This is a genomic window from Streptomyces sp. NPDC048566 (assembly GCF_043199735.1).
Lineage (GTDB): Bacteria > Actinomycetota > Actinomycetes > Streptomycetales > Streptomycetaceae > Streptomyces.
In genome coordinates this window covers 263,539-471,876 of sequence record NZ_JBICWL010000003.1, presented here as the reverse complement: position 1 = coordinate 471,876, position 208,338 = coordinate 263,539, and the positions used below count along the sequence as shown (strand labels likewise).

167 protein-coding genes, 2 tRNA genes and 2 pseudogenes (1 of these 171 only partly in view) are annotated in these 208,338 nt (G+C 73.0%); 75 read left to right on the top strand and 96 right to left on the bottom strand.

Annotated elements, in window-relative coordinates:
- From ACGFS9_RS08860 to ACGFS9_RS08845, 4 genes are all read right to left on the bottom strand, one after another.
- Nucleotides 1-1,256 (bottom strand): amino acid adenylation domain-containing protein (locus ACGFS9_RS08860; RefSeq protein ID WP_393251638.1); only part of this gene is annotated, 1,256 nt, incomplete at its 3' end.
- A 47-nt stretch (nt 1,257-1,303) separates the two neighbouring features.
- Nucleotides 1,304-2,551 carry a condensation domain-containing protein gene (locus tag ACGFS9_RS08855; protein ID WP_393251637.1) on the bottom strand — a complete coding sequence of 416 codons (1,248 nt, stop codon included), beginning with the start codon at nt 2,549-2,551 and terminating at the stop codon, nt 1,304-1,306.
- Nucleotides 2,552-2,567: 16 nt separating this feature from the next.
- Nucleotides 2,568-5,249, bottom strand: coding sequence for an amino acid adenylation domain-containing protein (locus ACGFS9_RS08850; RefSeq protein ID WP_393251636.1), 2,682 nt, complete (start codon nt 5,247-5,249; stop codon nt 2,568-2,570).
- 5 nt (nt 5,250-5,254) lie between these two features.
- Nucleotides 5,255-6,343: a methyltransferase domain-containing protein gene (locus ACGFS9_RS08845; protein WP_360656611.1), complete on the bottom strand. Its 1,089-nt coding sequence runs from the start codon at nt 6,341-6,343 to the stop codon at nt 5,255-5,257.
- Nucleotides 6,344-6,751: 408 nt separating this feature from the next.
- Between ACGFS9_RS08845 and ACGFS9_RS08840 the strand changes: the two genes are divergently transcribed.
- From ACGFS9_RS08840 to ACGFS9_RS08820, 5 genes are read left to right on the top strand one after another with little or no spacing between them, the layout of a single operon-like run.
- Nucleotides 6,752-7,207, top strand: coding sequence for a cobalamin-dependent protein (locus ACGFS9_RS08840; protein WP_360656608.1), 456 nt, complete (start codon nt 6,752-6,754; stop codon nt 7,205-7,207).
- Nucleotides 7,204-8,487 (top strand): methylaspartate mutase, encoded by a 1,284-nt coding sequence (locus ACGFS9_RS08835; RefSeq protein ID WP_360656605.1) that lies wholly within the window; start codon nt 7,204-7,206, stop codon nt 8,485-8,487. Before ACGFS9_RS08840 ends, ACGFS9_RS08835 begins: the two co-directional genes overlap by 4 nt.
- A gap of 2 nt (nt 8,488-8,489) precedes the next feature.
- Nucleotides 8,490-9,467: an asparagine synthetase A gene (locus tag ACGFS9_RS08830; RefSeq protein ID WP_393251635.1), complete on the top strand. Its 978-nt coding sequence runs from the start codon at nt 8,490-8,492 to the stop codon at nt 9,465-9,467.
- On the top strand, nt 9,464-10,783 hold the full coding sequence (locus ACGFS9_RS08825; protein ID WP_393251634.1) for a glutamate synthase-related protein: 1,320 nt from the start codon (nt 9,464-9,466) through the stop codon (nt 10,781-10,783). The genes ACGFS9_RS08830 and ACGFS9_RS08825 overlap by 4 nt, the downstream gene beginning before the upstream one ends.
- Entirely contained in the window at nt 10,780-10,992 is a 213-nt protein-coding gene (locus ACGFS9_RS08820) for an MbtH family NRPS accessory protein (RefSeq protein ID WP_075971382.1), read from the top strand. The genes ACGFS9_RS08825 and ACGFS9_RS08820 overlap by 4 nt, the downstream gene beginning before the upstream one ends.
- A gap of 28 nt (nt 10,993-11,020) precedes the next feature.
- On the opposite strand, the pseudogene ACGFS9_RS08815 reads toward ACGFS9_RS08820, so the two are convergent.
- Nucleotides 11,021-11,671: pseudogene (locus ACGFS9_RS08815) on the bottom strand (IS630 family transposase); the annotation flags it as partial.
- A gap of 575 nt (nt 11,672-12,246) precedes the next feature.
- Here ACGFS9_RS08815 and ACGFS9_RS08810 point away from each other — a divergent pair.
- The gene (locus ACGFS9_RS08810) at nt 12,247-12,744 is read left to right on the top strand and encodes a hypothetical protein (RefSeq protein ID WP_393251633.1); all 498 of its coding nucleotides are present in this window, start codon (nt 12,247-12,249) and stop codon (nt 12,742-12,744) included.
- Nucleotides 12,745-13,063: 319 nt separating this feature from the next.
- A complete protein-coding gene (locus ACGFS9_RS08805; RefSeq protein WP_393251632.1) occupies nt 13,064-14,092 on the top strand; it encodes a hypothetical protein in 1,029 nt (342 codons plus the stop codon).
- A gap of 472 nt (nt 14,093-14,564) precedes the next feature.
- On the opposite strand, the gene ACGFS9_RS08800 is transcribed toward ACGFS9_RS08805, so the two are convergent.
- Nucleotides 14,565-14,999 carry a VOC family protein gene (locus ACGFS9_RS08800; RefSeq protein ID WP_393251631.1) on the bottom strand — a complete coding sequence of 145 codons (435 nt, stop codon included), beginning with the start codon at nt 14,997-14,999 and terminating at the stop codon, nt 14,565-14,567.
- Nucleotides 15,000-15,236: 237 nt separating this feature from the next.
- Here ACGFS9_RS08800 and ACGFS9_RS08795 point away from each other — a divergent pair, with 237 nt between their 5' ends.
- Nucleotides 15,237-15,956: a hypothetical protein gene (locus tag ACGFS9_RS08795; RefSeq protein WP_393251630.1), complete on the top strand. Its 720-nt coding sequence runs from the start codon at nt 15,237-15,239 to the stop codon at nt 15,954-15,956.
- A gap of 461 nt (nt 15,957-16,417) precedes the next feature.
- Here the strand turns inward: ACGFS9_RS08795 and ACGFS9_RS08790 are convergent, their stop codons facing one another.
- The 7 genes from ACGFS9_RS08790 to ACGFS9_RS08760 all read right to left on the bottom strand — a co-directional run bounded on the left by ACGFS9_RS08790 (nt 16,418) and on the right by ACGFS9_RS08760 (nt 29,461).
- Nucleotides 16,418-18,385, bottom strand: coding sequence for a protein kinase (locus ACGFS9_RS08790; protein ID WP_393251629.1), 1,968 nt, complete (start codon nt 18,383-18,385; stop codon nt 16,418-16,420).
- Between the two features lie 93 nt (nt 18,386-18,478).
- The gene (locus ACGFS9_RS08785) at nt 18,479-20,074 is read right to left on the bottom strand and encodes a VWA domain-containing protein (protein ID WP_393251628.1); all 1,596 of its coding nucleotides are present in this window, start codon (nt 20,072-20,074) and stop codon (nt 18,479-18,481) included.
- 194 nt (nt 20,075-20,268) lie between these two features.
- Nucleotides 20,269-22,869, bottom strand: coding sequence for a hypothetical protein (locus ACGFS9_RS08780; protein ID WP_393251627.1), 2,601 nt, complete (start codon nt 22,867-22,869; stop codon nt 20,269-20,271).
- 45 nt (nt 22,870-22,914) lie between these two features.
- Nucleotides 22,915-24,348: a hypothetical protein gene (locus tag ACGFS9_RS08775; protein ID WP_393251626.1), complete on the bottom strand. Its 1,434-nt coding sequence runs from the start codon at nt 24,346-24,348 to the stop codon at nt 22,915-22,917.
- A 101-nt stretch (nt 24,349-24,449) separates the two neighbouring features.
- Nucleotides 24,450-26,324: a hypothetical protein gene (locus ACGFS9_RS08770; RefSeq protein WP_393251625.1), complete on the bottom strand. Its 1,875-nt coding sequence runs from the start codon at nt 26,322-26,324 to the stop codon at nt 24,450-24,452.
- A gap of 468 nt (nt 26,325-26,792) precedes the next feature.
- Nucleotides 26,793-28,382, bottom strand: a complete 1,590-nt coding sequence (locus ACGFS9_RS08765; protein WP_393251659.1) for an FAD-dependent monooxygenase — start codon at nt 28,380-28,382, stop codon at nt 26,793-26,795.
- A gap of 143 nt (nt 28,383-28,525) precedes the next feature.
- On the bottom strand, nt 28,526-29,461 hold the full coding sequence (locus ACGFS9_RS08760) for a LysR family transcriptional regulator (RefSeq protein ID WP_393251624.1): 936 nt from the start codon (nt 29,459-29,461) through the stop codon (nt 28,526-28,528).
- Between the two features lie 233 nt (nt 29,462-29,694).
- Here ACGFS9_RS08760 and ACGFS9_RS08755 point away from each other — a divergent pair, with 233 nt between their 5' ends.
- A complete protein-coding gene (locus tag ACGFS9_RS08755; RefSeq protein WP_393251658.1) occupies nt 29,695-30,918 on the top strand; it encodes an MFS transporter in 1,224 nt (407 codons plus the stop codon).
- A gap of 104 nt (nt 30,919-31,022) precedes the next feature.
- Here the strand turns inward: ACGFS9_RS08755 and ACGFS9_RS08750 are convergent, their stop codons facing one another.
- Nucleotides 31,023-31,430 carry a PPOX class F420-dependent oxidoreductase gene (locus ACGFS9_RS08750; RefSeq protein WP_393251623.1) on the bottom strand — a complete coding sequence of 136 codons (408 nt, stop codon included), beginning with the start codon at nt 31,428-31,430 and terminating at the stop codon, nt 31,023-31,025.
- A gap of 351 nt (nt 31,431-31,781) precedes the next feature.
- On the opposite strand from ACGFS9_RS08750, the gene ACGFS9_RS08745 reads away from it, so the two are divergent.
- Nucleotides 31,782-33,164, top strand: a complete 1,383-nt coding sequence (locus tag ACGFS9_RS08745) for an FG-GAP-like repeat-containing protein (protein ID WP_393251622.1) — start codon at nt 31,782-31,784, stop codon at nt 33,162-33,164.
- Nucleotides 33,165-33,398: 234 nt separating this feature from the next.
- Here ACGFS9_RS08745 and ACGFS9_RS08740 read toward each other — a convergent pair whose 3' ends face one another.
- Nucleotides 33,399-33,875, bottom strand: a complete 477-nt coding sequence (locus ACGFS9_RS08740; protein WP_393251621.1) for a GNAT family N-acetyltransferase — start codon at nt 33,873-33,875, stop codon at nt 33,399-33,401.
- Between the two features lie 242 nt (nt 33,876-34,117).
- On the opposite strand from ACGFS9_RS08740, the gene ACGFS9_RS08735 reads away from it, so the two are divergent.
- From ACGFS9_RS08735 to rph, 3 genes are all read left to right on the top strand, one after another.
- Nucleotides 34,118-34,822 carry a Clp protease N-terminal domain-containing protein gene (locus ACGFS9_RS08735; protein ID WP_393251620.1) on the top strand — a complete coding sequence of 235 codons (705 nt, stop codon included), beginning with the start codon at nt 34,118-34,120 and terminating at the stop codon, nt 34,820-34,822.
- Nucleotides 34,823-34,872: 50 nt separating this feature from the next.
- Nucleotides 34,873-35,412 (top strand): family 16 glycosylhydrolase, encoded by a 540-nt coding sequence (locus tag ACGFS9_RS08730; RefSeq protein WP_393251657.1) that lies wholly within the window; start codon nt 34,873-34,875, stop codon nt 35,410-35,412.
- 451 nt (nt 35,413-35,863) lie between these two features.
- Nucleotides 35,864-38,455: a rifamycin-inactivating phosphotransferase gene (gene rph, locus ACGFS9_RS08725; protein ID WP_393251619.1), complete on the top strand. Its 2,592-nt coding sequence runs from the start codon at nt 35,864-35,866 to the stop codon at nt 38,453-38,455.
- A gap of 114 nt (nt 38,456-38,569) precedes the next feature.
- On the opposite strand, the gene ACGFS9_RS08720 is transcribed toward rph, so the two are convergent.
- Both ACGFS9_RS08720 and ACGFS9_RS08715 read right to left on the bottom strand, forming a co-directional pair.
- The gene (locus tag ACGFS9_RS08720; RefSeq protein WP_393251618.1) at nt 38,570-38,779 is read right to left on the bottom strand and encodes a cold-shock protein; all 210 of its coding nucleotides are present in this window, start codon (nt 38,777-38,779) and stop codon (nt 38,570-38,572) included.
- Nucleotides 38,780-39,136: 357 nt separating this feature from the next.
- Complete coding sequence (locus ACGFS9_RS08715) at nt 39,137-39,490, bottom strand: DUF805 domain-containing protein (RefSeq protein WP_393251617.1); 354 nt, start codon at nt 39,488-39,490, stop codon at nt 39,137-39,139.
- Between the two features lie 737 nt (nt 39,491-40,227).
- Between ACGFS9_RS08715 and ACGFS9_RS08710 the strand changes: the two genes are divergently transcribed.
- The 4 genes from ACGFS9_RS08710 to ACGFS9_RS08695 all read left to right on the top strand — a co-directional run bounded on the left by ACGFS9_RS08710 (nt 40,228) and on the right by ACGFS9_RS08695 (nt 43,127).
- A complete protein-coding gene (locus ACGFS9_RS08710) occupies nt 40,228-40,647 on the top strand; it encodes an STAS domain-containing protein (protein WP_393251616.1) in 420 nt (139 codons plus the stop codon).
- Between the two features lie 174 nt (nt 40,648-40,821).
- A complete protein-coding gene (locus ACGFS9_RS08705; protein ID WP_393251615.1) occupies nt 40,822-41,466 on the top strand; it encodes a GAP family protein in 645 nt (214 codons plus the stop codon).
- An 88-nt stretch (nt 41,467-41,554) separates the two neighbouring features.
- On the top strand, nt 41,555-42,103 hold the full coding sequence (locus ACGFS9_RS08700; RefSeq protein WP_393251614.1) for a GNAT family N-acetyltransferase: 549 nt from the start codon (nt 41,555-41,557) through the stop codon (nt 42,101-42,103).
- 217 nt (nt 42,104-42,320) lie between these two features.
- Nucleotides 42,321-43,127: a thioesterase family protein gene (locus tag ACGFS9_RS08695; RefSeq protein ID WP_393251613.1), complete on the top strand. Its 807-nt coding sequence runs from the start codon at nt 42,321-42,323 to the stop codon at nt 43,125-43,127.
- 146 nt (nt 43,128-43,273) lie between these two features.
- Here the strand turns inward: ACGFS9_RS08695 and ACGFS9_RS08690 are convergent, their stop codons facing one another.
- Both ACGFS9_RS08690 and ACGFS9_RS08685 read right to left on the bottom strand, forming a co-directional pair.
- The gene (locus tag ACGFS9_RS08690) at nt 43,274-43,834 is read right to left on the bottom strand and encodes a GNAT family N-acetyltransferase (protein WP_393251612.1); all 561 of its coding nucleotides are present in this window, start codon (nt 43,832-43,834) and stop codon (nt 43,274-43,276) included.
- 370 nt (nt 43,835-44,204) lie between these two features.
- Nucleotides 44,205-45,527 carry a GNAT family N-acetyltransferase gene (locus ACGFS9_RS08685; RefSeq protein WP_393251611.1) on the bottom strand — a complete coding sequence of 441 codons (1,323 nt, stop codon included), beginning with the start codon at nt 45,525-45,527 and terminating at the stop codon, nt 44,205-44,207.
- 618 nt (nt 45,528-46,145) lie between these two features.
- Between ACGFS9_RS08685 and ACGFS9_RS08680 the strand changes: the two genes are divergently transcribed.
- The 3 genes from ACGFS9_RS08680 to ACGFS9_RS08670 all read left to right on the top strand — a co-directional run bounded on the left by ACGFS9_RS08680 (nt 46,146) and on the right by ACGFS9_RS08670 (nt 51,036).
- On the top strand, nt 46,146-47,420 hold the full coding sequence (locus ACGFS9_RS08680; protein WP_393251610.1) for an MFS transporter: 1,275 nt from the start codon (nt 46,146-46,148) through the stop codon (nt 47,418-47,420).
- Between the two features lie 113 nt (nt 47,421-47,533).
- Nucleotides 47,534-48,529, top strand: a complete 996-nt coding sequence (locus ACGFS9_RS08675; protein ID WP_393251609.1) for a RimK family alpha-L-glutamate ligase — start codon at nt 47,534-47,536, stop codon at nt 48,527-48,529.
- A gap of 317 nt (nt 48,530-48,846) precedes the next feature.
- Nucleotides 48,847-51,036 carry an MMPL family transporter gene (locus ACGFS9_RS08670; RefSeq protein ID WP_393251608.1) on the top strand — a complete coding sequence of 730 codons (2,190 nt, stop codon included), beginning with the start codon at nt 48,847-48,849 and terminating at the stop codon, nt 51,034-51,036.
- A 274-nt stretch (nt 51,037-51,310) separates the two neighbouring features.
- Here the strand turns inward: ACGFS9_RS08670 and ACGFS9_RS08665 are convergent, their stop codons facing one another.
- The 3 genes from ACGFS9_RS08665 to ACGFS9_RS08655 form a co-directional block, all read right to left on the bottom strand.
- A complete protein-coding gene (locus ACGFS9_RS08665; RefSeq protein ID WP_393251607.1) occupies nt 51,311-52,189 on the bottom strand; it encodes an endonuclease/exonuclease/phosphatase family protein in 879 nt (292 codons plus the stop codon).
- A 148-nt stretch (nt 52,190-52,337) separates the two neighbouring features.
- Entirely contained in the window at nt 52,338-54,410 is a 2,073-nt protein-coding gene (locus ACGFS9_RS08660; RefSeq protein ID WP_393251606.1) for a tetratricopeptide repeat protein, read from the bottom strand.
- On the bottom strand, nt 54,407-55,627 hold the full coding sequence (locus ACGFS9_RS08655) for a hypothetical protein (RefSeq protein WP_393251605.1): 1,221 nt from the start codon (nt 55,625-55,627) through the stop codon (nt 54,407-54,409). The genes ACGFS9_RS08660 and ACGFS9_RS08655 overlap by 4 nt, the downstream gene beginning before the upstream one ends.
- A 1,253-nt stretch (nt 55,628-56,880) precedes the next feature.
- Here ACGFS9_RS08655 and ACGFS9_RS08650 point away from each other — a divergent pair.
- Together ACGFS9_RS08650 and ACGFS9_RS08645 are read left to right on the top strand one after the other, a co-directional pair.
- Nucleotides 56,881-57,459, top strand: a complete 579-nt coding sequence (locus ACGFS9_RS08650) for a dihydrofolate reductase family protein (RefSeq protein WP_393251604.1) — start codon at nt 56,881-56,883, stop codon at nt 57,457-57,459.
- 409 nt (nt 57,460-57,868) lie between these two features.
- Entirely contained in the window at nt 57,869-58,813 is a 945-nt protein-coding gene (locus tag ACGFS9_RS08645; protein WP_393251603.1) for a GNAT family N-acetyltransferase, read from the top strand.
- A gap of 69 nt (nt 58,814-58,882) precedes the next feature.
- Here ACGFS9_RS08645 and map read toward each other — a convergent pair whose 3' ends face one another.
- Complete coding sequence (gene map, locus ACGFS9_RS08640; RefSeq protein WP_393251602.1) at nt 58,883-59,653, bottom strand: type I methionyl aminopeptidase; 771 nt, start codon at nt 59,651-59,653, stop codon at nt 58,883-58,885.
- Between the two features lie 326 nt (nt 59,654-59,979).
- Nucleotides 59,980-61,107: a low-specificity L-threonine aldolase gene (gene ltaE / locus ACGFS9_RS08635; RefSeq protein WP_393251601.1), complete on the bottom strand. Its 1,128-nt coding sequence runs from the start codon at nt 61,105-61,107 to the stop codon at nt 59,980-59,982.
- A gap of 474 nt (nt 61,108-61,581) precedes the next feature.
- Between ltaE and ACGFS9_RS08630 the strand changes: the two genes are divergently transcribed.
- Nucleotides 61,582-62,085, top strand: a complete 504-nt coding sequence (locus tag ACGFS9_RS08630; protein WP_393251600.1) for a hypothetical protein — start codon at nt 61,582-61,584, stop codon at nt 62,083-62,085.
- A 287-nt stretch (nt 62,086-62,372) separates the two neighbouring features.
- Here the strand turns inward: ACGFS9_RS08630 and ACGFS9_RS08625 are convergent, their stop codons facing one another.
- Both ACGFS9_RS08625 and ACGFS9_RS08620 read right to left on the bottom strand, forming a co-directional pair.
- Entirely contained in the window at nt 62,373-63,404 is a 1,032-nt protein-coding gene (locus ACGFS9_RS08625) for a DUF6745 domain-containing protein (RefSeq protein WP_393251656.1), read from the bottom strand.
- Between the two features lie 152 nt (nt 63,405-63,556).
- The gene (locus ACGFS9_RS08620; protein ID WP_393251599.1) at nt 63,557-63,883 is read right to left on the bottom strand and encodes a hypothetical protein; all 327 of its coding nucleotides are present in this window, start codon (nt 63,881-63,883) and stop codon (nt 63,557-63,559) included.
- 398 nt (nt 63,884-64,281) lie between these two features.
- Between ACGFS9_RS08620 and ACGFS9_RS08615 the strand changes: the two genes are divergently transcribed.
- From ACGFS9_RS08615 to ACGFS9_RS08595, 5 genes are all read left to right on the top strand, one after another.
- Nucleotides 64,282-65,253 carry an STM4015 family protein gene (locus ACGFS9_RS08615; RefSeq protein ID WP_393251598.1) on the top strand — a complete coding sequence of 324 codons (972 nt, stop codon included), beginning with the start codon at nt 64,282-64,284 and terminating at the stop codon, nt 65,251-65,253.
- A 63-nt stretch (nt 65,254-65,316) separates the two neighbouring features.
- Complete coding sequence (locus ACGFS9_RS08610; protein WP_393251597.1) at nt 65,317-66,474, top strand: STM4014 family protein; 1,158 nt, start codon at nt 65,317-65,319, stop codon at nt 66,472-66,474.
- Between the two features lie 80 nt (nt 66,475-66,554).
- Nucleotides 66,555-67,361 (top strand): STM4013/SEN3800 family hydrolase, encoded by an 807-nt coding sequence (locus ACGFS9_RS08605; protein WP_393251655.1) that lies wholly within the window; start codon nt 66,555-66,557, stop codon nt 67,359-67,361.
- Nucleotides 67,358-68,698: an STM4012 family radical SAM protein gene (locus ACGFS9_RS08600; RefSeq protein WP_393251596.1), complete on the top strand. Its 1,341-nt coding sequence runs from the start codon at nt 67,358-67,360 to the stop codon at nt 68,696-68,698. Before ACGFS9_RS08605 ends, ACGFS9_RS08600 begins: the two co-directional genes overlap by 4 nt.
- Before the next feature lie 7 nt (nt 68,699-68,705).
- On the top strand, nt 68,706-69,599 hold the full coding sequence (locus ACGFS9_RS08595; protein ID WP_393251595.1) for an STM4011 family radical SAM protein: 894 nt from the start codon (nt 68,706-68,708) through the stop codon (nt 69,597-69,599).
- Between the two features lie 124 nt (nt 69,600-69,723).
- On the opposite strand, the gene ACGFS9_RS08590 is transcribed toward ACGFS9_RS08595, so the two are convergent.
- A complete protein-coding gene (locus ACGFS9_RS08590; protein WP_393251594.1) occupies nt 69,724-70,443 on the bottom strand; it encodes a TetR/AcrR family transcriptional regulator in 720 nt (239 codons plus the stop codon).
- Nucleotides 70,444-70,561: 118 nt separating this feature from the next.
- Here ACGFS9_RS08590 and ACGFS9_RS08585 point away from each other — a divergent pair, with 118 nt between their 5' ends.
- Nucleotides 70,562-71,779, top strand: a complete 1,218-nt coding sequence (locus tag ACGFS9_RS08585) for a saccharopine dehydrogenase family protein (protein WP_393251593.1) — start codon at nt 70,562-70,564, stop codon at nt 71,777-71,779.
- A 212-nt stretch (nt 71,780-71,991) separates the two neighbouring features.
- On the top strand, nt 71,992-72,738 hold the full coding sequence (locus ACGFS9_RS08580) for a DUF1838 family protein (RefSeq protein WP_393251592.1): 747 nt from the start codon (nt 71,992-71,994) through the stop codon (nt 72,736-72,738).
- Between the two features lie 145 nt (nt 72,739-72,883).
- Here ACGFS9_RS08580 and ACGFS9_RS08575 read toward each other — a convergent pair whose 3' ends face one another.
- Both ACGFS9_RS08575 and ACGFS9_RS08570 read right to left on the bottom strand, forming a co-directional pair.
- Complete coding sequence (locus ACGFS9_RS08575; protein WP_393251591.1) at nt 72,884-74,458, bottom strand: N-acetylmuramoyl-L-alanine amidase; 1,575 nt, start codon at nt 74,456-74,458, stop codon at nt 72,884-72,886.
- A gap of 259 nt (nt 74,459-74,717) precedes the next feature.
- The gene (locus tag ACGFS9_RS08570; protein ID WP_393251590.1) at nt 74,718-75,467 is read right to left on the bottom strand and encodes a D-Ala-D-Ala carboxypeptidase family metallohydrolase; all 750 of its coding nucleotides are present in this window, start codon (nt 75,465-75,467) and stop codon (nt 74,718-74,720) included.
- Nucleotides 75,468-75,734: 267 nt separating this feature from the next.
- Here ACGFS9_RS08570 and ACGFS9_RS08565 point away from each other — a divergent pair, with 267 nt between their 5' ends.
- Nucleotides 75,735-76,769 carry an ArsR family transcriptional regulator gene (locus ACGFS9_RS08565; protein ID WP_393251589.1) on the top strand — a complete coding sequence of 345 codons (1,035 nt, stop codon included), beginning with the start codon at nt 75,735-75,737 and terminating at the stop codon, nt 76,767-76,769.
- 97 nt (nt 76,770-76,866) lie between these two features.
- On the top strand, nt 76,867-78,204 hold the full coding sequence (locus ACGFS9_RS08560) for a DUF1254 domain-containing protein (RefSeq protein WP_393251588.1): 1,338 nt from the start codon (nt 76,867-76,869) through the stop codon (nt 78,202-78,204).
- Nucleotides 78,205-78,222: 18 nt separating this feature from the next.
- On the opposite strand, the gene ACGFS9_RS08555 is transcribed toward ACGFS9_RS08560, so the two are convergent.
- Entirely contained in the window at nt 78,223-78,840 is a 618-nt protein-coding gene (locus ACGFS9_RS08555; protein WP_393251587.1) for a GNAT family N-acetyltransferase, read from the bottom strand.
- On the bottom strand, nt 78,837-79,904 hold the full coding sequence (locus ACGFS9_RS08550; RefSeq protein WP_393251586.1) for a ThiF family adenylyltransferase: 1,068 nt from the start codon (nt 79,902-79,904) through the stop codon (nt 78,837-78,839). The genes ACGFS9_RS08555 and ACGFS9_RS08550 overlap by 4 nt, the downstream gene beginning before the upstream one ends.
- A 461-nt stretch (nt 79,905-80,365) precedes the next feature.
- On the opposite strand from ACGFS9_RS08550, the gene ACGFS9_RS08545 reads away from it, so the two are divergent.
- Nucleotides 80,366-82,087, top strand: coding sequence for an MOSC domain-containing protein (locus ACGFS9_RS08545; RefSeq protein WP_393251585.1), 1,722 nt, complete (start codon nt 80,366-80,368; stop codon nt 82,085-82,087).
- A 92-nt stretch (nt 82,088-82,179) separates the two neighbouring features.
- Here the strand turns inward: ACGFS9_RS08545 and ACGFS9_RS08540 are convergent, their stop codons facing one another.
- Together ACGFS9_RS08540 and ACGFS9_RS08535 are read right to left on the bottom strand one after the other, a co-directional pair.
- Complete coding sequence (locus ACGFS9_RS08540; RefSeq protein ID WP_393251584.1) at nt 82,180-82,431, bottom strand: DUF5133 domain-containing protein; 252 nt, start codon at nt 82,429-82,431, stop codon at nt 82,180-82,182.
- Between the two features lie 282 nt (nt 82,432-82,713).
- Entirely contained in the window at nt 82,714-83,004 is a 291-nt protein-coding gene (locus ACGFS9_RS08535; protein ID WP_393251583.1) for a DUF3303 family protein, read from the bottom strand.
- A 981-nt stretch (nt 83,005-83,985) separates the two neighbouring features.
- Between ACGFS9_RS08535 and ACGFS9_RS08530 the strand changes: the two genes are divergently transcribed.
- A complete protein-coding gene (locus ACGFS9_RS08530) occupies nt 83,986-85,581 on the top strand; it encodes a PP2C family protein-serine/threonine phosphatase (protein WP_393251582.1) in 1,596 nt (531 codons plus the stop codon).
- A gap of 54 nt (nt 85,582-85,635) precedes the next feature.
- Here the strand turns inward: ACGFS9_RS08530 and ACGFS9_RS08525 are convergent, their stop codons facing one another.
- Both ACGFS9_RS08525 and dps read right to left on the bottom strand, forming a co-directional pair.
- Entirely contained in the window at nt 85,636-86,202 is a 567-nt protein-coding gene (locus tag ACGFS9_RS08525) for a type 1 glutamine amidotransferase domain-containing protein (protein ID WP_393251581.1), read from the bottom strand.
- 144 nt (nt 86,203-86,346) lie between these two features.
- Nucleotides 86,347-86,907, bottom strand: coding sequence for a DNA starvation/stationary phase protection protein Dps (gene dps / locus ACGFS9_RS08520; protein WP_393251580.1), 561 nt, complete (start codon nt 86,905-86,907; stop codon nt 86,347-86,349).
- A 237-nt stretch (nt 86,908-87,144) separates the two neighbouring features.
- Between dps and ACGFS9_RS08515 the strand changes: the two genes are divergently transcribed.
- Complete coding sequence (locus tag ACGFS9_RS08515) at nt 87,145-87,438, top strand: ANTAR domain-containing protein (RefSeq protein ID WP_393251579.1); 294 nt, start codon at nt 87,145-87,147, stop codon at nt 87,436-87,438.
- A 33-nt stretch (nt 87,439-87,471) separates the two neighbouring features.
- Here ACGFS9_RS08515 and ACGFS9_RS08510 read toward each other — a convergent pair whose 3' ends face one another.
- On the bottom strand, nt 87,472-88,485 hold the full coding sequence (locus ACGFS9_RS08510) for a hypothetical protein (protein ID WP_393251654.1): 1,014 nt from the start codon (nt 88,483-88,485) through the stop codon (nt 87,472-87,474).
- A 376-nt stretch (nt 88,486-88,861) separates the two neighbouring features.
- On the opposite strand from ACGFS9_RS08510, the gene ACGFS9_RS08505 reads away from it, so the two are divergent.
- Both ACGFS9_RS08505 and ACGFS9_RS08500 read left to right on the top strand, forming a co-directional pair.
- The gene (locus ACGFS9_RS08505; RefSeq protein WP_393251578.1) at nt 88,862-89,200 is read left to right on the top strand and encodes a DUF6233 domain-containing protein; all 339 of its coding nucleotides are present in this window, start codon (nt 88,862-88,864) and stop codon (nt 89,198-89,200) included.
- A gap of 111 nt (nt 89,201-89,311) precedes the next feature.
- Entirely contained in the window at nt 89,312-90,259 is a 948-nt protein-coding gene (locus tag ACGFS9_RS08500; protein ID WP_393251577.1) for a Ku protein, read from the top strand.
- Between the two features lie 224 nt (nt 90,260-90,483).
- On the opposite strand, the gene ACGFS9_RS08495 is transcribed toward ACGFS9_RS08500, so the two are convergent.
- From ACGFS9_RS08495 to ACGFS9_RS08485, 3 genes are all read right to left on the bottom strand, one after another.
- Nucleotides 90,484-91,248 carry an SAM-dependent methyltransferase gene (locus ACGFS9_RS08495; protein ID WP_393251576.1) on the bottom strand — a complete coding sequence of 255 codons (765 nt, stop codon included), beginning with the start codon at nt 91,246-91,248 and terminating at the stop codon, nt 90,484-90,486.
- 431 nt (nt 91,249-91,679) lie between these two features.
- Entirely contained in the window at nt 91,680-92,879 is a 1,200-nt protein-coding gene (locus tag ACGFS9_RS08490; RefSeq protein ID WP_393251575.1) for an RICIN domain-containing protein, read from the bottom strand.
- Between the two features lie 228 nt (nt 92,880-93,107).
- Nucleotides 93,108-94,931 (bottom strand): cellulase family glycosylhydrolase, encoded by a 1,824-nt coding sequence (locus ACGFS9_RS08485; protein ID WP_393251574.1) that lies wholly within the window; start codon nt 94,929-94,931, stop codon nt 93,108-93,110.
- A gap of 738 nt (nt 94,932-95,669) precedes the next feature.
- Here ACGFS9_RS08485 and ACGFS9_RS08480 point away from each other — a divergent pair.
- Together ACGFS9_RS08480 and ACGFS9_RS08475 are read left to right on the top strand one after the other, a co-directional pair.
- The gene (locus ACGFS9_RS08480) at nt 95,670-97,802 is read left to right on the top strand and encodes a glycoside hydrolase family 6 protein (RefSeq protein WP_393251573.1); all 2,133 of its coding nucleotides are present in this window, start codon (nt 95,670-95,672) and stop codon (nt 97,800-97,802) included.
- Between the two features lie 512 nt (nt 97,803-98,314).
- Nucleotides 98,315-100,663 carry an FUSC family protein gene (locus ACGFS9_RS08475; RefSeq protein WP_393251572.1) on the top strand — a complete coding sequence of 783 codons (2,349 nt, stop codon included), beginning with the start codon at nt 98,315-98,317 and terminating at the stop codon, nt 100,661-100,663.
- 269 nt (nt 100,664-100,932) lie between these two features.
- Here the strand turns inward: ACGFS9_RS08475 and ACGFS9_RS08470 are convergent.
- The 4 genes and pseudogenes from ACGFS9_RS08470 to ACGFS9_RS08455 all read right to left on the bottom strand — a co-directional run.
- A pseudogene (locus ACGFS9_RS08470) lies at nt 100,933-102,219 on the bottom strand (glycosyl hydrolase family 28-related protein); the annotation flags it as partial.
- A 74-nt stretch (nt 102,220-102,293) separates the two neighbouring features.
- Entirely contained in the window at nt 102,294-102,419 is a 126-nt protein-coding gene (locus ACGFS9_RS08465) for a hypothetical protein (protein ID WP_393251571.1), read from the bottom strand.
- Nucleotides 102,416-102,844, bottom strand: a complete 429-nt coding sequence (locus ACGFS9_RS08460; RefSeq protein WP_393251570.1) for a hypothetical protein — start codon at nt 102,842-102,844, stop codon at nt 102,416-102,418. The genes ACGFS9_RS08465 and ACGFS9_RS08460 overlap by 4 nt, the downstream gene beginning before the upstream one ends.
- 415 nt (nt 102,845-103,259) lie before the next feature.
- On the bottom strand, nt 103,260-103,793 hold the full coding sequence (locus tag ACGFS9_RS08455; protein ID WP_393251569.1) for a TerD family protein: 534 nt from the start codon (nt 103,791-103,793) through the stop codon (nt 103,260-103,262).
- Between the two features lie 267 nt (nt 103,794-104,060).
- On the opposite strand from ACGFS9_RS08455, the gene ACGFS9_RS08450 reads away from it, so the two are divergent.
- On the top strand, nt 104,061-104,621 hold the full coding sequence (locus ACGFS9_RS08450) for a GNAT family N-acetyltransferase (RefSeq protein ID WP_393251568.1): 561 nt from the start codon (nt 104,061-104,063) through the stop codon (nt 104,619-104,621).
- A gap of 233 nt (nt 104,622-104,854) precedes the next feature.
- Here ACGFS9_RS08450 and ACGFS9_RS08445 read toward each other — a convergent pair whose 3' ends face one another.
- Nucleotides 104,855-105,460 (bottom strand): dihydrofolate reductase family protein, encoded by a 606-nt coding sequence (locus ACGFS9_RS08445; RefSeq protein ID WP_393251567.1) that lies wholly within the window; start codon nt 105,458-105,460, stop codon nt 104,855-104,857.
- 335 nt (nt 105,461-105,795) lie between these two features.
- Between ACGFS9_RS08445 and ACGFS9_RS08440 the strand changes: the two genes are divergently transcribed.
- Complete coding sequence (locus ACGFS9_RS08440; RefSeq protein WP_393251566.1) at nt 105,796-106,149, top strand: VOC family protein; 354 nt, start codon at nt 105,796-105,798, stop codon at nt 106,147-106,149.
- Nucleotides 106,150-106,499: 350 nt separating this feature from the next.
- On the opposite strand, the gene ACGFS9_RS08435 is transcribed toward ACGFS9_RS08440, so the two are convergent.
- The 5 genes from ACGFS9_RS08435 to ACGFS9_RS08415 all read right to left on the bottom strand — a co-directional run bounded on the left by ACGFS9_RS08435 (nt 106,500) and on the right by ACGFS9_RS08415 (nt 114,365).
- Nucleotides 106,500-107,921, bottom strand: a complete 1,422-nt coding sequence (locus ACGFS9_RS08435; protein WP_393251565.1) for a nitrate/nitrite transporter — start codon at nt 107,919-107,921, stop codon at nt 106,500-106,502.
- 96 nt (nt 107,922-108,017) lie between these two features.
- A complete protein-coding gene (gene nirD / locus ACGFS9_RS08430; protein WP_393251564.1) occupies nt 108,018-108,410 on the bottom strand; it encodes a nitrite reductase small subunit NirD in 393 nt (130 codons plus the stop codon).
- Nucleotides 108,407-111,013: a nitrite reductase large subunit NirB gene (gene nirB / locus ACGFS9_RS08425; protein WP_393251563.1), complete on the bottom strand. Its 2,607-nt coding sequence runs from the start codon at nt 111,011-111,013 to the stop codon at nt 108,407-108,409. The genes nirD and nirB overlap by 4 nt, the downstream gene beginning before the upstream one ends.
- Entirely contained in the window at nt 111,010-112,251 is a 1,242-nt protein-coding gene (locus ACGFS9_RS08420; protein WP_393251562.1) for an NAD(P)/FAD-dependent oxidoreductase, read from the bottom strand. The genes nirB and ACGFS9_RS08420 overlap by 4 nt, the downstream gene beginning before the upstream one ends.
- Nucleotides 112,248-114,365 carry a molybdopterin oxidoreductase family protein gene (locus tag ACGFS9_RS08415; RefSeq protein ID WP_393251561.1) on the bottom strand — a complete coding sequence of 706 codons (2,118 nt, stop codon included), beginning with the start codon at nt 114,363-114,365 and terminating at the stop codon, nt 112,248-112,250. Before ACGFS9_RS08415 ends, ACGFS9_RS08420 begins: the two co-directional genes overlap by 4 nt.
- 191 nt (nt 114,366-114,556) lie before the next feature.
- Here ACGFS9_RS08415 and ACGFS9_RS08410 point away from each other — a divergent pair, with 191 nt between their 5' ends.
- The 3 genes from ACGFS9_RS08410 to ACGFS9_RS08400 all read left to right on the top strand — a co-directional run bounded on the left by ACGFS9_RS08410 (nt 114,557) and on the right by ACGFS9_RS08400 (nt 118,647).
- Nucleotides 114,557-115,696 carry a uroporphyrinogen-III synthase gene (locus ACGFS9_RS08410; RefSeq protein WP_393251560.1) on the top strand — a complete coding sequence of 380 codons (1,140 nt, stop codon included), beginning with the start codon at nt 114,557-114,559 and terminating at the stop codon, nt 115,694-115,696.
- A 2-nt stretch (nt 115,697-115,698) separates the two neighbouring features.
- On the top strand, nt 115,699-116,490 hold the full coding sequence (locus ACGFS9_RS08405; RefSeq protein ID WP_393251559.1) for a sirohydrochlorin chelatase: 792 nt from the start codon (nt 115,699-115,701) through the stop codon (nt 116,488-116,490).
- Between the two features lie 267 nt (nt 116,491-116,757).
- The gene (locus ACGFS9_RS08400; protein WP_393251558.1) at nt 116,758-118,647 is read left to right on the top strand and encodes an alkyl/aryl-sulfatase; all 1,890 of its coding nucleotides are present in this window, start codon (nt 116,758-116,760) and stop codon (nt 118,645-118,647) included.
- 104 nt (nt 118,648-118,751) lie between these two features.
- Here the strand turns inward: ACGFS9_RS08400 and ACGFS9_RS08395 are convergent, their stop codons facing one another.
- On the bottom strand, nt 118,752-119,063 hold the full coding sequence (locus ACGFS9_RS08395; RefSeq protein ID WP_393251557.1) for a hypothetical protein: 312 nt from the start codon (nt 119,061-119,063) through the stop codon (nt 118,752-118,754).
- 435 nt (nt 119,064-119,498) lie between these two features.
- A complete protein-coding gene (locus ACGFS9_RS08390; RefSeq protein ID WP_393251556.1) occupies nt 119,499-120,077 on the bottom strand; it encodes a fasciclin domain-containing protein in 579 nt (192 codons plus the stop codon).
- 406 nt (nt 120,078-120,483) lie between these two features.
- On the opposite strand from ACGFS9_RS08390, the gene ACGFS9_RS08385 reads away from it, so the two are divergent.
- The 4 genes from ACGFS9_RS08385 to ACGFS9_RS08370 all read left to right on the top strand — a co-directional run bounded on the left by ACGFS9_RS08385 (nt 120,484) and on the right by ACGFS9_RS08370 (nt 123,392).
- A complete protein-coding gene (locus ACGFS9_RS08385; RefSeq protein ID WP_393251555.1) occupies nt 120,484-120,864 on the top strand; it encodes a PASTA domain-containing protein in 381 nt (126 codons plus the stop codon).
- A 605-nt stretch (nt 120,865-121,469) separates the two neighbouring features.
- Entirely contained in the window at nt 121,470-122,216 is a 747-nt protein-coding gene (locus ACGFS9_RS08380; RefSeq protein ID WP_393251554.1) for a phosphotransferase family protein, read from the top strand.
- A 167-nt stretch (nt 122,217-122,383) separates the two neighbouring features.
- On the top strand, nt 122,384-122,737 hold the full coding sequence (locus ACGFS9_RS08375; protein ID WP_393251553.1) for a VOC family protein: 354 nt from the start codon (nt 122,384-122,386) through the stop codon (nt 122,735-122,737).
- Between the two features lie 205 nt (nt 122,738-122,942).
- Nucleotides 122,943-123,392 (top strand): STAS domain-containing protein, encoded by a 450-nt coding sequence (locus ACGFS9_RS08370; RefSeq protein WP_393251552.1) that lies wholly within the window; start codon nt 122,943-122,945, stop codon nt 123,390-123,392.
- A gap of 125 nt (nt 123,393-123,517) precedes the next feature.
- Here ACGFS9_RS08370 and ACGFS9_RS08365 read toward each other — a convergent pair whose 3' ends face one another.
- The gene (locus ACGFS9_RS08365; protein ID WP_393251551.1) at nt 123,518-125,122 is read right to left on the bottom strand and encodes an ATP-binding protein; all 1,605 of its coding nucleotides are present in this window, start codon (nt 125,120-125,122) and stop codon (nt 123,518-123,520) included.
- A gap of 113 nt (nt 125,123-125,235) precedes the next feature.
- Here ACGFS9_RS08365 and ACGFS9_RS08360 point away from each other — a divergent pair, with 113 nt between their 5' ends.
- The 7 genes from ACGFS9_RS08360 to ACGFS9_RS08330 all read left to right on the top strand — a co-directional run bounded on the left by ACGFS9_RS08360 (nt 125,236) and on the right by ACGFS9_RS08330 (nt 130,600).
- Nucleotides 125,236-126,018, top strand: coding sequence for a response regulator (locus ACGFS9_RS08360; protein ID WP_393251550.1), 783 nt, complete (start codon nt 125,236-125,238; stop codon nt 126,016-126,018).
- Between the two features lie 222 nt (nt 126,019-126,240).
- Nucleotides 126,241-127,080: an RNA polymerase sigma factor SigF gene (locus ACGFS9_RS08355; RefSeq protein WP_393251549.1), complete on the top strand. Its 840-nt coding sequence runs from the start codon at nt 126,241-126,243 to the stop codon at nt 127,078-127,080.
- Nucleotides 127,081-127,312: 232 nt separating this feature from the next.
- The gene (locus tag ACGFS9_RS08350) at nt 127,313-127,780 is read left to right on the top strand and encodes an ATP-binding protein (protein WP_393251548.1); all 468 of its coding nucleotides are present in this window, start codon (nt 127,313-127,315) and stop codon (nt 127,778-127,780) included.
- A 68-nt stretch (nt 127,781-127,848) separates the two neighbouring features.
- On the top strand, nt 127,849-128,676 hold the full coding sequence (locus ACGFS9_RS08345) for an alpha/beta fold hydrolase (RefSeq protein WP_393251547.1): 828 nt from the start codon (nt 127,849-127,851) through the stop codon (nt 128,674-128,676).
- Nucleotides 128,660-129,916, top strand: coding sequence for a PP2C family protein-serine/threonine phosphatase (locus ACGFS9_RS08340; protein WP_393251546.1), 1,257 nt, complete (start codon nt 128,660-128,662; stop codon nt 129,914-129,916). The genes ACGFS9_RS08345 and ACGFS9_RS08340 overlap by 17 nt, the downstream gene beginning before the upstream one ends.
- The gene (locus ACGFS9_RS08335) at nt 129,913-130,266 is read left to right on the top strand and encodes an STAS domain-containing protein (RefSeq protein ID WP_393251545.1); all 354 of its coding nucleotides are present in this window, start codon (nt 129,913-129,915) and stop codon (nt 130,264-130,266) included. Before ACGFS9_RS08340 ends, ACGFS9_RS08335 begins: the two co-directional genes overlap by 4 nt.
- Nucleotides 130,267-130,444: 178 nt before the next feature.
- A complete protein-coding gene (locus ACGFS9_RS08330; protein WP_393251544.1) occupies nt 130,445-130,600 on the top strand; it encodes a DUF6131 family protein in 156 nt (51 codons plus the stop codon).
- On the opposite strand, the gene ACGFS9_RS08325 is transcribed toward ACGFS9_RS08330, so the two are convergent.
- The 6 genes from ACGFS9_RS08325 to ACGFS9_RS08300 all read right to left on the bottom strand — a co-directional run bounded on the left by ACGFS9_RS08325 (nt 130,591) and on the right by ACGFS9_RS08300 (nt 136,026).
- Nucleotides 130,591-131,814 (bottom strand): RNA polymerase sigma factor, encoded by a 1,224-nt coding sequence (locus ACGFS9_RS08325; protein WP_393251543.1) that lies wholly within the window; start codon nt 131,812-131,814, stop codon nt 130,591-130,593. The two genes, ACGFS9_RS08330 and ACGFS9_RS08325, sit on opposite strands and share 10 nt — an antisense overlap.
- A gap of 8 nt (nt 131,815-131,822) precedes the next feature.
- A complete protein-coding gene (locus ACGFS9_RS08320; protein ID WP_393251653.1) occupies nt 131,823-132,230 on the bottom strand; it encodes a YciI family protein in 408 nt (135 codons plus the stop codon).
- Between the two features lie 165 nt (nt 132,231-132,395).
- Nucleotides 132,396-132,581, bottom strand: a complete 186-nt coding sequence (locus ACGFS9_RS08315; RefSeq protein WP_393251542.1) for a CsbD family protein — start codon at nt 132,579-132,581, stop codon at nt 132,396-132,398.
- 467 nt (nt 132,582-133,048) lie between these two features.
- Entirely contained in the window at nt 133,049-133,480 is a 432-nt protein-coding gene (locus tag ACGFS9_RS08310) for an ATP-binding protein (protein WP_393251541.1), read from the bottom strand.
- A 346-nt stretch (nt 133,481-133,826) separates the two neighbouring features.
- Nucleotides 133,827-134,444, bottom strand: coding sequence for a TOPRIM nucleotidyl transferase/hydrolase domain-containing protein (locus tag ACGFS9_RS08305; protein ID WP_393251540.1), 618 nt, complete (start codon nt 134,442-134,444; stop codon nt 133,827-133,829).
- A gap of 70 nt (nt 134,445-134,514) precedes the next feature.
- Entirely contained in the window at nt 134,515-136,026 is a 1,512-nt protein-coding gene (locus ACGFS9_RS08300; RefSeq protein WP_393251652.1) for an MFS transporter, read from the bottom strand.
- A 317-nt stretch (nt 136,027-136,343) separates the two neighbouring features.
- On the opposite strand from ACGFS9_RS08300, the gene ACGFS9_RS08295 reads away from it, so the two are divergent.
- Entirely contained in the window at nt 136,344-137,084 is a 741-nt protein-coding gene (locus tag ACGFS9_RS08295; protein WP_393251651.1) for an alpha/beta fold hydrolase, read from the top strand.
- 216 nt (nt 137,085-137,300) lie between these two features.
- On the opposite strand, the gene ACGFS9_RS08290 is transcribed toward ACGFS9_RS08295, so the two are convergent.
- Both ACGFS9_RS08290 and ACGFS9_RS08285 read right to left on the bottom strand, forming a co-directional pair.
- Nucleotides 137,301-138,218 (bottom strand): SGNH/GDSL hydrolase family protein, encoded by a 918-nt coding sequence (locus ACGFS9_RS08290; protein ID WP_393251539.1) that lies wholly within the window; start codon nt 138,216-138,218, stop codon nt 137,301-137,303.
- A gap of 261 nt (nt 138,219-138,479) precedes the next feature.
- Complete coding sequence (locus tag ACGFS9_RS08285; protein ID WP_393251538.1) at nt 138,480-138,695, bottom strand: hypothetical protein; 216 nt, start codon at nt 138,693-138,695, stop codon at nt 138,480-138,482.
- A 271-nt stretch (nt 138,696-138,966) separates the two neighbouring features.
- On the opposite strand from ACGFS9_RS08285, the gene ACGFS9_RS08280 reads away from it, so the two are divergent.
- Entirely contained in the window at nt 138,967-139,524 is a 558-nt protein-coding gene (locus tag ACGFS9_RS08280; RefSeq protein ID WP_393251537.1) for a pyridoxamine 5'-phosphate oxidase family protein, read from the top strand.
- Between the two features lie 196 nt (nt 139,525-139,720).
- Here ACGFS9_RS08280 and ACGFS9_RS08275 read toward each other — a convergent pair whose 3' ends face one another.
- The 6 genes from ACGFS9_RS08275 to mgrA form a co-directional block, all read right to left on the bottom strand.
- Complete coding sequence (locus ACGFS9_RS08275; protein ID WP_393251536.1) at nt 139,721-139,936, bottom strand: hypothetical protein; 216 nt, start codon at nt 139,934-139,936, stop codon at nt 139,721-139,723.
- Nucleotides 139,937-140,166: 230 nt separating this feature from the next.
- Entirely contained in the window at nt 140,167-140,775 is a 609-nt protein-coding gene (locus ACGFS9_RS08270) for a sigma-70 family RNA polymerase sigma factor (protein WP_393251535.1), read from the bottom strand.
- A 196-nt stretch (nt 140,776-140,971) separates the two neighbouring features.
- The gene (locus tag ACGFS9_RS08265; protein ID WP_393251534.1) at nt 140,972-141,727 is read right to left on the bottom strand and encodes a hypothetical protein; all 756 of its coding nucleotides are present in this window, start codon (nt 141,725-141,727) and stop codon (nt 140,972-140,974) included.
- Between the two features lie 284 nt (nt 141,728-142,011).
- On the bottom strand, nt 142,012-144,339 hold the full coding sequence (locus ACGFS9_RS08260; RefSeq protein WP_393251650.1) for a heavy metal translocating P-type ATPase: 2,328 nt from the start codon (nt 144,337-144,339) through the stop codon (nt 142,012-142,014).
- An 823-nt stretch (nt 144,340-145,162) separates the two neighbouring features.
- The gene (locus tag ACGFS9_RS08255; RefSeq protein WP_393251533.1) at nt 145,163-146,629 is read right to left on the bottom strand and encodes a PepSY-associated TM helix domain-containing protein; all 1,467 of its coding nucleotides are present in this window, start codon (nt 146,627-146,629) and stop codon (nt 145,163-145,165) included.
- Between the two features lie 256 nt (nt 146,630-146,885).
- Nucleotides 146,886-147,935 (bottom strand): L-glyceraldehyde 3-phosphate reductase, encoded by a 1,050-nt coding sequence (gene mgrA, locus ACGFS9_RS08250; protein WP_393251532.1) that lies wholly within the window; start codon nt 147,933-147,935, stop codon nt 146,886-146,888.
- Between the two features lie 238 nt (nt 147,936-148,173).
- Here mgrA and ACGFS9_RS08245 point away from each other — a divergent pair, with 238 nt between their 5' ends.
- The 4 genes from ACGFS9_RS08245 (at nt 148,174) to ACGFS9_RS08230 (ending at nt 150,568) form a co-directional block, all read left to right on the top strand.
- Nucleotides 148,174-148,893 (top strand): DinB family protein, encoded by a 720-nt coding sequence (locus tag ACGFS9_RS08245; RefSeq protein WP_393251531.1) that lies wholly within the window; start codon nt 148,174-148,176, stop codon nt 148,891-148,893.
- Between the two features lie 90 nt (nt 148,894-148,983).
- Nucleotides 148,984-149,601 (top strand): hypothetical protein, encoded by a 618-nt coding sequence (locus tag ACGFS9_RS08240; protein WP_393251530.1) that lies wholly within the window; start codon nt 148,984-148,986, stop codon nt 149,599-149,601.
- A 152-nt stretch (nt 149,602-149,753) separates the two neighbouring features.
- A complete protein-coding gene (locus ACGFS9_RS08235; RefSeq protein ID WP_393251529.1) occupies nt 149,754-150,215 on the top strand; it encodes a CBS domain-containing protein in 462 nt (153 codons plus the stop codon).
- 146 nt (nt 150,216-150,361) lie between these two features.
- Nucleotides 150,362-150,568 carry a hypothetical protein gene (locus ACGFS9_RS08230; RefSeq protein WP_393251528.1) on the top strand — a complete coding sequence of 69 codons (207 nt, stop codon included), beginning with the start codon at nt 150,362-150,364 and terminating at the stop codon, nt 150,566-150,568.
- 56 nt (nt 150,569-150,624) lie between these two features.
- Here ACGFS9_RS08230 and ACGFS9_RS08225 read toward each other — a convergent pair whose 3' ends face one another.
- The gene (locus ACGFS9_RS08225; protein WP_393251527.1) at nt 150,625-151,917 is read right to left on the bottom strand and encodes an MFS transporter; all 1,293 of its coding nucleotides are present in this window, start codon (nt 151,915-151,917) and stop codon (nt 150,625-150,627) included.
- A gap of 78 nt (nt 151,918-151,995) precedes the next feature.
- On the opposite strand from ACGFS9_RS08225, the gene ACGFS9_RS08220 reads away from it, so the two are divergent.
- Nucleotides 151,996-152,556, top strand: coding sequence for a TetR/AcrR family transcriptional regulator (locus ACGFS9_RS08220; RefSeq protein ID WP_393251526.1), 561 nt, complete (start codon nt 151,996-151,998; stop codon nt 152,554-152,556).
- Between the two features lie 292 nt (nt 152,557-152,848).
- Nucleotides 152,849-153,220 carry a BlaI/MecI/CopY family transcriptional regulator gene (locus ACGFS9_RS08215; protein ID WP_393251525.1) on the top strand — a complete coding sequence of 124 codons (372 nt, stop codon included), beginning with the start codon at nt 152,849-152,851 and terminating at the stop codon, nt 153,218-153,220.
- A gap of 518 nt (nt 153,221-153,738) precedes the next feature.
- Here ACGFS9_RS08215 and ACGFS9_RS08210 read toward each other — a convergent pair.
- The 3 genes from ACGFS9_RS08210 to ACGFS9_RS08200 all read right to left on the bottom strand — a co-directional run bounded on the left by ACGFS9_RS08210 (nt 153,739) and on the right by ACGFS9_RS08200 (nt 159,992).
- Nucleotides 153,739-157,668, bottom strand: a complete 3,930-nt coding sequence (locus tag ACGFS9_RS08210) for a ribonuclease E/G (RefSeq protein ID WP_393251524.1) — start codon at nt 157,666-157,668, stop codon at nt 153,739-153,741.
- Between the two features lie 260 nt (nt 157,669-157,928).
- A complete protein-coding gene (locus tag ACGFS9_RS08205) occupies nt 157,929-158,717 on the bottom strand; it encodes a TIGR03936 family radical SAM-associated protein (RefSeq protein ID WP_393251523.1) in 789 nt (262 codons plus the stop codon).
- 48 nt (nt 158,718-158,765) lie between these two features.
- Complete coding sequence (locus ACGFS9_RS08200) at nt 158,766-159,992, bottom strand: hypothetical protein (RefSeq protein WP_393251522.1); 1,227 nt, start codon at nt 159,990-159,992, stop codon at nt 158,766-158,768.
- A gap of 191 nt (nt 159,993-160,183) precedes the next feature.
- Between ACGFS9_RS08200 and ACGFS9_RS08195 the strand changes: the two genes are divergently transcribed.
- Nucleotides 160,184-160,873 carry a DUF899 domain-containing protein gene (locus ACGFS9_RS08195; RefSeq protein ID WP_393251521.1) on the top strand — a complete coding sequence of 230 codons (690 nt, stop codon included), beginning with the start codon at nt 160,184-160,186 and terminating at the stop codon, nt 160,871-160,873.
- Nucleotides 160,874-161,166: 293 nt separating this feature from the next.
- Here ACGFS9_RS08195 and ACGFS9_RS08190 read toward each other — a convergent pair whose 3' ends face one another.
- The gene (locus ACGFS9_RS08190; protein WP_393251520.1) at nt 161,167-162,246 is read right to left on the bottom strand and encodes a MerR family transcriptional regulator; all 1,080 of its coding nucleotides are present in this window, start codon (nt 162,244-162,246) and stop codon (nt 161,167-161,169) included.
- A gap of 496 nt (nt 162,247-162,742) precedes the next feature.
- Here ACGFS9_RS08190 and ACGFS9_RS08185 point away from each other — a divergent pair, with 496 nt between their 5' ends.
- Both ACGFS9_RS08185 and ACGFS9_RS08180 read left to right on the top strand, forming a co-directional pair.
- Complete coding sequence (locus ACGFS9_RS08185; RefSeq protein WP_393251519.1) at nt 162,743-164,362, top strand: recombinase family protein; 1,620 nt, start codon at nt 162,743-162,745, stop codon at nt 164,360-164,362.
- 800 nt (nt 164,363-165,162) lie between these two features.
- Nucleotides 165,163-165,630, top strand: a complete 468-nt coding sequence (locus tag ACGFS9_RS08180; RefSeq protein WP_393251518.1) for a hypothetical protein — start codon at nt 165,163-165,165, stop codon at nt 165,628-165,630.
- 428 nt (nt 165,631-166,058) lie between these two features.
- Here ACGFS9_RS08180 and ACGFS9_RS08175 read toward each other — a convergent pair whose 3' ends face one another.
- The 11 genes from ACGFS9_RS08175 to ACGFS9_RS08125 all read right to left on the bottom strand — a co-directional run bounded on the left by ACGFS9_RS08175 (nt 166,059) and on the right by ACGFS9_RS08125 (nt 182,378).
- Nucleotides 166,059-168,029: a TIGR03960 family B12-binding radical SAM protein gene (locus tag ACGFS9_RS08175; RefSeq protein ID WP_393251517.1), complete on the bottom strand. Its 1,971-nt coding sequence runs from the start codon at nt 168,027-168,029 to the stop codon at nt 166,059-166,061.
- 142 nt (nt 168,030-168,171) lie between these two features.
- The gene (locus ACGFS9_RS08170; protein WP_393251516.1) at nt 168,172-169,701 is read right to left on the bottom strand and encodes a CHAD domain-containing protein; all 1,530 of its coding nucleotides are present in this window, start codon (nt 169,699-169,701) and stop codon (nt 168,172-168,174) included.
- Nucleotides 169,702-170,027: 326 nt separating this feature from the next.
- The gene (gene rodA, locus ACGFS9_RS08165; protein WP_393251515.1) at nt 170,028-171,227 is read right to left on the bottom strand and encodes a rod shape-determining protein RodA; all 1,200 of its coding nucleotides are present in this window, start codon (nt 171,225-171,227) and stop codon (nt 170,028-170,030) included.
- A gap of 34 nt (nt 171,228-171,261) precedes the next feature.
- Nucleotides 171,262-173,526, bottom strand: a complete 2,265-nt coding sequence (mrdA, locus tag ACGFS9_RS08160) for a penicillin-binding protein 2 (protein ID WP_393251514.1) — start codon at nt 173,524-173,526, stop codon at nt 171,262-171,264.
- Nucleotides 173,527-173,666: 140 nt separating this feature from the next.
- A complete protein-coding gene (gene mreD / locus ACGFS9_RS08155; RefSeq protein WP_393251513.1) occupies nt 173,667-174,338 on the bottom strand; it encodes a rod shape-determining protein MreD in 672 nt (223 codons plus the stop codon).
- Nucleotides 174,339-174,356: 18 nt separating this feature from the next.
- A complete protein-coding gene (gene mreC / locus ACGFS9_RS08150) occupies nt 174,357-175,292 on the bottom strand; it encodes a rod shape-determining protein MreC (protein ID WP_393251512.1) in 936 nt (311 codons plus the stop codon).
- Between the two features lie 220 nt (nt 175,293-175,512).
- Nucleotides 175,513-176,532: a rod shape-determining protein gene (locus tag ACGFS9_RS08145; protein WP_081217257.1), complete on the bottom strand. Its 1,020-nt coding sequence runs from the start codon at nt 176,530-176,532 to the stop codon at nt 175,513-175,515.
- Between the two features lie 384 nt (nt 176,533-176,916).
- Complete coding sequence (gene ndk, locus ACGFS9_RS08140; protein WP_393251511.1) at nt 176,917-177,330, bottom strand: nucleoside-diphosphate kinase; 414 nt, start codon at nt 177,328-177,330, stop codon at nt 176,917-176,919.
- Nucleotides 177,331-177,655: 325 nt separating this feature from the next.
- Nucleotides 177,656-178,084: a DUF4233 domain-containing protein gene (locus ACGFS9_RS08135; protein WP_393251510.1), complete on the bottom strand. Its 429-nt coding sequence runs from the start codon at nt 178,082-178,084 to the stop codon at nt 177,656-177,658.
- A 5-nt stretch (nt 178,085-178,089) separates the two neighbouring features.
- Entirely contained in the window at nt 178,090-179,625 is a 1,536-nt protein-coding gene (locus ACGFS9_RS08130) for a bifunctional folylpolyglutamate synthase/dihydrofolate synthase (protein WP_393251509.1), read from the bottom strand.
- Nucleotides 179,626-179,747: 122 nt separating this feature from the next.
- Complete coding sequence (locus ACGFS9_RS08125) at nt 179,748-182,378, bottom strand: valine--tRNA ligase (protein WP_393251508.1); 2,631 nt, start codon at nt 182,376-182,378, stop codon at nt 179,748-179,750.
- Between the two features lie 136 nt (nt 182,379-182,514).
- Here ACGFS9_RS08125 and ACGFS9_RS08120 point away from each other — a divergent pair, with 136 nt between their 5' ends.
- The gene (locus ACGFS9_RS08120) at nt 182,515-183,513 is read left to right on the top strand and encodes a hypothetical protein (protein WP_393251507.1); all 999 of its coding nucleotides are present in this window, start codon (nt 182,515-182,517) and stop codon (nt 183,511-183,513) included.
- Nucleotides 183,514-183,721: 208 nt separating this feature from the next.
- Here ACGFS9_RS08120 and clpX read toward each other — a convergent pair whose 3' ends face one another.
- From clpX to ACGFS9_RS08095, 5 genes are all read right to left on the bottom strand, one after another.
- Nucleotides 183,722-185,008: an ATP-dependent Clp protease ATP-binding subunit ClpX gene (gene clpX / locus ACGFS9_RS08115; protein ID WP_366703279.1), complete on the bottom strand. Its 1,287-nt coding sequence runs from the start codon at nt 185,006-185,008 to the stop codon at nt 183,722-183,724.
- Nucleotides 185,009-185,168: 160 nt separating this feature from the next.
- A complete protein-coding gene (locus tag ACGFS9_RS08110; RefSeq protein WP_393251506.1) occupies nt 185,169-185,849 on the bottom strand; it encodes an ATP-dependent Clp protease proteolytic subunit in 681 nt (226 codons plus the stop codon).
- Nucleotides 185,850-185,966: 117 nt separating this feature from the next.
- The gene (locus tag ACGFS9_RS08105; protein ID WP_393251649.1) at nt 185,967-186,572 is read right to left on the bottom strand and encodes an ATP-dependent Clp protease proteolytic subunit; all 606 of its coding nucleotides are present in this window, start codon (nt 186,570-186,572) and stop codon (nt 185,967-185,969) included.
- A gap of 427 nt (nt 186,573-186,999) precedes the next feature.
- Entirely contained in the window at nt 187,000-188,385 is a 1,386-nt protein-coding gene (tig, locus tag ACGFS9_RS08100; RefSeq protein ID WP_393251505.1) for a trigger factor, read from the bottom strand.
- A gap of 200 nt (nt 188,386-188,585) precedes the next feature.
- Nucleotides 188,586-188,662, bottom strand: a tRNA-Pro gene (locus tag ACGFS9_RS08095).
- A 161-nt stretch (nt 188,663-188,823) separates the two neighbouring features.
- Between ACGFS9_RS08095 and ACGFS9_RS08090 the strand changes: the two genes are divergently transcribed.
- Nucleotides 188,824-188,897, top strand: a tRNA-Gly gene (locus ACGFS9_RS08090).
- Nucleotides 188,898-189,117: 220 nt separating this feature from the next.
- Here the strand turns inward: ACGFS9_RS08090 and ACGFS9_RS08085 are convergent.
- Both ACGFS9_RS08085 and ACGFS9_RS08080 read right to left on the bottom strand, forming a co-directional pair.
- Nucleotides 189,118-190,191: a zinc-binding dehydrogenase gene (locus ACGFS9_RS08085; protein ID WP_393251504.1), complete on the bottom strand. Its 1,074-nt coding sequence runs from the start codon at nt 190,189-190,191 to the stop codon at nt 189,118-189,120.
- A gap of 61 nt (nt 190,192-190,252) precedes the next feature.
- Entirely contained in the window at nt 190,253-190,447 is a 195-nt protein-coding gene (locus ACGFS9_RS08080; RefSeq protein WP_393251503.1) for a hypothetical protein, read from the bottom strand.
- A gap of 644 nt (nt 190,448-191,091) precedes the next feature.
- On the opposite strand from ACGFS9_RS08080, the gene ACGFS9_RS08075 reads away from it, so the two are divergent.
- Complete coding sequence (locus tag ACGFS9_RS08075; RefSeq protein WP_393251502.1) at nt 191,092-192,279, top strand: acyltransferase family protein; 1,188 nt, start codon at nt 191,092-191,094, stop codon at nt 192,277-192,279.
- Between the two features lie 168 nt (nt 192,280-192,447).
- On the opposite strand, the gene ACGFS9_RS08070 is transcribed toward ACGFS9_RS08075, so the two are convergent.
- Together ACGFS9_RS08070 and ACGFS9_RS08065 are read right to left on the bottom strand one after the other, a co-directional pair.
- The gene (locus ACGFS9_RS08070) at nt 192,448-192,903 is read right to left on the bottom strand and encodes an HD domain-containing protein (protein WP_393251501.1); all 456 of its coding nucleotides are present in this window, start codon (nt 192,901-192,903) and stop codon (nt 192,448-192,450) included.
- 92 nt (nt 192,904-192,995) lie between these two features.
- Nucleotides 192,996-194,168, bottom strand: a complete 1,173-nt coding sequence (locus ACGFS9_RS08065; RefSeq protein WP_393251500.1) for a PP2C family protein-serine/threonine phosphatase — start codon at nt 194,166-194,168, stop codon at nt 192,996-192,998.
- A 170-nt stretch (nt 194,169-194,338) separates the two neighbouring features.
- On the opposite strand from ACGFS9_RS08065, the gene ACGFS9_RS08060 reads away from it, so the two are divergent.
- Nucleotides 194,339-195,568: a GNAT family N-acetyltransferase gene (locus ACGFS9_RS08060; RefSeq protein ID WP_393251499.1), complete on the top strand. Its 1,230-nt coding sequence runs from the start codon at nt 194,339-194,341 to the stop codon at nt 195,566-195,568.
- Between the two features lie 223 nt (nt 195,569-195,791).
- Here the strand turns inward: ACGFS9_RS08060 and ACGFS9_RS08055 are convergent, their stop codons facing one another.
- Together ACGFS9_RS08055 and ACGFS9_RS08050 are read right to left on the bottom strand one after the other, a co-directional pair.
- Nucleotides 195,792-196,601: an Fpg/Nei family DNA glycosylase gene (locus ACGFS9_RS08055; protein ID WP_393251498.1), complete on the bottom strand. Its 810-nt coding sequence runs from the start codon at nt 196,599-196,601 to the stop codon at nt 195,792-195,794.
- A 64-nt stretch (nt 196,602-196,665) separates the two neighbouring features.
- A complete protein-coding gene (locus ACGFS9_RS08050; RefSeq protein ID WP_393251497.1) occupies nt 196,666-197,154 on the bottom strand; it encodes a ribose-5-phosphate isomerase in 489 nt (162 codons plus the stop codon).
- 271 nt (nt 197,155-197,425) lie between these two features.
- Between ACGFS9_RS08050 and ACGFS9_RS08045 the strand changes: the two genes are divergently transcribed.
- Nucleotides 197,426-198,910, top strand: coding sequence for an amino acid permease (locus ACGFS9_RS08045; RefSeq protein ID WP_393251496.1), 1,485 nt, complete (start codon nt 197,426-197,428; stop codon nt 198,908-198,910).
- Between the two features lie 202 nt (nt 198,911-199,112).
- Here ACGFS9_RS08045 and ACGFS9_RS08040 read toward each other — a convergent pair whose 3' ends face one another.
- The gene (locus ACGFS9_RS08040; RefSeq protein ID WP_393251495.1) at nt 199,113-202,463 is read right to left on the bottom strand and encodes a protein kinase; all 3,351 of its coding nucleotides are present in this window, start codon (nt 202,461-202,463) and stop codon (nt 199,113-199,115) included.
- Nucleotides 202,464-202,667: 204 nt separating this feature from the next.
- Between ACGFS9_RS08040 and ACGFS9_RS08035 the strand changes: the two genes are divergently transcribed.
- Complete coding sequence (locus tag ACGFS9_RS08035) at nt 202,668-203,387, top strand: LPXTG cell wall anchor domain-containing protein (protein WP_393251494.1); 720 nt, start codon at nt 202,668-202,670, stop codon at nt 203,385-203,387.
- Between the two features lie 130 nt (nt 203,388-203,517).
- On the opposite strand, the gene ACGFS9_RS08030 is transcribed toward ACGFS9_RS08035, so the two are convergent.
- Nucleotides 203,518-204,102, bottom strand: a complete 585-nt coding sequence (locus ACGFS9_RS08030) for a biotin transporter BioY (protein WP_393251493.1) — start codon at nt 204,100-204,102, stop codon at nt 203,518-203,520.
- A gap of 812 nt (nt 204,103-204,914) precedes the next feature.
- Between ACGFS9_RS08030 and ACGFS9_RS08025 the strand changes: the two genes are divergently transcribed.
- Together ACGFS9_RS08025 and ACGFS9_RS08020 are read left to right on the top strand one after the other, a co-directional pair.
- Nucleotides 204,915-206,306: an amino acid permease gene (locus tag ACGFS9_RS08025; protein ID WP_393251492.1), complete on the top strand. Its 1,392-nt coding sequence runs from the start codon at nt 204,915-204,917 to the stop codon at nt 206,304-206,306.
- A gap of 570 nt (nt 206,307-206,876) precedes the next feature.
- On the top strand, nt 206,877-207,083 hold the full coding sequence (locus tag ACGFS9_RS08020) for a hypothetical protein (RefSeq protein WP_393251491.1): 207 nt from the start codon (nt 206,877-206,879) through the stop codon (nt 207,081-207,083).
- Between the two features lie 86 nt (nt 207,084-207,169).
- Here the strand turns inward: ACGFS9_RS08020 and ACGFS9_RS08015 are convergent, their stop codons facing one another.
- Nucleotides 207,170-207,838 carry a DsbA family protein gene (locus ACGFS9_RS08015; protein WP_393251490.1) on the bottom strand — a complete coding sequence of 223 codons (669 nt, stop codon included), beginning with the start codon at nt 207,836-207,838 and terminating at the stop codon, nt 207,170-207,172.
- Nucleotides 207,839-208,062: 224 nt separating this feature from the next.
- On the opposite strand from ACGFS9_RS08015, the gene pepN reads away from it, so the two are divergent.
- Nucleotides 208,063-208,338 carry the beginning of an aminopeptidase N gene (pepN, locus tag ACGFS9_RS08010; RefSeq protein ID WP_393251489.1) on the top strand. Its footprint extends 2,331 nt past the window's final position, so only the first 276 of its 2,607 coding nucleotides appear in the window; the start codon lies at nt 208,063-208,065; its stop codon lies beyond the right edge, outside the window.

Below are 208,338 nucleotides of genomic sequence, written 5' to 3'. Positions count from 1 at the left end.
TCCAACTCACCACCGGAGTTCCACCGCACCAGATCACCCGTCCGGTACATCCGCTCACCCGCACCACCAAACGGATCAGCCACAAACCGCTCAGCCGTCAACCCCGCACGCCCCACATAACCACGCGCCAGACCCGACCCCGCGATATACAACTCACCCACCACACCCGCAGGCACCAACCCCAAACCCTCATCCAGCACATACACCCGCGTATTCGCCAACGGCACACCGATCGGCACCGACGAACCGATCGGCAGTCCGGGACGGATGTCGTACGTGGTGGAGAAGCCCAGGTTCTCGACAGGCCCGTAGCCGTTGAGCAGCTTCATCTGGGGGAACATCTTCCGGGCCCGCTCCACGTGAGCGACGGAGGCGGCCTCTCCAGCGGTCATGACCTCGCGGACGTTTTCGAAGGCTTCCGGGTACTCGTCGAGGACGAGGTTGAAGAGCCCTGCGGAGAGCTGGAGCGCAGTCACCCCGTACGTGCGTACCAGGCGGGCGAAATCGGCCGGCTCGGGCCGCTGCCCCGGCTGGATGACCGTCGTACCGCCGTGGATCAGCGGTCCGAACACTTCCAGCGCGAAGGCGTCCCAGGACACGGGCGAGCACTGGAGGAAGACCTGGTCGGCGTCGAAGGCCAGGTAGGCCTGCCCTGTGTAGGTGCTGACGAGGGCTCGGTGGGGTGACGCCACGCCCTTGGGCCGGCCGGTGGAGCCGGAGGTGAACATGACGCAGGCTATGGCATCGGGGCGGACATCGATGCCCATGTCATTGGCGGAGGCCGCCGACGGGCCGGCCGCGTCCAGGCGAACCTCGGTGAGGTACGGGGTGCTCAGCCGTCCGGCCGTCGCTTCGTGCGTGATCACGACAGGCGCGCCGGTGTCCTCAAGGACCGCCGTCAGGCGCTCGTGCGGAAAGTCCGGGTCGAGCAGCGTGTAGGCGCAGCCCGCCTTGAGCACAGCCATCAGCCCAACGATCAGGTCAGGGCTGCGCTCGACGTGGACGGCCAGGACCTGGCCGGGGCGGACGCCAAGCCCGATGAGGTGGTGCGCCAGCCGGTTGGCCCGCGCGTTGAGCTCGGCGTACGTCAGGCTCCCCTCGTCCGAGGCCACGGCCACCGCGTCCGGCACCCGCCGGACCTGCTCCTCAAAGAGCTCATGGACACACGCGTCCGCCGGATACTCCGCAGCCGTATCGTTGTACTCAACCAGCAGACGGTGCCGCTCCTGAGCAGACAACATGTGAGACGCAAACACGAGGAACCCCTTCTGACCCTGCCGTACGGAAGAAAAGGCGACGCCTCTCACTTGATGAGGCGCGCCAAGCTGGACCGGAACGCTCCGGCCATGTCGTTCGCCTGGTCGGCGGTGAAGGAGTCCCTGTCGGTGCGGAGCACTCCGCTCATGTTCCCGACCGTTCCCCAGCTGAATTCCCAGAGGGCCGGGAAGGTCGCCCAGCGGGCCGGTATGGGAAGCGCGGTGGCCCTGGCCCCAGACAGACGCAGTCGGGGAACCTCCGTGTCCACGTTCACCAGGTGCAGCAGGGGGGCCGAACCCGGGGTCCTGCGCATCCGGGCAGCCTTCAGGATGCGGGTGTAGGGGAGGTGCTTGTGCGCCAATGCGGACTCCATAGCGGCTGCGTGGGTCTGCACGATCTCCTGCGCCGGCCGGCCCGGTCGCCAGGTGGTCGAGACCGGCAGCGTGTTCAGCAGCGGCCCCACGGTCTCCTGGAGGTCCCGTGTGTCACGCAGCACTGCGGGTAGCCCGACAACCGACCGGCACGGCCGGTCAGATCCTGCTCCGGGCGCGGCCGCGACGGCCGTGCTCACGGCCGTGAAGAGCACCGCGGCGGGCGACACGCGCGCCTCCCGGGCGAGGCGCTTGACGCCTTGGGTGTGTGCCGCGTCGAGATAGAGACCGATCGGCAGGAAGCGGCCGCGATCGTCCTCGGCCGGAGGGTCCTCTCGCGGTACGGACTGGGGCTGGTGGTCCCGCAGCGAGTCCGCCCACCATGCCGTGTCCTCGGCGGCAGCCCATTCCTCGGCGGCGTAGGCGAAGAAGTCGGGCGCCGGGGTCTCCTCCGGACCGGCGGCGCCCCGCATGATGCGGGCGTAGGCATCGCCCAGTTCCCGGGTGAGCAGCGCCAGGGTCCAGCTGTCACCGGCCACGTGGTGGACGGACAACACCAGGAGGTGGTCCTCGGGCGAGGAGGACATCAGCAGCGCGCGTACCGGTACCTCGCGGCGCAGGTCGAAAGGCCGCTGCCAGAACTCGGTGACAACGGGCGCCTGTTCGTCACCCCCCTCCCAGGTTCCGAGGACCAGCCCAGGAAGGGGGGACCCGGGTGCCAGCGGGACAGCGCCCGTCACGTCGTACGTGGAGTGCAGTACCGGGTGGCGCCGGATCACGTGGCGCAGGGCCCCCTCCAGCGCGGGCACCTTCAAGCGCCCCGAGATCCGGAAGCCCAACGGCATGTTGTAGAGCGGACGGTTCGCCAGAGCCTCGTGCACCAGCATCGACTGCTGCATGTCGGACAGCGGATGGGGTTCCATGTGTGAAGTGCCTCTCCTACCGGCGGCGCTGTCGCGCTACGTCCGCACGCCACTCGGCGAAGGTCCGTGCCCGCAGGCAGCCGTGCGGGGTGACTTCCACCCCAGTCACCTCGCGTACCCGGGCACTCACGCGAAGTGCCAGCAGGGAGTGGCCGCCGAGGCGGATGAAGTCGTCGTCGTCGTGGACGGCGTCGACCTGCAGGGCCTGACGCCAGATCTCCCGGAGCAGCTCCTCCTGGCCGAGCTCCGAGGCGTGCGCCGGCCCGACGGCGTCCGGTGCCGGCCCCGGGGTGTCGGGGAGGTCGTGGCGCGAGACCTTGCCGTTGGGGAGCCTCGGGAGCTCCTCCAGGAACACGAACCGGTCGGGGCGCATGGCCGGGGGCAGCTGGTCCGTCATGTAGGCGCGCAGTGCGCGAACGGTGAGCAGGGTCTCGGCGTCCTGGTCGGAGCCGCCGGACGCAGCGCCGTGGGCCGTGGGCACGGAGTCCGGGGAAGGTGCCCGGGTCGCGTACACGTAGGTGACATCGGCGTCCGCGCCCACGCTCCAGTCGTTGACCTCGTGAACGGAGAAACCCGCACCGTCGAGGATCGCCTTGATCTCCGCGCCGACCACGCTGGCGCGCTCCACCTCAAGGCATACCTGCTGGACGGCACGCCAATGGCGGGCATCCAGGCCGCGCAGGATGCTGAGCTCCGCACCCTCAGCGTTGATCTTCAACAGGTCGACCCGCTCCAGGCCGAGCCGGTCGAACAAGCCGGAGAGGGTCACGGTCGGCACCGTGTGGGCCGTTGCCTGAAGTCGATTCTCTGCGGCGAGGAGGAGCGAGGCCTTCTCCTGCTCGGTCATGTTCTCGTCTGCCGCCCCGGTGCTCTCGTAGTGCGACTGGACCAGTTCAGCCGCTTCCTGATGCCGCTGCGACCCGAGGCCGGAGAGGTACGAGAGCTCCGGGAACGAGGTGAGTTCGGCCGTGCCGGCCCGGTCGGTCACGGCGACCGGCACCACTTCGGACCGCACCCCGTGCAGCTCCAGGTTGGCCCGGAGGTAGGGCAGCGTGTCCGGGTTCGGCTCGACGGAGAGCAGCCTGACGTTGTCGGCCTGCTGGTGGGCCCACAGGGAGAACAGGCCGATGTTCGCCCCGATGTCGACGACCACGGCGTCGTCGTCGAGACGCACGCCGTACCGCGCGTACTCGTCCTGCTCGAAGATCTGCCTGTAGAGGAAGAGGGCCTCGTCGGGGGACGGCGTTGCCACGCCGAGACCGTGCGGCAGTTGCACACGCCGCAGGCCATCGACGACCGGGGCGTGGCGGCGCTTGGCCGCGACGTACCCGATCAGGCTCGCACCGCTGTCCTTGTCGGGTACGGCGACCACGGCGGCGTCGTGCACCATCGGGTGGCGGCGCAGAACGGCGGCGACTTCCTCGGGTTCGACCCGGACGCCGCGCACCTTGACCTGGTCGTCGAGCCGACCGCGGAACTCCAGGTAGCCGGGTGTGGCGCGGCGCACCAGGTCGCCCGTGCGGTACATCCGCCCGCCGGCCGCGGAGAACGGGTCGGGCCGGAAGCGTTCCTCGGTCTGGCGCTCGTCTGCGAGGTAGCCGACGCCGACGCCCGCACCTCCGATCCACAGCTCCCCGATCTGGCCTTCCTCCACTGGCGTGAGGTCCTCGTCCAGCACGTGGCAGCGGACGCCAGCGATGGGCCGCCCGATGGGCGCGATGTGGCCGTCGTAGGGTTCGCTGCAGTCCCAGAAGGTCGCGTTCACCGATGTCTCAGTCGGTCCGTACTGGTTGAAGAGGGCGCAGTCGGGAAGCGCCGCCCGGAAGGTCCTGACGCGGTCCATGTCGAGGGCTTCGCCGCCGCAGAAGACACGCCGCAGGTCGGTGCAGTAGGCCAGCTCGGGCTCTTCGAGAACGTAGCGGAGCATGGAGGGGACGAAGTGGGCCGTGGTGACGCCCGCGTCCTGCATCAGCCGCACCAGGCCCAGACTGTCGAACTGCAGGCCGGGCGGAGCGATCACGAGCGTTCCACCCGCGATGAGGGGCGAGAAGATCTCGTGGACCGAGGCGTCGAAGGCGATCGACGCCTTGTGCAGGACGCGGTCGGAGTCCTCGAAGCCGTACTGGGCGTGGCCCCATTCCAGGCGGTTGTGCAGGCCCCCATGATGCAGGACGACGCCCTTGGGTGTACCGGTCGACCCGGAAGTGAAGAGAATCAGAGCCGGGCGTCCAGCCCCTCCCTCGCGGGGCCAGCCGGCCGGCTGCAGCGCCTCGTGCGAGGGGAGGCCACCCGCGAGCGGGTTACCCTGGGAAAGGTCGCTGACGTCGCGCCACCGGCTCGGAGTGACCTCCTGGTCGCGATGGGCGGCCGTCCCCGCGTGGAGAACGAGTCGCGGGTTGGCGGCGCGGATGATCGCGTCGGTCCGCTCGACCGGAAACTCGGGGTCGACGGGCACGGCCACCGCTCCCACCAGCCAGGTGGCCACGAGTGACGTCACGTACTCGGCCGAGCGCAGGAAGAACAGGCCCACGTGGTCGCCGGGTGCAACACCGGTACCGCGCAGCAAACCAGCAATGGCGTGAATTCGACCCCACATGTCGGCGTAGCTCAGCTCACCGTCCGCACTGACGATCGCCGGCACTTCGGTAGCTCCGCCCTCGGGGCGGGGGAGCAGGTCCGGCACAAAGAACGAACTCATGACACTCAGACCACTTTCTGGGCAACTGCGACGATCGCAGAGCGGGGAATCTCGGCCACGTAGGTGCCATTGGCTGGATACACCACCGGACGTGGCGTGTAATCAACCCTCTGGGGCAGAGTCGCGAGGTACTCCTCATGAGCGAAGCACTGCTCCAGCAGACGCCAGCAGGAATCGGTGCCGCCGAGCGAGTCGAAGTACGCCCTGACCCCATACATATCGGCCACGTAGTCGCACATGCGCTGCCGGGCGTCCCTCTCCGTCGCCGCCCGGACGATCAACGGGTCATACAGGTCGATGACATGTGCCGGCGTTCCCGCCTCGTCGAAGAGTTCGGTGAGCACGTCGCGGGAGAAATGGGGATAGTCGTGTCCCGCCTCAGTGTGGGGGTGGACCACGTCCGTGAAGAATTGCGCCATGGGGCTGGTCGTGTCGAAATCGTGAAGAACCACGCGCCCTCCGGGACGGACGACCCGCAGGGCCTCGGCGACCGCCCCGAGCCGGTCCTGCGGCGCGATGTGGTGCGTGCCGTAGGCGAGCAACACTGCGTCCATCACGCCGTCGCTCAGGAAGAGGTGGTCCGCCGCCTGCCGGACGGCGGGCAGACCCTGCGCCAGCGCCCGCTCGACCATCGCGCCAGACAGGTCCCCGGTCAGGATGACGACCCGGTCCGACAGGTCGGTCGCCTGTTCCCGGAGGGCGCGGACGAGGGTTCCGTCGCCACCGAGCACGTCCAGGACGGTGCACTGCCGCGAGGGCGGTCCGGGTTCGGCGGCCGACGCGGAGGCGAGCTCGAGCAGCTGGTGTATGCCGGTCCAGCGGACCGAGGAGTCGCGCTGTGCCTTGCGGTAGGAGTCCCCCCGCCCGGTGCCGTCCGAATCGAATTCCGTCGTGGTGGCCGTCAGCACGCGCAGCGCCTTGTCGGCGCCCGGGCGACTGAAGTCCAGCACAGACGCCAGGAGGGGGTGGATCGGCACCACTTCGCGCAGATAGTCGTTGAGGGTCATCGACGGAAGGTAGAAGTCCGGTTCCGCCAAGGCATCCGCCTGCATGTTCACCAATCCGGCCTCCCGATGGGTCTCATCGGCGACCATAAGCTCCACTGGCTTCGGGGAGTTCACCCCAACCGTTCGGAAATTGCGCCCGCGTCGCGGCTGTCGGCACGAGCCTGCACAACTGAAGGGCATCCAGCACATCGGATTTAAGCTAGTTTCAGTTTGCGGCAACGACATCGCACCATCTCAGGAGCCCAAACGACTCGTCAAGGCAGTTTCTGACGCTACTTCACCCGAGACCTGCAGGCCTGTGGACTGCGTCACATCCGGCAGCCTTGACAACCTTCAACGCCGACATGAAAGATCAACAGGGAACGGGATACCGGAGTCGGCCACGTGAAGTTTGATTCCGGCATTGACCTCGGAACACGCCTGTGATCCAGGCGAAGTTCGCCCTTGAGGACTGCGAACTCTCGGACGTTTGGATATGGAGTTCTGGACCGCCGCATGGAACTGAGTCTCATATCAAGGCCGGAACATCCAGTCCGCCGACGGATCATCGTCACAAGTACCGCCTCGGACTCACACATCTGGAACCTAATATTCCTTCAGCTCTTCCTCGAGGAGGCGGAGCACGAGGTCGTGAACCTGGGCCCCTGCGTCCCGGACAAGATGCTCATACGGGAAGCACTCGATCGGCGACCCGATCTCATCGTCGTCAGCAGCGTGAACGGACACGGTCACCACGACGGCCTCCGCATCGTCGGGCGCCTTCGTGCAACTCCTGGGCTGGCGTGCACACCGGTGGTCATCGGCGGCAAGCTCGGGATCGGCGGCCCTGACCCCCGACGCAACCACGCCCTACGCGCCGCTGGTTTCCAAGCGGTGTTCGAAGGAGGGCGGAACGATCCCGAAGACCTCCTGGCTCTGATCGGTACGCTTCCCAGCACGGTCCCTGCATGACGCTGGGATTCGGACACGTGGTGTCCACGGCACACGCCCGTGGCCAACTCGTCGTGCAACCACGCATGGGCATGCCGGTTCCGGCAGACATGCGGGCGGGGCTCCTCGCAACGAAACGGGCCTCGGCCGTCACCGTCGGCACGGTCACGCTGGACAGTTACACGCGGGTGGGCGACCACGCCGCCGCCTGCCGAGCGCTGGGCAACGACAGCTCGCTCAACGGATACCCCGTCGTGGCACACGGCGCCGACACCACGCGGTGGATGCTCTCCGGGGTGCGGGACGACACCTTCCCCGTACAGGTACGCCACGGGTCTGCCGACCCGCGCTCGATCTTCACCACACTGGCGGCCGTGCCGATCGACGCGACCGAGGGCGGCCCCGTCTCGTACTGCCTGCCCTACAGCCGGATGCCGCTGCGCGAGTCGATCCGCAACTGGACAGAAGCCAGCCGGAGCTTCGCGCAGCTGCAGACGACCGGACTTCAGCCGCACATGGAGACCTTCGGCGGTTGCATGCTGGGTCAGCTGTGCCCACCAAGCCTGCTCGTCGCCATCAGCGTGCTGGAGGCAATCTTCTTCCGTCAGCACGGGCTGCGGAGCATCTCCCTGAGTTACGCCCAGCAAACCAACACGGCACAGGACGAGGAGGCGATCACCGCCCTGCGGGACGTCGCCGCCGCCCATCTACCGGACGTGGACTGGCACATCGTGCTCTACGCATACATGGGCGTCTATCCGCGCACCCCCCGGGGCGCCCAGCTCCTTCTCGACGAGGCGGCCAGGCTCGCCGTGCGCGCCGGTGCGGCCCGCCTGATCGTGAAAACAGTCGCCGAGGCGCACCGCATCCCAACGGTCCAGGAGAACGTGGCCGCACTGGAGACCGCAGCACGGGCCGCCCGGCAGGAGCGCCGTCGCAGCCCCAGCCAGGGTGCGGGACAGCAAATCCACGCGGAGGCGACAGAGCTCGTCAACGCCGTGCTCGATCTGGACGAGGACGTGGGATGCGCGCTCGCCCTCGCCTTCGAGCGCGGGTACCTGGACGTTCCCTATTGCCTGCACCCGGACAACGCCGGCCGCACCAGGAGCTTCATCGACACCGACGGCCGCCTCCAGTGGTCGACGACGGGCTCGATGCCGGTCACCCGCGTGGTGCAGTCCGGGACCACGGCCCGCCTCACCTCGGCCGGATTGCTGAGCGCCCTGTCCTACGTGGCCGACAAGTTCGACTGGCTCCACCAGGCCGACACCGCCGACCATCCGACGAAGACGGAACACTGAACATGACACTCCCCCCAGATCCCCGTACCCACCTGGCCTCCGGCACGACGCGTGCGGTGCTCCGCATCCAGCACCGGATCCTCGACACCGTCCGCGCCCATCTCACCGGCCTCGGGTTCACCGAACTACTGCCGCCCATCATCGGACCGGTCACCGATCCCGGCGCGCGCGGCGCCAAGCAGGTCGATGTCGATTACTACGGGCACCGCTACAAACTCATGACCAGCGCGATCCTGTACAAGCAGGCCGCCCTGTTCGCCTTCGACAAGATCTTTTTCATCGCACCCAACATCCGGCTGGAACCGCTCGAGACCGCGCACACCGGCCGCCATCTGGCCGAGTTCCACCAGATCGACGTCGAGGTGGCCGGCGCGTCTCGCAGCGACATCCTCGAGCTCCTCGAAAGCCTGGTCAGCCGGGTCATCGAGCAGACCCTGCATGCGGAAGCCGCCGCGCTGGGCGAACTCGGCCGGGACTCTGCCGTGCTCGGCAAGGCGCTGCTCTCCCCGTTCGGGCGGCGCACCCACGGCGAAGCGGTCGATCGCCTGCGCCAGTTGGGCCACGACCAGAGCTCGGACGCCGAGATCGACTGGCAGGGCGAGGTGCTGCTCGCGGCCGAGGCGGAGCAGCCGTTCCTGATCACGGACTATCCAAAGGGCTCGCGCGGCTTCTACGACCGGGAGAGCGAACAGCTGCCCGGTTTCCTGCGCAACTTCGACCTGATCGCCCCCGAGGGCTACGGCGAACTGTGCAGCGGCAGCGAACGTGAGAACGACTACCGGAAGATCGTCACTCGCATCCGGGAGACGGGTGAGAACCCCGCCAAGTACGAGTGGTACCTCAAGGCCGCCAGGGAAGGGATTCCCGCGAGCGCCGGCTTCGGCATCGGCCTGGAGCGCCTCACCCGGTACATCGCCGGACTCGACAGCGTCTGGCAGGCCAGCGCCTACCCCAAGGTTCCGGGAGTACCGTCACCGTGACCGGAAAGCTGACGGCGGCGGGCTTCCCGGAGGACCTGGTGCGCGCACGCGCCCGGAGCGGCCCGGCAGCAGCCCTGCCGGCCCTGGAGGACTACGCCCTCGCCATGTTCGGAGGGTCCGACACCCCCGGCCGTGAGGCGGCACACGACATGATGGACACGCTGCGGCTGGTGCCGCCCATTCTCATGCCCCGGCGGCTGGAGAAGCTGATCGACCTCGGCCGGGAACCCCTGTACATAGACGTCGCCTTGGACACCGAGGTCGGCGGGTTCAACTCCCCACTGCCCCTCGTCATCTCCGCGCTGGGTTCCACGAACCTGACGGGCGGTCACATCGGCAACGCCGTCGCCCGGCAGGCGGGTCGGCGCGGCGTTCCCATGGTCATCGGGGAGAACGTCGTACCCTCCTCAGGCTACGGACGCCTCGGCGATGCCGATCATCGGTCGCTGCGGACCCGTATCAGCGCGTACTGCGCCGAACTGCCCGACGGACTGGGCGGCGTCGCGGTCCAGCAAAGCACCGAGGACGCAGATGCCGAGGTCTGGAACCTCGTCTACAGCGATCCCACCGCCCTGCCCCTGCTGGAATCGGGGCGGCTCGCCTTCGAACTCAAGCTCGGACAGGGCGCCAAGCCGGGGCTGGGCGGGATGTCGGTCGTGGACGCGCCCGACGGCACCGCTGCGGAAGGCCCGTTCACCGTGGACCCGGTCTTCGGTACCGGGACCTCGCGGGTGCTCCGCTCGGCAACACCTGGCACCTTCACCCAGGAGATCCTGCACCGACAGATCATCCTGATGCGCAACAACTTCCCCCGGGCGCGCATCTGGGTCAAGCTCCCGCCCGGCCGTGACATCGCCACGGCCGCGGGCATCGCCTGGGCGGCCGGGGCCGATGCAGTCACCGTCGACGGCGCCGAGGCCGGCACCGGCTGGGCACCACTGTCCTTCATGGACCACGTCGGCCTGCCCTTGGCAGAGTGTCTGATGCGCATCGCGCCGGGCGACGTGTGCTGCATCGCGTCCGGACGCATGTGGGAGGGAACCCGCGCCATCAAGGCGCTCGCCCTGGGCGCGCGGGCCGTGGGCCTCGGTCGTGCCGCCTTCCTCGCTGCCGACGAGGACCCCGAGCGGGGACTGCTCAATCTGCTCGACTGCTGTGCCTTCGAGATGCGGCTCCTGCTCAGCGCACTCGGCAAGTACACAGTGGCGGAGGTCGGCCGGGAAGACCTCTGGGGCCTACCCCCTGCTGCGGCGCCTGTCTCGACCCCCGCCAACCCTCAACCGATCCGCACCATTGACTCCAAGGAGACGCCATGACCAACCCCTTCGAAGACGACGCCACCGCCTACGTCGTGCTTACCAACACCGAGAACCAGCACTCGCTCTGGCCCGCCACAGCTGACGTGCCGAAGGGGTGGACCGTAAGGCACGAGGGGTCACGGCAGAGCTGCCTCGACTACGTCGAGACGCACTGGACAGACCTTCGCCCGGCCAGTCTCGCCTCCAGAATGGGCAAGCCTGCCTAGTGTCCTGAGTCTCGGAAGAGGTGCATATCTAGGGTTTGGGGTTCGGCAGGCGGTTCAGGTAGCCGGCGAGGCGTTCGAAGATCTCGTCGGCGGACTTGGTCCAGGTGAACGGCTTGGGGTCCTCGTTCCAGTGGGCGATCCAGTCGCGGATGTCCTTCTCGAGCGCCTGGACGTTCTTGTGGACCCCACGCCGTATCTGCTTGTCCGTCAGCAGGCCGAACCAGCGCTCGACCTGATTGAGCCAGGACGAGCTGGTCGGCGTGAAGTGCATATGGAAGCGCGGGTGCGCGAGCAGCCACTTCTGGATGGCAGGAGTCTTGTGGGTGGCGTAGTTGTCGCAGATCAGGTGGACGTCGAGCTCGGCGGGGACTTCCTTGTCCAGCTTCGCGAGGAACTTCTTGAACTCGGCGGCGCGGTGGCGGCGGTGCAGGGAGCCGATGACCTCGCCGGTGGCGGTGTTGAGCGCCGCGAACAAGGTGGTGACGCCTCCACGCAGGTAATCGTGGGTGCGGCGCTCGGGCATACCGGGCATCATCGGCAGCACCGGGGCCGATCGGTCCAGCGCCTGAATCTGCGACTTCTCATCGACGCAGAGCACAATGGCGCGCTCGGGCGGATCAAGGTAAAGCCCCACCACGTCGCGGACCTTCTCGACGAACTGCGGGTCCTTGCAGACCTGCCGGAACGGGCCGCTGTCCTGCTCGCCGAGATCGGCGTCTCCGGCGTCTCCTACGCCGCGGCCAAGCTCCAACTGGCCCTGTGCTTCCATCACGCCGTCCTCGACGCACACAACGATCTCGCGGCCGGCATCACCCGCCTGTGCGAGCTCACGCAGAGCGGCGACTACGCCTACTACGTCGACATCGCGCACTTCATGGCCAGCCTCCCGATCCCCGAACAGGCCCCGCGGGCGCGGTGGATCGACGGGGAAGAGCGCACCCGCGAGCGGTGGCGGAACATAGTGATCAGGCGCCGTCGGTTCCTGAACACTGCTCGCTGACAGAGAACGAACGCGCGCCGGGAGATGGCAGCCGAACGCCTGCCACACCAGGGGCGTCCGCCAGCGCATCGGACCGGGCCGAAAATGGCTCCTCGAATGAAGCCGGTGCGGAAACGTAGCCGGAAGGGAGCGGCGTGGAGAATCGGTTCGCGGGCGGGTGCGCGTCATGCTCGGTGTGGGTGTTGGCGGGCGGCGGGATTCTCGGCAAGGGCCCCGACGGAGGCTGGGAAGTGCGGTGCGCGACCTGCCAGTACATGGATGAACGTGCTGCGGCCGACGACTTCGCCCCGGAGGCCATCGAGCTGCCGACGGTGCCGCCGCCCGGCAGCCCAAGCACCGTGACCCTGCGCGTCCTCACACTGAGCCGGGCATGCTGGGCCTGCGGGAAGGACACGGTGTGTCTGATCGGCCTGTACCCGCAGCGTCCCGCTCGCGGCTACGTCGGGCTGTTCACCACGGACAACGCCAAGACGATGGCGCTGGTGCGACGGCTGCTCCAGCAGCACGGCCACGGTCCTCCGGCCGCGACCGTCAGGAGCCGCTACAGCAGGACCATGCGCGAGCGGCAGCTGTCCAACGGCTGTGGTCACTGCGACGCGCTGCAGGGCAACTTCCCCGTCCACGACGAGGCACTGGGCCGTGTCGCCGCCAGCGGCGTGGACGGGCTGGACACGATGCTGGTCGCCGCGTGCCCGGTAGTGGAGTGGCAGGCCATCGTCCACGACAACAGCGGCGGCGTGATGGCGATCTGAGCTCAAGCGCAGCGAGAAACCCCTGGTCAGCCCCACTCTCATTTCCCATGTCCCAGAATGACATGGATTAGATATTTATCAAATTAACAGTGGCCAGGTCAGAGGGCATGTCAAGTCTCATCTTCAGCGGCGGCTCTCAGTTGATCGCAAGGGTCCCGCCTCCCGGAGCACGGCCACGATGACGGAGCCAATATAGGCGGGCCCTCACGGTCGCGAGCCCCGGGGTGATCACCGGTGCGCCGCCCGCAGTGGCTTGGTGCCCCGGGGCGGCGTGCTGCCCCGGCCGCCGGTTGTCGGTGCCGGCTTCCATACTGACGCCATGGAGATCACCGAGGAGACCCTCAGGCGCGCCTGGCGAGAAGCGACCGCCCGCCACGAGCTGCTCGGCCGGGTCGCGTTGCCGCCGCTGGCCCTGTCACGGGACGAACTGGCGGAGTGCGCCGAGCACGCGAACGGCGACGGGCTGTGCCTGCTGCTGGGCGACGACGGCACGCTGCACGGCCACCACGGCGAGTACCGCGAGGTGTTCGCCACCCGCCGGCTCGACCAGGCGCAGTACCTGCTGGCGGAGGAGGCCGTGCGCCGTCTCGGTGGCGGCCCCGCGGCGATCGCCGCCGCGCTGGACCGGATCGATCCCGCCTGGGGCAGGCTGTACCGCGGCGGCGGCCTGGACGAGACCGGCCCGACGGAGCCCTGCGGACGCGATCCGCTGGAGGGGCTCGCGTGGGTCGCCCCGGCCTGGCGTGACCAGGACCCGTACACCACGCTCGCCTTCTTCAGGGCGGCCGGCGGCCGGACCGTGGACGCCGAGCGGCTGGCCGTGTTGCACGGAGCGGACCCGGCTCAGGTCGCGGCCGAGACCACGCTGAGAGACCTGGAGTCCGTGGAGGGGGGACGGGCGCACGCGGCACGCGCCTGGGAGAGCTGCAGCTACGGGCAGGCGGGAGACTGGACGTTCCTGCTCTACCACGACCGCCCGTCGGGGTCGTTCGCCGACAAGGACGCCTACGCGGCGCTCGGGATCAGCGAGAGCGTGCGGCTGACCGCCACCGCCGCGAAAGCCATCTACACCTTCGACTACACGCGGGACGGGCGCCGCGTCGACGACGGCTGGGGAGTACTGGAACTCATCTGGTACGAGCCCGGCCGCGCCCCGTATCTCCGCGGCGGAGAGCTGGACTTCCTCAACAGGGCAGTGCGCCGGGCCGAGTTGGACCACCCCGAGGTGTCGAACGGCTTCGCGCTGTACTTCCACGCGCTGGAGGAGTCCCTCGGCCTGCGGCTGCCGCGCCGGGACTTCGCGGCGCAGGAGGGGCGGACGGCCTACTGGGCCGACGGACGGCACTGAACGAGGGCGGCCCTGTGGGGCGAGTGGCGAGTGGCGGCGAACGCGCCACGGCGGACGGGGGGGCACGCGGGCGGCGCGGCCCCGACCGCGAGCGGCGGCCCCGGTGCGCCGCCCGCATCAGCGAGGCGAGCCCGGCGAGAGGGCGCCCCTCAGGACCCCGCGGTGGGCTGCCGCCTCACCCACTCGTCGGGGCGGCGGACAACGCGGCCGGCTCCGCGGCTCCGGACAGGTGGCACCGCGGGCGGCACGCATCGCCGGCAGGGCCACCAGTCCGGCCACCGGTTGCGGAGTACCAGGCTTCGGGCGGGCGTCCCGGGCCGGCGGCTCCGGTGACCGCGCCGCGCGCCCGGCGGCGGTCATGACAACGGCGCGTCACCGACCGTTGGGGCACCTGCCCCGACGGCCCCAGGGTCAGCCACCGCACCGCACACACCCGGCCTCGGCACGTGTGACGCCGCACGACGCGCCGCTGTCAGTCCAGGCAGAACTCGTTGCCCTCCACGTCCCTCATCACCAGGCACGACTCCTCGACGCCGTCGGCGAGGAGCAGACGTTCACGGGCCGCTCCCAGGGCGACCAGCCGCGTGCACTCGGCTTCGAGCACCGCAAGCCGCTCCTCACCGACAAGGCCGGTGGCGACCCGCACGTCGAGGTGCACCCGGTTCTTCACCACCTTGCCCTCGGGCACACGCTGGAAGAACAGGCGCGGGCCGACGCCCGAGGGGTCGGAGCAGACGAACGCCGCGCCCTGTCGCTCGGGGGGCAGGGAGCGGTCGAAGTCGGCCCAGGTGGCGAACCCCTCGGGAGGGGGCGGGACGACGTAGCCCAGCACCTCGCACCAGAACCGCGCGACACGCTCCGGTTCCGCGCAGTCGAAGGTGACTTGGAACTTCTTGATCGACGTCATTGATCCATCCTAGGGACGAGGCCACCGGCGCGGGCGGGAGATGTCCGCCGCTCGCTTCAACAGGACTGACAGCGCACCGTTCTGACCGTTCGTCTGATCATCGGCACGGCGGGTGCTGCTGGGTGAGTGAAGGGTGTGGTGCCGGTGGGTGATCGAGGCGGCGACCGCGTGGCCGGTGAGCCGACTCGGGCTAGGAACGGTGGGCCATCGTGTGTCGAGTGAGGGGTTGGCCCGTCCATGTTCAAGACCGCGCTGCGGATCGCTTCCGCCGCCTCCCTGGTTGTCGCTTCGCTGACGTTCACCGCCACCGCGGACGCCGCCACGGACCCCTTCCCGGGGACGCCTGAGCAGATCCGGGACACCGGGCCGTGCGGTCCGACTGGGGGCTACCGGTCGGCGGACTGGTCCCGTACGACCACGAACCGCGCTCTGCGGCCCCAGGTCGACGTGGCGGCGGTCCGCGAGGGCTGGTACTGGCGCCACGACGTGAACACGCTCTGGCGGGGCGACACCCGGCCGGACCCGCGCGCGATCTTCCGGAGCGGCTTCACGCCCCTGGGCACGGATCTGACACCGCTGGCCAAGTGGATCGTCGGCGGGGGCGGACAGAACTCCGCCCATGTGAGCACCTCGTGCGACCGGTGGGTGGCGCAGGGGTTCGCCACGGGCGGCGGGAAGGACGGCTGGGTGTACGCCATCCAGGCGCCCGGCGGGATCGACGTGAACGCGACGGCGCGGATGACCGGCATCCAGTCGCAGTACCTGTGGAACAAGGAGATCGACTTCCCCGGCGGGGTGCAGGGCCGGTTCATCGAGGGGGCGTGCCAGTACCACTGGGCCGGTCAGGACCCGGAGACGAACGCGAACATCTACAAGAACCTGGGCTGTGTCACCAACAAGGACTTCCGTCCGGTCGACGGCCGCCGCGCCGCCGCACCGGCCGGCGTATCCCGCTGAGAGCAGCGGACGGCGTTTCCCGTGGGGTCTCGACCGGAACCACCGTTCCGGCCGAGACCCCACGGGCTCGCGATCGGCGAAACCGCTGCCGGACGGGAGTACGGGTGGCGTGATCGGTGCCACCGCACGGCATCGGCAGAGAGCGTCGACTGCGCCCCTTTGGAGAAGTACGGATACAACAAGCCCCGCCTCCAGTGTTCTGGAGGCGGGGCCGTGAGAGCGCCGGGCAGGCCTTGCACCTGCATTTCCCCGCAGGAAGCGGGGCGTCTTTCCTTGGACCACCAACGCCTGACGTTCCGGGCCGAGTTCGTCCGGAGCGCGTGAGATCGACTGTAGCGCACGCAGAGTTCACATCCAAAACGCGCCCGGCCGCCCGGAGGCACGCGGGCGCGACACCGGGGCCACCGGGCGTGCGGTCCGTGGACGGCCGGGTCGCACCGACGAACTCCGCGGCCCCCGGATCACGGCGCACCGGCGCTCGCCGGCTCACCGGCAGCCGACGCCGGCAGGGCGTGCAGGGTGCCGTGGGAGGAGGCGGCGTAGACCGTACGGGCGCCCGGCGCGTAGGTGACCGCAAGGATCTGGCCGCCGAGGTCGAGGCTCTGCAACGAGCAGCCGTCGCTCGCGTCGAGGAGCCGCAGACGCCCGTTCCAGCCCCCCGCGTACAGGGTCGACCCATCGGTGCACAGCGCGAAGAACTCCTCCCCTTCCGCGTGCTCGACGCGCCACACCACCTCGCCGGTCGACGCGCCGAGGCAGTGCACGACGCCGGCGGTGTCGCCGACGATCACCCGGCCGTCGACGCGGAGCGGCGGGGCCACGACCGGTGCGCCGAGGTCCGCCTCCCAGAGGGTGGAGCCGTCGGCCGCGGCCAGCGAGCGCAGCCCGCCGTCGGCGTCGGCGGCGACGAGCGCGTCGTCCAGAGCCAGGGGCGCGGTGAGCAGCGCGGCGGGCAGCCGCACGGCCCGCTTCCAGCGCACCGACCCGTTCTCGTCGTCGACCGCCAGCAGTTCCCGGCCCTCCCCGGCCGACAGGTACACCTGGCGCGCGTCGGCCGCGACCGGTTCGGCCGGTCCGCCGCCCTCGTCGGTCAGCGGTTCGGTCCGCCACCACACACGCCGGGTGACGGCGTCAAAGTGGTGCAGGCAGCCGGTGCTGTCACCGAGGAACACGCTCTGACCGCGCAGGAGCACCCGGGCGTCGGCCAGGCTGCCCGCGGGTACCGACCACCACCGGGAACGGGAGCGGCTGTCCCACGACTCCACCCGGCCGGCCGCGTCGCAGACGAGCAACAGGGCTCCCTCCGAGCGCAGTCGCACCGGGGTCGTGTAGCCCGTGTGGTGGCCTTGCTGTTCTCCCGTCGCCCCGTCCAGCCAGCGGACGCCTCCGCTGTCCGCCACGACCACGCCGCCCTGCTCGGTGACGGCCGTCTGCTGCGGCCACTCCCCCACCTCCGCCCGCCAGCTGCGGCGGCCGGGACGGAAGGGCACGGTCAGATCGGCCGCGTTGCCGACGCCGACGAGGAACGCGCTCAGTTCGGACCGGTAGTCCGCCAGCGTCCGGCCGACCCGGTCGGGCAGGCGCAGGGTGCCGGGCTCGCCGAAGCAGGCGGCGACCTCGTCGAGGGTGGGGCGGTCCGCCGGGTCCTGCGCCAGGCACGAGCGGACCATCGCGCCGATGGCGTCGTCTCCCAGGCCCGTCAGGTCGGGGGCCGTGCCGGACACCCGGCGCATCAGCATCGCCCGTGCGTTGTTCTCGTTGGTGTAGGGCGGGTGCCCGGTGAGCGCGTGGAGCACGATCCCGCCGACACCGAAGACGTCGGTCGCCGCGGTCGTCCGTGAGAGGCCGAGGATCTGCTCGGGAGCGCAGAAGTGCGGGTGCCCGATCACGGTGTCGAGGGAGACCGTGACCCGCTGGCCCCGGATGCGTGTCAGGCCGAAGTCGATGATCCAGGGGCCGTCCGCGGTGAGCAGGACGTTGCCCGGATGCAGATCGCGGTGCAACAGCCCTTTGCCGTGGGCGGTGTTGAGCGTGTCGACGAGATCGGCGGCGATGGCGTGCGCGGTGTGGCGGGGAAGCGCTCCGCCGTGGGACTCGATGATCTGGTGCAGCGAGAGGCCGGGGATGAAACGCGTCGCGAGGGTGGGCCGGCGCCCGCTGCCGAAGTCGAATTCGAGGAGTTCGGGGATGCGGGCCCCCTTGCAGCGGTCGAGGGCCTTGCTCTCCTGGTGGAACCGCTGAAGATGCTGGGTGTCGTCGCTGAACTCGGGCTTGAGCAGTTTGACGGCACCCAGCGTGTCGAGACCGCGGTGCTCGCCGACGGGGCGGCCGAGGTAGACCGTGCCGAATCCGCCCGCGCCGAGCTTGCCCAGGAGACGGAATCCGCCGGCCTCCGGCGGGTCCACGGCCGGGTCCAACGGCTTCACCATAGGGGGGTCCTCTCCTGGTGGGGACGGCGGATGGTCCGGCCGCGGACGGCGGCGGCCGGTGCGGGCTTCCCGGAAGCGGGGGCGGCGCGCACGTCAGTGCACGGTCACCGACGATCGGCTGTGCGTCTCGTGGGAGAAGCCGATCCCGCACAGCACGGTCGACTTCCCCAGGTCGCAGGTGCCGCTGTCACGCAGTCGCTCCTCGCCGGGCCGGGGCGCTTCGCGGACGCAGTCGAGCGCGAGGACGACCCGGTCTCCTTCGAGGCGCCCGCGCACCGTGACGCGGGCGCGTACGTCCCCGGCGTCGGTGTCCCGGCTGACCTCCCGGCCGGCGAGCGGAATGGTCTGCCGCTCGCCGGAACGCAGATCGGTGACGACGAGGGCGCCGGACAGCTTCGGGTGACGGCGCCGGTACGAGCGCCACGCGGCGGCTGTGCCGAGCAGGGCCAGGAGCAGGACGAGGGGGTACAGCCAGCCGGGTGTCCGGGCGGGGACGGTCCCGAGCACGTCCACGTCGGTGACGGTGGGCCGGCCGGTGGAGAACTTCGCGTACCCGATCGAGCTGCGCACGGTCGGGGTCCAGGGCGAGGACACCTCCGCGCGCAGCGTCAGCCCGGCCCGGAAGTCGCGGGTGCCGGGGAGCAGGCCGAACGCCCCCTCCTGGGACCAGTCGAGCCGTACCGGGACGGTGCGGCTCCGGCCGGGCTCGACGGTCACCGGGGCGACCGGGGCGGCGAGGCGCACGGCCGTGTCCCCGCCCGCCGCCTCGGCCGTCAGCCGGACCCGCAGCGGGACGTGCGCGGCGTGGGAGGTGAGGGTGACCCGGACGGTCTCGGACCGGCTGCCGGTCCGGCCGCCGGCGGCGAGCGCGACCGTGCCGTCCCCGTGCCGGGTGACGCCGTCGCCCCGTACGGACACGGCGATGCGCGCCCCCTGGTCGGGGCGCAGGACGCTCTCGGCCTTCTCGGCGCGCACCCGGTCCTTGGCGTCGGCGAGTTGGGAGCCGAGGGCGGCGGGGTCGACGGGCAGGATGCGCGGCGCTCCGAAGGCGCTGCCGAGCACCTCCGACACCTGCGTCCCCTCGGCCAGGGGCACGCCGTAGCCGATGATGTCGCGGTCGCCGGCCAGGGCGTCGTAGCGCTGTCTGAGCTGCTGCCAGGCGGGGGTGCCGAGCCGGGCGTAGGGGCTGTGGGGAGCGTTTACCGACCCGTCGGTGAGCAGCAGGACGGCACCGACGGGTGCCGAACTGCGGTCCAGCTGGTCGGCGGCGACCTCCAGGGCCGCACCGTGGTCGCTGGCCGCCTCCTCTGCGGAGCGCGGCAGTTCCTCGCTGAACAGCTTGCGGGTCCGGTTCGCCGCGGACAGCGGGTGGACGACGCTGGTGGCGCGGCCGAAGGTGACGACGGCGACCTCGTCGGCCGGGGTGAGGGTCTTCAGGAAGGCGGCGAGGCGCTTCTTGACGGTGGAATAGAGCGGTTTCCCGTCGGGTCCCTTGTCCTGCATCGAGCTGGAGGTGTCGACGAGGACGACGTAGGCCGCGGGGACGTCGTCGACCTTCAGGGAGTGGTAGATGCCGTCGCGGGGCAGCGGCTTACCGGAGGCGGCGGCGGGTGGCGCGCCGGCGACGGCGAGGGCGCAGACCGTGGTCAGCAGCAGGGCGCGGCGGGCGGTGGCCCGGATGATGTGCATGATGGCGTCCCCCCAAGGACGTGGCGGTGCGGATGCGGGCGGCGACGTCCTGGTGGGACGGCCGGCGCGGGGTCCGGCTGCTCGGCCGGTGCGGTGCGGCGGTGGGCGGAAGGGTGTTCGGCCGAGGTGACCGTCGCGACGGTCCGGGCGACGTCGTCTCCTGGCCGCGGTGGCGGGGCAGGGTGCCGGGAGCGCTACGGGCGGCCGCGGGAGGTTCCGGCGTCGAGTCTTCGCAGCCGGGCGATCTCGGCCTCGGCCTGTTTCTGCCGGTGGACCAGTGCCTGGATCTGCTGGGCGTTGTCGGCCAGGCAGGCTTTCAGCCGTCCGACGGCATGGTCGACGTAGGCCAGCCACACCTCCGGGTCCGGGCCCTGGCCGAGGGCGCGTTCGAGCCGGCCCCGTTCGTCGTCCGCGACGTGCGGCCCGGCCTCGGCGGCCCAGATGTCGCGGTAGACGGACAGCAGGTCCAGGATGCGTTCGCCTGGGCGGCCCCGGGCGGCCCAGGCCCGCAGCGGCACGCAGAGCCGGTCGGGCGCGGCGCCCGCGCGGTGTGCGGCGATCATGTCTCCGGCCAGTGCGCGGCGGTCCTCCAGGCAGTCCCCGGCGCGGCGAGCGGTGCGGTAGACGGTCCGCAGGGTAAGGGAGGGGGCGAGGGCCGGCCGCCGCAGGATGATCAGGTCCAGCCATCGGGCGTCGTCGTCCGTGTCGTTCCAGGAGGGGTTCTCCGTCAGCCGTCCGACGGCCTCGGCCACCGCGTGGGTCTGGGCGCCGGGGCCCTCCAGCAGCCGCAGGGTGAGTTCGCGGCCGGTCTCGTCCGGGCCCTCCCCCGTCTCCGGGTCGACCGACAGGATCTCGCCGAGCAGCCCGTCCACGATCGCGGGTGCGTGGTCGCGGACGAGGGGCAGGCCGAGTTCGCCGTGCAGGGTGGAGGCGTAGACGGTGATCCTCGTGGAGACGCCCGCGGAGCCCGGCAGGTCCGGGGTCCGGGCGAGGGCGAAGAAGGCGTCGGGGAGCCGGCCGCTGAGTGCGCACAGCAGGTCCCACCGGGCCGCCGTCTCGGCCCGGGCCTGGTACGGCGGGCGCTCCAGCGCCCGGTGCAGCGGTGTGCCCGAGGACTTGTCGTCCGGGCCGGGCCGTTCCCCGCGGCACGCGCCGGCGACGAGTCCCTCGAAGAAGCCGCCGCCGAGGAGGTCGTCGGCGTGCCCGCAGGCCGTACCCGCGGCCAGCAGGCGGGCGGCCGGGCCGGGGTGTGCCTGCGCCCATTTCCTCGTCAGCCCCGCCGGCATCCGGCCGGACGCCAGCAGGTCGTGCAGGAAGGCGAGTTCGGGATGTCCCGCCACGTCGGGCGCCGCGTCGTCGCCGAGCCAGCGCAGCCACGCGAAGACGTGCGGGGCGGGGTCGTGCTGTGCGCACACCGCCTGGACCAGGCGGCCCGCGCGTCCGGGGATGGACAGCAGCTGGGACTGGGTGAAGTGCATCGTGCCCGGGGTGAACGCGGTGATGGTGGGCAGCAGCCGGTCGACGACGGGGTCCTCCGTGTCCGCGGGGGCGTCGCGGCGCACGTCGTCGATCACGCGGGCCAGCGCGCGGTCGAGCGGGTCGCGGCCCTCGCGGGTGTCCTCGGTCGCCTCGCGCAGCGACTCGAACCTGCTGCGGGCGCTGTCGAGTTCCCCGGCGAGCAGGTCGTCGACGATCTGGTTGCCGAGCGCCTGGGACACCTCGGCCTGGGGCAGGTGGCGGGCCATGGCGCTCAGATCGGTGGACGGTCCGGCCAGCTTGGCGGCGGAGAGGACGGCGACGGACCGGGTGTCGTAGACGTCGTGGCGCAGGGCGTCGTCGATCAGGTGGTCGTCGACGGGGCGGCCGCGGCGGACCTCCTGGGCCAGTGCGAGCCCGGGGTTGAGTGCCGCCAGCGCGCGCAGGGCGTCGTCGTGCACGGCGGCGGACGCGATGTCGAGGGGGTCGCGGAAGCGGGCGAGGTGGGCGACGACCTTCTCGCCTCCGTGGGCCTCCCACGCCTCGACGAGGAGGTCGAAGTAGGAGCGGGCGGCGGGGGACAGCCCTCCGAGGTCGGGCAGTTCGCCGCCCCAGGCGAGGCTGGTGACGCCTGGGGAGTCGTCGACGACGCCCCAGTACAGGCGCATGGGCACCTGTGATCCCGAGGAGCTGCCCGTCGCGGCGGACAGCGAGTCGCGCACGCCGAACGGCAGCATCGCGGCGACGCAGTCCAGGACCTGGAGGAGTTCCAGCGGCGCGTAGTTGCGGTCTCCGGTGACCACGACCGTGCCGTCGAGGAGGCACGCCGCCGCCGCCGCGAGCCAGTGGCTGACCTCGGTCACCCGGTCGGTGAACACGGTGCCCGCGTGGTCCGCCAGCAGACCTCCCTCACCGACCGACAGGAGGGCGGGCTCTGCTCCCGTCGACGCCAGGCGCGGGACGGCGTCGAGGGCGGCCCGGGCCAGCCCGCACCAGCCGAGGGAGAGGTCGCCGATCGGGGCGGCGGGGACGGAGAAGTGGTGGATGCGGTGGATGAGGCGGTTGGTGCGGTCCATCGCGTCGGTGGTGTCCAGGAGGAACACCCCCACGGTGCCGGTCCCGTCGGGATTGCGTCCGGGGCCGATGGTGATCCAGGGGAGCTGGTCGCCGCGCGACGGTGTGCCGGGCGACCAGTGCAGGATCGAGGCGTTGAACTCGGCGCTCCGGTCGGGCGGGCAGGCCGCCAGCACCTTGTAGCCGCTGTTGGTCTGGGGCTCCTTGCCCCACAGGGCCCAGTCGGCGGTGAGTCCCGGTGGCATGGCGTGATCTCCTCTGGTGCGGACGTACGGTCGTGCGGTGCCGGGTCAGGAAGCCTGCGGGCCGACGCCCCGCAGGAAGAGGAAGGGTTCGAGGATGTTCACGGGGCGGGGCGGGGCGACGAGCCGCACGTGGTCCTCGACCGGATTGACGAGCGAGGGGTTCTCGAAGTCGAATCCGCGCTCGGGATCGATCCAGAAGCCGACGGCGGAGCACACGAAGTACCCGACCTGCTCGGGGGCGAAGTAGAGCTCGATCTGCTGCTGGATCTCGCGGAGGCTGCCGTGCGGGAAGGCGTGGCAGAGTCCGTCGAACAGCCGTTTGGCGTCGGTCACCTCGGGCTGTCCGGTCCTCGGGTTGAGCCGGACGTTGCCCTGTTCGCAGGCGAACCGGAACACGCGGTCGTCGTCGAACTTGGCGAGGCAGACGGCGATGCTGTGCGGCAGCTTGTTGCCGTGGCGTTCGCCGCGCATGTTGACCTCGGTGGCCACGCCGCCGAGCACGTCGGAGAAGAAGTCCGCGCTCTGCCGGGCGTCGTCGCCGAGTGGGCCCTCGTCCCCGTTGACCTGCCACTCGCGGACCGGGTCCACCACGTACACCATGGCCCGGGAGGCCCCCAGGTCCTTGATGAGCTTGCCGCCCAGCGCCGCGCCGGTCTGCGAGCGGAGGTCGAAGGCCTCGCCCGGCACGTCCCTCAGGCTCACCTTGAACTCGGTCAGCTCACGCCGGCGGGAGGCGCGCCCCCAGCGTCTGCGTCCGCCGCGGGAGAACCGCGTCCCGGTGAGGTCCCCCGCCAGCGTGAAGCGGACCGGGCGCTGCTCGTTCAGCGTGGCGGGCGGGAACGTCCGGTCGCGGTAGAGGGTGTGCGCCAGGTCACTGAGGAACTTCTGGGAGGCGTGGTCCTCGGGCCACATGCTCCACTTGCCGTACATGGGGTCCTGTACGGCGTGCGACAGGGCGGCGAGCAGGGTCGATTTGCCGCTGCCCATGCCACCCCACAGGGTGATGGTCGACTCGCTCGCGGCTGCCGGCTGCTCCGCCTCCTGCCGGGCGGCCTGCTTCCGGGCCGCCTTCTCGGTGCGGTCCTTGGGCGTGGTGGCCTTCGCGCGCTGCTCGCCGGGCGTCGCGGGCTCGTCGATCTTCTCCACGAAGACGGGCTGGGCGCTGTCGGCCCTGCGTGCCGTGCCGCCGGCCGGTGGGGCGGGGATTCCGGCCCGGTCGTCGCGGGGCGCGGTGGGGGCGGGCACGGCGGGCGCGCTCCCGTTCGGCGGGGCGGATCCGGGGGCCCCGCGCGGGGACGCGACCGGGGGCTGGGTGGGCGCGGGCGGCAGGGCGGCCCGGCTGCCGACCAGTGTCGAGGGGTCCCAGACGGCGAAGGGGCCCTCGCCCGTCCGGTCCCGCTTGCCGCGTTCCGCCTTCTCGGCCTTCTCGGCCTTCTCGGCCTTCTCGCCGCCGGTGCGCGTGGATCGCTCGTCGTCCATGACCATGGTGGTCTCCCCCAACTGTCCGCAGCGGAACGGTCCCGCCGCACGGTTGCTGTGCCGCGCACCCCGGGTGCGCGTCCCTGTGATGGAACGGGCGGTCAGCCGGCCGCCGCGGGCAGCCAGTCGCCGCCGGCGCCGTCGCACGCGACGAGCCGGATCGGAGTGCCGTCCTCGGGCCGGCCGAGAGCGGGCGCGGTGACGGCGGAGGCGATGGACCGGGGGTCGTGTCCGGCCGCGAAGCGCCCTTCCGCGCCGAACAGGTCCCAGGCGCGGTCCGCCCAGCGGGCGAGGTGCGGTTCACCGGCCAGCCGGTCCATCCACGTCGGTTCGTCGATGACCGCGAGGCAGGTCACCCCGTCGTCGTGGCGTACGGACCGCAGTGCGGCCTCCCACTCCAGGCGGTCCGGGCAGATGCGCACCGCCGCGCCGCGGCGCAGGACCTGGGGTGGCCGGCTGCGCGGGTGCGGGGGCCGGGAGCCGACCGTCAGCAGGACCCGGTGGCTGTCGGGGCGCCACGCGTCACGCCAGGCGGACAGCTCCTGCGGTACGTGTTCGAGGCCGGTGGCGAAGTCGTGCCGCAGCACGCTGCGGTGCCAGCCGCCGAGCACCTGTTCGGCGGCGCGCGGGGGCGACAGGGCCACCCGGTGCACGAGGGGGTCGCTGTGGTGGGGCCGGTCGAGGGGCGCGTGGTCGCGGTAGCCGATCAGTCCCACCCTGAGCGAGTCCTCCTCGCCCACCGCGTCGCGTACGGCGGCGACGACGGCCGCCGCCTCCTGGAGCCGTTCCTCGACGGCAACGCCTCCGTCGGCCTGCGGCCCGGCGATCTCCACGGCGAGGACGAGGTCGACGGGACGGGGGCGCGAGAGCCTGCGCGGGGTCTGGAGGGCCAGGGACGCCCAGTCCGACGCGTCGGAGGTGTGCGGGCCGTCGTAGTGCAACTCGACCCGGCCCGGCCCCACGAGCCGGTAGCGCAGCGTGGCCCGGGCGCGCGGTGCCAGTTCGAGGCGGTCCGTCCGCAGCGTCCGCCAGTGCGACGCGGGTTCGTCCCGGCGCGCCGAGACGACGGCGGCCAGCGGCTGTCCGGCCGGGTTTCCGCCGGGCGGCGCGGTCACGGGTACGCGGACGTCGGCCCCGGGGGCGGTCCGCGTGCCGGTGGGACCGGCCGGGCGGCTGCCCGCCGGGAACAGCACCGTCCGCATCAGGGCGACGGTGCCGCAGCTCCCGTCCACGTGGGCTCCGGCCAGCCAGACGGGGTGGCGCAGCGGCAGCCCGGACAGGAGGTCGTCCGGGGCTGCGGGCCAGCGGGCGGGCAGCCGCAGGCGCACGACCGGCGCGTCGCCGCTGCGCAGCGTGTCGGCGGCCCGCTCGACGAGCGGCCAGCCGGCGGCCCGCACGACGAGAAGCAGCGGACCGGTGCGGGGCCCGGCCTGCCGCAGGAGGAGGTCGAGCCGCCGTCCGAGCGCGGCGGTGGGGTCCGTGGACGCGTCGGCGTTGCCGGGGCCGGCACCGTCCTGTGAACCGGGCCCTCCCGCGTCCGCGGGACGGAAGGGCGCGCCGCCCGTGGGGGCACCCGCCGCGAGCGCGGTCGTTCCCCCGGCGAGCAGGAAGAGACGGGCGAGTCGGCCGGCCGGCGAGGGAGACTCGGCCGGTCCGGTCCCGGCGAGGTGGCGGACCTGCGGTCCGGGGCCGTCCGCGCCGTACGCCACGTTGCTCAGCCGCACGTGTTCGGCGCCGACCTCGAGGATGTGCAGGGAGGGAATCCGCGCGGATGCCAGGGAGGTCAGGAGCCAGCCGAGTCCGGCTGTGGTGACGCGGGCCTTCCGCTCGGCGACGACATCGTGCCAGGCGCGTCGCCACAGCCGGGGTTCCGGCCGCCCGTCCGGCAGCAAGGCGGCGACCGCGTCCGACGCGGGCGGATGCGCAGCGGCCTCGGAATCCGCGTATTCCGTGATCTCCGTGCGCGACGATTCCACCAGGTCCGCTACGCGGAGCGCGGCGCGCAGATTCCCGGTCTCGCTGCCTCTCCCCGAATCCACTCGCACGCGTTCCCCCGTCCCGCTGCGATCGCCGACGGGTCGACGGCATTGCCGCCTCCCGCTGCCGACCGGCGCCAGACATGCCGGTGCCCTGGTGAGAGGCGCGCAGGTCTGATCGCTTTCGTCCCCCGGAGTCCCCACTCCGCTTACGCGTCACAGTAATCGTCACGCGCGGGGGATCGCAGCATTTTCGGCAGCATCTCGACGATATTCGGCCGGGTAATTCCGGCGAAGCGTTCCCATGGCGAACACCTGGCCGGAGAAAGGATTTCCGTGCCGCATTTCTCGTGCAGCAAGGAATCCGGAACGCTCAGGAGGTGACACATTCGGTCGGCTTTTCCGGATCGTCGACCGTGCCGGACCCGGCGGATGGCCCGGTGGTCGGACGCGGACACGGAACGCGGCTCACCCCGGCACGGACGCCGGGAGGGCCGCGGACATCTCCGCCGCCCTCCTCCTGGACTGAACCGGATCGCCTGATTCCGACGCGTGCTTCGAGTCGGCCGGAACCAGCCACTGCGCTATCGCCTCGTCGGCGCCGTCCAGGTCCGCGGGCCGCTCGGCGGCCCAGGCGACGTATCCGTCCGGCCGCAGCAGGAGCGCGGCGAGCGGAAGGCCGGGCACCGGCGCCGAGCGCACCACGCGCAGCGTGCCGGGCCGCGCGGGCGGCGGCGTCCACCGACCGTGCGCCGATCCGAAGAGGACCAGGGCCATGCGCCCGTCCCCGAGCAGCCGGATCACATCCAGCAGTCCTTCCTCCGTGCGGAGTTCACGGTTGGTCAGGAAGCGTCCCTCCCAGGACGAGGGTCGCCGCGACCGCGTCGGCAGCGTTGCGTCCTGGCCGCTGACCATCAGAGCCAGCCGCTCCACCTCGGCCCGCACGTCCGTCCCGCCGCCCGTCGCGGCGGCCAGTTCGGCCAGGGACCCGGGAGTGGCGCCCGGCCGCATCAGAGCGACCTGCCGCCGCACCTGCTCCAGCAGGCGGGCCGCCGCCGGACGGCGCTCCGCGTCGTAGGAGTCCAGCACCTCGTCGGCCGCCGTCCCGCGCACGGCCAGGGCGAGTTTCCACCCCAGGTTCAACGCGTCCAGCAGTCCGGTGCTCAACCCCTGCGCACCGATGGGGAAATGCAGATGCGCCGCGTCGCCGGCCAGCAGGACTCGCCCGGAACGGTAGGAGCGGGCCAGCCGGGAGAAGTCGCTGAACCGGCTCAGCGAGCGCGGTTCGTCCATGGCGAGGTCCCAGCCGAGCACCCGTGACGTCTCGCGGCGGAACTCCTCCAGTTCCAGGGGGAGTCGGTGATCCGCGTGCGGTCGCAGGCAGTCGACCACCCGCAGGTGCCACCGGCCGTCCGCGGTCTCCTTGGCGACCGCCCAGCCGCGCGGCGTACGGTGCCACCCGGCCTCCGGGGGGCGCTCCCCGGTGCAGCGCACGACTCCCACCATCGCCGCCACGGTCGGCGCGGACACGTGGGAGGGGATGCCGGCGAGCGTACGGACCGCGCTGCGGGCACCGTCCGCCCCCACCACGTAGTCGGCCTCGAACCGCACAGCTCCGTCCGGCTGTTCGGCCCGGACGAGCACCGAGCGTTCCCGTTGTTCGAGGCCCGTCACCCGATGCCGGCGCAGCACCCGCGCGCCCGCGCCCTGCGCACGGATCGCGAACTGCCGCTCCAGTTCGGCCTGGGTCCGCTTGAGCAACGGCTCGGGTTCACCGGCGGGCGCGGCCAGTTCGAGACCCCACACCCCGGCGAAGTGGAACGGCACCGCGGCCCCGTCGTCCTCCAGCGGCAGAGGGGGCGCGGGCAGATGGCCCCGGCGCGCGAGGACCTGCGCGGTGCGCGCGTGCAGGGTCGTCGCGCGCGGCCGTTCGGACACCCGGGTCCGCTGCTCCAGCACGACCACGCGCACTCCGTAGCCGGCGAGTTCGCCGGCGAGCAGCAGGCCGACCGGCCCTCCGCCCACGATCACGACATCCGTTCGGACACACTCCACCATCAACGTCGCCCCCCAGCGGTCACAGAACACCGACGCCTTCATCACCGGATGCGCAAAAATATACCGGCCGCCTGGTTGTTTTCTGAGGGCTCGGCAGGGACGGGTTCCGGCCAACTCGGCGCCGTCGTCCGGTGCGGCGCGGCTCAGTCCTTGACGACCCACTCCGGCACCCAGGTGCCGGCGGCGTCGTGGCCGCCGGCGGTGGACGCGAGGTGGGAGCGCAGCGCCGCCAGCGCCGGGTGGGGGTTGTCGCGGTGCCACAGCAGCGCGTGCGGGTAGACCGGGACCGGGTCGGTCACCGGGATGAGGCGCAGTCCGTAACCGGCGGGCCAGACGTGGCGGGTGTGCTCGCCCATGAAGGTGGCGAGGGCGGGGGTGTCGGCGATGGTGTCCAGCAGCGCGTCCGAGCCGAAGTTGGGGCCGGTCGCCTCGATGGTGAGGCCGAACTCCGCGACCAGGTCGTCGTAGTAGGCGGCCCACTCGGTGCCGGGGACGATGCCCGGCATCCAGATCCGGTGCCCCACGAGCCGGGCGACCGTGACCGACCGGGCGCCGGCCAGCGCATGGGCCGGGCCGGTCAGCAGCCGGAGCGGCTCGTCGAGGACGCGGGCGGCGGCGATGTCCGGGGGCAGCGGGCGCCCGGGCGCGGTGACGGCACGGAAGGAGGCGTCGATCGTGCCGGACCGGATGGCGGCGATCGCGGCGTCGATGTCGAACAGCATCAGCACGTCGAGTTCGATCGCCGGATGCGTGCGGTGGAACTCCCGCAGCAGTCCCGCCGCGGCGCCGCGCGAGGCGATCACGTCCACCCGCAGCGGCCGGCGGCCGGCGTGCACGGAGGCCCGGGCGCGCTCGGCGACCCGGAGCAGTTCCCGCGCGTGCGGAAGGAACGCCTGGCCGTCGATGGTCGGCTCGGCTCCTCGCGGGGTCCGGGTGAACAGGCGCACGCCGAGTTTCCTCTCCAGCACGGCGATGCGCTTGGACGCGGCCTGCTGGGTGATGCCCAGGTCGGCGGCGGCCTCCTGGAACCGTCCGGCGTCCGCGACGGCGACGAAGGTCCGTACCGTGTCGAGGTCCATGCCCTCACCCTAGCCACACAACCACTGGTTGTACCGGATCGGTCCGGTGGTTGTTTGATCTGCGCACACGCCGCCCGCTTTGATGCGTTCGATCGCACGACGGTTGTACGGGTGGATGGCGAGGAGCGTCGCGAGTGACACACAGGGAGGGATCGCGGCAGCCGCTCGCATCCCCGCACGGCTCCCGCCGCAGACGCGGTGGGCCCACGCACCGCACCGGGCGCGGACGGCGGCTGGGGCGGCGCTTCGGCTGGTTCTGGGCCGCGTACGGCACCAGCGCGCTCGGTACCTGGCTGGCGTTCGGGGCCTTCCCGCTGATCGCCGTCCGGGTGCTGCACGCCGGTCCGGCCCGGGTCGGGGCGCTCGCCGCCGTGGGGTCGGCGGTGGGCGCGGCGGTGGCGGTGCCGCTCGGACCGTGGGTGGAGTTCCGGAGGAAGCGGCCGGTGCTGGTCGCCATGGACCTGGTGCGGTTCGGGGCGCTGGCGACGATTCCCGTCGCGTTCGCGTGGGGAGTCCTGACCTTCGCGCAGCTCCTGCTGGTCTCGGTGGTCGTGGCGGCGGCCGACATCCTCTTCCGCGCCGCCTCGGGCGCCTATCTGAAGACCCTGCTGCCCGCGGAGGACCTGCTGGCCGCCAACGCCCGATTCGAGTCGACGGCCTGGACGACCACCGTGATCGGTCCGCCGCTGGGCGGCGCGGCCATCGGCGTTCTGGGCCCGGTGTCCACGGTCCTCGCCGACGCGCTCACCTACCTCCTGTCGGCGCTGGGCGTCCGGGCGGCGGGCGGTCGGGAGCCCGAGCCCGCGCCGCGGGAAGGACGGCTGCGGGGACGCGATCTGCTCGACGGATGGCGCTTCATCCTCGCCGACGCGGCGCTGCGTCCGCTGTTCTGCAACACCGCCCTGTTCAACGGCCTGGTGATGGCGACCGAGCCGCTGCTCGCGGTGCTGCTGCTGGGCCGGCTCGGCTACGAGCCGTGGCAGTACGGGCTGGCGTTCGCGGCGCCCGCGCTGGGCGGTCTGCTCGGCTCGCGACTGGCCCGGCCGCTCGCCGGCCGGTTCGGCGGGAACCGGGTCCTCCGGGTGGCCGGAACTCTTCGTGCGATCTGGCCCATCGGCCTCGCCTTCGTGGGGCCCGGGACCGCGGGACTGCTCCTGGTGACCGGCGTCGAGGCGGGACTGATCTTCTCCTGCGCGGTGTTCAACCCGCTGAGCGCCACCCTCCGGCTCCGGCGCACCGCGGCGGAGCGCGTCAGCCGCACCCTGACCGCGTGGACCGTGACCACCAAGGCGGCCACGGCGCTGCTGACCGCGCTCTGGGGCGCGCTGGCGGCCCTGATCGGTCTGCGAACCGCGATCGCGTCGGCCGGCCTGCTCCTGCTGACGACCCCGCTGCTCCTGCCCCGGCACTCGGACACACCGGCCGACCGCCCGGAGCCGGCTCCCGCTCGCCGCTGAGCACCGGCCTCGTCCGCACGCCGCCGGGCGGCCCCTCGGCCCGCGCGTCGTCGCCCGGACGGTCGTCCGTCCGGGCGACGACGCGCCGGCGGGGGCGCGGCGGCTCAGATCGAGCCGACCACCTTGCGCGGGGTGATGCGCACGACGACGCGCTCGGCGTCGTCCTTCGAGGCGGGGTTGAAGTCGGCGTAGTCCTTGCCCGTGTACTTGCGCGACAGGTCGTTGATCAGCCGCTGGCCGCCCTCGGTGGTGAGCGTGGCCGTCCCGCGGATCTCGGCATAGGTGTACGGAGCGTTCGGCGGGTTGATCATCACGGTGATCCGCGGGTCGGCACGAAGGTTCTTCTCCTTGCGGCGGTCCACGGTCGTCGACACCAGGAGGTCGTCACCGTCCCGGGCGAGCCACACGACGGTGAGCTGCGGGCTGCCGTCCGGCTGGATGGTGGCCACGGTGGCGAAGACCGGGTTGTCGTCGATGAGCTTCTTCAGGTCGTCGGAGAGTTCGGCGGACACGGATCGGGTTCCTTCCCTCGGCTGACTGCTGTCTCCCGACCAACTGCCCGTGGAGGAGATCGGTAACGCCGGCCCGCGACGCCCGGCGGCGCCGGGCACCTCCCGCGGGAACGGAGCGGCGAAGGCACCGACGGGGCCCGCGCCGCTCGCCCCGCCACCGCCGCGGCCTGCGGGCGCCCCGCGGTCCCGGCCGTGCGCTCGGGGAGATCACCCGACCGGCCCCGTCGCGAGCGGCGCCCGTCGGGCAGGCGACCGGAGGCAGGATGCGGCGTCAGGGCCGTACAACCTCGGCCGCCTCCCGGTTGTCATCAAGATGTCGGTCCCCTCGCTCTGCCCTACCGGAGGCTCCCCGTGCGCCGAAACCTTCTCCTCGCCGTAGCGGTCGCGGCACTCGTCACGGGCACGCTGTCCGTCGCCGGACCGGCCGGGGCGGCCCCGGCGGCGGCGTCCGCCCCCGTCGCGGACTTCAACGGCGACGGATACGCCGATCTCGCCGTCCCCGCGCCCGGGGGCACCGTGGCCGGCCGGGACGACGCGGGGTACATCACCGTCCTGTACGGCTCGCCGGGCGGGGTCGACACGGCGCGCCCGCAGTTCATCAGCCGGAACTCCGCCGGTGTGCCGGGGGACGCGGTGGACTACGACGCGTTCGGCCGGGCGAGCACCACGGGCGACTTCGACGGCGACGGCCGCACCGACCTCGCCGTCGCGTCGGACAACGGTCCGACGGTCGTCCTGTGGGGCTCCCCGACGGGCCTGAGGTCCTCCGTCGCCCTCGCGGCCGTGCCGCACGGCGGTCCGCTGGCCGCGGGCGACGTCGACGGCGACGGGCACACCGACCTGGTGGTCCCGACCGGACTGGTGGGCGTCGAGTTCGGGCCGATCTCCCGCAAGGGAAAGTCCTCGGCCCGCACCGTCGTCCCCTTCGACGACGCGGAGGACACCCGGTACGGCTTCGTCGTGGGCGATGTGACCGGCGACGGGGCGGACGACATCGTGACCACGCACGGGTTCGAGGACGAGGGGCACGCGACCCGCCTGTGGAAGGGCGGCCGGGACCGCACGGTCACCCGCGTCCGGCAGACCATGACCCCGTCACTGGACGGCGTGATCGCCGACTTCGACCGCGACGGATACGGCGACTTCGCCACGTTCAAGTACGGCACGAGCCACGAGGACATCACCAGGCGCCCGGGCACGCTGGAGATCCGCTACGGCTCGCCCGCGGGGCTCTCCACCCGGACGGCGACCATCACCCAGAGCACACCGGGCGTACCGGGCGTGGACGAGGCGGGCGACCAGTTCGGCCTGTCGCTCGCGGCGGGCGACGTCACCGGCGACGGCTACCCGGATCTGGCCGTCGGGGTGCCCGGCGAGGCCATCGGGACGACCGCCGGGGCGGGCGCGGTCGTCCTGCTCCGGGGCGGGCCGAAGGGCCCCACCGGCAGCGGTGCGCTCGCCTTCTCCCAGTCCACCGCCGGCGTACCGGGCGTCTCGGAGCGGGAGGACCGCTTCGGGGAAGAGGTCCGGCTCGCCGACGTCAACGCGAACCATCGCGCCGATCTGATCGTCACCGCGCCCTGGGAGGACGCCCCTGAGACCGACTCCGGGGCGGCGTGGGTCCTGCGCGGCTCGAAGAACGGTCCCGTCACGCGCAACATCGCGACCTTCAATCCCGCCACGCTCAAAACCCCGCAGGACGAGGCGCACTTCGGCGCCGACCTCCCCCGCTGAGGCGCCCACCCGGGACGGGCGCCCATCCGGGCGCCCTCCTGGATGACGGCGTGCCAGGGCGACGGCTGCGGTCATGAGCCAGAGGTGCGGTCGGCCCGCTGCCGTTCCAGGATTCCGCGACGTGGCCGGAGAGCGCGCTCAGGAGGCGCCGCACCGGCCGGCACTCCCCCGGTTCCGGAGGTGACAGGCGCCCGTCACGGCACGGTGACGCGTGCCGCGAGCGGGGAGTCCCGGTCAGCCGGGCAGGGTGAGGAGGACCTCGTCGATCTCGGCGCCGCGAGCGTTGGCGAAGCCCCGTGCACGGCCGGACACCACGAATCCGCACGCGGTCAGCACCCGGATCGAGGCGAGGTTGTCCGCCGCCGCCCGGGCGTGCACGGGCCGGCTCGCCTCGATGAGGAGCAGGGCGCGCAGGGCCGCGGTGGCCACTCCCCGCCCCCAGTACCGCTCTCCGATCCAGTAGGTGACCTCGCGTTCCTCCGGCGGCCCGAACACGGCGGCGTGCCCGAGCACGCGACCGCGGTCGTCGACCACGGTGCGCACGATGCCGGCCGGGTTCCGTCGGACGCGCTCCCAGTGGGCCCGGAACAGGTCCGGGTCCGACGGGTCCTCCGAGGTGAAGGCCGCCATCCGGAGCCCCTCGGGCTCTTTCATCTGCGCGAAGAAGACGGGCAGGTCGGCGTCCCGTACCTCTCTGAGCGATACCTCCACCAAGCCCTCCCCGTCGTCCTGCGGCCACGCGGCACACACGGCCGTCCGCCGTCCCGTCCACGCACGGTGGGCCGCGTTCCGCAACTCCCGCTGATCGTATATTCGTTCGACCTCCGGCGCCCCGGAAAGCCCGGCGCTTCCGTCCGGCCGCCACACTCGCCTCCACCGACGGGACGCCACCCCACCGACGCTATCGTCAACTACGGGTTGACGCACCACCATCGTCAACCTAGTGTTGACGTATGAGCCCACTCGACATCAGCCTCGCCGACCTGATCGCCCGGCTCGACGAGGAACTCCCCGAAGCAGGGGCACTCGCCCGGATCAGCGAGGCGCGGCTGCGCGCCCAGACCCTGTCCGACCTCGGCGACCAGCTCATCGACCACTACGTCAGCAAGGCCAAGCGGAACGGTGCGTCGTGGACTGAGATCGGGGACGCGATCGGGGTCTCCAAACAGGCCGCGCAGCAACGCCACGCACCCGGCCCCTTCGAGCGCTACACGCAACGGAACCGGCACAGCATCGTGCTGGCCCAGGAAGCGGCGCGCACGCACAAGCACGACGCGATCGGCACGGAGCACCTCCTGCTCGGCCTGCTCGGCGAACCGCAGGGCCTGGCACACGCCCTGCTGGTCGAGAAGGCGGGCCCGAAGGAGCGCGTCCGCGACCGGATCGAGGCGGCGATGCCCCCGGCCGGCGCGAAGGCACCGCGCGGACACATCGCGTTCCGACCGGAGAGCAAGGAGGCCATCGAGCAGGCCCGCGACGCCGCGACCGATCTCGGCCACGACCGCGTGGGAACCGAGCACGCCCTGCTCGGCCTGATCCGCGTGCCGGACAGCTCCGCCGCCCGAGTCCTGCGCGAACTCGGCTTCACAACAGACGAGTTGCACGAGACGGTGCGCGCCGTGCACGCCGCCGGCAGCACAGAACCCCGCGAGCCGTAGCCCGCCCGGGGCGCACCCCCCACGCCCCTCCGGCGCCCCCGCGCGCCACGATCACGTGGCGCCCGCACGGGCCTCGCCCGACCCGGCACCGCCTCCTCGGCGGCGCGCACACGTCCGGCCGCGTCGAATCGACGGCCCTCTACGGATACGGCACCTACAGCTTCACCGCCGACCTGCCGAACGGAAAGGGACTGCTGCCCGCCGTGTGGGCCGCCTACCTGAACCCGTGGCTGCCCGAGATCGACGCCGCCGAGATCGTCGGCTCCGACCCCGGCACCGTCTACCAGACGTTCCACGACACCGGCAACGCCCAGACGCAGTGGGCCGTGAACAACCCGGGCGGCTGGACCAACAGCTACCACACCTACACGTTCACGTGGTGGCCCGACCACATCGACTTCGTGGTCGACGGCGCGTTCCAGGGAACCAAGTGGTACACCACCCCGCCCGGCATCGGCATGCACGTCATCGTCAACACCGCCGTCGGGGGTGACTGGCCGGGCAATCCCGACTCCACGACCTGGGCCACGGCGGACGGCGCCCGGTACCTCAAGGTCTCGGCGATCACCTACACGCCCTACTACCCGTGAGACCGCACGGGCCACGCGCTGCCGATCCCGGCGGCGGACCTCGGGGCGGACACAACAAAGGCAGGGAGCCCTCTCCCTGCCTCTCCCAAGGTATAGCGCAACGGGGGGCTTGCGGCAAGGCCCCCGTCGTGCCGCAGAATCATCGGCCGAGGTCACCACCTGCGCAAACGCGAGGTGTCAGAGGCAGCGACGGCCGGCGACGCCGCACCGCCGCGAGGCGGTGGTCTCCGACCCCGGCCAAGACCACCGGCGCGGTGGCGGCGGCCCGGCCCGCGGGACGGCGGGAACGACGCACCGTCCCGCGGGCGAGGCCGCCGGCCGCCCGGTCCGAGGAAAGACGATCCGAGATGACGATGTGCCCGACAGGACGATCGACCGAGGGGGAGGCGCCGGTGCCGGACTCGGCCACCGCGGCGACGCGGAGCACGCAGGCGGCGGAGGTGGCACCCTGATGGGTCCGTTCGTGCGGGATCTTCGCGAGGCGGACGACAGCCAGGTCTTCGCCGTCGGCGGCAAGGCCGCGCACCTGGGCGAGCTGACGCGCCTCGACGGCGTCGCGGTGCCGGACGGCTTCTGCGTGACGACCGACGCCTACCTGCGGATCATGGCGGAGGCGCGGATCGAGGAGCTGCTCGACCGGCTCGACCGCACGGCACCGGGTGACCGGGAGGCCGTCCGCACCCTGAGCCGGCAGGTGCGCCGGGCGGTGGAGGGGGTCGTCGTCCCCGGCGAGATCGCGGAGGCCGTCACCGGCGCGCTCGCCGGGCTCGGCGAGCGGACTCCTTGCGCCGTCCGGTCCAGCGCGACGGCGGAGGACCTGCCGACGGCATCCTTCGCCGGCCAGCAGGACACGTACCTCAACGTGGTGGGCCCGGCGGAGATCCTTCGGCACGTCGGCCGCTGCTGGGCCTCGCTGTTCACCGAGCGGGCCGTGACCTACCGCCGACGCAACGGCATCGACCACCGCGCGGTCCGCATGGCGGTGGTCGTGCAGCGCATGGTGGTGCCGCAGGCGGCCGGCGTCCTGTTCACCGCGGACCCGGTGAGCGGCAACCGCAGGGTCGCGACCGTGGACGCCGGTTACGGCCTCGGCGAGGCCCTGGTCTCCGGCCTGGTGAACCCGGACGTCTTCCGGGTCCGCGACGGCGAGATCGTGGACCGGGCCGTCGCCGTCAAGGAGCGTGCCCTGCGGGCCCGGCCGTCCGGCGGCACACGGGAGGAGGAGGTCGCGGCGCACCGGCGGAACCGACCGGCGCTGACGGATGCACAGGTCCTTCGGCTCGTGGCGCTCGGGCGCCGCATCGAGGCGCACTTCGGGACCCCGCAGGACATCGAATGGTGCCTGTCCGGCGGCGACTTCCACATCGTGCAGAGCCGGCCCGTCACCACGCTCTTCCCCGTGCCCGCGGCGCCCGACGGGGAGAACCACGTGTACGTGTCCGTCGGCCATCAGCAGATGATGACCGACGCCATGCGGCCGCTCGGACTGTCGATGTGGCAGCTGACGGCCATGGCACCGATGGTGGAGGCCGGCGGGCGGCTCTTCGTCGACGTGACGCGGCGGCTGGGCCCGCCCGCGGGCCGCGCCGCTCTCCTGGACCTCATGGGGCGAGGCGATCCGCTGGTCCGGGACGCGCTGGAGACGGTGCTGGAGGACGACGGTTTCGTCCCGTCGCTGCCCGACCCGCAGCCCGGGACTCCGCCCGCCGGCCCCGCCGCCCCGGCGATCGCGACCGATCCGGCCGTCGTGGACGCGTTGGTCGAACGCAGCCGGGCATCGGTCGCCGCCCTGGAGCGGGACATCCGGGCGAAGACCGGACCGGCCTTGTTCGCGTTCCTGCTGGACGCCTTCGAGGAGCACAAACGCGTCCTCGGCGACCCGCTGAGCATGCAGGCGATCATGGCGGGGATGGAGGCGACATGGTGGCTCAACGACCATCTGGCGCAGTGGCTCGGCGAGAAGAACGCGGCCGACACGCTGACGCTGTCCGCGCCCGGCAACATCACCTCGGAGATGGGACTCGCGCTGCTCGACGTCGCCGACGTGGTCCGCGAGCGGCCTGACGTGGTGCGCTTTCTCCAGTCCGCCACGGACGCGTCCTTCCTCGACGGACTGGTGAAGGTGCCGGGCGGCGCGGAGGCACGGGACGCGATCGAGGGCTACCTCGACCGGTACGGCATGCGGTGCGTCGGCGAGATCGACATCACGAGACCGCGGTGGCGCGAGCGCCCCGACACGCTGGTTCCGGTGATCCTGGACCACGTGCGGAACTTCGAACCGGGGGCCGCCGAACAGCGCTTCGAGCGGGGGCGGCGGAAGGCCGAGGAGAAGGCACGGGAGGTGCTGTCGCGCCTGCGCGCGCTGCCGGACGGCGAACGCAAGGCCGAGGAGACCGCCCGGATGATCGAGCGTGTCCGCACCTTCATCGGCTATCGGGAGTATCCGAAGTACGGCATCATCAGCCGCTCCTTCGTCTACAAGCGGGCCCTGCTGGCGGAGGCCGACCGACTCGTGGGGGCGGGCGTGCTGGCCGAGCGGGACGACATCTTCTACCTCACCTTCGGAGAGCTCCACGAGGTGTCCCGTTCGCACCGGCTGGACCGGCGACTCGTCCGGCGGCGCCGGCAGGCCTTCCGTTCCCACCAGGACCTCCGGCCGCCCCGGGTGCTCACCTCCGACGGGGAGGCCGTCACCGGGACCTACCGGCGCGCCGACGTGCCGCCCGGCGCCCTGGTCGGTCTGCCCGTCTCGTCCGGCACCGTCGAGGGCAGGGCCCGCGTGGTCCTCGACCTGGCCGACGCGGATCTCGCGGCGGGCGACATCCTGGTCACGGCGTTCACGGACCCCAGCTGGTCCCCCCTGTTCGTGGGCATCGCGGGTCTGGTCACGGAGGTGGGCGGCCTGATGACCCACGGCGCCGTGATCGCCCGGGAGTACGGCCTCCCCGCGGTCGTGGGGGTGGACCGGGCGACCCGGCACATCAGGGACGGGCAGCGCATCCGCGTCCACGGCGCGGACGGGTACGTCGAGATCCTGCCCTGACCGGCCCGGGTCGCCGGCTTGGCTCGCGGGCCCGACCCGCGGGCCGGCGCGGGCGCCGGAAGCCGACGCCCCCGGCGCCGCACGCGCACGGGGGTCTCGGCCCGGCGGCGCCGGCTACGCCGGACGCACCTCGACCGCGCGTGCGCCGGCGTCCGCGTGCTCGACGGCGTAGATGACGGTCTGTCCCTGCGTCAGGTGGTCGACGAACCGCACGGACTGGGCCTGGAAGGGCACGTCCTCGTCGCCGCCGTAGGGCGCGATGAGCCCGGACCCCCTGGCCGCGTCGAAGGAAAGCACCTTGCCGGCCCTCAGATGGCTTCGCACACCGTCACCTCGTCGTCTGCGCCTCGTTGCCTCATCTTTCCCGCGCAGGACTGTAGAGCACACCTCCCCTTCAGGAACAGGACGTAAGGGGGGCGGGCGGGTCAGCGAGGGCAGGGGTACCCGGCAGAGCGCACCTGCGCGTGGTTCCCCGGCACCGTGGACGGCCGTCTCGCGGGCCGTCCCTCGAACGGGTGCCGATGGGGACCGGGCGCGGTTGGGGCGGGCACGCCGGGTCCGGGACGGGACGTCAAAGCCTGGTCGAGGCGGGGTCCGTGCGGAATGCCGGGCTCAGACAGCGAGAAGGCCCGCCGGGCGATTCCGGCGGGCCTTCTCGTGGCGTTCGGGCGATGCGTCGGCTCAGACGGCCGGCGCGAGCTTCGGGTTGGGGCCGTACTGGTTCGGCTCCCGCTTGCCCTCACTGGCGAGGAAGACGATGAGGATGATCGCGCCGACCAGGGGGATCAGGCCGATGAGGATCCACCACCCCGAGCGGTCCGTGTCGTGCAGCCGGCGCACGGCGACGCCGAGGCCCGGAAGCAGGACCGCGAGCGAGTAGAGGCCGCTCAGGATGCTCGTGCCCATGGCCCGGCCCAGGATCGCCAGCACGATGGCGATGATCAGGTTGAACAGGAAGAACATCCAGTATTCCTGCCGGCGGGCGCGACCGCTGAACACGGCGTACTTCTTCAGAACGTCTACGTACCAGTGCATTTCTCGTCCCCCAGGGATTCAAGTAGGTGTTGGGGTCCATCGAATCAGCCACTCTGACCGAATGCCATGATCTTGGCGTGTGCGGTTCAAGCCGTTACCTTGCTGCGGCCGTTCGGTGATCGATCACCTCTGCACGAGCTCCCGCCTCAGTGCGAAGCCGCCGGTCAGGCCCTCGAACGACCCCTCGCCGAACCGCGGTTCGGTACCGCCGGAAGGGCGGCCCGACGGGTACGCGTCTCCCGGCCCGCAGCCCGGGCTCCCGTTCGAGAAGGCGTCCCAGTCCATCCGATCAGGTGACCCTACGATCCGAGCGGCGGGGTATCGGGGAATTTGGCCCGAAACTGCGGGTGAGGACTGCACGCGTGGGCCGGGAGGTCGGACAGCCATGTGTACACCGAGGCGTCGGCCACCCCGTCACGGGCTCGCGACGGCCGCCGTGCCGATCGGGCCGAGGACGGTACGCCTCCCGAGCCGCCCGCCGTCCGCCCTCCGCGGGAAGCCCGGACCGCCGTACGGACCTCGCTCGCGGCACACCCAGCCGGCCGTCGGACACCGGACGCCGGCCCGCTGCATGCGGTGTCGCATCCGTGCTGAAGGAACGTCACGCGGACCACCCGCCTCCCCTCGTCCTCAGCCGACCCGCCGGACCGGCCGCCCTCGGACCTCCGAGGAAGTCGGCCTCACCCCAGAAGCACCCGAAGGGACCGGCCCGCGCACTGCCGTGCGGGCAGAGCACCATGACCCAGTCGCAGACCCCTACCGGAGCCGGACGAACTCCTGAAGCGGCCTACCACGTCACCGTCACCCGCGCCCTCGGCAGACGGGTCATCCGGCTTGCGGGCAGCGTGGACTGGCAGGACATGCCCACCCTGCGCGTCCGGCTGCTCGCCCTTCCGCACACGCGGGAACCGACCCTCGTGGACCTGAGCGCACTCGACTTCGCGGACTCCTCCCTGCTGCATCTGCTGCTCGACCTGCAACGCCTGCTGCGGGCCGACGGCGGCTCGCTGCACCTCGGCGGCGAACTGCGCCCGGTGCCACGGCGCCTCTTCGCCGTCACCGGCGTCGGCGGCTACTTCGACGTCGCGGGCGTCCCTCCGCCGGCAGCGCCGGCCGCGCCGACCGGATCGGCCCGGGTACCGGAAGCGGAGCGGTAGGCAAGCGAGCTGCCCGGTGGGGGCCAGGACACGGACGGGGGCCTGCTTGACCTGCGGGGGCACCCCCTGCAAAGTCGGCATACATCACCACACCGGCATCGTCCGGCTCCGCCGCAGGGCCCCTCCGCACGGACGCGCGGCGGACGGCCCCGACATCCGGGAGCGATCTGTCCGATGGTCCTCGACCTGCTCGTGATCGGTGCGGCCATCACGCTGGGGCCCCTGCACAACAGCGCCTTCATCCTCCTGCTGTCGGCGCGCCGCGGTGTGCGGCTGGGGCTGGTGTACCTGCTGTCGTGGTTGGCCAACCTGGTCGTGGTGATCGCCTGCGTGGTGCTGCTGACCGGCGGTCAGCCCCCGGACCGGCACAGCGCACCCTCCACCGCGGCGGTCGCCGCCAAACTCGCCATCGGCGTGGCGCTCGTGCTGTACGGAGCGCACCGGCACCGCCGGCCACCTCGCCCGCACGGACCGCCACGCTGGTCGGCGCGGATCGACAACGCGTCCCTCGTCACGGCGGCCGGTCTGGCGTGGATGCTCCAGCCCTGGGCCATGGTCGGCGCCGGGGCGGCGACCGCCGTCGACGCGGACCTCTCCACGCTGACCGACTGGCTGGCGCTGACCGGCTACTGCCTGCTGGCCACGAGCACGCTGATCGCCATGGAGATGTACACGGTCTGGGCGCCCACCGCCGCCGACGCCCGCCTGAGCGCCCTGCGGACGTGGATGGAGCAGCACCAGGAGCAGTTGGTCGTCACCCTGTCACTGCTCCTCGGCCTGTGGCTGATGGGACACAGCATCTACGACCTGGTCGCCTGAGGATCGCCGCGCCCCGCACGGCGGTTCATGCCCCCGCTCAGGGCCCGCACGCCTTGATCGCCCCCGGTGCGGGTGATTGGCTGGCCGCATGCCCGCCTTCGGACCCGTCGCCTGGCCACCCGCTCCGATCAGGACCGAGAGACTGCTGCTCCGGGAGCCGGAGGCACGGGACCGGGCGGCGATCGTCGAGTTGTTCACGTCCCCGGAGGTATGCGCCTACATCGGCGGCCCGCGTCCGCGTGACGCGATGGAACGGTCGGTGCCCGCGACACCCCGACGGCGCCCCGGTCTCTTCGTCGCCGACGTCGACGACGCGATGACCGGGATCGTCACCTTCGACCGACGCGATCCGGAGCACCCCGTTCACCTCCGTCCCGGGGCGTCCGAAGCGGAACTCGGCTACATGTTCCTGCCCCGGACGTGGGGGCGGGGATACGCCCGGGAGGCGTGCGCGGCGGCACTCGGCTGGTGCGCCGATGCCCTGCCCGGCGAACCGGTGGTGCTCACCACCCAGACGGCCAACGAGCGTTCGCTGCGCCTCGCGGCGAAGCTGGGCTTCGTCGAGGTCGAGCGGTACCAGGCATACGGCGCCGAGCAGTGGTTCGGCGTGCGGTCCCCGGCCACGCGGTCAGGGTGAGGCACCACGCGCGGCCGTCCGTGGCCCGCGTCGCGGGACGCTCCCGCGCTCGGCCGACGAGCAAGGCAGCGCGCGGACCCCAACCGTCGGCTCCGGGCGCGGCCTGTACGGTTTCTCTGTTCGACCGATCGTCCGGCCGCCGTGGGATTTCAGGGTGGCCGACGGGGGCCGCGGCCTCGTGGCGACGGCATGCTTCTCGTCCAGGGAGTTCCATCTCTTGTCCGTGCCGACCGACCCCCGGGACAGCTACTTCGAAGCCGTCGGAGACCACCGCTACCAGCCGACGAAGCACGCGAGCGGCGCCTGGGACACCGGGGAACAGCACTTCAGTCCGCTGGGCGGGCTGATCGCTCACGCCATCGACGAGCACCGGGCGGCCGGCCCCGACCGCGGGCTCGTTCTCGCCCGGCTCAGCTACGACATCCTGGGCCGGCTGGCTCTCGACGAGTGCAGGATCGACGTCGAGACCGTCCGGCCGGGACGGACCATCGAACTCCTCGAAGCGGTGGTGCGGATCGCCGGCCGGCCGGTCGTGCGCGCCCGCGCCTGGTGCCTCGCCGCCGCGGACACCTCCGCCGTGGCGGGAGACCCCGAAGCGTCCCTGGCTCCCCCGGAGTCGCTCTCCCCGTGGCCGATGTCCGACGTCTGGCCGGGGGGCTACATCGCCTCCCTGGACGTCCGACCGCTCGCCCCACCCCGCCCCGGCCGCACGACCGCCTGGGTGTCGACCCCGCTCGACCTGGTCGCCGGTGTCCGGGTAGGCCCCCTCGCCTCCTATCTCGCCCTCGTCGACACGGCCAACGGCATCGCCGTCCGGGAGTCGCCCTCGGCGTGGATGTTCCCCAACGTCGACCTGACCGTCCACCTGCACCGCCGGCCGCGTGGGCCCTGGACGGGCCTCGACACGACCGTCGCCTTCGGCCCGACGGGTCAGGGGATCACCAGCACGGTGCTGCACGACACAGCGGGCCCGGTGGGACGCGCCGAGCAGATCCTCACCGTCCGGCCCGCTCCGGGAACCTGACCGTCGCCCCGGTCGCGGGGAACGCGATGGCAGGCCCGGATTGCCCGGGCGTGGTGGCCGCGACGGCCGGTCCCGTCCGCTGCCGGGGCGTGCGAGCGGTCCACGCGGGACTGCCGCTCGGGGCGAGGCCGCCTTCGCGGCCGGGGTCATCGCCCGCCGCCGAGCCCGTCGTTGATCCGGGCGTACATGAGCATGTCCTTGCGTTCACCGCCGATCTGCTGCCAGCTCCTCAGCAGTCCCTCGCGGGCGAAGCCCGCGCCTTCGGCGGTGCGCACCGAAGCCGTGTTGCCGGGCTCCACCCACAGTTCGAGACGGGGGATCTCCAGCGTGCCCGACGCCCAGTCGGAGACCGCCTCGACGGCGGCGCGAGCGGTGCCCCGGCCGCGTGCCGACGCGACGACCCAGTAGCCCAGCGAGGCGCGGCCCTGCGCCACGTCCCGCAGCCAGAGGCCCACTTGCCCGACCGGCCGGCCGTCGGACTCCACGACGACGAAGGTGTAGCCGGCCCGCGTCGTCGCCCGGCTCCACTGGCGCTCGATGAACGCGAGACCGTCCGCCTCGGAACAGGGCGACGGCACGGTGGTGATGAGCGGGATGTAGTCGTCCTGGGAGGCTTCCTGGACCAGGGGAAGGTCCGAGAGCCGCCACGGGCGCAGGGCGCGCCCACCACGGACGGCGACTTCGGGCACGTCAAGAGGCTGTTCCATCGCTCCATCCTGCCAAACCCCGAGCCGGCGGGCACCGGCGTTTCGTGGCCCGTCGCGCCTTCCGGGAGGCGGCTTCCGAGGAACAAGTCCTCGCCTGATGCGCCGAGGTCGCCGGCGGCGTGCTCGGCGGGTGGTGGGGAAGCCCCCGAACCGCCGGAATCCGACGCCCCCGGCCGGTCCTGCCGACGCCTCTCCTCAGGCCGCTCGACCACGCTTCCCGAGCGCTCCGCATCCTCGCGTCATTCCATGCTCCGGCGTACTCGCGCCGGGCGCGGAGGAACCGTGGTGGACCGCGTCCGGCGACAGCCGTCCGAGCAGGCCGTCGCGGGGAGAGCCGGGTCGCGCACCGCGCGCCGGGCGGGCGCCCGGGTCAGGTCAGCAGATAGGTGTACTGGGCCGAACCCAGGCAGCCGCGCGAGGACTTGGCGCTACCGCTGCCGGTGCCGTAGTGGATGACGGCGGCGCCGGCCCGGGCGGCGGCCTCGACGAGGTGGTAGAAGAGCAGCTCGAAGTAGAGCGGCAGGCCCCGCTGGGCTGCGTAGTCGAAGCCGGCGCGGTGCGCGAACCAGCGATCCCGGTGGACCAGGATCAGCGCGAATCCGATGACGTCGCCGTCGAGCCGGGCGGTCGCCGCCAGCGCGTCCGGGCCACAGGCGGCGTGCGCCCTGCGCAGGATGGCGGCCGAGCGCTCGGGCGTCCAGGCGGTCATCCCGTACTTGCCGAGCAGGGTCGTCTCCAGCTCCGCGCAGCGCGGAATGTCCGCGGGGTCGAGCGGCGCCGTCGTGATCCGGACGCCCGCGTCGCGCACGGCACGGCGTTCGGCGCCGATCCGGCGGCGACGGTGGGCGCTGAACCCGGCGGCGTACTCCGGGAAGCCGCCGCGCGGCACGGGGAGCCAGTGGTAGTCCTCGGAGTGGAAGAAGCGGTAGCCGCGTCGGGTGAGCAGGCCGCGCAGCGAGGTGTCGTGCTCGTCCACGTGGAGGAACGCGACGCTGCGCAGCCCTTCCTGCTCCGCCAGCTCCTCGGCCGCGGACACCAGTCGCTCGCCGGTGCCGCCCCGGCCGTCGCGGTCCAGCAGGGTGGTGCGTCCGAGGTGGCGGCCCCCGCAGACGAGTCCGGGCAGCAGCGCGGTGGTGAGGTCGGTGGGCAGCGAGGCGGCCAGCTCTCGCGCGCCCGGCAGGCCCTCCTGGGCGGACCGCCGCAACACGGTGTCGGTGCGGCCCGCGAGCCAGGGCGCGTCCGCGTCGGCGACGGCGGTGGCGAGCCCGCCGGCCAGGCCCTCGTCGTCGGTGAGTGTCAGGTAGCGCATGACCGCCCCGGAGGTGTCCTCCGCGACGTCGAGCCAGCGCGTGGCGAGGTAGGCGCCGTCGGGGCCGGCGAGGCGGTCCCAGGCCGGGCGGGGCAGGTCCGCCGCCCTCGGGACCGTGTGAAGCCGCGGGGGAAGCGCGGGCAGGCCGGGAGGGGCGGTGGGCGCGCCGGCCGGACGCGGCGACTCCGCTGCGGGGTCGACGTGTCCGGCGGTCCGGACGTCCCTGTCCGGGACCGTGCTTCGACGCGGGTCCGGGCCGGTGCGCGGCGCCGCGTCCAGGTCCGTGTGTCCCCGCACTCCCCCGTCCGCCGCCTCTCGCACACCGGCGTTCGTGTGTCGCGGCGCGTCGGGGCGCACGTCCAAGCCCGTGTCCGGGATCTGCATGGCGGTCTCCTGGCACAGCACGGCGGCACGGGACGGGGAGTGAGGTGGACCGGAGGTGCGGCGGCGGGCGCCGGGCCGAACGCCGCACCGGCACACGGCGGGAGGGCCGGGATCAGGAGGGTGCGGGGCGGTGCGAACCGCTTGAAGGGTGGTCGTGCCGTCGCCCGCGGAGCGGCGGCGAGGACAACGTAGGTCAGCGTCCTCCGGGGCGCAAGCGTCCGGATGCCACGGCTGGGACGTCTCCGCCATCGTCATCGTTCGTCGGCCGAAATCGGCGAAAAACCGATGGGGACGTCCGGTCGGCCGCCGCGCCAGAGGGAGGCGTGGGGCCTCCCGGCAGCCGCGGGCGTGTCACGGGACGAGGGAGACGAGGGAGAGGACGCACCGACCGTCGGCCCCTCTCCGGTGGCTCGCGGGGCGTCTCTCCGTGCGCTCTTTGTCGTCTCTCGGCCGCTTGCGGCAGAACCGTGCCGCCTCTAGCGTCGTCGCGCTCCCGGCGGGACCCGGGGCGCGGCGACCGCTGCCCGGGAGCCCGTCGCCTCCGGGCCCCGCTCTCGGCGTGCGCAGCACCGCGAACCCGTGACGGCACGGGGCCGCGTCCTCCGGAGAGGCCTGGTGATGGTCGGATTACCCCGTTCCACGGCCGGCGCGGGCGAAGTGGGCGCCCTGCGCCTGCTGTTGACCGCCCAGGCGCTGAGCCAGCTCGGTTTCCGCCTCCTCGGGCTGGCGATGCCCCTCCTCGCCACCACCACGTTGCACGCCTCGGCCTTCGAGGTGAGCGCCGTCGCCGCCTGCCAGACGGCGGCGTTCCTCGTCGTCGGCCTGCCGGCGGGCGTCTGGGTGGACCGGATGCGCAAGCGGACGGTGATGGTCGTCTGCGATCTCGGCCGCGCCGTCGCTCTGGGCAGCATTCCGGTGGCCTGGAGCCTCGGCACCCTCGACGTGCTCCACCTGTGCGCGGTGGCCCTCGTCACCGGTGTCCTGACCGTCTTCTTCGACGTCGCCGAACAGAGCTACCTGCCGCACGTGGTCGGTGCCGACCGCCTCGTCACGGCCAACGCCCGGCTGACCGGAGTGGAGGAGGTGGCCGGCGTGGTCGGTCCCAGCGCGGGCGGCCTGCTCGTCCAGTGGGCGACCGCCCCGCTCGCGATCGTCGCGACGGCGTTCGGGTACGTGTGGTCCGCGCTGTGCGTCGCGCTGATCCGCCGTCCGGAACCGGCACCGTCGCGCACGGACCGCCCCCGCCTGCTGAAGGGGATCGCCGAGGGGGTGCGGCTGGTGACGCGGGACGCGCTGCTGCGGCCCATCGTGCTGTGCTCCACGACGCTGACCCTGTTCTGGAGCATGTCCTACGCGATGCTGCTCGTCCTGCTCGCCCGCGACCTGGCCGTACCCGCCACCACCGTCGGCCTGCTGCTCACGGCCGGCAGCCTGGGCGGCGTCCTCGCGACGCTGGTGGTCCGCCGGATCATCGACGCGGTGGGCGACGCGACGGCGGTGAAGTACAGCGTCGCCTGCGGCGCCCCGCTCACCCTGCTCGCCGCGCTCGTCCAGCCCGGGTGGCGGCTCGCGCTCGTCAGTGTCGCGCTGTTCGGGCTCGGGGCGGCGCTGGTCGTCTACAACGTGGCCCAGGTGAGCTTCCGTCAGCGGGCCGTACCGTCGGACCGGCTGGGCAGGGTCAACGCGACCGTCCGCTTCTTCGCCTGGGGGGCACGCCCCGTCGGAAGTCTCTGCGGGGGCGTGCTGGCCGAGGTGTTCGGGGCGCGGGGGGCCGTGCTGACCGGAGCGGCCGGTACCTCGCTCGCCTTCCTGTGGCTGTTCCTGTCCCCGCTGCGCCGGATGCGGAACCTGCCGGCCGGCCCCCCGGTCGGCGAACCCCTGACGGCCACCTGACCGGGCCGGCCGCCCCGCACCGTCCCATCGCATCACCCCACCCGAGCGCACCGACCGGGCCCGGCTGCACCGCCCGGCCCTCGCCCCGTCCGCCCGACGAACGGAAGCCCGCCGTGACCGACACCCGCCCCTCGACTCCCGCACGCTCCGCGAACGACGCCCCCGGCGCTCCGGCGATCGTGTGGATCACCAATCCGGACAACTACGATCCGCGGCGCCACCAGTTGTTGCAGAAGGAGGGCTCCGATCGCGTGAACCTCTTCGAGAGCAGCGGCCTGCCCGTCCGGGTCGTGCACTCCGGGGATCTCGTGCCCGCCTGGTCCGGGGGCGGACCGCGGCTGTACCTGGACGAGGAGGACCTGCTCGACGGCGGTCACGCCTTCCTGCTGTCGGACTGGACGTGGGACGCCGGGATCGGCCGCCATGTCCAGGCGGTCACCCGCACCATCCGGGCGGCCGGACGGGTGCTCCTCAACGACGGCATCCGGGACCCCGAGTCGCTGGGATCGGACAAGCTCGCCATGTGCCACGCGGCGGCCGCGCTCGGCGTCCCCGTACCGCCGACGGTCGCGGTGCCCTTCGGACGGTACGCGCGCCGGGTCCTGCCGGTGGTCCGGCGGGAACTGGGCGAGGGGCCGTACATCGTGAAGCCGCGCGCCATGGCCATGGGCTTCGGCGTGCTGAAGGCCGGTGACGGCGAGCAGCTGACCGCGGCGGTGGACCTGCTCACCCCGGCGGCGCTGGGCGCGGTGGTACAGCCGTTCCGGGAGAACGAGGGGGACGTACGCGTCTACGTGCACCGGGGACGGGCGATCGCCGTCATGCTGCGGCGGCCCAAGGAGGGCTCCTACCTCGCCAACGTGAGCGAGGGAGGCTCCGGCGCCTCCTTCGACGGGGACGACCGGGTCCGCGCGCTCAGCGAGCGACTCGCGGTGGGCGTGGACGCGGACTACCTGTGCGTGGACTGGCTGCTCACCACCGAGGGGCCGGTCTTCAACGAGTGGATGACGGTCTCCGCCGCCTACGAGGACCTGTCGGAACCGGACCGCACACGGGTGGCGGCGGCGCTCGTCACCTACGTCAGGGAGCGGATCGCCGCCGGCTCCTGACAAGTCCGGCGCGCACCGCCGACCGGACCGGGAGCCCCCGGCCCGCGAGAGGAACGCCACCGGTGCGGAGAGCCGACCGCGTCCGCCCGACGGCGGCGCCGGCCGGGCGTGCGATGGCCGGGCGCGGCCTCCTCCGCGGGACTCGCGCCGTTCTCGAGCCGGGCTTGAGCCGGTGCGGCACACCAGGGGTGCGGTCACTACGATCAGAGCCCAAGACAACGATGCGACCGGTCCCTTGGAAGGGCCGGTCAGGGTCGCCGATGCCGGGGTCCGCTCCCCGGGAGGCGGTGATCTTCCTGTCCAGGAGGACCCCCCGCATGTTCCGACGTATTGGTACCACCGTCGTCCGACATCCCGTCTGGACGATCGTGGCATGGCTCATCGCGGCGGTGGCGATCGTCGCCACGGCGCCGAGCCTGCCATCGAACAGCGACGAGAGCAGTTTCCTGCCCAAGAGTTACGAGTCCATCAAAGCGGCGGAACTCCAGGCGGAGGCGTTCCCGGGCGCCTTCACCCCGTCCGCGATCGCCCTCTACCAGCGCACGGACGGCGGCAAGCTCACCGCCGCCGACAAGAAGGACGTCGCCCGGATCACCGACGAGCTGGGCAAGAAGAAGATCGACGAAGTGCAGAAGGTCGTCCCCGGTCAGCCCTCCAAGGACGGCCGGTACGACCTGACCCTGGTCCAGATGGACAGCAAGAACGCGGGCCAGCCCAAGCAGGCGGACGCGGCCAAGGTCCTGCGCGACGACGTCAAGGAACTGGCCAAGGGCACGAACCTCGACGTCAAGCTCGGCGGGTCCGCCGCACAGGCGCTGGACCAACAGGACTCGTCCGAACGAGGCCAGGCGCTGATCGGGATCGGCACCTTCCTGATCATCCTCGTGACCATGCTGATCATCTTCCGGGCGCCCATCCTCGCCGTGCTCCCGCTGATCCTCATCGGGATCGTGTCGGCCATCGCCAACGGGCTGATCGCCTACGCCACGAAGCTGTTCGACCTCCAGGCCAACAGTTCGGTCTCCTCGATCCTGATCGTGGTCCTGTTCGGTGTGGGCACGGACTACTTCCTCTTCCTGATGTTCCGTTACCGCGAACGCCTGCGGGCCGGGGACGAGCCGAAGCAGGCGATGATCGACGCGGTGGGCCGGGTCGGTGAGGCCATCGCCTCGGCCGCCGGAGCCGTCATCATCGCGTTCCTTGCGCTGGTCCTCTCGACGCTGGGCTTCCTCAAGCAGATGGGCCCCGCGCTCGCCATCGCGGTCGGCGTCACCCTGGTGGCCGGACTGACCCTCGTTCCCGCCGTGGTCTCGCTCATCGGACCGAAGGTCTTCTGGCCGTCGAAGTCGTGGCAGCGCGAACCGGAGAACGCCCGGTTCGCCGCCCTCGGCCGCGGGGTGCGGAGCCGCCCCGCCCTGACCGCCGCGCTCTCCGGCCTCGTCCTGGTCGCGCTCTCGCTCGGCGTGTTCGGCTACAACGCCACGTTCGACCTGGCCTCGGGCGCCATGCCGAAGACCAAGGAGTCGATGGTCGTCCAGGACGAGATGCAGAAGGCGTACTCCGCCGGGGCCGCCGCGCCCACGGACGTCTACCTGTCGAGCACGGACGGCAAGCCCCTGGACAAGTCCGCCTTCCCGGCGTACGCGAAGCGCCTCGGCGCCGTGGACGGGGTGGCCAGCGCGGGCATGACCCAGGTCAACAAGGACGGCACGACGGCCGACTTCACGGTCACGCTCAAGTACGAGGCGTCGACCGACCGGGCCATCGAGACGGTGGGCCGGGTGCGGGACGTCGCGCACTCCGACGCGCCGGAGGGCACCGAAGCCGTCGTCGGCGGCATGTCGTCGATCTACAAGGACATCGACGCGGCCGTCAACCACGACTACCGGACGGTCTTCCCGGTGGCCGCCATCCTCATCATGGTCATCCTCGGTCTCCTGCTGCGCAGCGTGGTCGCGCCGCTCTACCTCATGGCCTCCGTGGGCCTCGGGTTCGGCGCCACGCTCGGAGCGACCGTCTGGATCTTCCAGAACGGGCAGGGCCACTCGGGCCTGATGTTCATGCTGCCGGTGATCATGTACCTGTTCGTGGTCGCCATCGGCACCGACTACAACATCCTCATGATCGCCCGGCTCCGCGAGGAGGCCCGCGAGGGCCGCGATCCCCGTGAGGCGGCGGGGATGGCACTGCGGCACGCCGGGCCGACCGTGGCCGCGGCCGGTTTCATCCTCGCGGCGACCTTCGCCACGATGATGCTGGCGGGCAACGCGCTGCTCACCGAGATGGGATTCGCGGTCTCGTTCGGCATCGCGGTCGCCGCCTTCGTGATGGCGATGTTCTTCACGCCCAGCCTCACCGCCCTGATCGGCCACGCGGCCTGGTGGCCGGGCCACGCCGACCGGGCCGTCGCTGCACCGGCCGGCACGGGCGCGGAGGCGGGCGAGTCCGGGCCGGTCCCGGACGAGGACCGCGACGCGCTCGCCCAGCGGTCCGGCGGGCGCGGCTAGTCCCGTACCGCCGGCGGGTCTGCCGGGCCGGCTCTCCGCCGGTCCGGCAGACCCGCCCACTCGGCAGGAACGCCGCCCGGCCCGCGCGGGCGGCTCCGGGGCCGGACCGCGCGGCGGAGAGCCGGGTCTGCCCCGGTGGAGCCCGCCGAGCGCGTTCCACCGGGGCAGGCCCGAACGCGTCCGCCCGCGCCCGTCGGCCCGCCTCGCTCCGGCCTCGCAGCCTCGCCGCGGAGGCCGGCTCACCAGGCCGAAAGCCCGTACGGGGCAGGACGGTTCACCGCTCGGCCGACGGCTCGGTGTCCAGGTCCGCGTACACCAGATGGTGGTCGGACCGGTCGGACGGACGCACACTCCGGCCGCTCGCGGCGACTCCGCGCAGGAAGACGTAGTCGAACGTGCTCCCCCAGTCCGTGGTCGGCCGGCAGGCTTCAGCGGGCGAGGGGCCGCACCCGGGATCGGCGTCCTCGGCCAGGGCCCACAGGGGTGCGAGTTCCGGAGCCCACGGCACGGCGTTGAAGTCACCGAGGACGACGAAGCGGTCGTACCGGGACAGCACCGCGGCGAGCACGTCGACCTGGTGGGCGCGCACCGCCTCCTGCCGCCGTTCGGCGAGGTGGGTGTTGACCACGCGCACGGACCGGCCGTCCACCGTGGTCGTGACCGCCAGGTACCCGCGGTCCTCCGATCCGCCGTCCGGATACTCCCGGGCGTCGACGTCCGTCATCGGCGCGGCCGACAGGATCGCCTCACCGTAGCCTCCGGGACTCCACGGCGGGCCGCCGCAACGGCCCCAACTGCGCAGCACGGTGCCGTACTCGACCTCGTAGGTCAGCCCGAAGAGGCGCTCCAGGTGGTCCCGGATGCCCTCGACGTCCCGCACGCACGCCTCCTGGACCCCGACGACCTGGGGTGCGTACGCGGCGATCTCCGCCGCCCGGCCCACGTCGCCGCGCCCGCAGGGATTGCAGAGGTTCCAGGTCATGACCCGGTTCGCCACGACGTGAGTGGTGCGGACGCCCGTCCCGAGCCCGGCGAACGGCGAGCCCTTCGGGGCGGCGGGGCCGCCGAACAGCAGGCAGGCCGCGATCAGCACACCCGCCGGCACCCGAGCGTGCCGCCGGAACGCCGACCCGCCTTCACCACGGACATCCATGCCGTCGAGTCTGCCCGACCGCCCCGGGGAACGGGCGGCCGGTCCGCGGACGGGCGGCCGTGCGCCGCGCCGGCCGCGGCGCCGGCGCCCGCTGCGCGCGCGGGCCCCAGCCGCCCGGAACGCGGAGTACCGGCGCCGGAGACCCGGCTCACCGGGCGTCGGCGGCGCCGCACCGGCGTCGCTGGGCCAGGAGTTCGGCGGTGTCGGCGTCCGGCAGCAGCAGGGCCCGGTCGAAGTCCTCCCCGGCCAGGTCCGGGCGTCCGGCGGCCAGGTGCGCGAGCCCCCGGTTGAGCAGGAGGTCGGGATCGTCGCCGACTGCTTCGAGCGCGCCGGTCAGGTCCTCGACGGCCCGGCCGGGGCGCGCCTGCTCGAAGTGGACGACGGCCCGGTTGACCAGGGCGGCGGGATAGCGCGCGTCCTCGCCGAGGACGCGGTCGAACACGGCCAGAGCTGCGTCCAGTCGTCCCCGCTGGAGCAGGATCGTGCCCTTCAGGCAGAGGAGTTGGAGTTCTCCCGGGTGCAGGCGCAGCCCGGTGTCCGCGTCGGCCTCGGCCGCGTCGGCGTCGCCTTCCTCCAGCAGCAGTTCGGCTCGCGCGACGCGGGCGGCGAGATCGTGCGGCTCCATCTCCAGGACGAGCGAGAAGTCGGACAGGGCTCCGGCGTGGTCGCCTGTCTGTGCGCGGGCGGTACCCCGGTTGTAGTGCAGTTCGGGGAACGGCGGGGCGAGCCGGACCGCTCGGTCGTAGTCGGCGAGGGCTTCGGTGTAGTCGCCGCGGTCCCGCGAGATCCGGGCCCGCTCCGACAGGTAGTCCGTGTAGTAGGGGTCCAGGTCGACGAGTTGGGAGTAGTCGGCGTGCGCCTCGTCGGGCCGGCCCAGCGCGACCAGCAGGCGGGCACGGTTGTAGAGCAGTTGGGAGCGGTGGAGCGCCCACTGCCCGTCGTCGAGCTTCTCGTCGAGTCGGGCGATGCACGACTCCACCAGGTCCAGGGCCCGGTGGAGGTTGCCCCGGTGCATCTCGACCAGGGCCAGGCCGTTGTCGTGGAAGACGCTGTACGTCAGCCGCTCGGCCGGGTCCGGGAGGATGCCCGCGATGGCGACGGCGTTGTGCTGCCACTGCACGGCGAGTTCGTGGTCGCGGGGGTTCAGGAAGCGGGTGTGCAGCATCGCCACGGCGTAGCTCGTCATCATGTGGATCTTGGGGTCGGTGAAGCGGCGCAGCAGGCCGAGGTACAGCTCCATGGACTGTTCGAGGCGTCCGACCGGGATGCAGGCCGCCGCCGCCTCGCGGGTGAACTCCCAGTAGTCGTGCTGGTGGACGGCGGGGTCGCTCAGCGCCCGGCCGCGCAGCCCGAGGTCGACCACGGCGGCGGAGAAGCCGGTGGCCACGGCATGGCGCTGGGCGGCCAGCAGGGCGGTCCGGCCGGCCCCGGCGGGGTCGCCGCCGTGTTCCCGGTGATGGGCGAGGGCGCCCATGCGGATGCCCCAGGTGGCCGTCTGCTCCAGGGAGTCGGCGCGCCGGTCGTGGAGGAGGGCTCGGGTGCGGGGGTCGGTCCGCGTGTACGCGTCCACGGTGCGGGGGTCCTCGTCGGTGCAGTCGCCCGCGACGTATTGGGCGGCCCGTTCGGCGTCGGTGCGTGTGTCCGCGGGCGGCTCGCCGTCGCTCGGGGCGGGCCGTACGTCGACGTCGGCGAGGGCGTCCCGGAGTTCGGCGGAGAGCGGGGCGGCGCCGGCGGAGACGACGACACGCAGCACCCGGGGGTCCGCCCGGCGCAGCAGCAGGGCGATCAGCTCCTGGGTGGTCTCCTCGGCCGCGTGCGCCTCCTCGAAGACGATCTCGAAGGGCGTGGACCGCCGGACGCGCCGGGTGTGCTCCAGCAGGAAGCCGACGATGCCCTGGCTCATGCAGCGGACCCAGCCCGCGCCGAAGAAGCGGGTGCGTTCCTCGTACGGGGCGTCGTCGGCGAGGGTGCGCGGCGGCGGTCCGATGATGTGGGCCAGTTCCGGCATGCCGTACAGGAGGGCCACGCGATGCTCCTCCACCAGGTCCGGCCAGCGCCGGTGGGCCTCGGGCAGCAGGGCGCGCAGTACCGTGTCCACGCCGGTGTACGGGCCGCGCAGCCGCCGGTGGCAGCGGACCACGAGGGCCTGGCCGGTGTGTGCCGCGACGGCGCGCAGGCGGTCGCCCCGCCCGGCTCCCGTGATCAGCAGATGGCCCGTCATGCGAGTTCGACCTCCGGTGCGGGGGACGGGGTGGGGTGCGCGGCGGCCTTCTCCCGGCGCTTCCTCCGGGACAGCACGAGCAGAGCGGCGATCTGTGCCGCGTTCATGCACAGGGACAGCACGGCGTCCCAGAACGCGGTGTCCACGTGGCCGGAGTCCAGGGCCCGCGCGGCGATGCGCACGTACGTGGCCGTGACGGGGACGCTGACGAGGACGGTGATGGCCGCGAACGCGCCGTAGCCCAGGACGATGAACGGCCCGTAGTACGCCCCGATCCGGCGGTCGCGTGCCGTCCACTGCTCCTCGTCGACCAGACGACCGGGGCGGCCCAGCAGACGCCACAGGCGGTTCTTCACCAGGGCCATGCCGGCGTCGTGGAGGTCGTGGCAGTTCCAGGCGGTGGCCGCCACGTAGTACAGATCGGTGCGCAGGTAGAGCTGGAACTGCCACAGCACGCGGACGGCGACGGTGAAGGCCAGCGCGAGGCAGAGGCGGCCCGCGAAGGAGAACGATCCGTCGGCGTTCCGGGTCAGGTCGGCGACGAGGCCGAGCGCGGCGAACACGACGCCGTCGCCCACCATGCCCGCGAGGAACGGGAGGTAGCGCCTGGCTCTGGGGACGCTGAGCAGACCGTTGATCCGGGTCTCGGCGACGATGTAGGTGAGGCGGTTGCTGACGGTCAGCCGGGTGGGCAGGCCGAGGCGCCGTCCGGCGAGAATGTGGCATCCCTCGTGCAGCAGCAGGAGCGGGACCTGGCCGAGGGTGACGACGAGTTGCACCACCAGCAGGGAGTGCGTGAAGAAGATCTGCCCGGGGCGTGGGGCCAGGTCCGGTCGCGCGGCGGCGGCCCAGGCCCAGGCGCCGACCAGCGTGGCGTAGAGTGCCCAGGCCGGTGCGGAGAACGCGGCTTTCCCCGCTCCGCGCCAGCGGACCTCCGGCGGCACGGGAGCCGGCTGCCGGTTCCGGTCGCCCTCGCTGACGAAACCCAGGTCGAGCAGGGTGGAGACGAAATCGTCGAGATCGACGTCTTCCCCGAATCGGCTTTCGTACCATTCCGGAGCGGCATCAAGGGGCATTCCTCCGACAAGTTGCTGCAACAACTCGGCGCCGTCGGGGGGAAACACCGCATAGGAACCGGTGTCGAGACGCCCGACCACCACGTCGTCGCCTTCGGGAACGAAACTCAGGTCGTGGAATACGAGGCCGTCACCGGCCACGGGACCTCCTCAACGGGCCTCGGAATACCGGACGGAGGGTCCGGGTGCGCCGACAGTCGGCGCACCCGGACCCGGTCATGCGAGGCGATCAGGCCTGCACGGAGTACGGGCACTGACACGCGGCCGACGTCAGGCGCACGTCACCGGTGCGGCGCACCGCGATCTTCTTGGAACCGGCCTTCTTACGCATGGCGACAGTCGACTTCATGAAGGTCCTTTCTCGAAGCTTTTCGCACCGACCGGCGGCCGGCGGCAATCAAAGGTCTTCCAGGCGCGCGGCAGCATCAAGGAGCGTTCGCGCCAATCGGACCGATCCGGGAAAAGCCGCGAGGGAAGTCTGCGCGGGCGAAAGCGTTTTCCGCGGTCGATCTCCGTCCCGACGGCGCGGCGGCTGCGGATTCCGCGGCCGACCCGGCACCGCCACCACCACCGGACGCCGCCCGGCGTGTGTCCTCGCACGCGAGAGCCGTGCAGGCGTCGATACGGAAACAGCAGGACGTGCCGCATCGCCCGGAAAACGGAGCACCCTCCGCCGGATTCCGCTTTTTGCGTTTCCTTCGATGGGGTATTCAGGGAGGGCAATGAATACGCCAAGCTCTTCACCGGTCGACCGACGGGGAATGCCGGCGTCGCGCTCGGCACCTGTGGCAGGACGGTCGCATCCGAATTCCGGACACATGGCGGGTACCGGGCGGCGGTCCGGCTTCCCTCCCTGCCGGCCCTCCGGTTCGCGGCGGCGCGACTGCGCGCGCATCCAGTCGCCCGGCCTTCACCGGACCTCCACACGCATCGGGCGGGCCGTCGGCATCCGCCGGACTTTCGTTCTCTTGCCGCCCCCGTGGCCCGGCCACGGCGTCGCACCCGCGTCGGACCCTGCGCGGCGCTCCAGCCTGCCGGGGGCACCTCGCTCCGCCCCCGCAGGACCCGCACGGACCACGGGAGCCCAGGACAGGGGCCCGGAGCGAGGCGACGGACTCGACCGGAGCCGGCGCCGCCGCACCCGGCCGGCACGGCCGCGGCCGGCGTCGTGGGCGCGGGCCCCACCTCGCGGGCCGTGGCCGATACCCGCGCCGGCCGTCCGCGTCCCTCGCGCCCGAGGAGTGCGCCCCGCCCGGGGTTCCACACCCTCGACACGGGCCGCGCTCCCGGTCGCCGGACCCCGGAGACGGGTCCGCGTGTCCGGAACCGATGAGTGCGGGCACCTTTGCCAGTCTGCCTTCACAGCACCACGACACCGCCCCGAGGAGTTCATCATGGCCGCGACCTACACCTTCGACGTGTTCACCAGCCTCGACGGCTTCGGCGCCGCGAGCGGTGACTGGACCGGGTACTGGGGGAAGCAGGGCCCCGAGCTGCTCGACCACCGCCTCGCCCTGTACGACGGGGAACAGCGGATGGTCTTCGGAGCCAACACCTACCGCGCGTTCGCGCGCATGCTGGCCGCCGGCACCGAGGCGTCGGACGTCCGGGACCCGTGGGTCACCCGGATGCGGAGTCTTCCGGCGACGGTGGTGTCCAACACCCTGGAGGGTCCGCTGGACTGGCCGGACGCGCGCGTGGCGAGCGGGGACGCCGTCGACGTGGTCGCACGACTCAAGGAGGAGTCCGACGTCCCGATGCGCTCGCACGGCAGCCTGTCCATGAACCGGGCGCTGATGGCGGCCGGACTGGTCGACCGCGTGCAGGTGACGCTCTTTCCCGTGATCACCGGCCGCACCGGACTGGAGCCGATCTTCGGCGGTGCCGCCGACTTCGACCTCGAACTGATCGACCGGCGGACCCTGGACGGCCACATCCAGGAACTGGTCTACCGGCCCACCCTGCACGCCTGAGGGGTGCCGAGCCGGCGAGCACGCCGGGCGACCCGCGTCGGATGCGGCACGGGGCGGAGGAGCGGCTCGCCCGGTCGCTCAACCCGCCCTGGGTGAGGGCCGATCGCCGCGACCACCGGTTGCGGCGTAGGGGCGAGGCCCCTGCGAGTCCGACCAGGGGCACGGGTGCGCGCGGGCCGCGGGGCCGGCTCGGCGACGAGGGGCCGTGCGCCGCGGCTCACGCCACCCCGCGCACCACCTCGCGCGGCGCAGAGCGGGCCCGGCGCCGCACCCTCGGGCCACGAGGCGGGGGGTGCTCGCGCCCACGGCCGCCTCGGAGGTGGGCGACCGCGTCCAACAGGATGTGAGGAAACGGCGAAAGCTGCGGCTCGCACCTCCCCGGAGCGGTCCCCGTCCCCGATCATGAAGCATGCTCCCGGACGACCCGTACCCGAACGCAGCAGACGACCAGCGACCGAGCGGCGAGGACGACTGGCACCTCACCATCGATGCGCACGACTTCCTGGCCTTCGCGGGCGACTTCCTGCGGTCGCGCCCGGCTCTGCACACCACGGCCCTCACGGACCTCGACAAGCTGCGGACGCGCACCCCGGGCGACGGTGAAGGCCCCGCCGTCTTCGGTCGGCTGACGTCGGCGGGCGAGGTCCGCGCCATCTTCTACCTCACGCCGCTCGGTCGCCTCGGCCTCAGCGCGCTCTCCGCCGCGCAGGCCGGCGGCCTCGCCGCCCTCCTGGCCGACCTCGGGCACGCCCCCGCCGGTGTCATCGCGGACCACGACACGTCCACGGCCTTCGCCGCCGCCTGGCGTCGGCACACGACGGCAGCCGCGACGCCGTACTGGCGCACGCACCTGTACCGCCTCGGCACTCTCACGCCACCGCGACCGGGGCCGGCGGGCCACAGCCATGCCGCCGGCGAGCGGGATCGCGAGCAAGTGGTGCGCTGGTGCCGCGAGTTCAGCGTCGCGGTCGAGGAGACCGTCTCCGTCGAGGCCATCGACGCCGGGCGCTGGAGCACTTCGCGTTTCGGCGACCGGCACTTCACGTTCTGGACGGACACCGAGGGCAAGCCCGTCTCGATGGCGGCCGCGACCCCGGTCATCGCAGGCATGGTCCGGATCGATCCCGCCTACACCCCGGCCGACCTCCGGGGCCGGGGATATGCGGGCGCGGTGACCGGAGCGGTGAGCAGCGCGGCTCTCGCCGGCGGCGCGACGGACGTCGTACTGTTCACCGACCCGCGCAACCCGACCAGCAACGCCCTCTACCAGCGCCTAGGCTTCGTGCGTCTCGCCGATTTCACCGGGTTCCGCTTCTCCTACGCCGCGCGGGCGGACGCTCCGAGCGGTCCCTGAGGCCGGTCCCGCCGCCGGTTGCGCAGGAGCGTGCGGAGCCGGGCACCGGCGCCCGCGCCGCCGGCGGTCTTACCGCACCGAGGTGAGGATCTCGGCCCCGTGGTCGGTGATCGCGATGGTGTGTTCACTGTGGGCGGTCCGGCATCCCGTGGCGCTCCGCAGCGTCCAGCCGTCGGGGTCGGTGACGAGTTCGGCCGTGTCCAGCATGACCCAGGGCTCCAGCGCGAGCAGCAGACCGGGGCGCAGGGTGTAACCGCGGCCGGGGCGCCCGGTGTTCGCGACGTGCGGGTCCTGGTGCATCGTCGAGCCGATGCCGTGGCCGCCGAAGTCGGCGTTGATCGGATATCCCGCCGCGGTCAGGACGGTGCCGATCGCGTGGGAGATGTCGCCGATGCGCGCACCGGGCCCGGCGGCCGCGATCCCCGCCGCCAGCGCCCGCTCCGTCGCTTCGATCATCGCCACGCTCTCCGGGGGTCGCGCCTCGCCCACGACGAAGCTGACGGCGGCGTCCGCGGCGACACCTCCCAGGGAGACGGCGAGGTCGAGCGTCAGCAGATCGCCGTCGGCGAGGCGCCGATCGCAGGGCCGTCCGTGGAGGACGGCGTCGTTGACGGCCGTGCAGATGTAGTGGCCGAACGGCCCGCGGCCGAAGGACGGTTCGTAGTCCACGTAGCAGGACTGCGCCCCCGCTTCGTCGATCATGGCCTTGGCCCACCGGTCGATGTCCAGCAGGCTCATGCCCACCGTGCTGCGGCCCTTCAGCGTCTGGAGGATGTCGGCCACCAGGGCGCCCGTGTCCTTCGCGCGGGCCAGCAGGGTGGGGTTCAGGATCTCGATCATGCGGCGTCCTTCACATGCGACCAATAACAATACCGGGCTTATGATACCGGTATGAGAATCACGGTCGCCCGTGGTGGCCGTGCCCCGGGGCGGCACCCGGTCGCGCCGGAGCCGGACGGGGCCGGTCCACCGGCGGCACCCCGTCGTCGTCCGGGGTGAGGCACGGGCAGGACGCAGGGACCGGACCGGGCAGCCGCGCCGGGGGCCGTAGGTTCCGGTGAGGCGGCTTCCCTCATGGCCGTCTCGTGCGGCGTGCCCGCCACGCCGCCCTCCGGAGGAACGCACGGCGGCGCGGCGCCGGCGGCGGAACGGCCGCCTCCGCTCGTTCAGCGGGCTGCCGTGCCGCCCAGCGTCTCGCGCACGATGCGCACCGCGCGTTCGGTGTCGGCACGGGTGACGTCGAGGTGGAACACGAAGCGGAGCAGGCCGGGATACCCGGCGCACAGCAGCCCTCGTGCGGCCAGCCGGTCCCGCACCTCGTCGACCGCGAGAGCGGTGGAGGTCTTCACGAAGACCATGTTGGTCCCGCCGGGCTCGACCGTCAGACCCTCCACCCCGTTCAGCCCGTCGGCGAACAGCGCGGCGTGCTCGTGGTCGTCCGCGAGCCGGGCCACATGGTGGTCCAGGGCGTGCCGGGCCGCGGCCGCCAGCACGCCGGCCTGCCTCATGCCGCCGCCCAGGACCTTGCGCCAGCGGCGTGCGCCGGCCACGAACGCGCGCGAGCCCAGCAGCGCCGAGCCGACCGGTGCGCCCAGGCCCTTGCTGAAGCACACCGAGACGCTGTCGAAGTGCCCGGCGATCAGCCGCGCCTGCGCGTAGGGGTCGTCGCCGGTGGCCACCGCCGCGTTGAACAGCCGTGCTCCGTCGAGGTGGGTGGCGAGTCCGTGGTCGCGGGCGACTGCGGTGGCCGTCCTTGTGTAGTCCACGGACACCGGGCGCCCACCGATCGTGTTCTCCAGGCAGAGCAACCGGGTGCGGGCGAAGTGCGGGTCGTCCGGTTTCACGGCCGCCGCGATGTCCAGCGGGTCCAGCGTTCCGTCCGGGCGGTGCGCGAGCGGCTGGGGCTGGATGCCGCCGAGCACGGCGGCACCGCCGCCCTCCCACCGGTACATGTGGGCCATCTGGCCGGCGATGTACTCGTCTCCGCGCCCGCAGTGCGTCAACAGGGCGCAGAGGTTGCTCTGCGTCCCCGAGGAGACGAACAACGCGGACTCGAATCCCAGCAGGTCGGCGATCCGCTCCTGGAGTGCGTTGACAGTGGGATCGTCGCCGAACACGTCGTCCCCCACCTCCGCCTCGGCCATCGCCCGGCGCATGGCCTCGGTCGGACGGGTCACCGTGTCACTGCGCAGATCCACCAGGTGGTCCGCACCGGCGTGAGCGGCGTCCGCCCCGCTCCCTGCACGGGAGGCGGCGGTGGTGTCGGCGATGCGGGCGGAATCGGTGGTCGGCACACGCACACTCTGCCACGCCCGGAGGAACGGCCGCCGCCGGGTGGGAAGGTCACCCGCGCGCCCACCGGGCACGGCACTCGTCGCAGGAGCCGGCCCGACGGCGGGCCCGGGTGCCGCCTCCGCTCGGCCGGTGCGGGTCTCCCGGTGAGCGCTCGCCCCGTCCCTACCCGGTCACCCGCCCGGGGTGGCGGCCCGCCCCAGGCGCGCCATCGGATGTCACCGCACCGGGCCCGACCAAACGCGGACACCACCCCTCCTTCTCTCCCTCCCCCACCCCTCCGCGAGGTCCCAGGCTCTCCTTTGCCGTTCTTTTTCCGTCGCGTCCACAACCATTCCCCCGGGGGTCTCCGCACCCCGGAACACCACGAACCCGTGCAACCCTCCCCCCGCCTCGACGCTCTAACCGGATGACCACAAGCCCGCCGGCCGCGGCGGGAGACGGAGAAATCCACCACGGGGAAGGTTCTCGATTCCATGCGCACTCGCTCCCGCATCACCCTCATCGCCGCCGCCGGCGCCGCAGCGGCCCTCTCGCTCGGCGCGATCACACCCGCCCTGGCCGACACCACGCCGAAGCAGCACCCGCACTCGGTGGCGGCGACGACAGCGGTCACGGGCGACCCCCGCGCGGCCGTCACCCGCGTGGCCGACTTCTACGGCGCCTACATCGACTCCATCTGGGACATCGAGGACCCGGCGGCGTCCGCGAACGCCACGGCACTGCGTGCGTTCTACCTGAGCCCCGCAGAGCAGCGCAGGGTTGCCGCCTTCGAAGCGAAGGAGCACGCGGACGGAGTCCTGTTCGCACAGAACGTGCCGGTGAAGTGGAACGTCCGCTACACCGGGTCCGGTGCCGGACACGCCACCGCGCTGGTGACGCTGACCTGGAGCGACGGCGCCGACCCGGAGGTCTCCACGATCAAGGTGCAGACGGACCTGCGGACACGCAAGATCACCGACCTGCGGCCGGCCGACTGACACGCGCCCCGGCAGACGGGAACACGGGAGCCCCGTCCCGGGAGACGGCCGCGCGTCCCGGCCGTGCGGTGCCCGCCGACGTCACGGGCCCGGCTCCCCCACCGTCCGCATGACGCCCTTGAACGGGCCGCCACGCCTCCGATCACACAAAGCCGGTCGTCGGAGGCGGGGCGCCCGCCTCGCCGGCTCGCGTAGGCGCCCGCACGGACACGGTCGTTCGCGGTCGCGGCCGGTGCGCGCGGCATCCGTGCGGGAGGCGTCCGGCCCCGGGCACCGGGGTGCGCGGCTCAGGTCTGCCGGGCCGGTGCGTACGCCTCCGCGGCCAGGCCGAACGTCCAGGCCACTCCCTCACGGGCCGTACGGGTGGCGGGCGGTACCCGCAGCCAGTACGTGCGGCTCGAACCGTCCGGTTCCGGGGTGGAGTTCACCACCTCCACCATGACCACGTCCTCGTCGCCGGCCAGCTCCACACGCCACAGCACACCGGTCTCGTCACGGTGCACGGGGACGGCGCCGGACTCCGACAGGTACCGGTCGTAGCCGTGGAACTCCAGCATCACCCGGCGCAGTTCGGCGTTCTCCTCGGCACGAATCCGCTCCGGCGTCAGCGCGGTGAGTTCGGCGAGGAACGATCTCGGGACGGGCATCCCCCGCCAGGCGTAGAGCTCGAAGCCGTCGCCGTAGCGGAGCGCGGGCCCGTCTCCTCGGTCCAGACGTCCTGCCTCGTCCCGGTGCAGGCTCAGCGGCCGTTCGCTGACGACCGCCACCTTCTCGTAGGGCCACCACCATCCCGCCTCGCCGGCCACCACGGCGATTCCGGCCAAGGGCCCGGCGTCATGGGGGCCGAAGGCGCTCAGCCACGCCGCGTCGTACTGGCCCGGCGTGGCGTCCAGAAGCAGCAGCCTGACCCGGCTCTCCTCGGCCCGGTCGGTGGCCAGGTCCTCCACGACCCCCGCGCGGACGCGGTCGGCCAGAAGGCGAGTCGACTCCCACAGAGCGGCGCCCGTGGCCCTCCAGTGGGCGCTCCACCCCTCCGGGCCGAGCCGTTCGTGCGCACGGGCACGGGCCGCCGCCCAGGGCCGCGTCACGACCGCGTCGCGCACCCCGGCTCCGGTGTCTCCCAACGGTCCCTCCGCACCGACGGGTGCCGTCCCCGTCAGCATGCGCACCGCCTCACGGGGCGAACGCGCCCAGACGATGCGCTCGGGCGCGTCGAGTCCGGCCTGCCGGTAGGCGAGCCGCACTCCCTCCTCGGCCGCCGCCCGGTCGCCCGCCCCCGTCCGCGTCGCCACGGCCCGCCAACCCTGCTGGTCCATCACATCGCTCCTGTCCACTGTCCTCATGCCCGGGCGGGACCATCCGCCCGTCGCCACCCGGTTCCCCCGTGGCCCCGTCCGCCCGCCGCGGCGTCCCGTTCTGCCGGACGCGTCGCCCGGGCGCCCGCCCGCGCCTCCACCCCGGCCTCGGCCCGTCAGTCGGCGACGATGCGGACCGAGCCCGGCACATACTCCCGTTGCCGGACCACCCGGTACCAGCCCCGGGGCAACGGGATCGCCCCGTGCTCCTCGTGCACCACGCGCCCGCCGTCCGGCACATGCAGCAGCAGGGGCCCGAACACCCCTGCCTCCCTGATCAGGCGTCCGGGCCCGACCACGGCGTGGGCGTGGCCGGTCACCTCGCCGAGGGCCAGGACGAGGCGCCCGCGTCCGTCCCTGGGTTCGGAGGGGGCGGCGAGAGCGTGCTCCGGCACCGCCTTCTCGTCCAACGGCACGATCAGTACGTCTCCTTGGCGGAGCATGGCTCTCCCTCCCGTCGCGGCACGGGGTGTGCCGCGGGAAGAACGCTAGGGGCGACCACTGACATCGGCACCGGAAGCCGGTCGCGGCAACGGTGGCCGGAGGGAGACCGCCGCCCACGAACCCGCCCTGCGCTGCCTCGCGCCTCACCCGGCCATCGTCGCGCCTCCCCCGTGGTACCACCCGGACCGGCCCTCCGAGCCGGCCGGACCCTGAGACCTGCCCCCGTCACCTCGGTCGCCGCGCCCGGGCTGCTCGTCCGCGCCCGATCCGGAGGAGCGACCCTGTTCGCCGCCCTGTCGGTGGGGCTTGGTACAACTCCTCTACCTGGGTGCGGTCCGCCGGACGGAACGCAGTCGATCGTCGAACCACCGGAAGCGGTACGAAGGAGCGGGGCCGTATGACCATCGGTAGCCATCTCGAAAAGTTCCACGGCCTGCCCGCCTTCACCTTCCCCGACGCCACCGACGGCTCGGCAGCGCCCGCGGACCCGCTCCCCGCACCCGAGTCGGTGGCCTGGCGTATCGCCGTGGAGGCGTACGACAGCGAGGAGGAGTGGCAGGACGCGTTCGCGCGGTTCCTGAAGGCCGTGGACACCCGGCGGGTCCGGGCCCTGGTGGTCGGCGCGTGGAGCGACGTCTACGACACGGCACCCGACGAGGTGATCACGGCGCTGGTGGCGGCCCGCGAGCAACTCCCGGCTCTGCGCGGCCTGTTCCTCGGGGACATCGTGATGGAGGAGTGCGAGATCTCCTGGATCGTGCAAGGCGACGTCTCCCCCCTCCTGAACGCCTTCCCCGCACTGGAGGAGTTCGGGGTGCGGGGCGGCAACGGCCTCGTCTTCCCCGCCGTCCGCCACGACCGGCTGCGGAGTCTGACGGTCGAGACCGGCGGCCTGCCGGCCGAGGCGGTGCGCGGCATCGCCGGCAGCGACCTGCCCGCCCTCGACACGCTCGACCTGTGGCTGGGAACGTCCGAGTACGGGGGCGACGCCGACGTCTCGGACCTGGAGCCCTTCTTCGGCGGCGAACGGCTGCCGCGGCTGACCCGACTGGGGCTGCGCAACAGCGAGATCCAGGACGACGTGTGCCGGGCACTGGCCTCGGCGCCCGTCGTGGCACGCCTGGAGACGCTCGACGTCTCGATGGGCGTCCTCACGGACGACGGCGTGACCGCACTCCTGTCCGGCCAGCCGCTGACCCACCTGAAGACACTCGACCTCCACCACAACTACCTCAGCCCCGCACTGCGCACCCGCCTGGTCGAGACGCTGGAGCCGGCCGGAGTGCGCGTCGACGCCGGCCAGGGCGACGCCGAGTCCGACGAGGAGGAGGACGGGACGGTCTGGCGTTTCGTCGCGGTGGGTGAGTAGCCCGGACCGTCGCGCGAGCCGACGGGAGCGGGGGGCGGGACCACGCGGAAGTGAGGGACGCCGGTGAAGTGGGTGGTCGTCGGCAACGGGGACAACCGCCGGACGCGGCTGTTCGCGGCGGCGGCCGAGGAGGCGGGATGCGGGACCCCGCGGGTCGTCGAGTGGCTGGACGTCCTGCGGGACGGCGGGCACGCCTTCACCGACGACGAGGTGGTCCGGCTGGACTCCCCCGGCGAGAACGCCGCGGTCGACCGGTTGCTGCGCGGGGACGTCGAACCGACGCGGGTGGAGGGCTCCGCCCAGTGGTACACGCGCTTCCTCGCCGCCGCGCGCTCGCTGCGTGGCGGAGTCCGCCTGGACGATCCCGCCGACCTCGCCGTGCTCTTCGACAAACGTCTGTGCCACGCCCGGCTCGACACCGCCGGCGTGCCCGTGCCGCCGTCCCCCACGTCCGGCGTGCCGGAGGCCGTGGAGGGCTGGCAGGGCGTGCGGAACCTGATGGCGCAGTCCGGTCTGCGGAGGGCGTTCGTCAAACTCGCCCACGGGTCCTCGGCCTCGGGTGTGCTCGCCGTCGAGACGACCGGCACCGGACGGGTCCGCGCCACCACCTCGGTGGAGCGGACCGCGGACGGCAGCCTCCACAACTCCCTGCGCATCCGCCGCTACACGGACGAGCCGGAGGTCGCGGCGATCGTGGACAGGCTCGCGCCGGACGGTCTGCACATCGAGCGGTGGCTCCCCAAGGCGTCGCTGGGCGACAGGTCGGCGGACCTGCGGGTCGTCGTGGTGGCCGGTCGGGCGACACACGCGGTGGTCCGCACGAGCCGTTCTCCCCTCACCAACCTGCACCTCGGCGGCGCGCGCGGGGACCTCGCCGCCGTCCGGGCGCTGGCCGGCGACCGGTGGGCGCAGGCTCTCGCGATCGCCGAGCGGGCGGCGGCCTGCTTCCCCGGCACGCTCTGCGTGGGCGTCGATCTGCTGCCCGCCGTCGGCTGGCGCCGGTTCACCGTCGGCGAGGTCAACGCCTTCGGCGACCTCCTCCCCCGCCTGACCGGCCTGCCCGGCAGCGGCGCCGAGGACATGGACACCTACACCGCCCAGATCACCGCCGTGCCCGGGTCCGTCTCCCCGGGGGCGTGCCCGGCGCCCTTCCGCCCGCCGGACCGCCGAAATTCCGTTGCCCGCACCACCGTTCGCCGTACCACCGAGGACAGCACATGACCCCGCCCGAACCCGGCCCGCCCCCTGCGCGCACGGCACGCCCCGCCCCCTGCGCACCCGACGCGGACGGCGCACCGGACATGAACGAGGTGGTGGGCCGCGACGACCTGCTCCTCCTCACCCTCGACACCCTGCGCTACGACGTCGCCGTCGAACTCGCCGCAGCGGGCCGGCTCCCCCATCTCGCCCGCCACCTGCCGGGCGGCAACTGGGAGCGGCGGCACGCGCCGGGCAACTTCACCTATGCCTCGCACCAAGCCATCTTCGCGGGGTTCCTGCCCACCCCGGCGTCGCCGGGACCGCATCCGCGGCTCTTCGCGGCACGGTTCGCGGGCAGCGAGACGACGGCCGGCCGCACCTTCGTCTTCGACACACCCGACCTGGTCTCCGGTCTCGCGGCGCGCGGCTACCGCACGGTGTGCATCGGGGGCGTGGGCTTCTTCAACAAGCAGGGCGCGCTGGGGGACGTGCTGCCGGGGCTGTTCCAGGAGAGCCACTGGGAGCCGGAGTTCTCGGTGGCGTCGCCGACCTCGTTCGAGGCCCAGGTCGCCCGCGCCGAGCGGACGGTCGCCGAACTACCGCCCGAGCGGAAGCTGTTCCTGTTCCTGAACGTGTCGGCCCTGCACCAGCCCAACTGGTTCCACCTGCCCGGCGCGACAGCGGAGACGGGCGACAGCAGGGCCACCCACGCGGCGGCCCTGGAGTACGTCGACCGGCACGTCGGACGGCTGTTCGCGGCGATGCGTTCGCGGCGGCGATGCTTCGCCATCGTCTGCTCCGACCACGGCACCGCCTACGGCGACGACGGCTACACGGGCCACCGCCTGGGCCACGACAGCGTGTGGACCGTGCCCTACCGCCACTTCTTCCTGGAGCCGACCGCATGACCGCCGTCCCCGCGGCCCCCGCCGCGCCCCCGCGTCCCTACCAGAGTTACACCTACGCGTATCCGCACAAGACGGCCTACCGCCCCCTCGTCCCGCGCCCCGGCCTGCGGGACCTGTGGGCGGCGGAGCCCAGGAGCTCGCTCTCGCTGTACGTGCACATACCGTTCTGCGAGGTCCGGTGCGGGTTCTGCAACCTGTTCACCCGGATCGGCGCGCCCGACGACCTCACCGGCCGCTACCTGGACGCGGTGCGGCGGCAGGCCGCCGCGGTCCGCGAGGCCCTCGGCGACGACACGGCTCCGCGGTTCGCCAACGCCGCGTTCGGCGGAGGGACCCCCACCTTCCTCGAAGCCCCCGAACTGGAACGGCTGTGCGACATCGCCGAGCGGGAGATGGGAGCCGACCTCCGCGCGATCCCGCTGTCCGTCGAGGCCTCCCCCTCCACGGCCACCGCGGACCGGCTGGCCGTCCTGGTCGACCGGGGCGCCACCCGCCTCAGTCTGGGGGTGCAGAGTTTCGTGGCGGAGGAGTCGCGCGCCGCCGTCCGCCCGCAGCGCCGCTCGGAGGTCGAGGCGGCGCTCGCCCGGATTCGGGAGGCGGCCGTCCCGGTCCTCAACATCGACCTGATCTACGGCATCGACGGCCAGACCGCCGCCAGTTGGCGGGTCTCGCTGGACGCCGCCCTGGCCTGGCGCCCCGAGGAGATCTACCTCTACCCGCTCTACGTCCGTCCGCTCACCGGCCTCGGCCGGCACACCGATCCGCACCGGGCCGACCGGGATTGGGACGAGCAGCGCCTGCGGCGGTACCGCGAGGGCCGCGACCACCTCCTCGGCCACGGCTACGAGCAGGTGTCGATGCGCATGTTCCGGCGCGCGGACGCACCGCCCCAGGGCCCGGACGACTACGCCTGCCAGACCGACGGCATGATCGGCCTGGGCTGCGGCGCCCGGTCCTACACCTCGACGCTGCACTACTCCTTCGACTACGCCGTGTCGATGCGGGAGATCCGCGGGATCATCGACGCCTACACGGCCACCGAGGACTTCTCGCACGCCCTGCACGGGCGTCGTGTCGACGAGGACGAGGCCCGGCGCAGGCACCTGCTCCAGACGGCCGGGCTCGCCGCGCCGGACTACCGGCTGCGCTTCGGCTCCGATCCCCGCGAGGACTTCCGCCGCGGACTGGACACCCTCGCCGCGCGCGGCTGGCTGGCCGACACCGGCGACGACGAGCTGCGTCTGACACCCGAGGGGCTGGCCCACTCGGACGCCATCGGACCCGAGTTCTTCTCCCCGGCCGTCCGAGACGCCATGGCCGCCTACGAGCTGAAGTGAGACCGCCGTGGACCTGACCATCCTGTACCGCGGCCCGCTCGCCTCCTGCGACTACGACTGCCCGTACTGCCCGTTCGCCAAGCGGCGCGACTCCACCGCACAACTGCGCGCCGACCGGGCGGCGTTGGAACGCTTCACCGGATGGGCGCGGGAGCAGCGCGAGGACCGGCTCTCGGTGCTCTTCACCCCGTGGGGCGAGGGGCTCGTGCGCTCCTGGTACCGCCGGGCCGTCGTGGAGCTGTCGCGGGAGCCGCACGTCGAGCGCGTCGCGATCCAGACCAACCTGAGCTGCCGCACGGAGTGGCTCGCCGAGGCGGACCGGGACACGGTCGCCCTGTGGTGCACCTACCACCCCGGGCAGACACCGCACGACCGGTTCCTCGACCGGACCCGCCGGCTCGCCGCCCTCGGGGTCCGCTTCAGCGTCGGGGTGGTGGGGCTGCCCGAGCATCTGGAACCGGCGCTGCGGCTGCGCGAGCGACTGCCCGAGCACGTGTACCTGTGGGTGAACGCCGCGGAAGGGCGGACGTACACCGACGAGGAGGCGGACCGGTGGACGGCGCTCGACCCTCTCTTCCCGTTCAGCCGGTCCCCGCACCGCTCGGCGGGCCTTCCCTGCCGCACCGGGCGGTCCGTCGTCTCGGTGGACGGGGACGGAGTGGTCCGCCGATGCCACTTCGTCCGGGGTGAACTGGGCAACCTGTACGACGGCTCCTACCGGTCGGCGCTCCGCCCGCGCCCCTGCCCCCTGGCCGCCTGCGACTGCCACATCGGGTACGTCCACCTGGAGTCGCTTCCGCTGTACGACGTCTTCGCGGGCGGCGTCCTGGAACGCGTCCCGCGGTCGATGCCGGCGCGGCCCCTCCTCCCCGTGCTCCCGACGGCCGCCGCCCCCGGCTGACCTCGCGCGGACCCGGACCGGCCGGACCCGCCCCCGGGGCCGCCGACCTCCCGCACCCGGCGGCACCTCCGGGGGGCCTGCGGGCCGCGGCACGTCGAGGTCCGCGTCCGCGTCGAACGGCGGCTCAGCCCGGCTCGGCCGCGGTCGGCCGCGCGCGGTGCGCCGCCGCGCTGTCGAGCAGCATGTCCAGGGCCGTCGGGTAGGCGCTGGTGACCATGCGGGTGGCCAGGAGCGGGGCCGCCTCGGCGATGCGGGGGTGGGTGGTGGCGGGGAGCCGGGCGTAGGTCGAGCGCCACATGGCCTCGTCCGCGTGCAGTGCGGCGCTGGGCAGGGCGAGCGAGGCCGCGTCGAGTGCGGCGAAGGCGAGTGTCTGGTCGATGAAGGCGTGGTAGATGCGCACCGTGTCGGGCAGGGGGAAGCCTGCCGTGCGCAGCACGTCCAGGACCGCCTCGTCGGCCGCCAGCTCGTTCGCCCGGCCGCTGACCCGGCTGGTGGTGAGCTGGGCGGCCTGGGGATGGGCGAGGTAGGCGGCGTGGATGCGCAGTCCGACGGCCCGCAGGTCGGCGCGCCACTCCCCGGTGGGCGCCCAGCCGTGCAGGGCCCGGCCGATCAGCGCGTCGGCGATGGCGAGGGTGAGGTCGTCCATGCCGCGGAAGTAGCGGTAGAGGGTGCTCGGATCGCAGTCGAGCGCCAGGCCGAGTCTGCGGGCGGTCAGGCCGGCGCTGCCGTGCTCCCCCAGCATCCGCAGCGCGGTGTCGACGATCAGCCGCTCGGAGAGCACCGTGCCGCTCCGGGTGGGACGCCGGCGGCGGCGCTTCTCCTCGGGGACCACGGGTTTCGCCACGGCGTTCTCCAGAGTGGTGCGCTTATGCCAACACCATTGACCTTACGCGACGCGGGGGCGTTGTATCGGCCGGGAGGGGCGCGCCTCGTTCTCACAGGACCGACAGGGAGTTCTTGCCATGCGTGTACTGCTCGTAGGAGCCGGTGGCGTGGGTTCGGCGATCACGCGGATCGCGGCCCGGCGCACCTTCTTCGAGGCGATGGTGGTCGCGGACTACGACCCCGCCCGTGCCGAGGCGGCGGTCGCCGCGGTGGACGGCGATCCGCGGTTCACCGCCGCCCGCGTCGACGCGGGGGACACCGCGGCGGTGGCCGAGCTGCTGGACCGGCACCGCTGCGACGTCCTGCTGAACGCCACCGACCCGCGCTTCGTCGTGCCGCTGTTCCGGGCGGCGCGCGCTAGCGGGGCGAACTACCTCGACATGGCGATGTCGCTGTCCCGGCCCCATCCGGAGCGCCCGTACGAGGAGTGCGGGGTCAAGCTCGGCGACGCCCAGTTCGCGGAGGCGGCCGAGTGGGAGAAGGACGGCGCGCTCGCCCTCGTCGGCATGGGGGTGGAGCCGGGTCTGTCCGACGTCTTCGCCCGGTACGCGGCCGACGAGCTCTTCGACGAGATCGACGAGGTCGGCGTCCGCGACGGCGCGAACCTGACGGTGGAGGGGTACGACTTCGCGCCGTCGTTCAGCATCTGGACGACGATCGAGGAGTGCCTGAACCCGCCCGTCGTATACGAGGCGGGCCGCGGCTGGTACACCACCGAGCCGTTCAGCGAGCCGGAGGTGTTCGACTTCCCCGAGGGGATCGGGGAGGTCGAGTGCGTGAACGTGGAGCACGAGGAGGTGCTGCTGGTGCCCCGCTGGGTCGACGCCCGGCGGGTGACCTTCAAGTACGGTCTCGGCAACGAGTTCATCGAGACGCTCAAGACGCTGCACCTGCTGGGGCTCGACCGCACGGAGCCGGTGACGGTGGCGGGCCCCGACGGGCCGGTCGCCGTCTCGCCCCGGGACGTCGTCGCGGCCTGCCTGCCCGACCCGGCGACGCTGGGTGAGCGCATGCGCGGCAAGACCTGCGCGGGCACTCTGGTGCGTGGCCGCAAGGACGGCGCACCGCGCGAGGTGTACCTGTACCACGTCGTCGACAACGAGTGGTCCATGGCCGAGTACGGCTCCCAGGCGGTGGTCTGGCAGACCGCGGTCAACCCGGTCGTGGCCCTCGAACTCGTCGCGACCGGCGCCTGGACGGGCTCGGGGGTCCTGGGCCCCGAGGCCTTCCCGGCCCGCCCCTTCCTGGATCTGCTGACGGCGTACGGCTCGCCGTGGGGCATCCGCGAGCAGTGAGGCACGGGCGGCGGACCGCTCTCGCCCGACCGCGGTCTGCCGCGCCGCCGCCGTATCGGACGGACCGGGCGGAGCCCGTCCGCTCGTCTGCCGACCCGCGGATCCGGCGGGCCCGTCCCCGCCGGGGTGCCGGGCGCCGGATGCGGCCGATCTCGCCCCGGTCGCGGCGAAAGCGGCCCCGTGTGCGGCGGTGATCGTGGAGAGTGGTCGTCATGACGACACCCGCCGAGTCGCTCCGCTCCCTCGCCCGCGTCCGGGCGTCACTCGACGGGGAGGAGGTCACCTTCGGGTGGACCGGCGACGTGTACTCCTGGTCGCCGGACCAGCCCTATAAGCGCGTCTTCGGCTTCGAGGGCGTCAACGTCGCCCGGCTGGTGCAGGACACCGCGGACGGTCCGGACGCGTACCGGCTGCTCACGCGGGAGGCCGCCTTCTTCCTGGACCCCGCCTCCCGGGCGATCCTGGAGACCTGGCGGGGGCTGCCGGTGGTGCACATCTGGAACGACCCGGCGAACCAGAAGTGGCGCCCCTTCCCGGTACCGACGACCGACCTCGGCGGACAGGTGTGCTTCAGCCTGGAGATCCCCCTCTCGTATCCCTCGCCCCTGCCGGCCGACGGCTATCCCGTGCACTCCTCCGGCGACACCTACCGGGCGCTGGAGCTGTTCCAGTTCTTCGCCGACCGACGGGATCTGGCCGGCACGGCGCCGAGCGTCCCGGCCACGCTGTCCTGGACCCGGATGTCGCCATGGCTCCCGTGGATGGCGCGCGGCCCGCGACCGGGCGGTCTCGCCTTCCACTGCCGGGGCCGCAAGCTCGGTTCCTACGCCGAGGTCCCCGAACGCACGCGCGCCCACATCGCCGACCAGCATCCGCAGTTCGCCCACGCCCCCGACGAGTGGAGCGAGCCGAACGAGACCAGCTGGACGTACTTCCGCAGGCTGCACCCGCCGGCCTAGCCGGGTCCGCTCCGCCGGGCCGCGGGGCCTGGGCCCCCCGCGGGCGGGAGCCGTTCGGGGCGCGGCCGGCCCGGTCGCCCGCGCCCCGGGGCGGCCGAGCCGCCCTCCCCCGCGCCAGGTCCTCGCGGCCTTCGCGGCCCTCGTGTCAGCGTCCCGCCTGGAGTGCCCCCCACGTGGCCGGACCGACCTGGCCGTCGACGGTCAGTGAGCGGCCGGCCTGGTAGTCCCGGACCGCCTGTTCGGTTCCCGAGCCGAAGTCGCCGTCGGCGGAGACGGTGCGGCCGAGGGCGGCCGTGAGGGAGCGTTGGAGGCGCTGGACGTCGGAGCCGCCGCTTCCCCTGCCGAGTGCCGGTCTGGTGCCCGCCGACAGCAGCGCGGTCCAGGTGTGCGAACCGACCACGCCGTCCGCGCCGAGTCCGCGCGCCTGCTGGAAGGAGGTGACGGCGGCCGTGGTCTTCGAGCCGAAGGTGCCGTCCACCGTGCCCGGGTCGAAGCCCTGCGCGGCGAGGAGGGACTGCGCCGCCGACACCTGGGCCCCGCTGGAGCCGGAGCGCAGGGTGTCGTAGGAGGGGAAGGACAGCTGGACGCCTCCTCCGCCGCCTCCGGTGCTGCCGCCCACCAACTGCATGTAGTACGTCCAGTTCCAGTACGGTCCGGGGTCCGTGTGGTCGTTCCCCGGCACCTCGGCGTGTCCGACGATGTGGGCGCGGTCCTTGGGGATGCCGTACCGGTTGCAGAGGTAGGCCGTCAGCGCCGCCGACGACCGGTACATGGTGTCGGTGAACCAGGTCGGGTCGTCGATGTATCCCTCGTGTTCGATGCCGATGCCGGTCGCGTTGCCCGAACGGGCGTGCCAGGCCGTGTCCTTGTCGCGGACGGTCTGGGTGATCTGGCCGTCCGAGGAACGGACGACGTAGTGCGCGCTGACCTGTGCCGACGGGTTCTGGAACCAGCTGATCGTGCCGGCGTAGGAGCCCTGGGTGACGTGGATGACGATCGTGCTGATCGCCGCCGTCCGGCCGACGGCGTAGTTGGCCGTACTGGCCGGCACCCACAGGGCCGAGGGGTAGTCCGGGCTCTGCGCGGCCGCCGCCACGGCGGTCTCGTAGGGACCCCGTTCGGGAGCGACGGGGCGGGCGGGGAGCGTCAGTTGCTCGCCGCCCGGTGTGCGGACCGCGAGGCCGTCGGACAGGAAGGTGTACACGGTGTCGGCGTAGAGGCGTGCGGACGCGGGGTCCGTGGCGCCCCCGTACCGGGCGACGACCGGGTACCAGGCGTCGGTGTCGTGCCGTCGGGTGCCGCCGAGCCCGGCGTCGTCGGCGTAGGCGCGCAGGACGGCCGCCGCCCCGCGGATGTTCGCCGCGGTGTCCCGGCGCAGATCGCCGAGGGTCTCGCCGGTGAGGCGGGAGGCGAGGTCCAGCGTGTGCCGATCGGGGTTGCCGACCAGGTGCATCACCCCGTACCCGCCGGCCTGGCTCGGCTGCCCGTGGTGGCCGTCGAGGTGGGTCTCCCCGTAGCCGAGTGCGACGAGGACGTCGCGCGGGACGTCGTACTCCGCGGCGGCGCGGGCGAAGTCGCGGGCCATCGGCCCCGCCTGCTGGTCGCCCTCCGGGCGGGGGCCGGCCGCGGCGGGCCGCGCGGTGGTGGCGAGGACGGTCAGTGTGCTGAGGACGGCGAGCGCCGCGCGCAGGGCGAGGGTGCGGGCCGGTCTGCGGTACATGCGGGGGGCCTCCGGTGGGGGTGGGGTACGAGCCGCGGGGCACGCGGGCGCGGGAGGGAGGTGGTCGGCGGGGGCGGCGCCGACGGGGCGGCCCGACGGTCCGTCGCCGCCGGTGTCCGGTCGCCGCACGCGCCGGCCCGGGCCGGGTCCCGTACGGGCGGGTCCCGGCCCGGGCTGTGCGGGGCGGAGCCGTCGGGGGGCGGGCGACCCGGGACGGAGAAGGGGGTGGCGCGTCGGGCGACGTCCCGCGAGGCCGGGGTCAGATGGTGCCGTTCTCCCACCACCAGGCGCGGCCGAGGTCGGCGCGGCTGTCGACGTGCTGGTGGTCGACGGTGTACGTCTCCAGTCCCGAGAACCCGCAGGTCTCGGCCTTCTGGTAGACGGTCCGGTTGCTGACGCCCGGGACGTCCAGGTCGGCGGCGGTGCCGTAGAGGTGCATGCTGTCGCTGGCTCCGCCGATCTCGGCGTTGTGCGCGATGCTCCGGAAGCCGGAGTTGACGGTGACGGGGGTGTTGCCGAGCTTCTTGCGCAGGGCCTCCAGCTTGTACATGGCGCGGCGGGCGTTCTCCTTGGCGGCGGCCGTGCTCACCTTGCCCCCGCTGAAGGTGCCGCTCGAACGGTCGGTGAACTCGCTCCAGTCGAAGTGCGCGGTCGAGCCGTCCGACTGCTCCAGGGCGTTGAGCTGCGCCTGCGTGGCGGGTCCGGCGCTGCCGTCGACGGACAGACCGTAGGCGGCCTGGAACCGGCGGACCGCGGCGGCCGTCCCCGGACCGAAGTCACCGTCGACGGCGACCCGCGAGTGGCTCGGGGAGTCGGCGGCCCAGCCGGCGACCCGGATCTGAAGTTCCGTCACGTCCGCGCCGGTGGCCCCCTGGTTCATGGTGCGGGTCCAGTTGTAGGCGTGCGCGGTGCCGGAGAGGAGGAGGGGGCCGGCGAAGACACCGAGGGTCGCGGCGACGGAGCCGCGCAGGACGGCGCGACGGTTCGGGATGCGCTGAGGGGCGGTCATGGTGATCCCTTCGGTACGGGAGCGGTCGGGTCGACGCGGCGGCCCCGGTGGGCGGGTCGGACCCGTCCGGTACGTCCGCGGGCGGCCCGGCCGGGAGGCGGGTGTCGGCCTTTCGGGGGCAGACGACGGGGTGCGGACGGGACGTGGGGAACCGCGAGTCGTTCGTGGGGCCGGTGCGACGAAGCGAGTTCATGCTCCGGCCTGCGCTCCGAACTGTCATGCTCATTCGAACGTGCTGAAATGTCGCAGGCGGAAAGGGTGTCGACCGTGCTTCGCTTCCATTTCTCTGCCGAGGACCTCGCCCGGACCCGGGTCGCCGCCGCTCCGCACCCGCTGTGGGAGATCGCCGCGAGCCTGCACCGGTTCCAGACCCCCACGGGCCGGTGGGCGTACGCCCACTGGTACCGGCTCGCGCGGGAGCGGCTGCGGGAGGGGGGCCTCGAAGAGGTGGTGCGGCGGGTTCTGCTCCCCCTGTTCCCCCGCGCCTCCTACTTTCCCGACTTCCTGACCCCGCTGGAGGGAACGGCGGGCCTGGAGGCGGGACTTGAGGCCATCCTCGGCACACCTGCCGACCAGGTCGCGACGGAACTCGCCGCGCTGGCCCGGATCACCCGCATGCCGCCCTCGCTGAACCGCGTCACGGAGGCGGAGGGACGGCGCGAACTGACGGAGATCCTGCGCGCCTACCACCGGACCGTGATCGAGCCCCATGAGGAGTGGATGTACGAGAGTCTGCACACCGAGCGGACACGGCTGGCCCGCCACCTCCTCGACGGCGGCACGGAGGGCCTGCTCGGCGGGCTCGGTCCGACGGTCAGGTGGAAGCATCCGCGGCTGGAGATCAGCGCCTACCCGACGGAAGCCGACATCCGGTTGCAGAGCCGGGGGCTGCTGCTCATCCCGTCGTACTTCTGCTGGAAGGGCCCGATCTCGCTGGCGGACCCGGAGTTACCTCCGGTGCTCAGCTACTCGACGCACCACGAAGCCCTCGCGACGCCGGGCAGGGCGACCGCGGAGGGCCCCGGTTCGCCGCCTCTGCAGGTCCTGCTGGGCCGGTCGCGCGCCGCCGTCCTGCAGGCCGCGGCCGCCGGGGCGACCACCACCGAGGCCGCGCACCGGGCCGGCGTCACACCCGCCACCGCGACCCATCACACCACGGCCCTGCGCGACGCGGGCCTCATCACCAGCCACCGGCACGGCAACACGGTGATCCACACCCTGACGGTGATGGGCGCGGCCATGCTCAGCAAGAACCGGGTGGACCCGTCCCCGACCTCCTCGGCGGCCCGGCGGCACCGGTGAGTGTGGCGTGGGGGTGGCTTTCCGGCCTCCGTGTGGCGAGCGCCCCCGGGCCGGGGAACGATGGCTCCCGGAACTGGTCACGAGAGGGCGGTACGCGGTGTCGGATCTTGCGGAGCTGGCGGCGGACGCCTATGTCTACGGCTTGCCGGTGGTCGCCAACCTGGACGCGGTCCACCTCTTCACCCGTCGGGGCGTGGGGCCGATGGGACCGGCCCCCTTCAACACGTTCCGTCACGCGCACTCCCTGCCCGGGCCGAAGGAGACGGACGTCGGCGGCGGCCACGACACCGTCCCCTCGATCGCGCACCTGGACCTGAGCGGCGGACCGCTGCTGCTGCGTGTTCCCGACACCGCCCGCCGCTACTACGTGCTCCGCTTCGTCGACGCCTGGACCGGCACCTTCGCCTACGTGGGCCGGCGTGCCACGGGCACCGCGGCGGGCGCCTTCCTGCTGACCCCGCCGGACTGGAGCGGCGAGGTGCCGGCGGGTGCGACACGGCTCTCGGCGCCGACGACGGTGGTCTCGATCGTGGGCAGCTGGGCGTGCGACGGCGCGCGGGACCTGCCGGCCGTCCGGGCCCTCCAGCGGGCGACCACGCTGGAACCGCTCGACGGCGCCCGGCCCTCCGCCGCGCCGCCGTCGCCCGAAAGCGACGTCGACGGGGCCGAGTTGCTGTTCTTCGAGAAGCTGCGCAGCCGGATGCGGGCCTTCCCCCCGGCGCCCGCCGAGCTGGAATACCAGCAGAGGTTCGCCCCGCTCGGTCTCCTGGACGAGCGCAGCCCCTACGCGGACCCCTCCGCGCGGTTGGCGGCGGCGCTGCGGGCCGGCCACCAGCGGGGGGCGCGTCGCGTGGAGCACGCCGCCGCGAACGGCGGGGGCCCGGAGACGAACGGCTGGAAGCCGACCTACGGCGCCTTCAACCACAACCTCGACTTCTTCGAGGTCGGCACCGTCAGGTCCCCGTCGTGGGTTCTCGCGGACCGCGACGAGGCACGCACCGTACGGGCCGCCGCCGCCCGTGCCGGCCTGTGGGGGAACCACGGCTACGAGTCCGCCTGCGCGATGGCCTGGAACGACGGTGACGGCCACCGCCTGGACGGCACCCGGTCCTACACCCTCCGCTTCGAGGCTCCGCCGCCGGTGGACGCCTTCTGGTCGCTCACCATGTACGACATGCCGCACTACCAGCTGGTCGACAACCCCGCCGGCCGGTACTCCATCGGTGACCGCACCCCCGACCTGCACTACGACCGCGACGACTCGCTCACCGTGCATCTCCAGCCGGAGCGACCCGCCGACCGGGCGGAGGCGGCCAACTGGCTCCCCACCCCGCCCGGCCCCTTCCGCCCCGTCCTGCGGATGTACCAGCCGCATCCCGCCGTCTTCGACGGCAGGTTCACCATCCCCGCGATCACACGGCGGGGCGGCTCGTAGAACGGGACGGCCCCGGCGTCACACGGTCACACCGTCGCGGAAGGCGGCGCCCTCACCGTCGAGGATGAGGCGCTCGGCGGCGCCGGCCTGCGGAATCCACTCCGGCGCCACGGCGGCGTAGGTCGCCACGTCGTGCCAGGCGCCCTGGGTGTGGAACAACTGGCGCAGCGTGGCCTCCGGCCGCAGGCCCGCCGCGAGCATCACCGCGCGCATGCGGCCGTGGTCGGCGCGGTGTCCCGCCCAGATCCGGTGCAGCCCGAGCCGGCCGAAGCCGTAGGCCATCAGGAGCCGGCCCGCTTCGTGGCCGTGGCCGCTGACGGGGGCGCCGGGGAGCAGGACCAGGCTGGTGAGCATGGCGTTGCGGCCGTACTCCTCGATGAGCAGCCCCATGGTGCCCACCATGTCGTCCCGGCCCGGCGCGCAGACGGCCAGGGTGTGCTTGCGGCGGGGCTGGAGGTAGGGCTGGGCGAGGCACTTGGCGAAGGCGTTCTGGGCCTGCCTGGCGTCCATCCGGTCCACCCCGAGGAACCGGGTGAGCAGCCGGTGGGTGTGGATGCGTTCGAAGGGCGCGAGGTCGGTGGCCCGCATCTCCCTCAGCCACAGGTGCTCGCCGTGGAGGTCGGGCAGGTGCGTCACGAGGCGGCTCCCGTGCCCACGGGGGACGGGGCGGCGCCGATCAGTTCTTCGAGGTCGACGTAGTACCGGCCGGAGGCGACCGGGTGCCCCAGCAGGACGCGCCGCGCGGTGTCGGTCACCAGGGCGCCGCCGAGCATCACCCCGCTCGCCAGCTGCGGCCAGCTCGACAGGGTGCGGCCGATCCTGCCGAGGGCATCGGTCATGGCGGGGCTCAGAGCGCTCGGGTCGCACACCTGGAGCAGGAACGCCAGGGCTCCCGCGGGGTCGAGGTCCCGCACCTCCCGGGCCGTGAGGCCGCCGCCGCGGCCGTGGAAGAGGGCGCGGTCCGGCTCGTCGTCGAAGCGCTCGACGTCCAGCAGTCCGCGGTCGTTGGCGTCCATGAGGACCGGCACGCGGCGCGCTCGGGCGTGTTCGCGGACGGCGACCTTGACCCAGGGCGTGTCGCATTCCTCGATCAGCAGGTCCAGCGGACGCTCGTCGCCGAAGAAGTCCGCGACGGATTCCTCCGTGATGCCGGCGCTCCACAGTTCGATGTCGAGATAGGGGTCGAGTTCGTACATCTGGCGGGCGCACAGAACGGTCTTGGAAAGGCCCAGGTCGTGGACTCCGGCGCGCAGCCGGTTCAGGTTGCTGAGCCCGACGGTGTCGAAGTCGGCCAGGCGGAACGATCCTCCTACGCCCTCCATGGCACAGGTGAGCGCCGCGCTGTTGCCCACGGACAGGCCGACGACCCCGATCCGGCGACCCAGCAGCCTCCGCTGCTCGGCGGCGGTGATCTTGTCGCGGTTGCGGTCGGTGCGCACGCGCCGGAACTCCGCCTCGGGGAGCACGTGCACCAGCCGTCCCGACCAGGGATAGAAGACCCAGGTGCCGTACCGGCGCCGATCGCCTCCCCCGGTCAGGGCCTCGATCGCCTGGTCCAGCCGCGGTCCGGACAAACGTTCCCCGGGGCGCACGCACCCGACGAGTTCGGCGAGCTGGTCGTCGATGAGATCGTGCGTCTCCCGCACTCGGCCCGAGGCGAGCAGCGTCTCCAGGCGGGCGCGGTCGCGGGCTTCGCTCAAGCGGTGGAGCTCGGGCCGGAAGGAGGCCCTCTCGCGTTCGCGAGGTGCGGAGTCGGGCTGGACGTCACGCGGTACAGGAACAGGGGAAGGGATCACGGGAAGGGAAGGTAGCAGCGGTTGATCATGGAAAATGGCCAATCCCGGCGGAACGCAAACTCGAATTCATGCACGAACTCTCACCTCCGCCGGGCCCTCGCCGACGCGCGGAAGCGATGGTTCGGGCGTCCCCGGGGCGCCGGTCCTGATGCGGTCGTGGTCCCGGGTGCCGAAGACGGCCCGGCTCTCGTGGCGCGGGGTGTGAGGGACTTCGGCGGGGGCGCGTGTCGGGGAGCCGTCGGCGTCCGGGAGGCCGGGTGGGGGGAGCCGGAAATAGAATCGGCGGGAGGGAACGGGGCGCCCCGCCGAGGGGATCGCCGGGCGGGCCCCTCGACCTCGGCCCTGCAACGCTCGCGGGAGGCCCCATGGCGACCCTGCTGTCCGTCAACGTCGGTATGCCGCAGGACGTCGCCTGGCAGGGGCGGACCGTGCATACCGGCGTGTGGAAGGCCCCCGTGAGCGGTCCCCGCATGGTCCGCCGGCTGAACGTCGAGGGCGACGGCCAGGGAGACCTCGGCGGGCACGGTGGCGAGATGCGGGCGGTCCTCGTCTACCAACTGGACTCCTACCGGTACTGGCAGCGGCAACTCGGCCGCGAGAAGCTTGAGTTCGGCAGCTTCGGCGAGAACTTCACCGTCGACGGCCTGCCCGACGACGAGGTCTGCATCGGCGACCGCTACCGCATCGGCGACGCCGAGTTCGAGGTCACCCAGCCACGCGTCACGTGCTACCGCGTCGGCATGCGGCTCGGCGAGCCCGCCATGGCGTCGTTGCTGGTCGCACACCACCGGCCCGGCTTCTACCTGCGCGTCGTCGCCGAGGGCCGGGTGCGGGCGGGCGACGACGTCACGCTGACGCGCAGGGGCCCGCAGCGGCTCAGCGTCGCCGACACCGACGCCCTGCTGTACCTCCCCGACCGCGATCCCGAACGGCTGCGCAGAGCCCTGGCCATCCCCGCCCTCAGCCCCGGCTGGCAGCGGTCGTTCCGGGAACTCGCCGAACCGTCCGCACCCCGGCGGGAACCGGGATGGCCGGGATTCCGGCCCTTGCGCGTCGCCCGGATCGTCCCGGAGACCCCCACGGTCTCGTCGGTCCACCTCACGGCCACCGACGGCGCTCCGCTGCCCGCGGCGCTGCCGGGTCAGTACCTGTCCGTCCGGGTCGCCCCCGACGGCGCCGCACCCGTGGTGCGCAGCTACTCCCTGTCGTCCGCGCCGGGCGCCGACGCCTACCGCATCAGCGTCAAGCACGAGCCCCGCGGACTGGTCAGCACCTACCTCAGCACCGCACTGCGCGACGGCGACCTCGTGGAGATCGCGAGCCCCCGGGGCACGTTCGTCCTCGAGGAGGGCACCGGGCCGGTCGTCCTCGCCTCCGCGGGGATCGGCGCCACCCCCGTGCTGGCCATGCTGCACCGGTTGGCGCAAGCGGGCGACCCGCGCCCCCTCTGGTGGGTCCACGTCGCGCACGACCGCGCCCATCACGCCTTCGCGGCCGAGGTGAAGGCCCTACTCGCCCGGCTCCCCGCCGTTCACGTGCACGTTTACTACACGGCTCCCGGCGAGCCCGGCGGCCCGCCGGACGAACCCGGCGTGCGGCGGGGCCGTCCCGGGGCGGACGCCCCGGCGGCCATGGGCATCCCCGTCGACGCCGACGCCTATCTGTGCGGTCCGGTGGCCTTCATGGACGCCTTCGAGACGTCCCTGCGCGAGCACGGGCTGCGTCCGGAGCGCATCCACACCGAGCGGTTCGGCGCCCTCCCGCCGGTCAACCCGGGGCTCGCCCCGGTCTCCGGGGCGGCACCGCACCAACCGCCGGGCCCGGCGGGCGAGGGACCACCGGTGGCGTTCGCCCGGAGCGGGATCACCGTCCCGTGGTCGGCGGCCCGCGCCTCACTTCTGGAACTGGCCGAGGCGTGCGATGTCGGCACTCGCTGGTCGTGCCGCACCGGCGTCTGCCACACCTGCGCCACCCCGCTCCTCGCGGGTGAGGTCACCTACACCACGGCACCCCTCGAACCGCCGGAGCCCGGCACGGCGCTCATCTGCTGCAGCGAACCGGCCGGCGAGGTGGTCCTCGACCTCTGACGCGTGCGGCCCGTGGCCCGGAGCCGACCCGAGAGAGCGCCCGGGGCCGCCGGCCGGGGCGGCGCGGCGGTGGGCCGTGCCGCCGACCCGGGTCAGGCGGCCAGCGTCTCGTCCGCCTGCGTCGTTCCGGCGCCCGTGCGGTCCTCCGCGTACCGCTCCAGCAGGGCGTCCGCCGCCCGGAGCGCCTGCTCGGCGGTCCGGGAGCCGGTCATCACGCACAGCGTGTACGTGGCGTCCTCGAGTGCGCGGCTGGTGCGGCCGGTGGGACGCACGTCGTGCTCGATGCGCACCTCGGCGAACCGTGCCAGTACCGTGCGCAGTTCCCTCTCCGCCGGCAGGATCATGGGTGTTCTCTCCCCCTCGGTGCGTACGCGCACGACGGACGACCGTCGCCGCGAGCGACAGGCTGCTCGAATGGCGCGCGACGCCGCTCCCGGTCCGAACCGGCGCCACGCAGGTCTTCGAGTGCCCCGCGCCGGCGAGTCCATGCCACCGCGCCTCGGCAGCCCCGCCCGCCCCACCCGCGGCGGCGGCGCGGCCCTCCCCCGCGGCGACCGCGTCCGGGCGGCGCCGACGACGTGGGGCGCCGCGGCGCCGCCGACCGTGCCGCGGAGAAGAGCGCCTGGTCAGCCGAGCTGAGACAGGCCCTTCCGGAGATCCTCGGCGTTCATGACGGGGGAGACTTCGAGCCGCGCGCCGAGGTCCATGAAGAACGGCTCGGCGATCTTCGGGAGTTCACTGGTGTCCTGCATGTCGAAGATCATGATGCAGCACCGGTAACCGTCGAGGGTGGTGAAGTAGGCCGCCTCCGGCTGGAGGTGCTTCATCGTCTCTTCCATCAACTCCGGCATTCTGCCGCTGCGGATCGCCGCGTTGCCCTTCTCGGTGTCCATGGTCGCCCTGAGCATGACGCGCATCGCACTCACCTTCTCGCCTGGTCGACGCACGCGGGAGCACGTCACCGTGCGCCTTCAGGCTATGCCGCCCGTCACCCGGATGCCCACCCGGCCGCCTCCCCGCAGGACGCCCGGCCGGAGGCGGAACAGCACCCCGGAGCGGGAGGCGCACCGCGCCGCCCGCACCGTCGGCATCACCGTCGCCGACGTGCGCCGACTCGCCCGGGAGGACTGCCCGTCGTCGCGGCCGCACGGCGGTGCCCCCGCACCGGTTCAGTGACCCGCTTCCCGGTCTCCCCGCCCGAACGCGCGCCGGACGGCAGCGCCGTCGTCGGCCACCAGCCCTGCGCGGTCGGGGAGTTCGAGCACGGCGGCGCAGCGCTGGCACAAAGGCGTCCGGGACGCGTCGGGGGCGACGGGGCGACTGCCGCACGCCGTGCACACCCCTCGTCCCCGCTCGATCCCATGCCCCTCGTTCGACGCCTGACGCGGACTCATCACTGCACTCCCTTCGCCGTGGACGCCGCGGACCCTCCGCCCGTCCGCCGAACGGGTTCCCATACGGCGCGCGGTCATCCGCGCGCCGTGGGATGGGGCCCCGCACACCGGCGCGCGCCACCGCTTCGCACGCTCCCCGACCAATCCTTCACCCTCTTCGCAGGTTCTTCACCTGCCCGACGCCGGGCCCGCCGGGACACCACCCTCCTGCATCCATCGAGCGGACCACACCGTCGTGACCTGCTCGTTTCCCGGAGCAGCACGCAGCGGGCCGGCCCGGGCCGTACGGGGTCGGAGGGGCCGCGCGGTGCGCCGGGGCGCGGATCGCCCACCCGGCCGGGCATGCGGACGACGGCGGGTTGCCACGGGAGCGGCACATGGAGGATGGTTGCCGAACGGCAACAATTTTCGACCGGAAGAGGTGAGGGGTTCGCACAGCGGGCCTTCGTCCTTGTGACTTCAACCCAGCAGGAACGCGGCACGAGCGCACACGCTCCGACGCTCGTGTCCTGGTCGTCCGTCCCCTACCCCGTCGTGATCGTGGACCGTTCCGGCACGGTGCGCGGCGCCAGCCCGCGGGCCGAGGAACTCTTCCCCGGGATCGCCGTCGGCGCACTCCTCGAAGCGAGTGCCCCGGACTGGCTCTCCGGCGCCCACACGCGGGCAACCGGCAGCGCCGGAGCGGCGCGCGCCGTCTCGGGTCCGGTGGCCGGCCGGATCTTCGAGGCCCACCCCTCGGTACAGAAGGACGGCAGCCTCGCCTGGTGGCTCGTCGACGACACCGACCACCGGCTGGCCCGCGAGGCGCTGGAGGCCGAGCGCGACCGGACCGCCTTCCTCACCGAGGCCTCGAACAGTCTGCTGTCCTCGCTGAACCTCCAGCGCTGCATGGACGTCACCGCCCAACTGGCGGCCGGGCACCTCGCGGACGCCGCACTGGTGGTGGCACCCCCCAACGGTCGCCGCCTCCCCGTGGTGACGTGCACGGGATACCAGCAGCCGGAACGTTCGCTGCGGGACGTGGCCGCCGAGGACGTCCCCGGCCTCGCCGAGGCGCTCCAGGGCTTCCCGCCGGTGCCCTCCCGCTGGATCGACCCCGCGTCCGCGCCGGCGTGGCTGGTGCCCGAGGGATTCGGACCGGTCGGGTCGATCGTCGTCACGCCCCTGCCCGGCCACGGCGTGCCCGCCGGTGCGCTGATTTTGTTGCGCCGCAGCGCCGAGAGCGCCTTCAGCCAGGCCGAGGAGGTCTTCGCACGCCTCTTCGCCGCGCGCGCGGGAGCGGCCATGTCCGCGGCACGCCTCTACGCGGAACAGGCGTCGCTCTCCCAGACGCTCATGCAGGATCTGCTGCCGCCGGCCCTGCGCCAGGTCCGCGGAGTGGACTTCGCCGGCGGCTACCGCCCCGCGAAGGACAACGAGAGGATCGGCGGCGACTTCTACGACGTCCATCCCTCCGTCACCGAGGACGAGGAGTCCTTCGCCGTCCTCGGCGACGTCTGCGGCAAGGGCCTCGAAGCCGCCGTCCTCACCGGCAAGATCCGCAACACCCTGCAGGCGTTGCTGCCGATGGCCCACGACCACCAGCGGATGATCGACCTCCTCAACGGCGCACTCCTCACGTCCGACAGCACCCGTTTCGCCACGCTCGTGATGGTCTCCGCGGTGCGGGACGAGAGTTCCGTGCGGCTGCGGCTCACCAGCGCGGGTCACCCGCCGGCGCTGATCGTCCGGTCCGACGGCAGCGTCGAGGAGGCCACCCGCCGCGGCACGCTCGTCGGGGCGCTCCCCTCGGCGCGCGCCACCACAACGCACCGGACGCTGGCGCCCGGCGAGTTCTGCGTGCTGTTCACGGACGGCATCACGGAGGCGCGGGGCGGGCCGCTGGGCGACGAGATGTTCGGCGAGGACCGGTTGCGCGCGGCGCTGGCCCGGTGTGCGGGCATGCCCGCCGAGGCCGTCGTGGAGCACGTGCAGATGCTCGCGGCGCAGTGGGTGGGCTCCGAGGTGCACGACGACATGGCCGTCATGGTCGTCGCCGCGCCCCGCTCGCGGCATCTGAGCGCCGTGGGCGGCCGCACCCGCGGCAGGTTCACCGCGTGATGCCGGCCGCCCCGCGCTCCGGCGCCCGGTGAGCCGACCGGGTCCGGCGGCGGTTCAGGCGCCGACCAGCGCCTCGCCGACCGCGCCGACGAACGCGTCCAGATCGTCCGGCGTCCGGGACGTGACCAGGGTGTAGCCGTTCGCGTCGTCGCTCACCACCGGCTCGTCGACCCAGTCCTTGGCACCCGCGTTGCGGATGTCGGTGCGGACGGACGGATACGACGTCAGGGTCTTGCCGTCGAGCACACCGGCTTCCACCAGGGCCCAGGGGCCATGGCAGATGGCGGCGATGGGCCGCCCCGACGCCGCGAAGGCCCTGACCGTCTCCAGCGCCTTGGGCTGGAGACGGAGCTGGTCGGCGTTGAGGGTGCCGCCGGGGATCAGCAGCAGCTGGTGCCCGTCTGGGTCCAGCGTCTCCAGCGTCGCGGTGGGCTCCACCGCCTCGCCCGGCTCCTTGTCGCCCACCAGCGTGCGGATGGGGTCGGGGGACACCGCCGCGATCGTGACGTCGGCGCCGTCCTCCTTCAGCCGGTTGACCGGCACCACCAACTCGTCCTGCTCGACACCGTAGTTGGTGACGAGTACCAGCACGCGGTGGCCGTTGAGGGGCTTGTCGGACATGATGACGGGTCTTCCTCTCGTTGTGCCGGTGGCGTGCCCCCGCGACGGGCGCGCGCGGGCATGCCGCGGCCGTTCGGCGACGGGGGCGGCCGGGTCCCCCTGATCGGTTCGGCGCCGGCTCGGGTGGTCGCCGAGCCGGGGATCTCAGGAGCCGGCGGACCGCTTCGCGGCGTCCGCCTCGGTGGTGGCGCCCTCCGTGCTGAGGGCGCCGCCTGCCGTCTCCAGGTGCGCCCGGATGAACCACTGGAACTGCTCCAGGTCGCGCAGTTGCTCGATGAGCAGGTCCTCGGTCGCCGGGTCGGTGTCGCCGGCCTTCCCGACCGCGTTCCGCAGGTCCTCCAGGACGCCGGTGTAGACGAGATCGAGCGCACCGAGGTGGGCGATGGCGTCGGCGCGGCCGACGCTGTAGTCCTCCCAGGCGCGGTCCGCGACCAGGGCGCCCGGGGTGCCCTGCGCGACTCCGCCCAGCGCGGCGATACGCTCGGCCACGTCGTCGGCCATGGCCCGGACCCGCTCGACCTGCGGGTCCAGCATCTCGTGCACGGCGATGAAGTGCGGGCCCACCACGTTCCAGTGGACGTGCTTGAGCGTGAGGTGAAGGTCGTTGAGGGCGTGCAGGCGCTGCTGGAGCACCCCGATCAGCGAGCCGGCGTCCTGCACCGTGAGACCGGGGACGGTGTAGCGGGGGGTGACCTCGTGAGCCATGGACGTATCTCCTGTTCTCGCACGGTTTGCCCACTCTGGGTACCCGGGAAGTCCCGACCCAATCCGTCTTTCGCGGCGCGCCGGAACGTCGGCACGTCCATCAGGTGATGTTCCGGCGCATTCGGGGCAAACATGCCGAGACGAGCAGACCGCCGGACGACCACACCCCCGCGCCGCGCCCCTCGTCTCTTCGGGACAAGCCACTCCGGGTTCTGGGAGGACCACGTGGAAGACCGCGTGACAGAGTTGGTCGGGAATCCGCGCGACGACGGCCTCGGCGGCCGGGACACGACAGCCTCCGGTGCCGTGCTGGACCACGCCGTCGGCGTCGTCATGAAGCTGGGCCGGCTGGCTCCGGAACAGGCGGAGCAGATTCTCCGGGACCTGTCGCGGCATACGGGCATCAAGGTGCGCCATGTCGCGCAGCTCCTCGTCGAGTGGACCCGCACCGGACGGCTGTGCGCCGATCTGCGGACGGAACTCGACCGGCAGCTCGCGACGCACCGGGCGTCGCCGCGGACGGGCCTCTGAGCCGCCGGGCCCCGACGGCGGGGCGGCGCCGGCTCAGGAGACCCGCAGGAAGGTGGCGGCCGGGCGGACGGCGTCGGGGCCGAACCTGGCCCGGATGCGGTCGACGGCCGCCTCGGCGACCAGCCGGCTCTCGCGCACCGCGTCGAGGCTGATCTGCTCCGCCACACGGCTCGCCTCGACGAGGTCGTCGGCCTTCAGCGTGATCGCGGTGATCCGGCCGCGCTGGAGGCCCGCCGCGTCCATCAGCCGGTAGGCCAGGGTACGCAGGTCGTCTTCATGGGCCGACGCCTCGGCGAGCCGCCGGGTGCGCTCCCATGCGGTGCCCCCGGCGAAGCGCAGCGTCAGGGTCAGTCCGCGGGCCGCCTGACCGGCGCGCCGCAGCCGCAGCGCCAGGGCGACGACCAGGTCGAGGAGCGCCGCGCGGACGCCCGCGCCGTCGAGCGCCTGGCGGGTGAAGTCGCGACGGACGCTCGCGGTGGCGGGCAGCGCGCGCGGGACCACCGGACGCGGGTCGACGCCCCGGGCCCGGTCGGCGGCCTGCCGGCCGGGCCGGCCGCCGAGGAGCCGCTGCGCGGTGGCGGGCGGGATCGCGGCGAGCAGGCCGACCGTGTGGACGCCGTAGTCGCGCAACGCCTGCGCCTGGCGGGGCCCGATGCCGTGGAGGGCCTCGACGGGCAGCGGGGCGAGCCACTCCGTCACCCGGCCCGCGGGCACCGCGAGGACGCCGCCCGGAGCCGGGACACGACCGGACGCCGTGGCCGCGACGCTGATGGACGGCCCGATACCGACGCGCACGTCGACACCCAGCCGGGAGACGGTGCGCACCCGCAGCACTTCACCGAGCCGGACCGCGTCGACCCCGTGGTAGCGCAGTGCGCCCCGGAGTTCCGCCAGCGCCGCCGACGGGGGCAGCGCCTGCACGACGGAGGACAGCTCCGCCATCTGTTCGAGGACCTGTCGGTAGACGTCCTCGGGCACCCTCTCCGGACAGCGCACATGCATCACGCTGGCCTCGCGCCCCATTTCGGTCTCCGGCGTCACGCCCATCACCTCCACCCTCACAGTATCGAACTTATATTCGAACACGCGAGGCGACGGGCGGACCTCGACGTCGACCGGGTTCGGGCGGCCGAGCATCAACACCCCTCGCCACAGGAGCGGCACCGACGCCGCCGGCCTCCCCCGGCGGCCGGATTCCGGCATCGATCACCCGTCGACACCCACCTCCTCCGACAGGCGGGGGGACGACCACTTCGCCGCCGCCACGGCGCGGCAGAGCACGGTGGGCCGCTGTCGCGCCTCCCCGCAAGCCGGCGCCACCGGGGCACGGGGCGGCGCTCCGGGACCGCCGCACGGCAGGCCGCCGACCGGCTTTCCCGCAGGCTGTCGCGCTCCGCCGCACCATGGAACTAGAATCGGACGCATGTTCGATGACTTGCCGCCTGACCAGGCGCGGCTGCACACCCTGCGGGTGTGGCACGCCATGTGGCTGCACCGCATCGACGCCAAACTCGCCGCTCTCCGGGAACGGGAGGCCGAGCGGGAACAGGGTCGCGCCGGCAGGCCCGAGAAGCCCGACTGGGTCGTCGAACTCGGGATCGGCAAGGGACGGCCGCCCGTCGAGGTCCACGTCGGCGACTGCTACGCGGTGGGCAGTCGCCGGCGCCCGGTCCCCCGGGAGGAGGCGCGGCGGCTGCTCTCGGCCGGCGTGCGCGCCTGCGCCCACTGCAAGCCCGACACTCATCTGCACATCCTCGACTGACCGCCCCGACCGAGCGGCGCGCATCGCCGCCTGCCGGCCCGACCGCTCGCCGCGCCCCGGCCGGCGCGTGCTCCTAGGCTGAGACCCTCGGGCCCGTCGCGGAGGTCATGAATGCCACGAACCGTCTGGTCAGGTGCCATCTCGTTCGGTCTGGTCACCGTGCCGATCCACGTGGTGAGCGCGACCGAGGACCACTCCATCCGCTTCCACCAGGTCCACCTGGAGGACATGTCCCGCGTGCGGGTGCGCAAGGTCTGCGAGATCGAGGACCGCGAGGTGGCCCAGTCCGAGATCGGCAAGGGGTACCAGTGGGGCAAGGACACGATCATCCCCGTCCTCGACGAGGAGCTGCGGGACATGCCGCTGCCCACGGCGAAGGCCATCGAGATCGAGGCGTTCGTTCCGCTCCGGTCCATCGACCCGATCCAGATCGGCGACGGCTACTACCTCGAACCGGCCGGGCAGGTCGCGGCCAAGCCCTACAAGCTGCTGCGCCAGGCGCTCGAACGGTCCTCGAAGGTCGCCGTCGCCAAGTACGCGTGGTCCGGGCGCGAGCGCCTGGGTCTGCTGAGGGTCCGCGACAACGTGATCGTCCTGCATTCCATGCGCTGGCCGGACGAGGTGCGCGACCCGTCCTCGCTGGCTCCCGGCACGGTGGAACTCACCGACGACGAGATCGCCGGGGCCGAACAGCTCATCGAACGCATGACGCGCGACGATCTGGAGGGGCCGGAGTTCGTCGACCGCTACAACGACGCGGTCGCCGAGGTGATCAAGGCCAAGCGTGCCGGCGCCGAGCCTCCCGGGGTGCCGGAGGAGGCGGAGCCGCCCGGCAGGGTCGTCGACCTGATGGCCGCGCTCAAGGAGTCCGTGGCCAAGGCCCGTGCGTCGCGCGGCGAGGACGCCACGGTCCACGACCTGCCCCCGGGCCGGGCGGGGACGCAGACCGCGAAGAGGACCGGGAAGAAGGCCGCCGCCCGGAAACAGCCGGCCGAGAAGCAGCCCGCGAAGAAGACGGCGGCCAAGAAGACGGCCGCGCGGAAGCCGCGGAGCGCCTGAGCGGCTCTCCCGGCCCCCCGGCGCGGCGCCTCGGTCCCGGGGGCCTCCCCGGTCGCGGCCCGGCGGCGGCGCACCGCCGGGCCATGGCCGGGCCATGGGGCGGGCCATGGGGCGGTCCACGCCACCGCCGCCCGGCCGAGAACCGCGGCGTCCCCGTACGGGGCGTGCCGTGACCCGGTGGCGAGGCCCGGCCGCCCCGCCGGGCCGGGCGCTCGGACCACCCCTCAGCCCACGGGAACCAAGGTGAGATAGGCCAGTCCGAGCACCCCCCGGTACCCCCGCAGCCAGCTCGACCGGTGGCGGTCGACGCGCTCGCGTGTCTCCGCCGCCGACGGATGCCCGGCGTGCGCGGCGAGCCACTCCTCCAGGTCGGCCTGGTAGCCGGACTCGAAGTCGTCCCACTCGTCGCTGTTCGCCGACTCGATCCACACGGGCCGGAACCCGGCGGCGACGGCGAGGTCGACGAGCCCGGCCAGCTCGTGGAACTCGTCGGCGCGGGCTCCCGGCCACATGGAGTCGAGCTCCGCCGGGGTGGGGGCGCGCTGCCAGTAGGCCTCACCGAGGAGGACGCGGCCGCCGGGCCGGACGAGTCCCCGCAGCGCGCGCAGTGCGGCGGCGGTGTGGCCGGGCGGCTCCACGCTGCTGAGGGCGTGGCTCGCTCCCAGGCACAGGACGAGGTCCGCCGGGCCGTGCCGGGTGGACTCGGCGGATTCCTCGACGAAGGTCACGCGATCGGCCAGTCCCCGGCCGGCAGCGCTCTCCCGGCCCCGCGCGAGGTCCTCCCCGTTGACGTCGACACCGACACCGGTGGCGCCGTCCACCGCCTCCAGGGTGCGGAGCATCAGCTCGCCCCAGCCGCACCCGAGGTCGAGGACGGTGGCGGGCGCCGCCCGGGAGAGTCTGCCGACGATGCGAGCGGCGCGGGCCTCGGACAAGGGGCCCAGAAACGTGAGGCGGGTGAGCCGCGAAGGCGCTTCCTGATCATCCATGGAGCGCAACGCTAGACCGGCGAACCGTGCGGCGACATCGGGTTTCCGGCGGCCTCCCGCCCGCCACGGTGCCACGCCGCGCCGAGCGCTCCGGAATCCCGGCGCACCAGCGTTCCGGCATCGTGCCCGGCGCCACCGCCGACGAACCGGGCCAGGCGCCCGGCCCCGCTCCTCCCTTCCGTGCCGGTCCGCCCCGCGCCCGGGGGGTCGTTCACCCGCTGCCCGCCGCAGCCGCGCGGCGTGCAGCCGTCGCCCGGCGCACCCTGCGGCGCACAGCAGAACGCAGCAGGACGCATGCAGCGGGCGCCGGCGGGCCGAGGACCCGGAGTACGCGTCGGCGGACGGGCTGCCGGTCCTCACCGCCCGGAGCGCCGCTCCGGGGCCCCGGGCCCGGCCTCGGGCCCGGGACTCCGCTCCCCCGAGCCCCGTCGTCAGCGCAAGCTCCACACCTGGTTCGGCTGCGTGCCGCCACCGCCGAAGCAGTCCCAGATCTGGATGCGGGTGCCCGCCGCGGTACCGCGCTCCACGGCGTCGAGGCACTTGCCGGAGCCGGTGTTCACCACGGTGCCGTCGGCGTCGGCCCGCCACTTCTGCGCACCCCGTCCGTTGCAGGACCACAGCTGGACGACCGAGCCGTTGGCGGTGCGGCCGCCGGAGACGTCGAGGCACTTGCCGGTCGCCGGATTCACCAGCGTGTCGCCCTGCCGGGACCACTTCTGGGCACCGGTGCCGTTGCAGTCCCACAACTGCACCGGAGTGCCGTCCGCGGACGCGCCGCCCCGCACGTCCAGGCAACGGCCACTGGCCTGCCCGACGACGGTGCCGCCGGCCGGCGGCGTGCCCCCTCCCCCGTCGGCGGTGAAGGAGAAGTCGTCGACCGCGAGCCCCTGGCCGCCGACCCACGGTTCGAAGCCGAACTGAACGCTCGTCAGGTACCACGCCGTGTCGACGTACCCGCGTGCGACCGCGTCCGCGGTGAAGTCGGCGATGTGCACGTCCAGGGCATCGACATTCTGCTGACGCACGTAGGACACCACGTTCCAGGAGATGCCTCCGTTGGAGAGCCGCCCCTCCCACACGTCGTACGCGGCGCCCGAGACGGTCGCGGTGCCGATGCGCGATCCGGCGGGCTGCGGCGGGCCGGAGTGCGCGCCCCAGATCATGATCTCCGCACCGTTGTTCTGCCCGGCGGGAGAGGGCGAGGAGTCGAGCCAGATGTCGTACGCCGCGTCCCAGGAGCCGCCCGCGGTGCGGTAGGAGACGCTGCTGCGCGGATCCTTGAACGCGCTGACCCGGACCGGGAGGCCGCTGCCGGTGGTGCAGTTGCCGTAGTGGCAGCCCGCGTAGACCGAGGGGTAGGCGGCGGGGGCTCCGTTGGTGGGGACGTTGTGACTCGCCGTACTGACGGTGAAGCCGGTGCCGGTGACGGTCAGGCACTGGGGGGTGTCGTCGCCCCATTCGTTGTTCTGCACCATGTAGGCGCCGCCCGCGATCGGCGTGCTGCCGTACTTGTCGCACAGCACCGTGTCGGCGTGTGCCGTTCCGCCGGCCGCCAGCGACAGGGCGGCGGCCGGCAGGAGGGCGACGAGCACGCCCAGTGCGGCCCGCGCGCCCGAGGGGAGGGAGGTCATCAGGTGCTCCTTGACGAGGTGTGGGGGGTGTCGAGGCCGTCCCGCCCCGGACGCCCGCCGCGCGGGAGTCGCCGGCAGGTGGGCGCACCGGATGCGCTCGGCTCCGGTGCGCCCACCTGCCGGAGCGCGGCGGACCACGGTGCGTGGTGAGGCACCCGGTCCAGTGCCTGAGCGCCATGTCCCGGATGCGCCCGCCGTCGACCCGGCGTCCGGGACGGAACGCGCGCGCTACACGGCGCGGCAGTCGAGCACCGGGGTGCCGGCCCCGCCCGGCGCCGCGCCGAAGCCGAACGCGGTCGAGGCGCCGGGCGCGATGGTGCCGTTGTGCGCGGCGTTGGTCGCGGTGACCGTCCGGCCGACCTGGCTGTAGGAGGCGTTCCACATGCCGGAGACGGTCTGCCCGCCGGGCCAGACCCAGCTCACCTGCCAGGAACCGGTCGCCGTGGAGCCCGTGTTGGTGACGGTGACGTCGGCGTTGAACCCGTCACCCCAGTCGCTGCTCACCGTGTACACGGCCTTGCAGCCGGTGGAGCCGCCTCCGGTGCCGGAGGTCGTGGCGGACACGGACGCGGAGGCGGGCGAGGTGTTGCCGGCCGCGTCGCGCGCTCGCACGGTGTACTCGTAGCGGGTGCCCGCGGTGAGGCCCGTGTCCGTGAAGGTGGTACCGGTGGCCTGGCCGACCTTGCCGGTCCCGCGGTAGACGTCGTAGCCCGCCACCGCGGTGTCGTCGGTGGACGCCTTCCACGCCAGTGACACGCTGGAGGAGGTGGTGGCGGTGACGGCGAGTCCGGCCGGCGTGGAGGGCGCGGTGGTGTCCGTGCCGCCCCCTCCCCCGCCGCCGGTGAAGCCCGGTGCCTTGATGGAGGCGAGATAGCCGTCCTTGACGGTGTCGACGCTGCTCCAGTCGTCCTTGAGGATGCCGCCGGTGTCACCGGAGTTCGGGTTCCAGGACCAGAAGGTCCACTGGAAGCTGTCGGCGCCGTGGGTGCCGGTGGCGCGCAGGTAGTCGACGAGGGCGGCCAGCCACTTCCGGTCCACCTCCGACTGGAGGGTCGTGCCGAACTCGCCCAGCCAGACGGGGGCGATGTTCTGCTTGAAGATGTAGCCCCAGTTCCGGTCCCAGACGGCCGGCATGTTCGCCGGGAAGGACGGGTCGCTGAACCACGGTTGCTGCGCGACGCTGGTGGCGTAGTCGTGGGCGGAGTAGACGAGGCGGTGCGCGACGCTCAGCAGGACCGGCGCGCCGGCGACTCCGGCGAGGTTGCCGCCCCACCAGTCGCTCTGGCCGTTCACGGTCTGGACGCCCTCGACGAAGATCAGCAGGCTGGGGTTGACGGACAGGACGGCGTTGCCGCCCCGTTCGGCGGCGAGCCGCCAGTCGACGCTCGTGTCGCCGCACCCCCAGCAGGCCGGGTCGTGCGGCTCGTTGTGCAGGTCGATGCCGACGACGGCGGGGTTGCCCTGGTAGCGGGCCGCCAGTGTCTTCAGGTCGGCGATCCAGGTCGTCTCGGGGACGGCGGATGTGTACCAGAGCGCGGACTGGGCGGAGGAGTCGGGCCGGTGGCGGTCGAGCACGATCTTGAGGCCGACCGAGCCCGCGTAGTCGACGATCCTGTCCATGACGTGGAGCGAGTCCAGACCCTGCAGGTCGGCGTTCATGCCGCTCGCGTAGCTGATGCCGTTGGGCTGGGCGCCCTTGAAGACGTCGTCGCTGTAGGGCAGGCGGATCGTGTTGTAGCCCAGGGTCCTCATCTGGTCGATCATCGACCGGTAGTCGCGTGACCAGAGGCCGTGCGCGACGTGGTTGGCGGTCTCGAAGCCGAACCAGTTGACGCCGGCCATGCGCACCGGCTGGTTCTGGGCGTCGAGTATCCGGCGGCCGTCGGTGTGCCAGTACCCGGCGCCCGCCACTGCCGCCGCGCCCGACGGGGACGGGGGTGCGATCGCCGCGTGCGCGGGACCCGCGACCGTGAGGGGGACGAGGGCGGCGAGGACGGCGGCCAGGAGGGCGACGAGGGCGCGCCGGGCACGAGATGCGGGTGGATGACGCATGGTGGGGGGTCCTTTCCGGGTGGGAGCGCTCCCATTGGCGGGCGCACGAATCCGGACGGGCAGGCGGATGGGCATCCGGCGGGACGGCTCCCGCGGACCGGCGGGAGTGTCCCGCTCCCGGCGGCCGACTCGTCGAAGCCGGACTGCGCACATGGAAGCCACTAAGCGTGTCCGCGTCAATACTTCACGCAGCGGCCGCCTCGCGAGCCCCGCACCGCGCATCGTGATCCACGAGGCTCCGGACCAGGCCACCACCCCTCGACCGCCGCCGGACACTCTCGGAAACTTCCGCGGGGCGACAGGCACCTCCCCCGCCCGGGGCGCGCCCCCACCCCGACCCCTCCCGCACCCCGGACACGCGATCCCGCACCGCGTCGCGAGCATTCCGACGGACCGTCAGCCACACATTCCTTGCAGGGGTGTTGACATCGGCAGCTTCCCCACCGCACCTTGGGAGCGCTCCCACATCCGGTGTCCCCGTCCCCGCCGTCGTCTCGGCGACCGGGCACCGTCAACGCGCGACGACGAACCACCGGACCCGCATCCGGACGCCGTCGCGGCGCGCACCCGTTCGGCGGCGACCGCGCGACACACCGGTCCGCACCGGTCGCCTCCGTCCCGCCCGCTCGCACCGTCCCGCCCGCGGTCCCCCGTCCGCCGCGCCCGCAAGGCGGCGCGGCGCGGTGCCCGCGACCCCGCACCCGTCCGTACCTGCCAGCTCTCCCCAGGAGATGACCGATGCCTTCCCGCAGAACCGACTCCCCCGAGCGCCGCGGCGGTCCCCGGCGGACCGCCGCGCTGGCGGCCGGCGCGCTGCTCGCCGCGCTGTCCGTCGCGGCCCTCCCGACCACCGCGACAGCCGCGGCCAAACTCGACAACCCCTACGTCGGGGCCACGGCGTACGTGAACCCCGACTGGTCGGCCAAGGCGGCGGCCGAGCCGGGTGGTTCGGCCGTGGCCGACGAGCCCACCTTCGTCTGGCTGGACCGGATGGCCGCGATCGCGGGCACCGCCGACGCCCGCGGCCTGAAAGCACACCTCGACGCGGCGAAGGCACAGGGCGCCAACCTCGTCCAGCTGGTCATCTACGACCTGCCGGGGCGGGACTGCGCGGCCCTCGCCTCCAACGGCGAGCTGGGCCCGGAGGACCTGGCCGCCTACCAGAGCGACTACATCGACCCGATCGCCGCGATCCTCGCCGACCCCGCCTACGCGGGCCTGCGCATCGTGAACCTGATCGAGCCCGACTCCCTGCCCAACCTCGTCACCAACGCCGGGGGCACCGCCGGGTCGACCCCTCAGTGCGCCACGATGAAGGCGAACGGCAACTACGAGAAGGGTGTCGGCTACGCCCTGCACAAGCTCGGCGCGCTGCCCAACACCTACAACTACATCGACGCGGGCCACCACGGCTGGCTCGGCTGGGACAGCAATCTCGTCCCCTCGGCCCAGGAGTTCAAGAAGGCCGCCACCACCAGCGGCGCCACCGTGAACGACGTGGCCGGATTCATCGTCAACACCGCCAACTACAGCGCCACCAAGGAGCCCTACGTCAAGGTGACGGACACCGTGAACGGGCAGACGGTGCGCCAGTCCCAGTGGATCGACTGGAACCAGTACGTCGACGAGGGCTCCTACGCCCAGGGGCTGCGCAGCGCCCTCGTCGCACAGGGCTTCGATTCGGGTATCGGCATGCTCGTCGACACCTCCCGCAACGGCTGGGGCGGCTCGGCACGGCCGGCCGGCCCGGGGCCGACGACGAGCGTGGACGCCTACGTGGACGGCGGGCGCATCGACCGGCGCATCCACGCCGGCAACTGGTGCAACCAGAGCGGCGCGGGCCTCGGCGAGCGCCCCACGACCGCACCCGACACCGGCATCGACGCCTACGTGTGGGCCAAGCCGCCGGGTGAGTCCGACGGGGCGAGCAAGGCCGTCGACAACGACGAGGGCAAGGGCTTCGACCGCATGTGCGACCCGACCTACACCGGGAACGCGCGCAACGGGAACAACCCGACGGGCGCGCTGCCCGACTCGCCGCTGGCCGGGCATTGGTTCTCCGCGCAGTTCCGCCAGCTCCTCGCCAACGCCAACCCCCCGGTGGGCGGATCGGGCGGCGGGGGCGGCGACACGCAGGCGCCCACCGTCCCCGGCGGCCTCGCGGTCGGCTCCACGACGAGCAGCAGCGTCACGCTGAGCTGGAACGCGTCCACGGACAACACCGCGGTCACCGGGTACGACGTCTACCGCGACGGAACCAAGGCGGGCAGCACCGCCACCACCTCCTACACGGACAGCGGCCTCTCGGCCTCCACGACGTACCGGTACACCGTCCGGGCCAAGGACGCCGCCGGCAACACCTCGGCCGCCTCCACGGCCGTGTCCGCGACCACCAAGGCGTCGGGCGGCGGAGGCGGCACGCCGGGTCTCAAGGCCCAGTACAAGAACAACGACTCCGCCACGGGCGACAACCAGATCAGGCCCGGTCTCCGGCTGGTCAACGGCGGCTCCGGCGCGGTGGACCTGTCCAAGGTGACCGTCCGCTACTGGTTCACCGGCGAGTCCTCCTCCGCCGGCTACCAGCCCTTCTGCGACTGGGCGCAGCTCGGCTGCTCCACGGTCAAGAGCTCGGTCGGCGCCGTCGCCCCGAGCCGCACGGGGGCGGACCACTACCTTCAGCTGGGCTTCACCTCCGGATCGCTGGCGGCCGGAGCCGACACCGGTGACCTCCAGCTGCGCCTGGCCAAGTCGGACTGGTCGAACTTCGACGAGTCGGACGACTACAGCCGTGGCGCGAACACCTCCTACGCCGACGCCTCGAAGGTGACGGTGTACGTGGCGGGCGCCCTCGTCTGGGGCACCGAGCCGTAGACCGGCAGGTCGCGTCGGCCACGGGGCCGGCGAGGGGTGAGCCGTCGCACGGCCGGACGGTCCTCCCCTGATCGAGTGTCCGGCACCACCGTCCGGGGCGAACCCCGGACGGTGGTGCCGGGCGCTGCCGGTCGGGGCGCACTTCGGCTTCGGCGGCCGGTCGGTCGCCGAAGCCGAAGCGCCCGGGTGCCGCAGCCGACTACTCACCCGGCCCATGCCCTCCACCCGTCCGGCCGGGCCGGGCCGGACGGCACCGGCGGCCGGGACCGACACGGGCCTTCGGCGGGCCGGCCGGTTCACCTTCCGGGTGCGGCATACCGTGCGAGAACGGCGGCGCCCGCCGGCTCGGCCGACAGGCACTCAAAGTGCCACGAACGCGGACCGCATGTACGCCCCGATGCAGACGCCGGCCCGTGGTCCGGCCACGCTGACACCGACGCCTCGCGTGCGTTCGCCGGGCGAACTGTCAGAGTGACCTCGTACGAGCCGAACATGCCCGGGAGGCGTCAGCTGTGAACACCGTGCGGTCCCTGCTGCGGCGCGACGCGGGGTACACCGCGCTCCGGCGGTCTGTCCGAGCCGCGATCGTCGCCCCGGGACTGTTCGCTCTGGCCCGTGCGCTCACCGACAGTCCCGTCGTCCCGCTGTTCGCCGCCTTCGGATCGATCGCGCTGCTGCTGTTCGTCGAGTTCGGCGGGCCGATGCGGGACCGGCTCGCCGAGCACACCGCCCTGATCGTGGCCGGAGCGGTCCTGATCTCGCTCGGCACCCTGGTGTCCCGCGACGTGTGGCTGTCCACGGCGGCCACGGCCGTCGTGGCCTTCCTGGTGCTGTTCTCCGGGGTGGTCAGTTCGGCGCTGGCCGGGGCCTCCACCTCCCTGCTCGTCGGTTTCGTCCTGTCGGCGACGCTCCCCGGCGCTCCCGGCGCCATCCCGGACCGGCTCGCGGGGTGGGGCATGGCCGGTGCGGCCTCGTTGGCGGCCATCCGCTTCTTCTGGCCCTTCCCGGTCCGCGAGCCGCTGCGGGGCAGCACCGCCGCCGCGTGCGGCGCGCTGGCCCGGCAGCTGCGCGCCGAGGCGGACTGCGTGCTGCGGGGCTTCGGGGCGGCGGACCGCAGGACGCTCGGGACGGTCGTGGACGAAGCGAAGGGCGCGGTGACGTCTCTGCGGGACACCTTCTTCGCCACCCCGTACCGTCCCACCGGGCTCTCCACCTCCACCCGCGTCCTCATCCGCCTGGTGGACGAGGTGCTCCTGCTGGCCACGATCCTCGACCGTGCGCCCGTGGGAGAGAGCACCGGTCCCACCGACAAGATCGTGTGCGGTGTGAAGACGGCCGCCGCGGACCTGCTGGAGGCCGGGGCGGAGCTGCTGGGAGCGGCGGACGACCCCGAGCCGGGCGGGCTGGCCCCCCTCCAGGAACGGCTGGTCCGTGCGCGGTCCACGATGGAGAACGCGGTCACCGCGTTCCGCCCGAAGGCGCCGGAAGGCGAGGCGGCGGAGGGGGCCGGGGAGGCCGGGCGGTTCGGGGCCGGCGGTGAGGGCGGCCGGACCGCGACCCGGTTCGTGAGTTCGCTGGAGCCGAGTTTCCGCGCGCAGGAGATGAGCTTCGCGGTGGCCGCGATCGCGGGGAACATCGACCTGATCCTGGCCGCCCGCCGGCGCACGCTGTGGCAGAAGATCACCGGACGCCGCCCCGAAGGCGCGGCCTCGCCGCTCACGTCGGCTCAGGAACGCGCCGGAGCACACGCCGAGCGGCATTCCGTGTGGCTGCACAACAGTGTCCGCGGCGCGATCGCCCTCGCGCTCGCCGTGCTCGTCGCGGAACTGTCCGGTGTGCAGCACAGCTTCTGGGTGGCCTTCGGCACCTTGGCCGTCCTGCGGTCGAGTGCCGTACTGACCGGCCAGAACTCCCTGCGCGCCGTCGCCGGCACGACCGTCGGCATCATCGTCGGCGGCGGCCTCATCTATGTGATCGGCTCGAACACCACCTTCCTGTGGGTGCTGCTCCCCTTCGCCGTGCTGTTCACGGGCTTCGCGCCGGCCACCATCTCCTTCGCGGCGGGGCAGGCCGGGTTCACCGTCTCGATCCTGATCCTGTTCAACCTCCTGGAGCCCACCGGATGGACCGTGGGGATCGTGCGGATCGAGGACGTCGCGATCGGCTGTGCCGTGAGCGTCGTCGTCGGGCTGCTGTTCTGGCCCCGAGGGGCGGCGTCCGTCCTCGGTCACGCGCTGGCGGCGGGCTTCGCGGAGGGCGTCCGGTATCTGCGGGGAGCGATCGACTACGGCGTGACGCGCTGCGACGGCCTGGTGAGCACCGCTCCGGTCCCGGACCAGGAGCGGTACCGGGCCGCCGCGGCGGCCCGGCGCCTGGACGACGCGTTCCGCGAGTTCCTGGCGGAACGCGGCACCAAGCATCTGTCGCTGACCGATGTCACCACCCTGGTCACGGCCGTCGCCGTCCTGCGCCTCACCGCCGACGCCGTCCTGGACCTGTGGGAACGCGAAGGGGCTCCCTCCCAGGCGGATCGCAGCGCGGCCCGGGCGGAGATCGAGCGGGCCGGGGACGTGCTGGTGGCCTGGTACGAGGCGACGGCGGAGGCGCTCACCGGAGTGGGTGAGGTGCCGGAGGCGGAGGCCAAGGACACGGCGGCCGACGAGCGGCTCGTCCGTGCGGTGGAGCACGACCTCGGGTCCGATCGGAGCGAGCACTCCTCGACCGCCATCCGGGTGGTGTGGACCGCCGATCACATCGAGGCCGCACGCCGCCTGCAACGGGGCGTGCTCGAACCCGCTCGCGCGGTGGCCGGGCTTCAGCGCGAACACGACGCGCGCATGGGCCTGTTCCGGCCGTCGTGACGTCCAGGTGTGCCGCGCGTCGCCTGGCGGAGGCGAGGCGCACGGGCGCAGCCCTCCCGGTAGGGCTCGGCGCCGCGTCCTGAGGAACGGGCCCGTGCCGTGGGCCGGTCCGCCATCGGGAGCGTCGCGGTCTCCCCCGCGTGAGGGGTGGTGGTGTGTCGCGCTCGGAGTGCGGAGCGGCTCCGGACGTTCGACCCGTCCGGAGCCGCTCCGCACTCCGCCTCAGCAGCCGCCCGGCCGCCGGCGGCAGGTGGTCGGGGCGCCGGCGGTCAGCGCCACGGTGCCGGTGCCGGGGGTGCGACCACCGGGGGCCGGTCGTCGCAGGTGATGGTGTTCGGGACCTCCCAGGAGGCCATCCACGGGCCCGTCGTCCCCCCTCCGTCGTTGCCCCCGAGATCACCGACCGTGAACTCGGAGCCCGTGGAGGGGAAGTTGAACGATCCGCAGTTGTTGATGCCGACCGCACCGACGTTGCGGGCGTCCACGTTCTCGAACGTCGCCGAGCCGGCGGAACGGGCGCTGAGCACGGAGGTGCCGGTGCCGTCCACCCGGATGTCCTTGAAGTGGACGCCACGGATGGCGTACTTGTCCTTGACGGGGAAGTCGGAGACCAGCATCACCGCGTTGTAGGTGGTGTCGAGGAAGTGGTCGCCGGTGACGCGGATGTCGGCGTCGATGTCACGCTCCAGGGCGTAGAACCAGATCGCCCCCAGGCCGATCTTCCAGTTGAGCTCGAACGGCCCCGACCGGACGGTGGTGTTGTCCGTGATCCGCAGGTAGCCGTCGAAGGGGGTGGCACCGAAGCGGGAGCCGACCTGGATCGCGCTGCCCTCGCGCACGGGATCGGCGACGAGGTTGCCGGTGACGGTGGCGTCGGTGCCGCCGTAGAGCGCGATGCCGTTGGCGAGGACGGGCGATTGCACGGTGTTGCGGGCGAAGACGTCGCGCGCGTTGCCTGTCTTCTCCGACCACATGGCCAGGCCGTCGTCACCGGTGTTGCGCACGAAGGTGTCGGTGACGGACGAATCGGTGACACCGGTGTGGAAGTTGATGCCGTCGGCGATCTGGTCGGCGATCTGGTTGCGGGTGACGCGCAGGCGGGTCATCGGGCCGTCGAACCACATGCCGACCTTGGTGTGGTGCAGGTAGAGGCCGTCGATCGTCGAGTCGCTGAGGGCACCGCCGATCGCGTTCACCTGGTCGGTGTCGACGCGCTCGCGGACGTCGCCCTCGACCGCGAAGCCGGACAGGTGGACGTGGTGGCTGCCGCCGTCCGCCGCGTCCTTGCCGTAGAAGCCGACGCCGGTGTGGAGCGACCCGTCGGGGGCCGGGGCGTCCAGGGTGACCTGGTGCCCCTTGACGACGGTGTACCAGTTGCCCGCGCCGACGATCGTCACGTCGTCCACGACGACGTGCCGGTTCACCTGGTAGGTGCCCGGCGGCAGGTACACGGTGCGGTGCCGCTTCCCGGCGTACGCGATGGCCCGCTCGAACGCGTCGGCCGCGTCGTGCCGGCCGGTCGGGTCCGCGCCGAAGGCGAGCACGTTCACGGCCCGCGGCTCGACGTGCGGGGCGCGCCCGGCTTCCCTCGCCCTGTCGCGGCGGCGCGGCCCCGGCTCCGCCGCGCCGATCAGTCCCGGCCGCGTGGGCGGGACCACAGTTGTGCCATCCGCTTCCGGTCCCGGCGGACCAGAAAAGCCGTGCTGACCGCGACGAAGCAGAGGGCGACGGCGAGGGGTGCGGCGAAGTAGGTCATGTCGGCTCCTGTCGCCCGGCCGCCCGCCCCGGGCGTGGACGGCCGTGCGGCGGGTCGGTGGCCGCCGCCGGCGCGGTGGGCTCGTGCGGGCGTCGGACGAACACGGGCGTCAGCAGTCGGGCGGCGAGCACGGCGGCGGCCGCGGCGGGCAGACGCAGGACATCGGCGGCGGCTCCCGGTAGCGCGGCGTCGAGCACCACGGTCAGGCCGGTGTTGAACAGCCAGGCCAGCGCCGAGAGGAGGGACAGGGCGACCGTCGCCGACGCGCCGCCCATGCCCCACGCGGCGAGGTCGGCGTCCGCGTCGAACGCGTCGGCGGGCACGAGTCCGCACGCGGCCAGCAGCCAGAACCCTCCGGCCACGACCACGGCGGCGGTGAACAGGATGCCGGGCAGGCCGGTGGCCGCGTCCACGAACCTCCACATCTCGGCCTCCCCCTGCGCCCGCCGGTCCACCGGTCCTCGTACGGCTCCGCTCCAGGCCGGCTCCGTCCACCTCCTGCCGGTGTCCGGAACCGAAGCCCTGAACGGCGTGCCCCGGCACCATCGTGCCCGCGGTCCGGACCCCGCCGCATTGCCGGATCCCGGCACTCTTCGCATGGTCCTGCATGCCGGTGCGCCGCCGGGGGCGCGTCTCGGCGAGGTATCCCCGGGAACGCGCGAGGGCATCGCCGGGAACACCGCACCCGCGGGGCCAAGGCGCTGTCGCGGCGGATCGGCGGTGCCGGCATGCGCCACCGGGGAGGTGCGCACGGGAGGGTCCCGGCGAGGATCACCGCACGATCCGCGTCGGGGCACCCTCGGACCCTCCCGTCCCACCGGCCCTGCTGGGCGGGAACGGTCACGACAGGCCGATGCCGCCCATCTCCGCGGCGAACGCCGTCGGCGATCCGTCGAACCCGTGCACCGCCTCCCGGAGCGACCAGGCCCCGGAGCCGTCCCGGACGAACTCGGCGACGGTGGCGGCGTTCGATGCGGCGACCCCGGCGAAGTCGTCGGCCATCAACTCCGTCCAGCCCGACACGACGACCACGCCCGCGTTCGTGATGTCCCCGAACGTCAGGGCGCCGCCGCTCTGGTGGATGGCCACCCCCACCACGACGCGCCGGAAGGACGGGGCCAGCCGGTCGAGCTCCAGCACCATCACCTCGACGAAGCCGAGTCCCAGGCCGGTCTCGCTGTGACGGCTCATGTTGATCGTGCCGTCCGGTGACCTGCTCTCCGTGTGGACGACGTAGGCGGGCCGTCCGTGCGGATCGGCCGCGGAGAAGACCGCCGCCATGATGTCGAGGTGGCGCGGCGGCCGCCCCCAGGGGCTGGGATCCCAGCGGAGCTTCACTTCGACTTTCCCGAGCCCTTTGCCGACACCGCTCACGGACACAGCCTCCCTGGAACGAACGCGTGTGGAACACGTCTCCACGCCGTCAAGTATGTCTCTGTACGCGGCTGTTCATGCAGGTCCCCCGGCAGGGGGACCGCATGACGGGCCGGCGGTCGCGGTGGTGCCGGGCGCCGGCGCTCCGCCCTCGGTGCCCGGCTCGGACCCGCGGTGCCTACGGTGGTCACCAGCGGTCCCCGGACCAGCCCGTGCGGGCGGGTCCGGGCGCCGGCGGAGCACCGACGGGAATCAGGAGACGAACGGATGGCCGGACTCACGCTGCCCGCCGCGACAGGGCGGCTCACCCTGCGCCGGTTCACCGGGGACGACCTCGACGACGTGCACGCGTACCAGGGCCTGCCGGAGGTGGCCCGCCACCTGTTCCGGCCACCCCTGACCCGGGAGGCGTGCGCACGGCGGCTGGCCCGGCTCGCGGACGGGCCGGCGTGGGCCGAGGACGGCGACGACCTGGTGGTGGCCGTGTGCGAGACGGGCGGGACACGGGTCGTCGGCGAGATCGTGCTCAAGGCGGCGAGCGTGCGGGCTCGCCAGGCCGAGATCGGCTGGGTCTTCCACCCCGCCTACGGCGGCCGGGGCTATGCCACCGAAGCCGCTCGCGCCGTCGCGTCCCGGGCCTTCACCGACCTGGGCGTCCACCGGTTGTTCGCCCGGCTCGACGTCCTGAACACCGGCTCGGTGCGGGTGTGCGAGCGGCTCGGCATGCGCAGGGAGGCCCATCTCGTCGACAACGACCTCGACGGTGAGCGGTGGGCCAGCGAGTACGTGTACGCGGTGCTGGCGCACGAGTGGGAGGCCGGTACGTAGTACCGGACGGCGGCGGTACGGCACCGGAGAGGGGCGGCCGGACGGGGCTGCGTCCCGCGGGTCTTCGCGCGCACCGCCGCTGGGGACCCGCAGACCGGCCGCCCGTTCGCCTCGCGCACGCCCTCGCCGGACCCTCCGTGCCGCGGCTCGCGCCCGTGGCACCGAGGCGGCCCCGCCGTCCGCCGCGCCCGGCCGACGCTCGGGCAGGTCCTGGTCGGCGGTCCGGCCGGGACCTACCGGGCGACCTCGTAGTGCAGGTGCGTGACGCCGGGAGCCGGGATCGTCTGCGTCAGTCGCAGGTCCACGTGCGCGGGAAGCCGATGGAACAGCGGACGGCCCCCGCCCAGGATCACCGGTACCTGATGGAGGATCACCTCGTCGACGAGGCCCGCTTCGAGGGCGGAGGACAGAACACCACCGCCCATGAGCGCCACGTCCTTGCCCGCGGCCGCCTCGCGCGCCGCGGCAACGGCGTCCTCGATACCGGTGGTCACGAGCGTCTGCGCCGCGGTGATCCCGGGTGCCGGCCGGTGGCTCAGCACGAACAGCGGCGCGGTGGGATGCGGGCCTCCTCCGCCGAAGTGAGCGGAGTGCTCGTAGGTGGTGCGCCCCGCGACCGTCGCGCCCACGCGTGCGGCGAGCGCGTCGAAGAACCGGGCGCTCGGCTCGCTGAGCGTGAACCCGTCGAAGGAGGCGCTGGAGGTGTCACCGCCGAAGTACCAGTCGAACAGCATGGACGCGTCGCCGAGTCCGCTGCCGAACGCGTCCTGGCCCTCGGAGAGGCTCCCGCTGATGAAGCCGTCGACGGAGACGGCGTGCGCGCTGAAGACCCTGCTCATGATCGCTCCTGGGTTCGGGGGCGGACTGCGCCGGGCGCCGGCCTCGCCGCGGTGCCGGACTCCGGCCGTGGCCGCCCTGCGACGTACGGCCGCCGGGCCTGCCTCCGCCGTCGATCCCGGCCGCGGCCCACGGCTTCCGGGTGCCCCGCATCCGTCACCCGCCGCCGTCCGCGGGGGCGGGCCGGGTCACCATAGCCGCCTGCGCGGACCCCGACCGGGGCGACCCGCCGCAGGCCCGGCACGCCCGGGCCGGGCTCGGGCGCGCGGCCCGGACAGGCCCTGCCGGCGGGCGCGGTCGGGCACCCGCCGGCAGCCCGGGCTGGCAGGATGACCGCATGGAACGTGTGCAGGGAATCGGCGGGTACTTCATGCGGGCGGCCGACCCGGCGGCGCTCGGTGCCTGGTACCGCGACGTTCTGGGCCTCGACACCGACGGGAACGGCCTGTGGCGGCAGGAGGCCGGGCCAACGGTGTTCGCGCCGTTCGACGCCGAGACCGACTACTTCGGGTCGCCCGCCCAGCAGACCATGCTCAACTTCCGGGTCCGCGACCTCGACGCGATGCTCGCGCAACTGCGGGCCCGGGGCGCCGACGTGGCGGAGGAGATCCAGGAGATGGCGGGCGTCGGCCGGTTCGGATGGGCCACCGACCCCGAGGGCAACAGGATCGAGTTGTGGCAGCCCGGCTGACGCCTCCCCCTCGCCGTGGCGCCCGTCGCGGCGACCGCGCCCGAGTCCTGCGCCCCTCGCCCGGCGCCCGTCGTGGCCCGGAGCCCCCGCGGGGCCCGTGATCGCGGCGCGCGGTGGTGCCGGTGAGGGCACCACCGGGCCTGTGAGCCGGGCGACCCCGCGCGCTGCCCGGCGTCCGGCGCGTGCCACGGCCGTGCACGGCGTCTGCGGTGGGTCGCGGGTCGGACCGTGACCACCCGAGCCGCGTGCGGGTCGGGCCGTCGGGGGTCACATCCCGCGGCCGTCGCCGTGAGAACGCGGCGGGGCGGTCCCGGTACCCCGGGGCCGCCCCGCCTCCGCCTCGGTCTCCGTCAGACCGTGGGCGACCCCGCGGTCCGCGGCCTCAGGTAGACCGCCCAGGTCAGGACGAAGCAGACGACGTAGGCGACCAGGAAGGCCCAGTACGCGGCGTCCCCGCTCGCCCCGGCCAGGAACGCCTGGCGGAACGCGATGTTGACCAGCACACCGCCGAAGGCACCCACGGCACCGGCGAGCCCGATCAGCGCCGACGCGCGGCGCCGCGCGTCGCGTTCGGCGGTCTCGGGGTCGGCGCCGGCGGCCACCGCGCGCCGCGCCTGCACCTGGAAGATCGCCGGGATCATCTTGTAGGTGGAGCCGTTGCCGATGCCGCTGAGCACGAACAGCGCCACGAAGCCCGCCAGGAACAGCGGCAGCGACTTCTGGTGCGAGGCCACCAGGACCACGCCGGTCCCCGCCGCCATCGCGGCGAACGTCCACAGCGTCACGGTGGCACCGCGCCAGCGGTCGGCCATCCGCCCGCCGACGGGACGGACCAGCGAGCCCAGCAGCGGACCGAGGAACGTCAGGTAGGCGGCCTTGACGGGGGTGTCGAACTGGTCGTGGAACTGCACCTGGAGGACCTGTCCGAAAGCGAAGCCGAAGCCGATGAACGAGCCGAAGGTGCCGATGTACAGCAGCGACATCACCCAGCTGTGCGGCTCCCGGGACACCTCGCGCAGGGCCCGCCGGTCGTTCTTCGGCGAGGCCAGGTTGTCCATCCGCAGGGCCGCGCCCAGCGCCGCGAGCACGATGAGCGGCAGGTAGACCAGCGGGACCAGACGCGGGTGGGCCGCGCCCGCCGTCGCCAGCACCAGCAGGCCGACGAGCTGCACCACGGCGACCCCGAGGTTGCCGCCGCCGGCGTTGACGCCGAGGGCCCAGCCCTTGTGCCGCTGGGGGTAGAAGGCGTTGATGTTGGCCATCGAGGAGGCGAAGTTGCCGCCGCCGACCCCCGCCACGCAGGCGACGGCGAGCAGCGTGCCGTAGGAGACTCCGGGGCGCAGCACCATCGCGGCCAGGGCCGTGGGAAGCAGCAGCAACAGGGCGCTGAACACGGTCCAGTTGCGGCCGCCGAACCGCGCCACCGCGAACGTGTAGGGCAGGCGCAGGGCGGCGCCGAGCGCGGCCGGCAGCGCGGTGAGGGTGAACTTTCCGGCCGGGTCGATGTGGTACTCCGGCCCGAGGAACAGGACCAGCACCGACCACAGGCTCCACACGGAGAAGCCAATGTGCTCGGACAGCACCGAGAAGACGAGGTTGCGGCGGGCGATCCGGGAGCCGGTGCGCTCCCAGAACTCCTCGTCCTCCGGACGCCAGTCCGTGATGGAGCGCGGGCCGGCCGCGCTCCCGGGGCGGCGGGCCGCCCCGACGGCGTGGGGGCCTCCGGCCGCTTCCCCGGCCGCCGTGCCTTCTGTGTCGACCGCACTGCTCATCAGCTTCACCTGCGTTCTCGTGAGGTGGTGTTGGTCCGTCGGGACGACGCTAGGAGGGGCGGGTTACGCGGTACGCCTCCCGGCGGATCGGCCGTGCTACGGCCCGTGCACGCCCGCCGCGGCGGGCTGTGAGGTCGTCTCCGCGGTGTCGCGCACGGGCCACGTCCGCAGGGCCGCCGGCGTGCCGTCCGGTGCGGTGGACTCGTCCAGGCAGCGTCCGTCCCGCAGGTCGAAGACCTGCTTGTACATGGGGGACGCCACCGTGGGGACGTCGCCCCGGCTGCCGAGGATGCCGCGCGACATGACGTGGGCGCCGCTGAAGGGGTCGCGGTTGCCGACCGCGTACAGGGTGCCGGGCCGGTCGCGGAAGACGGCGATCTGCTCGCCGCCCGGGCCGAGGACCGCGACTCCGCGCCCGGGGATGAGGTCCGAGGTCCGGCAGACCGGCGTCCACCGCGTGCCGTCGAAGATCTCCACATGCCTGTTCACGCGGTCCGCACCTCCAGTCGGGGGCCGGCCACCAGGGCCGGGGAGAGGATCGTTCCGTGTTCGTCGGGCCGGGCGGGGCGGATCTGGCCGCGCTCCGGTACGAAGGTCACGGCGGGGTCGGGTGTGCCGGGGGCGTTGACGAAGGAGACGAAGCGGCGGAGCCGTTCGGGGTCGGCGAGGACCGCCGCCCACTCGTCCTGGTAGCGGTCGACGTGACGTTCCATCAGGGCGTCCAGTTCGGCGCACAGTCCGAGCGAGTCGTCGAGGACGACGGCGCGGACGTGGTCCAGGCCGCCGTCGATCCGGTCCAGCCAGACCGAGGTGCGCTCCAGCCGGTCGGCGGTGCGGATGTAGAACATCAGGAAGCGGTCGATGGTGCGGATCAGGGTGTCCTTGTCGAGGTCCGCGGCCAGCAGGTCGGCGTGCCGGGGTGTCATGCCGCCGTTTCCGCCGATGTGGAGGTTCCATCCGGTGGAGGTGGCGATGACGCCGAAGTCCTTGCTCTGCGCCTCCGCGCACTCGCGGGCGCAGCCGGAGACGGCGGACTTGAGCTTGTGGGGCGAGCGCAGTCCCCGGTAGCGCAGTTCCAGTTCGATGGCGAGGGCCACCGAGTCCTGGACGCCGTACCGGCACCAGGTCTCGCCGACACAGGACTTCACGGTGCGCAGCGACTTGCCGTAGGCGTGCCCGGACTCGAATCCGGCGTCGACCAGTCGCCGCCAGATGGTGGGGAGCTGGTCGACCCGGGCGCCGAAGAGGTCGATGCGCTGGCCGCCGGTGATCTTCGTGTAGAGGCCGAAGTCGCGGGCGATCTCGCCGATCGTGATGAGCCCGTGCGGGGTGATCTCGCCGCCGGGGATGCGGGGCACCACGGAGTAGGAGCCGTTGCGCTGGAGGTTGGCGAGGAAGTGGTCGTTGGTGTCCTGGAGGGCTGCCTGTTCGCCGTCGAGGATGTGTCCGGTGTCGAGGCCGGCCAGGATGGAGGCGACGGCCGGCTTGCAGACGTCGCATCCCTCTCCGGTGCCGTGGCGGTCGATCAGTTCGGAGAAGGAGGTGAGGCCCGCGACCCGGACGATCTCGTGGAGTTCGGCGCGGGTGTGGGTGAAGTGCTCGCACAGTCCCCGGTCGACGGCGACCCCGCGGGAGGCCAGTTCCTCCGTCACGATGGTGCCGAGGAGCTTCACGCAACTGCCGCAGCCGGTGCCCGCTTTGGTGCACTTCTTGACGTCGGGGACGCCGGCGCACCCCTCGTCGTGGACGGCGGCGCGGATCCGTCCCTTGCTCACGTTGTGGCAGGAGCAGACGACGGCCTCGTCGGGCAGGGCGACCGGCCCGGCGGGGGCGAGCCCGGCGGGGAGCACCAGGTGTTCGGGGGCGGTCCGCAGGGGTTCGCCGCCGAGTGCCAGCGGGCGCAGCAGACCGTAGGACTCGGTGTCGCCGACGAGGACGCCGCCGAGGAGCTGTCCCTCGCGGCCGATCACGAGCTTCTTGTAGACGCCGTTGCGGCTGTCGCTGTAGAGGACGTCGAGGGAGCCCTCGGTCGTGCCGTGCGCGTCGCCGAAGCTGGCGACGTCGACGCCGAGGAGCTTGAGTTTGGTGGAGGTGTCCGCTCCGGTGAAGGCGTCCTGGTCGCGGTGTTCCCCGGCCAGGGAGCGGGCCGCGGTCTCGGCCATCGCGTATCCGGGGGCGACCAGGCCGTAGACGCGTCCGTCCGCCGCGAGCGCGCACTCGCCGACGGCGTAGACGTGCGGGTCGGCGGTGCGGCACCGCTCGTCGACGACGATGCCGCCGCGCTCGCCGACGGGCAGGCCGCACTCGCGGGCCAACTGGTCGCGGGGCCGCACGCCCGCGGAGAAGACGACGAGGTCGGCGGGAAGCCGCCGGCCGTCGGAGAGTTCCATGGCGTGCACGCGGCCGTCGTCGTCCGGGAGGACGGCCTGGGTGCCCGCTCCCGTGTGGACGGTGACGCCCAGTTCCTCGATCTTGCGGCGCAGCAGTCGTCCGCCGCCTTCGTCGACCTGGAGGGCCATGAGGCGGGGCGCGAACTCGACGACGTGGGTGTTCAGGCCGAGGGCGGTCAGGGCGCCGGCGGCCTCCAGGCCGAGCAGGCCGCCGCCCACGACGACGCCGGTGGCGGCGTGTTCCGCGTCGGCCCGGATGGCCTCCAGGTCCTCGATGGTGCGGTAGACGTGACAGCCCGCGGCGTCGCGGCCCGGGACGGGCGGCACGAATGGGGCGGAGCCGGTCGCGAGCACCAGGGCGTCGTAGGGGAGCACCTGGCCGGACGCCGTGGTGACGGTCCTGGCGGCGCGGTCGATCGCGGCGGCCGGTTCGGCCAGCCGCAGGTCGATGCCGTGCCCGGCCAGGAACCCCGGTGGCGTGAGCGAGAGCGCTTCGGCGTCCGTGCCGGAGAACCACGAGGTCAGGTGGACGCGGTCGTAGGCGGGACGGGTCTCCTCGGCGAGCACGGTGATCCGCCATCCGGCCGCCCCCGGCAGCTCGGTGAGGGCCTCCAGGAAGCGCTGGCCGACCATGCCGTGGCCGACGAGGACGAGATCCTTGACCGGGCCGGACGGGGTGCCGGGCGTCTGTCGGTGTGTCATGGCGAGGCTCCGTATGAGGTGAGCAGGTGCAGGGGTCGGTCGGGAACCGGGGTGTCGCGCTCGTAGGCGCGGGTGAGTTCGCCCACGGTGGCCAGGTCGCCGAGGAGGATCGCGCCGACGAGGCGTTCGCCGCGCAGCACGAGCTTCTTGTAGCTGCCGCGGGTGGCGTCGGAGAGCCGCAGCACGTTCAGTTCGGGGTCGGCCGCCTGGTCCTCGGTGTCGAGGTGCGCTTCGCCGAGAGCCGCGTACTCCAGTGGGCCGGCGCTGAGCCGGGCCAGGGGCCGCGAACCGCGGTAGCGCGCGCCGGGGTCCGAGCCGGAGAGGCGGGCGGCGAGGACGTCGGCCTGCTCCCACGCCGGGCCGGACAGCCCGTGGACCGTCCCGCGGTGCTGGGCGCAGTCGCCGATGGCGTGGACGTGCGGCGCCGAGGTGGTGAGCGTGTCGTCGACGACGACGCCGGTGTCGACGGTGAGACCGGCGGAGTGGGCGAGCGCGGTGCGCGGGCGGACGCCGCAGGCGAGGACGACCAGGTCGGTGCCGAGGCGGTAGCCGCCCGCCAGCTCGACGGCGCTGCGTCCGTCCCCGTCCGTGTCGGCCACCGCCCGGGCGCGGTTGTTGGGGTAGACCTCGACGCCGAGCCCGCGCAGTCCGCCGCGGAGCGCCTCCGCGGCTTCGGCGTCGAGCTGCCGCTCGATGAGATGCGGTCCCTGGTGCACGATCTCGACGGCGAGGCCGAGGGCGGCCAGCGCCCTGGCGACGCTGACGCCGAGGACTCCGCCGCCGATGACGACGGCGCGGCGCGCGGTGCCGACGTCCTCGGCGAGCCGTGCGCAGTCGTCGAGCGTGCGCAGGCTGTGGACTCCGTCGCGCAGTCCCGCCCCGTCCGGGCGGCGCAGTCCGCGGATCGGGGGCAGGACGGGGTTGGCGCCGGTCGCCAGGACGAGTTCGTCCCAGGTGTCGCCGCGCCCGTCGGCGAGGGTGAGCGTCCGTGCGGCGGGGTCCAGGGCCACGGCCTCGCTGCCGGTGCGCAGGTCGGCCGCGCCGGCCGGCAGGGTCACCGCCTCCGCCGCGTAGCGTCCGGTGAGCACGTCGGCGAGGAGCACGCGGTTGTAGGGGGGCCGGGGTTCGGCTCCGTAGAGGGTGACGCGGGCGGTTCCGCCGAGGGCGTGGTAGCGCTCGGCGAAGCGGGCGGCGGCCATCCCGGCTCCGACGACCGCGATGTGGGCGGGCCCGGTCATCCGTGCCGCTCCGCGTCCGGCTCGACGCGTCCGGCGGCGCCGGCCGCCTCCACCCGCACCGCGCAGATCTTGAACTCGGGCATCCGGGAGGTCGGGTCCAGGGCCGGGTTGGTGAGCGTGTTGGCGCGTCCCGCGCCGGGCCAGTGGAAGGGCATGAACACCGTGTCGGGCCGGATGCCGTCGGTGATCCGGGCCGGTGCGACCGCCCTGCCGCGCCGGGAGGTCACCGCGAGCAGGTCGCCCTCCCTCACGGCGAGTCGACCGGCCAGGAGGGGGTGGAGTTCCACGAAGGGTCCTGGTGCGGCTGCGTTCAGGGCGCCGACCCGGCGGGTCTGTGCGCCGCTCTGGTACTGGGACAGCACCCGGCCGGTGGTGAGGTGCAGCGGATAGGCGTCGTCGGGCTCCTCGGCCGCCGGACGGTGGCCGGGCCCCGTGAACCGGGCGCGGCCGTCGGGCGTGGCGAAGGTGTCGAGGAACAGGCGCGGCGTTCCGGGGTGGTCCTCGGCGGGGCAGGGCCAGAAGACGCCGTCGCCGGCGCGGATGCGCTCGTAGCTGATGCCCGCGTAGTCCGCCTGGCCGCCGGACGAGGCGCGGCGCAGTTCGGCGAAGACGGTCTCGGGGTCGTCGTCGAAACCCCTCGTGACGCCGAGCCGCTCGGCGAGTTGGCGCAGCAGGGTGAGGTCGGTGCGCACGCCGTCGGGTGGATCGAGGGCGCGTCGGCGCAGGATCACCCGGCCCTCCAGGTTGGTCATCGTGCCCGTCTCCTCCGCCCACTGCGCGCTCGGCAGGACGACGTCGGCGAGTTGCGCCGTCTCGGAGAGCACCAGATCGCTGACCACGAGCAGGTCCAGCGAGCGCAGCCGGTCGGTCACATGGCCCGCGTTCGGCGCGGAGACGACCGGGTTGGAGCCCATCAGCAGCAGGCCGCGCACGCCTCCGGGTGCGGGGCCGCCGAGGCTGTCGAGCAGTTCGTAGGCGGAGCGGCCCGAGCGCGGCAGCGTCTCGGGGTCCACGCCCCAGACGCGGGCGACGTGTTCGCGGGCGGCCGGGTCCTCGATGGACCGGTAGCCGGGAAGCTGGTCCGCCTTCTGGCCGTGCTCCCGGCCGCCCTGCCCGTTGCCCTGGCCGGTGAGGCAGCCGTATCCGGAGTACGGACGGCCCGCCTTGCCCGACGCCAGGCACACGTCGATCCAGGCACCCACGGTGGCGGTGCCCTTGCTCTGCTGCTCGGGCCCCCGGGCGGTCAGCACCATGCCGGTGCCCGCGCGGCCGAAGTGGTGGGCGACGCTGCGCAGCCGGTTCACGGGGATGCCGGTGAGCCGTTCGACGCGTTCCGGCCAGTGGGCCATCGCGGCGGCGCGTGCCCGGTCGAAGCCGGTGGTCCGCGTGTCGACGAAGTCCTGGTCGACCATCCCGTCGGCGATCAGCAGGTGCAGCAGGCCGAGCGCGAGGGCGAGGTCGCTGCCGGGCAGCGGTTGCAGGTGGATGTCGGCCAGTTCGGCGGTTCGGGTGCGCCGGGGGTCGACGACGATCAGCAGGCCGCCGTTCTCGCGCAGTTCGCGGAAGTAGCGCAGGGCCGGCGGCATGGTGTCGGCCGGATTGCCGCCGACGAGGATGAGGCAGTCGGTGTGCGGGATGTCCTCCAGCGGGAAGGGCAGCCCGCGGTCGAGGCCGAACGCGTTCCGGCTCGCCGCCGCGGCCGAGGACATGCAGAAGCGGCCGTTGTAGTCGATGTTGGCGGTGCCGAGCGCGACCCGGGCGAACTTGCCCAGTTGGTATGCCTTCTCGTTGGTGAGCCCGCCGCCGCCGAAGACCCCGACGGCGTCGGCGCCGTGCGCGGACCGGATCGCCGACAGGCCCCGGGCCGCCCGGTCCAGCGCCTCGTCCCAGCCGGCGGCACGCAGCGAGCCGCGGTCCCGGACCAGCGGCGTGGTGAGCCGGCCCGGTCCGTCGAGCAGGGCGGCGGCCGACTGCCCCTTGCCGCACAGAGCCCCGCGGTTCACCGGGAACGCGGGCCGTTCGGCGATCGTGGTCCCGACACCGCCGGAGGTCGCGACGCGCATTCCGCACTGCAACGAGCAGTAGGGGCAGTGGGTGTCGGTGGTGGTGGTCATGCCGTAGACAGTGACCACGGCGCGTTACACGGGCTGGTCGCCGGTGTTGCGCCCGCGGTACACGTCGCTCACGTCGCGGGCCGGACGGGGTGCGCCGACGGACATGTGCCGTAACACGACGAAGCATGTGTCTAACCCGTGCGTGACGGCCGGGCAACCTGCCGGAAACGGTGTGCCCGGAGTCTGCGTCCATGGGCACCGACGACACTTCCACCCCGGCCGCGCCGACCGGTCCGCTGACAGGGTTCACCGTCGGCGTGACCGCGGCGCGCCGTCGCGACGAACTCGTGGCGCTGCTGACCCGGCGCGGAGCGCGGGTGGTGGAGGCACCGGCCCTGCGCATCCTCCCGCTGGAGGACGACATCGCGCTGCGCCGGGCCACCGAAGCGTGCCTGGTGGCGCCGCTCGACTACGTGGTGGCGACCACCGGCGTCGGCTGGCGCGGCTGGATGAGCGCTGCCGACGGCTGGGGGCGGGGCGCCGAGCTGTCCGCCGTCTGCAAGGACGCCGTCGTCCTCACCCGGGGCCCGAAGGCGACCGGCGCCGTCCGCGCCAGCGGCCTGGGCGAGTCGTACTCGCCCGCGAGCGAGGCCACCGACGAGCTGCTGACCTGGCTGCTGGCCCGCCCGCTGACCGGCCGCCGGATCGCGGTGCAGGAACACGGTCTGCCGTTGACCGGCTTCAGCGCGGCGCTGCGGGAGCGGGGCGCGGAGGTCGTCTCGGTCCCCGTCTACCGCTGGGCTCCACCGGACGACCCGGGACCGGTGCGGCGGCTGGTGGAGTCGACGGTGCGCCGCGAGGTCCACGCCCTCGCGTTCACCAGCGCGCCCGCGATCGCCGCGTTCCTCCGGACGGCCGCGGCCGACGGGCTGCACGAGCGGGTCCTGGAGGCCATGGCCGAGGACGTGCTGCCGGTCTGTGTGGGCCCGGTCTGCGCCCGGCCGCTGCTGGACGCGGGACTGCCGGTGATCTGGCCCGAGCGCGGGCGGCTGGGCGCGCTCGTGCGGACCCTCACGGACACGCTGCCCGCCCGAGGACGCCAGGAACTGGACGTCGCCGGACGGTCGTTGGTCCTTCAGGGGAGTGCGCTGCTGGTCGACGAGGAGAGCTACTGGCTGTCCCCCAAGGGGGCCACCCTGCTGCGCGCCCTCGCCGAGCGGCCGGGCTGGGTGCTCAGCCGGGCCGAGCTGCTGCGCCGCGCCTGGGCCGACTCGGATGCGGACGAGCACGCGGTGGAGGCCGCCGTGGCGCGCCTGCGGGCCTCCCTCGGACCGCACAGCGACCTGGTCAGGACCGTGCCCAAGCGCGGCTACCGGCTGGCGGCGGGGTGAGCGTGGACTTTCTCCCGCACGCCCCCGACCGCCCGTTCCGTCCGACGCTGCTCGCGGTGGCCCACGGCACCCGCGACGCCGAGGGTGTCGCGGTCACCGAGGCGCTGGTCGAGCGGGTCCGCGCGCTGCGGCCCGGGGTGCGGGTGGAACGCTGCTTCCTCGACCTCGTCACCCCCTCGCTGCCGGCGGCCCTCGCCCGGCTGCGGGGCGACGTCGTCCTGGTGCCCCTGCTGCTCGGCGCCGGGTACCACGTCCGCGTGGACATCCCCGAGGCGCTCGCCGCAGCCCCTCATCTGCGCGCGCGGGTGGCCGGCGCGCTCGGCCCGCACCCGCTGCTGGCCGACGCCCTCACCGAACGGCTGTCCGAGGCGGGGTGGCGGCCCGGTGACGGCCCCGTTGTGCTCGCCGCGGCTGGCTCGACCGATCCGGCGGCCAACGCCGACGCCGCGGCGATGGCCGCGCTGCTGCGCACCCTGCACCCGGTGCCCGACGACGTCGTCCCCGCCTACCTCTGCGCCGCCGGCCCCACCCCCGCCGAGGCCGTCGCCGCCCTGCGGTCGGCGGGCCACTCCCGGATCGCCGTCGCCCCGTACCTGATGACCCCGGGCTTCTTCGCGCGCCGCGCCGCCCACTCCGGCGGCTGTGTCACCTCGGCGCCGCTCGGCACGCACTCGGCGCTCGCCCGGCTGGTCCTGCACCGCTACGACGAGGCGTGCGGCCCGCCGGCGCCGCCCGCATCCCGGCCCGAACCCGCGGATGCGGGCGGGGACGACCGTGTGCACCCGGACGGATGAGCCCGAACTCGCTCCCGGCCCGCAGGCACCGGCCGGCGACCTGACGAGGGGTCGGCGGCGCGCCCGGCACACCGGGCCGATGAGTCCGGGCAGCGTCGGCCCCGCCCGCCCGCCGCCTGCCCGCCTGCCCGCCTGCCCGCCTGCGTCGCGTCCGCCGCCCGCTCGACGCCCTGCCGCCCGCCGGCCTCATCACCCGCGTGCGTCATCGGAGGGCCGGGACGGCGCTGCCGCCTCGCGCCCCCTCCCGCGCGATGCCATCGTGACGACATGCCCACTTGGCCCAAACCCGCCTCGCCCGCCGTCGTCGCCCGGCACCGGGCCCTGCTCGACGCCCTGCCGTTCTCCGACCGGGCGGACTTCGAGGACGCCGTCCGGGGTCTCGTCGCCCGACGCGAGCCCAACGCCGTGCGGGACCAGGACGGCACCGTCCTCTGGGACAACGACACCTACGCCTTCCTGAGGGGCGACGCCCCCGACACGGTCAACCCCAGTCTGTGGCGGCAGTCCCAGCTCACCGCGATCGCGGGCCTGTTCGAGGTGGTCCCCGGTATCTACCAGGTACGCGGCATGGATCTGTCGAACACCACCTTCGTCGAGGGCGAGCGGGGCGTCGTCGTCATCGACACGCTGCTGTCCAAGGAGACCGGCGCGGCGGCGCTGGCGCTCTACCGCGAGCACCGCGGCGACCGCCCCGTCACCGCCGTCGTCTACACGCACTCGCACGCGGACCACTTCGGCGGGGTCAAGGGATTCGTCACCCAGGAGGACGTCGACGCCGGGCGGGTCCGCGTGTTCGCGCCCGAGGGCTTCGTCGAACACGCCGTCGCGGAGAACGTGTACGCCGGCACCGCGATGAACCGGCGCGCGGGATACATGTACGGCGCGGCCCTCGCCCGCGGGCCGCAGGGCCAGGTCGGTGCGGGTCTGGGCCAGACGCTGTCGCTCGGCGAGGTCACGCTCATCACGCCGACCGACATCATCTCGGCCACCGGGCACGAGGAGGTCGTGGACGGTGTCCGCATGGTGTTCCAGATGGCACCGGACACCGAGGCGCCGTCGGAGTTCCTCGTCTACCTGCCCGACTTCAGGGCGCTCTGCGCGGCGGAGGACGCCACGCACACCTTCCACAACCTGCTGACCCTGCGGGGTGCCGTCGTGCGCGATCCGCACGGCTGGTCGAGGGTCCTCACCGAGACGATCGACCTGTTCGGCGGAGAGGCGGACGTCGTCTTCGCCTCCCATCACTGGCCCACCTGGGGAGCGGACCGCGTCGTCGCCTTCCTGACGTCGCAGCGCGACCTCTACGCCTACATCCACGACCAGACGGTGCGGATGATGAACAAGGGCCTGACCGGTGCCGAGATCGCCGAGGAGATCCGGCTGCCGCCCGCCCTGGAGAACGCCTGGCACGCGCGCGGCTACTACGGATCGGTCAGTCACAACGTCAAGGCCGTCTACCAGCGCTATCTCGGCTGGTTCAACGGCAACCCGGCGACGCTGTGGGAACACCCGCCGGTCGAGAGAGCACGGCGGTACGTCGACCTCGGTGGCGGCGCCGACGCGGTGGTGCAGAGCGCGCGTGCCGCGTTCGAGGCCGGCGACTTCCGCTGGGTCGCCGAGCTGGTCAACCACGTCGTCTTCGCCGATCCGGACCACGCGGCGGCCCGTGAACTGCTCGCCGACACCTACGAGCAGCTCGGCTACGGAGCCGAGAACGGGACCTGGCGGGACTTCTATCTCTCCGGCGCCACAGAGCTGCGCCAGGGGCCCTTCGGCACCCCCACCGAGACCACCGTGCCCGACGTCATCGGCCGGCTCACCCCCGAGATGCTCTTCGACGCCCTCGCCGTCCAGGTCGACGGCCCCCGCGCATGGGACGAGAACCTGTCGATCGACGTCGTCCTCACCGACACCGGGGAGCGCCACCGGCTGCGGCTGTCCAACGGAGTCCTCACGCACAGCTCCGCCGCCGTGCGCGGGGAGCCCGACGCGACCCTCACGACCACCCGGCGGGCTCTGCCCGCCCTCGCCCTCGGCCTCGCCCCGGAGGAGTTGGCCGCCGCGGGTATCGAGGTCGCCGGGGACGCGTCCGCCGTCACCCGGCTCACGGACGTGCTGGACCCGGGTGACAAGGACTTCGCCATCGTCACGCCCTGACGTGCCCGCCGCCTGCTCGGTGCGGGAGTCGGTGAGACGGCGCGGCCCGCGGCGAGGCGGGGCAAGACAGCCCCGCGGAGTTGCGCAAGGGGTGCGGCACCTGTTCAGGCGGTGGCCTTGCTGGGTGCGGCCGCCCTCGGCCGGGCGGTCACCTTGCGCGGAGCCGCGTGGTGGGCGGGCTCGCCCGTCTTCGGGGGGTGGAGCCGGCGCAGCGAGAGCGTCGCCGTCAGCAGCAGGCCGGAGAAGACGGCGAGGAGCAGCGCGGAGACCCACATCTGCCGGGTCCCGGGCGACTGCCACGCCGTCCAGAGGGTGGATGTGCTCCAGAGCAGGATGCCCATCACGTAGAAGGTACGGACACGGTGCAGGGTCCGCACCGCCCGCAGGAACAGGACGCGTTCGGTCTTCGGTGCCATGGCGGGCCGTGTACCCCGGATTCGGGATCATCACCACCGGGGGTTCGGAAGGTTCGGCGCGCTCCGCGCGGAACCGCCCGGCAGGGCGGCGGAAGACGCCCGGGGGCCGGGCCGGGAGCGTGCGCTCCCGGCCCGGCCCCCGCCCTTCGGAGCCTTCGCCGGACGGTTCCCGGCCGGACCCGTCGGGAGGACGCGTCGTGCCGTTGCACACTCCGTCAGGACGGCCGCACCAGCCCCCGGTTCGGCGTGGCAGATCCGCCTGCACGGCGTCACGAGCACCGCCCCGCGCACACGGGAGGGAGCGCGGGGCGGGCATCGCGCGGGTGTCCCGGACCGCGACCGCACGTCCCCGAGGGCCGCGATCCGGACCGATCTCCAGGGCCGGAGACCGGCGGGCTACCGCGCCGACCGCCCTGCGAGGTGTTGCCCTCGGTTCTACGAAGGCGGCATCAGGACGCTGTCGATCAGATACACCGTGGCGTTGGCGGTCTTGATGTTGCCGCAGACGATGTTCGCGCTGTCGTCGACCTTGTACGTGCCGTCCGATCCGTCGGTGGTGAGCTTGGCGCCCTCCAGTGTCTTGAAGGAGCCCTTCGGCAGCTGGTTCGGCGCCACGGTCTCGCCGACCACGTGGTACGTGAGGATCTTCGTGAGCTGGTCCTTGTTGGCGAGGATCTTCGCCAGGTCGGCCTTCGGGATCTTCTTGAAGGCGTCGTTGGTCGGGGCGAAGACGGTGATGTCCTTGGCGTTGTTGAGCGTGTCGACCAGGCCGGCCTTCTTGACCGCCGTCACCAGCGTCGACAGCGCCGGATTGTTCGACGCGGCCGTGGCCACCGGGTCCTGTGCCATGCCCTCAAGGCTGCCGGCCCCCTCTCTGGGGACGGACGAGCAGGCGGGCCCGAAGGTCCCCCCGTCGTCCGCGTGCGCGGCCGGGGCGAGCAGCCCGACGGACAGGGGCAGTGCGATCGCGGCGGCTGCCGCGGCGGCCGTGCTGATCATGCTCCGGGTGGCCATGATCGGTACCTCCTCGGGACGAGGGCTTCTCGGGAGCCCTTTCGTGGATGCCGGGCGTCACGACCGCGGACCCGCCCCCGAAGCGAGTCCGCGATACCGGCCCGGCTCGATCACACCCCTGATCCGAGGCGAGCCCGTCACCGGATGGGTGAAATGCCAGATTTTTTCGTTTTCTTCTTTTCTGGCGAGAAGTGAGGTCGCCGACGACGCACGGAAACGCGCCGGACGGCCGGCGGGGGCACCCGTCGAGGACGACCCCGGCTGGGGCCGGACCCGCACCATGCGGCGGGTCGGGCCGAGGAGCGAGGTACGCCGCGATGCGTATGGCGTGGCGCGCGGGGCGTCCGCCACCCTGATGTCCTGCACGCCCCGAATGTCCCGGGGCCCCACTGACGGGGAGTCCGCCATGCACCACCGCGTCCCCGGCGCGCCGCGCCGCGCCGCCCTCCCCCTCGCCGGCCTGCTGCTGGCGACCGCCGCCCTCACCGCCTGCAACGGCGCCGCCGACGGCACCGGCCCGCCCTCACCGACGGGAGCCACGGCCAGCCCCTCCCCGACCTCGACCCTTGGCTCCGGGCCCGCCGCCTCCCCAGGCGTCGTCCCCGACCTCACCGGAGACACCGTCGCCGAAGCCCGAAGCCGGCTCGCCGACCTCGACTACGGAATGGCCTTCACGGACGGCTCCGGCATCGGCGACGACTCCCTCGCCGTGACCGCGCAGTCACCGGCACCCGGGACGCGGGCCGCGTCCGGCACCACGGTCACCCTCACCGTGCCCGGCGACTGAGCCCCTGCGGTACCCCGCCGGACCGCACGACCCGCGCAAGGGCTCGGGCGGTCCGGCACGGCTTCCCTGACCAGCCCCGGCGGCGCCCGGCCGGTGGGCCGACCCCTCCGGAGGGCTCCACCGCGTCCCGCACCGAGCGGGTCCGCGACGGGCGGGAACCGGCCGGAATGCCTACAAGCGCCGGCCCGGGGCACCAGGCTTTCCGCGACACCGAGTGGTGCCGCTCCTCCGAAGGAAAGAGAGAGCCGTGTACATCGGACTCGGTACCGTCGTCCTCATCATCGTCATCGTCGCCGTCGTCATGATGCTGCGCCGCGGCTGACCCGCTACGCCGGGGAAGGGGGCCGCCCTCGAAGGGCGGCCCCCTTCGCGGTCTCAGCGGGCGGGCGGAGTCCGTCATCGCATCCGCGCCTCGGAGGAACCCCCGGCCCCGGTCAGGGCACGCGAGGCCCGGACCGGAACGCCCCGGCGGTGCACCGGAGACCGGCCGCGCCACGGGAGCAGGGGCGTACGGGCCCGCCGGGGACCGGCGCCCGGCCGGCCACGGCGGCGCAAACCGCAAAGTCAGGCGCCGTCCGTGGCCGCCACCGGGATACTGGTCGCCCATGGACGAAGTCACGGTCGTCGTCGCCCACTCGGAGCGCGCGACCCTCCGCGTCGGCGACATGTTCCTGAAGGTGGACGCCGATCCCGCGCGCATCGCCGTCGAGGTGGAGGCGATGTCCCTCGCGCCCGTCCCGACCCCCGAGGTCCTGTGGCACAAGCCGCAGGTGCTCGCCCTCGCCGCGCTCCCGGGGGCGCCGCTCGGCCGGCTGGGCGGACCGTCGACCGGATCGCCCGCCGCGTGGGCCGCGGCGGGCGCCGCCCTGCGCCGGCTGCACGACGCGCCACTGCCGCGCCGTGTCGGCCGGGCGGGGCGACACCCCGTCGACCTGGCCGCGGAACTCGACGCCGAGTGCGCGTCGCTGGTCGCCGGCGGCGTCCTGCCGGCCGACCTGGTCACCCGCAACCGCCGGGTCGCCCGGGCGGCGGTCCGGCCGTGGACGCCCGCGTTCACCCACGGCGACCTGCAGATCGCGCACGTCTTCGTCGAGGACGACACGGTGACGGGCATCATCGACTGGTCGGAAGCGGGCCGGGGTGACGCCCTCCACGACCTCGCCACCTTCACGCTCGGGCACGAGGACCGCCTGGACGACGTCCTCGCGGGATACGGCGCCGCCGTCGACCTCGACGTGATCCGCGGCTGGTGGTCGCTGCGCAGCCTGCTGGTGGTCCGCTGGCTGACCGAGCACGGCTTCGACCCGTTCGCACCGGGCTGCGAGGTCGATGTGCTGCGCGCCCGGATGTGAGCCGGCAAACCGGGAGAAGCCCCGCGAGCCGGCCCGCGGGGCCGGCGTCCCGCCCGGCCGCTCCCCCGGCCCGCTGACAAGCCGCCTCGTCCGGGCGGCGTCGGACCGGAACGGACACGCGGCGGGCCGGGGAGTGTCCTTCGGCCGCAGTCGTTAGGCTCGGCCCCATGACCTTGGAATGGGAGCAGGTGGTGGTCGACGCGGCGGACCCCGCGGCGTTGGGCAGGTGGTGGGCCGACGCGCTCGGCTGGACGGTGGTCGACGACTCGTCCGAGGAGTTCGAGATCCGTCCGGAGCCGGACCGCCTGCCGGGCCTGCTCTTCGTGCGCGGCACCGAGGACAAGACGGGGAAGAACAGGCTGCACCTCGACTTCAGACCCGAGGACCGGGACGCCGAGGTGGCCCGCCTGCTGGCACGGGGCGCCCGGCACACCGACATCGGCCAGGGAGAGCAGCCCTGGATCGTCCTCGCCGATCCCGAGGGCAACGAGTTCTGCGTGCTCGGGCCGCGCCGCGGCTGAGCACCGACGGCGCACGGATTTCGCGGCGGCAGCCGACCAGCGCGTTCAGGGACGACCCGCCGATCCGTGGCGCTCGGTGGCGTGTGACGCTCCTCGGGGCGTACACCACCCGGGCGAGGGACGATTTTCGCCCGGTGGAGCGGATCTTCCGTACAGCCGGGTGATCACCCGCACCCCGGGCTCGGGCCCGCCGGTTGATCATGGCGTGAGTACCGCGAGCATCCTTCCGATACTGACCGATCCGAGCGCCGCCGGCGGCGTCACCGACCGCGCGGAGGAACCGGGCGCGGCAACGCCCGGCGACATAATCATCCGTTCCTGCACCACCCTCGACCAGTCCCTGCGCATCGAGCTCCAGGGCGAGATCGACCACCACAGCAGCCTGCCGCTGCGGGCGCTGCTGGCCTCGGCCGCCGCGTCCGGATACGTCCGTCTCAGCCTCGACACGCGGCATGTCGTGTTCGCCGACTCGGCGTTGCTGAACGTGCTGGACAACTGGAGCCGCTGCCACCGGCGGCTCCGGCTCGGCCCCCGCTCCCCCGCCGTGCAGCGTCTGCTGGACGCCGCACGTCCGGTCGGCGGTGCCGCACCGCGGAGCAGGGCGGCCGGAGCCCACGGCCCGGGCCTCGGGCGGCATCGAGGCCCGCGCCGCTGAACGGGTGTCAGAACGCGCCGCAGCGGTGCCCGTGCGGCCCGCTCGGCGCGTCCTCGGCATCCGGCGGGGGGGCGGGGGGCGGCGTCCGGTTTCGGACGGCGCTTCCCGCGCCCCCGGCGGGGCGGTCAGCCGGCCGGCGTGACGTCGCGCGCCTCCCGCGCATCGGCGTCGCCGAGCCCCGCCTCCGGCGGTTCGCCCGCCAGCGTGAAGGTGATGCGGGTGCCGTCCCGGTAGTCGGGGTCCACACCGATGGTGCCGCCGTGGAACTCGACGATCTTCTTGCACATCGCGAGCCCGATGCCGCTGCCCTGGTAGGTGTCCTTGGTGTGCAGCCGCTGGAAGATCACGAAGACCTGCTCGGCGTACTCCGGGTCGATGCCGATGCCGTTGTCGGTCACCGCGAAGCGCCACAGCTCGCCGTCCCGTTCGGCCGAGAGGTGGATCGCGGGGGACTCGCCGGGGCGGCGGAACTTGACCGCGTTGCCGATGAGGTTCTGCCACAGCATGGACATCTGGGTGGGGTCGGCGACCAGGGTCGGCAGCTCGTCCCGGGTGATCACCGCGCCGGACTCCTCGATACCGACACTCAAGGCGGACAGGGTCCGCTTCACGACGGCGCCCAGGTCCACGCTCTGGAGGGCGTGATGGACGCGGCCGACGCGGGAGAAGTCGAGCAGGTCGTTGATCAGCACCTGCATGCGGTTGGCCCCGTCGACCGCGAAGTCGATGTACTGGTCGGCCCGTTCGTCGAGCTGCCCGCCGTAGCGCCGCTGGAGCAGCTGGGTGAAGCTGGACACCTTGCGCAGCGGTTCCTGGAGGTCGTGCGAGGCGACGTACGCGAACTGCTCCAGCTCGGCGTTGGAGCGCTTGAGGTCGGCCGACTGGGCGTCGAGGCGCAGCCGGGCCTCCTCGCTGAAGTCCAGCTCGCGCACCAGGCGGCGGCGCATGCTCTCGAACTCGCCGCCGAGCCGCCGCAGGTCGGCCGGGCCGATCGGTCTGATGGGGTGGCCGAAGTCGCCGTCGGCGATGGTGCGGGCGTCGGCCCCCAGCCGCTCCAAGGGCGTGGTGATGCCGCGGCGGAGCGCTTCGAAGACGATCACGGCGAGCACGACGATGAGGCCCGCGATGGTGGCGAAGACCGCGTTGCGCAGGCGCATCGTGGACGCCAGATCGGACCGCGCCCGGACCCGCTCCTCACGGAGCCGGTCCTGCTGGGCGGTCATGGCCGCCCGGATCCGGTCGAAGTCCTTCTTCCCCGTGGCGGCGCGCCGGCTCGCCTCGGGCGAGGGCGCTCCGGGGGGTGTGGCGGCGACGGGACGGGCGATCTTCGCCTGCCAGGTCCCGATCTCGTCCTGCACGGTCTTCAGGTCGCGCAGGGCGGAGGCGTCGCCGCGCAGCAGTTCCACCAGCCGGGCGGTGTGGACCTTCTGGTCGGCGACGCCCTCACGGTAGGGGGCGAGGAAGTCCGGTGTGCCGGTGAGGCCGTAGCCGCGGATGCCGGTCTCCTGGTTGAGGACGGCCGATTCGAGGCGGATCGAGGTGGTCAGCGCGGGCGACCTGACGTCGACGAGATCGCTGCTGAGGGAGGCCGTCCGCCCGAGGATCCAGGCTCCCGTCACCCCGAGCAGGCCGAGGACGGTCAACGACACCGCCACTCCCACCTGAAGCCACCGCCGGGTCGTCCAGGTGGACAGCCCCCGCGTGTGCGGCAGCCTCTCGTCGCCGGTCATCCTGTGACTCCTCCGTCGTGATCGCCGTCATGGAAGCGGCGCAGCGCACACTCTAGAGGGCTTTCGACAACGGTTGTTGTCGCGGGGGCGGTCAGGGGCCTAATGTGCCGGGTATGCCTGGCAAGAACTTCGTCGTGCCGACCACCCCGCAGGAGACGGCCGCAGTCGCGGACGCCGCGGTCGACGAACTCGCGCGGCGCATCGCCCACCGGTTCATGGACGATCCCCCACCTCCGCCGACACCCGACGATCCCACGCGGGCACTGACCCGTCTGCACGTGCTGACCCACCTCCAGCGGGCAGCCGAACGCCTCCAGCGTGAAGCGGCGGCGGACGCCGCCCGTGCGGGCGCCGGATACCCGCAGATCGGCGAAGCATGCGACATGACACGGCAGGGCGCCCGGCGCCGCTGGCCCGGACTCTTCCACCACTCCCCCGAAGCACCCACGGAGCGACCGATGATGACCACCCCCACTCGTCCCTTCGACGTCCTGCTCGTCGAGGACGACGTCGCCGACGCCATGCTCATCGAGGAGGCTCTGTCCGAGCGCGGGACCCGCAACCTGGTCCAGGTCACCGACGGCGTCGCCGCGCTGGAGCACCTGCGCGACCCGGACAGCGTGCGGCCCGACCTCATCGTCCTGGACCTCAACATGCCCCGGATGAACGGCCGCGAGCTGCTCCAGGTCCTGAAGACCGACGACGAGCTCCAGACCATCCCCGTGGTGGTCCTCACGACGTCCTCGGCCCCCGACGACGTGGCCGGCGCCTACAACAGCCACGCCAACGCGTACGTGACCAAGCCCGTGAACCTGTCGGAGTTCGAGCAGGCCGTCCAGAGCATCGACGCCTTCTACCTGGAGACGGCCACCCGCCCGCCGCGCAGCGAGAGCTGAGTCACGGCGCCGGGACGGCGGTCTTCTCCCCGCACCGGTCCTTCGGGTCGTCGGCGGGCGCCCCGGACCTCGACACCCGAGGTCCGGGGCGCCCGGTGGTACCGGGACCGCCTCTCGTTCGAATATTCTGGTGTGGACGTCTCAGGGCGGGGTAACCGCCCAATGCGTCGGCCACGAGCAGCCGGCGGTACGGGGGCCGACGCAGTAGGGAGGGGATCTGACATGACGGTGACCGCAGTGACGGAAGCACACAGGGCGGCGCTTCCGGAGGTGACCGACCCGTCTCGGGTCACTCCGAAGGACGCCCGCGAACTGTCGCGGCTGTTCTTCGACCAGCTCGCCGTTCTCGAAGAGGGCACGCCCGAGTACCAGTACGCGCGCAACACCCTCATCGAGATGAACATCACCCTCGTCCGCTACGCGGCCGCGCGCTTCCGCAGCCGCAGCCACGACGAGATGGAGGACATCGTCCAGGTCGGCACCATCGGCCTGATCAAGGCGATCGACCGGTTCGAACTCACCCGCGAGGTCGAGTTCACCTCCTTCGCCGTCCCCTACATCGTCGGCGAGATCAAGCGCTTCTTCCGCGACACCAGCTGGGCCGTGCACGTCCCGCGCCGCCTCCAGGAAGCCCGGATCCAGCTCGCCAAGGCCACCGAGGAACTCCGCAGCCGACTCGGCCGGACGCCCACGGTCAAGGAACTCTCCCAGCTCATGAGCCTGAGCGAGGAAGAGGTCAACGAGGCGCGGCTCGCCTCCAACGGCTACACCTCCTCCTCCCTCGACGCCACCATCAGCTCCAGCAACGACGGCGAGGCGGCGCTCGCCGACTTCATCGGCTCGGACGACAACGCCCTGGAACTCGTCGAGGACTTCAACGCGCTGGCCCCGATGATCGCCGGGCTCGACGAGCGGGAACGCCGCATCATCCACATGCGGTTCGTCGACGAGCTGACCCAGGCGCAGATCGGCGAGCACCTCGGGGTCTCCCAGATGCACGTCTCGCGCCTGCTCAACCGCACCCTGGCCAAACTGCGCGCCGGCATGCTCAGCACGCAGTGAGCGACCGCGGACGGGGCGGTCCGCGGAACCACGGATGTCAAGGCGTTCGCCTCTCGGGGTGAACGCCTTCTCCGTGTCCGAAGACGCGGGTGCCGGGGGGGGAAGCGTCTCCGCCGCGGGCCGGCCGGTCCCCCCGGCGAGGCATCGGGGAATCCACCGGACGGGAAACGTGCCCGGGCGCGCGTACGCGCCGCCTGCGGGGGTAGTCGGCGAAGGACGAAAGCGGGCGCACATGGACCGATCATCCGGCGTTGTCGACGTGACGAGGGCGGGCACGCCTCCCTCGCCGGAGACATCACTCGACCTGGACGGCGACGGTACGCGCATCTCCCAGGCCCGTCGCATGGCGGCGGACTTCCTGGCGGTGGTGCGGGACACGCGGGGGGTGCCGGTGACGACGGACACGGTGGAGATCGTCCAGTTGGTCGTCAGCGAACTGGTCACCAACGCCCGCCGACACGCACCCGGCCCGGCCCGCCTGCGTCTGCAGGCTGTCGACGGCGTGCTGCGCATCGAACTCTCCGACGGCAGCTCCGTCCTTCCGACCGCCCGGGCGATCGATCCGGACCGAGTGGGACAACACGGCCTGGAGATCGTCACCGCCCTCGCGCAGTGCCTCACCGTCGAGCGGACGGCCACCGGCAAGCGTCTGACCGCCGACCTGCCGCTGGCCCGGACTCCGGCGGCGAGCGTCCGCTGAACGGGGCCGTGACGCGCGTCCCCCTCGAAGCGGCGCCGTGGACCGCACGAGACTGCGAGGATGGCCCCATGGACGTGCTGCGCAGGAACCATGTCACGGTGACCGGACGAGCAGGTGCGCCCGTGGTGATGGCGGCACACGGATTCGGGTGCGACCAGAACATGTGGCGGCTGGTGGCACCGGCTCTGGAGCGCGACTTCCGTCTCGTCCTCTTCGATCATGTCGGAGCCGGGAGATCGGATCTGTCCGCGTGGAGCCCGAGTCGGCACGCGACGCTGGACGGCTACGTCGACGACGTGCTGGAGCTGTGCCGGGAACTCTCCCTCGGCCCGGTGACCTTCGTGGGGCACTCGGTGAGCGCGATGATGGGCGTACTCGCGGCCGCTCGGGAACCCGACGCCTTCGCCGGGCTCGTGCTCCTCGCGCCGTCGCCCTGTTTCGTGGACGATCCGGAGACCGGGTACCGAGGCGGTTTCAGCGCCGACGACATCGACGAACTCCTCCAGTCCCTGGAGGCGAACTACCTGGGCTGGTCGGGCGCGATGGCTCCGGTCATCATGGGCAATCCCGAGCGGCCCGAGCTGGGCGAGGAGCTGACCAACAGCTTCTGCCGCACCGACCCGGCCATCGCCCGGGTCTTCGCCCGCGTCACGTTCCTCGCCGACAACCGGGCCGATCTGGCATCGGTGCCGGTACCCACCCTGGTGGCGCAATGCTCCAGCGACGCGATCGCTCCTCCGGAGGTCGGTGCCTTCGTGCACGCCCGAATCCCGGGCAGCCGCCTGGTCACGCTGAACGCCACCGGCCACTGTCCGCAGCTCGCCGCACCGGAGGAGACCGCTTCGGCGATCGCCACGTTCACGAAGGGGCTGCCGGACCATGGGCAGGCGTACTGACCTCCCCGGGGAAGGCCCGGGGAGCGGACCTGTGGACGAGACCACCCAGTTCGACGCTCTCCTGAAGGAGAGCGTCGAGGACCTCTACGAACACGCGCCCTGCGGGTATCTGTCCACCCGGCTCGACGGGCGGATCGAGAAGGTCAACACGACGCTGCTGAACTGGCTCGGCCACCGCCGTGAGGACCTGCTCCACCGCAAGCACTTCTCCGACCTGCTCACCGTCGGGGGCCGGATCTACCACGAGACCCACTACGCACCGCTGCTGCGCATGCAGGGAGAGGTCAGCGGCATCGCCCTGGAACTCAGGTCCGCCGACGGTTCCCGGCTGCCCGTACTCGTCACGTCGACGGTCAAGTCGGGTCACGACGGACAGCCCCTGCTGATCCGCACGACGCTGTTCGACGCCCGCGACCGCCGCGCGTACGAGACGGAACTGCTCCGCGCCCGCACGGTGGCCGAGCAGGAGCGCGAGCGCCTGCAGAATCTGGCCACCACCCTGCAACAGACGCTGCTTCCGCCCACGCTGGCCGACGTGCCGGGTCTGGAGGTGTCGGCCTACTACCACATCGCCTCCGCCGACCAGGTCGGCGGCGACTTCTACGACCTCTTCCCGCTCGCGGCCGGCACCTGGGGCCTCTTCATGGGAGACGTGTGCGGAAAGGGCGCCGCCGCCGCGGCCGTCAGTTCGCTCGCCCGCTACACGCTGCGCGCCGCCGCGGTCTACGACCCCGATCCGGCAGCCGTTCTGGACAATCTCAACACCGTCCTCAACCACGAGTACAACGGCAGCGACCCGCGCTTCTGCACCGTCGTCTTCGGCCTGCTGACGCCCGACCCGGAGCGCGGCGGTTTCGGCGTCACCCTGGCCGGCGGCGGCCATCCCCCCGCGCTGCTGATGCGTGCCGACGGCAGCGCGGACATCCTGCCGACACCCGGCGGTCAGCTCATCGGAGCCCTGACCGACGCGCACATCGCCACCACGGCCGTGCACCTCGCTCCGGGAGACACCCTGCTGCTCCACACGGACGGCCTCACCGAAGCCCACACGGGGGCGCCCGAGGGCCGCTACGGCGACGACGCCCTTCTCACTTTCACCCGCGCCCTCGCGCCCACGACGGCTTCGGACGCCGTCGACGCGGTCCGCGACCTGCTCGACACCTTCGGCACCGGCGTGGACGACGACACCGCCGTCCTCGCCATCCACGTGCCCTGCATCCCCAGTGGAGAGCAGCTGTGACCCATCTGATCCTCAGCACACATCACCATGCCGCGGGCTCCGTCATCGAACTCACCGGGGAACTCGACTTCCACAGCGCGGACCAGGTGCGCGCCCAGCTCGCGGGCCTCGTACTACCCCCGGGCGGGCAACTCGTCCTCGATCTGGGCGGCATCACCTTCTGTGACTCCACCGGGATCACGGTGCTCATCGCGGCCCGCAACTGCGCGCTGGCCACCGGCGCGGGCATCGCCCTCGCCGCGGTGCCGAAGGCGGTCAGCCGCGTCTTCCGCATGGTCGGGCTGGACCAGGTGTTCCCGTCTCATGCCACCGTGCAGGCCGCGCAGGCCGCCTGGCAACCCACCGGCTGAGCGGTCGTGCCGATGGCGCGGTCCGGGGCCGCGCATCGAGGCGGGCCGCATGAGGGCGACATGACCACCGCCACCACCGCGGCCGAGGAGAACCCGGCGTGTTTGCGCCGCCACGGTGCGGGCACTCGGGTCTCAGACGGGGGCGCCTCCGGACGACGCCCCGGCACCGGAGGACGCCATGATCATTCTCGGAGTCGTGCTGCTCGTCATCGGTCTCCTGACCGGAATCGGGATTCTCTGGACCATCGGCGTCATCCTGCTGGCCGTGGGCGCCGTGCTCTGGATTCTCGGAGCGGTCGGGCGTGAGGTGGGCGGTCGCCGCCACTACTGGTGAGCGCGGCCACCGTCGGCCCCGCTGTCGCCCCGCACTCCCCCGTCGGTCTCGGGCACGCCCGAGCGCCGGCGGGTCGGGCGGGTCGCGTTCAGACGCGCCGCCTGCCGCGTCAGGTGGTCGCGCTCGGCGACGTTGGAGGCCAGGGATGCGGCCTCGGTGTAGAGCCGTATCGCCGTCTCCCGGGCGCCGTCGCGCTCGTGCAGGTGCGCGGCGACGGCCGCGTGGCGGGGCAGGCCGGAATCCAGCTCCGCGAGTGCCGCCAGCCCGGCCCGCGGGCCGTCCGCCTCACCCACGGCAACGGCCCGGTTGAGGCGGACCACGGGGCTGTCGGTCAGCCGGGCGAGTTCGTCGTACCACTCCACGATCTGCACCCAGTCGGTCTCCGCCGCGGTCGGCGCGTCCGCGTGCAGAGCGGCCACGGCGGCCTGCGCCTGGTACTCGCCGAGCCGGTCGCGGGCCAGGGCCGCCTGTAGGATCCGCACGCCCTCGGCGATCATCGTGGTGTCCCAGCGGGTGCGGTCCTGGTCGGCGAGGATCACCAGGCTGCCGTCCGGCGCCGTCCGCGCGGCCCGCCGCGCGTGGTGGAGCAGCATCAGGGCGAGCAGCCCCGACACCTCGGGATGGTCCACAGTGCCCGCGAGCTGCCGGGTGAGGCGGATGGCCTCGGCGGCGAGGTCGACGTCCCCGGAGTATCCCTCGTTGAACACGAGATAGAGGACCCGCAGCACGGTCGCGACGTCGCCGGGCCGGTCGAAGCGGACGCGGGAGACGGTGCGCTTGGCCCGGCTGATCCGCTGCGCCATCGTCGCCTCCGGCACCAGGTAGGCACGGGCGATCTGGCGGGTGGTCAGGCCGCCGACGGCCCGCAGGGTCAGGGCGACGGCCGACGACGTCGTCAGCGAGGGGTGCGCGCACAGGAAGTAGAGCCGCAGCGTGTCGTCCACGGCCGGGGCGGGACCGGGCGGCGGTTCCTCGTCGACGCTCTCCTCGCGCCGGCGGCGGGCGGTGTCCGCCCGCGTCGCGTCGAGGAACTTGCGCCAGGCGACCGTGACCAGCCACCCCTTGGGGTCGCGCGGCGGGTCGGCCGGCCAGCCGCGGACCGCCTCGATCAGTGCCTCCTGCACGGCGTCCTCGGCCGCCGCGAAGTCGGCTCCGCGGCGGACGAGGACACCGAGCACCTCCGGGGTGAGGCGCCGGAGCAGCGCTTCGTCCATCGCGGAGGTCACTCCGTGGTGCAGGGGTGCGCGCCCAGGAAGGGGCGGAGCTCCAGCCACTCGTGGATCGGCCTGCCGCCCGCGCCCGGCGCCGCCGACAGTTCCCCGGCGAGTTCCACGGCCCGCTCGTAGGAGTCGACGTCGATCACCATCCAGCCGGCGATGACGTCCTTGGTCTCCGCGAACGGTCCGTCGGTCACCGGTGGACGGCCCTCGCCGTCGTACCGGACGAACGCCCCTTCGGGGGCGAGCGCCTGGGCGTCGACGAACTCGCCGGTCTTCTCCAGCCGGGCGGCGAAGTCGTTCATGTACTGCAGGTGGGCCGAGATCTCGTCCGGCGTCCACTCGGTCATCGGGACGTCGTTGACCGCGGCCGGGGCGCCCCGGTAGTGCTTCAGCAGCAGGTACTTGGCCATGGTGCTCTCCTCCGTCGTGGTGCGATCCATTGTGGTCGCGTTCACTGCCGGGACGGCGCCGGCGGCGCGTTCTCGACACGACGGGGCGAGGTTCTCCGGACCGCACCGCGAGGGCGGCTCCCGATCCTGGCCGGGAGCCGCCCTCGCGAGCCGGAAGGGCCTCGGCTACCGCTCGTCGCGGAGGGCGTCGCGGGCACCGGCGGCCTTGTCCCGGGCCTTCTCGGCGACCTCGCGGACGTCGCCCTTGGCCTGGTCGGTCTTGCCCTCGGCCTGCATGCGCTCGTTGCCGGTGGCCTTGCCGACCATCTCCTTGGCCTTGCCCTTGGCCTTGTCCATGGAACCCTTGCCCATGATCACTCCTTGTTCGAGGGGGGTGGTACCCGAGTCACGCTAAGGAGGGGCGGCACGCGGCGCATCCGGAGCGGAGCCCGTCGGGCGGCACCGGCGCGAGGGCGTGATGCGCTCGGGGCGTCCCGTCGGGTCGCCGCCGCCCGTGCCCGGCGGTCGACGAGGCCGGTCCGTGCCCGACACCGCCCGTGCGGCACCCGTCCGGTCGCGGTGCCGTGCGTACCCCCCGGGGGGCGAGTTCCCGCCCCGGGCCGAGGGGGTCTCCCGCTGGGCCGTTCGGGGCACGGGTGTTCCGGCCGGGAGTCGGGGAGCGGAGGCCGGTGCGCGACTCCCGGCACCGTCGTGACAGCGGGGCGGGTCGAGCACGGAGCACGGGCCGCGGTCGGACCGGGCCGGTGCCGCGGGGCTGGACGGCTCGCGCCTCCGCCGGTGCACGCGGGGGAGCCCGGGACGCGGACGGCTACCGGCCGCTACTGGAGCGGGCGGTCCACCAGGTCGCCGCCGGGCACGTCCCGCAGGGCGATACGGGCCGTGATCCGCTTGCCCACCGCCTCCCGGCGGACCTCGAAGCTGTCGGCAACGGCTTTGACGATCTCCAGGCCGTGCTGGCCGATCCGGTCGGGATCGGCTGCGCGTGCCACCGGCAGCACCGGATCGCTGTCCCACACCACCACGTCCACCGTCACCTCGGCGACGCGCAGTTCCATGAGTACCGGACCGGGGGCGTACTTGCGGGCGTTCGTGACCAGCTCGCTGACCACCAGTTGCGCCATGCCGAGGGCACGCGCGGATACGGGCAGCCCGTGCTCGGTCTGCGCGCGTGCCAGAAAGGCCGCCGTCAGCCGGCGGGCCTCGGCGATACTTCCCCCTTCGCCGTCCAGTGCGACGGTCTGCCGCAACACCGGTGCGCCTGGCACCTCTTCGTCTTCATTTCCGGAAACCGGCCCCAATGCATTCAACTTTCGACCCCGTGTACAGCGCCTCGTGCGCATACCCGCCCACTTGCATTACACACCCTTGGCCCCGGGCATCCACCAGGAGGATGCCCGGGGCCACACCGCCACGGAGGCCATCGAGGCACGTCCCACCGCAAAAACCCGCACAGCCGAGGAGAACGGGACAGAGGGCGACAGAGCAGCGCGGAGTGGTCGGCCGTCCGCGGGGTGCCACACGGCGGGTGGTGGCGGACGGCCGACCCGCACGACGGGATCGACCACGCCGGCCGGGGACGCCGACGGCACGGCAGGGTCAGAGGCCGGCCAGCAGGTGGTCGAGCGGGGCGGGGACGCGGTCGGGATCGAGCGCCTCGACGAGGACGCGACCGTACGTGATCTTGCGTCCCGACCGGGTGCCGAAGAAGCGGCGCAGCCGCTGCCGGTCGGTCCGGTGCCGCTGCTCGGGCTGCCGGAGGAAGGTGGCCAGCGGGCGCTGATCGCCCTGGGCGCGCACGAGTTCCTCCACCCGGGTCACGCCGAGGGCGCGGACGAGCTCGTCCTCCAGGTCGGCGGCACACACGGAGATGCGCTCGGACGGCACGCCAACGGCCGCGAAGGCTCGCTCGTACCAGCCGCGCTCCGCCTCGTCGCACCCTCCCAGGAGCCGCAGCCCCAGCCCCGGGGGCCCGAGGAACCGGGCGAAACGCCCGACGTTCATGGCGCCGCCCATCGACAGGAGGCAGACCCCCTCGGCCGCGAGATCCCGCCCCCGGATCGCGGCCAGCGCGTCGACGGCCGCGAGATCGCTCTTGCCCTCGAGCAGGACGACGGTCCGTACGCAGAGTCCTTCCGCCGCTTCACGTGCGGGCCCCGCGGGGCCCCGGGCCGCCCAGGCGGTGACGGCGTCCCGGAACGCGTCCATGTCGGTCACGCGATGAGTCTGCGCCCCTTCCCGCGCCGGCGGTACGGGTTTTCCGGGCGGCTGGGGAGGCCGTCCGGGATCACCTGGTCGGCTCGGCCGGACTGTCGTCGCCCCCGGGCCGCCCCGCGGCGATCTCGTACAGCTCCTTCGAGGTGGTGACGAGCTCCAGCTGCTCCTCCCGGGAGCCGACCATCGGCTGGGAACCGTTGAGCGGGACCTGCGCGCTCTCCGGCATGAACCTGACGGTCACGAGTCCGATGGCCCCGGCCAGCATCAGGTAGTAGGCGGGCACGAGATCGTCGCCGGTGACGTTCACGAGGGCCTCGGTGACCAGCGGGGTGGTGCCGCCGAAGGCCGCCACCGCGATGTTGAAGCCGATGCCCATCGCCGCGTACCGGACGGCCGTGGGGAACAGCGCCGGCAGCGTGGCCGCGCTGGGGGCCGCGAAGAAGGCCAGCAGGGTGGCGAGGAGCAGGACGCCGCACAGCGACGGCGCGAAGGCGTCCCTCTTGATCAGTTCGAACGCCGGGACGGCGAGCACGATCATGGCGGCCGCGGCGACCCCGTAGACCGGCCGTCTGCCGACCCGGTCGCTGAGCCGCCCGATGAAGGTGATGAGCAGGACGATCCACACCATGCCGATCAGCACCAGCAGGTCGGCGCGGCTGCTGGAACGGTTCAGCGTCTCTGTCTGGTAGGTCGGCAGGAAGCCGGTCACCATGTAGTTGGTGACGTTGTACAGCAGGACCAGGCCCATGCAGACGAGCAGCGGGCGCCAGTGCTCGGTGATGATGGTCTTGAACTCGGTGCCGGCCGACTCCCGGGCCATGCTCGTGTCGTGTGCGTCGAGCTGCTGCTGGAAGGCCGGCGACTCCTCCAGCCTGAGCCGCATGTACAGGCCGATCACCCCCAGCGGCCCGGCGATCAGGAACGGCAACCGCCAGCCCCAGGCGATCATCTGGTCGTCGGTGAGCGCGAGGTTCAGCACGGTGACCAGGGCCGAGCCGAGCGCGTAGCCGACGAAGGTGCCGAAGTCGAGCCAGCTGGAGAGGAATCCGCGGCGCCGGTCCGGCGCGTACTCGGCCACGAACGTGGTCGCGCCGCCGTACTCCCCTCCGGTGGAGAAGCCCTGCACCATCCGGGCGAGGAGCAGCAGGATCGGCGCGGCGATGCCGATGGTGGCGTAGCTCGGGATGAGGCCGATGACGAAGGTGCCCATCGACATCATGATCATGGTCGTGGCGAGCACCTTCTGCCGGCCGAGCCGGTCGCCGAGCGGCCCGAAGACGAGACCGCCCAGCGGGCGGACCACGAACGCGGCGGCAAAGGTGGCGAAGGAGGAGACGACCTGCGCCCCGGGGGACGCACCGGGGAAGAAGACCTTGCCGATGGTGGCGGCCAGATAGCTGTAGACGCCGAAGTCGAACCACTCCATGCAGTTGCCGAGGGCCGAGGCCCCGACCGCGCGCCGCAGCAGCGGCCCCTCGACGACCTGCACGTCGTCGGCGCGGAAGGCGCGCCGGTTGCGCCGGAGTCTGCGGACGAGGTCCTCGCGCACCTGCCGCGGGAGTCCGCCGGCCGCCTTCGGCAGCCGCGCCGGGCCGGGACGTCCCGGCGTGCCTCGGGGCGCTGACTCGCCCACACCGCCACCCTCTTTCGTGATCTTCGCTTCTGCGCATCCTGTGCCAGAGAGCCGCCCGCCGCACGGCAACCCGCCGCGGTCGCCGCTCCGAGGTGCGCCCCGGCCGGCGCCCCACCCGTCGGTGCCGGCCCGCCCGGCGCCGGCCGGCATCGACGGGTGGGGCGGCACCGGTCGCCGCATACTGGCAGGGATGCTCGCCGCGCGAGCGGTCACGTCGCGACGGGAGAAGGCCCCAGCCCATGGCGACCGGACGAACGGTGGCGCTGATGGCGAACTTCCTGCTGGTCCACGGGGCCATGCACGGCGCCTGGTGCTGGAGGCGGGTCCGCGACGCGCTGTCCGACCGGGGGCACCGGGTCTTCACACCCAGCCTGACCGGGCAGGGGGAGCGGGTCCGTCAACTGTCCCGCTCGGTGGGCGTCTCCACCCACGTCGACGACCTCACGGACCTGCTGTGGTACGAGGACCTGCGCGAGGTCCACCTGGTGCTGCACAGCTACTCCGGCATCCTGGCGGGCCCCGTCGCGGAGCGCGCGGCGGGCCGGCTGGCCGCTGTGGTGTGGCTGGGTGCGTTCGTCGTCCGGCCCGGCGAGTGCCTCCTGGACGTCGAGCCCCCGGAGGTCGCCCGGCGCTATCGCCGGCAGGTGGCCGAGGCCGGCGACGGCTGGTATCTCCCGGCCGACCCGGCGTTCCTGTCGCAATGGGGTGTGCGGGACGAGGAGCTCCGCGCGTGGGCCGGTCCGCGGCTCACCGACTTCCCGTTCCGCTGCCAGACGGAACCCGTGCACTTCGCCCCCGGCCCCCTCGCCGCGCTGCCCCGGTGCTACGTCCGCCACACCGGCCCGCCGCTGAGCAGCCTCGACACGTCGTTCGCCACGGCGGTCGAGCAGGGCAGCGCCGTGCGCAGCCTGGCCACCGGTCACGACATGATGCTGGAGGCCCCCGAGGAGACGGCCCGGCTGCTCATGGCCGTGGCCGAACCGGGCCCCCCGGTGCCCGGACCCTAGCTCTCCGGGCACCGCGAGCGCGGGTCGGTGTCAGGCGCCGCGCGGCGCCCCGGTCCGGGCCGCACCGGACTCCCGCCGCGCCGGTTGCGCCGCGCATGGTCCGTGGTCCCCGTAGTCCGTCGCCCGGCACGGTCCGCGCGTGCGTACCGGCCCGGAGGGGACGCCCGGACGACGGCCCCGCGCACACCCGCACGGGGCCGTCCGGTCGCGGCGGCGTCAGTGGTGCCGGGCGTGGCGGCCGAGCGTCCCCGCGAGGGCCCGGGCCATGGCCTCCTCGCCCTTGGCGTTGGGGTGCGCGGGCGCGGCGGGCGCGGTGGGGCGCAGCGGCTCGATCCAGCGGTCGGCGGGCGCCTTGCACATGTCGTGGCCCACCGTGGGACCGTACGTGTCCACGTAGTCGGCCCGGTTCAGCAGCGCGACCGCGCGCAGCATGACGTTGAGGCGCTTGCCGGTGTCCCGCAGGTAGGGGAAGTCCTTGGCGGCAAAGGGGACCGTCGGGTAGCAGCCCGATCCGTCGTCGGGGAGGAGGTCCGGGTAGCCGACGACCACCACGCGCGCGTGCGGCGCCCTGGCGTGCACCGCGCGCAGCACCCGGGCGACCTTCGGCGCCGTCTGGAGAATCCTGAGCGTCAGCTGGTCGTAGCCCCCCGACCCGTAGTAGCGGCGGCACGGGTCACCGGTGAGGTCCGTCGCGCTGAGCCCGGCGCAGGTGCTGATGATGGACCCGAAGCCGACGTCGTTCCCGCCGATCTGCACGGTGACGAGGTCGGTGTCGCGCCCCACCGCGTCGAGTTGGGGTCCGTTGGTCCCCTGGGCCTGCCACATCTCGGCGGTGGTCGCGCCGCCGCAGCTGACGTCCCTGAACGACGCCACTGCGCGCTCGTGCGCGGTGATCGACGGATAGTTGTGGTCGGACCGGGCGCAGTTCGCGTCCACCTGATCGGGTATCAGGGGTCCGGAGGTGTAGGAGTCGCCCAGGGCGACGTAGTCGGTGCGGGGTCCGCCGTGCCGCTCCCCCGCCGCGGCGGAGGCCGTGCTCGTGGCGCCGACGGTGAGCGCGCAGCTGCTCAGCACGGCGAGCGCCGCGGCGGTGCGTCGCCGTGCGGTCGTACCCGGACGCGTCCGATGGATCATGATGCCCCTCCCCTGAAACCCTGACCGTCCATGGAAACGGGCAACGGCGGCCACGGCGCACGGAAAGGCCCGGCGGCGCCCGGCCGCTCGGCGGCTCGTGCCCGGCGGACCCAACGTCGCCTGTATACCGGCCAGTAGGCCGTTGCACCAGCGGTCGGACGAACTCCGGTGACACAGAAGCCGACACCCGTAAGCCGCGACGCCGTCCGTGCACCCGTGCGCGCTGCGGCCCCGTCCGTCCCGGGCGGGCCAGGCGCTCCGTCAGTGGTCCCAGACCCCGGGACCGCCGCCCCGCCACTCGATCCACTCCGCCGTCCGGATGTCGGAGGGCTCCACGTCCTCCATGCCGGCCCGGCGCAGGAACTCGGCGATGTCGAGGAACGTGTAGGCCATGCCGACGAAGCCCTGGTGGAGGCGGACTCTGCGGCCGCCGTCCGCGGTGGGCGGGTAGACGACGACGGGCTGCTCGCTGGACATGCCCTCAGGGTGCGGGCGCCGGGGGCGGCGCGCATCCGCAGTGACGGGCCGGCTGGCCCGCACGGGGCGGGGCGGCCCCGGGCCGGGCAGCGGCGGGCGGCGCCGGGCCGCCCCGTCCGGACGCGTGGAGCGGGACACGCCGGCGGCCGGCATCCGGACGCCGGCGGGTCCGGCCGGGCCGTCCGATCGGGGGTGGAACACACTCCGGACGGGCGATGCCGATGACTTCCGTCCGGGGAAGGGGTCGACAACAGGAGAGAAAGGAGTTCCCATGCCGACGCAGGAATCCGGGCAGCGGCCCGTGACCGAGCTCGACGCCCGCTACAGCTCGGCGCTCACGCCGCGCCCAGGAGCGGCGGAGGTGACCGCCACCGACTGGGCCACGGCGCGGCGGATGCTGGCCGCCGCCGAGATCTTCCAGCTGTCCACGGTCCGGCCCGACGGCCGGCTGCACGTCACGCCCGTGATCGCCGCCTGGCACGACGGCAGGCTGTACTTCTCCACCGGACCCTCCGAGCAGAAGGCGAGGAACCTCGCCCACGACGGACACTGCGCGCTGACCACCGGCGGGAACGCGCTCACCGAGGGGCTCGACCTCGTGGTCGAGGGCACGGCGGAGCACGTCTCGGAGCCCGCGGTCCTGGAGGAGGTGATCACGGCCTACGAGGACAAGTACGGGGCGCACATCACCTCTGCCGAGGGAACCTTCCACGGTATCGGCGACGCCATCCGCAAGGGCGCGGCACTGGTGTTCGGCGTGGCCCCGTCGACGGCGTACGGATTCGGGCGGGACGACGGGGTGTACAGCCATACGCGCTGGTCGTTCTGAACCGGTGCGGGCGACGACCGCGTCCGCGCCGGCGGTGGCGGCCGGGCGCGGCGCCCGGCCAGCGCCGAGGACGACCTCGCCGGCGGTCGGCGGCAGGAGGCCGGGCCCTCTCCTCCGCCGCCGAGCCGCCCGCACGGGACGCCCTCGGCCCGGGGCCACCCGTGGTCGTCCGTCCGCCGTCCGTGCGGGTGACCGTTCAGGCGGTGGCGACGCCGTCGAGCTTTCCGGCCTTCGCCTCCTGCACCAGCGAGGCGAACTGGTCGGCGCTCATCTGGACGCGCTGGCCGAAGTCGTCCGTGAGCAGGACGCGGCGCTCGGCCGGCGCGGCCGGGTCGACGAACAGTTGCGGGCAGCCGCAGTCGCAGTCCCCGCAGAACGTGGCCAGCGGCTCCAGCCCGGTGATGTCGGTCATGGTCGACTCCCTTTCGCGAGGCTCGCGGCCGCGGTGTCTCGATCACCGGGCCCGGTGCTGCCCAGGGCATACCCGGCGACCGTGCCGCCACCCTCCGGTGTGCCGGACGGCGGGGGCACGGTCCGCCGGGTCCGTGCGCCCCTCCACCCCCGGTGCTTCCGCTGCCGGAATCGCCCGGGAACCGGAGGGGCGGGATCGACGACCACCTGGGGAGGGCGTCGGCCGTGGTGTCAGGCCGCCGTGCGGGACGCGTCGTCGGCCTCGGCCAGCAGGCGGCCGAGAGCGGCCCTGGCCCGGCCCACCCGGGAGCGGACGGTCCCGATGGGGCAGCCGATGCAGCGGGCCGCGTCCTCGTAGGAGAGTCCGGCCACCTGGGTCAGCACGAACGCCTCGCGGCGGTCGCCGGGCAGCGCGGCCAGCAGGTCCAGCAGTGCGATGCCGTCGTCGAATCCCGGCAGCCCGCGGGGCTGGACGCGCTCCACGACCGCCTGCCAGTCGGGTGTGTCGGCCGGCCGGGGCCGCGCCGCCGCGCGGCGGAAGCTGTCGGCGACCGCGCGGCGGGCGATGGACAGCAGCCAGGTGCGTGCAGACGCCCGGCCCTCGAAGCGCGGCAGGCTGTCGAAGGCGCGGACGAAGGTGTCCTGGGCCAGGTCCTGGGCCGTTTGGGGGTCTCCGCTGAGGTGGGCGACGTACCGCAGCACGTCGCCGTGGAGGGCGCGGACGAAGTGTTCGGCGGCGTGCCGGTCGCCGTTGCGTGCGGCCAGGGCCCAGGCGGTGGCGGCGGCGTCCGCCGCGGCGCGCTGTGTCCCGGGAGGGACGGGCAGGACGGATGTGGTCACGTGATGTCCTTCTCGGATGTCGTCGGGAGCGGCGTCGCGTGAAGCGGCGCCGCTCTCCGGTCCAGGGGGGTGCGCCGTAAGTGGGGGTACGGCGATGTCCGGGGCTCGTCACGGGGCAGGCGGCCGGGCCCCCGGTGGTGCGGGGGCGTCGGCGGCGGGAGTGCCGCGTGGGTGGGCTCCGGTGGATCCGGCTGTCTCAGCGGACAGCGGCACCCGTCGGAGGCCCCCTGGAGGTGACGGAGTAGCAGAGAAGGAATCGGGCGAGGGACGTCCGGTGTGCGGGGGTGCGGCGCCGCCGGTGCAGGGGCCGGTCGCCCGGCGCGGGGAGCGCGAGCAGCATCCGCAGGGGTGCGGACAGCCGTGCGGCGGCGGTCCGCAGCAGCCGGAAGACGGCGCGCTCTCCGTGGGCGAGCCAGATCCCGCACGCGAGTGCCGCCAGCAGGTGGGCGGCGGGCATGCCGAGCGAACCGCCTCCGCCACCGAGGACGCCGTGCAGATGGGCGGTGCCGTCGGTGCCGTGCAGCATCCCTCCCCCGCCCATCGACCCCCCGCCCATCGACCCCATGCCCATCGGGTCCATGTGCATCGGGCCCGCATCCAGGAGCCCCGCGCCCGTCCGGCCCGTGGGCACGGGCTCCGCAAACGGGTCCGTACCGGATCCCGGGAGGACCGGCCGGCCGGAGGCCGTCGCGGCGGTCATCGACTGGCCCAGCGCGAAGGTCTCGTGGAGCGTCGCCTGGGCGACCACCACGACGGTGACGACCAGCGCGGTCCCGCGCTCACGCCCGGCGAGGAACCAGCCCGCACCGCCGGTGGCCGCGGCCCCGGCCGCCAGCGTCCAGCCGGGGACCGATGCCCCGGACATCATCACGTGGCCCAGGGCGGCGAGCAGAACGCAGACGGCGGCGAACATCCCGGCCCGCGCCGTGCGGCACCACCCACCGACCGTCATGACGTGCCCATCTTCGCACCAGCGATCCGTTCGACAACAAGGGTTACGGCCGTGCGTCCGAGGGGGCCTCACCGAGCTGACGGTGACTCACGTCACAGGGGAGGCCGGGAACTCGACGGGCGACCGTCACGCCTACGAGAACGAGAACGCCCCGGGGCACGTCACGAGGTGCGCCCGTCGAGGGGCACGCCCCGCCTGCCCGGCGGCACCCGCCGTCGCACGGCGGCCGAAGGGCACGACACCAGGCGAGACGGCAGATGGCGGTCCCGGCACGGCAGACGGGCTCATGATGCCGTGTCGGGACGGCTCGTCGCGGACGCGGTCGACGGCGCGCACGCTCCGTGCCGCCCGCGGCCGGGACGTGCCGCGGTGGGCCGGACTCCGCCGGGGGTGGCGGCCGGACGGCGCCGCACGGTTCCGGGCCGCCAGGCGCGCAGCCGCAGGCTGTTGCCCACCACCAGCACGGAGCTGGCGGACATCGCGGCGGCGGCCACCATCGGGGTGAGCAGCCCGGCCGCCGCGAGGGGCACGGTGACGAGGTTGTAGCCGAAGGCCCACACCAGGTTGGCGCGGATCGTGCCGAGGGTGCGCCGGGCCAGCAGCACCGCGTCGACGAGTGCCTCGATGTCGCCGCGGACCAGCGTCAGGTCGGCGGCGCCGATCGCCGCGTCCGCCCCGCCTCCCATGGCGATGCCGAGGTCGGCGCCGGCCAGCGCGGCGGCGTCGTTCACGCCGTCCCCGACCACGGCCACCCGGCAGCCGGCATCCCTCAGCCGTCGGACCAGGGCGGCCTTGCCCTCCGGCGAGCACCGGGCGTGCACCTCGCCGATGCCGAGGGCAGCCGCCACGGCGCGGGCGGGCGCCTCCCGGTCGCCGGTGGCGAGCACCGGGCGGATGCCGAGCCGTCGCAGCCGGTCCACCGCCCGGTAGCCGCCGGGCCGCAGGACGTCGCCGACGGCTACGAGCGCCTCGGGCCGGCCGTCCACGAGGAGCAGGACGGGGGTGTGGGCCGCGCTCTCGGCGTCCGCCAGGGCGGCGGCGAGCGGCGCGGGCAACTCACCCTCGGGTGAGCGTAGTTCGACATGGCGGCCCTCCACCCGGCCCCGCACCCCGCGGCCGGGAAGGGCGGCGAAGTCCTCGACGGCGGGCAGGGCCGGGCTGCGGCCCGAGCGACGGGCGTAGGCGGCGACGGCTCGTCCGAGCGGGTGCTCCGAGCCCTGCTCCACCGCGCCGGACAGGCGCAGCGCGGCCTCCCGGCCGATCCCGTCGGGGGTCACCGTCAGCCGCGCGACACTCATGTGACCGGACGTCAGCGTGCCGGTCTTGTCCAGCACGACCGTGTCCACGTTCCGGAGCGCCTCCAGTGCGTGGGCTCCGCCGACCAGCACGCCCAACTGGGCTCCCCGGCCGGTGGCGGCCATCAGGGCGGTCGGCGTGGCGAGGCCCAGCGCGCAGGGACAGGCGACGACGAGTACCGCCACACAGGCCGTGACGGCGGCCTGCGTCGGGGCGCCGGCCCCGAGCCGGTATCCGAGGACGCAGACCGCCACGGCGAGCACGACGGGGACGAAGACTCCGGCCACCGCGTCGGCGAGCCGCTGCGCCCGCGCCTTGCCGGCCTGCGCGTCTGTCACCATCCGGGTGATGCGGGCGAGCCGGGTGTCGGCGCCGACGGCGGTGGCCCTGACCAGGAGCAGCCCGCCCGTGTTGAGGGCTCCGCCCACCAGGTCCGAGCCGGGGTGCACCTCGACGGGCTCGCTCTCGCCCGTCACCAGGGACAGATCCACGGCGGAGCCGCCCTCGACGACCCGGCCGTCGGTGGCCACCCGTTCACCGGGGCGGACGATGAACTCCCGGCCCACGCGCAGCGCCTCGACGGGGATCGAGCGCTCGCCGTCGCTGTCTCGTACGGACACCTCCTTCGCGGCCAGTTCCGCCAGGGAACGCAGGGCCGCCCCGGTGGCGTGCCGCGCACGGGCCTCCAGGAACCGCCCGGCGAGCACGAACAGCGGGACGCTCACGGCCGCTTCCAGGTAGAGGTGCGCCGTTCCGTCCGACACGGAGGGCAGCAGCTCGAAGGACATGCGGGTCCCGGGGTCGCCCGCTCCCCCGGCAAGCAGCGCGTACGCCGACCAGGAGAAGGACGCGGTCACGCCCAGGGAGACGAGGGTGTCCATGGTCGCCGTGGCGTGCCGGAGACCTCTCAGCGCCGCCGCGTGGAAGGGCCGGGCGCTCCAGACCGCCACCGGGGCGGCGAGGGTGAAGCATAGCCACTGCCAGTCGCGGAACTGCAGGGACGGCGTCATGGACAGGAGCAGCACCGGGAGGGCCAGCAGGGCGGTGACGAGCAGGCGTTGGCGTTCGCTCCGGGCCGCCGCGGCGTCCGGCGCGCCGGTCCGTTCCGGTGCGGGAGGCTCGTCGTCGAGCGCGGGGGACGGGGGCGGCGCCGCCTGGTAGCCGGCCTGTTCGACCGCGGTGACCAGGTCCCCCGGTGTCACGTGGTGGGGGTGTGTGACGCGGGCGAGGCCGGTGGCCAGGTTGACGGTGGCGGTGACACCGGCCAGCCTGGCCAGCTTCCTCTCCACCCGCCGGACGCAGGCCGCGCAGGTCATGCCCCCGACGACGAGGTCGGTGACCGCCGGAGCGGTCGTCGGCCCGGCCGTCACGACCCACCGTGCCCGCGGGTCGTGACGGGCGTGCCGCCTCCCTCGACCGCTCCGCCGCCCCTGTGGCCGCGTCCGGTCCCGTGCCCGTGGCCAGGCCCGTCGCCGGCCGCATGCCGGGCTCCGGGGCCGGTTTCGGCGCGCATGCCGGGCCCGACCGGTCCCGCGGCGCACCCGATCGCGTACGCCCCGCAGAACGCGAGCGCGAGCAACAGCAGGAAGCCGCAGAGCGCGGGCGGGACCGCGCCCCGGCGCGGCATGGCCTCCGGGGCGTGGGACGGCGGTCGGGACTCGGCCATGGTCGGTCTTCCTGATCTTCTCGAACCCTGCACGACGGGTGGCGGTCGAGGTGCCACACCGGTCGAGAAGTCGGACGAAAGGGGCATCGAGTTCCGCCCTCGCGTTATGACCTACGTCACATCGGCCGCGGACGTGTCGAGGTCGGCACCGGTCGGATCGGGCCCGGGGTTCCGCTCTCGACGGCCGCCGTGCGAGCGCGTGCCGCGGGCCGGAGAGCGCTCCACGACCCGCCCTGCGCGGTCCGGCGATCCGGCGGCCCCAGCCGGCCGCGCACGGCAGCGGAACGACCTCCGCGACCGTCCCGGCCGTCGCCGCGGCTCGTGCCGGGCCCGGGCCGCCGTCCGGTCGGCGCCCGGACCCGGCCCGGCCGGTGCCTGCCTTGCCCACCGGGTCCGGCGGGGTGCCGGCGCCGGCACCCCGCCGCGCACGCCGCCATGGAGCTCCGGCGCCTCGCGCGGCGCGTCGCGGAGCGTCAGCCGCCCGCCGGAGTCGTCGCGCGCCGGCCGGCCGTGCGCCGGCGGACCGCTCCGGCGAGGAGGTCGACGGCGAGGAACGCGGCCAGCGGGACACCGAACAGAGGCAGCGCCCAGCCGAGCGCCGCTACCGCGGCCCCGCCGAGGAGAAGGGCCCAGGGCGGCACGCCCCGCCAGGCGCCGCGGGCCGGCGGGGCCCCGAACGGCGCACGGCGGTCGGCCCGGGTGGGGCGGCGCAGCCACCACATGCGGTATCCCCACACGATGACGCAGATCAGACCGACCGCGAGGACGGCCAGCAGGATCTGGTTGGCGAGGCCGAACAGCGTGCCCATGTGGACGTTGATGCCCCAGCGGGTCAGCTTGGACAGCAGCGGCCAGTCGGCGAAGTCCACCCGGTCGACCACCCGGCCGGTGGACGGGTCGACGGCCAGGCTGTCGCGGCCGACCGGCCACAGGTTGCGGGTCTGCGAGACCGTCCACGCCGTGCTCGCGTCCCGCGGCACGGCGATCTCGACCGGCCCGTCCAGTCGGGCGCGCCGGGCCGCGCCGAGGACCTCGTCGACATCCGCGGGGTCGACGCGGCCGGCCGCGTGACCGGTCGCGCCGCCTTCGCCGTGTGTGTGGCCGCCGGCCGCGCCTCCCGGCGCACCGGACAGCGCGGTGGACACGCCGGGAGTGCCGGACCGCAGCGCGTCCAGTGCCTGCGAGAAGTGTTCGCCCGCGAAGCGCGACCAGGTCAGGCCGGTCGCGGAGAGGGCCAGCAGGCCGACCGCGAGCCAGACGCCGGTCACGGCGTGCAGGCTCCGGGTACGCCGTACGCCCTTCCTCGCCGAGCGGTCGGGGACCAGAAGGCGCCGCGCGGTCCGGCTGCCGCGCTGCCTGCGCCACCACAGGGCGAGCCCGCCCAGCACCAGTACCCACAGCCAACTGGCGGCGAACTCCGAGTAGAAGCGTCCGGCCGTGCCCAGGTGCAGGTTGCGGTGGAGGTCGTCGAGCCAGGTCGTCAGCGGAGTGCTGCCGTACCAGGTGGTCAGCGTGCCCGTGACCCGGCCCGTGTACGGGTCGACGTAGACCGTGTGGGCCCGCTCGCCCAGTTCGGGCAGCGCGAAGTCCACCTGCGTGGTCGTGTCGCCGTGGCCCGGGCGGACGGCGGTCAGGGTGCCCGTGGGATGCGCGGCCCGTGCGGCGGCGATCTGCCCGGCCAGCGGCCCGGGCTCGTCGCCGGCGCGGGCGACGGTCAGCTCCTTGCCGTAGGCCCACGCGTCGAGCTGCGGTGTGAAGGTGTAGAGCAGGCCCGTCACGGCGGCGACGAGCAGGAACGGAGCCACCAGGACACCGGCGTAGAAGTGCAGCCGCACCAGCATCGCGCCGATGCCCGTCCGCGGTGGCACCGGCCGCGGCGGGCGCCCGGGTCCGGTGGTGCCCGCCTCGGGCAGGTCGGGTATGTCGGAACGGACGGACATCCGGGAACCTCGCTCTGTCGGCGGCGCCATCGGGCGCCGTCAGCCTGCAGGGCAGGGCGGTGCCCGCCGGAGACCCGACGCCGCCCGGCACCGCCCGCTGTTCGGCCGGTGCCCCCAGGCAGTCGTCCGCAGGCGCTCCGGGGTTCCCGCACCGGTGCACCTTTCTGCTCCCGCCGGATTACCGTCACCCGGCCGACGCGCCGGTGCCCCCGTACGCACGGGGTACGGGGGCACCGGGGAGGGCGGAACGCGCGGGTCAGCTGCCGAGGGTGCCCTGGCGGGCGTCGCTCCACAGGTCGACACCGAAACTGCCCGCGGTCAGCGCGTCGATCTCGGCCAGTTCCTCCGCCGAGAAGTCGAGGTGGTCGAGCGCGGCGACGTTCTGCTCCAGCTGCTCGGTCCGGGAGGCGCCGATCACCAGGGAGGTGACCCGCTCGTCGCGCAGGGCCCAGGCGAGTGCCATCTGGGCGAGGCTCTGGCCGCGCCGGCCGGCGATGTCGTTCAGTGCCCGCAGTCGGCGCAGGGTCTCCTCGGAGAGCCATCCGGTGTCGAAGGACTTGTCCTGGGCGGCGCGCGAGTCCTGCGGGACGCCGTCGAGGTAGCGGCCGGTGAGGAGCCCCTGGGCGAGCGCGGTGAAGCCGATGACACCGAAGCCCTCGTCGGCCGCGGCGTCGAGGAGGCCGTCGGTCTCGATCCACCGGTTGAGCATGTTGTAGGAGGGCTGGTGGATCAGCAGCGGCGTCCCCAGTTCCCGAAGGATCGCGGCCGCCTGACGGCTGCGCTCGGCGTCGTAGGAGGAGATGCCGACGTAGAGCGCCTTGCCCTGGCGGACCGCCGTGTCCAGGGCGGTCATCGTCTCCTCCAGCGGCGTGGTGGGGTCCAGCCGGTGGGAGTAGAAGATGTCGACGTAGTCCAGGCCCATCCGGCTCAGGGACTGGTCGAGCGAGGCGAGCACGTACTTGCGGGAGCCGCCTCCCTGGCCGTACGGGCCGGGCCACATGTCCCAGCCGGCCTTCGTGGAGACGACGAGTTCGTCGCGGTAGGGCTTGAGGTCCTGCCGCATCAGCCGGCCGAAGTTGATCTCCGCCGAGCCGTAGGGAGGGCCGTAGTTGTTCGCCAGGTCGTGGTGCGTGATCCCGAGGTCGAAGGCGCGCAGGGCGATCTCGCGCTGCGTCTCGAACGGCTTGTCGTCGCCGAAGTTGTGCCAGTAGCCGAGGGACAGCAGCGGAAGGTCGAGTCCGGATCGGCCGGTGCGCCGGTAACGCATCGGACCGTCGTAGCGCTTGGGGTCGGGCAGGTGGCTCATGGTGTGTTCTCCGCCGGCGACAGGTGTCCGCCCCTTTCGCTGGTCGAAGGGGGCATGACGTCACTCTGCGCCGCCCGTGCGGCGAAGTCCAACCGCCGGCCGCGCTGCCATTCAGCGGCGCGGGTCATGAATCGGGGCGGCCTGCGGACCGGAATCGGGTCGCGCGGCCGCCGCGTCGACCGCTACCTTCCGCACGACCGGTGGAACACGGGGGACACGACCGCGGGAGGGGCCGGGAATGGGACACGAGGGCACGCGCGCGGATCGCCTGGGCCTGTTGCTGGAGCAGTTCGACAAGGCCCGCGAGGCGGCCCGGGTGCGGCTGGCCGGACTCGGCGACGAGGAGTACCTGTGGGAGCCGGCACCGGCGTGCTGGTCGCTCCGGCCCCGTGCCGAGGCGACGACGCCCCGGGCGTTCGGTCCGGGCGCCTGGGTGATGGACCTGGGAGCCGCGGACATTCCGGCGAGCGAGTACGCGGAGGTCGCCCGGCAGGCGGCGGAGGGCATGACGGTCGAGAAGATCGCCGCGGACTGGAGCGTGGGGGTCGAGCGCGTACGCGAGGTGCTCGCCCACACGGGTGAGCCGGAGCCCGACGAGACGCCCGTGACGACCATCGCCTGGCGCATCGCCCATCTGCACTTCCACTTCCGGGGCAGTTGGGAGTGGACGTTCGGCGAGCGGCGCCGCGAGCCCAGGGAGCTGGTCGACTTCACGCCCTCCGCGGCCCTCGCGCTGGAGCGGTTCTGGGACCTGATCGACCGCTGGCGCGCGAGCGTGGCCACCGTCACCGAGGAGCAGCTCGACACGGTCGGTTTCTCGCAGTACCCCTACGGCTCGGACCCGGACGACCCCTACGTCGCCGTCCTGGCCGGAGCCAACCTCGAATTCATCCACCACATGGCGGAGATCGCGCTGCTCCGCGACCTGTGGCGGGTGCGTCCGGCGGCCGCCCGGTAGACCGGACACGCGGGTACCCCGCGTGCCCGGCGCCCGACATCACCCGTCCGGCGGTGCTGAGCGCGGCCTCCTGCCTGGAATCCATCCGGCATGCGGCTCCCCTCACGCACGACCCCGCCCACGGACCCGGCCCCGGCTTCCGCAGACCTGCCCGGCGGCTCCCCGCCGGACGGCTCTCGCCCCGCTCCGGACGGTCTCCTGTCGCTGGAGGCCCGCCTGGAGGCGGCCGAACGGCTCATGGAGGTCCGCCTCGCGGTGGCGGCGGTGGCCTACGAGGTGAACACGGCGCACATCGAGACGGAGCGGGCCGAGGGAGGGAGCGTCGGCACGGCGCCCCTCGACTGGGCCGGGATCACGGTCCCCCCGTCCGCTCCGGCCGGCCCCGCCGACGTCTCCGGTCCCCGCGCGACGCCGGTGGCGGCGCTCCTGCACCGGGCCGCGGAGCGGATGAGGGACGCGGGATGGTGCGCGGGGGCGCTGGTGGACGAGAACGGGGCCCTGTGTTCGCAGGGTGCGATCCGCCGGGAGTCCGGCGGGGACCGGCGTCTGGAGGCGCGGGCGATGGACCTGCTGCTGGAGGCGATCCGGCGGCGGTTCGGCCCCTCGGTGCCATCGGTCCCCGCCTTCAACGACGCGTGGGCCGACGGCCGCGAACCGCTGCGGATGATGGAGCGGGCGAGTGTCCTGGCGGACGCGCGCGGCATCTGAACGAACCTGGCGGGAGGGGGAGTTCATCGTCGCGCCGGTGGATTCCACGCGTCCGGCGCGGGCGGCGGGTGGCCGCGCGCACGGGAGCGCCGGCGCAGCCCGGGTACACGAGGGGGGCAGTGATCGACCGAGCCGAAGGAGCCGGAACGCCGATGCGAACCGAGAGATCCGACGTCAGGGTGAGCGACCGCGTGAGGGACGCGATGGTGCGCGACGTGATGACCGGTCCCCCGCGGTCGGTCTCCCCCCTCACCCCGGTCGCCGAGGTCGCCCGCCTCATGCGCGACGAGGGCATCGGCGCCGTGCTCGTCGTCGAGCACGGGCGGCTGCGCGGGGTGGTGACCGACCGGGACCTGGTGGTCCGGGTGATGTGCGGCGGCGGCGACATCGACCGGGTGACGGCGGCTCAGGCATGCAGCGACGTCCTGGTGACCGTCTCCCCCGACGACGACCTCGACCGTGCGGTGGCCCTGATGCGCCAGCGCGCGGTCCGGCGTATCCCCGTCGTCGACGACGGCCTCCCGGTCGGCATCGTCACCCTCGGGGACATCGCCGTCGAGAGCGAACCCGGCTCGGTCCTCTCCGTCATCAGCAACGCCGCGCCCAACGGATGACGGTGCCGCCGCCGGCCGCACGCGGTGCCCGGTGCGGCGTCCGGGCCCCGCGCCGCGCCGGTCACGAAACCTCCACGGAACGCCGCCACTGATCATGACGGGGCCGGGGCACCCGCCGTTCTACGTCGATCGAAGGGGGGACGGTGGTGACCGTGGTCGCTCTCCTGTTGCTGCCCGCCCAAGGAGTCCTGCTCTACGCGATGGACCGTCTGGAGGACCGGTTCCTCACCGCTCAGGACCCGCCCGGCCGCCCGGCTCGGCACGCGCGCCCCCGGCATCTGCGCCTGGTCCGGGGCGCCGCGTCGGACACGTCGGGGTCCGGCGCGGGCGAACGGCGGGCCGAGGCGGCCTGACACCCGCCGAGCCGGGCGGGTGCCGGATCCCGCGTCGCCGGACGGCTGCGGCCGGGTCACGCCTGGGGGCAGGTGCGCGGAGCCGCGGCGCGGCGGGCCGCCGTGCGCTGGGCCAGGAGTCCCTGGGCGAGCAGGGCGAGGGCGGACAGGACGGCGACCGTCGCGGCGTACACGACCGCGGTCTCGTGGAGTCCCGCGTGCGTGACGGCGATTCCGGCGATCACGGCGGGCACGCTGAAGGACACGTACGAGATCACGAAGGCCACGGAGAGCAGCTCCCCGCGCTCGGCGGGGGCGGCTATGCGGGCCAGGGTGCCGAAGCCGGCGAGGGCCGAGGCGCCGAAGCCGACGCCGGCGATGACGGTGCCCAGCGCCGCCAGGACCAGCACGTGGTCCTCGACTCCCGCGAGGGCGACGGCGGTGCCCGCCAGCAGGAGGCTGGCGCCGACGGCCAGGGTGCGGCCGACGGGCCAGCCGCGCAGGGTGAGCGCCGTCAGGGACGCCGGCACCGTCAGGAGCGTGACCACGAGCCCGCCGACGACGTGGCTGGTGAGTCCGAACAGTCCGGCGGCCACCGAGGGTCCGAGGGAGAGGTAGAGGCCGCCGAGCGCCCAGCTCGCCACGAGGATCGGCACCAGGCCGAGCAGATCGGCCCGCAGGTGGGAGGCGACCCTGAGGCGCGGCTGGAGCGACCGGACGGCTCCGGGACGGCGCAGCGAGGTCTCGGGGAGCGCCGCGAGCACGCCGCCGGCGACGACGAGGCCGGCCAGCAGCAGCGCGTACACCAGGCGGGTGGGGTGCGGACCGTACTCGACGAGGAATCCGCAGCCCAGGGCTCCCAGTCCGAGGCCGAAGGTGGGTGCGGCGCCGGTGACGACGCCGGCCCGGTGGGGCGCGTGGGCGGGGTTGAGGTCGCCCAGTGCGGCGCCGAGGGCGGTCATGGCCGCACCGGTGGCGATCCCCTGGACCAGCCGCGCGGCCATCAGAACGCCGACGTCCTGCGCGGTGAGGAACAGGATCATCGACCCGGCTTCGAGGGCGACGGCGGACAGCAGGACCGGTCGGCGGCCGAGGTGGTCGGACAGGGCGCCCAGGACCAGGAGGGCCGCGATCATGCCCAGGACGTAGACGGCGAAGACGGTGGTGAGCGTAGTGGCGGAGAAGTGCCATTCCTGCTGGTAGACGACGTAGAGCGGGGAGGGCGCGCTGGATGCGGCCAGGAACAGGACGAAGACGACGGCCAGGGCGGCGAAGGCTGCCGGACGGCCGAGTTCGCGCCGTCGTCCACCGGGCGGCGTATCGACGGCGGACGGGGAGGTCGTGCTCTGGGGCGGGGCGGAACCGGGCATGGGAGCTCTCTCCAAACGCAGCGATCAATGCGTTAACGACGCTAGCACTAACGCAGCGATCAGTGCGATAATTCCGTCATGGTTGACGCTCCAGCACAGGTACGCCCCGGCGGCCGCTCCGCCAAGGTGCGGGCCGCCGTCCACCGCGCCGTGGCCGAACTGCTCGCCGAGCAGCCCGCCGAGGCACTGACGATCCCCGCCGTCGCCGCCCGGGCGGGCGTGCACGCCACGACCGTCTACCGCCGCTGGGGTTCGGCCGCGCAGCTCCTCGGCGACGTCGCCACGAGCAGGTTCAGCGGCGACGTGGTCGTGCCGGACTCCGGCTCGCTCGGCGGCGACCTGGAGCGGTGGATGGAGGACGTGGCGACCGACCTCACCGACCCGGACACCCTCGCGCTGATGCGCGCCACGATCGGCTCCGGCCCTGAGGGCGGCTGCGCCTGCACGGCCGACCGGCACGCGCAGCTGAGCGCCATCATCGAGCGGGAACGCGCGCGGGGTGGCGCCGCGCCGGACGTCGAGAGCGCGGTGGACGCACTGCTCGGCCCCCTGTACTACCGGGCGATCTTCAGCGACCGCCCCGCGTCGCCCGACTGGGCCCGACGGCTCGTGGCCACCTTCCTGACGACTGCCGCCTGACGCCGGACCCCGCGCTCGCGTCGGGCACTGCCGCCGCCGGACGCCGCCAGGGTCGGAGCGGGTGATCCGGCACTCGGCGCCTGGGCAGTCGGGCCGGGCCCGGCCGCAGGACACCGGAGCCGGGTGCCGGTCACCCCGGAGGCGCGAGCGATCGGCGGGGCCGCGCACCGCCGGTCCCCCGCCGTGCACGGCCGGCCGGCCGGCCTCCCCTCCGGCCGGTCGCGCCCCGGGGCGACCGTCTACCATTCTGTAGTCGGCACCCCTGGCACCGAGGACGGGAAGGAACGCGGCGATGACGGACTCCGACGGCGAGCGCAGGCCGGCGGGCGAGCTGGAGACCAGCGTCCTCGCCGCCCTGTGGGCCGCGGGCAAACCCCTGTCCGCCGCCCAGGTCAGGACGGCGATACCCCAGTCACTGGCGCGTACGACGGTCGCCACCCTGCTCGTGCGCCTGCACGAGAAGGGCGCGGTGGGACGCAGCCCCGCCGCGCGCGGCTACCTCTACTTCCCCGTCGCCGACTCGCACGGCCTCACCGCCCGGCGGATGCACCGCGAACTGGACCAGGACGGCGACCGCAGCCTGGCCCTGGCCCGCTTCGTCGAACGGCTGAGCCCGGACGACGAGGCGGAGCTGCGGCGGCTGCTGGACGGAGGCGGCCGGTGATCGCGCTCCTGCTGATCCCCCTCGTCCTGCCGTTCGCCCTGCCGCTGCCGGCCCGGCGCCTGGTCGACCGGGTGCGGCCGGAAACGGCCCTGTGGGCCCTCACCTCGGTCTCCGCCGCCCTGGCCGTGGGCGTGCTGGCATGCCTGGGGGTACTGCTTCTCCCCGCCGCCCTCGCCGTGCCGGCCCTGGCCGGCCTGGCCCATCTCGTCCACCCCTTCGACGCGGGACCGGCGGGTCCCGTGCTGGGCGTCTCCGTGCTGGCCGGCGGCGCGCTCGCCGTCACCTGCGCCACCGTCGTGCGGCGCGCCCGGTCGGAACTGCGGCGGCTGCACGCCGCCCGTCGGGGAGTCGCCGGCATTCCGGCGGCCGGCGGCCTCTGCGTCGTCGAGGACCCCCGCCCCGACGCCTACGCGCTGCCCGGGGGCCGTCGCGACGCGGGGCGCATCGTGGTCACCACGGGCATGCTGCGTGGGGGGCCCCCCCCGGGGGGCCCCCCCCACACCAGGTCAGAGGCTGTTTCAGCCCTCGTCGGCCGAAGCCGTGACGGTCGGAGCGGTCTGCTCCGCGGCCACGGTCTTCTTGGCCGTGGACTTGGCGGCCGTCTTCTTGGCCGTCGTCTTCTTGGCCGTCGTGGTCTTCTTCGCGGCCGTCTTCTTGGCCGCCGCGGTCTTCTTGGCGGCGGTCTTCTTGGCGGGCGCCTTCTTCGCCGTCTTGCGCGCCGTCTTCTTGGCGGCCGGCGCCTCGGCGTCGGCCTCGGCGGCCTCCGCCACGGGAGCCTCGGCCGCCACCGGCTCGTCGACCGGCTCCCCGGCGGCCGACGGGACGACCGTGACGGCCGCCTCCGCGGACGCCGTGGGCGCGGTCGCCTTGCGGACGGCGCGGCGGCGCGGACGGGCCGGAGCGGCGGTCTCCGCCACCGGCTCGGGGGCGGGCGCGGCGTCGGCCTCGGGCGCCGGGGCGGTCCCGGCGGAGTCCGCGACGGCGACCGTGACCACGGTCTCCTCGGCCTCCTTCGGCGCACCGGCCGGAGCCGAGACCTTCCGGGTCGCCCGGCGACGCGTACGGCCCTTGGGCGCGGCGTCCTCCTCCGCGGCGGCGGCCACCGGGGCCGCCTCCGCCTCGGCGGGCGCCTCGACGACCGGCTGCTCGGCGGCGGGCGCCTCGACGACCGGGTCCTCGACCGCGGCCGGCTCGGCCTCCGCGGCCTCACGGGACCGGGCGGCGGCGCGCTCGGCCCGCTCCTCGCGGCGGCTGCGGGGAGCGCGCTCCTCGGCCTTCGGCGCACCGGCGGGAGCCGAGGCGCGCCGGGTGGCCCGGCGGCGCGAACGGCCCCGGCCCGCGGCGGCCTCCGCCTCGGCGACGCTGCCGTACAGCTCCTCGTCCGGCTGGAACTCCGGCTCGGCGAGCGCGACCGGCGCGGCGGCCTCGGCGGCCACCTCGGCCTCGCTCTCCGCGGGCTCCTCGGCGCTCTCGTGCGTGTCGTGGTCGTGGTCGTGCTCGTGGACCTGCTCGGCACCACCCCGGCCGCGCTTCTTGCGCTTGCCGCCGCCACCGACGGAGGCCGGCTGCTCCATGTGCACGATGACACCGCGGCCGTTGCAGTGGACGCAGGTCTCGGAGAACGACTCCAGCAGTCCCTGGCCGACCCGCTTGCGGGTCATCTGGACCAGACCCAGCGAGGTCACCTCGGCGACCTGGTGCTTCGTACGGTCGCGGCCCAGGCACTCCAGCAGGCGGCGCAGGACCAGGTCCCGGTTGGACTCCAGGACCATGTCGATGAAGTCGATGACGACGATGCCGCCCAGGTCGCGCAGCCGCAGCTGGCGCACGATCTCCTCGGCCGCCTCCAGGTTGTTCCTGGTCACGGTCTCTTCGAGGTTGCCGCCCTGGCCGGTGAACTTGCCGGTGTTGACGTCGACGACGACCATCGCCTCGGTCTTGTCGATCACCAGCGAACCGCCGCTCGGCAGCCAGACCTTGCGGTCCAGCGCCTTCATGAGCTGCTCGTCGATCCGGTAGGTCGCGAAGACGTCGACCTCGGAGGACCACTTCGACAGCCGGTCGGTGAGGTCGGGCGCCACGTGCGCGACGTAGCCGTGGATGGTGTCCCACGCCTCGTCGCCGCTGACGATGACCTTGGAGAAGTCCTCGTTGAAGATGTCGCGGACGACCCGGACGGTCATGTCCGGCTCTCCGTAGAGCAGCGTCGGGGCGTTGCCGCTCTTGGCCTTCTTGCGGATGTCCTCCCACTGCGCCTGGAGCCGCTCGACGTCGCGGCGCAGCTCGTCCTCGCTGGCGCCCTCCGCGGCGGTGCGCACGATGACGCCCGCGTCCTCGGGGACGATCTTCTTGAGGATGGTCTTCAGCCGCGCCCGCTCGGTGTCGGGCAGCTTGCGGCTGATGCCGGTCATGGAGCCCTCGGGCACGTACACGAGGTAGCGGCCGGGAAGCGAGACCTGGCTGGTCAGACGGGCGCCCTTGTGGCCGATGGGGTCCTTGGTGACCTGCACGAGGACCGACTGGCCGGACTTGAGGGCGGACTCGATGCGGCGCGGCCCGCCCGACATGCCGAGCGCCTCGAAGTTGACCTCGCCGGCGTAGAGCACGGCGTTGCGGCCCTTGCCGATGTCGATGAAGGCGGCCTCCATCGACGGCAGCACGTTCTGGACCTTGCCCAGGTAGACGTTGCCGACGTACGAGGTCGACTGCTCCTTGTTGACGTAGTGCTCGACGAGCACGTCGTCCTCGAGGACGCCGATCTGGGTGCGCTCGCCGCTCTGGCGGACGACCATCACGCGCTCGACGGCCTCGCGGCGGGCCAGGAACTCGGCCTCGGTGATGATCGGGACGCGGCGGCGGCCCTGCTCGCGGCCCTCGCGGCGGCGCTGCTTCTTCGCCTCCAGGCGGGTCGAGCCCTTGATGGACTGGACCTCGTCCGACGCGTCGCCGTGCCGCTCGTCCTTCCTGCCGCGCGGCTCGCGGACCTTGACGACGGTGCGCTCGGGGTCGTTCTCGCCCGTCTCGCCGTCACCGCCGGAGTCACCGGCACGGCGGCGACGACGGCGACGACGGCGGCTGCTGCTGGAGCCGCCGGACTCGCCGCGCTCGTTGTCGCCGGACTCCTCGGAGTCCTCCTCGACCTGCTCGGCGGTGTCCTCGGCGTCCTGCGCGGCCTGCTCGGCCGCGGCGTCGTCCTCGTCGGCGGAGTCGTGGTCGGCGTCGGCGGACTCGCCGCGGCGACGGCGACGGCCACCGCGACGGCGGCGGCGGCGCGAGCCCGCGGACTCCTCGTCGCCGTCGTCACCCTCCGCGTCGTCGGCGGCGTCCTCGGCGTCCTCGGTGGACGCCGAGTCCTCGGCGGGCGCCTGGATCTCCTCGGCGGCGGGCGCCGGCTCGTCCTCGGCGGCGCGGCGACGGCGGCGGCGACGGCCGCCGGTGGGCTCCTCGACGGCCTCGGCCGGCTCGGGCGCCTCGGTGGCTGCGGCGGCCTCGGTGCTCGCGCCGGCCGCCTCGGCGGCGGCAGCGGCGGCGGCCCGCTCCGGCGTCTGGAACATGGGCTCGGTGAACACCGGCGCCTGGAACACGGCGACGGCAGGCCGGCCCGGGCGGCGCCCGGAGTCCTCGGTCCCCTTGGGCGCGGGGGCCGAGAAGCCGCCGGCGGCCTTGCGGGTGGCGCGGCGGCGTCCCCGGCGCGGGCCGGTGTCCTCCGCGGGCGCGGTGTCGGCCTGCGCGGCCTCGGCCCGCTCCGGCTCCGGCTCGGCGGGCTTGTCCGCGACGGTCGCGGGGGCTTCGGCACGCTCGTCGGCGGCCTCGCCCTCGGGGGTGCCGGCCGGGGCGGAGGCCCGCCGGGCGGCACGACGACGGGTGGCGCGCCGCGGGGCGGCGTCCTCGGCGGGGGTGCCGCCGTCGGCGGCCGGCTCGGCCTGCTCGGCGGCGGGCTCGGCGGGGGCCACGGCCTCGGCGGTGTCGGCGGGCGCCGCGGCGGGGGCGGTGACCCGGCGGGTGGCGCGGCGGCGGGGGCGGCCGGAGGGAGCCGGCTCCTCGGCGGCGGCCGGGGGCTGCGCCGCCTCGGCGGGCGCGGCGTCGGCGACCGGGAGCACGGTCTCGGCGGCCTCCTCGGCCACCGGAGCGGCGGCGGGCGCGGAGACCCGGCGGGTGGCGCGGCGGCGCGCACGCGGCGGCGCCGCGTCCTCGGTGCCGGGCGTCTCGGCCGCGGGGGCCTGGGCGGCCTCGGCGGCCTCGGTGGGGTCGTCCGCGACGCGTTCGGCGGACGCGACGGCCGGTATGGCCGGCGCGGTGGTCTCGGCCGCGGCCTCGGAGGCGGCGGTCGGCGGACCGGCGGGGCGCGACGCGGCCCGGCGGCGGCGCCGCGGCGGCAGGGTGTCGCTGGGGGTGGTGTTGTCCTCGGAGCCCGTGGTGGGCTCGGCGGGTTCGGTCGGCTCGAGCATGCGGGTGGATCTCCCGTCAGGCTCCCGGGCGCCGCGCCTGGCCCGGCTGTGCCGGTGACGTCCGCGGCTCGCGCGATGCGCGGTGCCGCCGTCCGGGGCGCGGGCGCCGCACGGGAGCTCTCTGTGTCCTGTCTCGCCGGTTCCGTACGCCATGTGTGCGTACGGCCTGGCGAAAGTCTTGTGGTGGGTGCGCTGCCCGACCCAGGTGGCTCCCGGATACGAGGGCGGCGCTACGACGTGCGTCCTTACGCGGGACTTCCCTACGCCGACGCCTTCGCGGCGGCGGTTGCGGCGGCCCCGGTGCGATCGGCTGGGGCGGCTGCGACCGCCTCGCGGTCGGGCGCGAGCGGGTCGGTCACCGTGCCGGTCTCTTCATCGAACAGCCCCTGCGCCAGCCTGGTCACCGCTGCGGCGACCGGCGGCGCCAGGTCGGCCACGGCGCGAAGACCGGACAGGACGTCGTCGGGTCGAACGGCAGGCGTCACGTGCCGAACAACCAGCCGCAGTATCGCACAGGGCTGGTCGCTCGGCCTATCAGCCCGGGCGTCGTGCGTCCCGGGGACGGCCGCGAGGTCCGCGACCGCACTCCGGGCGTCGAACGTCCGTACGCCGTTCTTGGTCTTCCTGCTGACCTCGACGGTGTCCGCGGCCGTGAACGCCGCGACCGCACGCTCCGCCTCGGCCGGCGCCACGCCGTCCAGCCGCAGCTCCCACACGGAAGCGGTGAGCCGGTCGGCGAGACCCGACGTACGGGCCTCGACCGCCTCGACGATGTCGAGGCCCGAGGGCATCGACTCGTCCAGGAGCAGCCGCAGCTCCTCGGGGTCGCGGGCCGCGGTGAGCGCGATCTCCAGATACTCCGCCTCGCTGCCCGTGCCGGTGGGTGCGGCATTGGCGTACGACACCTTGGGGTGCGGCGTGAACCCCGCCGAGTACGCCATGGGTACGGCGGCTCGGCGCAGGGCGCGCTCGAAAGCGCGCTGGAAGTCACGGTGGCTGGTGAACCGGAGGCGGCCGCGCTTGGTGTAGCGCAGTCGGACGCGCTGCACCGCGGGTGCGGGAGGCGGGCCTTCGGGCTGTCGCTTGCCCAGTGTCGTTCAGTCCTTCGTGAGAGCGGTCGTACTGCTACCTAGAGTACGTGTCCCGACGGCCATCGGTTCCCGCGGACCGGCCCGACCGGTCGTCCCGGGTCCTGCGGCCGACGGCCCGCGCGGGGCCGTCGGCGACAGCTCCTCCGCGGACGGCCGGGTCCGGCCGGGCGCGCCGAGGAGCAGACGACGCAGGTCGGCGCGCGCCTGGCGGGCGCCCTCGCGGGCCGCCGCCAGCGCCTGGCGCGTGGCCCGCCCGGCCGCGCGCACCGCTTCCGCGGCGGGCACCAGCACCAGGTCGCGGACCCCGTGGCCGAGCGGGGTCAGGACCGTCCGGTAGGCCCAGCGGGCCGGATCGGCCACGGTCCACCGCAGCACCCGCGCGAGGAACCGCCCGACGGCCAGGGAGAGGTGCCCGGCGACCCGCCACGCGTGCCCGAGGGCGTCCGCGACCTCCCGGCCGACGACGCCGAAGAGGCGGCCCGCCGGGACGAGCACTCGCTGCCACAGCGCGAGGGCCGGCGCCACCAGCAGCAGGCGGGCCGTCCAGGCCAGCGCCGCGACGATACCGAGCAGGACCGCGCCCAGGCCCCGCCCCAGCCAGGTGAGCAGCAGGACGACCGCCCGGCCGACGGGAGTGAGGACCCGGGCGTACAGCAGGCGGACCGGCCCGACCACCAGGTGCAGCACCAGCCAGGCGACGGCCGCCCACACCGCGCCGCCGACGGCGGCCGACACCTGCGCGACGCCCCGCGCCAGCGCGGCGACGGCGCGGCCGACGGGGACGAGCAGCCGGGTGGACAGCCAGTTCAGCAAGGCCACGACCGCGGCGGCGAGCCGGGCCGACGCCTCCACGACCCGGGCGCCGCACCAGACCAGCACGCGGCCGACCGGGGTCAGGACCGCGCGGTACAGCCACAGCGCCGGCGCGACGATCAGCACCCGGCCGAGCCAGGCCGCCACACGACCGGCCGGCACGAGGCCGTACCGCCACAGGGCCACCCACGGCAGGACGAACAGCGCCCGCGCCAGCCACCCGAGCGCCCGCCCCAGCGGGCGCAGCAGGACGTCCCGGACGACCCGCCCGCCGGCGACGCAGCCGTCCCACACCATCCGCAGCGGCACGACCAGCACGAACACCACGATCCGCACCGGGACACGGATCGCCACCACCAGGCAGCCCTCGGGCGCCCCCCGCTCCGCGACCGGCCCCGCGGACGTCTTCACCAGCTCCATACCTCTCCGGACGCCTCCACCGCCCCGCGGGATGACTCCTCCCGCGATCGTGACCGTTCCGTGCCCCGACCGGGCGATCCGGCCCCGCCGTCCGGCCCCCGCCACCCGGACCCGGGCGGACCGATGAGTCGGCGCCCTTCGAGGAGTCCTTACGGCACGGACCGGAAAACCGAAACCGCTGTGAGGGACGCATGAACGCAACTCCACCCGTCGTCGACACCGCCACCTGGCAGGACCGGCTGGCGGCGCTCCGGGCACGCGAGAAGGCCGCGACGCGCGAACTGGACGCCATCGCGGCCGAACGCCGCCGCCTGCCCATGGTCGAGATGCCCGCCTACACGCTGGAGGGCGAGAACGGCCCGCTCCCCCTCGCGGACGTCTTCGACGGCAGACGCCAGCTGATCACCTACCACCACATGTGGTCCGCCGGCCGGGAGTGGCAGTGCCCGGGCTGCACGGGGTTCACCTCCCAGTACACCCGCCTGGAGTTCCTCGACGCCTACGACGCCCGCTTCGTCGTCGTCACCCAGGGCCCCATCGGCGAAGCCCTCGCCTACAAGAAGCGGGTCGGCAACCGGATGCCCTGGTACTCCACGGCCGGCAGCCCCTTCGGCGCGGACGTCGGAGCACCCCGGGACGGCGGCTACGCGGTCAACGTGTTCCTGCGCGACGGCGACACCGTCTACCGCACCTGGCACACCGACGGCCGCGGCACGGAGCAGCTGAGCCACACCTTCGGCCTCGTCGACCTCCTGCCGTACGGCCGCCAGGAGGAGTGGCAGGACTCTCCGGAAGGCTGGCCGCAGTCCCCCACCTACAGCCGCTGGGCCTCCTCCAAGGACATCGCGGCGGCCTACGGCCCCCACACGCCGGACGCCTGACACCGGCTCACCCTCCCCGGAGGCACGCACGCGCCCGCGGAGGTCCGGGGGTCCACCCCTGCCGGGCCTCCGACGGCGCGCGCGGGCGAGCGGCCGGTGCCGACGCCGGCGACCGCAACCGGAGCCGCAGCCGCAGCCGCAGCCGCAGCCGAACGACGGGGCCCGGCGCGCTTACCCGCACGACGGGACCAGCGCCCGGCACCGGCCGCCCTCCCCTCGCACCGGCGCCGCGCCTGCCCGAGCGGGAGCGCCACCGCCCGGCCCGCGGCTCCCCGAGCCCCCCGCAGCCCCTCTCAGTCCTCCAGACGGACCGGCATCAGGAGCGAGACGCTCTCCTCGTCGTCGGGCCGGCGCATCGCGATCGGCGCCGTGGAAGCGCCCAGTTCCAGAATCAGCCGGTCCCGGTCGGCGGCGGCCAGCGCCTCCAGCAGGAACCCGCGGTTGACCGCCACCCGGTCCGGGCCCTCGTCGCCCTCGGCGCAGACCGCCACGGTGCCGTCCTCCGCCGCCCTGAGCACGCTCAACTCCGGCGTCCCGGCCTCCCCTGAACGGACCGGACCGGTCTCCAGGGCCGCGCGGAAGGCGGCCACCTCGACGAGCCGGCGGTCGGCACCGGACGCGGGAAGGAGCCGGCGGTAGTCGGGAAAGCCGTGGTCGAGGCACTGGCCGGCCGCCTGCCCGCCACCGGCCTCCAGGGTCACGCGGTCGCCCTCCACGGACAGGCCGACGGACCCCTCGCCCTCCGAGAGCGCCCGCATCGCGTCGACCAGCGGAGCCGGCACGACCACCTGCCGACGGTCCCCCTCGTGCCCGGCGACACCGGCCCGGGCGACCGCCATCCGATACCGGTCGGTGGCCACGACCCGGAGCGTCTCGCCCTCGACGTCGAACAGGACCCCGCCCAGCACGGGCAACTCCGGGTCGGTACTCACCGCGAACCGGACGGCGTCCAGCGCGGCCGCCAACTCGGGCGCGGCGACGGTCATCCGGACGGGGGCGGGGCGGAGCGAGGTCATGGCGTTCTCCCTGTGATCGAGTAGCGCATCGAGTGCGGAGAACTCGCCGCGGGCACCGGACAGCCCCTGTTCCAGCCGGCGCAGGTGCGCCGCGCACAGCTTCCGGACGAGATCGGTGTCGGCGCCGGACCAACTCGCCAGCACCAGCCGGATGTCCGCGAGCGGCATCCCGGCGCGGCGCAGCCGCGCCAGCACCCGGGCCTCCTCGAACTGCCCGGCGCCGTACCAGCGATAGCCGCTCACCGGATCCACCCAGGCCGGGACCAGCACGCCCACCCGGTCGTAGAACCGCAGGGCACTCACCCCGAGCCCGCTCTCGCGGGCCATGTCACCGATGCTGCGCAACTCGTTCTCCACGCCCGGCACACTGCCCCCTGAACAAGGTCGAGGGTCAACTCCCGATCACCGGGTCGACCCGGCGCTCCCCCGCGCGCCGCGCCCTGCCGGCACCGGGCGCGCACCGCGGAGCCCGTCCGGTCGGGCCGGGGAAGGGCGCGGTGGGCCGCGGCACGGCGCACAGCCCGCGGCGGCCTGGGACGGACTCCCGAGCCGGTGCCACGCCCAGGCAACCGCGCAGGACGGTCGGGGGTCCGGGCGCCGGCGATCGCCTGCGCCCGGAGGCCACGGACACGGCCGGAGCGGCGCCCCGGCCACCCCGGGGCGTCACAGCAGGGACACCGGCGTCACCGCCGGAGCCCCGATCCCCTCAGTGGCTGTGCCCGCTCGCGGCAGGCGTCGGACCCGCGTTCTCCACCGTCACCGGCAGCAGCTTCCTGCCGGTGGGGCCGATCTGGATGCTGGTGTCCATCTGCGGCTATATGCCAACAAGCCCTAAACCGCTACCGTGCTGGTCATGGCGAAGCGAACGAGGACGCGCACCGCAACTGACCGCAGCCAGTACTCAGTTGAGGCCGAGTGGACGACAGCAGACTTAGCCCTGCTACGAGAGCTGAAGAAGGCTGAAGCTCACTTACCCGACGACGCCCCACGAGCCCTGTTGTCTGTACGGCTGTCTGTGCTCACCGACGACACCACGTCACCCGTCCGCCAGGAGCTCGATCTCCGGAAACTGGCCCTGGACCGCGGCTGCCGAGTCGTAGGCGTGGCCAGTGATCTCAACGTGTCGGCGATGAAGGTTCCGCCGTGGAAGCGCAAGGAGCTCGGGGACTGGCTCAACAACCGGGCGCCGGAGTTCGACGAGATCCTTTTCTGGAAGCTGGACCGCTTCGTACGTCGCCTGACCGACCTCAGCACCATGATCGACTGGTGTCTGAAGTACGGGAAGAACCTCGTCTCCAAGAACGACTCGATCGACCTGACCACCACCGCCGGGAAGATCATGATCACGATCATCGGCGGCATCGCCGAGATCGAGGCGACCAACACGAGCACCCGCGTCGCAAGCCTCTGGGACTACACGAAGACCCAGAGCGACTGGCTAGTGGGCAAGCCCGCGTACGGATACGAGACCGCGGAGACCGAAGATGGCAGGGTCACGCTCGTCATCGACAAGGACGCGCATCGAGCACTGCACTGGTGCCATGACGCAGCACTACGGCCCAAGCCCGCTTCCGCCCGCCGCATGGTCAAAGTCCTCGTACGAGCTGGCTACTGCGGGCCGGGACTGACTACCTCGACGCTGCTCCGCCGCCTCAGGAACCCGGCGCTCATGGGCTACCGCGTAGAAGAGGACAAGAACGGTGGCGTACGCCGCTCGAAGATGATCCTCGGCGACGATGCCCAGCCCATCCGCGTGGCCGACGCGATCTTCAGCGAGGAGCAGTTCAAGAGCCTTCAGGAGGCCCTGGACCGCCGGTCGAGGAACCAGCCCACCAGACAACCCGGCGGCGCGACGAAGTTCCTGGGAGTGCTGTTCTGCCACGACTGCGGCTCGAACATGATCGTGCAATTGACCCGGGTCAAAGGGCGGTCGTACTCCTACCTACGCTGCGGCAAGTGCAAGGCCGGCGGTCATGGCGCCCCCAACCCCGAGGAGATCTACAGCAAGCTCGTGGACGACGTCCTGAGAGTCCTTGGGGACGAGCCGGTCATGACACGCGAGTACCGGCAGGGTGCCGAGGCCCGAAAGGAGCTACAGCACCTGGAAGAGGCCACCAACTACTACATGACTGGGCTGGAGCCCGGGGGACGCTTCACGAAGACGCGCTTCACCAAGGAGAAGGCCGAGAAGACGCTGGACGGCCTCATCAAGCAACTGGAGGCCATCGACCCGGAGTCGACACAGGACCGGTGGGTCGCCGTGCACAACGGCAAGACGTTCCGCAGCCGCTGGGAGGAAGGCGGCATGGAGGCCATGGCCGCCGATCTGCTCCGGGTGGGCGTCAAGTGCGAGATCACGAGGAGCAAGGCCCAGGGCGTACGCGCTCCGCACATCCGCATGAAGCTCATGATCCCGAAGGACGTACGGGACCGCCTGATACTCAAGGAAGACGACTTCGCCGAGGCCTTCTGACTCCGCCATGAAGCCTCCGTACCAGCCGGAGCCGATACGGAGGTTCTTCACGACCTGCCCGATCGCTTCAATTCATCACGCAGAGCGCGGAACGATCGAATGGCCTTGATTGCCTTCTGTGACAGTGCCGGCACCTGGTCGAACACATAGCCCAGCAGGGATACGCATCCAGCGACCACGGCTACGGCAGCTGCCACCCACCCGGCAGCGTCCATGTGGGGGCCTTTCGAAAGCTGGGTTGTCGGCTGCTATTGATGCTTGCCAGCTGCCACGGGGGAGCTGCTGGCAAGCACGCCCCCTGAGCCGACTACCGAAACCTCGATGCCCTCGGACTGGGTGGGATTCAGGCGGCTACGGCCTGAGCACAACGGTGGATCTCTCGAACGAAGTTCACCGCCGATCACCCTCACCTCTTCCCTGAGATGAACGGCAAGGAAGCCGTGTGCGCGAGCGCTACCCGCCTAGCGAGATCAGCAACCTCGGCACTTCAGGGCGTGACACTGCGACTGAGTTCGGTCCGGTCTCAAGCAGCGGGCGACCTCGTCCCCAAGTCCTCACGAGAACCACGATGCGGGGTCCAACGGCTCTTCCGTTCCGTCTCATCAGTGTTCGAGTCCATTGGGTCGGAGCGCTTGTGACCGCCAGAGGCAGCAACTCCGGGCGCCGACTGAGCAAGCCCCCGGCCCTTGGGCGGTACCCGGCGGGTGCTCGACGCGAAGACGGCATGTTGTAGCCTCAGCGCGCTGACCAGCGGGGCAGTCCCAGAACCGGTCCCGATGCTGGCCCTTCGGAGGGGTGACGTGATCAAGCGAGTACAGAAGATTTCCGGGGCGACCTTGGCGGCAATCGTCGTCTTGTCCGCGTGTAGTGGTACCAAGCTCAAGGAAGTGACGTCCTCCCCGAGGCCGACATCGAGCTCCAGCAGCGAGGCCAGCACGCCCAAGCCTCGGAAGGACAGCGGCAAGGCTGATGCCGCGCTCACCGATAGCTGGGATTCCTCTGGCGCGTCCATGAGCTCGGACGCCGAAGGCATAGTCGTACTCCACATCGATGGTCCGCGGGTCGAACTGATCGGGTCTCACCGCTGTCAAGGCAAGGTGGCCAAGGAAGACGGGCTGAACGTCATCAGGCTCAAATGCGATGACGGCAACACCGACCGAACTGTTGGACGGGTGTACGGGCTCTCGGCGAAGACCATGACCGTTGACTGGGAGGGATTCGGGGCCGACATGTTCCGGCGCGCTACGCACGCAACTGGTTCGGCCTGAACTGACGAGTCAAGCCGTCGGTCCGCGGATTCGCTCCCCGGCGAACAGCAACGAGCTCCCCTTCCCTGTCAGCAAGGGGAGCTCGCAGGGTCGTACATGTCACGCAGAAGCCGATCCGGTCCTCAGACCCGCTCCACCTCGGTCCGTGGGGTTACTCGGCCACGAACCTCAACGAGCTCCCTTCCCGTTCAGGAAAGAGAGCTCGCAGAGTCGTACACGTCGCGCGGAAGCCAATCCGGGCTCAGACCCACTCCACCTCAGAAACGATGTGCAACGAGGCCTCAGGGCCCGGCAGGGGCGTCCGGAGGGGTATTGGCGGCGTCGGCGAGCGAGGGGGCGAGGCGCCGGCCGCGGACAGTGCAGCCGTTACCTCGTCATCGCTCGCTCCCGCCAGCGCCTCCATCACCCGATCGAGTGGCCCGCTCACGTCAGTGAGAGTGACCGCTCGATGCCGGCGTCGGACCCGCGTTCTTGACCGTCAGAGGCAGCAACTTCTTGCCGGTCGGGCCGATTTGTATGGCCGTGTCCATCTGCGGGCACACGCCGCAGTCGAAGCACGGAGTCCAGCGGCAGTCCTCGACCTCCGTCTCGTCGAGGGCGTCCTGCCAGTCCTCCCAGAGCCAGTCCTTGTCCAGGCCGGAGTCCAGGTGGTCCCAGGGCAGGACCTCCTCGTAGGAGCGCTCGCGGGTCGTGTACCAGTCGAGGTCCACTCCGAAGCCGGGCAGCGTCTTGTCGGCGCAGCGCATCCAGCGCTCGTAGGAGAAGTGCTCGCGCCAGCCGTCGAAGCGTCCGCCGTCCTCGTAGACCGCGCGGATGACCGAGCCGATGCGGCGGTCGCCGCGGGACAGCAGGCCCTCGACGATGCCCGGCTTGCCGTCGTGGTAGCGAAAGCCGATCGAGCGGCCGTACTTCTTGTCGCCGCGGATCTTGTCGCGGAGCTTCTCCAGGCGGGCGTCCGTGTCCTCGGCGGAGAGCTGCGGGGCCCACTGGAAGGGCGTGTGCGGCTTGGGGACGAAGCCGCCGATCGAGACGGTGCAGCGGATGTCGTTCTGGCCGGAGACCTTGCGGCCCTCGGCGATCACGTTCATCGCCATGTCGGCGATCTGGAGGACGTCCTCGTCCGTCTCGGTGGGCAGGCCGCACATGAAGTACAGCTTCACCTGGCGCCAGCCGTTGCCGTAGGCGGTGGAGACGGTCCGGATGAGGTCCTCTTCCGAGACCATCTTGTTGATGACCTTGCGCATGCGCTCGGAGCCGCCCTCGGGGGCGAAGGTGAGGCCCGAGCGGCGGCCGTTGCGGGTCAGCTCGTTGGCGAGGTCGACGTTGAAGGCGTCCACGCGGGTGGAGGGCAGGGAGAGACCGATCTTGTCCTCCTCGTACCGGTCCGCCAGGCCCTTGGCGATGTCGCCGATCTCGGTGTGGTCGGCGGAGGACAGGGAGAGCAGGCCGACCTCCTCGAAGCCGGTCGCCTTGAGGCCCTTGTCCACCATCTCGCCGATTCCGGTGATGGACCGCTCGCGCACCGGGCGGGTGATCATGCCCGCCTGGCAGAAGCGGCAGCCGCGGGTGCAGCCGCGGAAGATCTCCACCGACATGCGCTCGTGGACGGTCTCGGCGAGGGGGACCAGCGGCTGCTTGGGGTAGGGCCACTCGTCGAGGTCCATGACGGTGTGCTTGGAGACCCGCCACGGCACGCCCGACCTGTTGGGCACGACGCGCGCGATGCGGCCGTCGGGCAGGTACTCGACGTCGTAGAACGCCGGGATGTAGACGTTGCCGGTCCGGGCCAGGCGGAAGAGGACCTCCTCGCGGCCGCCGGGGCGGCCCTCCGCCTTCCAGGCGCGGATGATCTCGGTCATGTCGAGCACGGCCTGCTCGCCGTCGCCGATGACGGCGGCGTCGATGAAGTCGGCGATCGGCTCGGGGTTGAACGCGGCGTGCCCGCCGGCCAGCACGATCGGGTCGTCGAGTGTGCGGTCCTTCGACTCCAGCGGGATGCCGGCGAGGTCGAGGGCGGCGAGCATGTTGGTGTAGCCCAGCTCGGTGGAGAAGGACAGGCCGAACACGTCGAAGGCCTTCACCGGGCGGTGGCTGTCCACCGTGAACTGGGGGACCCGGTGCTCGCGCATCAGCGCCTCCAGGTCGGGCCAGACGCTGTAGGTGCGCTCGGCGAGGACGCCCTCGCGTTCGTTCAGGACCTCGTAGAGGATCATGACGCCCTGGTTGGGGAGGCCGACCTCGTAGGCGTCGGGGTACATCAGTGCCCAGCGGACGTCGCAGTCCTCCCACGGCTTCACCGTGGAGTTGAGCTCTCCGCCGACGTACTGAATGGGCTTCTGCACATGCGGGAGCAGGGCTTCGAGCTGTGGGAAGACCGACACAGCGGTTTCGGCAGACATCTCGCGAACCTTCGTGAGCCGACAGGGGTGACCATCCAGCGTAACGCGGCCGGAGAGGGCTTCCGGCCATGATCGTCCGGTGGCCGCCCCCGGCCCGGGCCGGTCCCGCCCGGGGCCGGCCTTCGGAGGCCGTCGGGAGTGCTCACACGGACGTCTGCTCCAGCACCCTGGTCCACGCCCCCGGGAGCGCCGCCTCCGTGGCCGCCGCGCGCCGCTCCTCGCGTCCGTACAGCACGCCGTAGGTGAAGGAGTCCTCCCCCGCCGCGTGGGCCAGGTCCGCCAGTTCCCGCAGGGCCTCGCGGGTCATGACGCTGTCCTGGTGGTCGCCGAGGAGGCTCTGGAGCGACTTCATCGCCTTGGCGAGGCGGGCGGCCGGTGCGCCGAGGGCGGGGACGGCCGCCTCCGCGGCATACCGGGTGCGCTTGGCCCTCTTGCGGGCCTCGTGCATCGCGCGGTCGCGGTCGGCGCCGGGCGGTCCGTCGACGGCCGCGGCGACGAGGGCGGAGACCTTGGCGAGGTCCTTGCGGACCGCTTTCGCGATCACCTTGCGGGGGTCTCCCGCGGCTGCCGCGAGCAGCGGCGGGTCGGTGACGAGCGCGTCGAGGGTGTCGAGCAGCGTCAGGTAGCGCTCGCCGTCGAGGACGGCGATCAGGCGCTGGCGGGAGCCGCCGCGGCGATCCCGTGCCCAGGTGCGCAGCCGGGCGCGGACGGGGCCGCGGACCAGGGTGGGGGGCAGTTCCCCGAGGGCTTGGGCGAGGCGTTCGGTGAGGACCTCGCGGTCCCGGTCCACGCCGAGTTCGCCGGCCAGCCATTTCAGTTCGTCGCCGATCGGCCCGGTGACGGCGGGGTCCAGGATCTTGCCGTGGGAGGCGAAGGTGCCGCGCAGTCGGCGGGTGGCGACCCGCATGCTGTGGACGGAGTCGGGCAGGTCGCGGCGGACGGCCGGGTCGAGGCCGACGACGGCGTCCCGCTGGGCCCGGAGGTAGCGCAGGACGTGGTCGCCGGCGGTGGCGGGGGCCGCCGTCGCCGCCGGGGTGGTCCCGCGGGTGACCGGGGCGCGTCCGCCGGTCTCGGCGAGGGCCTTGGCGAGTTTGGAGGGCGCGGCGGAGCGGTGCAGGCCGGCCTTGCGGAGTCTCTTCTCGACCTTGTCGAGGAAGGCGGGGTCGCCGCCGTCGGCGAGTTCCACCTCGATCTCGGTCCAGGCGGCGGTGTGCGCCGCGGTGTCGAGGCGCTCCGCGCGGACCCGGTCGAGGCTGACCTCGGCGAGGAGGGCGCCGGAGGCGTCGAGGAGGTGGCGGACGTCGCGGGCGGACACCAGGCGGACGAGGGGGACGAGTTCGGCGTCGCGTACGCGGGAGCGCACGAGGCCGGAGAGGTCCTGGGGCACGGTGTCGGAGAGGGGCGCGCGGATCTCGTCGCGGACGTCTTCGGCGACGGGGAGTTTGAGGTGCCAGCCGGCGTCCGCGCCGCCGGTGCGGCGGCGCAGCGTGAGGGAGGCGGCGGCGAGGCGCTGGTCGGGGGTGTCGTAGTAGGTCGCGTCGAGTTCGGCGAGGCCCTCGTCGACGATGTCGGCGACTCCGGGGACGCCGCTCAGATCCGGCAGGCCGCCGGTGTCGCCCTGGGCCGCGGGCCCTTCGTACTTGCGCTCGATCTCGCGCTTCGTGTCCGCCATGAACCGAATCTAGACGTGTCATCGGGTCCTGGGCAGTACCCGATCGGCCTCTCCTCGGCGATGTGCCGCCCGCCGCGGCGGGCGGACGCCGGCTCCGGGCGGGGGCGGCGGACGGGCCTGCGGGGGTGTCCGGCGCGGCGGGGTGCGGTCGTGAGGCGGCCCTGGTGCTTGCGGCTCCGGGCCGGGTGGGCTGTTCCCGGGGCCGGACCGGTCGGGGGGGGCCGGCTCGTCGCACCGTCGCGGGTGCGGCGGGCCGGGGCCGCGCACACGCGGGCACGGTCCGCCGGCTCCGCCGTGCCCGGACGTCCTCGGTGCCTCGGTGCCGGCTACGCCGACATCGGTCGCTGCACCCTGATCGACTGGAGCAGGCCCACGGCGACCCAGACGGCGAACATGGAGGATCCGCCGTAGGAGACGAAGGGCAGGGGCAGACCGGCGACCGGCATGATGCCGAGCGTCATGCCGATGTTCTCGAACGCCTGGAAGGCGAACCAGGCGATGATGCCGGCGGCGACGATCGTGCCGTACAGCTCGGTGGTCTCGCGGGCGATGCGGCAGGCGCGCCACAGGACCACGCCGAGGAGCACCAGGATCAGGCCCGCCCCGACGAAGCCGAGTTCCTCGCCGGCGACGGTGAAGACGAAGTCGGTCTGCTGTTCGGGCACGAACTGGCCGGTGGTCTGCGAGCCCTGGCCGAGGCCGGTGCCGAAGAGGCCGCCGGAGCCGATGGCGATGCGGGCCTGGTTGGTGTTGTAGCCGACGCCGGCCGGGTCGAGGTCGGGGTTGGCGAAGGCCGCGAACCGGTTGATCTGGTACTCGTCGAGGATGTGCAGCTGCCAGACGGCGACCGCGCCGAGGGCGCCGGCGCCGATCAGTCCGAACACCCAGCGGTTGGAGGCGCCGGAGGCGAGCAGGACGCCCAGGATGATGATGACCATGACCATGACCGAGCCGAGGTCGGGCATCAGGAGCACGATCATGATCGGGACGGCGGCCAGTCCGAGTGCCTGGAGCACCGTGCGGTGGTCCGGGTAGGGCTTGTCCCCGGCGTCGACCCGGGCGGCGAGCAGCATCGCCATGCCCAGGATGATCGTGATCTTCACGAACTCCGAGGGCTGGAGCGAGAAGCCGCCGCCGAGGACGATCCAGGCGTGGGCGCCGTTGACGGTGGCGCCCAGCGGGGTGAGCACCATGAGGATCAGGAAGACGGAGATGCCGTAGAGGATGGGGACGGCCGTGCGCAGGGTGCGGTGGCCGAGCCAGATGGTGCCGATCATCAGCGCGATGCCGATGCCGGTGTTCATGAGGTGGCGGATGAGGAAGTAGTACGGGTCGCCCTGGTTGATCTCGGTGCGGTTGCGGGTCGCCGAGTAGACGAGGGCCGCGCCGATGAGGGACAGGGCGACGGCGGACAGCAGTATCGGCCAGTCGAGCCGGCGGGCGAGCGAGTCGCGGGCGAGGACTCGCGTCCAGCCCGCGCGCTCGGGCCCGTACCCGGAGACGGAGAAGTTGTTGGCTCCGGTCATGTCAGTTCCTCGGGGCGTCGGATCGCCGCGGTCGTCATGCCGGGACCCGCTTCCCGCGCCGCCTGCCGGGGCCGCCGGCGCGCCGGCGGGTGTCGCGGTTGGCGGCGGTGGGCGAGGCCGTGGTGGCGGCGGGCAGGTCCTGGTTCTGGTCGTTGGTGGCGTCCCGCAGGGCGTCACTGGCCTGAAGGTCCTTGACCGGGTCCTTGGAGACGGCCGGGGAGTCGATCGAGCCGTCGCTCTGGATCTTCGGCAGGCTCTTCTGCGGGGTGGGCAGGAGAGCCCTCTTCTTGTCGATGCTGCCGTCGGCGGAGACGCCGTAGAGCGCGTTGTAGATCTTGCGGACGGCCTCACCGGACGCACCCGAGCCGGTACCGGCCTGGGAGATCGTCATGATGATCGAGTAGTCCTTGGAGTAGGTGGCGAGCCAGGAGGTCGTCTGCTTGCCGTAGACCTCGGCGGTGCCGGTCTTGGCGTGCAGCGGGATCTTGTCCTGGGGCCAGCCGCCGAACTTCCAGGCGGCGGTACCGCGGGTGACGACGCCCGCGAAGGCTTCGTCTATCCCCTTGAGGGTGGCCGGGGTGACGGGCAGCTTGCCGTTCACCTTCGGCTTGATCTCGCGGACCGTCTTGCCGTCGGGGCTGACGAGGGCCTTGCCGATGGTCGGGGCGTAGAGGGTGCCGCCGTTGGAGACCGCGGAGTAGATCGCCGCCTCCTGGATCGGGGTGACGAGGGTGTCACCCTGCCCGATGGAGTAGTTGATCGAGTCGCCCTCGCGCATCCGGTTGCCTTCGAGGCAGTTCTCGTAGGCGATCTGCTGGACGTAGGTGCCGTTCTTCTTGCCGGTCTTGCACCAGGAGTCCTTGTTGGCCTTCCAGTAGTCGGCCTTCCACCGGCGGTCCGGGACGCGGCCGGTGACCTCGTTGGGGAGGTCGATGCCGGTCTCCTTGCCGAGGCCGAACTGGTGGGCGGCCTTGTAGAAGTAGTCCTTGGGGGTCTTCTTGGGGTTGATGCCCCCGTCCTTCTTCCACTCGTTGTCGGAGAGGCCGTAGAAGACGGTGTCGCAGGAGACCTCCAGCGCGCGGCCCAGGGAGATGGGGCCGAAGCTCTCGCCTTCGAAGTTCTTGAAGACCTGGTTGCCCACGGAGTAGGAGCTGGTGCACGGGTAGCGCCCGTCGAAGGCGTATCCGGCCTCGACGGCGGCGGCCGTGGAGACCACCTTGAACGTGGAGCCGGGGGCGGACTGGCCCTGGATCGCGCGGTTCAGCAGGGGGTAGTTGGAGTCCTTGCCGGTGAGGGCGGTGTAGTCCTTGCCGGAGATGCCGCCGACCCAGGCGTTCGGGTCGTAGGTGGGGTTGGAGGCCATGGCGACGACGCGGCCGGTCTTGGCCTCCATCACCACGACGGCTCCGGAGTCGGCCTTGTAGTTCTCGCCGGTGATCTTGTCGAACTGGGTGCGGGCGACCTTCATCGCGTCGTTCAGCTCGTACTCGGCGACCCGCTGGACGCGGGAGTCGATGCTGGTGACCAGGTTGTCGCCGGGCTCGGCCGCGTCGCTCTCGGCCCGGCCGATGACGCGGCCGAGGTTGTCGACCTCGTAGCGGGTGACGCCGGCCTTGCCGCGCAGCGCCTTGTCGTACTGGCGCTCCAGGCCGGAGCGCCCGACCTGGTCGGAGCGCAGGTACGGGGAGTCGGTGTCCTTGGCCTTGGTGATCTCGGCGTCGGTGACGGGCGAGAGGTAGCCGAGGACCTGGGCGGTGTTGGCCTTGCCGGGGGCGGCGTAGCGGCGCACGGCCTCGGGTTCGGCGCTGATGCCGGGGAAGTCCTCGGAGCGCTCGCGGATCTGGAGGGCCTGCTTGGCGGTGGCCTCGTCGGTGATGGGGATGGGCTGGTAGGGCGAGCCGTTCCAGCAGGGCTGCGGCGTGTCGGCGTCGCAGAGGCGGACCTTCTCCATGACGTCCTTGGGCTTCATGCCGAGGACGCCGGCGAGCTTGGTGAGGACGGCCCGGCCGTCGTCCTTCATCTTCAGCAGGTCGGTGCGGGAGGCGGAGACCACCAGGCGGGTCTCGTTGTCGGCGATGGGGACGCCGCGCGCGTCGAGGATCGAGCCGCGGACGGCGGGCTGGACGACCTGCTGGACGTGGTTGCCGGAGGCTTCCTTGGCGTATTCGTCGCCGTTGCGGATCTGGAGGTACCAGAGCCGGCCGCCGAGGGTGCCGAGGAGGGAGAGTACGAGAATCTGGATGACGACGAGCCGGATCTGGACCCGTGGGGTCCGGCCGGTCTCCGGGATGTTGGTCACTGCTGGTGCCTCCCCCTCTCAGTGCGTGTATGTGACATACGAGTACACGGCGAAGCTGTGCGGGGCGAGCCCCCGACCGGCCACGTTCCGTGCTGCGCGCGGCGCCCCGGAAGAGGGCCGGGCCGATCTGCCCGGGGTCCTCACAGGCGCTTCACCCCCTTGATGCGTCCGGCGCGGGCGACCCGCGCCTTGGCGGCCTTCACGCGCAGTCCGCCGCGCTGGCCCCCGATGCGCAGACCGGTGCCGGAGGACGGCCAGCCGGTGGCGACGTCGCCGCCGGGGGCGGACGAACCGGCCTCCGCGAGCGGGTCGTTCTCGGCGCGCCGGGCGAGTGCCATCACGACGGGGACGACGAACGGCGCGAGCAGCAGGTCGTAGAGGGCCGCCGTGAACAGCAGGCTGGTGAGTCCCACGTGGCGGGCGGCGGTGTCGCCGACGAGGGCGCCGACTCCGGCGTAGAGCAGGGTGGAGCCGATCGCGGCGACGACGACCACGGCCATCGGCGCGGTGGCCGACTTCAGGCGGCCGTTCTCGGGTTTGACGAGGCCGGCGCAGTAGCCGATGACGCAGAGCACGAGGGCGTAGCGCCCGGCGGCGTGGTCGGCGGGCGGGACGACGTCGGAGAGCAGTCCGGCGCCGAAGCCGATGAGCGCGCCGCCGACGTGTCCGTAGACCATGGCGAGGGCGATCACGGTCAGCAGCACCAGGTCGGGGACGGCCCCCGGGAGGTGGAGCCGGGCGAGGACGCTCACCTGGATCACCAGGGCGACGACCACCAGGGTGACGGAGAGCAGCATCCTGTTGAGACGCATGGGATTCGGCTCCTCCTGCTACTGCTGGCCGTCGACGGGGGCGTTCGCCGAGGGGGTGACCGTGACGGTGACGGTCGGCGTGGGCGTGGGCTTGGGTTTGGCGGGGAGCACGGTGTCGCGCGGGTCGCTCTTCGGGGCGGTGACGACGACGCCGAGGATGTCGAGCCGGGTGAACGACACGAACGGTTTGACGTAGACCGTGCGGGTCAGGTCGCCGCCGGAGGGGTCGACCCGGGAGACGACGCCGACGGGGACGCCGGGGACGAACGGCTTGTCGGCCTGCGATCCGAAGGTGACCAGCCGGTCGCCCTTCTTGATCTTCGCCTTGGCGTTGAGCAGTTCGACGCGCAGCGGGCTGTCGCCCTGGCCGGAGGCGAAGCCGAGTTCGTCGCTGGACTCCATGCGGGTGCCGACGGTGAAGTCGGGGTCGTTGGCCAGCAGGACGGTGGCGGTGTCCGGGCCGACGGTGGTGACGCGGCCGACGAGGCCGTCGCCGTTGAGGACCGTCATGTCGCGCTCGATGCCCTCGCGGGCGCCGACGTCGATGGTGACGGTCCAGGAGAAGCCCTGGGCCGCTCCTATGGCGATCACTTCGGCGCCCTTGATGCCGTACTGGCCCTCGCCCGCGACCCTGATCATCTTGTCGAGCTGCTTGAGGCGGCTGCGGTTGCGGTCGTCGCTGCCGAGTTTCGCCTTCAACGCCGCGTTGTCGTGCTCCAGTTGGGCGACGCGGTCGTGGCGGTCGCCGGAGTCGCGGATCGCGGCGACGGCGTTGCCGACGGGGTCGACCGCGGACGACACCCCGTTCTCGATCGGGCCGAAGACCGTCGCGGCGGCCTGGCGGGCACCGTCGACCGGTGAGTCCTGCCCGCCGCGGATGTCCACCGTGATCAGTGCGAACGCGATGGCGATCAGCAGCACCAGGAGCAGCCGGCTCTCTCGTGTGTCCCTCACGTGCGGCGGCCGTGCCTTCCTCGTCGGAATGGTTCAACAGGGGCGCACCCCGGGCGAGAAGCGGGCCCGCGGGTGCGGTGAGGCTGGGGGGATGGAGTGGCGGACGGGGTGGGCGATATGAGAGAGGTTATGTCTGTCTGTCGCAGGAGTTTATGCCTCCACGCCAACGATCCGCCGTACGAGAAGGGGTCGTCCCGTACGGCGGAATCGAAGTGTTACGTCATCTGCGCGGCTGCGCATCCAGGACCTGCTGGAGTGCCTCGAACTCCTCGACGCACTTGCCGGAGCCGAGGGCAACGCTGTCGAGCGGGTCCTCCGCGATGTGGATGGGCATGCCGGTCTCCCGGCGGAGCCGCTCGTCGAGGCCGCGCAGCAGGGCTCCGCCGCCGGTCAGAACGATTCCGCGGTCCATCACGTCGCCGGAGAGCTCGGGCGGGCACTTGTCGAGCGTCGTCTTCACGGCGTCGACGATGGCGTTGACCGGCTCCTCGATCGCCTTGCGGACCTCCGCCGCGGAGATGACGACCGTCTTGGGCAGGCCGGACACGAGGTCCCGGCCGCGGATTTCGGTGTGCTCGTCAGTGTCGAGGTCGTACGCCGAACCGATCGTGATCTTGATCTGCTCGGCCGTCCGCTCACCGAGAAGGAGGCTGTACTCCTTCTTGATGTGCTGGATGATCGCGTTGTCCAGCTCGTCGCCCGCGACGCGGATGGACTGGGCGGTGACGATGCCGCCGAGCGAGATGACCGCGACCTCCGTGGTGCCGCCGCCGATGTCCACCACCATGTTGCCCGTGGCCTCGTGGACCGGCAGGCCGGAGCCGATGGCGGCGGCCATGGGCTCCTCGATGATGTGCACCTGGCGGGCGCCGGCCTGGGACGACGCCTCGATGACGGCACGGCGCTCGACGCCCGTGATGCCGGAGGGCACACAGACGACGACACGGGGACGGGCGAGGTAGCGCCGCTTGTGGATCTTCAGGATGAAGTAGCGGAGCATGCGCTCGGTGATCTCGAAGTCGGCGATCACACCGTCCTTCAGCGGGCGCACGGCAACGATGTTGCCCGGCGTCCGCCCGATCATCTTCTTCGCTTCGGCGCCGACCGCGAGGATGCCACCGGTGTTGGTGTTGATCGCGACGACGGACGGCTCGTTGAGTACGATCCCGCGACCCCTGACGTACACCAGCGTGTTGGCGGTCCCGAGGTCGACAGCCATGTCACGGCCGATGAACGACATTGAGTTCCCCATCAGGATTCGTCTGGCCTTCCCAAGTGGAGCTTTGACGGCTGTTTAGGACGGCGAGGTGGGTGCAGTGACGTGAAGGGCTCCATCGTAGACGCGCCTTCCCGAACACTGCGCGAGGGTCTTCGCCATTGTCAGCAGATGATGGGCCGCCCCGCTCCTGGAGACGGGCCAACAGGGGCACGCGTTCCCCCGATCGGCGTGCATATGCCACGGGACGGCCGATTTTTTCACGGCCGCCCCAGGTCAGGCACCCCCGAAAGGGCTGACGCCCCCTCAGAAAATTTCTCCGAAAATGCACCGCGCGCCGCGCTCCGGCTCCCGCCGATCCTCCGGCGGGAGCCTCCACGGGCGGCGGCGGGCCCTCGATTTCGACGCTCAGGCGCGGCCCGGGAAGAAGATCTTCACCTCGCGCTCGGCGGACTCCTCGGAGTCCGAGGCGTGGATCAGGTTCTCGCGGACGATCACGCCGTAGTCACCCCGGATGGAGCCGGGGGCGGCGGCGATCGGGTCGGTCGGACCGGCGAGGGCGCGCACGCCCTCGATGACCCGCTCGCCCTCGACGATCAGCGCCACGACCGGCCCGGAGGCCATGAAGTCCACCAGCGGCTCGTAGAAGGGCTTGCCCTTGTGCTCGCCGTAGTGCTGCTCCAGCGTGTCCTGGTCCAGGGTCCGCAGCTCCAGCGCGGTGATCTGCCAGCCGGCCTTCCGCTCGATACGGCTGATGATCTCGCCGGTCAGGCCGCGCCGGACGGCGTCGGGCTTGAGGAGGACGAGGGTGCGCTGGCTCACGGGGTGGCTCCTTCGGGTCACGCATGTGCGGGTGACCCGAGGCTACAGGGCGTGTCGGGGGCGCTGTCACGCAGCGTCAGCTGCTAGGGCGGGTTGCGAGGTGCCCTCCTCCCGCCTCCGGGCGAACGAAGGACTCTCGCGACACGCCCCACGGGGTCAGCGCCGCCCCTCCGTGCCGGGGCAGGCATGGTCGGCGCCCCGCACGACGGACCCCTCTCCGGCCGGGTGCCCCGGCCGGACGCGCCCGCGAGCCGCCGGTCGGGCACGCCTGCGCCGGTCGCGGCGGCGGACCGGCGGCATCGGCGTCCACCGGCCCGGGGCCGGATCAAGCCGGTGTGCCGCCCGCGGCCCGCGGCTGGGCCGGGCCCTCGGACCGGGGCCCGGCCGGGGCCTCGCCGTCCTCCGGTGCCCGCTCGGCCGACTCCGCCTGCGCGGCGAACCGGGCCTTGGCCTCGTCGATCGTGCGTCCGAAGTGGACCGAGGCCCACCACAGGGCCGCGAAGGCGGCACCGAGCACGAACATGGACGGGACGAAGAAGCCGCCCGCGATCAGCAGGATCTGCAGCGCCCAGCCCAGCTGGACCCCGCCGGGCCGGGTGATCATGCCGCACAGCAGCACGCTCAGCGCCATCAGGACGCCGCAGACCGTCCAGACCGTGCCCGTGGACAGGGCCGGGTCCTTCATCGCGACGAGTCCGGCGAAGCCGATGACGAAGAACTCGCCGATCAGGGTGGAAGCACAGAGCGTGCGCACGACAGTCAGCCCCTCCCCAGGAGCAGCCGGGCCTCGCCGACCGTGATGACGGATCCGGTGACCAGCACGCCGCCGCCCGCGTACTCGCCCTCTTCCTCGGCGAGCGTGATCGCGGCCTCCAGCGCGTCGTCGAGCCGCGGCTCGACCTGCACGCGGTCGTCGCCGAAGACCTCGACGGCGATCGCGGCCAGCGTGTCCGCGTCCATCGCGCGGTGGCTGGAGTTCTGCGTGACGACGACCTCGGCGAAGATCGGCTCGAAGGCCTCCAGCAGCTCCCGCACGTTCTTGTCGCCGCTCGCGCCGACGACCCCGATCAGCCGGCTGAAGTCGAACACCTCGCTCACCGCCTCGGCGGTGGCGCGGGCGCCCGCCGGGTTGTGGGCGGCGTCGAGCACCACCGTCGGCGACCTGCGCACGATCTCCAGCCGCCCCGGGGAGGTCACGGAGGCGAACGCCTTGCGCACGGTGTCGATGTCCAGCTTCTCGGCGTGCGCCGAGCCCACGCCGAAGAACGCCTCGACCGCGGCGAGCGCCACCGCCGCGTTGTGCGCCTGGTAGGCGCCGTGCAGCGGCAGGAACACCTCCTCGTACGTGCCACCGAGACCGCGCAGCGTGAGCAGCTGCCCGCCCACCGCGACCTGCCGTGCGGCGACGCCGAACTCCAGGCCCTCGCGGGCCACCGTCGCGTCGACCTCCACGGCCTTCTTCAGCAGGACCTGGGCCGCGTCGACCGGCTGCTGGGCGAGGATCACCGTCGCGTCCTGCTTGACGATCCCCGCCTTCTCCACCGCGATCTCGCCGGGCGTGCCGCCCAGCCGGTCGGTGTGGTCGAGGTCGATGGGGGTCACGACGGCCACGTCGCCGTCGATCACGTTCGTGGCGTCCCAGCTGCCGCCCATGCCGACCTCGACGACGGCCACGTCCACCGGGGTGTCCGCGAAGGCCGCGTAGGCCATGCCGGTCAGCACCTCGAAGAACGACAGCCGGTGCTCCTGCGCGGCGTCGACCATCTCCACGTACGGCTTGATGTCGTGGTACGTCTCGATGAACCGCTCGGCGGAGACGGGCGCCCCGTCCAGGCTGATCCGCTCGGTGACCGACTGGACGTGCGGACTGGTGTAGCGCCCGGTGCGCAGCTCGAAGGCGCCCAGCAGCGCCTCGATCATGCGGGCCGTGGAGGTCTTGCCGTTCGTGCCGGTGATGTGGATCGAAGGGTAGGCGCGCTGCGGCTCCCCGAGGACGTCCATCAGCGCCGCGATCCGGCTGACGGACGGCTCCAGCTTGGTCTCGCCCCAGCGGCCGGCCAGCTCCGCCTCCACCTCGCGCAGCGCCTTGTCGACCTCGGGGTCGGCGGGACGCGCGGGTACGTCGGCCTGGCGGCCTCCGCCCCCCTGGGCGCGCAGGGTACGGCTGCCCGCCTCGATCACCGCGAGGTCGGGGTCGCGCTCGGTCTCGGCCTCGACGATCTCCTCGAAGAGACCGAGCGGATCACGCTCCGGATCGTCGGGCGCGCTGCTGTCGTGCGGGGGGAGGTCGCTCACGGTGCCAGTCTACGGAGGCGGCGGGGTGGGTGGGCGTGTGGGGGTTTCGCCCTGTCCGCCCCGGCACGGCGAAGGCCCCGGGACCGGGTGGTCCGGGGGCCTTCGTGGCGCGGGGCGGGTGGCTACGCCGCGGGGAGGCGGGTCAGCTGCTCCTGGATGCGGGCGATGTCCTCGTCGGCCTTGGCCAGCCGGGTGCGGATCTTGTCCACCACCTGATCGGGTGCCTTGGCGAGGAACGCCTCGTTGCCGAGCTTGGCGTTGGCCTGCGCCTTCTCCTTCTCGGCGGCGGCGAGGTCCTTGGCGAGCCGCTTGCGCTCGGCGGCGACGTCGATCGTGCCCGACAGGTCGAGCGCGACCGTGGCACCGCCGACCGGGAGGGTCGCCGTGGCCGCGAAGCTCTCGCCCTCCGGCTGGAGCCGCAGCAACTGGCGGATGGCGGCCTCGTGCGGGGCGAGCGCGGTGCCGTCGAGGGTCAGCCGGGCCGGGACCCGCTGACCGGGCTGGAGACCCTGGTCGGCGCGGAAGCGGCGGACCTCGGTGATCACCGACTGGAGCGCCTCGATCTCCCGCTCGGCGGCGGTGTCCCGGAAGCCGCTGTCCCTCGGCCACTCGGCGACGACCACGGACTCGCCGCCGGTGAGCGTCGTCCAGAGCGTGTCCGTGACGAACGGCACGATCGGGTGGAGCAGTCGCAGCGTGACGTCGAGGACCTCGCCGAGGACCCGCCCGGAGACCTTCGCGGGCTCGCCGCCCGCCATGAACGTCGTCTTGGACAGCTCGACGTACCAGTCGAAGACCTCGTCCCAGGCGAAGTGGTACAGCGCGTCCGACAGCTTGGCGAACTGGAAGTCCTCGTAGAACGCGTCGACTTCGGCGACGGTCTCGTTCAGCCGGGACAGAATCCACCGGTCGGTGGCCGACAGCGCCTCGGCGGGCGGGAGTTCGCCCTCGACGGTCGCGCCGTTCATCAGCGCGAACCGGGTGGCGTTCCAGATCTTGTTCGCGAAGTTGCGCGAGGCCTGGACCCAGTCCTCGCCGATCGGCACGTCCGTACCGGGGTTGGCGCCGCGGGCGAGGGTGAAGCGGACGGCGTCGGAGCCGTACTTGTCCATCCAGTCGAGCGGGTCCACGACGTTGCCGAAGGACTTCGACATCTTCTTGCCGCGCTCGTCACGGACCAGGCCGGTGAGGGCGATGGTCTTGAAGGGCGCCTCGCCGTCCATCGCGTAGAGGCCGAACATCATCATCCGGGCGACCCAGAAGAAGATGATGTCGTGGCCGGTGAGCAGGACGTCGGTCGGGTAGAACTTCTCCAGGTCCGGGGTCCGCTCCGGCCAGCCCAGCGTGGAGAACGGCCACAGGCCGGAGGAGAACCAGGTGTCGAGGACGTCGGTGTCCTGCTTCCAGCCCTCGGCCTCGGTGCCCGGCGGCTCCTCGTCGGGGCCGACGCAGACGACCTCGCCCTCGGGGCCGTACCAGACGGGGATGCGGTGGCCCCACCACAACTGCCGCGAGATGCACCAGTCGTGCATGTTGTCGACCCAGTCGAAGTAGCGCTTCGACATCTCGGCGGGGTGGATGGAGACCCGGCCGTCGCGGACGGCGTCGCCGGCCGCCTGGGCGAGCGGGGCGACCTTGACCCACCACTGCATCGACAGGCGGGGCTCGACGGTGGTCCGGCACCGCGAGCAGTGGCCCACCGAGTGGACGTAGGGGCGCTTCTCGGTGACGATCCGGCCCTGCGAGCGCAGCGCCGCGACGATCGCGCTGCGCGCCTCGAAGCGGTCGAGTCCCTGGAAGGGGCCGTGGACGGTGATGACGGCCCGCTCGTCCATGACGGTGATCGACTCCAGGCCGTGGCGCCGGCCGATCGCGAAGTCGTTCGGGTCGTGGGCGGGGGTGACCTTGACGGCGCCCGTCCCGAACTCGGGGTCGACGTGGGTGTCCGCGACGACCGGAATGGTGCGGTTCGTCAGCGGGAGCTTGATGTGCTTGCCGACCAGGTGCCGGTAGCGCTCGTCGTCGGGGTGGACGGCGACCGCGGTGTCGCCGAGCATCGTCTCGGCACGGGTGGTGGCGACCACCAGGGTCTCCTCGCCCTCCCCGTAGGTGATGGAGACGAGTTCGCCGTCGTCCTCCTGGTACTCGACCTCGATGTCCGAGATCGCCGTCAGGCAGCGGGGGCACCAGTTGATGATGCGCTCGGCGCGGTAGATCAGCTCGTCGTCGAAGAGCCGCTTGAAGATGGTCTGGACGGCCTGGGAGAGGCCCTCGTCCATGGTGAACCGCTCGCGGTCCCAGTCGACGCCGTCGCCCAGGCGCCGCATCTGGCCGAGGATCTTGCCGCCGTACTCCTCCTTCCACTGCCAGACGCGCTCGACGAACTCCTCGCGCCCCAGGTCCTGCCGCGACTTGCCCTCTTCGGCGAGCTGCTGCTCGACCTTGTTCTGCGTCGCGATACCGGCGTGGTCCATGCCCGGCAGCCACAGCGACTCGTAGCCCTGCATGCGCTTGCGGCGGGTCAGCGCGTCCATGAGCGTGTGCTGGAAGGCGTGCCCCAGGTGCAGCGAGCCCGTGACGTTCGGCGGCGGGATGACGATGGTGTACGCGGGCTTGTCGCTCTTCGCGTCGGCGGCGAAGTAACCCCGTTCCACCCAGCGCTCGTACAGCGGCCCCTCTACGTCGGCCGGCGCGTACTGGGTCGGCAGGTCGGAGGTGGGGGCTGCTGGCGGCTGCTGAGAGTTCTCGGTCACGGGGTCAGTTTAGGGGCGTCACACCCGTGTCCCGAAACGGGATTACTTCGTAACGGTGCCACCCCCGCAGACCCCGCCGCGCGCCCGGTGCGCCAGGATGTCAGGAACACATAAGCATCTGGAGGGGAACCCAGGAATGAGCTTCAACCAGCCCGGCCCGTACGGCGGGCAGCCCCAGCAGCCCGGTCCGTACGGTCAGCCGGGCGGCGGGCAGCCCCCACAGCCCGGGCCCTACGGTCAGCCGGGCCCCTACGGCCAGCCGCCCCAGCAAGCGCCGCAGCAGGCGCCGCAGCCGGGGTACGGCTACCCGCAGCAGGCCCCTCCGGCGCAGCCCGGCTACGGCTACCCGCAGCAGGCCGGCCAGCCGCAGACCCCTCCCTACGGCCAGCAGCCCGCCTACGGCCAGCAGCCGCCCTACACCACCGTCCCGATGCCGCCCGCACCGTCCGGCGGCGGCAAGAGGACGGGCCTGATCATCGGCGGTGTCGCGGTGGTGGCGGCGGTCGCGGTGGGCGTGTACTTCGCGATCGGCGGGGGCGGCGGCGGTTCGAGCGTGGCCGACGACGGCCCGCACAAGCTGACGACCCCGGCCAAGGTGATCAACGGCGAGTACCAGCGCATGGGCGGCGATCGCGGACCGCAGGCCCCCTCCTCCGGCGACGCGAAGGACCTGGCCGCCAGCGGTATCACCGGCGCGAAGTCGGTGGACGCCATCTACTCCACGATCGACCTCTCCGACCCGGACACGCTGAAAGACCCCACGGCCATCGCCGGATCGAAGGCCGTGACGTTCTCCGGCCTCTACGGCAAGGTGAAGGATCCGGAGTCCGCGCTCGACGCCGCGTTCGCCAACATCAAGAAGGACTCGTCCAAGAGCTCCACCAACAAGATCGAGTTCGTCGGGGACCCCCAGTCGGTGAGCCCGGCCGGTCTCGACGGCGCCATCATGAAGTGCCAGCAGGCGAAGGCGCCCAACCGGGCGACCGGCAAGACCGACACCCAGTACATGTGCATGTGGGCCGACTACAGCACGCTCGGCTTCGGTGTGGCCGCCGAGGGCGGCCAGGGCGTGAGCATGGACGAGTCCGCCAAGGTGACCGCGGCTCTGCGCAAGGACATCCGCGTCAAGATCTGACCGGTTCGCCGGACGACCGCGAACGAAGAGGCGCTCCGCGGATTCCGCGGGGCGCCTCGGTCGTGAACGTGCCGGGTTCGCCAGGCGGGGACTCGGTCGCCGTGCCCGTCCGCGCGTTCGTCCCGGAGAAGCGGGGCGCGGGGCAACGAAGAGGGGCGCCCGGCGACTTGTGTCGCCGGGCGCCCCTCTTCTCGTGGTGGGCGGCCCGTCAGGCCGTCTTCTGCTCCCCCGGCCCCCCGCGCCGCGCGTCCCGCGGGATGAGCGTCGGGTTGACGTTCGACAGGACGACGTCGGCGGTGATGACGACGCGGGCGACGTCCTTGCGGGACGGGACCTCGTACATCACGGCCTGGAGGACTTCCTCCATGATGGCGCGCAGACCGCGTGCGCCGGTCTGCCGCAGGATCGCCTGGTCGGCGATGGCCTCCAGCGCCTCACGCTCGAAGTCCAGCTCCACGCCGTCGAGTTCGAAGAGGCGCTGGTACTGCTTGACCAGGGCGTTGCGCGGCTCGACGAGGATCTGCAGGAGCGCCTCGCGGTCGAGGTTGTGCACCGAGGTGATGACCGGCAGGCGGCCGATGAACTCGGGGATCATGCCGAACTTGACCAGGTCCTCCGGCATGACGTCCTCGAACTGGTCCTTGGACTCCAGCTCCCGCTTCGAGCGGATCGTCGCGCCGAAGCCGATGCCCTTGGCGCCCGCCCGGGACTCGATGAGCTTCTCCAGGCCGGCGAAGGCACCGCCCACGATGAACAGGACGTTCGTCGTGTCGATCTGGATGAACTCCTGGTGCGGGTGCTTGCGTCCGCCCTGCGGAGGAACCGAGGCCGTGGTGCCTTCGAGGATCTTGAGCAGGGCCTGCTGGACGCCCTCGCCGGACACGTCGCGCGTGATCGACGGGTTCTCGCTCTTGCGGGCCACCTTGTCGATCTCGTCGATGTAGATGATCCCGGTCTCGGCCTTCTTGACGTCGTAGTCGGCCGCCTGGATGAGCTTCAGGAGGATGTTCTCGACGTCCTCGCCGACGTAGCCCGCCTCCGTCAGCGCCGTCGCGTCGGCGATGGCGAACGGGACGTTCAGCATGCGGGCGAGGGTCTGCGCGAGGAGCGTCTTGCCGGAGCCGGTGGGGCCCAGCAGCAGGATGTTGGACTTCGCCAACTCGATGGCGTCCTCGCGGTTCTGGCCCGTGCTGTTCTCGCCGGCCTGGACCCGCTTGTAGTGGTTGTACACCGCGACGGAGAGCGCCTTCTTGGCGGACTCCTGACCGACCACGTAGCCCTCGAGGAACTCGTAGATCTCGCGGGGCTTGGGGAGTTCCTCCCAGCGCACCTCGCTCGTCTCCGCGAGTTCTTCCTCGATGATCTCGTTGCAGAGATCGATGCACTCGTCGCAGATGTACACACCGGGGCCTGCGATGAGCTTCTTGACCTGCTTCTGGCTCTTGCCACAGAACGAGCACTTGAGCAGATCGCCGCCGTCACCGATGCGTGCCACGGTGTGCTTCCCCTTCGCCTGGGAGTCGCCTGGGTTCGGCGGCTCCTGGTGCTGCCTTATGTCCGACGGTACCTTGCCGAGCCCCTCGTTCGGGCCCCCCTTGGCGCGGTTCGCTTCGCAGCGAACCGCGCCGGGGAACGGCAGACGATACAGCGGTACGTCAGACAACCGCCGAGTTGTTCATCTTCCGGGTGGAGATGATCTGGTCGATCAGGCCGTACGACAGCGCGTCCTCAGCCGTGAGGATCTTGTCGCGCTCGATGTCCTCGCGGATCTTCTCGATCGGCGTGGTCGAGTGCTTGGCCAGCATGTCCTCCAGCTGCGAGCGCATCCGGAGGATCTCGTTGGCGGCGATCTCCAGGTCCGAGACCTGGCCGCGGCCGGTCTCGCTGTAGGGCTGGTGGATCAGCACGCGCGCGTTCGGCAGCGCCATGCGCTTGCCGGGGGTTCCGGCGGCGAGCAGGATCGCGGCGGCCGACGCGGCCTGGCCCATGCAGACCGTCTGGATGTCCGGCTTCACGAACTGCATCGTGTCGTAGATGGCCGTGAGGGCCGTGAACGAGCCGCCGGGGCTGTTGATGTAGACCGAGATGTCACGGTCGGGGTCCATCGACTCCAGGCACAGCAGCTGCGCCATGACGTCGTTGGCGGAGGCGTCGTCGATCTGCACGCCGAGGAAGATCACGCGCTCCTCGAACAGCTTCGCGTAGGGGTCGTACTCGCGCACGCCCTGCGAGGTGCGCTCGACGAAGCGCGGGATGACGTAGCGGGACTCCGCACGAGGACCGGTGTACTCGGCCTCCGTGCGGGCGTAGAGGCCGCTGCCGGGGAAGTCGTTCACTGTGTCTCCTGAAAAGCCTGAAAAGGGCTGAGCGGTCGGCTGCGGGCCGCGCCGGGCCCTGGGCCGCCGGGGAGCGGCGGAGGGGTCCTGCGCCGCCCACGGGGGCGCTGGAGGGGCTTACGCCGCCCCGGTGCCGCCGCCGCCCGGCATGCCGGCAGCGGTGGGCATGATGTCGTCGATGAGGCCGTACTCCTTGGCCTCGATCGGGTCGAACCAGCGGTCGCGGTCCGAGTCGCGCGTGATCTGCTCGACGGTCTGACCGGTGTGGAAGGCGGTGAGCTCCGCCATCCGCTTCTTCGTGTGCAGCAGGCGCTCGGCGTGGATCTTGATGTCCGAGGCGGAACCGGCGAGGCCGGCGGACGGCTGGTGGATCAGGATCTCGGCGTTCGGCAGCGCGAAGCGCTTGCCGGGCGTGCCCGCGCTGAGCAGGAACTGGCCCATCGAGGCCGCCATGCCCATCGCGATCGTCACCACGTCGTTCTTGATGTACTGCATGGTGTCGTAGATCGCCATGCCGGCCGTGATCGAGCCGCCGGGGCTGTTGATGTAGAGGTAGATGTCCTTGTCCGGGTCGGAGGCAAGGAGGAGCAGCTGCGCCGTGATCTTGTTGGCGATGTCGTCGTCGACCGCCTGGCCGAGGAAGATGATGCGCTCGCCGAGCAGTCGGTTGTAGACCTGGTCGCCGAGGCCACCACCGATGGGGTCGCCGGCAGCTGTGGGCATCAGATTCGTCACGTATCCACCTGCTCGTCTTACGACGGCGCCGGGCCGTCTCACGTCTTCTGCTGGGGGCGTGGGACCCCGGTGCTTCACACCGCCGCGGGCGGCTTCGGGGACTCCCCTGCCCTCGTATTCATGGACCCTAACGCGCGGGTCCCTCCGGGGAATCCCGCAGAGGGAACTGTTCGCTGTGAGCGCATGCGCGGCGCCGGTCCGACCAGGGAGTCGCCCTCGTCCCCCGAGGGGTCGCCAGGGCCCGCGGGGGGGGCGGGAGGCGGGCTCCGCCGGCGCGTCCGCGGCCGGGGTCCCGGCCAGGGGGCGCGACGGGGGCGTACCCGGGGCCTTTCCGCGCGCCCCGGATACGCCGATGGGCCCCGGAGACCGGGCGGTCTCCGGGGCCCATCGGCTACCGGCGTACAAGAAGAGGTGATCAGGCCTCGGGCTTGTCCTCGGCCTCGGCCTCGGTGGCGGCCTCGACGGTCTCGGCCGTCTCGTCCGTCTCGTCCTCGTCGTCGAGGTCGACGACCTCGCCGTTGGTGTCCTTGACCGTGGCGGCCTCGACGACGACCGCGAGGGCCTTGCCGCGGGCGACCTCGCCGACCAGCATCGGGACCTGGCCGCCTTCGACGACGGCCTGGGCGAACTGGTCCGGGGACATGCCGGAGGACTGCGCGCGCCGCATGAGGTGCTCGGTGAGCTCCTCCTGGTTGACGTTCAGCTTCTCCTTGTTGACGAGCTCGTCGAGCACGAACTGCGTCTTGATGCCCTTGACCGCGGCTTCCTTGGTCTCGGCGTCGAACTCCTCCTCGCTCTTGCCCTGGATCTCCAGGTACTTCGCGAGGTCGAGGCCCATCTGGCCGAGCTGGTGGTGCTCCAGGTTGTGCTTGCGGGTGTTGATCTCGTCCTCGAGCAGCTTCTCGGGGACGGGCACCTCGACGAGCTCCAGCAGCTTCTCCAGGACGCGCTCCTGGGCCTGCGTGGCCTGGTCGTACTGCTTCATGTTCTCCAGGCGCTTGCGGCTGTCGGCCGTCAGCTCCTCGAGGGTGTCGAACTCGGAGGCGAGCTGCGCGAACTCGTCGTCCAGCTCGGGCAGTTCACGGGCGGCGACCTGGGTGACCTTGACGGTGACCTCGGCCTCCTTGCCGGTGGCGGAGCCGCCCTTCAGCTCGGAGGTGAAGGTCGCCTCGCCGCCGGCCTCCAGGCCGGTCACGGCCTCGTCGATGCCGTCGAGCAGCTCGCCCGAGCCGATGGTGTAGGAGACACCGCTGGCGATGCCGTCCTCCAGCACCTCGCCGTCGACCTTGGCCTCCAGGTCGATGGTGACGACGTCGCCGTCCTGGGCGGCGCGCTCGACCGGGGAGGTCGAGGCGAAACGCTCACGCAGGTCGGACACGGCCTTCTCGACGTCCTCGTCGCTCACCTCGACGGCGTCGACCTCGACCTCGATGCCGGAGTAGTCCGGGATCTCGATGGCGGGACGGACGTCGACCTCGGCGGTGAAGTTCAGCGTCTCGCCGTCCTTCAGCTCGGTGATGTCGACCTCGGGCTGTCCGAGGACGTTCAGCTCAGCCTCGTTGACCGCTTCGGTGTAGAACTTCGGGAGCGCGTCGTTGACGGCCTCTTCGAGCACGGCGCCGCGACCGAACCGCTGGTCGATGACGCGCGCCGGGATCTTGCCCTTCCGGAACCCCTTCACCGTGACCTGCTGGTTGATCTTCTTGTACGCCGCGTCGAGGCTGTCCTTGAGCTCCTCGAAGGGCACCTCGACAGTGAGCCGAACCCGGGTCGGGTTCAGGGTCTCCACGGCGCTCTTCACGGTTCGGTCTCCTTGTGGCTGACTTCTTGGGGGTTCTGCTGCGTGCTTCTGCCGGTCGGGCAGAGCCTCGGGCAGGATGTGCGGCCCTTGAGAGACGTAACACTGCAGACATACGGGCACGCAGCTTGCATAGTAACCGCAGGCGGTACACGCCCCAAAAGGTGATCTTGCCGGGGCAGGACCCCGGCCGGTTCTGCCGGTGGTCGGGGTGGCGGGATTTGAACCCACGGCCTTCCGCTCCCAAAGCGGACGCGCTACCAAGCTGCGCCACACCCCGTCGGTGCGACACGTAGGGTACATGCCCGCATGCGGTACGGCCGCCGCATTCCGCCGGTCCGGCACGGCGGCGCGCAGGAGCCGGAACGGGGTGTGCGCCCACCGGCGCCGACCCGCTACGATGCATCCAGTGCCGCGGTCGCCGACCTGCGGTGCGCCTGTGCGGGCGTAGCTCAATGGTAGAGCCCTAGTCTTCCAAACTAGCTACGCGGGTTCGATTCCCGTCGCCCGCTCCACACGGCACAAGGCCAGGCCGGAGGACGATTCCTCCGCCTGGCCTTCGTCGTGTCCGGGGGCTCCGATCCGTCCCCCGCGCCCGCGGTGTGCCCGCCGGGCCCCGCGGACCCCCCCTGCCCCTCCCCGGGCCACCGGCGGCCCGGTCGGCGCGGGGGTCGGGCCGGGTGCCGTACGGCGGCACCGGGTGCGGCGGCCGAAGGGGCCTGGCGCGCGGCGGCGTCAGGACGCGGAGGCGCCCGCCTCGGAGACCTGGATGACGATCTTCCCGGCGTCGCGTGTGCTCGCGAAGGCCTGCTGGGCCTCGTGCAGCGCGGTGAGCGGGAAGCGGGCGGCGATCCGCGGGGCGAGGACCCCGGCGCGGGCGGCCTCGACCAGCGTCGCGAAGTGGGCGCGGGTGTGCATCGAGGACCCGATGAGGCTGATGTTGTGCAGGTACAGGCGCCGCAGGTCGAACCGGACGACCCGGCCGGCTACCGCCCCCGCGATGACCCAGCGCCCGTCGTCGCGCAGCAGCGGCATCAGGGCGTCGATCAGCGGGCCGCCGACGACGTCCGCGACCACGTCCAGCCCGTCCGGTGCGACCGCCGCCGCCTGCGCGGCCAACTCCTCGGCGTCCCGCAGGAGTACGTGGGCCGCACCGGCCCTGCGGACCTCCTCCTCGTTGGCCCGGCTCGTGACGGCCACGACCTCGGCACCGCGTGCGGCGCCGAGCTGGACGAGGGCCAGGCCGACTCCTCCGGAGGCGCCCGTGACGAGGACCCGCTCGCCGGAGCGGACCCCGGCGCGGTCCAGCATGCCGGTGGCCGTGCCGTAGGCGACGGGCAGGCAGGCGAGCTGGTCGTCGGTGAGCGGGCTGTCGGTCACGTCGTGCGCGTGGTCCGCGTCGACGACCACGTACTCGGCGAAACCGCCGTCGGCCTCGCTGCCCATGAACCCGGTGGGCGGCCTGTTGTCGCTCGCGTCCGGGTAGAGGCCGGGGTCCACCAGCACACGGCGCCCCAGCAGGGCCTGGGGGCTGCCCTCGCCGAGGGCGGTGACCACGCCCGCGACGTCACCGCCCTGGATGCGGGGGCACGCGATCGGGCCGAGCCATCCGGAGACGGCGTCGGGGTCGCCCGGACTGCCGTACGCGCCCTCGCGGGTCCAGATGTCGGTGTTGTTCACCGCCGCCGCCGTGACCCGGACGCGGACCTGTCCCGGCCCGGGCTCGGGCACCGGCCAGTCGCGGCGGACCTCCAGCATCTCGGGGCCGCCGTGCCCGGTCATCACGACCGCCGCCATCACATCGTCCATAGCGGGACACTCTACGCATACCGGCCGGTGAGCGGCCTGTGGGACCGGCGGCGGAGCGCGCTCAGAAGCTGATCGAGTTGATCGTCTCCGCTATCGAGTTGAGGAACCGCTGGATGGACGGGGCCATGCCGGTCGACGCCAGGAAGAAGCCGAAGAGCACCGCCACGATGGCGGGTCCGGCCTTGATCGATCCTCCTCGGATCAGCACCACGAGGACGATCGCCAACAGCAGCACCACTGACAGCGAAATGGCCACAACTGATCACACCCTACGGTCGGTCCGCTCTCCCGGCCCGGAGGTGCCGCCCCGCACACCCCCGCCAGAACCATCGTGCCACCAACCGGCCGCTCGTATGCGGCGGGTGACGCATCGTTGACCGAGGGCGGATCCGGCAGGCGGCCGGGGAGTCGCCGGCCGCCGGGACCGAGCACGCGCGCGGGGCCGCGCGCCGGGAGCCGACCCCGCGCGGCCGTACGGCAATTGAACGGCTCGCGCGCGGAAATCCAATAGGGGTCATTGCCATGTCCACACACCCTGTTCGCAGGTAATTCGAATTGTTGCCACGGGCACACCTCGACCGGCAACGACGGGTAAGTAAAAACCAATCAACCGGACATATCACCAGAGTCGCCCGCGGGCGTTATGCACCCTTTAGTTGGCATGAAGGCGGACAGAACGCCCGTACGCGTCAGGGGAATCGACATACGCGATCTTGCGCGAAACCGCAGGCACACATCGTCAAATCGGGGGTAGACGCAGGCGATAAGCAGGAATGAGATCGATGGTTTTACGAGAACGACAGAGAACGCTAGGGTGCCTCAGATGTCCCACGACGCCACGTCTCCCGTACGCGCAGCGAGGCTCAGGACCGCCCCCGGACGATCGTGGCGGGAGGGCCTGTGACCGACACACTCCGACCCCGGGGCCGCACCGGGTCGCCCCTCCCTCCGGCGGTCCGGCCGCAGGACGGGGCCGACGGCGGGCACTCCTCCCCGGCTCCCGCCGCGACCGCCCCGGCGGCCGACGCCCCTGAGCAGGGCGCCAAGCCCGCCAAGGGCCGCGACGCCTTCTTCGACAACGCCAAGTACCTGGCGATCGTGCTCGTGGCCATGGGGCACACCTGGGAGCCGATGAAGGGGCAGAGCCGCACCGTCGACGCCCTGTACGTGATCGTCTACGGCTTCCACATGCCGGCCTTCATCATCATCTCCGGCTACTTCTCGCGGAACTTCGACATGCGCCCCGACCGCCTGAAGCGGCTCGTCACCGGCGTCGTCGTCCCGTACATCCTCTTCGAGACCGCTTATTCCCTGTACGACCGCTATGTCGGGGGAAACAGCGACCAGACGATCAGCCTGCTCGATCCCTGGTACCTCACCTGGTTCCTGGTCGCGCTGTTCATCTGGCGTCTGACGGCTCCGCTGTGGCGGCTGGTCCGCTGGCCCGTTCCGCTGGCGCTCGGCCTCGCCGCCCTCGCCTGCGTCTCGCCGGAGATCGGCAACGACCTCGATCTCCAACGGGTGCTGCAGTTCCTGCCGTTCTTCGTGCTCGGCCTGGTCATGAAGCCGGAGCACTTCCAGATGGTGCGCCGCCGCTCGGTGCGCGTGCTGTCGGTGCCGGTGGTCGCCGCCGCGCTGGTCGTGGGCTACTGGGCGGCCCCCCGGATGAACGACTCCTGGTTCTACCACCGCGACGCCGCGCAGGAGTTGGGCGCTCCGTGGTGGGCGGGTGTCGTCATGACGCTGGCGCTGTTCGGCTGCTCGCTGCTGCTCACCGCGTCCTTCTTCGCCTGGGTGCCGGGCCGGCACCACTGGTTCACCGCGCTCGGCGCGGGCACGCTGTACGGCTACCTGCTGCACGGCTTCGTGATCCGGGCCTCCCGTCAGTGGAACTGGCTGGACCACGGCTGGGTGCAGTCCCCCGCCGGCGAGGTCTTCGTGACCGTCCTCGCCGCGGCCCTGATCACCGTGCTGTGCACCAAGCCCGTCCAGCGGATGTTCCGTTTCGCCATGGAGCCGAAGATGGAGTGGGCCTTCAAGCAGGACGCGGCCGAACGGGCCCGGGAACGGGCCAAGGCCGGCGCGTAGGGGGACGGCGCGGGCCGGACCGGCCCGGCGTACGGCCGGCGGTCGCGTCGAGGAGCAGGGTGAGGGCGGGCCCGGGGTGATCCCGGGCCCGCCCTCACGCATGGGGCGCGGAGGGAGCCGTCCCCGGAGCCGGGGCGCCGCGGGCGGGCCGGGACGGCGCAAGGCCGTTCAGCCGGGCGGGAGTCCGAGCAGGGAGCGCATCAGCGCGTACTTCTTCGTCAGCCGGGCCCGGGTGTGCTCGTCGAGGACCGCGAGGCGGACCGGGTCGGCGTTGTGCGCCAGGTCGGACGCCTTGACGAGCAGGGCGCCCCGGGTGGAGCGGATGCGGCCCGCGTAGGACTCCGGGGACTCGCCGTCCTGCTTGGTGAGCGCCCGCACGATGTCCTTGGTCCGGGCGCTCAGCGCCGCCTCGGCCAGCCACTCCTGCGACAGGGCGTCGTCCTCGACCGCGTCGTGCAGCCAGGCCGCCGCGATCTGGTCGTCGTTCCCGCCGCGTTCGCGGACACCGTCCGCCACCGCCTGGAGGTGTTCGGCGTAGGGACGGCCGGCCTTGTCGGTCTGGGCCGCGTGCGCCGAGCGGGCGATCGCCTCGACTTCGGCGAGGGTCAGGAGAGGTTGCGTCACCCGCCCAGTGTCACCCCGGGTCCTCCCGTTGCCGCCCCCTCGCGGAAAACCGTGATGTCCGGGAGACGTGCCGCCCGGGCCGGCAAGGAGGGTCAGCGGCTCCCGGCGAGACCCTCGCGGCAGATCAGCAGCAGCGCCCGGTCGTCGTTGACGTCCTTGGCGACGGCTTCGATGAGGTGCCAGGCGGCGCCGTGGAACCCTCCGGCGACGTAGCGGTCCGCCTCGCCGGTGAGCCGGTCGATGCCTTCGACGATGTCCCGGTCGGCGGTCTCGACCAGACCGTCGGTGAACAGCATCAGCACGTCCCCGGCCCGCAGGGAGCCTTTCACCGGGTCGAACTGCGCGCCGTCGTACACGCCGAGGAGCGGGCCCTCGGCCACCTTCTCCTCCCAGCGCCCGCTGCCCGCGCTGAGCTGGAGGCCCGGCGGGTGCCCGGCGGAGAAGAGCTCGTAGTCCCCGGAGTCGAGGTCGAGCACCAGGTGGATCGAGGTGGCGAAGCCCTCGTCCCAGTCCTGGCGCAGCAGGTAGCCGTTGGCCGCGGGCAGGAAGGCGTGCGGCGGGAGCGAGCCGAGCAGGCCGCCGAAGGCGCCGGACAGCAGCAGGGCGCGGGAGCCGGCGTCCATCCCCTTGCCGGAGACGTCGGTCAGGACGACTTCGAGGGTCCGGCCGCCGTTCGTGCGGGCGGCCACGACGAAGTCGCCGGAGAACGACTGGCCGCCCGCGGGGCGCAGAGCCATCTCGCGGTGCCAGCCCACCGGGAGTTGCGGCAGCTTGCTCTGGACCCGGATGCGTTCGCGCAGGTCGAAGAGCATGGTGCCGCCGCGCCGCCACGGCACGCCGACCCGGCTGCGGAACTGCGCGATCAGCAGGCCGAAGAAGCCGCAGGCCGCCACGACCAGGACGACGCCGGGGGTGACCCGGGAGGGGCCCTCGGTGTACGGGCCGAGTTTCACGGACTCGACGATCAGCGCGGTGGCGGCGGCCGCGTAGAGGCCGAGCAGGCTCGCGGGGCGCAGCAGCAGTCCGCCGGCGACGATCGGCAGGACGAGGACGGCGGGGGTGCACCACACCGAGTTGACCAGGGTGGTCGCGGTGATCACGGGGATCGTGACGAGCAGGCCGGCGAGCGCGATCCAGTCGGAGCCGTCGCCGCGGAAGTAGTCCACGGCGGATCGGCGCAGCGCTGTGCGGGCCCGGTGCCACAGCTTCCTCACCCGGGCCGCGAACGTATCGGCTTCCGAGCGCCGCTCTCGTCCTGCTGCCATTAGTCCGGGACCCTATCCATCGGACCAGGTGCTTGGCACGGGAGGTCCCACTTGTCCCCCGTCCGAGCGCTCAACTTCACAGCGAACTTCACCGACTCGTTCCGCTCGGGGGGCTCGGCACCGGGCGAAATTCCCTCGCTCGTACCGCATTGCCCTGGTAGGCATGGGCTATGACGACTGACGTCCGGGTGCTCCGGCAGGCCGACTGGGACAAGTGGTACGAGAACCTGATCCGCGCGTTCGGGGGTGTGGCGGAGTCGTCCGAGGAGCGCGAACTGTGGAACGCGCTCACAGAGTACGACCGTTCGCTCGGCGTGTGGGACGGCGCGGAGTGCGTGGGTACGGCGGGCGCCTTCTCCTTTCACGTCACCGTCCCCGGAGGCGCCGGCGTTCCGGCGGCCGGGGTGACGATGGTGAGTGTGGCGGCGACGCACCGGCGGCGCGGGGTGCTGACCGCGATGATGCGCCGGCAGCTGGACGACGTGCGGGCGGCGGGGGAGCCGCTCGCCGTGCTGACCGCGTCGGAACCGGCGATCTACGGCCGGTTCGGTTACGGCATCGGCACCCTCCAGATCAACGCGGAGATCGACACCGGCCGGGTGCGGCTGTCCGTACCGCCCGGGACGGACGACGTACGGCTGCGGTACGCCGCTCCGGGCGACGCCCTCGGCGCGTGCGAGGAGGTGTACGCGCGGATCGTGCCGGAGCGTCCGGGGATGCTGGCCCGGCAGCCCGGCTGGGAGCGGGTCCAGGTGCTGGACCCGGAGGGCGAGCGCGACGGGGCGTCTCCGCTGCAGTGCGTGGTCGCCGAGCGCGACGGCTCCGCCACGGGGTACGCGCGCTTCCGGGTCAAGCCGGGCTGGAGTCCGGCGGGGCACGACGGCGTGGTGCGGCTGGAGGATCTGGAGGGGGTCGATCCGGCCACGCGGGCCGCGCTGTGGCGGTTCCTGTTCGACATCGACCTGACGACGTCGCTGCGCACCCGGGGCCGTCCGGTGGACGAGGACTGGCAGCATCTGGTCTCCGACATCCGGCGGTGCCGGGTGCGGATGAAGGACGGGCTGCACGTGCGGCTCGTCTCGGTGGGGGCCGCGCTGGAGGCCCGGACCTACCAGACGCCGGTGGACGTGGTGCTGGAGGTCGAGGACGCCTTCTGCCCCTGGAACGCGGGGCGTTGGCGGCTCACCGGGAACGGCAAGGGCGCGTCCTGCGTGCGGACCGAGGACGGGCCCGATCTCGCCCTGTCGGCAAGGGAGTTGGGCGCGGCCTATCTGGGCGGGGTGTCGCTCGTCTCGCTGGCCGCGGCCGGCCGGGTGCGGGAGGTGCGCCAAGGGGCGCTGGCGGAGGCGTCGACGGCGTTCGCGTCGCCACGGGCCCCGTGGCTGCCGCACGGGTTCTGACGGACGGCAGCGGGTCGCGGCAGGCCGGCGGGCCTCAGGGCGCGGCTCCCCGGAGGCGGCCCGGGCCGGCCGGTCCCGACCCCGGCGACCGGCCGGCCCGGCTCACCGGCGGGGCGGCGGGCCGGCGGGTGCGGGGCGGCAGACCGGCGGGGCAGGACGGCTGGGCGGCGGGTGCGGGGCGGGGTGCGGGGCACGCTCCGCGGCCGATCCGCTCGCCCGGCGATCAGGTCCGCTGGCAGTCCGGGCACCAGAACAGGTTGCGGGCGGCGAGGCCGGCGGTGCGGATCTCGCCGCCGCAGAGATGACAGGGCAGCCCGGCCCTGCGGTACACGTAGACCTCGCCCCCGTGGTCGTCCACGCGCGGCGGACGGCCCATGGCCTCGGGCGTGTGCTCCGGGCGCACCGTGTCGATGCGGTTGGTGCGGACTCCCTCGCGCATGAGGTCCACCAGGTCGGACCAGAGCGCGTCCCACTCCGCCGGCCGGAGGTCCTTCCCGGCGCGGTACGGGTCGATGCCGTGCCGGAAGAGGATCTCGGCGCGGTAGACGTTGCCGACGCCCGCGATGACCTTCTGGTCCATCAGCAGCGCGGCGATCGTCGTGCGGCTGCGGGAGATCCGGCGGTAGGCGGACGCGGGGTCGGCGTCGGGGCGCAGCGGGTCGGGACCGAGCCGGGCGTGTATCGCGTCCTTCTCGTCGCCGGTGATCAGGGCGCAGGTGGTGGGGCCGCGCAGATCGACGTGCGCGGTGTCGTTCACCAGGCGCAGCCGGACGGTGCCGGTGGGCGGCGGGGCGGGCGTGGCGCCGAAGCCGACCTTGCCGAAGAGGCCGAGGTGGATGTGCACCCAGTCCGCGTCGCGGAAGCCGAGGAAGAGGTGCTTGCCGTGGGCTTCCGCGGTGGTCAGGGCCGCGCCGTCGAGGAGGGCCGCGGCGTCGCCGAACGTGCCCTGGGGGCTGCTGACGCGGGCGGCCCCGCCCCCGAACGCCCCGAGGTAGTCCGCGGCGAGCCGGTGAATGGTGTGCCCCTCGGGCACGGGTCCTCCTGCGGGTTCTGCGTTTCGGGGCCCGGCGTGCCGGGCCCCGGACGGCGCTGCGGTCCTACGGCTGCTGCGGGTGGTGCGCCGGGATCGGAGGCAGTTCCCGGGTGGTCTCGTACTCCGCGAGCATCTTGATGCGGCGGACGTGGCGCTCGTCCCCGGAGAACGGGGTGTTGATGAACGTCTCGACGAACTTCGTCGCCTCGTCCTCGGTGTGCATGCGGGCGCCGACGGCGACCACGTTGGCGTCGTTGTGCTGCCGGCCGAGGGAGGCGGTCTCCTCGCTCCAGGCGAGGGCGGCTCGCACGCCGGCGACCTTGTTCGCGGCGATCTGCTCGCCGTTGCCGGAGCCGCCGATGACGATGCCGAGGGAGCCCGGGTCCGCCACGGTGCGCTCGGCGGCGCGGAGGCAGAACGGCGGGTAGTCGTCCTGGGCGTCGTAGATGTGGGGGCCGCAGTCGACGGGCTCGTGCCCGGCGGCCTTGAGCCACTCGACGAGGTGGTTCTTCAGTTCGAGACCGGCATGATCGGAGCCGAGGTACACGCGCATGGACCGAGTGTGACACGCCCCGCCCGCCCCGGCGCCGCCGGGGCCGAGGACCGCACGGTGACCGAAAAACGTGTCCCAGACTACAGAACCTCAAGGAAACCTCAAGTAACGATCTGGATTCAAAGGTTCACGAATTCCTTTGCCTCCGTTTCACTGGACCAACTCGTACGCCGGTCCACACGATGGAGCGACGCGTTCCCCGTACACCGCTCGTACGGAGTGGACGTCGGGTACGGGAATCTGCTCATCCGGCGCAAAGGAATTCCCCCTCATGACCTCGCAGCCGACCCCCACGAAGGCCGCACCGGCCTCCGGAGGCCCCGGAGAACCCGGCGGCGGCCTCCAGGCCGGGCTCAAGAACCGTCATCTGTCGATGATCGCCATCGGCGGCGTCATCGGAGCCGGCCTCTTCGTCGGGTCCAGCACCGGCATCGCCACCACCGGCCCCGGCATCCTTCTCTCCTACGCGCTCGTCGGCACGCTCGTGGTGCTGGTGATGCGGATGCTGGGCGAGATGTCGGCCGCCAACCCGACCTCGGGCTCGTTCTCCGCGCACGCCGACCGGGCGCTGGGCCGCTGGGCCGGCTTCTCCATCGGCTGGCTGTACTGGTTCTTCTGGGTGGTGGTGCTGGCCGTCGAGGCGACCGCCGGCGCCACGATCCTCGAAGGATGGGTCCCGGCCGTGCCGCAGTGGGGCTGGGCGCTCATCGTGATGATCGTGCTCACCGCGACCAACCTGGTCTCGGTCGGCTCCTACGGCGAGTTCGAGTTCTGGTTCGCCGGGATCAAGGTCGTGGCGATCGGCGCGTTCATCGTGGTCGGCGCCCTGGCGATCTTCGGTGTGCTGCCCGGCGTCCACACGGACAAGGCGGGGCTCGGCAACCTGACGGAGCACGGCGGGTTCCTGCCGCACGGTCCCGGCGCGATCCTCACCGGCGTGCTGCTGGTCGTCTTCTCCTTCATGGGCAGTGAGATCGCGACCCTCGCGGCCGGCGAGTCCACCGATCCGCAGCGCGCGGTGACCAAGTCCACGAACAGCATCATCTGGCGTATCGCCGTCTTCTACCTGGGTTCGATCTTCGTCGTCATCACCCTGGTGCCGTGGAGCGACCCGTCGATCAAGGACAAGGGCTCCTACGTCGCCGCGCTGGACTCGCTCGGCATCGCCCACGCCGGTCAGATCATGAACGTCATCGTGCTGACCTCGGTGCTGTCCTGCCTCAACTCCGGTCTCTACACGGCCTCCCGGATGGCCTTCTCGCTCGGTCAGCGCGGTGACGCGCCGCGGGCGTTCGCCCGCACCACGCGGCGCGGTGTGCCGATGGCGGCCATCGTCGTCTCGGTGGTCTTCGGCTTCGTGGCCGTCTTCTTCAACTACAAGTTCCCGGACTCGGTCTTCCTGTTCCTGGTCAACTCCTCCGGTGCGGTGGCCCTGTTCGTGTGGCTCGTCATCTGCTTCTCGCAGCTGCGCATGCGGAAGATCATCCAGCGCGAGGCGCCGGAGAAGCTCGTCGTGAAGATGTGGCTCTACCCCTACCTGACGTGGGCGACCGCCGCTCTGATCGTGTTCGTCCTCGGCTACATGCTGACGGACACCGAGCACGACGGGCGGACGACCGTGCTGCTGTCCCTGCTCGTCGCGGCGGTCGTGCTGGTCATCGCCGTCGTCCGGCAGAAGCTCGGTGCGGGAACCTCCCCGTCGGCCCCGCTCCCGGGCGCGGCCCGCGACGAGGAGCAGGCCGAGGTCGGCGCCTGACCCGCCCTCCCGGCCTGACGGGGGAGGGGCTCGCGGCACTCCGCGGGCCCCTCCCCCGTCTCTCTCGTCTTTCCCGCGCCTCCCGCCTCTCCGTCAGGACTCGTCTGCGCGGGTCCTCGCCCGGCCACCGCGGCGCCGCCCACGTTCCCCGCCTCCGGTGACGGTCCCGACCGGCCCGCGCCGATGCGGACCGGGTCCGGGCTCAGAGCACGGTGAAGCTCTTCTTCACCGTGTCGTAGACCTCGACGGCGGCCGCCTCGCGGTCCTGGTGGTACCAGGTGTTGATCTGGTACGACGTGCCCTCGGCGTCGAAGCCGAGCAGCCGCGCGTGCCAGCTCACGCCCTTGAGCGTGAAGGTGTACTCCCAGGCGACCGCGGGCCGCCCGCGGAACGTCGTCTCCTCCAGCCGGATCTTGCGGTAGTCGCGGCCCTGCCGCGCGTTCTGCTCCGAGGTCCGCCAGGAGTCCATCAGATCCCCTTTGGCCAGGGACGATTTGGCCACGAGTTCCTGGGTGGCGTCCGGCGAGGTGTAGTGCACCTCCGCGCCCGTCTGCAGATCGCGCCGCCACCCCTCGGGCGGGACCCAGGCGTACCCGCCTGCCTCCCGGCGGGCGCCGGGCGGCAGGCTCGGCGGGCGCGAGGTGCCCTCGACGGTGGGCCGGGCGGACCCGGAACTGCCGCCCGCCGACGTGGCGGTGGCCGCCCCGCCGGTCGAGATCGCGCTCCCGGCGTCGGGGGCATCGCCGCCCGACAGGGCGACGGCGCCGGCGGCGACCGCCCCCGCGACGAGCACGCAGACCACGGCCAGGGCGACCCGGCGCCGGCGGCCCCGGCCCTCCGGGGGAGCGCCGCCCGGCTCGCCAACCGCCTCCGCCCCGCCGCCTCCCCGGCGCCGGGCACGGGACGGGGTCCCGGACCGGACCGCCGCGGGTGCGCCGCCCTCCCGCGGCACGGACACCGGTGCGGTGGGCGGCGGGGAGGCGATCTCCGAACGGGGCTCTCCGTGCGGGGCGGAGGGGGCCTCGGTGGACGCGTTGGCCGTGAAGGGCGGCCCGGGCTCCCGGACCGGGTGCCGGGTGTCCAGCAGGGCGCGCGTGGGCGTTTCGGCGGGGGCGGGCTCCGGCCCCTCTCCCGGTACCGGCGGCCCGCCGGGCTCGGCGGCCCTGCGGTCGGGTGCGCCCTCCGACGCCGGTGCGACGGCGGCTTCCGGCGCGGACGCGGACGGCGCGGGGCCGGACGGGACGGAGTCCTCGGGGGCGGGCGTGGGGCCGGGAGCCGAGGGCGGCCCGGTCGGGCGCGGCGGGTCGGGGCGCCGAACCGGCGGGTGCCGGTCCGGTGCGGGGGTCCGGGGCTGCTCGCGTGCGACGGCCGGGAGAGGGGGCGCCGCTTCGGGAGCGTCCTCGGGCTCCGGAACGGCGTCGGCCCGCGCCCCCTCCGGCCCGGGTCCCTGCCCGGGGTCGTTCGGCGCGTCCGCCACGGAGGGTCCCGGCACGACGGAAGCGACCGGGAGACCGAGCGGCGCGAGACCGCCGGAGGACGGCGGGTCGCAGGGATCAGGCCGCCCGTCCACGGGAGTTGGGGCAGCGGAGGAGGCCGAATCACCGCGGGGAGCAGGTCCGTCGAAGCGGGCCGGGCCTCCGGACAGGGCCGGAGCGCCGGAGTCCGCCTGACCGCCATGCGCCGGCGGACCCCCGGAAGACACCGAACCGCCGGAAGAAGCCGGAACGCCGGAGAGCCCCGACCCATCGGAGACGGCCGGACCGTCGGAGGCACCCGGAACTCCGGCAGCAGGCGGGCCGTCGGAGCGGGCCGGGCTCTCGGGCGGTGTCCCCAACGGCGCCGACGGCAGGGGTGGTCGGCGCGGGACGGGCTCCCGCACCGACCCGCTCCCGGTGCCGGGGGCGGGGTCGAGGTCGGGGTCGGGCGGAGGAGTCGACGCGGGGGTCCGCCCGGCGGAGCGGGGGTCGCTCGCGGGCGCCGGTCCGGGCGCCGGAACGCCCAGAGGTACGGGCCCGGGAGCCGAGCCGTCGTCCATCGCCGGCACCCCGGACCGATGACCGCCGGGCCGGCGCGCCGGGGACGGAGCCGCGCCCGACCGGTGCTCGCCCGAGCGGCTCTCCCCGGACAGGGGTTCGCCGGGCAGGGGTTCGCCGGGCAGGGACTCGCCGGGCAGGAACTCGCCGGACGGGGAGTCGCCGGACGGGGAGTCGCCGGACGGGGAGTCGCCGGACGGGCACTCCCCGAGCCGTGACGTGCCGGGCAGGCCCTCCCCCGACAAGGACTGACCCGGCTGGGATTCGCCGGGCAGTCCCTCCCTCGACGAGGACTCACCGAGCCGGGAACCAGCGGGCAGGGACTCCTCCGGCAGAGACTCCCCGAGCCGGGTATCGCCGGGCTCGGTCGCCGGGTGGGGGGCGCCCGGGCGGGGGGCGGACGCTCGTGCGGGGTCGGGAGGGCGGGTGGCGGCGGCCTCCGTGTCCGAAGGGCCGGTCGGGCCGGTGCCCTCCCCGCCGGAGCCACCCGCCCGGCCGGTCCGCTCCCGGCCGGGGTCCGCCTCCTGCGGCGGGGCGCCCGCGGGGGTGCCGACGGCCGGCGGAGCGGGCTGGGCGGTGGCGTCCCGGGTCGGGGCGGACGCGTCCACCGGGCGCGGTGCCGGGGACACCGGGAGCGAGGTGACCGTGGGCTCGTACGCGGGCGCCGGACGGGCCGGCGACGCCGGTGTCCCCGCGGGGTCCGGTGACGGCGCCCGCCCGCCGGGCGCCTCCCCGCCGGGCGGGCGGGCGATCCCGGCGAGGGCCGACTCCAGTTCCCCGAGGCCGGGCCGGGCGTCCGGCTCCTTCTCCAGCAGGGCGGCCAGGACGCCCCGCAACGTGCCTGCCATCGGCGGGAGTTCGGGTTCCTCGTAGAGGACCGCGTGCAGCGTGGCGTACGTCGTGGCGCGGGAGAACGGGGAGCGTCCGCCGAGCGCCGCGCACAGGGTCGCGCCGAGCGACCAGAGGTCGGACGGCGGGCCCTGCGGACGACCGGAGATCCGCTCGGGGGCCATGTAGTCGGGCGAGCCGACGAGCATGCCCGCCATCGTGAGCGCCTCGGCGTCCTGGAGCGCGGCGATGCCGAAGTCGGTGAGGACCACCCGGCGCCGTCCGGATCGTTCGACCAGGACGTTGCCCGGCTTGATGTCCCGGTGCAGCACTCCCCCGGCGTGCACCTCCCGCAGGGCGCCGACCAGTTCGAGACCGACCCGGGCCGCCTCCCGCGCGTCCAGCGGGCCGTCCTCCGCGACGATCCGTTCGAGCGAACGGCCGGCGACGAGTTCCATCACGATCCACAGGCGCTCCCCGGCGTCCACGACGTCGTAGATGCGGACCACTCCGGGATGGTCGATCCGGGCCGTGGCCCGCGCCTCGCGCAGGGTGCGCTCCCGGCGCGTGCGGGTGTCCTCGGGATCGAGTCCGTCGATCCGCATCTCCTTCACGGCGACCTTCCGGCCGAGCATGTCGTCGGCGGCTCGCCACACCCGCCCCATTCCCCCCTGCCCGATACTCTCGGCCAATCGATAACGTCCCGACACCAGTAATCCCGGAACGCCACCCTGTGCGTTCGCCGACAATCCCCCCACCCCCTCGACATCAGCACCATTCGCTCGTCACGGCGGAAACACAACGGTCACACTTCAGTCCGTATCAGCATAGTGCGGAGAAATCTTGTGGTACCTCTTCAAGTACTGCGAATTCAGGCGCAGCCAAGGGGGGCGAACATGCGTTCTCGCTATCGGACGACCATGACCGGATCACTGCTCACGGCCTGTTTCTCCGCCGTGGTGATCCTTTCCCACACCGCCGTCGCGGACGACCAGGGGCCGGCCAGCGGCAGGGGCGGCAAGGCGATGGACAAGGCACCGGCGGGTGTTCGGGTGACCACGCTGCTGCCGTCGAAAATCTCGGTCGACAACAGTACGCGCAAGACGGCGCTGACCGCCACGGTGAAGAACGAGGGAACAAAGGAAAGCGGCGACATCAGGCTTTTGGTGGTCGGTTTCGACGGACTGACGGTCAAAAGCGTGAAGGGCTGCACGAAGATGGGGGAAAAGGATCTCCCGAAGGGTTCGAACAGCGGTTTCGTCTGCTCCGTGGGAAATCTGACCGCGGGCGGCTCGAAATCGTACGCCGTCGACGCCACGTTCGATCTCGGAAAGGAAGGAAAGATCTGCCTTCCGGTGCAGACCGGCGACGGCCGCACGACGTACTGGCAGCAGGGCCCCGTCCCCTTCGGCACCACGAACCCCTCGCCGAACGCGCCGGCCACCCCTCTGCTCCTCGGCACCGACAACAAGCCGGTGGCACCGGGCGGGGACGCGCTGCCGAAGACCGGCCCGAGCGGTTCGGTGCTGCCGTTCGGGGCCGCCGGCGCGGCCCTGGTCTCGGCCGGGGCGGCCGGTCTGTGGTGGGTCCGCCGCAGGCCGCGCGCGCAGGCGTGAACGCCGGACGCGGCATCGGGTGAGACACGCGAAGAGGCTCGCCGGGCGGGGTGTCCCCCGCCCGGCGAGCCTCTTCACCGGATGTCACATCCGCTCGGCACAAGGTCCGTTCGATGTCACGGACCGCAGGTCACTTCTTGTCGGCGAGCTTCCACGCCGTGGGCAGAACGCCCATGGCCAGGGCGGCCTTGAGGGCGTCGCCGATCAGGAACGGCGTGAGGCCCGCGGCGATCGCCGCGCTCGCCGACATGCCGGTGGCCAGAGCCAGGTAGGGGACACCCACCGCGTAGATGATCGCCTCGCCGACCAGCATCGTGCCCGCCGTCCGGAGCACGGAGCGGTCGGCGCCGCGACGGGCGAGGGCCCCGACGACGGTCGACGCGAGCAGCATGCCGAGGACGTAGCCGAAGGAGGGCGCGGCGGCACCCGAGCCGCCGCCCGCGAACCACGGGACGCCGGCCATGCCCACCAGCGCGTACACGGCGAGGGAGAGGAAGCCGCGGCGCGCGCCGAGCGCCGTGCCGACGAGCAGCGCCGCGAAGGTCTGGCCGGTCACCGGCACCGGGGACCCGGGGACGGGCAGGGAGATCTGGGCGGCGAGGCCGGTGAGGGCGGCGCCGCCGATCACGAGGGCGACGTCGCGGACCCGGGAGGCGGGGAGGAGGTCGGCGAGGACTTCGCCGGGTCGGGAGGACGTGGCGGCAGCGGTGCTCATGGGGACTCCGGCGAAGGGGATGCCCCCGTACTCCTGCGGAGTTACGGGGGGACAGGTCGGGACACGGCGACGCTATCCCAGCGGCCGGGAAGTGATCACCGTCAGCGCTCGACAAAGGGCGGTTCGGCCGTTTGGTGGGCTCTCCACAAAGACGGCCGGGGACACCCGCACGAAGGTGACGCTGGTCACTGCGAGGACGTGGTGTGCGCCGCCCTCGGGCGCGGCGGGCGACTGTCGGGAGTCGCCAAACCCGGCGCTCGCAGCATGCAGGTGCCCGCAGAGCCCGGCGACGAGGTGGCACCCGCCCCGGCGCCGCCGCCCCGGCGAGCCGGTAGCCCCTGCCCGCGCGCAGCACGACGGACACCTCGCCGCGCGGAGCACGACGGGAACCTGGCCGCGCGGAGCACGACGGGGGCCTCGCCGCGCGGGGCACGACGGGCACCTGGCCGACCGGAGGGTGGGCGGCGGGCGGCCTGAAAGTGGCGGGCAGCAGGCAGCCCGAGGGCGGCGGGCAGCGGGCAGCCCCGAGGATGGCGGGTGACCGGAAGATGACGGGCGGCCGGAATCGGGCACGCCGGCCGCTCCGCCGGGCGGGCCGGTCCGGATCGGCCCGCCCGGCGGGTGGAGCGGGCACGCGCGACGCGGTGCCGGGCGCCTGCGGCGGCCCGCGCCCCGGTCCGAGCGTCGCCGACCGGTCACCCTCCGTGGCCGACCCGTCCGCATGGTGGGCGGTGCGGCCCTCCGGCGTGCGGGAATGCCCAGACTGGCGGCGTTTTGCTCGCCCGCACCCGCACGTAAGGGACCCCGCTCTCATGTCCCGCAGCACTCTCGACACCCCGTCCGCCCCGCCCGGCGCCGAGGCGTCCCTGTCCCACGGCCTGAAGCAGCGCCACCTGTCGATGATCGCCCTCGGCGGTGTCATCGGCGCCGGACTGTTCGTCGGCTCCGGTGCCGGCATCGCCGCCGCCGGACCGTCCATCGTGATCGCCTACGCCGCCTCCGGCCTGCTCGTCATGCTGGTGATGCGCATGCTCGGCGAGATGTCGGCCGCCCACCCCTCGTCCGGCTCGTTCTCGGCGCACGCCGAGCGGGCGATCGGACCCTGGGCGGGCTTCACGGCCGGCTGGGCCTTCTGGGTGCTGCTGTGCACGGCCGTCGGCCTGGAGGGCATCGGGGCGGCGCACATCGTCACCGGCTGGCTGCCGGGCACCCCCGAGTGGGCGTGGGTGGCCCTGTTCATGGTGGTCTTCTGCTCCGCCAACCTGGCCGCGGTGAAGAACTTCGGCGAGTTCGAGTTCTGGTTCGCCGCGCTCAAGGTCGGCGCCATCGTGCTGTTCCTGGTGCTCGGCGTGCTGGCCGTGGCCGGCGTCCTGCCGGGTGCGGACGCGCCCGGCACCGCGAACCTCACGGGTCGCGGGGGCCTCCTGCCCAACGGAGGCGAGGGGCTCGTCGTCGGCCTGCTGGCCTCGGTGTTCGCGTACGGCGGCCTGGAGACCGTGACCATCGCGGCGGCCGAGTCCCCGGACCCGGTCAAGGGCGTCGCGAGCGCGGTCCGCACCGCGATGTGGCGCATCGGGCTGTTCTACGTCGGCTCGATGGCCGTCATCGTGACGCTCGTGCCGTGGGACTCCGAGGCGGTCGTGGCCCGCGGCCCGTACGTCGCCACGCTCGAACAGCTCGGCATCCCGGGCGCCGGGCAGCTGATGAACGTGGTCATCCTCGTCGCGCTGCTGTCGGCGATGAACGCCAACATCTACGGCTCCTCGCGCATCGCCTACTCCCTGGTCCGGCGCGGCCAGGGCCCGAAGGTGCTCGGCAGGGTCTCGGCGGGCGTACCGCGGGTCGCCGTCCTCGTCTCCTGCGTCTTCGGCTTCGCCTGCGTGGTGCTCAGCTACTGGCGCCCGGACGACGTCTTCCCGTGGCTGCTGAACATGATCGGTGCGGTGATCCTGGTCGTCTGGATGTTCATCGCGGTCTCCCAACTGCTGCTGCGCCGCCGCCTGGAGCGCGCCCGGCAGACGCCGGTCGTGCGGATGTGGGCGTTTCCCGTGCTGACCTGGGTCGCGCTGGCCGCCATGGTGGCGGTCCTGGTCCTGATGGCCCGGGAGCCGGACACCCGCACGCAGCTGTGGTCGACCGGCGGCATGACGCTGCTCCTGGCCGCGGCCGGCCTCCTCCGGCAGCGGGCGCGCGCTCGCGCCTGACCGGGCTCCGGCGCGACCGGCGCGCCGCAGCGCCCCGAGGGACGGGCCCCCGTACGCGGAACGACACCGCGCGGGGGCCCGTCGGCGTACCCGGCCGCCGACCGGCTGCGTCCGGCGACACGTCCGTCGTCCTCCCGGCGCCCCCACGACCGCCGTCTTGCTGCTAGCGTGCAGTTGCGACTTCTTCGCAATAAGGGGTCCGGGTGCCTCCGTCCGTCCGCGCCCGGACGTCCCCGTGCGGACGAGGCGTCCTGCTCGTGATCGTCTTCTCACCCTTCACGCGGCAGGCGGAGAAAGGGGAGCCCCCGCGCGGACGTGACGCGCGGGGGCTCTCCCCTGCCGCCGGGACACGCGCGGCCGGAGCCCGGGCCAGGGCGCGTCCAGGCCCCGGAGGAGGGGTGGCACACGCTGCGCGGACGGCGCCCGGGGCAGCCGGCGCGTCACCGCGGAACGGTCCGGGCCGCCCCCGCAGCGCTCCGGGAGCGCGTACGCTCTCGCTCCCGGCGTCCGGCACCGGACGCCTCGGGCCGGGCCCGTTCCGCCTCATCCGTTCGACACGGAGGTACCGCCGTGGACGTGCGCTGCCCGAACTGCGGAGGTCCGCTCCGGCGGTTCCGCAAGCTGACCCGGGACGAGGAGGCGCACGTGCGCCGCATCCTGGAGGTGGCCGACCCGGGCGCCTACCACCGCTGCACGCGCACCGGTTGCCGCCGCTTCCAGCGCTGGAGCAACTGGCGCGAGGGCGGCGACTTCCCCGAAGCACTGGCCGCGGGATAGCGCCGGGGCCCGGCGGACGCCGGACCCCGGGAGACCGGCCCGGCGGACGGGCCGCCGGGCCGGGCGGGGCCGCTGCCCCGGTCGCCCTACAGGTTGCCGAAGTCCGGTCCCACGGTGCGGGAACGCTTCAGCTCGTAGAAGCCCGGAACCGAGGCGACGAGCAGCGTGCCGTCCCACAGCCGCGCGGCCTCCTCGCCCCGCGGGGCGGGGGTGACGACCGGGCCGAAGAACGCTATCTGCTCGCCGTCCGCGCCGGGCACGGCGATGACGGGGGTGCCGACGTCCTGGCCCACCTTCTCGATGCCCTCCTTGTGGGAGGCGCGCAGCTCGGCGTCGAACTCGAAGTCGTCCTGCTCGGCGTACTCGATCAGGTCGGCGGGCAGCCCGACCTCGTCGAGGGCCGCCACCATGGCCTCCCGGGTCGGGCCCGCCCCCTCGTTGTGGATGCGGGTGCCGAGCGCGGTGTAGAGCGGGCCCAGGACGTCGTCGCCGTGCTTCTGCCAGGCCGCGGTGACGACCCGGATCGGCTGCCACGCGGTGCTTTCGAGCATCTCGCGGTACTCGTCGGGAAGCTCGTCCAGCTTGGGCTCGTTCAGGACGGCGAGGCTCATGATGTGCCAGCGCACCTCGATGTCACGTACCTTCTCGACCTCCAGCACCCACCGCGAGGTCATCCAGGCCCAGGGACACAGCGGGTCGAACCAGAAGTCGACGGGGGTCTTGCCGGAACCGGACTGAGCGGTCTGCTCGGACATGTCTCTCCTCGGAACGTGGTCTTTGCGCTCTCAACAACCCGGCGCCCCGGCACCATTCCCGCACGCCCCGTCCCCCCGGCGACCCCACCTCGCCGCTCCCGCGCACGTCCCCGGCGGCGGGTGCCCGCCGCGGGGGACGTCTGCGCCGCGCTCACCGGCGACCGGGCACATGGCAGGATCGGTGCCGGTCACCCATGTCGACGACGCCCTGAGGGAGTACAGCCGTGCCCGGTGAGAACCTGTCCCGCGACGAGGCCCAGGAGCGGGCGGCGCTGCTGTCCGTCGACGGCTACGACGTCTTCCTCGACCTGCGCTCGGCCGTCGGCGAGGCGGATTCCGGCGGCACGGACGGCGCTCCCCGCACCTTCCGCTCGGTCACCACGCTCCGCTTCCGCTGCGCCGAGCCGGGCGCCGCGAGCTTCGCCGACCTGATCGCGCCGAGCGTGACGGCCCTCTCCCTCAACGGCCGGGACCTCGACCCCGGCGAGGTGTTCGACGGG

Coding starts and splice junctions, on each gene's coding strand:
- ACGFS9_RS08575 (WP_393251591.1), bottom strand. CDS start 74,458: ATGTACCGCAGACCGGCCCGCACCCTCGCCCTGCGCGCGGCGCTCGCC.
- ACGFS9_RS08350 (WP_393251548.1), top strand. CDS start 127,313: ATGGACCGATCATCCGGCGTTGTCGACGTGACGAGGGCGGGCACGCCT.
- ACGFS9_RS08540 (WP_393251584.1), bottom strand. CDS start 82,431: ATGATCCTGCCGGCGGAGAGGGAACTGCGCACGGTACTGGCACGGTTC.
- ACGFS9_RS08600 (WP_393251596.1), top strand. CDS start 67,358: ATGACCGCCGTCCCCGCGGCCCCCGCCGCGCCCCCGCGTCCCTACCAG.
- ACGFS9_RS08385 (WP_393251555.1), top strand. CDS start 120,484: ATGCACCACCGCGTCCCCGGCGCGCCGCGCCGCGCCGCCCTCCCCCTC.
- ACGFS9_RS08765 (WP_393251659.1), bottom strand. CDS start 28,382: ATGGTGGAGTGTGTCCGAACGGATGTCGTGATCGTGGGCGGAGGGCCG.
- ACGFS9_RS08680 (WP_393251610.1), top strand. CDS start 46,146: ATGGTCGGATTACCCCGTTCCACGGCCGGCGCGGGCGAAGTGGGCGCC.
- ACGFS9_RS08375 (WP_393251553.1), top strand. CDS start 122,384: ATGACCTTGGAATGGGAGCAGGTGGTGGTCGACGCGGCGGACCCCGCG.
- mreD (WP_393251513.1), bottom strand. CDS start 174,338: ATGCGTCTCAACAGGATGCTGCTCTCCGTCACCCTGGTGGTCGTCGCC.
- ACGFS9_RS08570 (WP_393251590.1), bottom strand. CDS start 75,467: ATGACCGCCCCTCAGCGCATCCCGAACCGTCGCGCCGTCCTGCGCGGC.
- ACGFS9_RS08050 (WP_393251497.1), bottom strand. CDS start 197,154: ATGCGCGTGTACCTCGGCTCCGATCATGCCGGTCTCGAACTGAAGAAC.
- ACGFS9_RS08780 (WP_393251627.1), bottom strand. CDS start 22,869: ATGCCACCGGGACTCACCGCCGACTGGGCCCTGTGGGGCAAGGAGCCC.
- ACGFS9_RS08665 (WP_393251607.1), bottom strand. CDS start 52,189: ATGGATGTCCGTGGTGAAGGCGGGTCGGCGTTCCGGCGGCACGCTCGG.
- ACGFS9_RS08820 (WP_075971382.1), top strand. CDS start 10,780: ATGACCAACCCCTTCGAAGACGACGCCACCGCCTACGTCGTGCTTACC.
- ACGFS9_RS08495 (WP_393251576.1), bottom strand. CDS start 91,248: ATGGATGATCAGGAAGCGCCTTCGCGGCTCACCCGCCTCACGTTTCTG.
- ACGFS9_RS08320 (WP_393251653.1), bottom strand. CDS start 132,230: ATGGCCAAGTACCTGCTGCTGAAGCACTACCGGGGCGCCCCGGCCGCG.
- ACGFS9_RS08615 (WP_393251598.1), top strand. CDS start 64,282: ATGACCATCGGTAGCCATCTCGAAAAGTTCCACGGCCTGCCCGCCTTC.
- ACGFS9_RS08795 (WP_393251630.1), top strand. CDS start 15,237: ATGTTCAAGACCGCGCTGCGGATCGCTTCCGCCGCCTCCCTGGTTGTC.
- ACGFS9_RS08700 (WP_393251614.1), top strand. CDS start 41,555: ATGCCCGCCTTCGGACCCGTCGCCTGGCCACCCGCTCCGATCAGGACC.
- ACGFS9_RS08580 (WP_393251592.1), top strand. CDS start 71,992: ATGACGACACCCGCCGAGTCGCTCCGCTCCCTCGCCCGCGTCCGGGCG.
- ACGFS9_RS08325 (WP_393251543.1), bottom strand. CDS start 131,814: ATGGACGAAGCGCTGCTCCGGCGCCTCACCCCGGAGGTGCTCGGTGTC.
- ACGFS9_RS08480 (WP_393251573.1), top strand. CDS start 95,670: ATGCCTTCCCGCAGAACCGACTCCCCCGAGCGCCGCGGCGGTCCCCGG.
- ACGFS9_RS08035 (WP_393251494.1), top strand. CDS start 202,668: ATGCGTTCTCGCTATCGGACGACCATGACCGGATCACTGCTCACGGCC.
- ACGFS9_RS08120 (WP_393251507.1), top strand. CDS start 182,515: ATGAGCTTCAACCAGCCCGGCCCGTACGGCGGGCAGCCCCAGCAGCCC.
- ACGFS9_RS08510 (WP_393251654.1), bottom strand. CDS start 88,485: ATGGGCGTGACGCCGGAGACCGAAATGGGGCGCGAGGCCAGCGTGATG.
- ACGFS9_RS08690 (WP_393251612.1), bottom strand. CDS start 43,834: ATGGAACAGCCTCTTGACGTGCCCGAAGTCGCCGTCCGTGGTGGGCGC.
- ACGFS9_RS08450 (WP_393251568.1), top strand. CDS start 104,061: ATGGCCGGACTCACGCTGCCCGCCGCGACAGGGCGGCTCACCCTGCGC.
- ACGFS9_RS08535 (WP_393251583.1), bottom strand. CDS start 83,004: ATGCGCGTCATGCTCAGGGCGACCATGGACACCGAGAAGGGCAACGCG.
- ACGFS9_RS08025 (WP_393251492.1), top strand. CDS start 204,915: ATGTCCCGCAGCACTCTCGACACCCCGTCCGCCCCGCCCGGCGCCGAG.
- ACGFS9_RS08225 (WP_393251527.1), bottom strand. CDS start 151,917: ATGCCCGGTTCCGCCCCGCCCCAGAGCACGACCTCCCCGTCCGCCGTC.
- ACGFS9_RS08395 (WP_393251557.1), bottom strand. CDS start 119,063: ATGGCACCGAAGACCGAACGCGTCCTGTTCCTGCGGGCGGTGCGGACC.
- ACGFS9_RS08440 (WP_393251566.1), top strand. CDS start 105,796: ATGGAACGTGTGCAGGGAATCGGCGGGTACTTCATGCGGGCGGCCGAC.
- ACGFS9_RS08365 (WP_393251551.1), bottom strand. CDS start 125,122: ATGACCGGCGACGAGAGGCTGCCGCACACGCGGGGGCTGTCCACCTGG.
- ACGFS9_RS08280 (WP_393251537.1), top strand. CDS start 138,967: ATGCCGACGCAGGAATCCGGGCAGCGGCCCGTGACCGAGCTCGACGCC.
- dps (WP_393251580.1), bottom strand. CDS start 86,907: ATGGCTCACGAGGTCACCCCCCGCTACACCGTCCCCGGTCTCACGGTG.
- ACGFS9_RS08500 (WP_393251577.1), top strand. CDS start 89,312: ATGCCACGAACCGTCTGGTCAGGTGCCATCTCGTTCGGTCTGGTCACC.
- ACGFS9_RS08715 (WP_393251617.1), bottom strand. CDS start 39,490: ATGCACTGGTACGTAGACGTTCTGAAGAAGTACGCCGTGTTCAGCGGT.
- ACGFS9_RS08220 (WP_393251526.1), top strand. CDS start 151,996: ATGGTTGACGCTCCAGCACAGGTACGCCCCGGCGGCCGCTCCGCCAAG.
- ACGFS9_RS08290 (WP_393251539.1), bottom strand. CDS start 138,218: ATGATCCATCGGACGCGTCCGGGTACGACCGCACGGCGACGCACCGCC.
- ACGFS9_RS08045 (WP_393251496.1), top strand. CDS start 197,426: ATGACCTCGCAGCCGACCCCCACGAAGGCCGCACCGGCCTCCGGAGGC.
- ACGFS9_RS08175 (WP_393251517.1), bottom strand. CDS start 168,029: ATGTCTGCCGAAACCGCTGTGTCGGTCTTCCCACAGCTCGAAGCCCTG.
- ACGFS9_RS08200 (WP_393251522.1), bottom strand. CDS start 159,992: ATGGAGCTGGTGAAGACGTCCGCGGGGCCGGTCGCGGAGCGGGGGGCG.
- ACGFS9_RS08630 (WP_393251600.1), top strand. CDS start 61,582: ATGCGCACTCGCTCCCGCATCACCCTCATCGCCGCCGCCGGCGCCGCA.
- ACGFS9_RS08485 (WP_393251574.1), bottom strand. CDS start 94,931: ATGCGTCATCCACCCGCATCTCGTGCCCGGCGCGCCCTCGTCGCCCTC.
- ACGFS9_RS08490 (WP_393251575.1), bottom strand. CDS start 92,879: ATGACCTCCCTCCCCTCGGGCGCGCGGGCCGCACTGGGCGTGCTCGTC.
- ACGFS9_RS08420 (WP_393251562.1), bottom strand. CDS start 112,251: ATGACCGGGCCCGCCCACATCGCGGTCGTCGGAGCCGGGATGGCCGCC.
- ACGFS9_RS08585 (WP_393251593.1), top strand. CDS start 70,562: ATGCGTGTACTGCTCGTAGGAGCCGGTGGCGTGGGTTCGGCGATCACG.
- ACGFS9_RS08545 (WP_393251585.1), top strand. CDS start 80,366: ATGGCGACCCTGCTGTCCGTCAACGTCGGTATGCCGCAGGACGTCGCC.
- ACGFS9_RS08015 (WP_393251490.1), bottom strand. CDS start 207,838: ATGTCCGAGCAGACCGCTCAGTCCGGTTCCGGCAAGACCCCCGTCGAC.
- ACGFS9_RS08060 (WP_393251499.1), top strand. CDS start 194,339: ATGACGACTGACGTCCGGGTGCTCCGGCAGGCCGACTGGGACAAGTGG.
- ACGFS9_RS08445 (WP_393251567.1), bottom strand. CDS start 105,460: ATGAGCAGGGTCTTCAGCGCGCACGCCGTCTCCGTCGACGGCTTCATC.
- ACGFS9_RS08330 (WP_393251544.1), top strand. CDS start 130,445: ATGATCATTCTCGGAGTCGTGCTGCTCGTCATCGGTCTCCTGACCGGA.
- ACGFS9_RS08685 (WP_393251611.1), bottom strand. CDS start 45,527: ATGCAGATCCCGGACACGGGCTTGGACGTGCGCCCCGACGCGCCGCGA.
- ACGFS9_RS08400 (WP_393251558.1), top strand. CDS start 116,758: ATGCCCACTTGGCCCAAACCCGCCTCGCCCGCCGTCGTCGCCCGGCAC.
- nirB (WP_393251563.1), bottom strand. CDS start 111,013: ATGACACACCGACAGACGCCCGGCACCCCGTCCGGCCCGGTCAAGGAT.
- ACGFS9_RS08660 (WP_393251606.1), bottom strand. CDS start 54,410: ATGACGGGCCATCTGCTGATCACGGGAGCCGGGCGGGGCGACCGCCTG.
- ACGFS9_RS08775 (WP_393251626.1), bottom strand. CDS start 24,348: ATGGACGACGAGCGATCCACGCGCACCGGCGGCGAGAAGGCCGAGAAG.
- ACGFS9_RS08645 (WP_393251603.1), top strand. CDS start 57,869: ATGCTCCCGGACGACCCGTACCCGAACGCAGCAGACGACCAGCGACCG.
- ACGFS9_RS08415 (WP_393251561.1), bottom strand. CDS start 114,365: ATGACCACCACCACCGACACCCACTGCCCCTACTGCTCGTTGCAGTGC.
- ACGFS9_RS08085 (WP_393251504.1), bottom strand. CDS start 190,191: ATGGACGATGTGATGGCGGCGGTCGTGATGACCGGGCACGGCGGCCCC.
- ACGFS9_RS08065 (WP_393251500.1), bottom strand. CDS start 194,168: ATGGCAGCAGGACGAGAGCGGCGCTCGGAAGCCGATACGTTCGCGGCC.
- ACGFS9_RS08810 (WP_393251633.1), top strand. CDS start 12,247: ATGGATGAACGTGCTGCGGCCGACGACTTCGCCCCGGAGGCCATCGAG.
- ACGFS9_RS08845 (WP_360656611.1), bottom strand. CDS start 6,343: ATGGTCGCCGATGAGACCCATCGGGAGGCCGGATTGGTGAACATGCAG.
- ACGFS9_RS08210 (WP_393251524.1), bottom strand. CDS start 157,668: ATGCTCGAGCCGACCGAACCCGCCGAGCCCACCACGGGCTCCGAGGAC.
- ACGFS9_RS08030 (WP_393251493.1), bottom strand. CDS start 204,102: ATGAGCACCGCTGCCGCCACGTCCTCCCGACCCGGCGAAGTCCTCGCC.
- ACGFS9_RS08145 (WP_081217257.1), bottom strand. CDS start 176,532: ATGTCGTTCATCGGCCGTGACATGGCTGTCGACCTCGGGACCGCCAAC.
- ACGFS9_RS08800 (WP_393251631.1), bottom strand. CDS start 14,999: ATGACGTCGATCAAGAAGTTCCAAGTCACCTTCGACTGCGCGGAACCG.
- ACGFS9_RS08380 (WP_393251554.1), top strand. CDS start 121,470: ATGGACGAAGTCACGGTCGTCGTCGCCCACTCGGAGCGCGCGACCCTC.
- ACGFS9_RS08705 (WP_393251615.1), top strand. CDS start 40,822: ATGGTCCTCGACCTGCTCGTGATCGGTGCGGCCATCACGCTGGGGCCC.
- map (WP_393251602.1), bottom strand. CDS start 59,653: ATGATCGAGATCCTGAACCCCACCCTGCTGGCCCGCGCGAAGGACACG.
- rph (WP_393251619.1), top strand. CDS start 35,864: ATGGGTCCGTTCGTGCGGGATCTTCGCGAGGCGGACGACAGCCAGGTC.
- ACGFS9_RS08355 (WP_393251549.1), top strand. CDS start 126,241: ATGACGGTGACCGCAGTGACGGAAGCACACAGGGCGGCGCTTCCGGAG.
- ACGFS9_RS08255 (WP_393251533.1), bottom strand. CDS start 146,629: ATGTCCGTCCGTTCCGACATACCCGACCTGCCCGAGGCGGGCACCACC.
- ACGFS9_RS08195 (WP_393251521.1), top strand. CDS start 160,184: ATGAACGCAACTCCACCCGTCGTCGACACCGCCACCTGGCAGGACCGG.
- ACGFS9_RS08790 (WP_393251629.1), bottom strand. CDS start 18,385: ATGGTGAAGCCGTTGGACCCGGCCGTGGACCCGCCGGAGGCCGGCGGA.
- ACGFS9_RS08260 (WP_393251650.1), bottom strand. CDS start 144,339: ATGACCTGCGCGGCCTGCGTCCGGCGGGTGGAGAGGAAGCTGGCCAGG.
- ACGFS9_RS08670 (WP_393251608.1), top strand. CDS start 48,847: ATGTTCCGACGTATTGGTACCACCGTCGTCCGACATCCCGTCTGGACG.
- ACGFS9_RS08435 (WP_393251565.1), bottom strand. CDS start 107,921: ATGAGCAGTGCGGTCGACACAGAAGGCACGGCGGCCGGGGAAGCGGCC.
- ACGFS9_RS08240 (WP_393251530.1), top strand. CDS start 148,984: ATGCGGCTCCCCTCACGCACGACCCCGCCCACGGACCCGGCCCCGGCT.
- ACGFS9_RS08460 (WP_393251570.1), bottom strand. CDS start 102,844: ATGTGGAGGTTCGTGGACGCGGCCACCGGCCTGCCCGGCATCCTGTTC.
- ACGFS9_RS08805 (WP_393251632.1), top strand. CDS start 13,064: ATGGAGATCACCGAGGAGACCCTCAGGCGCGCCTGGCGAGAAGCGACC.
- rodA (WP_393251515.1), bottom strand. CDS start 171,227: ATGACCGGAGCCAACAACTTCTCCGTCTCCGGGTACGGGCCCGAGCGC.
- ACGFS9_RS08850 (WP_393251636.1), bottom strand. CDS start 5,249: ATGAGTTCGTTCTTTGTGCCGGACCTGCTCCCCCGCCCCGAGGGCGGA.
- ACGFS9_RS08315 (WP_393251542.1), bottom strand. CDS start 132,581: ATGGGCAAGGGTTCCATGGACAAGGCCAAGGGCAAGGCCAAGGAGATG.
- ACGFS9_RS08265 (WP_393251534.1), bottom strand. CDS start 141,727: ATGACGGTCGGTGGGTGGTGCCGCACGGCGCGGGCCGGGATGTTCGCC.
- ACGFS9_RS08710 (WP_393251616.1), top strand. CDS start 40,228: ATGACCCAGTCGCAGACCCCTACCGGAGCCGGACGAACTCCTGAAGCG.
- ACGFS9_RS08785 (WP_393251628.1), bottom strand. CDS start 20,074: ATGCACATCATCCGGGCCACCGCCCGCCGCGCCCTGCTGCTGACCACG.
- ACGFS9_RS08410 (WP_393251560.1), top strand. CDS start 114,557: ATGGGCACCGACGACACTTCCACCCCGGCCGCGCCGACCGGTCCGCTG.
- ACGFS9_RS08735 (WP_393251620.1), top strand. CDS start 34,118: ATGAGCCCACTCGACATCAGCCTCGCCGACCTGATCGCCCGGCTCGAC.
- ACGFS9_RS08360 (WP_393251550.1), top strand. CDS start 125,236: ATGCCTGGCAAGAACTTCGTCGTGCCGACCACCCCGCAGGAGACGGCC.
- ACGFS9_RS08245 (WP_393251531.1), top strand. CDS start 148,174: ATGGGACACGAGGGCACGCGCGCGGATCGCCTGGGCCTGTTGCTGGAG.
- ACGFS9_RS08235 (WP_393251529.1), top strand. CDS start 149,754: ATGCGAACCGAGAGATCCGACGTCAGGGTGAGCGACCGCGTGAGGGAC.
- ACGFS9_RS08855 (WP_393251637.1), bottom strand. CDS start 2,551: ATGGAACCCCATCCGCTGTCCGACATGCAGCAGTCGATGCTGGTGCAC.
- ACGFS9_RS08185 (WP_393251519.1), top strand. CDS start 162,743: ATGGCGAAGCGAACGAGGACGCGCACCGCAACTGACCGCAGCCAGTAC.
- ACGFS9_RS08340 (WP_393251546.1), top strand. CDS start 128,660: ATGGGCAGGCGTACTGACCTCCCCGGGGAAGGCCCGGGGAGCGGACCT.
- ACGFS9_RS08830 (WP_393251635.1), top strand. CDS start 8,490: ATGACACTCCCCCCAGATCCCCGTACCCACCTGGCCTCCGGCACGACG.
- ACGFS9_RS08295 (WP_393251651.1), top strand. CDS start 136,344: ATGGCGAACTTCCTGCTGGTCCACGGGGCCATGCACGGCGCCTGGTGC.
- ACGFS9_RS08390 (WP_393251556.1), bottom strand. CDS start 120,077: ATGGCCACCCGGAGCATGATCAGCACGGCCGCCGCGGCAGCCGCCGCG.
- ACGFS9_RS08345 (WP_393251547.1), top strand. CDS start 127,849: ATGGACGTGCTGCGCAGGAACCATGTCACGGTGACCGGACGAGCAGGT.
- ACGFS9_RS08760 (WP_393251624.1), bottom strand. CDS start 29,461: ATGGACCTCGACACGGTACGGACCTTCGTCGCCGTCGCGGACGCCGGA.
- ACGFS9_RS08620 (WP_393251599.1), bottom strand. CDS start 63,883: ATGCTCCGCCAAGGAGACGTACTGATCGTGCCGTTGGACGAGAAGGCG.
- mgrA (WP_393251532.1), bottom strand. CDS start 147,935: ATGAGCCACCTGCCCGACCCCAAGCGCTACGACGGTCCGATGCGTTAC.
- ACGFS9_RS08605 (WP_393251655.1), top strand. CDS start 66,555: ATGAACGAGGTGGTGGGCCGCGACGACCTGCTCCTCCTCACCCTCGAC.
- ACGFS9_RS08840 (WP_360656608.1), top strand. CDS start 6,752: ATGGAACTGAGTCTCATATCAAGGCCGGAACATCCAGTCCGCCGACGG.
- ACGFS9_RS08465 (WP_393251571.1), bottom strand. CDS start 102,419: ATGACCTACTTCGCCGCACCCCTCGCCGTCGCCCTCTGCTTCGTCGCG.
- ACGFS9_RS08105 (WP_393251649.1), bottom strand. CDS start 186,572: ATGCCCACAGCTGCCGGCGACCCCATCGGTGGTGGCCTCGGCGACCAG.
- ACGFS9_RS08835 (WP_360656605.1), top strand. CDS start 7,204: ATGACGCTGGGATTCGGACACGTGGTGTCCACGGCACACGCCCGTGGC.
- ACGFS9_RS08275 (WP_393251536.1), bottom strand. CDS start 139,936: ATGACCGACATCACCGGGCTGGAGCCGCTGGCCACGTTCTGCGGGGAC.
- ACGFS9_RS08525 (WP_393251581.1), bottom strand. CDS start 86,202: ATGTCCGACAAGCCCCTCAACGGCCACCGCGTGCTGGTACTCGTCACC.
- ACGFS9_RS08505 (WP_393251578.1), top strand. CDS start 88,862: ATGTTCGATGACTTGCCGCCTGACCAGGCGCGGCTGCACACCCTGCGG.
- ACGFS9_RS08650 (WP_393251604.1), top strand. CDS start 56,881: ATGGCCGCGACCTACACCTTCGACGTGTTCACCAGCCTCGACGGCTTC.
- ACGFS9_RS08170 (WP_393251516.1), bottom strand. CDS start 169,701: ATGGCGGACACGAAGCGCGAGATCGAGCGCAAGTACGAAGGGCCCGCG.
- ACGFS9_RS08285 (WP_393251538.1), bottom strand. CDS start 138,695: ATGTCCAGCGAGCAGCCCGTCGTCGTCTACCCGCCCACCGCGGACGGC.
- ACGFS9_RS08215 (WP_393251525.1), top strand. CDS start 152,849: ATGACGGACTCCGACGGCGAGCGCAGGCCGGCGGGCGAGCTGGAGACC.